This window comes from Glaciihabitans sp. INWT7 (assembly GCF_014217685.1).
Taxonomy (GTDB): Bacteria; Actinomycetota; Actinomycetes; order Actinomycetales; family Microbacteriaceae; genus Lacisediminihabitans.
In genome coordinates, this window is the sequence record NZ_CP043653.1 from 57,032 (window position 1) to 280,755 (window position 223,724).

Genomic DNA, 223,724 nt, shown 5'->3' on the forward strand with positions numbered 1-223,724 from the left:
GTGACCTGGCTCGTGGCGACGATCGCGGGTGCCGTGAGCGCGACGACGAGCACGGCGGCAAGCGCGCTGAAACCCAGGAGTCCGAGGATCGAGCGCAACAGGCCGGTGGGCTTCGGTTCAGACACGATCGCCCTCTCGATTCTGCGGTCGGGGGGACTTCCACGATACCCCGGCATCCTGAGCGAAAGCCGGTTAGCTGAGCGGTTCTCCGATACCGGTGTCAGGGAGCCCGCCGCGGGCCGCTCGCGACGCGGAGAGCACCGCGCCGATGCTCGCCGCGATGACGAGACCGATCGCGAGGAACGCCAGCCCGGTGAAGGTCTGGCCCAGGATCAGGAAGCCGGCGGTCGTCGCGATCGCGGGAGAGAGGCTCATCAGGATGGAGAAGGTCGCGGACGGCAGACGACGGAGTGCCACGAGTTCGAGCGCGTACGGGATGGTCGACGACAGCAGCGCGACGGCCGCTCCGAGCAGAAGGATGCCCGGCTGGAAGATGACCGGCCCCGCGGTTGCGATGCCGAACGGCACCGTGACGACGGCGCCGACGGTCATCGCTATGGCGAGTCCGTCGAGGCGGGGGAATCGCGCTCCCGTGCGGGCGGAGAGCAAAATGTAGGCCGCCCACATCGTCGCCGCGCCGAAGGCGAAGGCGACGCCAACCGGATCAAGGTCGCCGAAGCTGCCCTGGCTGAGGATCACGACGCCCGCAAAGGCGAGCACTGCCCAGAGCCAGCTCGACGCCCGGCGGCTCATCACCACGGAGAGCACGAGCGGTCCGAGCACCTCGATGGTGATGGTGGCTCCGAGGGGCACGCGGGCGAGTGCCTCGTAGAAGAGGGCGTTCATCAGGGCGAGCGCGAGGCCGAAAGCGATGACAGTGAGCCAGTGGTTCCGACTGTGACCACGCAGGCGTGGTCGCGCGATGGCGAGCAGCACGATCGCCGAGAACGCGAGCCGAAGGGAGACCATCCCGATCGCGCCCACCGAGGGGAAGAGCAGCACCGCGAAGGAGGCCCCCACCTCCTGGCAGATGAGACCGGCGGCCACGAGGCCCACGGCACCGAACGGGCGTGCGGCGGGACGGGGAACGGGCGCGGCGGTCATCCTGCAACGCTAGGGCCGATCAGCGACTTCGGTTGACTGTCAACCCCTTTCCGGCCACAGCCGAACTGGCACCCAACAGTGTTAGCGTCGCCGAATGGCCCGAATAGTCGCCGTCGCCCCCGCGCTGCCGGGCAACGTATACGCGCAGTCCGAGATCACGGACACGATCGCGCCGATGGTGACATCGGATGCGAAGAAGCAGGCCGTGCTTCGCCGACTCCATGCCGGCAGCCACGTCGATACGCGCCACCTGGTGATGCCGATCGAGCGCTACCGGGACAGCAGCACTTTCACGCAGACCAATGACATGTTCATCGAGGTCGCGGCCGATCTGGCCGAAGCGGCGCTGCGGAAGGCCCTCGCGACAGCGGGACTCGAGGCCGCCGACGTCGACTACCTCATGTTCACGTCCGTCACCGGCATCTCGGCGCCCTCGATCGATGCGATCCTCGTCGCCCGACTCGGGCTGCGCTCCGACCTCAAGCGAGTGCCGATGTACGGGCTCGGCTGCGTGGCCGGGGCCGCCGGCATCGCGCGCGTCGCCGACTACCTCGCCGGGCATCCGGACGGCGTCGCGGTGCTCGTCGCGGTAGAACTCTGTTCGCTCACCTTTCAGCGCAACGACGACTCGACTGCCAACCTGGTGGCGACCGGCCTCTTCGGCGACGGAGCGGCAGCAGTGGTGATGGTCGGCGACGATCGCGCGAAACGGATGCCCGTGACCGGTCCCGACGTCGTGGACACCCGAAGCGCGCTCTACCCCGACACCGAGTCCGTGATCGGATTCACCGCCAGTGAGACCGGCTTCCGCATCATCCTCACCGCCCAGGTGTCCGACGTGATCGAGGCGAACTTCGGCCGGGACGTCACCGGTTTTCTCGATGACAACGACCTCGACCTCGAAGACATCGAGACCTGGGTGGCGCATCCGGGCGGGCCTCGCGTGCTCGAGCAGTTCCAGTCCTCGCTCGGCCTGCCGGACGGCGTGTTCGACAACAGCTGGCGCTCGCTGGCGGCGGTCGGCAACCTCTCGTCCGTCTCGGTGCTGCACATCCTCGCCGAGGAGTTGACGACCGTGCATCGGCCCGGATCCCACGGTGCCCTTTTCGCGCTCGGCCCGGGGGTCAGCGCCGAGCTGGTGCTGCTGCGGTGGCCATCGTGAGCGGCTCGGCATGATCTGGTTCACCGTCCTGATCCTCGCCACCGGTGCCGAGCGCATCGTCGAGGTGGTGCTCTCCAACCGGCATGCTGCCTGGGCCTTCGAGCGCGGTGGCCGCGAATACGGCCAGCGGCACTACCCATTCATGGTCGTGCTGCACACGGGCATGTTGCTCGCCTGTCTCGCCGAGGTGTTCTTCACCGGTCGCCCATTCCTTCCCTGGCTGGGCTGGCCGATGCTCGCGGTCGCGCTCGCGTGCCAAGGCTTGCGCTATTGGTGCATCGGCACGCTCGGCAAGCAGTGGAATGCCCGCGTGATCGTGGTTCCGGGGCTCGGGCGGGTCACCGGCGGCCCGTACCGGTTCCTCACGCACCCCAACTACGTGGTCGTGATCGCCGAGGGAATTGCGCTGCCGCTCGTGCACACCGCGTGGGTGACCGCGCTAGTGTTCACGGTGCTGAATGCGATCCTGCTCTTCGGGTTCCGCATCCCCACAGAGGAGCGAGCGCTCACGGCATTGGACGCGGTGGCATGACCGTGGATGCAGACGTGCTCGTGGTGGGCGGCGGGCCGGCGGGGCTCGCGACCGCGATCGAGGCACGTCTGCGAGGGCTCACCGTGACTATCGTCGAACCGCGCGGTGGCGCGATCGACAAGGCGTGTGGAGAGGGTCTGATGCCCGGGGCACTGCCCGCACTCGCGCGACTGGGCGTCGATCCGCCGGGGTTCGCGCTGCGCGGCGTGAGCTATCGCAGCGGCACCTCCCGCGGAGCGGAGCGGCGGGTGGATCATCTCTTCTCCTCCGGCGAAGGACGCGGCGTGCGTCGCACCGCCCTTCACGATGCGCTCACCGAGCGGGCGAGATCCCTCGGGGTGGTCGTGGTGGCCGGCAAGGTGGATGCCCTCGAGCAGGACGCGCACTCGGTGACCGCCGCCGGCATCCGGGCCCGCTATCTCGTGGCGGCGGACGGCTTGCACTCCACGGTGCGGCGGCTCACCGGGCTCGAGCGACCGGTCGCCGCCCGCGGTCGGCGTTACGGCGTGCGCCGGCATTACCACGCCGAGCCACAGTCCGACCTGATCGAGGTGTACTGGACGCCGACCGTCGAGGCCTATGTCACCCCGGTGGGCGGCGGCGTGGTGGGGATCGCGATGCTCGGTCGCAAGGGAATCGACTTCGATGCCGCGCTTGCCGGCATCCGCCCGCTCGCGGCTCTCGTCGCGGGGGCAGAACCGGCGACCGAGCTTCGGGGCGCGGGGCCATTCCGACAGAGCACGGGCAGGAGATCCCACGGCCGAGTGCTGCTCGTGGGTGATGCCTCCGGTTATGTCGACGCGATCACTGGGGAAGGCATCCGGGTGGGGCTCGCGCAGGCCGAGGCCGCGATCGCGAGCATCGCCCGCGATGATCCGAAGAGCTATGAGAAGGAATGGATGCGGCGCACCCGGGACTTCCGCGTGCTGACCGCCGGGCTGGTAGCGGCCGCGAACTCGCCGGCGCGGGGCGCGATCGTCCCCGCCGCATCCGCCCTCCCGCACGTATTCGGTGCGGTGGTGGATCGGCTCGCGCGCTAGCAATCGGGGCGGGCCCGTCGACGGGAAACCGGGCGTTCACGGACCATGGGGGCCGGCGCGCCGACCCGGAATGACCGCATTCGCCCGAAACGGCGTGGCAGCCGCGCCGGTGGGCCCGGGCAGCAGCGGGCGGACGTGCTCAGCCGACGTCGACCACGTGGATGGTGACTCCGGCCGCAGCGATGCGCTCCAGTTCAGCCGGGTCCGCGGTCGAATCGGTGACGAGCTCATGGATCTGCCCGAGCGCTGCGACCTTGGCCAGGGTGACGCGGCCCACTTTCGAGCCGTCGGCGACGACGAGCACCCGCTCGGCGTGCAGCACCATCGCGAGGTTGGTCTTGGCCTCGGTCTCGTCGTGGGTGGTGGCTCCAGCGATCGCGCTGATGCCGTCTGTGCCGAGGATCGCCGTGCCGACGTTGATCGCGTTGAACGTGTTCTCCGCCAGCGAGCCGACGAGTTCGAACGAATTGGAACGGATGAGCCCCCCGGTCATCAACACCTTGAGATTGGGGCGGGAGGCGAACTCCATCGCGGTGGTGAGGGAGTTCGTCACGATGGTGAGCTCAGAGCGGTTGGCCAGCGCCTTCGCGACTTCTGCCGTGGTCGATCCTCCGCTCAGGGCGATGGCGTAGCGACCGCTCGGGATGAGTTGCGCCGCCTTGCGAGCGATCAGCTGTTTGGCCTGACGGAACTGCGAATCCTTCAACCGCACCGGCAGCTCGGACTGGCTGGCGACCGCACGGGCACCGCCGTGCGTCCGGGAGAGGAGTCCCTGCGCTTCGAGGTCGGCAAGGTCACGGCGGATGGTGGCGGCCGAGGCGTGCAGCGCATCCGAGAACTCCGCCAGGGACACGCTCGACCGCTGGGCGAGCAGGTCGAGGATCGACACCATCCGCTGGGAGCGCTTGGACGACGCCGCGCGCGGCACGAGGAATCCCGCAGCGCTGATCGTCATCGTCGACTCCTTCGATTGCGTACTTGGGCCAAGTCAATCAGTATTTCTGCACAGTTCGACCAAAATGCGGGGCTGACCTTGCGCGATTTGATCATACAAGTCGATGATCGCTCTATGACAACGGTTACCTTCATCGGGGCGGGAAGCGTGGTGTTCACCCGCCAGCTCGTGGCCGATCTTCTCGGCTTCGTCGAACTCCGCGACATCTCGATCGTGCTCCACGACGTGGATGCCACCCGCCTCGCGGTGGCAGAGGGCACGGCGCGGCAGGTGAACGAGCGCTTGGGGGCATCGGCGACCATCACCAGCACCCTGGATCGCCGGGCGGCGCTCGAGGGTGCCGACTTCGTCATCAACACGATCCAGGTTGGCGGCATCGCCTCCACCCGAATCGATCTCGAGCTCCCCGCACGCTACGGACTGAACCAGACCATCGGGGACACCACCGGCGTCGGCGGCGTGTTCCGGGCCCTTCGTACCTTCCCCGTGCTCAGCGAGCTCACCGCGGACATCCGCCGCTACTGCCCCGACGCCTGGCTGCTCAATTACACCAACCCGATGGCGATGAACATCTGGTGGGCCTCCGTGGTCGCTCCCGAGGTCAAGGCCGTCGGCCTCTGCCACAGTGTCTACTGGACCGTCCACGACCTCGGCGAGCTGATCGGCGTTCCCATCGAAGAGACGCACTATCGCGCCGCCGGCGTGAATCATCAGGCCTGGCTGCTCGAATGGACCAGGGATGGCAAGGACCTCTATCCGCTATTGCGGGAGAAGATCCGCTCGGATGACGAACTCGACCGGCGCGTGCGGGTCGAGATCTTCCGGCGGCTCGGCTTCTATCCCACCGAAACGAGCGAGCACTCCTCCGAGTACCTTCCCTGGTTCCTGCGTTCGCCGCAGCAGATCGAGCGCTATCGCCTGCAGCCGCTGGAATACGTGGGCATCAGTGAAGAGAACGTCGCGGAATTCGAGCAGGCACAGCGCTCGCTCGCCGACGGCACGCCCCTCGAGCTGGAGCAGAACGCGGCGGAGTACGCCCCGCAGGTGATCCACTCGATGGTCACCGGCACGGAGCGGGTCATTCACGCCAACGTGGTCAACGCCGGCCTCATCGACAACCTTCCGCAGGGCGCCGTTGTCGAGGTGCCGGCGACGGTGGATGCTTCGGGTCTCAGCCCGCACGCGGTCGGTGCGTTGCCCGTGCAGTGTGCCGCCCTCAACCGCCCCTACCTGTCGGTGGCCGAGCTCACGATCGAGGCAATGCGCACCGGCGACCCGATGCTCGTGCGACAGGCCGTGCTGATGGACCCCAACGCCAATTCGACACTGACACCCGAGCAGATCTGGGAGCTGTGCAACGATCTCGTGACCGCCCACGGTGAGCTGTTGCCCGAACCGCTCCGGGAGCTCATCCCGGCAAACGCCCTGTGACCCTCAGCGCGACGAGAGCGCTCGTCGACGACGCGATCGCCGGCGGACGCGCGGTACCGAGCTTCAACGTCATCTCGCTCGAGCACGCCGAGGCGATCGTCGCCGGTGCCGACCTCGCCGGCATCGGTGTGCTGCTGCAGTTGAGCGAGAACGCGGTGAAATACCACGGGGGCATGCGCCCGATGTTGGCCGCGTGCCGGGAGCTCGCGACCTCCGCGCGGTCGCCGATCGGCATCCACCTCGACCACTTCGAGGCGGCATCGCTCATTGACGAGGCGATCGCACTCGGTGCGGGATTCGGTCTCGGATCGCTCATGGTCGACGCATCGACCGAGCCATACGAGCGCAATGTGGCGCTCACCGCATCCGCCGCGTCGCGCGGTCGGGCCGCGGGTCTCTGGATCGAGGCGGAACTCGGGAAGGTCGGCGGCAAGGACGGCGCGCACGCTCCTGGCGTGCGAACGGACCCGTCGGAGGCGGCGCGATTCGTGGATGCTACGGGCGTCGACGGCCTCGCCGTCGCGGTGGGCAGCTCCCACGCCATGACCGAGCAGACGGCCTCCCTGGATCTCGACCTGATCGCACGACTGGCCGAAGCGGTGGACGTGCCGCTGGTGCTCCACGGATCGTCCGGGGTGCCGGATGCCGTGCTGCGGGAGGCCGTCGCCGCGGGCATCCGCAAGGTGAATGTCGGCACCGGGCTGAACCGGGCCTTCACCGCCGAGGTGCGCGCCGTGCTCGATGCCGCGCCCGCGCTGACCGACCCGCGACGCTATCTCGCGCCCGCCAGGGATCGGGTGAGCGAACTCGTGGCCCACCTGTGCGGAGTCATCGCGGGATAGTCACAGCGGGCTCTCGCGCGGATCGGCTCGCGGGTGCATCAGTGCGCGTTCGGGGCGCCCGCTGCATCCGGATCGACCGCGAATTCTCCCGGGAGCAACGAGTAGGTGCGAGCGTGCGCGATCCGCGCCTGCGAGGCCATGTAGCCCAACAGCGGCAGCGGTGCGGTCACCGTGGTCAGCTCGGTGAGCACGGTGTGGCCGTGCACCCGCTCGGCGCGGGTCGTGGTGACTAGCGAGCACCCGGGTGCTGCTCGCACGGTGCCGACCATCGAGCTGCCCGAGCTGCGGAGCATCCGCGCCGGGAACCGGATCGAGTAGCGGAACGGACCGAGCCGTGGTCGCTCGTGCACACGCCACTGAGTCCAGGGCCCCTCGTCGTCGACGCCGGTCTCCACCACGTGCGCGGACACGAAGAAGGGATGAAGGCCACGGTGGCGGGTGAGATCGAGGAGGAAGTCGATGACGGCGCTCGGCTCGGCGTCGACCCTCGTCGTCAGCTCGAACGTCTGGGTGGCCACGAGAACATTATGGTGGCCCAGCGGGCCGTGGGGGTCGACGTCCGCGACACCGTCGAGATCAGCCTTCCGACACGAAAGAACCATCAGGGCAGCGGACTGGCTCCCGCTGCCCCGCCCGCACCGCGGCCCATCAGGTAGGCCCGCACCTCCGGCTCCGTCGTGAGGCTGAGTGCCTTGGAGAGCGCTGCGGCCGCCTCATCCGCTCTCCCGAGCTGCGCGAGCAGATGCCCGCGCACGGCCCAGTAGGGCTGGAAAGCCGGCATGCCGAGGGAGTCGAGCATGGCGAGCCCGGCGAGCGGGCCGTCGACCCGAGCGGCGACCGCGGCCCGGGAGACGCTCGCTCCGAGGGTCGGCGCAATCGCAACCAGAGCCGAGTACAGGTTCTGCAGTGCCGGCCAGTCGGTCGTGCCGGTCGCCGCCCGCGCACAGTGCGCCGACTGGATCGCGGCCTCGAGCTGGAAGCGGCCGATCCGTCCGTAGGCGTGAGCCCTCTGCAGCAAGGCCTCCCCGCGCGCGATGAGCGCGATGTCCCAGAGGGCGGTGTCCTGTTCGTCCAGCGGCACCAGCATCCCCTCGCTGATGCGCGCCGGCGCCCGGGCAATGGAGAGCGAGAGGAGAGCGGCGAGACCGAGGGTCTCCGGTTCGGGCAGCAGCGTGGCGAGGAGGGTGGCGAGCGAGAGAGCCTCCGGCGCCAGCGAGTCGCGCACCGTCGTGCCCGAGACGAGCTGCCAGTCGATCGCGTAGGCAGCGTAGACGGCCTCGAGCACCGCCGGGAGTCGGGTCGGCATGTCGTCTCGCCCCGGGAGGACGAAGGGGATTCGGGCATCCCGGATCCGCCGTTTCGCCCGCACCAGTCGCTGGGCCATCGTCGCCGGGGGGATCGCGTACGCGGCCCCGATCACGGATGCCTCGAACCCGAGCACCACCTGCAGCATGAGTGGCGTTCGCACCGCCGCGTCGATCGCCGGGTGTGCACACACGAACATCAGCTCGAGGCGTTTGTCTGGGATGCGGTCGGGGTCGTCGTCCACGGCCTCCACCGCCTCCAGCATCGGGCGGTGTTTCTTGAGCGCATCGAGCCAGCGGTTCTTCGCCACCGTCACAAGCCAGCCCTGCGGGTTGTCGGGGATGCCGCAATCCGGCCAGGTGCGCAGCGCCCGCTCAAAGGCGTCGGCGAGAGCATCCTCGGCGGCGGGGATGTCCCCGGTGCGGGCGGCGAGCACGGCGAGAAGTCGTCCGTAGGACGACCGCGCCACCTCCTCCGCCCGCCGGGCGGTCAGGCCGCCGGGTTCCACTGCCCGTTTGCGAAGTAGACCGCGGTCGGCCGCACCTCGACCGTGCCCCACTGCGCGGCCGGACACTTCTCCGCCCACGCGAGCGCGGCATCCAGGTCGGCCACATCGATCAGGACGATGCCGCCGAGTTGCTCCTTGGTGTCGGCGAACGGACCGTCCTGCACTTGAAGGCTGCCGCTCCGCAGCGTCACCGTTGTGGATGCCGCGACCGGTTGCATCACGTCGGCCCCGAGTAGCACGCCAGCCTCATCGAGCGACTTGGCGTAACGATCGAAGGCCGCCCGGGCCTCAGCCATCGCCTCCTCGGGCACCTCTGAACCGCCGGCCTCGGAGTAGTTGAGCAGGAGTGAATATCGCATCGTGGATCCTTTCTCGTCAGTGATGCTGTCATGAAGATGACGACCGGCGACAGTGTCGATCGACAGCATCCGGCGAGAAAGTCGCGTGTCTGCGCGCTATGACAACCCGAGTACCCTCCGGGCATTGTCTCGGTAGATCGCTGTGAGGTGCTGCAGGGGCAGGTCGAGGGCGGAGACCGTCCACCGGCCCTGCGGCGGGATCGGCGACTCCGGCGCGTACTCGAAGGACTCGTCGTCTGATTCGAGGAACCGGAAGTGCAGCTCGTACTGCTCGCTGGTGATGGGGTAGATATCGGTGCCGAAGAGAACCCGGTCGGGGAAGCGCTCGATCAACTCTCGGAAGCGGCGGGGCTGGCGCCCGAGTTCGGCCAGCCGCCCGGCGATGTCGATCGTGAAGTGGGGGGCCGCGGCCAGGAGCGACTCGACGCGATCGAGGTCTTCGGCCGCGCATCCGCCGTGCGCACCGATGTAGCGTGTGCCCGGCGTCGCGATCACGAGGGTGGCGAGCGCGTCAAGCAGGCGGTCGAAGGTGGGGTGCCTGCTCGGGTCGCCGAACCACCAGTCCTTCTCCTGAATGAGTTCGTCGAGGCGCTCGTTGTGCTCGTCGAGCGGCTCGAAGAAGGCCTTGGGGTCGGCCACATGGATGAGTACCGGGAGCCCGAGCTCGCCCGCGTGCGCGAGTACGGGCACCACGCGCTCGTCATCCGGCAGCACGAGGCTTCCGGAGGAGTCGCGCACGGTGAGGCCGAGATTCTTCCAGACCTTCAGCCCGCGCGCACCGCGTTCCGCGCTGTCGTCGAGGGACTCGCGCAGCAACCCTTCGCCGTCCTCTTGGGCGAGAAGCGTCCAGTCGAGCTGGCAGAACGTGAGGAAGCGGCCCGGGTGCGCCCGGTCGTAGCGGTCGAGGTTGGCTTCGAGCTCGTCGCCCCACATCCCGTCGAGATTCACGATCGTCTCGACGCCGCGGCCGTCCATCACGGCGAGCAGTGCGTCGACGTCCTCGATCATCCATTCGCCGTCACTCAGCCACCGCCCCAGGTGATTGTGGATGTCGATGGCGGGGACCCGGGCGCGCGGCACCGCCGTGACCTTGGCCGAAAGCTGGGATCGAGGCGCCCACGCTCTCAGTGGCAGGTCGGCGAGCGCAGTCCAGTCGGGAGTCTCCATGGCCACATTGTGCCAAGCCGCATGCTCGACCACCGTGTGTGCAGCCCAAGCGCTCAGCCAAACTGAGCGACTGAGTGGTTTTTCTTGTCATATGAACACTTCTGGTCACACCATGGGAGGAATCAGCCGACGACAGCAGGAACAGGGCAACACATGAGCATCACCACCGAAGAGATCGAGAGCCAGCCGGTCATCTGGGCCGAGGCCCTGCTCGAGCAGGACCGCTCGGCCTTCGGGCTCCCGGGGGAGCGAGTGCTGTTCCTCGGCTGCGGCACCTCCGCCTTCGTCGCGGAATCCCTCGCCTGGCTGCGTGAACGTGCCGGTCTCGGCGAGACGGACGCCGCCTACGCCTCGGAGTGGAAGCCCGGTCGTCGTTACGACCGCGTCGTGGCGATCACCCGGTCGGGTAACACCAGTGAAGTGCTTACCGCCTTGGCGTCCGTCGATCCGGGCACGCTCCGCAGCGCGATCACCGGGGTGGGGGACGAAGCCGTTCACGATCTCGTCGACAACTCGCTGGTGCTCGACTTCGCCGACGAGAAGTCCGTCGTGCAGACCCGCTTCCCCACCGCGACGCTCATCCTCGCCCGCCAGGCCTACGGCTACGACGTCGGCGGGCTCCCGGAGGCCGCCGTCGCCGCCCTCGCCGCTCCGTTCCCATACGACGTCTCCCAGTTCGACCACTTCGTGTACCTCGGATCCGGCTGGACCTACGGGCTCGCGCAGGAGGCCGCCCTCAAAGTCCGGGAGGCGGCGCAGGCCTGGTCGGAGTCGTACCCACTGCTCGACTACCGCCACGGACCGATCGCGGTGGCGCATCCGGGATCGCTGGTCTGGATCTTCGGAGAGGTGCAGCCCGACCTCATCGCCGACATCGCCGCGACCGGGGCGACGGTGCATGCCGACGACCTCGACCCGCTCGTGCAACTGATGCAGGCGCAGCGCCTGGCCGTCGCGCTCGCGGAGAGCCGTGGCCTCAACCCCGATACCCCGCGCCACCTCAGCCGGTCGGTGATTCTCAGCTAGCACCGGTTTCACACCCGCCCGTCGAACACATGTGAATGGAGATCATCGATGCTCACGAAATTCAACAGATCAAAGTCGGGTGGCACGCGCGCGATCGCGAGCGGCCTCGCCATCGTCGCGACCGTCGCCCTACTGGCCGGCTGCGCCGGAGGTTCGACCGGTTCGGCAACGCTCGACAAGAAGGCGAACGTCTCGCTCACGATGTGGACGGGCCAGGACGCCGGTGCGGAGAAGCTGATCGAGAAGCTCGCCGCGAAGTTCGAGAAGCTGCACCCGAATGTCTCGCTGACCGTGTCGCCCGGGGCATCCTCCACTGAGGATCTTTTGCAGAAGCTCTCCGCGAGCTTCGCCGGGGGCAACTACCCCGACCTGTCGTACGCGTTCGGATCCTGGTCCAGTCAGCTCGAGTCTTCTGGGCGCACCCTCGACATCACGAAGAAGGTCGCCGACCCGAGCGTCAAGTGGTCGGAGTTCTCGGAGGCGGCCCAGCAGACGGCGCGGCCGACCGGAGGGAAGACCATCGGATTCCCCGCGGTCGTCGACAACATCTCGCTGCTCTACAACAAGACGGTCTTCGACAACGCCGGCGTCGCCTACCCCACGGATAACTGGACCTGGGACGACTTCCGAGCGGCCGCGAAGAAGATCTCCGATCCGGCGAAGAAGGTCTACGGTTACGGCTATTCGGTGTCGGGAAGCGAAGACACCACCTGGCAGCTCTGGCCGCACCTGTGGCAGAACGGCGGCTCGATCCTGTCCGAAGACGGCACGAAGTCGGCATTCGACAGCGAGGCGGGCAGGAAATCGCTGACTCTCTTGCGCGACATGGCCGTGGACGACAAGAGCGTCTATCTCGACCAGACGGACACGAAGTACGGCCAGCTCTTCACCAGCAACGCGATCGGCATGATCACCTCCGGCCCGTGGCAGCTCTACGACCTCGGCGTCGCGGGGACCAAGTACGGCGTAACGGTGCTCCCGGGCACCGACGGCAAGCACACCACGGTCTCCGGGCCGGATATCTGGGCACTGTTCGACCATAAGGACGCCAATCGCGCCTACTGGTCGTACGAGTGGACCAAGTTCCTCACCGACCCGGCCCAGGACGAACAGTTCAACGTGGCCATCGGTAACCTGCCGCTGCGCTCGAGTGAGGTCGACAGCGCCGCCTTCAAGAAGAAGGTCGAAGAGAATCCCGGCCTCGAGGTGATGGCCGCCAACTCGACGAATGCCACCGTCGCCCGGCCCACCGTCGCCGGCTACGTCGGACTCTCCGCGGCATTGGGTGATGCGGTGTCGCAGGTGCTGCAGGGCAAGGGCACTGTCGACAGTGCGCTGAAGACGGCCGCGGCGAAGGCAGACAAAGCGCTGAAGGACAAGTGATGAATCCGGTCGCGGTCGATCCGGAGGCGCAGACGGAGCAGATGCTCGCTCCGGCGTCGCCTCCGGCAGATCGGAGCACGGCCAGGCGTCGGCGGAAGTTGCGGGAGGGTCTCGAAGGCTGGGGCTTCGTCGTCCCGGCACTGCTGATCGTGCTGGGCCTGTCGATCTTCCCCGCGATCTGGGCGTTCTTCCTCTCGCTGCAGAAGTGGAACGGGTTCAGTCCGGCCGAGAACGTCGGCCTCGGCAACTACCAGCAGATGGTTACCGACACCGAACTGCACGACGCCTTCTTCCACACTGTGCTCTACGTGGTGCTGTTCGTTCCCACCTCGATCGGTCTCGGCCTGTTCCTCGCCGTGGCACTGAACCGCCGCATCCGTTTCATCGGGCTCTATCGAACCGCGATCTTCGTACCGTTCGTCGCCTCGGCCGCCGTCACCGGCATCCTGACCACGTATCTGTTCAATCCGCAGTTCGGCCTTGTCAACAACGTGCTGCGCGTGCTCGGCCTGCCCCAACAGGGCTGGCTGGAGAATCCGTCGCAGGCGATGGTGGTGATCACCATCATGTCGCTCTGGGGCCAGGCGGCGTTCACCACGGTGATCTATCTCGCCGCGCTGCAGGACACCCCGGCCGAGCTGTTGGAGGCGGCCCGGATCGACGGAGCCAACAAGTGGGAGGCCTTCTGGGCGGTGGTCTGGCCACAGCTGATGCCGGTGACGATCTTCGCCACGATCTGGCAGCTGATCGGCGCCATCCAGCTGTTCGATCTCGTCTACACGACCACCCGGGGCGGGCCGCTCAACGCCACCCAGACCATCGTCTACTACCTCTGGCAGACGGCGTTCCAGAAGCTCCAGTTCGGCTACGGGTCTGCCGTGGCCTACGGACTCTTCGCGCTCACGTTGATCATCACCATCGGCGTCGTCGTCTACTCCCGCCGCTCCAAGACCGACGGCTTCTGATGACCGCGATCCAGACCCGGATGCCGCAACGCACCCGCCGACGCCGTCGTTTCAGCGGCTGGCACCTGTTCCTTGCGCCGGTCGCCGTCTTGTTCGCCATCCCCTTCGTGCAGATGTTCCTCACTTCGGTGAGCCCCACCGCGGAGATCAACAGGTTCCCCCCGCGCTTCTTCCCCTCCACCATCACCTTCGATGGCTACGCGAAGCTGTTCGACCAGTCGCAGATCTTCCTCTGGCTCGGCAACACGGTGATCGTCTCCGCTTCGGCGATCGTCTCGCACCTCGTCCTGTGTTCCCTCGCCGGCTACGGATTCGCCCGACTCAAGTTCCCCGGGCGCAATTTCGGCTTCCTCGCGGTGCTCGCGACGATCATGATCCCGACGCAGCTGCTCATGATCCCGACCTACATCGTGTTCTCCCGGATCGGACTGATCGACACCCTCGGGGCCGCGATCGTGCCGTGGCTCGCGTCCGCGTTCGGCATCTTCCTGATGCGCCAGTTCTTCCTGTCCCTCCCGGCCGAGCTCGAGGAGGCCGCGCTGATCGACGGATGCACCAGGCTGCAGGTCTTCTTCCGCATCATCCTTCCGCTGGCCCGACCGGCCCTCGCGACCCTCGCGATCTTCACGCTGTTGAGTTCGTGGAACGACCTGGTCTGGCCGTTGATCGCGATCAACGACGCTCACGCCTTCACGCTGCAGCTCGGACTGGCGAACTTCCAGGGCACCCGCCGCACCGATTGGTCGCTGCTGATGGCGGGCAATGTCATCGCGACGCTTCCGCTCATCCTGTTCTTCATGTTCGCCCAGAAGCAGTTCGTCGCGACGATGACCTTCTCCGGGCTGAAAGGATGAGGCTGACGACGGAGGAGTCTGGAATGCGAATTCTCGTGGTGGGGGACGCCAACGTCGACCTCGTGCTGCGCGGAGACGTGATCCCTCGCTTCGGCCAGGCGGAACAGCTGCTGGATTCGGCCGATCTCACCCTGGGGAGCTCGGCCGGGATCGTGGCGCACGGACTCGCCCGGCTCGGGATGCCGACTGCCCTCGCGGCCATTGTGGGCGACGACGAGTTCGGTCGGCTGACCCGACGCTGGCTCGTCGACGCGGGGGTGGATGTCGCGCCCGTCGGCGTGCACCCGACGCTGCCCACCGGACTCTCGGTGATCCTCTCCGCCCCGGCCGACCGGTCGATCCTCACATTGCTCGGGTCCATTCCGACCCTCACCGCGCGCGCGGTGCTTGAAGCGGCATCCGGCGCCACCCATGCGCACTTCGCCTCGTATTTCCTGCTTCCCGATCTCGCCGCGGAACTGCCGGCGGTGCTCGGAAGCCTCCGCTCACAGGGCATCACGACGAGTCTCGACACCAACTGGGACCCGGCAGAAGAATGGGCCGGCCTCGCCGCGGTGCTGCCGCTCGTCGACATCCTGCTTCCCAACCTCGAGGAGCTGCGGGCGATCGCCGGCGTACTCGGCGTGACCGGTGACACCGACGAAGACCTGGCGCGAGGGCTCGCCGCACTCGGTCCGCGCGTGGTCGCGAAGGCGGGCCGGGAGGGCGGATGGTCCGTGGCCGCCGATTCCCCGGTCGTGCGCGCTCCGGGGCTGGTGCTCGACGCGGTAGACACTACGGGCGCCGGCGACAGCTTCGACGCGGGGTATCTCGCGGCCGTGGCAAGCGGAGTCGCCTCAGAGACCGAACGGTTGCGCTGGGCCACAGTGGCAGGGTCGCTCTCCACGCGAGCCGCCGGAGGCACGCCGGCCCAGGCGACGATGCCAGAGCTCGCCGCGCACCTCGGATGATCACTTTCGTCGCCCTCAGCCCCTCGGTGGACGTCACCTATCTCGTCGAGGAATTCGCAGAGGGCGGCACCTTCCGGCCGACTGCAGTGATGCGGGTCGCAGGAGGCAAGGCACTGAATGCGGCGCGCGCGGCCCGGGTGGTGGGGGCCTCCGTGCGGGCGGTGGCGATTCTGGGGGGTACGAGCGGAGATTTCGTGCGGCAGCAGCTCGCGGTTGCCGGGGTGCCGCTCGAGACCGTGGATGCCGTGGCGGAGACCCGCACGTGCGTGTCGGTCGCTTCGGCGGCCAGCGGGCTGCTGACCGAGCTGTACGAGCATCCGTCCGCCATCAGCACCGACGAGCTCGCCGCGCTGGAGCGCCTGCTCGGGCGCCCCGGGGAACCCGGCTGGTGGGCGATCTCCGGCGGGATGCCGTCGTCGATTCCGGTCGACGAGCTCGCCGGCATCGTGCGTCTCGGCCACTCGCTCGGACAGAACGTGGCCATCGATACGCATGGCGCGGCGCTCGCGGCGGCCCTCGATGCTCGACCAGACCTCGTGAAGGTGAACCGGCGGGAGGCGGCGGAACTGTTGGGCGCCGACGCCGACGCCGGCGCGGACGCCTTCACCCTGGCCCAGCGCATCCGCTCGGTGACCCGTGGTCGGGTGGTGATCACGGACGGCGCGGAGGGGTCGATCGCGGTCGACGACTCATCGCGCTGGCGGGCGACGTGGACCGGTGCCATCGGCCGGTTCCCGGTCGGCAGCGGTGACAGCTACCTCGGCGGGTTGCTTGCCGGCATCGACCGCGGGGATCCGTTCGACGATGCTCTCCGCCTGGCGGCCGGTGCCGCGACCGCGAACGCGCTCGTTCCCGGCGCCGGGGTCTTCACGGCCGATGCCGCCGCGCAGATCGCCGAGGAAGTCGTGGTCTCGGAGGGCTGACGCCCGCGGGCGGGGTGGTCCGTCGCGTGAACCCGTCGCGGCGGGGTTACGCCGTCGTGGAGGGAGACACGACTCCCGCCGCGAGGAGCGTAGGCCTCCGCGAGGGCGCGTAGCTCCCGCCGCGAGGGATTCACGTCGGCGGGGGCGGGGTTACGCCCCCGCGCTCGCCGCCAGCCGGTCGAAGAGCGCGTCGAGCTCTGGATCGACGATCTGCTGTTCGGGATGCGCGTCGTACCAGCCCATGATCTCTCGGGCACCCTCAGCGAATCCGATCGTGGGGTTGAACGCGGGAACCAGTGACTTCACGAGACTGTTGTCGAAGACCATCGAGTGGCTGCGGTCACCGAGGTGACCCGCTCCCATGTCGGGGTCTGCCGCGGCGATCGCGTCGGAGGTCACATGCACGATGTTGGGCACCACGCCGGCCGCATCCGCCATCAGGTGGGTGATCTGGGTCCAGCTGAGCAGCTCGTCCGAGGTGATGTGGATGGCGCCGCCGATCGTGTGCGGATTGCCGAGCAGGCCCACGAATCCGACGGCGAAATCGCGGGCATGGGTGAGGGCCCAGAGGGAAGATCCATGGTCGTGAAGCACGACCGGTGCGCCTCGGCGCATGCGGTCGATCGCGGTCCAGCCCCCGTTGAGCGGCAGGCTCGTTCGGTCGTAGGTGTGCGAGGGGCGCACGATGGTGACGGGGAACCCACTCTGGCGGTACTCCGCGATGAGCAGATCCTCAGAGGCGATCTTGTCGCGGGAGTACTGCCAGTAGGGGTTGCGCAACGGGGTCGACTCCACGATCGGCAGCCGCACCGGCGGCTTCTGGTACGCGGATGCCGAGGAGATGAACACATACTGGCCCACGCGCCCGCTGAAGAGCTCGACGTCCTGCGCGACATGTCCGGGGGTGAAGGCCACCATGTCGACCACGACATCGAACTCGCGACCGGCGAGGGCATCCGTCACCGAGGCGGGATCCCGCACATCCGCGACGAGCTCCTCTGCGCCGAGCGGCACGGGGCGAAGCGTGGACTGACCCCGGTTGAGCAGGGTCACCTTGTGGCCCTCTTCGATGGCGCGGGCGCTCGCCGCGGAGCTGATCGTTCCGGTGCCGCCGATGAACAGGATCGAGAGAGGTGTCATGCCTCTACGGTCGCCGCTGCGATGAGCTTCGTCAAGTCATCGCGGATACGTTCGAGCTCTGCTAGGGGCATCCCGAGTCGCTCGACGATCTGGGGCGGCACCGCCTCGGCCCGCGCGCGAAGGGCGGCGCCATCCTCGGTCAGTCGCACATCGAGGGCGCGCTCGTCTGTGGCGCTGCGGGCGCGCGTGACCAGTCCTGCCGCTTCGAGTCGCTTGAGGAGGGGAGAAAGCGTCGCGGGCTCGAGCAGCAGGGTTGCGCTGATGTCGCTGACCGTGCGTGGGCTGCGCTCCCACAGCGCGAGCATCACGAGGTACTGCGGATGGGTCAGGCCGAGGGGCTGGAGTACGGGTCGGTAGAGCGCGATGACGCTGCGGGAGGCGGCAGCCAGCGCGAAGCAGACCTGGCGATCGAGGGCGAGCGGATCCATGTTCCCAGCTTAGCGAGTACACTATTAGTTAGTGCACTAAGGAGTCGAAGAATGGTTGCAAAACGCCCGTGGTGGGACCGCCTGAACCGACGGCTGCTGCCCTACATCGGCCCTCCTCCGCTCGGACCGTACAACGAAGAGCCCCTGCCTCCCACTCAGGCGAAGGCCTGCCCGGTGTGTGGAAACCCGATGGTGGATCACGACGTCGAGCGGCGCGCGGATCGACCGACACAGCTGCACTGCCCCGCCTGAGGCGACAACCTCTCCGGTAGGCGTGCGCTCCGGATCGTGCGGGCACAGGGATCACTCGGCGGCGCCGGGTGGCAGCTCGGAGCGCGGAACTTCAGCCGAGCAATAGCGTGCCGAGCTCCTCTGCAGTCGCGGCGACACCGATCGTGCCGACCTGCTCGGCTACGGTGCCGTAACCCCATTCGACGAAGATCGTGGGTACCCCGTGCTCGGCCGCCCCCTGCACGTCGTGCTCGCGGTCGCCCACCATCACGGGGCGCGAGATGTCTGCGCCGAGTGCCTGCAGACGCCGCAGGGCTTCGGCGACGACATCCGCCTTTCTGCTGCGCACCTCGTCTTCCGAGGCGCCCGTGATCACCGTGAAGTAGTGTGCGAGCCCGTAGTAGTCGAGTGCGGTGGTGGCGGGCAGCTCGGGCTTCGAGGTTGCGAGGGAGACGGGGATGCCGCTCTCGTGGACGCGCTTCAGCAGCGCAGGAAGACCCGGGTACACCGAGCTGTTGAAGACCCCGGTCTGAAGGTAGTGCGGCCGGTACACGTCGAGGGCGTGATGGGCTTCGTCCACCGTCATCCCTGCCAGGTCGCGGAATGAGTCGAGGATGGGCGGTCCGACATAGGCGAGGAGCTCCGCCGGGCTCGGCACGGGTCGGCCGAGCCGCTCGAAGGTCCAGGCGAGGCTCGCGGTGATGCCGGGAGCCGAATCGATGATGGTGCCGTCGAGGTCGAAGAGGAAGCAACTCCAGTTTGTGGTCACCGTCGTAAGCCTAGGAGTTGATCGGGGCGCGCCGGCACCGCGGTCAGAACAGCCGGTGCTCGCTGTTGTCGAGGCCGCGCATGGCGTCGTAGTCCAGAAGGAGACAACGGATGCCGCGGTCCTCGGCCAGCATGCGTGCCTGTGGCTTGATCTCCTGGGCGGCGAAGACGCCGGTCACCGGCGCGAGGTGGGGGTCGCGATTCATCAGCTCGAGATAACGCGTGAGCTGCTCGACACCATCGATGTCCCCGCGGCGCTTGATCTCGATCGCCACCGAGCGGCCCGCGTCATCCTTCGCCAGGATGTCGACCGGTCCGATCGCCGTCATGTACTCGCGGCGCACCAGGTGCCAGCCGTCGCCGGCGAGCTCGATCTGCTCGGCGAGGAGCTTCTGCAGGTGCGACTCGACGCCATCCTTCTGCAGGCCGGGATCGATGCCGAGATCGTGGGCGCTGTCGTGAAGGATCTCGTGGATCGAGATCACGAGAAGGTCGGCGGTTTTCGCCTGGGTGACCTTCCAGATCTCGGCGACGCCGGCATCCGCCTGGTCGGGATCCGGCTCGATGGCGGTCACCGAGCACGGCGGGCTCATCCAGTTGAGAGGTTTGTAGCTCAGGGAGTCCGAGTGCACGAGTACACTGCCGTCTGCCTTCAGCATGAGGAGGCGCGCGGCAAGCGGCAGGTGCGCACTGAGGCGCCCCGCGTAGTCGACGGAACACCGGGCAATGACGAGACGCACCCGACGATCTTAGTTGGAGCGGGCTAGCCGGGCGTCGCGCCGGCGATGCGGTGCAGTACGACGCGGAGTTCCTCCGCCGAGAGTGCCATCCATGGGCCGCCGGGGTTGATCACCAGGCCCCCGTAGGGTGCCTGGATGGCGTCGTGGATGATCTCCGCCGCGGGTCGGGTGGCGAAGGAGTCCGCAACGTTGCGGGCGCTCACCTCCGGACCGGAGGTGAAGGCGAGCAGCACGGGGTTGCCGTCGGGGTCCACCGAGTCGCGGATGCGCACGGGCGTGCCATCCGACACCCCGGAGGCGGGAACGGAGTCGGTGTCGACCGCGAGCAGAAGCGGGCCATTCTCGGCGAGGGCGTCGAGAACCGCGGCCTTGCTGGCTGCGGGGTCCGCGATCTCGAGAGCCTGTTTCACGGCGTCGTTGCGATCCCCGCGCAGCGCGAAGGCCGCATCGCGGTTGGAGATCGCGCAGGTCGGACCGGCGGGATCGATGTAGAGCCAGCCGTAGCGCTCGGTGGAGGCCAGCTGCAATGCTCCGGCGGCCGGCTGCACGAGTGCCTGCACGTCGGACAGGTCGTCGGGATGCATCCGGTTGATCTGCTGCTGGGAGGTGAAGGCGAAGAGGGCCGGCCGACCGTCGGGACCGGTGCCCCCGGCGAACTGAAGGGTCGCGCCGGCTGGGAAGCTGTAGCTGCCGTCGGCCTCGACAGTGGGGCGGTCGGACCCGGTCGAATCGAGCAGTAGGCGCCCCTGGAGGCATCCGCGCACAACATCGAGATAGGTCGACTGCTCGGGTGTCGTTGCGAACGCCTCGACGGCCGCCCGAAGAGAGGCGTTGTCGACGGGTGCCGAATCGGAGATCGAGGGCGTCATGCTTCGACCCTAGTTCGACTGCGCCTTCGCGGGCAAAGGCTCTCGAGCGGCTCCCGACGCGAAGCCGGCGATGGCGACGAGAACGAGTACGACGAGAAGAGCGTGCAGCAGTCCCACATGCTGCCCGAGGAATCCGATGACCGGAGGGCCGACGAGGAATGCGAAATACCCGATGGTCGCCACGGCGCTCACTCGCGCGGCGGCGGTCTTCGGATCGTCTGCGGCGGCGGACATCCCCACCGGGAAGCCGAGGGACGCCCCGAGTCCCCAGAACACGACGCCGATGACGGAGATCCAGACCACGGGAACGAAGATCACCATGACCAGTCCGATGGCGGCAAGCACCGCCGATCCGCGCAGTACCGGAACGCGGCCGAAGCGGTCGAGCAGGCTGACCCCGGCGAGGCGTCCAACCGTCATGGACGCCACGAAGATGCCGAGCACGAGCGCGCCGGTGGCCTTCGTCGTGTCATGTCCCTCGACCATCGCGAGGGCGAGCCAATCGTTTGCGGAGCCTTCGGTGAAGGCCATGCCGAGCACGATGAGTCCGATGACCAGGGTGCGCGGATCCCGCCAGATGCTCAGTCGACCGCGCCAGGTCTTCGAGTGGTCGTCGTGGGCGACGGCCTCCTCGGCGATGATGTGCTCCGACTGCAGGAAACGCACCGAGACGAGAGCGCCCCCGGCGAAGATCACCGCGATGACCAGAAGGTGCACCGCAATGGGCAGATGGATGGCTTCGGCCCCAGCACCGAGGGCCGCGCCGATCACCGTGCCGAAGCTGAAGAAGGCGTGGAACACCGGCATGACGGAACGCCCGAGCACCCGCTCGTTCACCGCGCCCTGCAGGTTCATCGCGACGTCGCAGATGGAGAACATCGAGCCGAAGATGATCAGTCCGATCATGACGACCGCATAGCTCGGTCCGATGCTCACGCCGAAGCCGGCGACGGCGAACCCGACCGCGCCGACGGTGAGCACCACCGCGATGGTCCGACGGGCGCCGATGCGCGCGATGACATGGCTCGATGCCAGCAGCCCCACGATCGAGCCGGCCGCGATACCGAAGATCAGGATGCCCATCGACGAGGTGGAGACCTGCAGGGCCTCCTTGACCGCGGGGATCCGCGACGCCCAACTGGCCATGGAGAGTCCGCACAGGCCGAAGATGGCGAACAGTGCATTGCGCCAGGCGAGCACCTGCGGGCGGGAAAGCCCCGCAGAGGTAGTGGAGAGAGGCGTGGCCATGGGACCCTCTGGGAGCGACGGAATCGAATCGATTCGATCGAACCGATTCGACTACGCTAACAAACCATGGATGACACGGCAACACCCGCTCGGGCGAGGCCCAATCTCGCTTCGGTCGCTGCTCTCGCGGGAGTGTCGCCGTCTACGGCGTCCCTCGCGTTCAGCGGGTCGGGGCCGGTGTCTGACGCCACGCGCGAGCGCGTGCTGGCCGCGGCCGCCGAGCTCGACTACGCGGGCCCCGATCCTCGGGCGCAGTCGCTGCGTCGTGGGCGCTCCGGCATCATCGGGGTCGTCATCGAAGACCGTCTGCGCGATGCCTTCCGCGACCCCATGAATGTCGCGATGCTCGACGGCATAGCGGATGAGACCGGGTCCCTCGGAGCCGGCCTGCTCCTGCTCACCGAGAATGGCGAAGGCGCCGCGAGCATCCGCAATGCACCGGTGGATGCGGTCGTGCTGATCGGGTGCAGCACCAGTCTCGCCGGCCAGGTGGCGATCTTCCGGCAGCGGGGGATCGCGTTGGTGGCGATCGAGGCCGAGCCGATGGACGACGTGCTCGCGATCGACCTCGACAACCGGGAGGGCTCCCAGACTCTGGCGCGCCACCTCTCCGATCTCGGTCACAGCCGGGTGGCTTTGGTGACGCTGCCGCTGGATGCCGCCCGGTCCCGGGGACCGCTCACCGAGGCGGCGATCGGCGCGAGCACCGGATACACCGCGCTCGAACGCATCCGTGGCGTGCGAGGGGTTTTCCCAAACGCTCCGGGAGTGATGGCCGCCGCCAGCAGCATCGAAGAGGGCCTCGCGGCCGGGCTCGCATTGCTCTCCGAGGCGGGCAACCGGCCGACCGCGGTGATCGCTCAGAGCGACCTGCTCGCGGTGGGCGTGATCCGTGCCGCCGAGCAACTCGGCATCCGCGTGCCGCAAGATCTCAGCATCGTCGGCTTCGACGGGGTGAAGCTCGATGGCATCGCGCCCTACGACCTGACCACGATGGTGCAGCCCGCGGTGGAGAAGGGGCGCGCGGCGGGCCGCGGCGTGATCGCGCTGCTGAATGGGGAGCATCCCCAGCCGGTGTCCTTCGTCTCTCGCTTCCACCCGGGAACGACAACGGCTCCGCCGTCCCCGCAGTAACGAGTTTTCATGTGATTCACAAGATTGTGAATCACGAGTATGGTCAGCCCATGCCCTCCATCATCGAAGCCGCGGGTCTTCGCAAGAATTTCGGACGGGTTCACGCCCTCGACGGTCTCGACCTCGATGTTGCCGAGGGGGAGGTTCACGGCTTCCTCGGGCCGAACGGTGCGGGGAAGTCCACGACCCTTCGCGTGTTGCTCGGGCTGATCCGAGGCAGCAGCGGGGCGACAGCCGTCTTCGGCCTCGATCCATGGCGGGACTCCCTCGCGATCCATCGGCGACTCGCCTCCGTTCCCGGCGATGTCGACCTCTGGCCCGGGCTCACCGGCGGCGAGGCGATCGATCTGCTCACCTCACTCCGTGGCGGTGCGGACGAGGCATTGCGCGCCGAGCTCGTCGATGAGTTCGAGCTCGACCCGCGCGTCATCGCGCGCAACTACTCCAAGGGCAACCGGCAGAAGGTGGCGCTGATCGCGGCGTTCGCGCGACCCGCCGAGCTCTACCTCTTCGACGAACCGACGAGTGGCCTCGACCCGGTGATGGAGGCGGTGTTCCGTCGCCGGGTCGAGCTGGTGGTCGCCGGCGGGGCGACCGTGCTGCTCTCGAGCCACATCCTCAGCGAGGTAGAGCAGCTCTGCGACCGGGTCACGATCATCAGAGCAGGACGCACCGTCGAGACAGGAAGTCTCAGCGACCTTCGTCACCTGACCCGCACGACTTTCAGCGTGGTGACGGTGGCGGATGTCGCGCCGATCGCCGCTCTCGACGGAGTCCACGACGCACGCCGCGAGGGCGACAAGCTGGTCTTCGAGGTCGAGACGGATGCCCTCCCGCCGGTGCTCGCGGCACTCGCGAACTCTGGCGTGAGTGGCCTCACGGTTGCGCCTCCTTCGCTCGAAGACCTTTTCCTTCGCCACTACGGTGACGACCTCGCGCTCGGTTCAGCGAGCTCCGCCTGATGCTGCGCCTCCTTCGCTTCCAGGCCCGCCGCGATCGTCGGCAATTGTCGATCTGGATTCTCAGCACCGGACTGTTCGCGGCCTTCAGTGCGACCGCGGTGCTCTCCGAATTCGGCGGGCTCCGGGAGCGCACCGCCCTCATGACACTCGCCGCGTCGAACCCGGCCCTCCTCGCCATCCGAGGCGTTCCGGATGGTGTGGCCGAGGGGGCCGTCATCACCTTCCAGGTCTTCACCTACCTGGCGATCATGGCTGCGTTGATGAGCACCTTCCTCACCGTGCGGCACAGCCGCGGCGATGAGGAGGCCGGCCGCGCGGAACTCGTTGGAGCGACCGCGGTGACTCGGTCATCCGCTCTCATCGCCACGCTCTCACTCGGCGCCCTTGCGAACGTCGGCATCGCCAGTGCTGTTGGGCTCGGATTCGCGCTTGCCGGCCTACCGCTCGCCGGGAGCGTGCTGGTAGGGCTCGCGACCGGTGCCGTCGGTCTCGCGTTCTGCGGTATCGCCGCCGTTGCCGCACAGCTCGCCCGTTCATCTCGCGCCGCCAACGCGATCGCGGGCATCTCGATCGCGGGAGCGTTTCTGCTGCGAGCCTTCGGCGATGCTCTCGGCACGGCCAGCGACGGCCCGTTGCGCATCGCGAGCGCCTGGCCGTCCTGGCTGTCGCCCATCGGCTGGGCACAGCAGGTGCGGCCATTCGGGCGGGCTTCAGCCTGGCCTCTGTTGCTGGATGTCGCGCTGGCCGCCGTGGGCGCGGCCGTGGCTGTCATGCTCGTGCGGCGACGGGATCTCGGCTCAGGGGTCATCGGTCAACGACCGGGACCCGCCCGTGCTTCCCGCTCGCTGAGGGGGTCGCTCGGACTCGCCTGGCGGTTGCAGCGCAGCGCGATGATCGGCTGGTGCTCCGGCGCCCTGCTCCTCGGTGTGTTCGCGGGAGGGTTGGCAGAGCCCGCGGTGGCTGCGGTGGGGTCCAATGCGTCGATAAGGGCTGCCGTGCACGGGCTGGTGCCCGCCGGTACCTCGGGACTGCTCGATACCTTCGTGGCCGCGATCATGACCTTCCTTGGGGTGCTCGCCGCCGGAGCGGCAATCCAGGCTGTGCTGCGCGCGCGGTCGGAGGAGACCGACGGCCACACCGAACTCGTGGCATCGGGCGCGGTGCACCGCGGGAGGCTCATCCTCGACCCCCTCGCTGTCGCGTCGCTGTCCATCGTGGGGGTACTGGTAGTCGGCGGGGTCTCCGCCGGCGTCTCGTTCGCGGTCTCGGGCCATCCGGAACGCATCGGCAGTTCCCTCGCGGCGGCCCTCGTGCAGCTGCCCGCCGCGGCGATGTTCGCCGCGGTCAGTGCTCTCGTCCTGGTGCTCGCGCCGCGGGTCACCGTCGCGGTCGGCTGGGGGTTGCTCGCCATCGGATTCGTGTTCGCGGAGTTCGGCGGCCTCCTCGGCCTCCCCGAGTGGGTGCGGGGAATCAGTCCATTCGCGCACACCCCTGTGCTGCCCGGGTCTGGGGCTCACTGGTGGCCGGCTGTCGCGATGCTCGCCATCGCAGCCGCCGTCGCCGTCGCAGCGGCAGCCCTCACCCGCAGGAGAGACTTGACCCTATGAGCAGCGGCCCCGGAATCGACGAATTCGCCGAACAGACGGCGGCGACCCTTGCGGCCGCCGGCTTTCCGCGCATGGCCGCGCGGGTGATGATGATGCTCATGACCGAGGAGTCGGGCAGCGCCACCGCGGACGAGCTCGCCGAGCGTCTGGGGGCGAGTGCCGCAGCGATCTCCGGCGCCGTTCGCTACCTGCAGAGCCTCTCGATCATCCGACGCCACACGGTGCCGGGGACGCGACGCCATCGCTACGAACTGCCCGAGCACGTCTGGTACGCCACCTCGAGCTCACAGACACCGCTGTACACGCATCTGATCGCGCTCGCCGAGAAGGGCGCCGCGGCCTTGCCGCCGGAGTCGAAGGCCCGGGATCGCGCCGTCGAGATGGCCGACTACTTCCGGTTCATGCGGGAGCGACTTCCCCAACTCCTCGAGGAATGGCAGGCGACTCGCGCATGAAACTCACGATCCTCGGCACCTCGGCGCCGTATCCCCGCCCCGACAACCCCTGCTCGGGTTATCTCGTGCAACAGGGGCAGACCTCCATCTGGGTGGATGCCGGCACCGGCACCCTCGCGGAGCTCCAGCGGCACATCCCCCTGTCCGATCTCGACGCCATCTGGATCTCGCACGCCCACGCCGATCACACGGCCGACCTGCTGACCGCGTATTACGCGCTGCGGTTCGCCGACCTGCGGCTCCCGCATCCGCTTCCCCTGATCGGTCCTCCCGGCCTCGTCGACCGGATGGTCGGCTTTCTCGGGCATCGATCGGCGGCAGAGATCCCCGAGATCTTCGACACCACGGAGATGCGCGGCTGGCACGAGATCGTCGTCGGGGAGCTCGCCCTCGGCTGGGGCCCCCTCGATCACGGGCTGCCCGCCTTCGGGCTGCGGGTGGAGGCGGCCGGAGCGGTGCTCGCCTACTCCGGCGACTCCGCCTATTGCGAGGGGCTCGTGGAGTTGGCCGAGGGTGCGGACCTGTTCCTCTGCGAGGCCGGGGCCTCCGTGCATCCGTCCGACGGGGCGGTCCACTGCACCCCGGAAGACGCGGCGCGGCTCGCCACAGCCGCCGGAGCGAAGCGCCTGCTGCTGACCCACGTCAATGCTCCGGATGCTCGGGAGCGGGCGGTCGCCGGGTTCCCCTCGGTCGAGCTCGCAGTTCCGGGTATGACGATCGAGGTCTGACCGAGCGGTCTCCTCGCCCCCGCGAGCGCCCGGCGAACACGCTCCCTCGCAAGCCTCTATGACTTTTCCGCGCCTTCACCGGGTGGCCGATTGCACGGCTTAAGCTGGTGCCCATGACCGCCGCCTCCCCACTCCCCTCCGGTATCCATCTCGAAGAACTCGACCCGGCGGTGCGTCCGCAGGACGACCTGTTCCGGCACGTGAACGGCAAGTGGATCGACCGCACCGAGATCCCCTCCGACAAGGCGCGCTACGGCTCATTCCACGTTCTCGCGGAGGAGGCCGAGAAGGCAGTGCGCGAGATCATCGAAGAGGCGCAGGGCTCCGCCGTCGGCACCGAGGAGCGCAAGTTCGGCGACCTCTACGCGAGCTACATGGACGAGGCACGCATCAACGAACTCGGGGCCGCGCCGCTCGCCAAGGATCTCGCCTCCGTCGACGCGATCAGCGACATCCCGAGCTTCCTCGAGACCCTGGGACGCCTCGAACGGCAGGGAGTCAGCGGCTTCTTCCAGCTCTACATCGACAACGACCCGGGCAACCCGGAACGCTACATCGCGCTCTTCGAACAGGGCGGGCTCGGCCTCCCCGACGAGAGCTACTACCGCGAGGAGAAGTTCGCAGACATCCGAACCGCCTATGTCGGTTACCTGGAGAAGATGCTCTCCCTCGCCGGGCTGCAGCACGCGCGCGAACGTGCCGAGCACGTGCTCGACCTCGAGACCGCCATCGCCGGGTTCCACTGGGACAACGTGAAGTCCCGCGACTCCGAGAAGACCTACAACCTCAGCACCTGGGCGGCGCTCGTGACTACCGCATCAGAGGCGACCGACGGCCCGGACCTCAACCGCTGGCTCGATGCACTTGATGCCCCGGCCGGGGTCTTCGATGAGCTGGTGCTTCGGCAGCCGTCGTTCCTCGAGGGAGTCGCGTCGCTGCTGGATGCCGGGCACCTCGAGTCCTGGACCGACTGGCTGCGCTGGCAGGTCGTCCGCTCGTCCGCCGCCTACCTGTCGGACGACTTCGTGGAGGCGAACTTCGACTTCTACGGGCGCACTCTCACCGGCACCCCCGAACTCCGCGACCGCTGGAAGCGTGGCGTCTCGCTCGTGGAGGGCGCGATGGGTGAGGCGGTCGGCCGCATCTACGTCGACCGTCACTTCCCCCAGGGAGCGAAGGCCGCGATGGACGTGCTCGTCGGCAACCTTGTGGAGGCGTATCGCCAGAGCATCACCGGGCTGGCCTGGATGACCGCGGCGACCCGCGTGCGTGCCATCGAGAAGCTCGACAAGTTCACGCCGAAGATCGGCTATCCCGTGAAGTGGCGCGACTACTCGTCGCTCGAGATCAGCGCCACCGATCTCATCGCGAATGTTCGGGCGACCAGCGAGTTCGAATTCCAGCGAGAGCTCGGCAAGATCGGAACTCCGCTCGACCGCGACGAGTGGTTCATGACCCCGCAGACCATCAACGCCTACTACAACCCCGGGTTCAACGAGATCGTGTTTCCCGCGGCCATCCTGCAGTATCCATTCTTCGACGAGACCCGCGATGCCGCGGCCAACTACGGCGCGATCGGAGCGGTGATCGGACATGAGATCGGCCATGGATTCGACGACCAGGGTTCGAAGTACGACGGCGACGGCCGACTCACCGACTGGTGGACCGCAGCCGACCGCGAGGCGTTCGAGAAGCTCACGGGTTCGTTGATCGAGCAGTACAACGAACTCGCCCCCCGCCAGGTACCCGACCATCACGTGAATGGCGCTCTCACCATCGGCGAGAACATCGGCGACCTCGGCGGTCTGTCGATCGCGTGGAAGGCCTACCTGATCTCCCTCGACGGCGAGCAGCCTCCGGTGATCGACGGGCTGACCGGCGCGCAACGGTTCTTCCTCTCCTGGGCGCAGGCGTGGCAGCAGAAGGGTCGCGATGAGGAGGTCATCCGACTCATCTCGATCGACCCGCACTCTCCCAACGAGTTCCGGTGCAACCAGATCGTGCGCAACATCGACGGCTATTACGACACCTTCAACGTCACCGCATCGGATGAACTCTGGCTCGACCCGGAAGAGCGCGTGACCATTTGGTAGTTGGCACCCGGGATCACGAGCGCCGGGAGCGACTGCGCGCCCCACGCGTCGGTCGTCACCGCGGAGTCGGCGGAGCCGAGAGCTTCTCCGGCGGCTTCACCGCGCTCGCCCAACTGGCCTACTCCGGGGCGACGGTCTCCGCCAGCGTCATCGACCTGCGCAGCGGTGTCACGCTGGTGTCGATCGACGATCGGGTCGCGATGCCTACCGCGAGCGTCGGAAAGATCCTCTTGCTCATCGAGGTCGCGGCCCGCATCACCGCCCGCGACGCTGCCGGCTTCGGCATCCTCGACAAGACGCCGGGGGATGCCGTCGGCGATTCCGGCATCTGGCAGCGATTGCAGGCGCCGGCGCTGCCGGTGACCGACCTCGCGCTGCTCGTCGGAGCCACCAGCGACAACCTCGCGACGAACGTGCTGCTGCGGCAGGTGGGTCTCGACTCCGTGCGGGCCCGTGGCGAGTCACTCGGGCTCTCGCGCACCGCTCTGCTCGATCTGGTGCGGGACCATCGCGGTCCGGATGACGCGCCGCAGCTCTCCATCGGATCCGCCGCCGAACTCTCGTGGTTGTTCTCCGCCCTCGCCCGCGGCCAGGTCGTCGACGCGGTCACGAGCAAGCGCGTACTCGGCTGGCTGTCCCACAACGCGGACCTCTCGATGGTCTCGAGCGCATTCGGGCTCGATCCGCTCTCCCACCGCACTCCCGATTCGGGACTGCAGTTGATCAACAAGACCGGCACCGACGTGGGAGTGCGGTCGGAGGCCGGTCTGCTGAGCGGATCCCGAACCGGCGTTGCGTACGCCGTCACTGTGCAATTCGGCGGTGCCGATCTCGCTGCGCGGCTCCGTGTGCTCGAGGCGATGCGCACTTTCGGGTTCGATCTGCTGGAGTACGTTTTTTAGCACCCCCCGTTCGAGTGGTACTCATACGGGGCACAGTTCGTGTAACGTTCCCTGAAGCACGGTTGTCTGAACCCGAAATCCACGCCGCGCTAAATTACAGCAGTCCCCCACCCGAAACCCATCGGTTACCCAGCCGAACTGACGCCCCCGACGTCTGCATGACAGCCTCCCCAACGCCTCCCGAAGCGTACAGAGGCAACACTGTAATGCTCTCTGCCGAAGGCCGACGTAAATCTCCACTACCCAGGAGCACGTCATGAAGAGAACCCTTGCCGCAATCACGACGATCGTGATCGCGGTCGGCCTTGCCATCACCGGAGTGTCCACCGCCAATGCGGACGATGTTGTCCCTCCGGTCACCTCCGACGCGTCGCCGGCAGCAAGCCAGGCGGTAACGGATGTCCCGGCCCCGGCGCCATCGGTTACCCCTGCGGCCAAGGCGTCCACGCCCTATCCCTCCGCATCGCCGAGCCCGAGCCCGACCCCGAGCCCGTCGGCTTCGCCGAACCCGTACCCCACTCCCACGCCTACCTCGACATCGGTCCCGACCGCGGGAAACGGCCGCTGTCTCCCCGCATCCGCCGTGGCGTACACCTATGACCCCGCCACAAACAGTGGGTCGGTGACAGTCACGGCTCAGCCGTACTTCAGCACGCTGCTGTGTGACCCCATCTTCATCACCGCGGCGAGCTGGAAGTACACGACGACGGCCTTCTGGCCACAGGTGCTCGACTCCTCGAAGACGAACAAATTGCTCGTCGACAAGGTCGGCACCTACGCGTATGGCGCCGAAGTGACCTGCGGCCAGGGTGACATCTACGCGCGCACCGGCTCCTACATCGTGCCGACCCCCACCCTGGATGGCCCCCACGCCTGGGAGAAATTCCTCAGCGGAATGGGTCTGAAGACGACCACCCCCGGAAGTACCTACGTGCAGACGCCGGTCGGCTGCGCCGAGATCCCGACCCTTCCCCTCGTGGACCCGGCCCCGGTGACCTTCGTCGACACCTGCGGCACCGAGGGTGACAAGGTGGTGATCCCCGCTCTGACGAGCGAGGACCACTTCACCTACTCGACCTCCGACGTCACGTCGAAGAGTGGCGTGCGCACCGTCACCGTGACTGCTGCGCCGGGCGAGGGCTACGGCTTCGGCTCGAACGCCGTAACCTCTTGGTCTCACGCCTTCAAGACCGATGCACAGAACAACTGCGTGACGATCCCCGGTGGTCCAGAGGCGGTCGGCCAGACCTGCGCTGTGTCCGCCGACGGAGCGGTCAGCGGCTACCTCACGGTCGCACCGGTCACGGGAGTGGTCTACACGATCCACCCGGTCACCCCGACGGGCGCCGACATCACGGTGACCGCAGAGAAGACGAACGTGGCACCGGGTGAGTACCTGATCACAGCGGCGGCAGAACCGGGCTACATTCTCTCCGGGGTCACCGAGTGGCAGCGCACGGTCGAGGACAACGCGGTGGACTGCAGCCTGCCGACCGACGCGTTCCTGCCGTCATCCGTGAGCTGGGTGGGTCAGACCTGCTCGGCGGGCGGAACGGTCAGCGGCTACATCGCCATCGATCCGACGGACTTCCTCAACTACTTCGTCGGCACCACCCAGCTGGTCTCCGCTCGCACGGCCTTCGCGCCGGGAACCTACATCGTGACGGTGGTTGCTCCTCCCGGAGACACCATCGACGGTCCTTCCAGCTACACGGCGACCATCACCCGCCCGAATACCAGCTGCGGAAACCTGGAATCGCAGAGCCTCACCACGCTGGCCTTCACCGGCTTCGACTCGGGAGCCGGCTACCTCGCGGTGGCCTCCGCATTCCTGATGCTCGGAACGGCACTGGTGTTCGGCGCACGTCGCAAGGGCAAGGCGAAGGCCTAAGCGACTAAGACCACACGCCCCGCACTGACCTCTGGTCGGTGCGGGGCGTGTTCTTTGTACGGGGGAGGCCCGTGCGGCAGGGTCGGCTGTCCGTGCTGTCACCGAGCCGCGCGAACTGCCGAAGGCTCAGGCCTGAAGGTCGCCGCGAGCCTCTTCGACCGGGGTCGCAGCCGACACGTCGATGCCGAAGAGTGCGGTGACGGCGTCGCTGAAAGACTGGGCCTCTCCGGCCCGAGCAAGCTCCCTGGCGCGGACCGATGGCGTGTGCAGAAGCACCCCGGTGAGGTGGCGCAGTGCAGCCTCGACCCGTCCGTCCTCGTCGCCCCGTGTGCGCGCCCGTGCGATCTCGGTCTCCAGTAGTCCGAAGACGTGGGTGCGGAGAGCCACCACCGCGGGGGTGAGCTGTTGCTCGGTGGTCGTCGCGGCGAACTCGGAGGCCGCGCTCGAGACGAGGGCGCGGGCATCCGTCGTCGCGGTGAGTTCCTCCAGGGGCGCATGCAGGCTGATGGTCTCGAGGTCGAGCAGTTCGATGCCCGCCACGGTCGCAACATCGGGGTGCACGTTGCGCGGCAACCCGAGGTCGATCACGATGCGACGCGCGTTTCCCCCAGAAGGAGACAGGTGAGCCGCGGAGACGACCGGTGCTTCGGTGGTGGTGCAGGTGATCACGACATCTGCCGCGGCAAGGGCGGCGACGAGGTCGATGCTCGCCGTGAGCCCGAGCCGCAGGGCGAAGCGCGCTGCGCGGCCGGACGGGGAGTACACCGTGACATCCTCCGCCCCACGGTCGCGGAGCGCGGCGACGGTCGTGGCGGCATACTGGCCGGTGCCGACGATCAGCACCCGGGTGGCCGACCAGTCCGCGATGCGACTGGAGGCGAGTTCGAGCCCGAGGCGAACGAGCGATCGGCCCGCGCCGCCGATGGCGGTCTGGTTCTTCACCTCGCGCGAGGTGTTGGCCGCCTTCTGGAAGAGGCGCTCGAGCGCGGATGAGGTGGTGCCTGCTGCGCGCGCCTGCTCGAGGGCGCGGCGCACCTGGCCCGAGATCTCGTCTTCGCCGACGATCACCGACTCCAGGCCGGAGCTGACCGAGAAGAGATGTTCCGCCACGTCGTCGCCGCTCAGCACCGCGACCGTCTCGCGCAGTGCCGCGGGATCGATGCCACTGGCGGCACTGATCACCTGCACCGAGTTCTCCACCGCGACGGCCGTTGCGGCGGTGAGCGGCTCATCGATTTCGAGGTAGGCCTCGAAGCGATTGCAGGTGGCGAGCACGACCGCTCCGGAGACGAAATCACCGTCATTGACCAGGATGCCCGCCGCCTGCGGTGCACCGACAGAGAGCTTTTCGAGAATCTCGAAGCTCGCGTTGCGATGGTTGGCGGTCAGACACAGAAGCACCTCCCCAGCCTACGTCCGGTCGCGACGGTCCAGCGGCGTCAGGCACTCCCAGCCCCCTCGCCCATACTTAATCTCGTGAACCTCCCAGCCAGCCATCCCCTTATCGACGGCCGAACGGCTGACTCTCCGCTCATCCGGGCCTACCGCGGGGATCGTCCCCAGACCACCCCGGTCTGGTTCATGCGCCAGGCGGGACGCTCGCTGCCCGAGTACCGCGCCCTTCGAGTCGGCACCAAGATGCTCGATGCCTGTCTCGATCCGGAGCTGTCGAGCGAGATCACCCTGCAGCCGGTGCGGCGCCACGGCGTGGATGCCGGCATCTTCTTCAGCGACATCGTCGTGCCGCTCAAGCTCGCCGGTGTGGATGTCGACATCGTGCCTGGTCGCGGGCCGGTGCTCGGGGCCCCTCTCCGCACCGCGGCGGACATCGCGGCACTCCGCCCCCTCGAACCGGATGCCCTCGCCCCCATCACCGAAGGGGTCGCGCGCACGGTCGCGGAGCTGGGCCACACCCCGTTGATCGGATTCGCCGGCGCCCCGTTCACGCTCGCCGCCTATCTGGTCGAAGGTGGGCCCTCGAAAGACCACCTGCGCGCCCGCACCCTCATGCACGCGGAGCCCGCGACCTGGGATGCCCTGCTGCGCTGGGCGGCGGATGTCACCGGGGCCTTCCTCCGCGCGCAGGTGCTCGCCGGCGCGAGCGCGGTGCAGCTGTTCGACTCCTGGGTCGGCTCGCTCTCCGTCGCCGACTACGAGGGCCGCGTCGCGCCGTTCTCCCGGCAGGCGATCGCGCATGTCGCAGACCTCGGCGTGCCGGTCGTGCACTTCGGGGTGGGCACCGGCGAATTGCTCCGGTCGATGCACGCGATCGGCGTGGATGTGATGGGTGTCGACGATCGGCTGCCGCTCGATACGGCATCCGCTCGTCTCGGTGCTGCGGTGCCCCTGCAAGGCAACATCAATCCCGCTCTCCTCGCCGCGCCGTGGCCGGTGCTCGAGGCCCACGTGCTCGACGTGATCGAGCGGGGGAGGGCCGCCAGCGCCCACGTGCTGAACCTCGGGCATGGCGTGCCACCGGAGACGGACCCCGACGTTCTCAGCCGCATCGTGCGGCTCGCCCACTCGCCCGTCGTCGTCGATGCCTAGCGCGATCATCGTCGGTGGCGGAATCGCCGGCCTGGTGATGGCTCGCGAGCTGGTGCTCGGCGGTCTCGATGTGACGCTGCTGGAGGCATCAGACCACCTCGGCGGCAAGATCGCCCGGCACACCGTGGCCGGAATCGAGCTGGATGCCGGTGCCGAGAGTTTCGCGACCCGCCGAGATACCGTCGCCGGGCTGGCCCGTCAGCTCGGCCTCGAGGCGGCCGTCACCCCACCGAATCCGCAGGGCGCGTGGCTGCAGACCGCACAGGGGAAGGCGTTTCCCCTGCCCAAGACCGGCATCCTCGGCATCCCGGGAACCGCGCTCGCCGCCGACGTGATCGCCGTCGTCGGCTTCTGGGGCGCCTTTCGCGCCCAGCTCGACGAGCTCATGTTCGGCTTCGCCGGCTCGAAGGAGAAGAATCTCGGGCGGCTGGTGCGCCGACGGATGGGACGCCGCGTACTCGAACGGTTGGTCGCGCCGGTGACGCTCGGCATCCATTCCCGGCATCCCGACGAGTTGGACATCGACGTCGTTGCCCCGGGACTGCGCATGGCGATGCTCGCCACCGGCTCGCTCTCGCACGCCGTGCGCTCACTGCGGAGTGCCGCACCGGCCGGCACCGCGGTGTCGGGGTTGGTGGGGGGCATGTTCGGCCTGGTCGAGGTGCTGACGAGGGATCTCGAACGATTCGGCGTCTCGATTCGACTCGACTCCCCGGTTGCCGCGGTCGACGCATCGACGGTGACACTGGCCGCGGGCGGCATCCTCGAGGCAGACATCGTGGTGCTCGCGACCCCCCTCGCCTCGGGGGAGGCGCCGGCGATCGTGCTCGCCACCCTCGTCGTGGACGCCCCGGAGCTGGACGCCGCCCCGCGCGGCACAGGCATGCTGGTGGCCCGTGACCCCGCAGACTCGCGGTTGCGGGCCAAAGCGCTGACCCATGCGACCGCCAAGTGGGACTGGCTCGCCGCACGCGTTCCGCCCCACCGTCACGTGCTTCGGCTATCGTATGACGGGGCGGCAGCGGGATCGGCAAGCGACGCCCAGTTGCGCGAATGCGCTCTGCGAGATGCGGGTGCTCTGCTCGGGGTGGGCATAGACGAGGCATCCGTGGTGGCCTTCGCCCGGGTCGACTGGAACGCTCCGGCGCACGGTGCCGAGGCGATCGACGGGGTGACGGTGGTGGGCGAGGGTGCAGCCGGCACCGGCCTCGCCGCTGTTGTCGCTCACGCTCGGCACGAGTCTGGACGTTTGCTGGAAGAGGTAGTGCACTAGCCTCCGGGGGCTACTGTGGAACTGACCCCCAGACATATGCCCATTCGGGCACGCACAGGACGGAGCAAATCATGCGAGGCAAAATTCTGCTCGTCGTCGGACTGGCCGCCGGCTATGTGCTCGGCGCCAAAGCCGGACGCGGTCGCTACGAAGACATCAAACAGGCCACCAGCAAGCTGTGGGGAGACCCGCGGGTGCAGCGCCAGGTGAAGAACGTCGAAGGACGGGCCAAAGATTTCGCCAAGGACAAGGCCCCGGAGGTCGTCGACTTCCTCAGCGACGGTGCCAAGAAGGTCGTGTCGCAGATTGGCAAGTCCGGATCGTCGAAGTCCCCGGCGTCACGCTCGGCGGCGGCGGCCAAACCGGCATCCGCCAGCGGAAAGTAGTTCGATAGTGAACGACGACACCACGTCGCGAAAGTCGCTCTTCGCCCTGATCGCGGACCTTCCCAGGCTCGTCATCGGACAGGTGAAGAACGAGATCGAGCAGTTCAAGAGCGAGTTGATCGCGAAACTGAAGCACGCGGGCATCGGCGTCGGCCTCTTCGCCGGCGCCGGATTCGTCGCGTTCTTCCTCTTCGCCGTGCTCATCGCTGCGGCGATCCTGGCCTTCGCCACCATCGTGCCGGGCTGGCTCGCGGCGCTCATCGTCGCCGCCATCCTGCTGGTGATCGTGGTGATTCTCGTGCTCGTCGGGTTGCGCCAGGTTAAACAGGGCGTGCCGCCCGCACCCACCGAGACGATCAAGAGCGTGAAGAAAGACGTCAACACCCTCAAAGGGCTGGGAAAGCGGGAGAACCGATGACTGACACCTCACCGATCGAGTCGATCGAGACCCGTATCAGGACCAACCGCTCCGAGCTCGAAGAGACCCTCGACGCGATCGAAGACAGACTCAATGTGCCGAAGCAGGTCGGCAAACTGACAGCTAAAGCGCAGTCCTCGTACGAGGAGAACCCCGTACCGTGGATCATCGGAGCGACCGCAGCCGTGGTCGTCATCGGCGGCATCGTGGCCTGGGCGATCTTCGGCAACGACTAGATACTTCTTACGACGTCGATTCGCTACGACCTGTAGCGAGCACTCTCCCGCACAGGCGCACGGCCGCTTTTTGTTCTCGCAGCGATGCGGGGGAGGATAGACGGCATGAGCACCACCCCGACCCCGAACGGGCATCCCCTCGGCGAGCCTGCGACCACCGAAGACCACACCACGACGGGCTACACCCTCTGGGCGGTCTTCCGCCGGGACGGCGGGGCGCCGGCCGGTGACGACGTCGCGTCCGTGTCCAGCGCGGTCGCCGAGGTGGAAGCAGCAGGAGTCACCGTGCGTGGGTTCTACGACGTCTCGAGTCTCCGCGCCGACGCCGATTTGATGATCTGGCTCCACGGTGGCACACCCGAGACCCTGCAGTGGGCGCTGCGCGAACTTCGTCGCAGCACCTTGCTGCGCACCCTGCTTCCCACCTGGAACGCGATGGGCGTGCACGTCGACGCCGAGTTCTCGGCCAGCCACCGGCCCGCGTTCATGCGGGACAAGGAGCCGGAAGCCTGGCTCACGGTCTACCCCTTCGTGCGCTCCTACGAGTGGTACATCCTGCCAGAGGAGGAACGCCGCGGGATGCTGGCCGACCACGGACGCAAGGGCGGCGCCTACCCGCAGGTGCTCGCCAACACCGTGGCATCCTTCGCCCTCGGCGACTACGAGTGGATCCTGGCGCTCGAAGCGCCTCAGCTCGTCGACCTCGTCGATCTGATGCGTCACCTCCGCCAGACCGAGGCGCGGCGCCACGTGCGCGAAGAGGTGCCGTTCTACACGGGACGTCGCATCGCCGTCTCCGAGATCGCAGAGGTGCTGCGATGAGCATCACCAATGGTGAGCTGGCCGGTGAGCTCGTTCGAGGAGCCACGGATGCGGCGAAGCACGGCCCGAAGCACGTGACCGAACCGACCGCCTATGACGCCATTTTGCTCGCGAGCTTCGGCGGTCCGGAAGGCCAGGACGACGTGATCCCGTTCCTGCGCAACGTGACCCGCGGTCGGGGCATCCCCGATGAACGTCTCGAAGAAGTTGCGCACCACTATCGCGCGTTCGACGGCATCAGCCCGATCAACCAACAGAACCGCGAGCTCAAGGCCGCACTCGAGGCGGAACTCGAGCGCCGCGGTATCGACCTCCCGGTGCTGTGGGGCAATCGCAACTGGGCCCCGTTCATCCGCGATGCGGTCGCCGAGGCGAACGAGCGAGGCTTCACGAAGCTCATCGCCATCGGCACGAGCGCCTACAGCTCGTATTCCAGCTGCCGCCAGTACCGCGAGGACTACGCGGCTGCACTCACCGACACCGGTCTCGACGGCGTGATCCAGATCGACAAGGTTCGCCAGTTCTTCGACCACCCCGGGTTCGTCACACCCTTCATCGATGGGTTGCGCACCGGTCTCGCCGAAGTCGCAGCAGCCGGCATCCCGCTCAGCGAGACCCATGTGCTGTTCTCCACCCATTCGATTCCGTCGACGGATGCCGCGAAGAGCGGCCCCTCGTTCCGCGGGTTCGGCGAAGGCGGCGCCTATGAGGCGCAGCACCGGGCGGTCGCGGAGGTCGTGATCGCGGCCCAGGACGGGAACGGCCCTGAAGCGGCAGTTCCCGCTGCGACCGCAGAGCGAGTCGCTCATTCGGCGGTGGAGTGGAGCCTCGTGTTCCAGTCGCGCAGTGGACCCCCCACCCAACCCTGGCTCGAGCCCGACATCAACGATGCCATCCGTGATCTCGCGGCGGCCGGAATCCGCGCGGTCGTGATCGTGCCCCTCGGGTTCGTGAGCGACCACATGGAAGTGAAGTGGGATCTCGACACCGAGGCGATGGAGACCTCGAACGAGCTCGGCGTGCTCGCCATCCGTGTGCCGACGCCGGGTATCCACGCGGCTTACGTCTCCGGGCTCATCGACCTCGTGCTCGAGCGCCGCGACGGTGTGCCGGCGGCGGAGCGACCCTCCCTCACCGCACTCGGTCCCTGGTACGACGTGTGCCGGTCGGGCTGCTGCGAGAATGTGCGCCTCGGATTCAAGCCCGCCCTCGCGGGGCAGACTCCGTGAGTGGATCCGGCGGCACGCTGCGCATCGGCACCCGCGGAAGCGCTCTGGCCCTTGCCCAGACCGGTGTGGTCGGAGCCGCCGTGGCAAAGGCATCCGGTCTCGAGGTGGAGATCGTGCCGATCGCCACCGAAGGAGACCACTCGACGGCGTCGCTCGCGACCCTCGGCGGCACCGGTGTCTTTGCGAGCGCGTTGCGCGAAGCGCTCCTCGCCGAGACCTGCGACCTCGTCGTGCACTCGCTCAAGGACCTGCCCACCGAGGCCTACCCGGGGTTGCGCATCGGCGCCATCCCGAAGCGGGCGGATGCCCGGGACGCTCTCTGCGCGCGCGACGACCTCACTCTCGAGGCCCTGGCGCCCGGGGCGCGAGTCGGCACCGGTTCGCCGCGCCGCGCCGCGCAGCTGCGGGGCTGGCGCCCCGACGTGGAGGTCGTCGACATCCGCGGCAATGTAGACACGCGCCTGCGCAAAGTAGCCGAGGGCGAGCTCGATGCGGTGGTGCTCGCCGCCGCCGGTCTCGGGCGCATCGGTCGGCTCGACGCGGTCTCGGAGTACTTCGAGCTCGGCAAGTGGGCGACGGCGCCCGGCCAGGGGGCCCTGGCGATCGAGGTGCGCGAGAGCTATTCGAGTACCTTTGCGGCAATGTTGAAGGCCATCGATCATCCGTCCACCCGTCTCGCCGTGCTGGCAGAGCGCGCGGTCCTCGCCCGGCTTGAGGCCGGCTGCGCCGCGCCGATCGGGGCCGCGGGCGTCGTCGACGGCGAAATACTCTTCCTCACCGCCACGGTGTACGCACCCGATGGCACGAGTTCGGTCACCAGTTCGCACGCGCTGGTGCTCGAGGGCAACCCGGCCGAGCGCGCCCTCCTTCCGGCGGAGCTCGGGGACCGGGTCGCCGACGAGCTCCTCGCCCTCGGCGCCGCCGACATCGCTCCGATCGGATCCCTCACGTGAACCCCTACCGCAGCCTCAAGCCCCTCTCCGGATGGCGCGTGCTCGTGCCGCGCGGCGGCAACTGGGGTGACGGCGTCGCCGCCAACCTGCGCACCTACGGTGCCGTGCCGGTGATCGCGCCCATGATCAACTTCGCCAGCGCCGAGAACGCGATGGAGCTCTCCGATGCGCTCAAGCGCCTCGAGCAGGGTCGTTTCGACTGGTTGGTCATCACCAGCGCCACGACCGTGGATGTGCTGATCAGCCAGCAGGTGACGATCCCGCCGACAACTCGCATCGCGGCCGTCGGCGAGACGACAGGCGCCGCACTCACCCTCGCCGGCTATCAGGTCGACTTCGTGCCGGAGAGTGACAACTCCGCCAGGGGGCTCGTGAAGGAGTGGCCGGCCTCCGACATCGTCGGGCGGGTGCTCATCCCGCAGTCGGACATCGCCGAACCGACCCTCGTCGCCGGCCTCGCCACCCTGGGTCTCGAGGTCGAGTACGTCTCTGCCTACCGCACCGTCGGGGTGCCGGTGTCGGAGCATGTGGCCGCGGATGTCGCATCCGGTCGCATTCGCGCCGTGCTCATCACCTCCGGCAGCGTCGCCCGCCAGGTGCAGGCCCAGCTCGCACCTCTGCCAGAAGACACGGTGGTGGCGGCCATCGGCCCGCGCACGGCATTCGATGCCCGTGCTGCCGGGCTCACCGTGCACGTGATCGCGGAATTCCGCTCCGCCAGTTCCCTCGTCGAGGGTCTCGCGGAATATGTGATCGCCCATGGCTCCGATCACGGTGACGACCAGGGAGCCGCGTCGTGACCGGCCCGAGCATCCGTCCCCGGCGATTGCGGGCGACGCCGGCGATGCGCCGGCTGGTCGCGGAGACCCGGATTCATCCGGCGGAGCTGGTGCTGCCCATGTTCGTGCGCGAGGGCATCCGTGAGCCGGTGCCGATCTCCTCGATGCCCGGTGTGGTCAACCACTCTCTCGACTCGCTGCGGCGCGCGGCGGTCGAAGCCGCCGAGGCGGGAGTCGGGGGTGTGATGCTGTTCGGCATTCCCGAGCACAAGGATGCCATCGGCTCCGGCGCGACCGCGGACGACGGAATCCTCAACCTCGCGACCCGTGCCGTCGCCGCCGAGGTCGGCGACGCCGTCGTGGTGCAGACAGACCTCTGCCTCGACGAGTTCACCGACCACGGCCACTGCGGGGTTCTCGCCGCGGACGGCAGCGTCGACAACGATGCCTCCCTGTTGCGGTACCGGGATATGGGCGTCGCGCAGGCCGCTGCCGGATCGCAGCTGCTGGGGCTCAGCGGCATGATGGATGGCCAGGTCGCCGCAGTTCGCGACGCCCTGGACAGCAACAGCTTCGCCGGCACCGCCATCCTCGGTTATGCCGCCAAATACGCCTCGGCGTTCTACGGCCCGTTCCGGGAGGCCGTCGACTCGTCGCTCGTTGGCGACCGGCGCACCTACCAACTCGATGCCGGCAACCGCCGCGAAGGCCTCCGAGAGGTGCTGCTCGACGTCGAAGAGGGCGCCGACATCGTGATGGTGAAGCCCGCCATGAGCTTCCTCGACGTGCTGGCCGACGCCGCTGCCGTGAGCCCGGTTCCCGTCTGGGCCTACCAGGTCTCCGGCGAGTACGCGATGATCGAGGCCGCGGCGGCCAACGGCTGGATCGATCGCCGCCGCGCGGTCGAGGAGTCGGTCGTGAGCATCAAACGTGCCGGGGCGGACGCGATCCTCAGCTACTGGGCCGTCGAACTGGCGGGGTGGCTGCGCTGATGCAACTGTGTTTTCTGATGGGACTGTATTTCTGATGGGACTGTGCTTCTGATGGGCGCGAACGAGACCTACTTCACCCGGGCGAAGCTCTCCATCCCCGGTGGGGTGAATTCGCCGGTGCGGGCTTACGGCTCGGTCGGCGGAACTCCCCGGTTCATGGTGTCGGCGAGGGGCGCATACATCACCGATGCCGACGGGCGCGAATATGTGGACCTCGTCAGCTCGTGGGGGCCGGCAATTCTCGGCCACGCGCATCCGTCCGTCATCAAGGCGGTGCAGGATGCCGCGGCTCGAGGGCTGTCGTTCGGGGCATCCACTCCCGGCGAGACCGAGCTGGCCGAACTCGTGCGCGAGCGCGTGCGGGTGGAGGAGACGAACAGCTCCGGCCAGTCGACCGGGTCGGTTCAGAAGGCGATCGAGAAGATCCGTCTCGTGTCGACCGGCACAGAGGCGACCATGACGGCCATCCGCCTCGCTCGGGGATTCACCGGGCGCGAGCTTCTGGTCAAGTTCGCCGGCCACTACCACGGGCACTCCGACGCCCTTCTCGCGGAGGCTGGATCCGGTCTCGCGACTCTCACCATGCCCGGCTCGGCCGGGGTCACCGCCGCGACCGCCGCTCAGACGATCGTGCTGCCGTACAACGACCTCGATGCGGTACGCGCGCTCTTCGCCGTGCAGGGCAGCAAGATCGCCGCGGTGATCGTGGAGGCGGCATCCGCCAACATGGGGGTCGTGCCGCCGGATCGCGGATTCAACCGCGAGCTCGCAGCCATTGCTCGGGAGAACGGTGCTCTCGTCATCTTCGACGAGGTGCTCACCGGATTCCGGGTGGGCCCGGCCGGCTGGTGGGGCCTCGAGGCCGCGCGAGTCGTGCCCGACGGCGCGGGGTGGATCCCTGATCTCTTCACCTTCGGCAAGGTCATCGGGGGCGGAATGCCTCTCGCCGCGCTCGGCGGCAGGGCCGACGTGATGGACTTCCTCGCGCCACTCGGTCCGGTCTATCAGGCCGGCACTCTCAGCGGCAATCCGGTGGCGGTGGCCGCCGGAATCGCCACGCTCCGAGCGGCGGATGCCTCGGTCTATGCCCGCCTGGACGCCGTCGCCGACCAGCTCGCCTCCGCCGTATCGACCGCCCTCGGCGCCGAGGGTGTCGAGCACTCCGTGCAGCGCGCGGGCAACCTGTTCTCGTTCGCGTTCGCTTCCACAAAGCCGCGCAACTACGACGAGGTGCGAGCGCAGCAGTCCTTCCGCTATCCGCCGTTCTTCCACGCGATGCTCGATGCGGGGGTGTCCCTTCCGCCCTCGGTCTTCGAGGCTTGGTTCGTCACGGCCGCACACGACGAGGCGGCGGTGTCGCGCATCCTCGAGGCGCTGCCGGCGGCCGCGAAAGCGGCGGCTGCGGCGGTGCCCGCGTAGGCTCTTTCGACGGTCGAGCGGCCGTCTGCGAGGTGCTTTCGGGGTCGAGTGGGCCGTGCGCGGCGGCGCTCTCGATGGGCAGCCTGCTCGACAGGCAGGAGACGCGGGAGACTCGCGGGTGACCAGCGCCCCCTCAGCCGAGAAGGGCGGACACCAGCACGAAGAGCAATCCGAGAAACGGCGGGACGCCCTGGATGAGGGCCGATCGGCGTGTCGTCTTGGACGACAGCAGCAGCACAAGCGCCGCGAGCACCATGCTGCCGGCGCCGACGACCATCAGTGTGATCGCCACGGGCAGGGAGACGGCGAGCATGGCGACTCCGAGCCCGGCCTCCACCGCGAGGAAGAGGTTGTAGAACCCCTGGTTGAAGGCCATCGGCTTGATGGTTTCGGCATCCGCCTGACTGCGGATGCCGAAGATCTTCCAGGTGGCGGGCTTCGTCCAGTTCACGCTCTCCAGAGTGAAGATGTACACGTGCAGGAGGGCGGCGATGGACACGAAGATCGCGCCGATGACGAGGAGCACAGTGTTCATGTGTGCCAGTGTGCCAGATGCGCGATCGGGGCGGACGCCGGATCAGCCGAACAGGATCGCGGCCTCGTCGTAGCGGGACTGCGGCACGGTGTTGAGCTTGCCGAGGGCATCCTCGAAGGCGACGTGGGTGATGGAGGTGCCGCTCAGCGAGACCATGCGACCCCAGCGGGCATGGATCACGGAGTCGACGGCAGCCATGCCGTATCGCGTCGCGAGCACGCGGTCGTAGGCGGTCGGCGTGCCGCCGCGCTGGATGTGGCCGAGCGTGGTCGCGCGCGTCTCGATGCCCACCCGCGCCTCGATCTCCGGGGCGATGAGCTCCCCGATGCCGCCGAGGCGGGGACGCCCGAACGCGTCCAGTCCTCGCTCGGAGTGGGCGTCATCCATCGTGTCGAGGTGGAAGCCCTCGGCGACGACGACCAGAGGTGCCCGCCCGCGGTCCACCACGGACTGAACCCACGCCACGATCTGGTCCATCGACGTCTTCTGCTCGGGGATGAGGATGGCGTGGGCTCCGGCCGCCATGCCGGAGTGCAGCGCGATCCAGCCGACGTGCCGTCCCATCACCTCGGCGACCATGCACCGTCCGTGGGAGTCGCCGGTGGTGCGCAGTCGGTCCATGGCATCCGTCGCGATCTGCACGGCGGTATCGAAGCCGAAGGTGTAGTCCGTCGCGGAGAGGTCGTTGTCGACGGTCTTCGGCACGCCGACGATCTTGATGCCGGCATCCGTCAGACGCTTGGCGGCCGCGAGCGTCCCCTCGCCGCCGATCGCGATCAGGGAGTCGACTCCGAGTCGCTCCATATTGGCGCGCACGACCTCCGCGCCGCCGTTCTCTTCGAACGGATTGGTGCGGGAGGTTCCAAGGATGGTTCCCCCCTGCTTGCCGATGCCCTGGATGTCTTTGCGCTCCAGGGGGATGATGTCGCCTTCGACGACTCCGCGCCAGCCGTCGCGAAAGCCGACGAACTCCTGTTTGTAGATCTGTGTGCCCTTGAGAACGGCGCCGCGGATGACCGCGTTCAGCCCGGGGCAGTCTCCGCCGCTGGTGAGGATTCCAATGCTCATGAGCCCATCATTCCGTAGGTTGGCCGCCCGCCGTTCACTCCCGTGCCTGAGGCGCTCGCTAGAGTCGAGGAAAGCGCAGACCACGGGGGGATGCGCGCCCACAACCAAGGAGCATCATGTCTGAACTCAACGGGGTTCCGAATCCCCATCCGTCTGACGGGCAGCCTCCGGTGACGCCTCCCCCGCCCGCAGCACCGGATGCCTACGCCTCATCCACTCCGGCGGCGCCGGCCTACTCGCAGCCCTCCCCTCAGGCCACGGTCAACCCCGGTCGCACGCTCGGTATCGTCGGCTTCATCCTCGCCTTCTTCGTGAGCCCCGCCGGCATCATCGTGAGTGCGATCGGCTTGGTGCGCTCCCGCAAAGCCGGCCAGAAGAACGGGCTGGCGCTTGCCGGCCTCATCCTGTCGATCGTCTTCCTGATTCTCACCGTCGTCCTCATCGTCGCGGTGGCGGGCGCCGCCGTCGCCCTCCTCAACCAGTGCGCGGAGCTCGGCGGTGGCGTACAGCAGATCGACGGAGTCGCCGTCACCTGCCCGTCTCGCTAGTCGTCACATCGAGAACGGCCCCGTCACCAGACGGGGCCGTTCTTCGTGCTTCGTGCGCCTGTTACAGGTCGACGGTCTTGTTCTCCCCGATGTCGGGCTGGCCACCCGTGACTGCGGCCTTCGCGACCTTGAAGAAGATGACGGGCTTCGGGTCATCGGTGGACCAGTACTCCGCCGAATCCGCGTGCACCTTGATGAGCGCGATGCTGGGATCTTCTTTTCCCTCGGGGAACCAGGCCTCGACCCGCTTGCTCCACAGCTCGTCGACCTTGGCGGCATCGTGCACGATCTCGGCCGTGCCGGCGATCGAGACGTAGCCCTTGCCGGATTCGAGCGAGACGTTAACCTGGGCGTTCGCGGCGATCTCTGTGGTCTTGTCGGAGGGGTCCTGGCTGAAGAACCAGAGGTCGCCATCGAACTCGACCTCCTGGACGGCGAGCGGACGGCTCGTCAGCTGCCCATGATTGTTGATGGTGGTGAGCAGGGCGATGCGCGAGGCCTTGATGAGCTCGGCGACTGTAGCGATTTCTTCCTGATTAGCGGTCATGCGGCGCACGGTACCCGCGAAAAGAGGGCTTAGCTAGCGACGGTCAGCGGATGCTCGGCGCACGCCGTCTCCGGGGCGTGCCGCTCGCACACCACCAACTGCACCCGGCAGGCGGGATCGGAGCAGTTCTGCATGTGCTTCGTTGCTGCGCCGCACCGGTAGCAGCGGCCGATCACCGCCGCCACGGCGCTGAAGTCCATCGACATGCGATTGTCGAAGACGTAGAGCGAGCCCTTCCAGAGGCCGGAGTCACCGTAGGCCTCGCCGTATTTCGCGATGCCGCCGTCGAGCTGGAACACGTTCTCGAAGCCGCGGCTGATCATGAGCGAACTGAGCACTTCGCAACGGATGCCGCCGGTGCAATAGGTCACGATAGGCCTGTCTTTGAGGTGGTCGTAGGCGCCGCTGTCGAGCTCGGCCACGAACTCGCGGGTGTTGCTCACCTGCGGCACCACGGCATCCTCGAACCTGCCGATCTGCGCCTCGAAGGAGTTGCGTCCGTCGAAGAAGACGACCTCCTCGCGGGCGACGAGTTCGTGCAGCTGTTGGGGGCTGAGCCTGGTGCCGCCACCGATCACACCTGTCTTGTCGACCCGCAACTCTCCCGGGGCGCCGAAGCTCACGAGCTCGTCGCGCACGCGCACGCTGAGGCCGGGGAAGTCGTTTCCGGCACCCTCGCTCCATTTCACGTCGATGTCCTTGAAGGCGGGGTACTCGCGTGTGGTGCGGAGGTACGTCTTGACGTCGCTCAGTTCCCCGCCGACCGTGGCGTTGATGCCGTGCCCCGAGACGATGATGCGCCCGCCAAGCCCGAGGGATCGGCAGAGGTCGCGCTGCCAGAGCCGGATCGCGTCGGGGTCGGCGAGCGGGGTGAAGACATAGAACAGCAGGATCTTGGGAACGGCCACCGACCGAGTCTAATTTCTGCGGCGGCCGGCTCTCGGTGGTGCCCCGTATTCTCGAGGGCATGGAACAGGCGCCGCTTCGCAGCAGCTACAGCCCGCCGCATCCGCTCGACCTCGCCCAGACGCTGCGACCGCTCAGTCGCGGAACGGCCGACCCGACGATGCAATGGGATGCTTCGGGCGTCTGGCGCACGCTGCCGACGCCGCTCGGCCCGGCGACCCTCCACCTCTCCCGTGACCACGGCACCGTCAATGCCACGGCGTGGGGGGATGGCGCGGAGTGGGCTATCGACGCGGTGCCGGAGCTGCTCGGTGCCGGCGACGATGCGGGAGACTTCGATGTGTCGCAGAACTCGTTTCTCCACGATTCGCACCGGCGCAACCCCGGCCTTCGGCTGCTGCGTACCGGTCTCGTACTGGAGATGATGATCGCGGCGATCTTCGAGCAGAAGGTCACCGGCAAGGAGGCCCGCCGCGCCTGGTCGACGCTCGTGCGCGCCCACGGGGAGAGTGCCCCCGGGCCGTCGCCGAGTGGCATGCGCGTCTTCCCCTCTGCCTACGCGTGGCGCATGATCCCCTCCTGGGAGTGGCACACAGCGGGGGTCGACCCCCAGCGCTCCCGCACGGCGATCGCGGCGGCATCCGTCGCCGGCGGGCTCGAGCGCACCCTCGCCCTCGGCCGGGGCGGTGCCGAGGTCGCGAAGCGGCTGCGCAGCGTGCCGGGGGTGGGCATCTGGACGGCGGCGGAGACGACGCAGCGCGCGCACGGCGACGCCGACTCGGTGAGCGTCGGGGATTACCACCTGCCTGCGGTGGTCGGCTGGGCTCTGATCGGCGAACCCGTCGACGACGACGGGATGCTCGAGCTCCTCGCCCCGTGGGCCGGCCATCGACAGCGGGTGATGCGGCTCATCGAGGCGAGCGGCTTCGCGAAACCGCGCTTCGGACCACGGATGACCATCCAGGACCACCGTCGCCATTAGCGTTGTTCCGTGCACCTCATCTTTCGGACCTTCCTCGTCTGGTTGCGCCGTAACGGCCCGCGTCTCGACCCGCACGAGGTCGGCCGCCTGGCCTTTCGCGTGCTCCCCACCGATCTCGACGTGCTCGGCCACATGAACAACGGCGTGTACCTGTCGATCATGGATCTCGGGCGCATGGATCTCCTGCAACGCTCGGGCGTCTGGTCCCGGTTGTTGGGTGCCGGATTCTTTCCGGTGATGGCGGATGAGACGATCAGTTTTCGGCGTTCCCTGATGCCGTGGCAGCGCTTCACACTTGAAACCCGCATTGTCGGTTACGACGCGAAGGCGGTCTATGTCGAGCAGCGAATGGTCGTCGCGGGGGAGATCTATGCGCGCGCGACCACGCGCGGCCGGTTCGTGAAGAAGTCCGGCGGCACCGCGACGACGGCGGAGGTCGCCGAGGTGGCTGGTATCGATATCACCGGCCATCCGCTGCCGGAGTGGATGGCGCGCTGGGCCACCGATGTCGCGCTGCCGGCCGCGCGCGTCGCCGCGCCGAGCGAATGGGATTAGCAGCCCAGCCGGGCCGTCTTGTCGCTCAGAGCAGCAGTTCGGGTCAGACGGTGTCGGGCTCCTCGAGCACATCGGGCTGGTCTGCCGTGTCGGGCTGTGCAGTCTGCTCGGGATGGGCGCCGAGCGGACCTCCGCCGAAGTCGGCGGCGCGGGCGGCATCCGCGCTCTGGCGCAGAAGCGCGTCGGCCTCGGCCTGGGCCGCAGCCGCCTCTGACTCGTCGCCCGCGGCGGCACCGCCCTGGTTCGCAAATTGGTCGAAGGTTGCCATGGCGAAGCTCCTAGATCCCGCGGCATTCTCAGCACGCCGCTTCGCACGAGTTTAACCGCCCAGGTTGCGGGAGGCAAAGGCCGGGCTAGTGCCCGTCGAGCACGGCCATCGCGGCATTGTGTCCGCCGAGTCCGCTCACGCCGCCTCCGCGCTGGGCGCCGGCCCCGCACAGCAGGATTCTCTCGTGTGCGGTAGCGACTCCCCAGCGTTCGGCCGCGGTGCCGAGATCAGCCGAGTCCTCGGCGAAAGGCCAGGACAGCGGGGCGTGGAAGATGTTGCCCCCGGGGAGGCCGAGGGCGGCCTCGAGGTCGTGGGTGGTCTTCGTCTCGATGCAGGGGCGGCCCGCGGCATCCCTGAGCAGCAGCGATTCGATAGGCTCCGCGAGCACGCTGTCGAGGGAGTCGATCACGGCGCGTTCGAGAGCGGCACGCACGCTCCCGTTCGATCCGGGGGTGACGAGTCGATGCGGGGTGTGGAGCCCGAAGACGGTGAGAGTCTGCGCACCGGAGGCGGACAGCTCCGGGGAGAGGATGCTCGGATCGGTGAGTGAATGGCAGTAGATCTCCGCCGGAAGCGGGCTCGGGATGTCGCCGCCCGCCGCCGACCGGAACGCGCGGTCGAGCTGGTCGTAGCCCTCGTTGATGTGGAAGGTGCCGCCGAATGCCGCGGCCGGATAGATCGACGCGTCACGGAGGCGGGGCAGTCGGCGCAGCAACAGGTTGACCTTCACCTGGGCGCCCTCCACCGGCTCGCCGGGCTCGCCGAGCAGGCGGGAGAGCACGCTCGGGGCGACGTTCGAGAGCACGGTGCCGGCGTTCACGAGGTGCTCGTCATCGCCATGGCGATAGCGCACGGCGCCATCCGGGGTGATCGTGAGCACTTCGGCGCCGGTGATCATGGTCGCACCGGCTGCGCGGGCCGCACCGGCCAGGGCGCTGGTGACCGCTCCCATGCCGCCGACCGGAACGTCCCAGTCCCCGGTTCCGCCACCGATCACGTGGTAGAGGAAGCAGCGGTTGGCGGCGAGGGTCTCGTCGTGCGCGGGAGCGAAGGTGCCGATGAGCGCATCCGTCAGCACGACTCCGCGCACGAGGTCGTCGTCGAAGCTGCGCTCGATGACCTCGCCGATGGGGCGCTCGATGAAGTCGATCCAGTGCGTGTCATCCACTAGGCGTCGCAGTTCGGAGCGGCGAAGCAGGGGCTCGGTCAGGGTGGGGAACACGGCTCGGGCCAGCGCGCCGGTTCGGCCGTAGAAGGCCTGCCAGGCGTCGAAGTCGGCTCCGAGCGACTCGAACGAGCGGCGTGTGGCCGCGGCATCGCCGTTGTCCACGAGCAGTCCACGGTCGGTGCCGGGAAGTGGGGTGTAAGAGCTGTAGCGACGCCGCTCGAGCCGGATGTCCAGTCCGAGATCCCGGATGACGGAAGATGGCAACAGGCTGACGAGGTAGGAGTAGCGAGAAAGCCGCGCGTCGATCCCCTCGAAGGCCTGCGCCGAGACGGCGGCGCCTCCCAGCTGACCGAGTTTCTCGAGAACTGTTACCGAACGCCCCGACTGGGCGAGATAGGCCGCAGCGACGAGTCCGTTGTGGCCACCGCCGACGATGACGACGTCTTGCATGCTCGTCGTGCTGCTCATTCGCCGGCGCTGCAACGGGTGGGGCAGCGGGTGCTCGAAGGGAGGGCTGCAGAAGGATCGGCCATGAAGCCGATCCTACGAGGGCCCGCGCGGGTTCGACCACGGAGGAGATCCGAAAGGCACCCCCGAACTGGGCTGTATCAACTGATTGATACATGGGGCAGTGTGGATCTCACCAACAGAGACGAGCGTGCCATGACACAGAACAACGGACTGATCGTGATCGCGGTGGTGCTCGGGGCGGCCAGTACCCTCGGTCTGTACCTCACGTATCGAGTGCGGCCGTTCCAAGATCGCGCGACAGTCGGCGTCGACAGTGTGTGGGATGCCCGACGGGTCACGCGGGCGGCAGTCCTCCGTATCGGTGTCGTCGTGGGAACGAGCGCCTTCTTGTTCGTGGCATTGATCTGGCTGGCCCTCGCCCTTCCCGCTCTCCTCGCCGTGCCGGCGCTCATCGCGCCCGGGATGTCCGTGGCCTTCGGCCTTGTGCTTTCGGCGGTACTCCCCGTTCCTCGCCATCCAGAGCCCAGTTCCCGGAGCGCGTCGCTCGAACCACGCCGTTTCTGGACCTTCGGGTCACCAGGGATGCTCGCTCTGCTCCTTTTCGTTGCGGCTGCGCTTGTTGCATTAGTCATCGCTGATGCCTCCTCCGCCGGTTCGATCGCGGGCGGGGCGCGCTTCTCCCGTTCGTACTGGACGATCGCGACCGCCCTCGTGGCGATGGCCGTCGTCCTGGTCGCCGCCACACTCTTCGCCCTGGCTCGTCTGGCAGCGGCGCCCTTCTTCCCGACTCCCGACCTGCTGAAAGTGGACCGGCGCCTGCGCCTTCTCACCGCGCGGACGATCACGTCGATCACCTTCGCCGTTCTTCTCGCCTATCTCGGAACTGTCGCCGCCACTATGGGAAGTCGCGTCAGCAACTTGGCGCAGGTATCGATCTCGGATGGCAGACCGGACCGGCTCGCGGCAATCTTCGGACCTGTTCTGGAAGGTGTCGCTATTGCGGCAATCGCCGCATCGATCGCGAGCCTGATCGCTGCTATCGTGCTGACGCTCGCGATGGGCCGAGGGCGAGCCACGTCTGCGGGTACCGACGAATCTGGCGCGGATGCCGTCGCGACGGTGGCGTCGTGATCGTCGTCGACCAGACGAGCCCGACAGCTCCGTTCGATCAAATCAGGGGGCAGATCGCCGACCTCATCCGCTCGGGCGAACTGGCCGCGACCACGCGACTTCCTTCGATACGGCAACTGGCCGGTGACCTGGGTGTGGCGCCAGGAACAGTCGCGAGGGCCTACGGACAACTTGAGACCGCGGGCCTCATCGTAGTGACCCGCTCGGGAGCTCGGGTTGGTACAGGACTGCAACTGGATGTGGACTTCCGCAACGCGGCGAGGTTGTTCGTCGACGCTGCGCGGTCGCGATCACTCACCATCGAAGACGCGCTGGGAACCATTCGGGCGAGTTGGAATCCTTGACTCCCCGCATCCTGATCCGCTACCACCGCTGTTCCATCAACCTTTCCTGCCAGTCGCCGGGCACCCGCTCTGCCGGACCGGGGGTGGACTGGGCGACCGGATGACTCTCGGGGGGAGCGAGCTCCGGGCCCTCGAAGGTCTCTGAAGTCGCGTAGCTGTAGAACCAGCTCTCGCCGGGCTCGAATGAGCGGATGACCAGATGCCCCGAGGCTTTCGCGTGCGCGGTGGCGTGGCGGCCGAGCGAATCGTCGCAGCATCCGATGTGGCCGCAGGTGGCGCACCGTCGCAGATGGAACCACCAGCTCTCCGACGCCTCGCACTCGACGCAGCCGGTCGAGCTCGGTGCCGCCGTCGGATCGATAGAACTCGTATCGCTCATGCATTCATTGTGGACCCGCAGGCCCCGCCCCGCCCCAAGTAGTCTCGATACATGCTTTCGCCCGCTGCCGATTCGCCCGTGAGCCCCGATCCGCTCGCCGCAGAGGCCGTGGCCACCGTGCGTCGCTGGCTCGCCGAGAGTGCGGATGTCGCTCCCGACCGTTCGGCGGAGCGTCTCGCCAGCGTGCTCAAGGATCCGCGCGGACTCGACTTCACCATCGGATTCGTCGATCGTGTGGTGCGCGCCGAGGACCTGCGGGTCGCCGGACGCAACCTGGAGAAGCTCTCCCGGGCGATCCCGGCGTTCCTGCCCTGGTACATGCGCATCGCGATTCAGCTTGGCGGGGGCTTTGCTCCGCTCATCCCGTGGCCGATCGTGCCCATCGCCCGGCGGGTGCTGCGCGGGATGGTGAGTCATCTCATCCTGGATGCGAGCCCACGGCAGCTCGACCGCAGCATGCGGCAGCTGCGCCGCTCGGGCATCCGCCTCAATCTCAACCTGCTCGGAGAAGCGGTGCTCGGAGATGAGGAGGCCGATCGCCGCCTCGCCGGCACGATCGACCTGCTCGGCCGCGACGATGTGGACTACGTCTCCATCAAGGTGTCGTCCGTGTCGAGTCAGCTCTCGATGTGGTCGTTCAACGAGACGGTGGAGCGGGTCGTGAAACGGCTCACCCCCCTCTACGAACTCGCCGCCGCATCCCCCACCACCAAGTTCATCAATCTGGACATGGAGGAGTTCCGCGACCTCGACCTCACCATCGCGGTGTTCCGGCGCATCCTCGAACAGCCGAAGCTCACGACCCTGGAAGCCGGCATCGTGCTCCAGGCGTACCTGCCGGATGCGCTGGAGGCGATGCAGGGCCTCACCGCCTGGGCGATCGAGCGACGGGCGGCGGGCGGGGCCGGCATCAAGGTTCGCGTCGTCAAGGGGGCCAACCTCGCGATGGAGCACGTGGATGCCGCCGTTCACGGCTGGCCGCTCGCCACCTGGGGCGCGAAAAGAGACACCGACGCCAACTACAAGCGCGTGCTGGACTGGTCGTTTCTGCCGGCGCGCACCGATGCGGTGAGGATCGGTGTCGCCGGTCACAACTTGTTCGACATCGCGTGGGCCTGGCTTCTTGCCAAGCAGCGCAAGGTGGAGACCCGGGTGGAGTTCGAGATGCTGCTCGGAATGGCCACCGGACAGGCGGATGCCGTGAGGCGCGACGTCGGCGGACTCCTGCTCTACACCCCGGTGGTGCATCCCGGTGAGTTCGACTCGGCCATTTCTTATCTCATCCGACGCCTCGAGGAGAACGCGTCGAGCGAGAACTTCATGTCGGGAGTCTTCGAGCTTGCCGGTGATCCCGCGATCTTCGACCGGGAGGCCGACCGATTCGTCGCCTCCCTCGAACAGCTGGCGGAAGAGCAGCAGTCCGGATTCGTTCCGGCCTCCCATCGGGTGCAGGACCGGCGCCTCCCGGTGCCGATCGCGCCCGTCGACACGGCGCCGCGCGTGTTCGCCAACGAGGCCGACACCGATCCGTCGATCGCGGCCAATCGTGCGTGGGGGCGCGAGATCCTGTCCCGCATCGCATCCTCGACACTCGGCGAGGCCACCGTTGCCGCCGCCCGGATCACCGGGCTTCCTGCCCTCGAGGGCGTGGTCACCGCCACCGCGCGCGCCGGGGAGAGCTGGGGACAACGTCGGTCGGACACTCGCGCGACAGTGCTGCACAGCGCCGGGGAAGCGCTCGCCGCGGCCCGCGCCGAGCTGATCGAGGTGATGGCGAGCGAGACCGGGAAGACGATCTCCGAGGGCGACGTCGAGGTGAGCGAGGCCGTGGACTTCGCGCACTACTACGCGGAACGCGCCCGCGAGCTCGACAGGGTCGCCGACGCCGAATTCGAGCCGTCCCGCCTGATCGTGGTGACACCGCCATGGAATTTCCCCGTCGCCATTCCGGCCGGGTCGGTGCTCGCGGCTCTCGCCTCGGGTGCCGGCGTGATCATCAAGCCGGCCCCGCAGGCGCGCCGCAGTGCAGCCGTGATGGTCGAAGCGCTCTGGGCCGGAGGGGTTCCCCGCGACGTGCTCGCCCTCGTAGATCTCGACGAGGCTGATCTCGGTCGTGAGCTGGTGTCGCATCCCTCGGTGGATCGCGTGATCCTCACGGGAGCGTGGGAGACGGCACGGCTGTTCCGTTCCTGGCGCCCCGACCTCCCGCTGCTTGCGGAGACGAGCGGCAAGAACGCGATCATCGTGACCCCGAGCGCCGACCTCGACCTCGCGGTGGCGGATGTCGTGAAGAGCGCCTTCGGCCATGCGGGCCAGAAGTGCTCGGCCGCATCCCTCGTGATCCTGGTCGGGTCGGTCGCCACGTCGCAGCGTTTCCGCCGGCAGCTCCTCGACTCGGTGAGCACTCTTCGCGTGGGATATCCCCAGGAGGCCACCACGGTGATGGGGCCCATCGTCGAACCGGCGCACGGCAAGCTCCGCGCGGCCCTCACCACTCTCGGTGCTGGCGAGTCCTGGCTGCTGGCGCCCCGTTCGTTGGATGAGAGCGGCACACTCTGGTCGCCGGGCGTCAAGGACGGGGTGACAGCCGGATCGGAATTCCACCTCACCGAGTACTTCGGCCCGGTGCTCGGGATCATGCGAGCCGACACGCTGGAGCAGGCGATCGCCCTGCAGAACGCACCGGCCTACGGCCTCACGGCGGGCATCCATTCACTCGATGCCGCGGAGATCGCGCTCTGGATCGACTCTGTGCAGGCGGGCAACCTCTACGTCAACCGGGGCATCACGGGAGCGGTCGTGCGCCGACAGCCCTTCGGCGGCTGGAAGCGGTCGACGGTCGGGGCCAGCGCAAAGGCCGGCGGGCCGAACTACCTTCTCACCCTCGGGGAATGGCGGCCGATGTTCGCCGAGCCGGGCCGGACGGCGATCCTCAAGGGGCTCAGCGAGGCGGTGTCGCGGGTGATCGAGGCCGCGCAGCAGGGCATGGAGTTTCTCGAGTTCGATCGCGTTCGCGCCGGTGCCACCAGCGACCAGCAGGCCTGGGTGGAGGAATACGGCACCGTCAAGGACGTCTCCGGGCTCGGTGTCGAACGAAACGTCTTCCGTTACCGTGCGGTGCCGGTGACGGTGCGCCTGGCGGAGGGGGCCTCCCCTGCCCAGCTCGTTCGCACGATAGTGGCGGCGACACGGGCGGGCGCTTCGCTCTCGATCAGTTCCGCGGTGCCGGTCGCTGCCGCACTCGTGCGCCTGTTCGGCTCTGCGGTGCCGCCGCTCACTGTCGAGTCCGTGGTCGTGGAGTCGGACGCCCGCTGGCATTCCCGATTGCAGGGGGAGGCCCGGCCGAGTCGCATCCGACTGCTCGGCGGCGACCGTCTCACGCTCGCCACCGTGCTCGACGGCGATCCGGATGTCGCGATCTACGCCGGTCCGGTGACCACCTCCGGGCGGATCGAGCTGCTGCCGTTCCTGCACGAACAGGCCATCAGCATGACCGCCCACCGCTTCGGCAATCCCGACCCGTCCACCTTCGTGGCGCTCTAGGGGAGCGGCGGCGACTACCCCCCGAACTGGCGGTCTGTCCCCCATTGTGCCGACACGTCTTGTCCCCACATACTCGACGTGGGGGCGCACCAGGTGCGGCCCCGCTGCGGCCGGGAACCCGAGCACGGCCGTGGTAACTCGACCGGGTGCGTACCCGAATTGCGCATCCGGTCGGCTCGAACCCGAAACCCGAAACCTCACCCGAAAGGCGATATGCGCGCCGCACTGCCCACCTTCCTGGCCCGTTCAGCCGTCACCCGATCCGTCGCGATCGTCGTGGCGACCGGCCTTTCCGCGGCAACACTCCTGGCCGGAGCGGGCATGTCCACGGTGACCACCGCTGCAGCGGCCACGAGTTGCCAGAGCACCACGGCGCTGTCCGACGGCGGATTCGAAGAGCCGGTGATCGCTCCGGCCTCATACCAGATCATGCCTTCGGCGAACGTTCCCGGATGGGAGTCCACAGATCCCTCCGGCATCGAGATCTGGTCCACCGGCTTCAACGGCGTGCAGGCCAGCGTGGGCAACCAATTCGCGGAGATCAACGCGACCCAGCCGGGAACGCTGTACCAGGATGTCGTGACGACGCCCGGGCAGAGCCTCCAGTGGTCGCTCCTCCACCGCGGTCGAAGCGGCACCGATGTGATGGACGTCGTCATCGGCGCCCCCGGCGGCACTCTGGCCTCTCAGGGCAACCTGTCTGACGGCACCGAGGCCTGGGGCCGCCACACCGGTGTCTATGTCGTGCCCGCCGGCCAGACATCCACCCGCTTCGGGTTTCGTGCCGTCTCCACCGCGAACGGCAATGCGAGCGTCGGCAACTTCCTCGACGACATCACCTTCGGCCTCGGGCCCTGTGTCGACACCACCGCCGGGGTCACGAACGTGACAGTGCCCGGCGGCGCCGTGCACGTCGGCGACACCCTCGAATACACAGTGACCTCGACGAACAATGGCGGAGGGGCCGCGATTCTCGCCGCGCTGCAGGACGTGCTCCCGGCCGGCGTTGAGATCGTGCCGGGCTCCCTTCGCGTGATCGGCGCAAACGCCGGGACCAAGTCGGATGCCGCAGGCGACGACCAGGCAGAGTACGACCCGGCCACCCGCACGGTGATCGGGCGGCTCGGCGCCGGCGCCGGTGCAGCCGCGGGCGGATCGCTCGCGCCGGGGGAGTCCTCCTCGCTCGTCTTCCGCGTCGTCGTGCTCTCGGCCGCCGCCTTCACCAGCCTCAGTAACCTCGGCACTCTCACCTACACCGACTCCCTCGCCGGCACGGTCCAGACCTCCGCGGCTCCGGCCGTGGTGACGCCCGTGGGAGCCACCTCCAATCTCGTCGTCACCGAGTCGCTCGACACCGCGGCACCCGTCGCCGGTTCGTCGCGTCCCACCTACACGGTCACGGTCGCCAACTCCGGACCCCAGTCAGACACCGGAGTCGTGGCGACAGTGACCATTCCGGCTGAGCTGAGTGACGCTGCGGTGCAGGTCGCAGGAAGCCCGTGCCCGATCGCCGGGGGCGTTGCCCAGTGTGCGATCGGATCCCTCGCTGCCGGCGCAAGCGCCACGATCACGATCACCGGCGCGATCACCGGCTCCATCCCGGCTGGCACAGTCGTCACCGTCTCGGCATCCGCCACCGGTGCTGTCTACGAGTCGTCGACGGCGGACAACGGCGCGACGGCCAGCGCCACCACCGTCAGCCTCGGGGACCTCTGGGTGACCGGACAGGCCTCGGCCGCCACTGTGCGCGAGGGTGATGACGCCTGGTTCTCCCTCGTCGTCGGCAACACCGGACCCTCGGATGCCACGGCGATCCTGCTCACCCTCGATGCTCCCGCCGGACTTGTCGCCACTCCCACCGCGGGAGTCTTCGACCCGACGACGAACCAGTGGGCGCTTCCCGCCCTTGCCTCCGGCGCAACCCAGTCGTTGCTGTTCCGTGGCTCCGCCGCAACGCTCGGTCGGCTCGCCGCCCGGGTCGTCGTAGCCTCCAGCTCGGTGCAGGACGCCAACCCGGCCAACGACACGGCGGCGGCGTCCATGCTCGTACAGCGCATCGCGCTTCTCGCGCCGCCCGTCAGCGCGGTCTCGGCCAGCGAGGTCGAGGCGCCGTCGGAGCCCTCCTCCGCACCGGGAACCGCGCTCGCCAACACCTCGGTCTCGAGCGCGGGCCTCGCGCACACCGGGGCGGATGCCCAGGGCGCGCTCTTCGCCGCGCTGGTGTTGATGCTGGTCGGTTTCGTGATCGTGGCGGCGCGTCGGGTGGGCAGCCGCCGCTGATCGGGGCGGTGATCCAGCACTTTCCCAGCAGATCCGGCGCTGCGGCCGCGTCATAGTGCCGAGCGTCGGCGATCTCTTCGGGTATCCGGACCGCGCCTAATCGTGCCTCGATCAGTGCTCGGCTTTCGGCTCACCCCCGAAACGGAGACGCTCGTGCCCACAGCCGCCAAGGAACAGCCCCCCGCACGGCCTGATTCCGCGGCCGCCGACGCGCTTCTCCGGCGCATCGCGGCCGGGGACCAGGCCGCTTTCGCCGAGCTGTTCGACGAGTTCGCGCCGCGGGTCTATCGACGCATCCTGGCGGTACTGCGAGATCGGTCGCAGTCAGAGGAGGTGATGCAGGAGGTCTTCCTCGAGGTCTGGCAGCAGGCGGCCCGCTTCGAGCCGAGCCGGGGCACGGTCGCGGGGTGGATTCTCACCCGCGCGCACGCGAGGGCTGTCGATCGAGTGCGATCGGCGGAGGCGGATCGCGCCCGCGACACCAGATTCGGCCTGCGGGACTTCGAGCCGGGCTACGACTCGGTCACCGAGGCTGTCGAGTTGCGCCTGGAGAGTGAGCGGGTGATCCGGGCTCTCGGCCAGCTGTCGGAGCTGCAGCGCGAGGCGCTCGTGCTCGCGTTCGTGGGCGACCTCACCCACGTGGAGGTCGCGGAGCGCCTCCGGCTGCCGCTCGGCACTGTGAAGTCCCGCATCCACGACGGTTTGCGTCAGATGCGGCGGATGCTCGAGGAACCCCTCTGAGCCGGGAGGGTGCCAACGGTGACTACGCTCGACAGCAAGACCACGTCAGATCGGAGCTCCGGTGACCAGTTCCCCCCTCGGGCCGCGTTCGACGGCGATCGGCGGCCTCACCGTGACGGTCGATCCCGGGTCAGCGGTGCCGCCCTACGAGCAGTTGCGGGTGCAGCTGATCGACGCGGTCGCCGCTCGGGCTATGGTCGCGGGAGCCAAGCTCCCTACCGTTCGCGGTCTCGCCGAGGCCCTCGGAATCGCTCCGAATACGGTGGCTCGCAGCTACCGCGAGCTCGAACGCGACGCCGTGATCGAGACTCGTGGCCGCGCCGGCACCTATATCGCCGCGTCCGGGGACGCGACCCAGCGCCAGGCCCAGGATGCTGCGGCGGTCTTCGCGACGCGCATCCGCCAGTTGCGGATCGATCCCGCCGACGCGCTCGAACTCGTACGGGCCGCGCTGATGGTCGACTAGTGCTCCCGCGCTCCGGTCGACGGCGGCGGGTCAGTCAGATCGATGCGACCGCGCCGGAGTCGACGCGGTAGTTCGCCCCGTTCACGAAACTCGCCTGCTCCGAGCACAGGAAGGCGACTACGGCAGCGACTTCCTGCGGTTCGCCCCGACGCTTCAACGCCATGTAGGGGCGCTCCTCGTCGAGAAAGCTCACGATCGCCTCGTCGACACTCGATCCGATCTTCTTCGCGCGCTTCTCCATCATCGCGTCGGTCATCGGCGTGTGGATGAAGGCGGGCGAGACGCAGTTCACGAGCAGGCCCTCCTTCGCATAGGTGCGCGACAACCCCTTCATCAGGGCGAGCACCCCGGCCTTGGCCGAGCAGTACGGGATCTCGTCGTCGTAGGGCTGCACGCCATCCTCGGATGCCATGAGCACGATGCGACCCCAGCCGCCCTTGCGCAGGCTGGGCAGGAATGCGCTCACCAGCCGCACGGGACCCATCAGGTCGACCTCGAGGGTGGTGGTCCAGCCGGCGTCGTCGATCTCGTGGAAATAGCCCTGCGCGCCGGTGATCCCCGAGGACTGCACGAGGATGTCGATGTCACCCACCGCGTCGAGCACCCTGTCTCGCATCTTCGCGATCGACTCCACCTTGGTGACGTCGGCGGCGAAGGCGAACAGTCGCCCCTCGAGTGCTCCGAGGCTCGCCGCGGCGGCATCCAGGCTCTTCTGATCGAGGTCGGTCAGCACGACGCGCACTCCCTCGCCGAGCAGGATGCGTGCGGTCTCCCATCCGATACCCGAGTCGGCACCGCTGATGAGGGCCGTACGTCCACTGATTCCGAGGTCCATCAAAGCTCCTTCATTTATGCGTTCCTCAGAGGAACGTAGGCTGGCATCATGAAAGTCGTGAGGGGGTTGCCCCGGGTTTTCCGGGATGCTAGCGCCATTCTCGCCGAGAGCATCGTCTGGGATCCGGATGGCTTCGTGCTCTGGTGTGACATCACCGCCGGGCTTCTCTACCGTTGCCCCATCGACGGTCTCGATGACACGGTCATCGAGTTGCCCCCGCCGCTGGCGTCATTTGCGCCGACGGCGAGCGGCAACGGCTATGTGGCGTCGCTCGGCGATCGCGTCGTGAGAGTCGATGCAACCGGTGGGGTCCGCGATCTCGCCCAGATCGAACACGCGCACGACGGCCTGCGACTCAACGAGGGCAAATGCGACCCCTACGGTCGCTGGATCACCGGATCGATGAACCTCGCGACCGGGGAGCCGGATGGCGCGCTCTACTCCGTGGCCGATAACGGGGCGGTGCGGGTGCTGCGCGGGGGGTTCGGAGTGGCCAATGGCTTCGAGTGGAGCCTCGACGACACCGAGATGTTCTTCACCGACACCGCCGTCAAGACCATCTACCGCGCCCCCTACAGCGAGACCGGCGACATCGGTGAAGTCAAGGTCTTCCACTCCGGCGAATCGCATGATGGGCTCACTATCGACGCCGAGGGATTCCTCTGGGGCGGAATCTACGGAGGCGGTCGAGTAGTGCGGTACAGCCCGGAGGGGATCGAAGACCTCGTGGTCGAACTGCCTGCCCCGAACATCACCTCCGTCGCATTCGGCGGCCCCGGGATGTCGACGTTGTTCGTCGGCTCCGCGAGAGAGAATCTCACCGAGGAGCAGCTGGAGGCGCATCCGCTCTCCGGATCGATCTTCGCGATCGAAACCGCGACCAACGGTCGCCCCGCTCGCCGGTTCGGCGCATGACCGGAACCTCACTGCAGCGTGACGGCATCGGGCCCGCAAACCGCATCGACGGGTATGCGGACCTGCGCTCCTACGCCGCGATCGGCGACGGCAGAACCGTGGCGCTCATCTCCCTCGACGGGGCGATCGACTGGTTTCCGGCCCCCAACCTGGCAACGCCGCCCGCCTTCGCCGCCATCGTGGATGCGCCGCACGGTGGTCGCATCGAGTTGCGTCCGGTCGAGGAGTACACGGTCACCCGTCGCTACGTTTCCGGCACAAACGTGCTGCAGACCACCTTCACGACCGCGTCCGGGCGTGTTCGCCTCACCGACGCCCTGGTCACCGGGGTCGCCGGGCGACTTCCCTGGGCGGAGCTCGCCCGGCGGGTGGAGGGGATGAAGGGATCCGTCGCGTTGCGCTGGGCCGTCGCCCCCGGCACGATGCTCGGCATTGCCTCGCCCTGGGTCGAGCACACGGTGCAAGGGGCGGTGATCCGCGTCGACGGCGTGATGCTCGGAGTGCGCGGCATCGACCACGGCCCATCCACCGAAGGCGGACAGGCCATCACCGGCGCCTTCACGACCTCGGAGGGTTCGCGCCATCTCGTGGTCGTCACGGCGACCGAGCGCGAACCGCTTCGGATGGTGACCCCCGAGATCGTGGACCGCGGCATCGACCGCACCATCGCCAATTGGAAGGCGTGGTCGGCCGAGTTCTCCTGGAAGGGGGAATGGGCTGACGCCGTCCTGCGCAGCGCTCTCGCGCTCAAGCTGCTCATCCACAGCCCCAACGGATCGATCGCCGCGGCCGCCACCACCTCGATCCCGGAGAGCCGCGACGGAGGCAAGAACTGGGACTACCGATTCGCCTGGGTGCGAGACCTCGCCTATACAGTTCGTGCGCTCATCCGTTTCGGGCTGCGGGAGGAGACGCATGCTGCCGTCTCGTGGCTGCTGACCACCATTCGCGAGCAAGGCCCCGAACTGCACATCCTCTACGCGCTGGATGGTTCGGTCCCGGAGGGCGCCACCCACCCGGACGTGGTCGGCTGGCGGAACATCGGTCCGGTCGTGGTGGGGAACGATGCGCAGGGACAGCGGCAGCTCGGAGTCTACGGCGACCTCTTCGACGTGGTTCGGGCCTACGTGGACGACGGCAATCTTCTCGACGCCGAGACCGGCCGACTTCTGGCCTCGATCGCCGACCGCGCCTGCGACAACTGGCAACGACCGGATTCCGGCATGTGGGAGCTCGAGGAGGAGCACCACTACACCTCGTCGAAACTGGGCTGCTGGCAGGCGCTCGATTGCGCTGTGCGCCTCGCGGAACTCGGACAGTTGCCCGGCGGTGGCGAGCGCTGGGCGGCCGAGCGCGACCGCATCCGCGACTGGGTGGAGACGAACGGCTGGTCGGAGGCGCGACAGAGCTACGTGATGTATCCGGGCAGCGAGAAGCTCGACGCATCCATTCTTCTTCACGCCGACAGCGGTTTCGATCGGGGTGAACGGATGTCGTCCACGATCGACGCGATCGACAGTGAACTCGGGCGGGGAGCGCTGGTCTATCGCTACTCCGGAATGCAGCGGGAGGAGGGAACCTTCGTGGCCTGCGCATTCTGGGTTGCCGGGGCGCTCGCCTGCGTCGGCCGCCTGGACGAGGCCCGCGCCCGCATGGGTGAGCTGGTGGCCTTGGGCAACGATGTGGGGCTGTACGCCGAGATGATGGATGCCGAGTCGCACGAGTTTCTCGGCAACCTGCCGCAGGGCCTCAGCCACCTCGCACTCATCAACGCGGCGATCACGATCGAACAGCTGTCCTAGCCGGAGCGGCCGGTGGTCGAACAGCGAGCGCCAGAGAGGCCTCGATGCGCTATCCCTCGCGGGTGCGGTGGATCAGTTTCGACAGCACGATGGCGCTGCGGGTGTGGTCGACGTTGGGTGCGACCCGCACGCGCTCCAGGGCGAGTTCGAGCGAGGGGATGTCTCGTGATCGCATGTGCACGATGGCATCCGCGCTCCCGGTGACCGTTCCGGCATCCACGACCTCCGGCACACCGGAAAGGATGCGTCGCAGCTCCTCCGGCGCGACGGTGCCGCGGCAGAAAAGTTCGACGTAGGCCTCGGTGCCGAGGCCGTCCACGGCGGGGTCGACCTGGATGGTGAATCCGCGGATCACCTTGTCGGCGACCAGGCGGTCGACGCGGCGTTTCACCGCAGAGGCGGAGAGTCCGATCACTTCGCCGATATCCCCGTATCCAGCGCGGGCATTCTGGCGAAGAAGGTCGATGATGCCATAGTCGAGACTGTCCATGGTCATACCCTATGGCGCTTTATTGTGCGGTCCGCACCATCTTCGGCGATTTTGTGCGCCCTACGCTGCCAAAGATCGGAAGTGTGCGTGTGAGACTGGAACGACCCCACACCCCGATCTCCAAAGGAGCCCTCGTGTCGGCCACTCTGCCTGCAACGAATGTTGCCACCGTCCGCACCCCATCCAAGCGCACAGTCCTCATGTGCCGCCCCGAATTCTTCACGGTGGTGTACCGCATCAATCCGTGGATGGACCCGCAGCTGCCCACCGACACCGCCCTCGCAGTTCGCCAGTGGGAGACGCTCTATCAGACTTATGTCGACCTCGGTTTCGAAGTGCACCTGATCGACCCCATCGAGGGCCTTCCCGACATGGTCTACGCCGCGAACGGCGGATTCGTGCTCGACAACATCGCCTACGGTGCGAGCTTCACGTATCCGGAGCGCCAGCCAGAGGGTCCCGCCTACATGGACTGGTTCCGTGAGAACGGATTCGACGTGAAGGTGCCGGAGAACATCAACGAGGGGGAGGGCGACTTCCTGCTCGTGGGCGATGTGATCCTCGCCGGAACCGGGTTCCGCAGCGCATCCAACAGCCACCAGGAGCTGGCGGAACTCTACGGGCGTCAGGTCATCACCCTCGAACTCGTGAACCCGAGTTTCTACCACCTCGACACCGCGATCGCGGTGCTCGACCCCCAGCCGGGATTCGACAACCCCAACATCGCCTACCTTCCGAGTGCGTTCAACGAAGAGGGCCTCGCGGTTCTCCGAGAGCGCTTCCCCGACGCGATCCTCGTGAACGAGGAAGACGCGGCGGTGCTCGGCCTCAACTCCTTCGGCGACGGCTACAACATGGTGATCGCCTCCCGCGCCACCGATTTCGAGCGCCAGCTTCGCGAGCGTGGGTACAACCCCATCGGCGTCGACCTTTCCGAGCTCCTGCTCGGCGGCGGCGGCGTCAAGTGCTGCACCCTCGAACTGCGCACATGACGTTGTCCGCGGCCGAGTTCATCGCCGCCGAAGACTCCCACATCGCCCACACCTACCATCCGCTGCCGGTGGTCGTCGCGACCGCGGAGGGTGCCTGGGTGACGGATGTCGAGGGCCGACGGTACCTCGATTGCCTCGCGGCCTATTCCGCGGTGAACTTCGGCCACGGGCATCCGGCACTCATCTCGGCCGCGAAGGCACAGCTCGACCGCGTCACGCTCACCAGCCGGGCGTTTCACAACGACCAGCTCGGTCCCTTCGTCGGTGCGCTCGCCGCACTCGCGAAGAAGGACCTCGTGATCCCGATGAACACCGGGGCCGAGGCGGTGGAATCCGGGCTCAAGGCCGCGCGAGCCTGGGGCTACCGGGTGAAGGGCGTCGCCCCCGACCGGGCGAACATCATCGTTGCCGATGGCAACTTCCACGGCCGCACCATCACGATAATCAGCTTCTCGGATGATGCTACGGCCACCACCGACTTCGGCCCGTTCACGCCGGGCTTCCGTTCGGTGCCGTACGGGGATGCGGCGGCCCTCGAAGCCGCGATCGACGGCAACACCGTCGCCGTGCTCCTCGAGCCGATCCAGGGCGAGGCGGGCATCCTCATCCCGCCGGCCGACTATCTGCCGGCCGTGCGCGACATCACCACCCGTCACAACGTGCTCTTCATCGCGGACGAGATCCAGTCGGGGCTCGGACGCACGGGTGCCACCTTCCAGTGCGACAACCTCGGTGTCACGCCCGACCTCTACCTGCTCGGCAAGGCGCTCGGCGGCGGGATCGTGCCGGTGTCTGCGGTGGTCGGCAACTCTGACATCCTCGGCGTACTCGGCGCCGGGGAACACGGTTCGACCTTCGGCGGCAATCCGCTCGCCGCTGCCGTCGGCTCCGCGGTCGTCGCCCTGCTCGAGACCGGGGAATACCAGGAGCGCGCCAGGGTGATGGGGGCGCGACTCGCTGCGGGACTCGAGCGTTTGATCGGCTTCGGAGTCGTCTCCGTGCGATCGGCCGGGCTGTGGGCCGGCGTCGACATCGACCCCTCCCTCGCGACCGGTCGCCGGGTCTGCGAGCTGCTCATGTCGCGGGGAGTGCTCGCGAAGGACACCCACGGCTCGACCATCCGTTTCGCTCCCCCGCTCGTGATCACCGCGGAAGACGTGGATTTCGCCGTCGACCAGCTGGAAGCCGTGCTGCTGGAGCTGCGCGCGTAGCACCCCCGGCCCAGTCGGCGCGTCGCCGGTCGCGCCATATTCGGTTGCACAACTCCTGCAATTCGGAAGGGGGCCGGGTCTTCGGCCCGAACTTCCGGGGTACTTGTTCCCGTCGGCCGCACAGCGCAGGAGTTACGGAATCGGGACTGGTCTCTGTCGGATCGGAAATCGTAGCTCCTAAGCTGTGGCCATGACTTCGGCTCCGCGCATCCGGATCCGCACCCGCATGTCGGGGCGCGACATCGACGAGGAGAATCGCGTCTCGAGCTCTCTCGAGTTGCTCTTCGATCTGACCTTCGTTGTCGCGGTCGCGCAGATCGCGGTGCAGCTGGCGCGGACCATCACTGCGGGGACCGCGCTCACGGACGGGGTCGGCCCCTATCTCATGGTGTTCTTCGCCATCTGGTGGGCCTGGCTCAACTTCACCTGGTTCGCCTCCGCCTACGACACGGATGATCTGCCCTACCGGCTCGCCACGATGGTGCAGATGGGCGGTGTCCTGGTGCTGGCGGCGGGAGTGCAGAGCGCGTTCGACAAGCAGCAGTATCTCGGCATCACCCTCGGATACTTCATCATGCGGGTGGGGCTCGTGGGTCAGTGGGTGCGCGCCGGCATCGAGAATCCGGATGGTCGCCGCACCGCCTTCCGCTATGCCGGTGCCATCACCATCGTGCAGCTCGGTTGGATCGCCCGGCTGCTGTTGCCCCCCGAGCTCGGAGCGCTGTCGTTCATCGTGCTCGCCCTCGCCGACGTGAGCGTTCCCCTGTGGGCAGAGCGCACGGGTCTCACACCGTGGCATCCGCATCACATCGCCGAACGCTACGGGCTCTTCACGATCATCCTGCTCGGGGAGTCGGTGTCGGCCGTGACGATCGCCGTGCAGAAGGCGCTGGATCTCTCCGGGGTGAGTGTTTCGCTCGTCGTCGTCGCCCTCGGTGGCCTGGTCCTGCTCTTCGGGCTCTGGTGGCTCTACTTTCTCGAACCCGCCGGCGACGGGCTCGCGAGCCACCGGTCGAGATCGTTCCTCTGGGGTTACGGGCACTATGCCCTGTTCGCCGCGATCGCGGCGATCGGGGCGGCCCTCGAGGTCGCGGTCGAGGCGGGCACGTCTGGGAATGGCACGCCTGAGGCTGGTGCGGTCGAGGCAGGCACGATCGAAGCCGGCACGCACGCGGCCATTTCGCCCCCGATCGTCGGCTATGCGCTGGCGATTCCCGTCGCGTTGTTCTTCGTGCTTCTCTACCTGCTTCATGCCGCAATCGAAGAGCAGGTGGCGACGCGTCCGCTCGCCCTCGCTGTCGCGGCGGCGACAGTGCTGCTTGTGCCGCTCGGAGCCCCCTTCTACGGGGTGCCGATGACCATCGTGCTCATCGCACTGGTGACTTCCGCGCTCACCGCGACGAGTATCGTCGACAATGTACGCCGAGCGGCCAGGGGGGCCCAGTGATGAATTACTTTCCCGCTTCGACCGCGACACCCCTGAGGGGCGGTCCGACTCTGCGCTGGGGAGTGCTCGCTCCCGGTCGCATCGCCGCAGACTTCGTACAGACACTTCACGCCAACTCCGACCAGCGCATGCACGCTGTCGCGTCTCGCTCGTTCGAACGGGCGGCGGCGTTCGGCGCGCGGTTCGGCATCGATCGGGTCTACGACAGCTACGAGCGGTTGGTAGCGGATCCCGGCATCGACATCGTCTACGTCGCCGCTCCGCACAGTGAGCACCGCGCGCTCGCGCTGCTCGCGATCGCCGCCGGCAAGCATGTGCTCGTCGAGAAGCCGATCGCCCTCACCGCCGCGGAGGCACGCGAGATCGCGGATGCCGCACGCGCCGCCGGCGTCTTCGCCATGGAGGCGATGTGGGCGCGGTTCCTGCCCCAGACCACGGTGCTCTCTGCCATGCTCGCCGACGGGATGCTCGGCGAGATCGGACTCGTCGCCGCCGACTACGGGTCCATCTTCGACTTCGATGCGAAAAGCCGTGCCTTCGACCCGGCGCTCGGGGGCGGCGCACTGCTCGACCTCGGCGTGTACCCGATCTGGTTCGCCCATTTCGTGCTCGGTCGCCCCAGCCGGGTGGTGGCGAGCGGATCGATCACTTCGACCGGGGTGGACGGCCAGGCCGCCATCCTGTTCAGCACCGCGGATGGCGCGGAGGCCCAGCTGAGCACGAGCATGACCGTGTCCACTCCCGTGCGTGCCACGGTGAGCGGCTCCCTCGCGAGCGTCGACATCGATGCGCCCTTCGTCGCGCCCGGGGGGTTCACCCTGTACCGGGATGGAAGCGACGAACCTCTCCGGTGGGACGACCCGACGACCCTGCGCTGGCGCGACGGACTGGTGTGGCAGGCGACCGCGGCCGCGCAGCACGTCGCGCACGGGCTCACCGAGTCTCCGCTGCATCCGCTCGACGCCTCGATCGCGGTGCTCGAGACTATCGATGAAGCGCGACGTCAGCTCGGGTTGCTCTCTTAGCCGCCCCGCCGGCGTGCTCCGCACTGCCGGGTGACACGCGCGCGGGAACGTTTCGGCACGCGTGTCACTTGCGAGGGTGTCAGCCGGCGATCGGCGACTTCCGCGGGCCGGCCTTGGGCGGGGAGGTGCGGGGCTTGGTGGCTGAGGACTTCGCCACGGGCCGCGGAGCGGTCGCCGCCGGCACGCTGAGGGTGCGTGGCGCGAGACGCTCGAGTTGCGTGACGTGGGCCGGCGTCAACTCGGCGAGGGAGGTGACCCCGAGGAGGCGCATCGTGCGCGCGATCTGATCGCCGAGAATCTCGATCATGCGATCGACGCCCTCGCGCCCACCGGCCATGAGGCCGTAGAGGTACGCGCGGCCGACCAGAGTGAAGTCCGCGCCGAGGGCGATTGCCGCGACGATGTCGGCGCCCGACATGATGCCCGTGTCGAGGTGGACCTCGAGGTCCTTTCCGACCTCGCGGGCGACATCCGGAAGCAGGTGGAACGGGATCGGTGCGCGGTCGAGCTGCCGTCCCCCGTGGTTCGACAGGATGATGCCGTCGACGCCCATGGTCGCGAGGCGCTTCGCATCGTCGAGGTTCTGGACTCCCTTCACCACGACCTTGCCCGGCCACTGGTCCTTGATCCAGGCCAGGTCCTCGAAGGTGACGGTGGGGTCGAACATGGAGTCGAGCAGCTCTCCGACGGTGCCGGACCAGCGGTCGAGGGAGGCGAAAGCGAGCGGCTCTGTGGTGAGGAAGTTGATCCACCACTCCGGACGCGGGATCGCGTTGACGACGGTTCCGAGGGTCAGCTGCGGCGGGATCGAGAAGCCGTTTCGCTTGTCGCGCAGTCGGGCGCCGGCGACCGGCACATCCACGGTCACGAGGAGGGTGTCGAAACCGGCCTTCGCCGCCCGATCCACGAGCGCCATCGACCGGTCGCGGTCCTTCCACATGTACAGCTGGAACCAGTTGCGTCCGTTCGGGTTGGCCGCCTTCACGTCCTCGATCGCGGAGGTTCCCATGGTCGAGAGGGAGAAGGGGATGCCGGCGGCGGCTGCGGCACCGGCGCCGGCGATCTCACCCTCCGACTGCATCATGCGGGTGAAGCCCGTCGGCGCGATGCCGAACGGAAGGGCGACGGGCCCCCCGAGCACCGTCGACGAGGTGTCGACGACCGACACGTCCCGCAGGATCGAGGGGTTGAACTGGATGTCCTCGAAGGCCTGGCGCGCCCGGGCCAGTGAGATCTCCGCCTCGGCCGCTCCTTCGGTGTAGTCGAAGGCGGCCTTCGGCGTGCGCTTCTGGGCGATCGCGCGGAGGTCGTGGATCGTGAGTGCCCTCTCGAGACGGCGCTTCTTCGCGTTGAACTCGGGGGTGGCGAAATGCATGAGCGGCGCGAGGTCGCGCACCTTGGGGAAGTGGCGTTCGAGTTTCATATTCCGGTCCTTTTGTCGACGACGATGTTCAGTGGTTCGTGATGCTCGTGAAGCCGGCGGATCTGCTCGCGCACGAGGGGATCGACACGGCTCGGCATGCTCGAGATGTTTCCGCCGATGTGCGGGGTGATGATCACGCCGGGGGTCTTCCACAGGGGGTGGTCCGCGGGGAGCGGCTCGGGTTCGATCACGTCGACGGCCGCGCGGATCGCGCCGGACCGGGTCCGCTCGGTGAGGGCATCCGTGTCGACGATCGCGCCACGAGAAACGTTGACGAGCAACGCGCCGGCTTTCATGCGGCCGAGGAAGGGCCCGTCGACCATGTTCGTTGTCTCAGCGGTGAGCGGCACGGCGATCACGACGATGTCCGCTAAGGGGAGCAGGTCGGGGAGCTCCCCGAGAGAGTGGATGGTGCCGAGTGCATCGGTGCGCGCGGTGCGTGCCACGCGCGTGATGTCGACATCGAAGGGGGCGAGGCGCTTCTCGATCGCCGCACCGACCCCACCGACACCGACGATGAGCACGGCGCTTCCGAGAAGGCCGGGGTACCAGTCGCGTTTCCAGAGGCCGGCCGGCTGCGCGCGGGCCATGACGTCCAGTCCGCGCTGGCTGTCGAGGATGAGGCCGACGGCGAGCTCGGCCGTCGGGCCCTCGTGCACCCCGACGGCATTGGCGTAGCGGATGCCCGGCGGCAACACCTCCGCGACGCCGTTGTAGCCGAGGGCCTGGCTCTGCACCAGTGACACCCGCGACGCCGCGAGTCGCGGCAAGGCCTCCGCGGAGACCGAGTACGGCAGCACCAGCAGGTCGATCGGGCGGTCGAGCGGGGGGTCATCCGTCGTCCAGACGATGATTTCCACGCCCTCACCAGCCGGTGTGAGGCGGTCGAGCATTGCGGCATCGGGCACTGCGATGAGGAAGGTCATTCAGACACCTCCCTGTCGTACTTCTGGAGAAGCCGGTCACGCGCTCCCTCGATATGTTCGCGGGTGAGGCGGCTCGCCAGCGCGCCGTTTCCTGCCGCCACCGCATCGAGGATGCCCTGATGCTGGAAGGCGACATCAGATGGCTGGATGAGTTGATGGGACTGCACCTGGCCGATGCAGAGCTCGATCTCGCCCATCAACAGGCTGTGCATCTTTGCGAGCCTTGGGCTGTGCTGCGCCACCACGAGCTGACGATGGAAGTCGAGGTCAGTCCGGGCGAGGGCGGCGCGATTGTCGGAGCGCACATGTTCGAGCAGCTCGCGATGCACTGCGAGCGCGGCGAGGGGAACCACAGAATCGGCCGAAAGGTGCCGCACGGCGGCAACTTCGAGAATGGCGCGATTGGAGTAGAGATCCTGGATGTCGTCGCGACTGAGTTCCGGAACCTGCGCGGCATGGTGGGCACGCCGAGAAAGGAGTGCCTCGCTGACGAGTCGTTCGAGGGCGGCTTTCGCCGTGGGACGCGCCACACCATAGCGCTCGGCGACCGCGGTTTCGGTGAGCAGCGCCCCTGGGCGATCGGCCATGGTGACGATGCTCTCCCGAAGCGCGTCGTACACCGCTTCGGGCAGGGAAGTGGTCTTGAGGGCGATGCTCCGAGGGGAACGGACGGGAAACGACATTGTCAAACAAGTGTACGAGAAGCGATCTGAGCGGGCAAGAGCAGCCGCTCGGCAGCGCCTATGCGCGGGTGACCCGGAGTCGCCCGCGCAGGAACGGCAGCCATGGCGCGGAATAGGTGACCGCGGAGGGACCGCTGCCGTCGAGGCTGATCTGGGCGTCTCCGAAGCGCCACAGCCGGTTGAAGAGAAACACGCCGACCACAGTCGTGCCCTCGGTGGGCACCATCCAGGTGCCCGTGCCCCACTGCGCGGGATTGCCGCGGCCGTCGAACACGACGGTCGGCTTCGGAACCCAGCCGAACCAGGGCTTCTTCAGGGTGAGTTCGAACCGGCGGGTCTCGGCGTTCCCGAACGCTGAAGAGCCGGGCACATTCATATCGCCAGCCTACGGCTGGGACTGTGGCAGAGCGGTTACGCCGATCGTAGCCGCAGGTTCTGCAGGCCGCCATCGACGGCTAGGCAGGTCCCGGTCGTCGACCCGCAGCGAGGGCTCGCGAGACAGGCCACCGCCTCTGCCACCTCAGCGGGCTTGGCCAGACGAGTGTGAGGCCTGTGTCGGTGCTGCGATGCGGGTGCTCAGACGAACAACTGTCGCTGACGGCCGAGGCCGTCGATCTCGATCTCGCAGACGTCGCCCGCCTTCAGGTAGGGAAACCGCCCGGAGAGGGCGACACCCTCGGGGGTCCCGGTGAGCACGAGGTCCCCCGGTTCGAGGGTGAGGAACTGACTCAGGTGCCAGATGATGTGGTCGACGTCGAAGATCAGGTCTGCAGTCGACGAATCCTGGCGCGACTCGCCGTTCACCCAGCTTCGCAGCCGCAGAGCGCGATAGTCGACCTCATCAGGCGTCACGAGCCAGGGACCTGTCGGGTTGAATCCCGGAGCCGATTTGCCTTTCGACCACTGGCCGCCGGACAGTTCGAGCTGAAATTCGCGCTCGGAGAGGTCGTTGGCCGCGACGAAGCCGGCGATGTGGTCGATGCTGTCGGCGGGCGAGTCGAGGTAGGACGCGCGCTTCGAGATCACGACCCCCAGTTCGACTTCCCAGTCGGTCTTCACGCTCTTGCGCGGGATCGTGATGGCATCGTTGGGCCCGACGACGGTGTTCGGCGTTTTGAGGAACATGATCGGGATAGTGGGAGGGAGCGATCCGCTCTCGGCTGCATGAGCCGCGTAATTCATGCCGATGCAGACGACGGCACTCGGTCGAACTATGGGCGATCCGATGCGCTCGCTGGCGATGTCGGTCACCGGGAGGAGTCCTGCGTTCAAGGCTTCGCGCACGCGCTCCACACCGCTCGTCTCGAGGAATTGCCCGGTGATGTCGGCGGTGAGGCTGCTGATGTCGTAGTAGGACTGGCCGATGAGCACGAAAGGCCGCTCGTGGCCGACCGCTCCGATCCGGGCGAATTTCACGGGCGACCTCCTTCGGGGTGCAGCACTGACGTCTCGAACATTCGACGATCCTACGTCGTGACGCTCAGCGCACGGGGTCGTAACGCTTCGGCGAGAAGGCGGATGCCACCAGCGACCGGAGCGCCTCGAGCGACCCGGTCACGAAACCCTGTGCCCGCGCCTGAATCAGCACATTCCCAATCGCCGTCGCCTCGACGGGACCGGCGAGCACGGGAAGTCCGCTCAGGTCGGCCGTCGCCTGGCAGAGCAGCTCGTTCTGAGATCCGCCCCCGACGATGTGGATGACGTCGACACGAATCCCGGACAGCTCGGCAACCGTCCGCACGGCATCCGAGAACGCGGAGGCGAGCGACTGGATGATGCAGCGCACGAACTCCGCATTGGACTGGGGCACCGGGCGGCCGTGCTCGGTGAGCCACTCCGCGATGCGCTCCGGCATGTCACCCGGAGTCAAGAAGCGCGGGTCGTTGGCGTCGAACAAGGCAACTTCGCCCGACACAGCGGCTGCCTGCGCGAGGAGTGCGACGAGATCGACCGTCTCACCCGAGCGTTCCCAGGTGCGAACCGACTCCGAGAGCAGCCAGAGGCCCATGACGTTGTGGAGGTACCGCACGCGGCCGTCGACGCCGCCCTCGTTGGTGAAGTTGGCGAGGCGAGAGGCCTCACTGAGCACCGGGTGTTCGAGCTCGACACCGACGAGCCCCCAGGTGCCGCAGCTGATGTAGGCGAAGTTCGGGGTAGTGGCCGGGATCGCGACGACGGCAGACGCCGTGTCGTGGGAACCGACGGCGATGATGCCGAGGCTCTGCCGCATCCCGAGCTCGGTCGCGATCGACGGGAGGAGTTCGCCGACACTCGAGCCGGGGGAGATCAGCGGCGGGAACAGCCCCGCGGGGAGGTCGAGCCGCGAGATGAGGGTGTCGTTCCACTCGCCTGTCGTGATGTCGACGAGCCCGGTCGTCGAGGCATTGGTGCGCTCCGCGAAGCTCTGACCCGTGAGCCAGAAGTTGATCAGGTCCGGGATGAGAAGCAGCGAGGTTGCAAAACCGAGCAGGCCGGGCGCGCGCTCGACTTCGAGCTGGTAAAGGGTGTTGAACGGCAGGAACTGCAGGCCGTTCGCTGCATACAGCTCCTTCGCTGAGACCACAGAGTGCGTGGTCTCGACGGCGCCCGCGTTGCGCCCGTCACGGTAATGGAATGGCGCGCCGAGCATCCGTCCGCCTCGCAGCAATGCGTAGTCGACGGCCCAGGAGTCGACCCCGGCGCTCGCGAGCCCAGGTTCCTCCCGCGCCGCGGCACCGAGCCCGGCCGTCACGTTGCGGAACAGTTCGAGGATGTTCCAGTGCAGCCCATCAGGGGTTCGCACCGGGCCGTTCGGGAAGCGCGCGACCGGTCGAACACTCAGCTCGTTGTGTCCGACGTAGCCGAGCATCACCCGCCCGCTCGTCGCCCCGAGATCGACGGCCGCGACGGCCTCGGTCATCGCAGGAACGCGGCGGCGACGCCCGCGTCGACCGGGATGTGCAGGCCGGTGGTGTGGCTGAGGTCGCTCGTGCAGAGCACGAACACCGCGTTGGCGACGTTCTCGGGCAGCACCTCGCGCTTCAGCAGCGTGCGCTGCGCGTAGTACTTGCCGAGCTCCTCCTCCGGAACGCCGTAGACCGCTGCCCGCTTTGCCCCCCAGCCGCCGGCGAAGATGCCCGATCCCCGCACGACGCCGTCGGGGTTGATGCCGTTCACCTTCACGCCGTATTCACCGAGTTCCGCGGCAAGCAGTCGCACCTGGTGGGCCTGGTCGGCCTTGGTGGCCGAGTAGGCGATGTTGTTGGGTCCCGCGAACACCGAGTTCTTGGACGAGATGTAGATGATGTCCCCGCCGAGCTTCTGGTCGATCAGCACCTTCGCGGCGGCGCGGGAGACCAAGAACGAGCCCTTGGCCATCACGTCGTGCTGCAGGTCCCAGTCGGCGACCGTGGTCTCGAGCAGGCTCTTGGAGAGCGAGAGGCCCGCGTTGTTCACGACGAGGTCGAGCCCGCCGAACGCGAGCACCGCGGCATCCACGGCGGCCTGTACCTGCAGCTCGTCGGTGACGTTCGACTGCACGCCGATCGCGACATCCGTGCTGCCGATCTCGGCGGCGGCGGCCTGCGCCTTCCCGAGGTCGAGGTCGGCGATCACGACGCACGCTCCCTCGGCGGCGAGACGGGTGGCGATGGCCTTGCCGATGCCGGAGGCCGCGCCGGTGACGAGCGCGACGCGCGTCGCGAGGGGCTTCGCCTTCGGCATCCGCTGCAGCTTCGCCTCCTCGAGCGCCCAGTATTCGATGCGGAACTTCTCCGCCTCGTCGATAGGAGCGTAGGTCGAGATCGCCTCGGCGCCACGCATCACGTTGATGGCATTGATGTAGAACTCGCTCGCGACCCGGGCGGTCTGCTTGTTGGCGCCGTAGCTGAACATGCCGACGCCGGGGATGAGCACGACGAGCGGGTCGGCACCACGGATGGCGGGACTCTCCGGTGTCGCATGGCGGTCGTAGTACGCCTGGTAGTCGGCCCGGTACTCGTCGTGGAGCTCGTGCAGGCGCGCGAGCTGGTCGTCGAGAGACGCGGTCGGGGGCAGGTCGAGCAGCATCGGCTTGACCTTCGTGCGCAGGAAGTGGTCAGGGCAGCTGGTACCGAGCGCGGCGAGGCGGGGGTGCTCTGAACGTTCGAGGAAATCGAGCACCACCTGGGCGTCGGTGAAGTGACCGACCTGGGCGCGGTCGGTGGAGGCGAGCCCACGGAGGGTCGGAGCGAGAGCCGCAGCGCGGGAAAGACGCTGGTCAGAGGCCACTGGAGCGTAACCATCTATGACGGTTCCAAATGGATCGTCGCGACCATTGTCGGCGATGAACTTCTCGGCGGTCTCGATAATCCACAGCGAGTTCGCCTCCGCTTCCTCCGAGGTGTCGCCCCACGCGGTGATGCCGTGCCCGCCGAGGATGCAGCCGATCGCCTGCGGGTTGGCGTCCTTGATGGCGGCGATATCGAGCCCGAGCTGCCAGCCCGGCCGACGCCACGGCACCCAGACGACCTTCTCGCCGAAGGCCTTCGTCGTGAGTTCCTCGCCGGCCGCGGAGGTCGCGAAGGCGATGCCGGAATCCGGATGCAGGTGGTCGACGTGCGCGGCATCTACCAGTCCGTGCATGGCGGTGTCGATCGATGGAGCGGCGCCCCCCTTGCCGTGGAGCGTGTAGTCGAAGGCGGCGACCATCTCGTCTTCGCGGTCGACGCCGGGGTACACGTTTCCGAGCGCGCGCAGGCGGTCGAGGCGCAGCACCGCGAGCCCGGGCTCGGTGAGGGTGCCGAGGTCGCCACCGGAGCCCTTCACCCAGAGCAACTCGACCGGCTCGCCGGTCGCGGGGTCGACATCCGTTCCTTTGGCGGAGGTGTTGCCGCCGGCGTAGTTCGTGACCCGGGGGTCCGAGCCGAGTCGGTTGCTCCGGGCGATGAGCTCTGCAGCAGCGGGGTTGGTCATGTCGTGATCCTTCGGTCTGCGGTGAACTGGTCTGCGGTAAATCGGCGGCGGCGGGGGATACGCGCTGTCGCGGAGGCCGGATTCCCTCGCGGAGGGAGGCACGGCACCCTCCGCGACGTCGTAAGGCCGCCGCGAGAGAACACGGGGGTCAGGCGCCCCAGGACGCCTGCTGGCCGCCGACGCGGTCGGCGGCGATCCTCGCCTGGTATCCGGATGCCGCATAGGCGGCCATCGGATCGCCGGCGAGCCCGCGGGACTCGCGCCAGGCGGCGAGGTCGGCGCGCACGTCCGTGTAGAACGCGTCCATGAGGATGCCGTTGGCGCCGAGCACGTCGCCCGCGTCCTGCGCCGCGGTGAGCGCGACGGTGTCGACGAGCAGCGCGCGAGCGGTCATCTCCTGCACATTGAGCACGGAGCGGATCTGCCCGGGGATCTTGTCCTCGACGTTGTGGCACTGGTCGAGCATGAATGCGACGCCGGAGTCCGGCCCGTACCCACCGCCGCGGATCACCTCGTAGAGGATGCGGAACAGCTGGAACGGGTCTGCCGCCCCGACGATGAGATCGTCGTCGGCGTAGAACCGCGAGTTGAAGTCGAACGATCCGAGCTTTCCGAGGCGCAGGAGCTGCACCACGATGAACTCGATGTTGGTGCCGGGCGCGTGGTGTCCGGTGTCGAGGCAGACCAGCGCGCGGTCCCCGAGTGCGGCGACCTGGGCGTAGGAGGTGCCCCAGTCCGGCACATCCGTGTGATAGAAAGCGGGCTCGAAGAACTTGTATTCGAGCACCATCCGCTGCGAATCGCCGATGCGGGCATAGATGGCGGCGAGGGATTGCGCCAGGCGGTCCTGCCGGGCGCGCAGGTCTTGCTGCCCGGGGTAGTTGGTGCCGTCGGCGAGCCAGATCTTGAGGTCACGCGAGCCCGTGGCATCCATGATGTCGATGCACTCGAAGTGGTGGTCGATGGCCTTCTGGCGGATCTTCGGGTCCGAATGGGTCAGGGAACCGAACTTGTAGTCGTCGTCCTGGAAGGTGTTGGAGTTGACGGTGCCGAGAGCGACTCCGTGATCCGTGGCGAAGGAGCCGAGGGCGGCGTAGTCGTCGACCTTGTCCCACGGGATGTGCAGGGCGACCGAGGGGGACAGCGCGGTGTACTTGTTCACCTGGGCGGCATCCGCGATCTTCTCCTGGGGGGTGCGCGGGGTGCCGGGGGTGCCGAAGACCTTGAACCGGGTTCCGGAGTTTCCGAACGCCCAGGAGGGAAGCTCGATGGCCTGCTGGGCGAGCAGCGGTTCGATGTCGGAGAAGCTTGTCATGATCGGTTCCCGTTCTGGTTGACGCTGTTCGTGCGAAGACTGGTGAGCTGGTCGTCGAGGTTGAAGACCTCGTCGAGGTAGAGGAATGCTTGGTCGGCAGGCACGTCGAGGTCGACGAAGTGCTCGGCCATCGCGGCCTGCCAGCGGGCGTTGACCGGAGCGGCCGCCATGCCGTCGAGATTGGCCTGCAGGTCTTCGGTCTCGAAATAGCCGATCACGAGGCCGTCGTCACGGAGAAAGATGGAGTAGTTGCGCCATCCGGTGTCGTGGAGGGCCTCGAGCATCTCCGCCCACACCGCGGCATGCGCCACCCGGTAGGCGTCGATGTGACCCAGCTTGACCTGCAGCTGGAAGCAGACCCGTCTCATCGCCAGCTCGGCAGACTCGCCATGTCGACATGGCGGTGTTCGATGCCGAGCAGCGAGGCGGCGGCGCGGATGTCTCCGGCACGATGCCCCACGCAGAGTGCCCAGTGGTGCCCGATGCCGGTCTGCGACCACTCGTCGACCCATTCGCCGGGGTCGCCTCCGAAGTCGACGCGCGAGGTCGTGTTGCCGATCGCAAGCAGCGGGCCGGGCACGACGGTGCCCTCGCTGGTGATGAAAGTGAAGCTGCCGTCGCGGTCCTGGCCGATGCCGAAGGTGGTGACCGGGCCCTGCTTCACATCGAACTCGACCGAGACGCCGTAGCCCCGCTTGCCGTGGTAGATCCCGAGGCCGCGGAGCAGCGGGTCCCGTTCGGAGACCGCGAGGTGGGCCGGACCGTCGTGGCCCATCTCCACCACATTGTCGAAGAAGTTGAGTGCCTGGATCTCGGTGAACGATCCGCCGGCGCCGATGGTGTGGGCGGCCAGCATCGCGAGGCTGGTGCGCAGTTCGTACTCGCCGACGAAGGGGATGCCGCGGGCGGTGAGCAGGGAGGCGCCGAGGATCATTCCCGCGCCGAGTCGCTCGTGCTGCTCGCCCTGCAGGCCGCGGTGGTAGTAGGCGGCCGAGTCGAGGTCGAAGTCGTCGACGAGACGGTCGAGACCGACGGAGACCTTGGCACCCCAGGCGAAGTCCTCCTCCTTCACCGAGGGGTCGAGCGTGAACAGGGACTTCGCGAGCTCCATGCGATCCCGCACCTCGGCATCCGTCACCTCGGCGACCCGCACGCGCAGGTCGTCGAACTCGAGCACCTCCACGTGGGAGCCGAACTGGGTGGAGACGAGGGTGAGGTCGGTGGAGACGTCCAGCATGCCGGGATAGAGGTGGCCCATCAGGCCGTGGCGGGCATTGCGCAGTGTCGAGCGCACGCCGGCCGCATGCACCCACTGGTCGATGCGTGCCCAGGCCGACTCCTGCGTGAGGTGGCCGGACACCGAACGGAAGGGGATGCCCGCCCGGCGGAAAACGTTCGCCACCTCCGGCACCGGGCATTGGCCGCAGTAGGCCAGCCATTTGCCGGTGTCGAAGTTCGCGTGGTCCATCGCCTCGGTGGGCTGGAGGTCGATCACGAGCACCGGAGTCTTGGACCGCTGGGCGATCGGCAGCACCATAGACGACGTGAGGTACGTGGTGAGGAAGATGACGATGAGGTCGCAGTCGGCGACGCGCAGCTTCTCGGCGGCGACGTTTGCCTCCTGGGCGTCCGAGATGAATCCCACGTCGATGACCTCGGCGTCGAGATCATTGAAGCGGGATGTCACATAGGCAGAGGACTGCTGCAGCTGCGGGAGCAGATCCGGAAACTGGGGCCAGTAGGCGGCGAGACCGCCGGCGACGAGGCCGATGCGGGTCTGGCGGCGCTTCTTCGGCGCGAGGGCCGGAGTGTTGGCGAGTGATGACATCTGCAGGACTTTCCGAAAGAGGGGAGACGCTCTCCCGGGCCAGGTCGGCCCGGGAGAGCGAAGGGTTTAGAAGTTGTACTGATCGATGTTGTTGGCGTCGAACTCGGTCGGCGGGCCGACGATGACGGTGTTGTCAGCGCCCACCTTCAGGGTGCCGAGGTCGCCGGCCTTGAAGGTGTCGCCTTCCTTGCCGGTGATCGTGCCGGCGACGAGGGCCTTTGCGGCGTAGACCGCAGCGGTGCCGATCTTTGCCGGGTCCCAGAGCGCGAAGGCCTTGACGGTGCCGTCCTTCACGTACTCACGCATCTGGTTCGGAAGCCCGAGCCCGACGAGCGCGACCTTGCCCTTGTAGGAGGAGGTCGAGAGGTACCGAGCCGTCGCCGCGATGCCGACCGTCGTGGGTGAGATGATGCCCTTGAGGTTCGGGTAGGTAGAGAGCAGACCCTGCGCGACCTGGAACGAGGTCGTGTCGTCGTCGTTGCCGTAGACGGTCGCGACGAGGTTGATCTTCGCGTACTTCGGGTTCGACTTGAGATCGGCCTTCATGAACTCGATCCAGGCGTTCTGGTTCGTCGCGTTTGCCGTCGCCGAGAGGATGGCGATGTCACCCTCGTAGTTGATCTGCTCGGCGACCTGCTTCACCTCGATGAGTCCGACATCCTTGGACACCACCTGGTTGATGAAGAGGCTGCGGCAGTTCTTGGCGGTGTCGGAGTCGAAGGTGATGATCTTCGCGCCGCCGGCCTTGGCCTGGTTGAGCGCCGAGCAGACGGCGTTCGGGTCGTTGGCGGCGATCGCGATCACGTTGATCTTCTTCTGGGTGAGCGTGTTGATGTAGCTCACCTGGGAGGAGGCGCTCGCGGTGTTCGGTCCGACGACCGAGTAGTCGACCCCGCTGAGCGCGGCGGCGGCCTTCTTGCCTCCACCGAGCTCGACATCGGTGTACGGGTTGTTGAGCTGCTTTGGAACGAAGGCGATGCTGAATCCCTTGGAACTTCCGCCGGACGAGGCCGGGGTGCTACCGGCAGCACAGCCGGCGAGGGCCATGACCGCTGCCGTGGTGAGAGCGGAGACCGCAAGGACCCGACGAGCCGTCACTGATCGGCCCTCCTTCAGATGAAATAACTTCATTGTTTTCCCTTTCCTATGGAATCGTCGCCGGGTGCTCGGCGGACGAATTTTCTATGCGGCGGAGGTCTCCGCAAGGAGCGCGCGGCTGCGGCGTCTCTCGCCGGAGAGTCTCAGCCGGGCGCTCACGCTCGGCGCGATCACCGAGAGCACGAGCAGCGATCCGGTGACGATGGTGAGCACCGTGTCGGGCAGGCCCGCGAGCTGCAGCGAGTAGTTGACGGTGCGGATGATGAGCACGCCGGCGACCACACCGACGATGCCTCCCGATCCGCCGAAGATAGATACCCCGCCGAGCAGTACGGCGGCGACGACGCTCAGCTCCAGGCCGGTGACGCTGTCGCTCTGCGCACTCGAGTAGCGCAGCACCCAGAAGATGCCGGCGAAGGCGGAGATTCCGCCGCTCGCGACGTAGAGCCAGAACTTGGAGCGGTTCACCCGGATGCCGACGAACCGCGCCGCCTCCTTGCTGAAACCGAGGGCGAACAGTGCCCGACCGAACGGGGTGAAGTGCAGCAGCACGGCGAACACGATCACCACGATCGCGACGAAGATCATGAACGTCGGTATTCCGGTGCCGCCGATCGTCGAGGTGGCAAAGGCCGTGAGGTCGATCGGGAAATCAGCGACCGCGTTGTCTCCGATCACGACGAGGGCGAGGCCGCGGAAGAGGGCGAGCGTTCCGATCGTCACCGCGAGGGAGGGCAGCCCGATCGCGGTGATCAGGATGCCGTTGAACGCCCCGCACAGAAGTCCGACGATGATGCAGGCGACGAATACCCACCAGATGTTCCAGTGGGCGTCGTGGAACAGCACACCCATCACGGCGGCGGAGAGACCCGCCGTGCTCGCGACGGAGAGGTCGATCTCACCGGTGATGATGATCAGGGCCATCGGCATGGCCATCAGCAGGATCGGCACGGCGTCGATGAGCAGGAAGCTCACCGTGGCCACCCCGGCGAAGTACGGCACGAAGACGCTGGCGATGACCACGATCAGCAGCAGGGCGTAGACGGTGTTGGCGTTGCGGCCGAGCAGCAGCCTGCGGGCTGCACCCCGGGCTTTCACCGGCCGGTCAACGGTGGTCTTGGATCGCGCGTCAGACATTTCGGGCCTCGCTCACTCGCAGTTTGCGGGCGGTTCGAACGGACAGGATGCGGTCGAGCAGGATCGCGGCGATGATCAGCACGCCGACGATCGCCTGCTGCCAGAACTTGCTGACATTGAGCGCGGCAAGGGCGCCGGTCATCGTGGTGAGGAGCACGGCGCCGATGGCGGCGCCGGTGACGGTGCCGCTGCCTCCGAAGATCGCGACGCCACCGACGACGACCGCCGCCACGATCTGCAGCTCGAAACCGGTGCCGGTGTCGGCCCCGACCGAATTGAAGCGGGAAGCGTAGAGCACTCCGGCGAGGCCGGTGAGGGCACCGCTGGCGACGAATGCTCCGACGACCCGGCCGGTCACGTTGATGCCGAACAGGCGGGCGGCCTCGGTGTCGGATCCGATCGCGTAGAGGTCGCGTCCCGCCCGGGTGCCGAACATGAAGATCGCGGCGAGGATCACGACGATGAGCGCGGCGATGGCGAACAGCGGGATGCCCCAGAGGGTCTGCACCGACAGGTTGCCGAATGCCTTCGGTTCATTGCCGATGAAGTACTGGGTGCTTCCCGCCCAGGCATTGTTGATGCCACGGAAGATGTAGAGCGTTCCGAGCGTGATCACGAGCGATGGCACCCCCGCGATCGTGACCACCAGTCCGTTGATCGCTCCGAGCACCGCTCCGAGTACGACGCCGATCAGGAAGACGAGCGGGATGGGGATGCTGGGGAAGGCATGGAAAAGCGAGCCGGTGCCGAAGGCCGAGAGGCCGAGAATCGAACCGATCGACAGGTCGACGTTGTTGGTGATGACGACGATGGCGAGACCGACGGCCATGATCACGAAGATCGTCGAGTTGAGCAGCAGGTCCTTGACCCCCTGCGCTGCAAGGAACCGGGGATTGACGACCGCCGTGACGATGATCAGCACCGCGAGGGCGGCGAACACCGAGAACTCCCGGGAGACGAAGATGCGGCCGAGGGCGCGGCCGGCGGCGGGCCTCTCGATCGCAGGGGACAGCGTCTGGCTCATGCGGCACTCTCCGGTGATGCGCTTGCGGCGTGCAGGACTGCTTCGGCGGTGGCCTCGTCGCGGGAGAGGCGGGCCGAGATCCGCCCTTCGTGCATGACGAGGATGGTGTCGGCCATTCCGAGCACCTCCGGCAGTTCCGACGAGATCATCAGCACCGCGATCCCCTGCACGGCGAGCTCGGAGATCAGGCGGTGCACTTCTGATTTGGTGCCGACGTCGATGCCGCGGGTGGGTTCGTCCACGATGAGGAGCCGGGGAGCCGTGGCAAGCCACTTCGCGATCACGACCTTCTGCTGGTTGCCCCCCGAGAGAGTCGCGACCGAGAGATCCTGGGATCCTGTCTTCACCTGCAGGCGGGCGCTCCACTCCTCGGCGACCCGACGCTCGTCCTTCGCATTGATCAGGCCGAACCGGGCGAGGGTCCTCCGCAGGGTGAGGGTCGCGTTGCGGGCGACCGAGAGGTCCATGACCAGGCCCTGCTTGCGGCGATCCTCCGGAACGAAACCCATGCCCGCGTCGATGGCGGACTGCGGGGAGTGGGCGCGGACGGGCTTTCCCGACAGCAGTACCGTGCCGGTGTCGTAGCGGTCGATGCCGAACACCGCTCTGGCGACCTCGGTACGTCCTGCTCCGACGAGTCCGGCGAGGGCGACGATCTCGCCGGCGCGCACATCGAAGCTGATGTCGCTGAAGACACCAGCCCGGGTCAGGTTCGTGACAGAGAGCACCGCCTCGCCGATGACGGCATCCTGCTTGGGGAAGAGCGTCGCGATGTCGCGCCCCACCATCTCCCGCACGAGGCCGTCGACGGTGATGTCCGGGGTGTCGTGGGTGGCGATGAACGCGCCATCGCGCATCACGGTGATGCGGTCGCAGAGGTCGAAGACCTCGTCGAAGCGGTGGGAGATGAAGAGGATCCCGGTGCCACGGTCGCGCAGGCTGCGGGCGACGGCGAACAGCCGCTCGACTTCGACGCCGCTCAGGGCAGCGGTCGGCTCATCCATCACCAGGATCCGGGCGTCGAGAGAGATCGCCTTGGCGATCTCGATGATCTGCTGGTCGGCGATGGAGAGGCCCTCGGCGACCCGGTCGGGGTCGACGGGCACGCCGAGTCGCGCGAAGAGCTCGCGGGCCTGTGATCGCATGCTCGCCCGGTCGATGAGGCCGAGACGTCCGCGCGGCTGACGCCCGATGAAGATGTTCTCTGCGACGGTGAGATCGGGGAAGAGCGTCGGCTCCTGGTAGATCACGGAGATGCCGGCGGCCTTGCTGTCCGCGGGGGATTTGAAGCTGACTTCCACGCCATCGACCCGGAAGCGTCCGGAGTCTGGTTGGTGCACACCGGCGAGGATCTTCACCAGGGTGGACTTGCCCGCACCGTTCTCGCCGACGAGAGCGTGGATCTCGCCGTTGCGGATCTCGATGGTTCCGTCGCTGAGTGCGACCACGGCGCCGAAGGATTTCGTCGCGGAGGCGAGGGAGAGGGCGGGGGTAGCGCTATCGGGGCTCATCGTCATTGACGGCTGATCCTCCACGGTGAGGTTTATTGAATCGTTTTAAGATCGGGACGGAATGCACTCTATGGCGCGCGGTTCCCTCGCGTCAAGCGTGATGGTGAATCGTTCCAAAAACGTACCAACGCGAGACGGAATGCTGGCATCATGCAATGAGCGGCGCATCGCAGCACCGCACGGGAACAGCGGAGAATCACATGGCGGCCAGCGTGAAGGATGTCGCGGCACTCGCCGGCGTCTCGGTGGGCACCGTCTCCAACGTGATGAATCGACCAGAGAAGGTCTCCGTCGCGGTAGCGATGCGCGTGCAGGCCGCGATCGATCAGCTCGGCTTCGTGCGCAACGACGCCGCCCGGCAGTTGCGCGCCGGCCGGAGCAGCACCATCGGGCTCGTCGTGCTCGATGTGCGAAACCCCTTCTTCACCGATCTCGCACGGGGTGCCGAGGATCGGGCGGCCGCGGACGGCTTCTCGGTGATCCTCGGCAACAGCGACGAGAAGGCGGATCGGGAGGCCACCTACCTCGACCTGTTCGAGGTACAGCGCATGCACGGCGTGCTCATCTCCCCGTTCGGCGACATCACCGGGCGCCTGCGCCAGTTGCGCGATCGAGGCATCCCCGCGGTGCTCGTGGACCGCACGAGCGCGGACGCCTCGTTCAGCTCCGTCTCGGTAGACGACATCGCGGGCGGCTCGCTAGCCGTCGCCCACCTGCTCGCCCAGGGGCGCCGACGCATCGCCTTCATCGGCGGACCCCTCGAGATCCAGCAGGTCACGGACAGACTCGACGGCGCACGCACGGCCATCGTGACGCAGCCGGAGGCGACTCTCGAGGTCATCCTCATCGATGCGCTCACCGTCATTGCGGGCCGGGCAGCCGGGCGGGAGCTCGTGGCGCGGGATCCGAAGGATCGACCCGACGCGGTGTTCGCGGCGAACGACCTCGTGGCGATGGGTGTGCTCCAGGCACTCATGATGCAGGGGGCGGATGTTCGCGTGCCCGAACAGATCGCCCTGGTCGGATACGACGACATCGACTTCGCCAGCGCCGCCGTGGTTCCGCTCTCGTCCATCCGGCAGCCGAGCGCTCTCATCGGCCAGACGGCGGTCGAGATCCTGCTCGAAGAGGCGTCCGACCCGTCCCTTGCGCCCCGCCAGGTGGTCTTCCAACCCGAACTGGTGGTGCGAGAGAGTAGTTTGTAGGGATCATGTCGACGAAGATTCCCGCCGATGCTCCCGCGCTCATCGTGCCGGAGTTCGGCCGTATTGAACTTGGCCGGCGGCCCGTGCCGCATCCCGGACCCGGGAAGGTGCTCATCCGCACCGACTTCACCGGCGTCAGTGTCGGTACCGAGATGCTGGCCGCCACCGGTGAGCGGCCGTCCTGGGGCCCCGTGCCCTTCACCCCGGGCTACCAGGGCGTCGGTCACATCGTCGCCTTCGGCGAAGGGGAGGAGCGGCACGGTCTCACTCTCGGCGAGGCGGTCGCGTGTTTCGGCGATGGCACCCATGGGGCATATTTCATCGCCGATCTCGAGCTGACCTATCCGATCGAGGAGACCGATTCGTACCACATGGCTGCGCTGTTCGTGCCGGCCGCGGTCGGTCTGAACGCCATCGACAAGGCCGGGCTGGAGAGCGGGGACACCGTGCTCGTGCTCGGCCAAGGCCTCATCGGCCAGGCCACCGCGATGCTCGCGCGCGACCGCGGCGCCTACGTTGTGGTGTCGGAGGTGTCTCCCGAGCGACGGGCCATCTCGGACGCCCATTGCGCCGACCGAGTGATCGACGGCTCGGCCGGGTCGCCCTGGTCGCAGCTGCAGGCGGACTTCCCCGACGGTTTCGACATGGTGATCGAGTCGACCGGCGTCGCCGCTCTCATCGACAGCGCCTTGGAATGCCTGCGCTTCGAGGGCACCATGGTCTTCGAGGGCGTGTATCCCGACCAGGTCACCTTCACCTACGAACTCGCGCACGAGCGGCAGATCAACGCCGTGTTCCCGTGGTTCATCGGCACCTCTGAGGTGCGCCGCACGGTTCTGCGCCGCATCGTCTCCGGCGAGCTGGACATGGATCCGCTCATCACCAACCAGGTCAACTGGACCGAGGCGGAGGCCACCTATCGACGCCTCTTCACCGCGGAGCGCGACCATCTCAACGGAATCGTCATCGACTGGCGGGGAGCGGAGTAGACATGCCTCTGAACGGCGATTACGCACCGAGCACATCGGATTGGGCGCGCGAACAGGCCGAGCTGTTCGAGGCGACGGATGGCGCGCAGGGAGCAGACCTGCGCGGAATGCCTGTCATCGTGCTGACCTCGGTGGGTGCCAAGTCCGGAATGCTGCGCAAGACCGCCCTCATGCGGGTCGAACACGAAGGCGAGTACGCGGTGGTGGCGTCGCTCGGCGGCGCCCCGAAGCATCCGGTCTGGTATTTCAATCTCGTGAAGAACCCAGAGGTCGAGCTGCAGGATGGCGCGGAGAAGGCCGACTACATCGCCAGGGAAGTCACCGGCGACGAGAAGGCGGTGTGGTGGAAGCGGGCCGTCGCGGCCTATCCGCCCTATGCCGACTACCAGGAGAAGACCGACCGGCAGATCCCGGTGTTCGTGCTGAGCCGGCGGTAGCTGCCCTCACAGCCCGGCTGCCCAGTGATTCTGCACCTGAGTCGCGCTGAGCGCCACCGAGTACGCCGCGGCGAAGCGCAGCTGCCCGGCGAAGTAGGAGTTGCCCTGGTTCGGCCAGCCGTTGAGATTGTCGTACCCGATGCGCCAGTACCCGCTGTAGCTTTCCGGGGTGACCCACGCGGCGTTCGATGCGACGAGGATGCCGTCGAGATACAGCCTCATTCCCGTTCCGGGTGACATCGTCGCCACCGTGTGGTGCCACAGACCATCGGTGACGACGCCCGGAGTGACCAGGACCTGGAGGGAACTCCCATTGTTGGTGCCGAACTCGAGCGCGCCCGTCGTTCCGATGTAGACGTGCCGGTCGTAGTGGTTGGAGACGCCCGTCCGGGTGTTGCTGAACCCCATCAGCCGGCCGCCGGGCACGGTCGTCTTGAACCACAGCTCCTCGCTGAACGTCGTCGGGTTCGAGTATTGGCGCGGGGTCGAGACGTAGCTCGACGTCCCGTTCAGCACGTAGGCGCCCCCGGAATCGCGCGGGCACGCGAGCGGCGTCACTGCGCTGCTGGTCATGGATCCCTGATAGCTCCCCCAGCTCATGAAGCTCGCGCTGTCCGCGGCGAACAACGAGTTCGATCCCTCCTGGAAGTGGTACTGGAAGTAGGCGTTGGCCTGGTCGGAGGAGTCCGCGCTCGTGCAGGTGGAGTACTGGCCGATGACGAAGCTTCCCGAGACCGCGGAGGCGACGCCGGGAGAGGTGGCGGTGAGGGAGTAGATCCCGGCCCGGTTGATGCGGCACCCGGCGAACGTGACGCTGCCGGCCGTCGTTCCCTTCGGGTCGGTCGTGCAGGTGAGGGTCGCACCCGCGGCAGTCGTCAGAGAGAGGGTGACGGGGATCGCACTGGTGGTCTGGTTCCCGCCGGCGTCGACGACGATCACCACCGGTTGCTTCGCGAAGGGGGAGTTGATCGGTGTTGTGGCGGGCGACGCGGAGAACCGCAGGTTCGTCGCGGGGCCCACCGAGATCGTGAACGATGAGCTCACGGCACTGCTGAGCAAGGGAGAAGTGGCGGTGAGCGTCTAGGTCCCAGCCTTGTCGACCGCGCAGGCGCTGAAGGTGGAGATACCGGATGTGGTGGTCACGGGATTCGCGGCGCACGCCAGTGCCGCGCCTGCCGGATTCGTGAGGGTGAGCGTGATCGCACGAGCCGTGCCGGTGGTCGGCTTCCCCGCTGCATCGAGCAATCGCACCGAGGGTTGCACCGCGAGGCGCGCCCCACCGGTGCCGCTCGACGGGTTCACCGCGAACACCAGTTTCGTCGGCGCCGTTGCGGCCGGATAGACCCAGTTGTTGCCGACGGACGAAGTCTGCGAGGTGAACACCGCGTTCGCCGGGTTGAGTGCCACCAGTGCGAAAGTTGCGGCGATGGCGAGCGCGACTCCGGCCGCGATCCCGGGGATCGCGCGGACGAATGCGGGGTGTTTCGCCCGGAAGGGTGCTTGATTCCTCTTGGTCCGCGGGCCGGGGTCTCCGATCACCTCGACCAGGAGGGCGAGCAACGTGAGCACGACCCAGATCGAGAAGGGTACCCAGCCTCCAGTGGAGAGCCAGAGCAGCGGGAGCCCGACCCACGGAATCAGCACCCACGCCCGCGCGATGATGTCCGAGCGCTTCAGCGAAGCGCTGTCGACCTCGATGTTCGCGTCGCCCGCGGTGATCAGTGTGCCGTCCTTGTTCTTGCCCACGATGCGATGAACGATCAGGTCGGATGACTTGCCGGCGCCGGACCCGTGGAATGTCACGACCCGCCCCATCGGGGTCGGGGCATCCTTATCCAGGGGAAAGGAGAGCACCACATCCCCTGCCTGGAGGTGCGGTCTCATCGAGCCGCCGAACACGTCGGATCCGGTCATCCCGAATGCCAGTGGCACGATAGAGAACACCGCAAGGGCCAAAACGAATGAGAGCGACAGCCGGGCCACGAGCCGCACAAACAGCCAGGTCCAGGCCGCAAGCACGATCGTCGGGCGTGCGCTGGCTAGGGATTCCCTCTGGGCTGGCATGGTGGGCACCCTCGATGATCGGGGGAATCGCTCAGTTGCTTTGGAGTTCCCAGACCACGTCGTCGCTGACCGACTTGCCCTGCAACGCATCGATCTGGCTCTGGGTCATGCTCGTCACGTCGAACTTCCACGTGACCCGGTAGGTCTTCGATTCGCCGGAAGCGACACCGGTGGTCGTCCAGGGCAGGATGCCGGTCGCATAGTCGGTCGACTGTGCCGCCGCCGTTGCGATGGAGATCGCGGGTGCTGCCACCGCATCCGCGACGAATCCGGTGCAGCTGCCGAAGGACCCGCCCGATCCGATCTCCACGGTGATGAGGATGTTGTTCTCGAGCCCCTGTGCGCCGAGCCGCGCGATGTAGGTCTTCACCACTCCCGGCACCGATGAAGTCGACGTCACCTTGATGCAGTTCGTGCCGGTGTCGCTGGGCTTCACGTTGGTGAGCTGGAAAGTCGCCGCGCCGAGGTCGTCGTCCGTGAGGTTCACCGATCCGGTACTCCAGCTGTTGCCCACATTCTGGGTCTGGGCGGTGAACGCCGCGACCGAGATCTGCCAGATCAACAGGCCCGCGACCACGATGGCCGCTGGCCCGGCCGTGAAGATGGCGATTCGTCGTGCGCGAGCGCTTGGTGCCTTCATGATCTGATCCCCTGGTCGATTCCCCGAATTGGAGCCTGCCGTATGCTGCCGGCGCCCGGTGCCGCCGCCGATATTCCGGTGAGGCTCGATTCGATTGTGTCCGCCGTCGGGAGAGGCCGGGGGGCACAAGGTCCCGCGTAATTTCGCACCGGCCCGGGCGACCATCGAGTGTGCGGGCACCGCCATCCGCCTTCGGAGGCCACAGTGGGATGATGGATCGATGACCGACAACATCCCCACCAAGCGTCCGCTCCTCGTCTGGGACATCGCCGTCTCGACGGCGGTGCTCCTCATCGGTTTCGGCTTCCTGGTTGTCTCGGCCGTGATCGACCTGTTCTCCGCGGCCCTCGTGGGCAACTGTCCCGCGCGCACCTGCTCGGCGGGTGCGGCCGTCGCATCCCTCGGAATCTCCTGGTTCGTGATGTTCCTGCTGCTGATCGTCGGGGCCGTGCTCACGATCGTCACCCTCGTGCGGCGTCGCCAGGCCTGGTGGATCGCTCTCGTCGCGATCGTGCTCGTCGTCGCGGTGTGGATCACCGGGTTCGTGCTCTACTCACAGGCGGTCAGTCACGAGCGGGTCGTGCTCGACGGGGTCGTGGCGCTCGGCTCCTCCCTTCTCGCTTAGCAACGCGGTCTCGCGGCCGTGAGTTGCACTCTTTTGCGGCCTCGGCGCGCGGCCGGGTCGCAAAAGAGTGCAACTCACCGCGATAATGCGGGGGAATAGGCCCCGCGGCGGAGGTTTCGCCCCGGTGACGCCCTGCACTCGACTCACGCTCACGCTCACGCTCACGTTCACGCTCCGCTCCCGCTCCCCGCCCGCGCCCGGTTCCCGTTCACGGATCAGGAGTCACGCGGATCTGCGGGCGCGCCGGGCCTTCGACACGCCGCAGGTCCGGGTAACTCCTGATCCGTGAACACGACGCACGACGCACGACGCACGACGCACGACGCACGACGCTCGACGGTCGACGCAGGCCCGGCGTGCCTCCTGATCCGTGAACACGACGCACGGCCCAAGACCCACGGCCCACGACGCACGGCCAACGACCCACGCCATCCCCACGGGGGATAGTGGCATTTCGCCCGGCCGAAACCCGGGACGCGGATGGCGGAAACAACGCCGCAACATGCGAGGCCTAAGGTAAATCCATGGATGGCCTGTTCGAGGGATACGGCACCCCGGTCGTGAAAGGTCGCAAGACCGGAGCGACGCCGTGGGACGAGATGTTCGACGAGCCGTCAACGGTTCGCACGGCCTATCGGGAGATCCACTCGGCGCTCGCGCAGATGACCCAGGACGAGTTGCGCGGCCGCACCGACGCCCTCGCCAGCTCCTACCTCGCCCAGGGCGTCACCTTCGACTTCGCCGGAGAGGAACGCCCCTTCCCGCTGGATGCCGTGCCTCGGGTGATCGAGCTCGCCGAGTGGGTCACGGTCGAGGCGGGAATCAAGCAACGCGTGCTCGCTCTCGAGGCCTTCCTCGCCGACATCTACGGTGCCCAGAATGCCGTGAAAGACGGCGTGATCCCCGCCGCGCTGATCAGCTCGTCGAGTCACTTCCATCGCGAGGCCGCGGGCATCCACCCGGCCAACGGTGTGCGGATCCAGGTGTCTGGAATCGACCTCATCCGCGACGAGCAGGGTGGATGGCGCGTGCTCGAGGACAACGTGCGCGTGCCTTCCGGCGTGAGCTACGTGATCTCGAACCGCCGGGTGATGGCGCAGACCCTTCCCGAACTCTTCGTCTCCATGCGCGTGCGTCCCGTCGGAGACTATCCGCACAAGCTGCTGCAGGCGCTGCGCGCGAGCGCGCCGGAGGGAGTGGACGATCCGACCATCGTCGTACTCACCCCCGGTGTCTACAACTCCGCCTACTTCGAGCACACCCTGCTCGCTCGCCTGATGGGTGTCGAGCTCGTGGAGGGCCGCGACCTGTTCTGCTCGGGCGGCCGCGTGTGGATGCGCACGACATCCGGCCCCACCCGGGTCGACGTGATCTACCGCCGGGTCGACGACGAGTTCCTCGATCCGCTGCAGTTCCGAGCCGACTCGATGCTCGGAAGCCCCGGACTCCTGCTCGCCGCCCGACTCGGCAACGTGACCATCGCCAACGCCATCGGCAACGGGGTCGCCGACGACAAGCTCGTGTACACCTACCTGCCAGAGCTCATCAAGTACTACCTGAGCGAGGAGGCGATCATCCCGAATGTCGATACCTGGCGCCTCGAAGATCCGGCCTCGCTCGAGGAGGTGCTCGACCGTCTCGATGAGCTCGTCGTCAAGCCGGTGGATGGATCGGGCGGCAAGGGACTCGTCGTCGGCCCCGCTGCCAGTCCCGCCGAGCTCGAGAAGCTGCGCAAGACGCTGCTCGCCGACCCGCGCGGCTGGATCGCTCAGCCGGTGGTGCAGCTCTCCACGATCCCCACGCTCGTCGAAGATGGTATGCGACCGCGGCACGCCGACCTTCGTCCGTTCGCCGTCAACGACGGCAAGGACGTCTGGGTGCTGCCCGGCGGCCTCACCAGGGTCGCGCTTCCCGAGGGCGAGCTCGTCGTGAACTCCTCGCAGGGCGGCGGATCGAAGGACACCTGGGTCGTCGGGGAACTGCCGCTGCAGGTCTCGCGGCACTCCATCCAGGGCCTCGTCGCCGACCAGGCGACCTCCACCGAGGCGATCCCGATCATCAACTCAGAGGTGCACCACATCGACCAGGCGCCCCGCGACCGCACTCTCGGGCAGGGGCAGCAGGAACAGCAACAGCAGTCCGGAGGTCGAGTGGCGAGCGCCAGTGAGCGTATCGAGACCGGACCGACCGCGGAGGGGGCGTCGCCATGCTGAGCCGCATCGCCGAGAGCCTGTTCTGGATCGGCCGCTACATCGAGCGCTCCGACGGCACGGCGCGAATCCTCGACGTGCACCTCCAGTTGCTTCTCGAAGACCCGTGGATCGAGGAGGATCTGGCCTGCCGGTCCCTCCTCAGCGTGATGGGCAGTGACGTTCCGGAGGACCGGGTGCTCACCCGGCAGAGCGTGCTCGAGATCCTCGCGGTGGATCGTTCGGAGCCGGCATCCATCGCCTATTCGCTCGGCGCGGCTCGGGAGAACGCCCGCCGCGCGCGGGAGATCGTCTCGAGCGAGCTGTGGGAGTGCCTCAACACGACCCGTGCCCGGATGCCGCGCAAGATCGCCACCGACAAGGTGCACGAGTTCTTCGGTTGGGTGCGCGAGCGTTCGGCGCTCGCCGTCGGCATCATCGAGTCGGCGACGAGCCGCGACGAAGCCTGGCAGTTCTTCACCCTCGGCCGCTCGATCGAGCGCGCGGACATGACCGCCAGACTGCTGGCCACCCGCAGCCTCACCGAGGCGAGCGGCCCATCGTGGACCACCATCCTGCGATCCTGCGGCGCGTACGAGGCCTACCTGCGCACCTACCGTGGGGTTCCGAGTGCGCGAAATGCGGCCGAGTTCCTGCTGCTCGACCGGCTCTTCCCCCGAAGCATCCTCTTCTCGGTGCGCCGCGCGGAGATGTGCATGCGCGACATTGAACCGCGCACCGACCGGGTGGGGGTCTCCGACCAGGCTCAGCGCCTGCTCGGGCAGATCCGCAGCGAGCTCGAGTACCGTCCCATCGCCGAGATCCTCGAGGACCTCACCCTGCACATGGACAACGTTCAGGCCGCGACGAGTGCGGCCTCGGAGGCGATCCGCCAGCGCTACTTCCCGACGAACGCCGCGCCGAGCTGGGTCGGTGAGAATACGTGAACCGGCTTCGCATCAAGCACATGACCGGGTTCCATTACGGCGGCGAGGTCACCGCGAGCTATAACGAGGCGCGGATGCTTCCCACCAGCGGCGACGGCCAGCTGGTGCTCTACTCCAACCTGGAGATCCTGCCGATCTCGTCCCACCACACCTACGTGGACTACTGGGGAAGCCGGGTCTCGTCGTTCGAGATCCTCACCCCGCACAAAGAGCTCTCGTTGACGGCGACCAGCCTCGTCGAGGTGCGGCCACGGGAACATCCCGAGCACTCGCTCACGTGGGCAGACCTCGCCGTGGCTGCGGAACGCGCCACGGAGTACGTTGAACAGCGCAAGCAGACCAAGCGCACCGATCCTCCGGCAGAAGTTGTCGCCATCGCGAGGGAGATCGCCGACGGCACGGATGACCCGTGCGCGGCGGCCCTCGCCATCTGCGTGAAGATCGGCGAGAGCGTCGAGTACATGCAGGGTGTCACGGGCGTCCACACGACGGCCACAGAGGCCTGGGCCCACCGCAAGGGGGTCTGCCAGGACATCGCGCACCTCGCGCTCGGCGCGCTCCGGGCGGTCGGCATCCCGGCCCGCTATGTCTCCGGCTACCTGCATCCGAAGCCCAACGCCGCGATCGGCGAGACTGTCGCGGGGGAATCCCATGCCTGGGTCGAGTGGTTCTGCGGTGACGAGTGGCGTGGATTCGACCCCACGAACCAGATCGACATCGGGGACCGTCACGTGACCGTCGGGCATGGTCGCGACTACAACGACGTGCCCCCGTTGCGCGGCGTCTACGCCGGCCCGTTCAAGTCCGTGCTGTTCGTGAAGGTCGAGATCACCCGCGAGAGCTGATCCGTCCGCGCGAGTGGCACAATGATGGCAGGCCGGGGGGAGCGACGTGCTATCACGTAAGAATGCTGTGACGCTGGTGCGGGCACTCGGCGCACGCCCGCGGTTTGCGATCATCGCGGGCCTTCTCCTTCTCACCTACGTGCTCGGCACGGCCGCGGTCGTGCTGATGCCCCCCAACTCCCAGACGGCGGCCTGGTGGCCGGCGGCAGGGGCCGGAGTGGTCGCAGTGCTCTGCGCGCGCAAGCAGAGATGGGCCGTGTCGGCACTCGTCGGGCTGGTCACCGTCGGATCGAACTACGCGGCCGGTCGGCCGTTGCCCCTTTCGATCGCCTTCGGGATCGCCAACGCATTCGAGGCCCTTGTGGTCGGCGAGATACTCTCCCGCGGCACCGGTGCGCCGGCACTGGCGCGGATGTCGGACGTCGCCCGCCTTCTGATCGCCACGGTCGCCGGCGCACTGGTGATCGGGGTGCTGGCCGGCGCCACTGTCGGTGTGCTCGAGGGAGGGCAGGTCGTCGAGACCTTCGTCGCGGTGCTGGCGTCCCATGCCGCGGCGGTGATCGTCGTGGTGCCGCCCACGCTGGTCGTGTACGGGGGTGCGGTCGCGCGCAGTCGGCTCGAGCTCGCAGCGCAGATCATCGTCACCTTCGGCGTCGTCGGCTTCGTGTTCTCACCGGCAAATACCCTCCCTCTCGCCTTCCTCTCGCTGCCGGTGCTGTCGTGGGCGGCCTTCAACTTCAGCTACGGTTTCGTCATCATCGAGCTGCTCCTGACCGCGGTGCTCACCGTCGAGTTGACGGCGGCCGGGGGTGGCCCGTTCGCTTCGGCGGAGGTTGCGGGTGTGAGTGTGACCAACCAGATGCTCCAGGTCTTCCTCATCGCCCAAGCCGGCACGATCATCTTCTTAGGGGCGGGACGCCTCGAACGGGAGCGTCTCGCCGAGCAGGTGCAGACCAGGGGCGAACTGCTGCGCGGCGGTCTCGTCGGCGTGCAGGTGGGGTTGCTCATCCTCCAGTCGATCCGCTTCCCCGAGGTGCGCGTGCTGCTCGGCAACGATGCCGCCTCCGAGATGCTCGACTGGCCGGCCCTGGCCGGTGAGGTCGACGATCTCGGTCCGGGTGGGATCGTGAGGCTGTCTCGCCGGGATCCGGCAACGCAGATCTTCGACGCCTACCGCAAGACCGGGTTGTCGGAGGAGCGCGGTGAGTTCACCACCCGGGTCGGTCGTCGGGTGCAGTACTTCCTCAGCACCCGCAACTCCGAGTTCGACCAGGGCGTGGTCACCGCACAGTTCGTCGACATCACGGAACGCTACGAGGCCCAGCTGGCGAACCAGAAGGCGCTCGAACACGAGCAGGAACTCGTCGACCAGCTGCGCGACCTCAACCGTCAGAAAGACGACTTCGTCTCTTCCGTGAGCCACGAGCTCCGCACCCCGATCACCAGCATTCTCGGGTTCTCCGAGGTCATGGAGGATGCGGTCGCCGAGCCGGAGTTACAGGAGTACGTCTCGGTGATCCAACGCAACGCCCGCCGGCTTGCCGACCTGGTCGAGGACCTTCTCGAGCTCGGCAGCATGAGCGCGAGCACCCCGGCGAAGGACTCGAAGGCGGTCGATCTCCACGAGGTCATCCGGGAGTGCGTGCAGGAGCAGTCCACCATGGCGAAGTCGCGCGGGGTGATCGTCACGACATCGCTCGACCGGCAGTCGCCTTCGGTGGGCTCCGTCTCTCACGACCTCAGCCGGATCGTGTCGAACATCCTCTCCAATGCCATCAAGTTCTCCCATTCCGGCGGGGAGGTGGATGTCGCGACCTCGTGCACCGAAGAAGAGGTGCAGCTCGTGATCAGCGACACCGGACCGGGCATCCCGCCCGAGGACGTCGAGAGGGTGTTCGAGCGTTTCTACCGGTCGCCGGCGGAAGCCCTGCGGGTGATCCCCGGAACTGGTCTCGGCCTGCCCATCGTCAAGTCGCTCGTCGAGAGGCACGGCGGTCGCATCGCCCTCACGAGTGACCACGTTGCCGGAGGCACCACGGTGACCGTCACCATGCCGCGCATGAAGTCCTCGGCCTGACCGCTCTGAAATCCATTGCTGGGCTTCGGCTGCGGCATCCCGGCGGGATCACCCGAGGCGGCGTCACCCCTTCTGAGAGGTGACCTCGGCGGTGACGATCTCCGTCGCAGCGAGATCCTCGGCGGCGAGGTCTGCGGCGCGGCGGCGGCCGTCGTGGGAGAGGCTCAGGCGCCGATCCGCGTAGTATATGCGCAGGTGGCGATACTTCACGAGCCACAAGAGGCCGACGAGCGTAGCCGCGATTCCGGATGCCGCACCCACGCCGAGGGCCAAGCGCGGACCGAATTCGTTGGCGACCCAGCCGACGATCGGGGCGCCGATCGGCGTGCCCCCCATGAAGATCGCCATGTAGATCGCCATCACCCTGCCGCGCAGTCGTTCCGGAGTGGAGAGCTGTACCGCCCCATTGGCGGTGGTCATCATGGTCTGCGCGGCGAGTCCGACGGCGGCGAGAGCGACGGCGAATCCCCAGTAGTCCGGCATCAGGGCGGCGACGGTCGCCGCGACGCCGAACACCGCGGATGCCGCGAAGAGAAAGCGCAGTCGGGGTTTGTCCCGGCGGGCCGAGAGCAGCGCGCCGACCACTGAACCGACCGCCATCATTGAAGAGAGCACCCCGAATTCTGCGGCCCCCTTGTGGAAGACGGAGGTCGCCATGGTGGAGATGAAGATGGGGAAGTTGAGCCCGAAGGTGCCGATCAGGAAGACCATGACCAAAATCACCATGATGTCGGGTCTCGACCGCACGTAACGGAAGCCCTCGAGCAGGTTTCCCTTCTTCGACGCCGCCCGGGCCGAGCGTTGCAGTTCACCGACCCTCAGGAACATCAGCGACACCAGTACCGCGCCGAAGGACGCGCCGTTTATCAGGAAGACCCATCCCGCCCCGACCGCGGCGGTGAGCAGTCCCGCGACCGCAGGTCCGATCATCCGCGCCGCGCTGAAGGATGCCGAGTTGAGTGCGACCGCGTTGGAGAGGTTTGCCCCGCCGACCAGTTGGGAGACGAAGGTCTGCCGGGCGGGAGCATCGAAGGCCGCGACGATGCCGAGCAGAGCGGCGAAGACGTAGACGTGCCAGAGCTGCACCGCTCCGGTGACGGTCAGCAGGCCGAGTCCGAGCCCCAGCAGCCCTCCGGCCCCCTGGGTGACCATGAGGATCTTGCGCTGGTCGAAGCGGTCGGCGACGAGCCCCGTGAGCGGAAGCAGCAGCAGCTGGGGTCCGAACTGCAGTGCCATCACGAATCCCACCGCGGCCGCGTCGTGATCGGTGAGCTGGGTGAGCACGATCCAGTCCTGGGCGGTGCGCTGCATCCAGGTGCCCACATTGGAGACCAGTGCACCGGCTGCCCAGACGCGGTAATTGAAGCCGCTCAGCGAGCGGAACATCGCACTCAATTGTCGGCCAGGTCCCGCAGGATCGGGGCGACCTGTCTCAGCATCCGCCGCTGCTCGGAGGGCAGGGCGTCGAGCCGGGTCGTGAACCAGGCATCCCGGCGCCGACGGGTCTCGCTCACGAAGGCCGCCCCGGCCGGCGAGAGGTCCAGGCACACCTTTCGAGCGTCATCCGGCGCGGTGGCCCGCGTCACCAGGCCGAGCTCGACCAGTGCATTGATGGTGCGATTCATGCTCGGGGGCGTCACGCGCTCGTGCTCGCTCAACGAGCCGAGGCTCTGCGTTCCGGACTTCGCGAGCGCGAACAGCACCGCACGCTGGCCCTCGGTCACCTCGTCGTCGGCCTGCATGGAGCGGATGCGGCGGGCGAGTCGCTGGATGGCTAGCCGGAGGTCTTGGTCGTCGGTGGGTTCGTCAGGCATATTTACTTAGCATAGCTTATTAGCCATGCTAAGTAGTGGGCCCGAGGCCACTCCGGGCGGAGCCCCAGCCGGTGAGCACCTCCGCGACGTCCGCCCGGCCCTCCGCCTCGATCGAGTCGCGATAGGCATCCTCCAGGAGCGCACCGATGAAGACGCGCTCGCCCCGCCGAGCCGAGAACACCGCGGCCTCCACCATCGCCAGGCTGAGGATGTTGGAATGCACTTCGCCCGAGGGCACCCGCCCGGTGCGGATCGCGTCGATGAACTCGGCGAGGGATCCGGCGATCGTTTCGAGGCCGGGGTGTGCGTCCGGGGCCTTCGGACTTCTCTCCGCGCTGTCGCCTTCCACCCTCGGACTCGTTTCACCGTCCCAGGTCGCGGAACCCCGCGACCCGCTTACCCGCCACGACCCGTTCCACGAGGTCTCGAGCCCCGCACTGCACCAGCTGCCGACGAAGTTGTACCTCAGGCCACCCTCGAACTCGAAGATCGCGGTCGTGGCGGCATCCCCGGCGTACCAGCTCCAGGCGGGGTTGTAGCTGTCGCAGTAGACGGAGACCGGATCGGCATCCAGCAGATAGCGGGCCACATCGAAGGCATGGATCGACATGTCGACGAGCAGTGGATGATCCATCGAATCGCGGAATCCGCCGAAGTGCGGCGCCCTGAAGAACTCGGTGGTGGCGATGCCCACATCCCCCAGCGCCGACAACGACTCCTTGAACTCGGCGAGAACCGGGTAGTAGCGGCGCGACTGGCTCGTCATCAGCAGTTGGCCGGACGCTTCGGAGGCCGCCGCGAGCGAGAGCGCCCGGCTCACCGTCGGAGCGATCGGCTTCTCGCAGAGCACGGGGAGGCCGGCGAACATCGCTTCGGTGTTCACCGGATGATGCGCGCCCGGCACGGTCACATTGACGACGGCCTGGGCCCCGGTCGATTCGACGAGCTCCGACAGGCTGGCCGCCACCGCGATCTGCGCACGGCCGACCTCGGCGAGAGCACGGCGGGCGGCCTCCAGGTCGAGGTCCACGAGCCCCACGAGTTCGACCTCCGGCGTGTCGACGAGAAGTTGCAGCCAGACCCGGCCCATGCCTCCCGCGCCGACCTGCACGACGCGCACCGGCGAGCTCGTGTCGCCGAGCGTCGCGAAGACGCTCACGGCGCCACCGAGCCCTTGATCGCGTTGCCGTCCACATCGAACCGGGGGAAGAACTCACCGCTGTAGACGCGGCTGAGCCGGGGCGGTGTGCGATCTGGTCTGTCCGTTCGCGCCCATTCGACGCCGTTGGCGATCACGCGACGCACATCGTCGTGGAAGTAGACGGGGTATTCCTGGTCGCCGGGGCTGAAGAAGAAGATGCGGCCGTGGCCGCGTCTCCACGTGCAGCCGCTGCGGAAGACCTCGCCGCCGCTGAAGGAGCTGATGAAGATCAGTTCGTCGGGCGCAGGGATGTCGAAGAACTCCCCGTACATCTCCTGCTGCTCGATGATGAGCGGATGCGGCACACCCTGGGCGATCGGATGCGTCGGGTCGACGGTCCACACCAGCTCCCGGTCGGTCTCTCCCCGCCACCGCAGAGAACACGAGGTGCCCATGAGCTTCTGGAAGATCTTGGAGAAGTGACCGGAGTGAAGCACGACAAGGCCGAGCCCGGCGAGTACATGGCGATGAACGCGCTCGACGATCTCGTCGGCGACCTCGCCGTGCGCCGCGTGCCCCCACCACACCAGAACGTCGGTGGCGGCGAGCCGCTCCTCGGTCAGTCCGTGCTCCGGGTCGTCGAGGGTGACCGTCGTGACGACTGCGCGCTCGCCGAGGTTCTCTTCTATCCCCTGCCGGATCGCGCCGTGCATGCCGTTCGGATAGCGCTGAGCGACCGAAGGTTCGGACTGCTCATGACGGTTTTCACCCCAGACGAGCACGGAGAGTGGCGCGGGTTCGCGGTGAACGGGCATGCGTGAACAGTCCTTTCGGCGGTGACGGGGTGTTCTCAGTCGAGCGGATCGGCCAGCTCGCCCGATCCGCGCAGGATGAGGCGCGTGGGGATCTCGATCTGCTGCGGAGGACCGATCGGGTCGTCGAGACGGGCGACCACCAGTCGGGCTGCCTGCCGGCCGAGTTCGGCGGGGTCATAGGCGATCACACTGATGCCCGCAGCATCCGCGAGCTCGAAGTCGTCGAAGCCGATGAAGGCGACCTTCTCGAAGTGGTTGCCGAGCGCACGCACGACCCCCGAGCTGGCACGGTTGTTGCCGGCGACGATCGCGGTCGGGGGCTCGGACATCGCGAGCAGGTCGCGCACCGACTCCTCGGCGGTCGGACCATCGGCGTCTTCCAGTCGCTCCCAGGGGGACGGATCGAGGATTCCCGCTTCCCGAAGCGCCTGGCGGTATCCCCTCAACCGCTCCTGATGCGTGTAGAGGGATGCCGGGCTGCAGACGAACGCGATGCGCCGATGGCCGGCGCGGATGAGCCCGCGTACCGCCGCGGCGGTGCCCTCGAAGTTCTCGAGCACCACGGAGTCGGCGATCAGGTTGTGGGCCGGGCGGTCGATGCAGACCACAGGGGTGCCGAGCTGCCTCTCGCCCTCGAGGTACGCCTGGTCGGAGGCGATCGGCACCATCAGCAGGGCACGGACCCGCTGCTTGAGCAGGGTCTCCACCACGCGCTCTTCGCTTGCCGGATCGTCGTCGGTCGCGGCCAGGATCATCATGAGTCCGTGTCGGGCGAGCTCGCGTTCGATGCCGGCGGCGACGAGAAAGTAGAACGGGTTGGTCAGGTCGCCGATCACGAATGCGACGGTGTTGGTCACACTGCCGTGGCGCAGGTTTCGGGCGAGGTGATTCGGCCGGAAGCGCAGCGCGCGGGCCGCCGCCAGCACCTTGTCCCGGGTCTCCTGCGTCACATTGGTGCTGCCCAGAACCACTCGCGAGACGGTCTTCGGGCTGACGCCCGCGAGCCGGCCGACATCGGCAAGGGTTGCACGCGACTGGGCCTGCGCCGTCGGTGTCGGTGTCGGTGTCGGCGTCGGCGTAGTTGAAACTGCCGCGGTCGAGACTGCCGCTGTCGACACTGCCGCTGTCGAAATCGGCGCCGTGGGGATCACCACGGGCGCGGTCGGCGCAGCGATGACGTCGGGCGCCACGTCAGCCTGACTGCTCACCATCGGGTCGATCATGCAGCAACAGTAACACCGCAGGGTCGCGACATTGCAAGATGACAGCGTGGACATCTACCGGATTTGTGAGAGCCCCGTGAAGACGACACGAAACATGTAGGGCCTAGAAATTCGGGAATATTCGCGTTGAACCGCGCTTCACGGGCACATCACGAGTTGGGACCCAATTCATGTCAACGCTGACATTGAGTATTGACGACCGGCGGATACTGGCTTAGCGTCGTCGAGGACGGCGTGCACCACAAACCCGCAGCGCAACTTGGCGACGGCGCTGTCTCGTCAAGGGCGACATAGATCTGGAGACCAAGAGATGGCAAAGAAGCACATCGTGATCGCGGCAGTGGCGGCATCCGCCCTCCTGCTCGCGGGATGCTCGACCGGGGGCGGTGGATCATCCGACGGAACTCCGTCCGGCGAGATCACGGTTCTCACCAACCGCACCGACCTCATCAAAGACAAGACCTACGCCGGTTACACCGCGGCATTCGAGAAGATCTATCCCAAGGTCACCGTCAAGGTGCAGGGCATCACCGACTACGAGGGCCAGGTGACCACGCGCCTCAGCACCAAGAACTACGGCGACGTGCTCGGCATCCCGTCATCGGTCACCCCCAACCAGCTTCCGCAGTTCTTCGAGCCGCTCGGAGACACGGCGAAGCTGAAGGACACGTACCGGTTCCTCAATGACAAGTCGTACAAGGGCAAGCAGTACGGTCTTCCGACCTTCGGCAACGCGAACGGAATCCTCTACAACAAGCGGATCTGGAAAGAGGCCGGCGTCACCAGCCTGCCGAAGACCCCGGACGAGTTCATCGCCGACCTCAAGCTGATCAAGAGCAAGACAGACGCGATTCCGTACTACACCAACTACAAGGATGGCTGGCCGCTCAGCAGCTGGCAGGGCCAGCAGGGCTTCTCGGGCAACGCGGATGTCGTGGCCGACCGGGACAAGAACAAGTCCCCCTGGACTCCCGGCACGGAGCAGTACACCACCGACGCGCTGCTCTACAGCGTCGTGCACGACGGGCTGAGCGAATCCGACCCGACCACCACCGCGTGGGAAGGATCCAAGGGTCTGCTCGCGACCGGCAAGGCCGCGACCGCCGTTCTCGGTTCCTGGGCCATCGTGCAGTTCCAGCAGGCTGCCAAGGACGCGGGAGCTGACCCGGCCGACATCGGGTTCATGCCGATGCCGTTCCAGACCGACGGCAAGTTCCACTCGAACATCGGCGGAGACGTCAACCTCGCGGTGAACGTGAACTCCAAGAACAAGCCGGCCGCCCGGGCCTGGGTCGACTGGTTCACCACCAAGTCGACCTTCGCCGCGGACTCCGGAGCGCTCTCGCCGTTGGTCGGATCGAAGAACCCCGCCACACTGCAGGACTTCACCGACGCCGACGTGCAGTACGTCGAGCTTAACGCGGCGAAGAATCCGACCCTCGACTCGGACATCTACAACAAGGCGCAGATCGACCTGTTCGGCATGCTCTACCGCCAGAAGCTGGTCGATATCGCCCGCGGTGCTGCCCCGGGCGATATGAAGTCCTACTTCGCGGACCTCAACAAGCAGTGGGCGGATGCGCTCGCTAGCGTGAAGTCGTAACGACCGAGCGCCCGCAGTAACGAATTCGACCGACCAACAGAGCAGTTGTGGGGGGATTCCCCCGGAAGGACAGGCACGATGTCACCAGTGACTGGCACTACCGGGGGAGTCCTCCCCACTGCTGTCGCCCCTCGTGAGGCGGTGGAGAAGAAGACCACTCCACCCCGCAAGGGGGTGCGGCAGCGCAAGATCACGCCCTACCTGTTCCTGCTCGTCCCTCTCGCGTTCCTGCTCGTGTTCACCTACGTCCCGGCCGTGAACCTGTTCTGGTACAGCGTCACGGACTGGGATGGCATCGACCTCACCAAGAACTTCATCGGCATCCAGAACTACATCGACATCTTCACGAAACCGGAATTCCTCCGGGTCTTCGTCGTCAGCCTGTACTACATCGTGGCGTCGTTCCTGCAGATGGGATTCGCGCTCTACTTCGCGACAGTGCTGAGTTTCAGCACACGCCTCCGTAACCTGTTCAAGGGCATCCTGTTCTTCCCGACTCTGCTCAACGGCGTGGCCATCGGCCTGATGTTCCTGTACTTCTTCCAGCCCAACGGCACCCTCGACAGCGTGCTCAAGATCGTCGGCCTGCAGCAGCTCACCGTGCAGTGGCTCGGCAATCCCGACGTGGTGAACATCTCGCTCGCATCGACGTCGATCTGGCGGTACACCGGCCTCAGCTTCATCCTGTTCCTCGGGGCGATCCAATCCATCCCGGCGTCGCTCTACGAGGCCGCCGACCTGGACGGGGCGAACAAGATCCAACAGTTCCGGTTCATCATCCTTCCGGGCATCAAACGCATCATCAGCCTCTCGTTCATCCTCGCGATCTCGGGCAGCCTCTCCGTATTCGAGATCCCCTTCATCATCACCGGGGGCACGAACGGCAGCAGCACCTTCGTGATCAAGACCATCCAGCAGGCCTTCACGTACCGCCAGGTGGGGCTCGCGTCTGCCATGGCCGTCGTGCTGCTGATCATCGTGCTGATCGTGACGTACATCCAACGAAAACTGGTTCCGGACGACGAGGTGAACCTCACATGACGACAACAACACGCGCCGAGGCACGGGGACGGGTGGAGGCGCCCCGACGGTCACGGCAGGGGCACGCCGGCATGGTGGGCGGGGCGGTGTCGAAGTACGTCATCCTCACCGTGGCGAGCGCCATCACGTTGCTCCCCCTCGTCGTGCTGGTCATCACCGCTTTCAAGACGAAACGTGAGTTCGCCACGACCGGGCCCCTACAGCTGCCGAAGGACTGGTTCAATTTCAGCAACTTCGTGACGGCGTTCACCGACGGCAACATGGCGGTGGGTTTCCGGAACACGACCTTCGTGCTCATCGTCTCCCTATTCGGCACGATCGTGATCGGGTCGATGACGGCCTACGCCGTGGATCGCTTCGAGTTCCGTTTCAAGAAGGTGGTGATCGGGCTCTTCTTGGTCGCGACCCTCGTTCCCAGCGTCACGACACAGGTCGCGACGTTCCAGATCGTCAACGGCCTCGGCCTGTATGACAGCCTGTGGTCGCTGATTGCGCTCAACCTCGGCACCGACATCATCTCGATCTACATCTTCGTGCAGTTCATGCAGTCGATCCCGAAGGATGTGGATGAGGCGGCGATGCTCGACGGCGCCAACAAGTTCACCATCTACTGGCGGGTCATCCTGCCGCTGCTGAAGCCCGCGATCGCCACTGTGGTGATCATCAAGGGCATCGCCATCTACAACGAGTTCTACCAGGCGTTCCTCTACGCCCCGTCTCCGGAGAACGCGATGATCTCCACGGCGCTGTTCGCATTCAAAGGGCCGTACGGCTCGCAGTGGCAGATCATCTCGGCAGGGGCACTGCTGGTGATCATCCCGACGCTCGTCATCTTCCTCGTACTCCAACGATTCATCTACAACGGGTTCACCCAGGGGGCAACCAAATGAGCAGCACCACCACGAGTGTGGCGACCACCACCGGCGCGGGATCGAAGGCTACCCGGCAGCTCCATGACGGCTGGACCGCGCGCGCCGTCGCGGGTCCGGCGCCCGAACAGATCACGGGTCGAACCGTCGCGGCCACCGTGCCCGGAAGCATTCACACCGACCTGCTCGCGGCCGGCCTCATCGCCGACACCTACCTCGACGACCACGAACGGCTGCAGGCCTGGATCGGCGCCTGCGACTGGGAATACCGCACGACATTCGACTGGAATGACGAGGGCTTCGATCACGTGGAGCTGGTGTTCGAGGGCATCGACACCGTCGCCCGGGTCGAGCTCAACGGTTCGGTCATCGCCGAGACACGCAACATGCACCGCACCTACCGCGAATCCGTGCGGTCGCTGTTGCGCGAGGGGGAGAACGAGCTCACGGTCACCTTCGCCTCCCCGGTGAGGTACGCAGATCGCGAGAGCCTCGAGCAGGGTTACCGCCCGCACGTCAACCACCATCCGTACAACTCGATCCGCAAGATGGCCTGCAGCTTCGGGTGGGACTGGGGGCCGGATACCGCGACGGTCGGTCTCTGGCGTCCGGTCACCCTGCAGAGCTGGTCGGGCGCCCGGCTCGACTCCGTGCGGCCGACGGTCTCGATGGAGGGAACCGACGGCGTCGCCACGGTCCGACTGGAGATCGCCGGAGCGGCGACCACCGTGTGCTCTGCGCACGTGAGCGTGGGCACCGTGTCCGCCACCGTGCGCTTCGAGCCGGGAGAGTCGGTCGTCGAAGCCAGGATCGTGGTGCCGGATGCCGAGCGCTGGTGGCCGATCGGCCACGGCGAGCATCCGCTCTACGACCTCGATGTGGTGCTCGAGGACGACGGGGTCGAACTCGACTCGTGGCACGGCCGCCTCGGATTCCGTACCGTGAGCATCGACACGACACCGGACGAATCTGGCACCCCCTTCACGATCCTGGTGAACGATCGCCCGATCTACATCAAGGGCGCCAACTGGATCCCCGACGACGCCTTCGTGCACCGGGTGGACCGCGCGCGGTACGAGGAGCGCATCCTGCAGGCCTCGAGCGCGAACATCAACCTGCTGCGGGTCTGGGGAGGAGGCATCTACGAGAGCGACGACTTCTACGACGTCTGCGACGAGCATGGCATGCTCTCGTGGCAGGACTTCCTCTTCGCCTGCGCCGCCTACTCCGAGGAGGAGCCGATGCGGTCCGAGGTCGAGGCCGAGGCGAGGGACAACATCGTGCGACTGATGCCCCACCCGAGCCTGGTGATCTGGAACGGCAGCAACGAGAACATCTGGGGCTACCAGGAGTGGGGCTGGGAGAAGCGGCTCGGCGATCGCAGCTGGGGGCTCGGGTACTACCTCGACCTCTTGCCCTCGCTTCTCGCCGAACTCGACCCCTCCCGCGCGTACACGCCGAGCAGCCCCTTCTCGCCGACCGACGAGCACTATCCGAACGACCCGGCGCATGGTTCCGTGCACCTCTGGGAGCTCTGGAATCGGCAGGACTATCCCCATTACCGCGACCACAATCCGCGGTTCGTGGGAGAGTTCGGCTGGCAGGGACCGCCGACCTGGTCGACCATGACCCGGTCGCTGTCGGACTCCCCGCTGACCCCGGAGTCTCCCGGGATGCTGATTCATCAGAAGGCGCAGGACGGCAACGTCAAGCTCATCGACGGGCTGGTCACCCACCTTCCGCTGCCGGACGACATCGACGATTGGCATTGGGCCATGTCGCTCAACCAGGCGGTCGCCGTACAGACCGGCATCGAGCACTTCCGTTCGCTCGCGCCGACCTGCATGGGCTCGATCGTCTGGCAACTCAACGACTGCTGGCCCGTCACCTCGTGGGCGGCCGTCGACGGGGATGGTCGCCCGAAGCCCTTGCTCTATGCGATCAAACACGCCTACGAGGACCGGATGCTCAGCTTCCAGCCCCGCGGCGAGGCGATCATCGCCAGCGCGTCCAACGACACCGACGAGCCCTGGTCGGGCAGCGCGGTCGTGCGCCGCCTGCGGTTCGATGGCACGGAGCTCGCCTCGACCGCCGTCGCTGTCGACGCGCCGCCGCGCACGACCGCGACGATTCACGTGGATTCCACCGTGACGACTCCGGATGACGTGGCATCCGAGCTGCTCGAGGTGACGCTCGGTGGCCGACGAGCCTTCTGGTTCTTCGCCGAATACCGCGATTCCCGTCTCGAGGCACCGCAGCTCACCGTCGCCGCGACCTCCGTCGCGGGTGGATACGCCGTCACCGTGACCGCCGCGAACCTCGTGCGCGACCTGGCGCTGCTCGTCGACAAGCTCGATGGCGACGCCAGAGTGGACGACCAGCTCATCACCCTTCTCCCCGGGGAGAGCGTGACCGTGGCCGTTACCACCGAAGCCCGGATCGACGATTCCGCCTGGTCCCAGCCGACGGTGCTGCGCAGTGCGAACCAGCTCGTGGCCGCCTCATGACCGAGGTGAAGACGGAGCAGTTCTGCGGTATGACCTGGGGATGGACCGGCGTGCGTGGCACCTGGGCGACGGCGGAGGCAGAGGACTCGCTGTCCAAGCTGGTCGACCTCAACGTCAACTGGGTCGGGATCGCATTCGGTGCGCTGCAGGCGACTGCCCAGTCCACCGAGATCCGCTTCGGAGACGAGCCGACGGTCACCGATGACGAGGTGCGCTGGGCCATCCGCGAGTCGAAGACCCGCGGACTCAAGGTCTGCCTGAAGCCCGTGGTGAATGTGGCCGATGGCACCTGGCGTGCCTTCATCGGTTTCTTCGATGAGGAAGTGCCGGGCGAGCCGAGCTGGGCCGAGTGGTTCGCCTCCTTCACCCGGTTCGTGGTGCACTACGCCCGCATCGCCGAAGAGGAGGGCTGCGAGATGCTCTGCGTCGGCTGCGAGATGGTGCAGACCGATAAAAGGGAATCCGAGTGGCGTGCCCTCATCGCAGCCGTACGCGCCGTCTACGGCGGACTCGTCACCTACAACTGCGACAAGTACCAGGAAGACAGGGTGACCTGGTGGGACGCCGTCGACATCATCTCATCGAGCGGCTACTACCCGCTCGGGGATTGGGATGCCCAGCTCGACCGCATCGCACCCGTCGTCGAGAGTGCCGGTAAGCCGTTCTTCTTCATGGAATCCGGATGCCCGAGCAGGGTCGGATCGGCCGCCCGGCCGAACGACTGGACGCTCGAGGGCGCCGTCTCAGGTGCGGAGCAGGCCGAGTGGTACCGTGACGCCTTCGACACCTGTGCGAAGCGTCCCTGGGTGCAGGGCTTCATGCTCTGGGACTGGCCACCGCGCCTCTACGCCCTCGAAGACGCGGCGAGCGACGACGACTACTGCGTCTACGGCAAGCCGGCGGAAGACTTCGTGCGCGAGCACTACGCGCTGCGGCGCCAATGATCACCGCATCGCCGTGACCGAGCGGCGCACTACCGGGGCCGATGCCGCGCGCCCCGGCCGCACCCTGCTCGGGTGGTTGAGACCGTTCCGTCTGCGCATCCTGCTGTCGATGCTCGTCTTCGGCATCAAAGACAGCCCGCAGTGGGTGCTTCCCGTGATCACCGCCTCGGTGATCGACATCGTGGTGTCTCACGGCCGCCCGCAGCAGCTGTTCTGGCTGTTGGGGGTTGCGTTGGTGATCCTCGTGCAGAATTTCCCGACCAATATCGTCTTCGTCACGCTCTACATGGGCAGCGTTCGACAGCTCGCCGTGGACATCCGCAACCGCCTGACCCACCAGTTGCAGGAGCTCACGATCGGGTATCACTCCCGTGCGAGTTCGTCGATCATCCAGACCAAGATCATCCGGGATGTGGAGAACATCGAGTTGATGATGCAGCAGACGGCTCAGACGGGGTTCTCCGCATTCTTCGTACTCGCCGGCGCGATCGTGGTCACGGCCCTGCGGGTGCCGGCATTCGTGCCGGTCTTCTTCATCGCGGTGCCGGTCGCGGCGCTGCTCGTGAGGGGGCTGCGACGCCGGTCGAATGCGCGGAACGAGCAGTTCCGCCACACCGTCGAGCACCTCTCTGCGCGGGTGGGCGAGATGTCGACCCTGATGCCCATCACCCGCGCTCACGGTCTCGAATCGGATGCCGCGGATCGGGTCGGTCGCAGCGCCGAGGGCGTGCGTGACGCCGGCCTGAAGCTCGACAGGCTGAACGGGTCGTTCGGTGCCCTCAGCTGGATCTCCTATCAGTCGCTCGGCGTGCTGTGCCTCACCGGCGCCGCGCTCGCTTCCCTCACCGGTTTCATCGCGATCACGCCCGGCGAGGTGGTGCTGCTCAGCACCTACTTCACGATCCTCACCGGCAGCATCGTCGCGCTGCTATCTCTCGCCCCGATCATCACGCGAGGGATCGAGTCGGTGAAGTCCATCTGCGAGGTGCTCGAGGAGCCAGACGTCGAGGCGAACAGCGGCAAGGCGGCGGTGTCGTCTCTCGACGGGGACCTCCGCCTGGAGAACGTGGGGTTCGAGCATTCGGACGGCGTTCGACCGGTGCTCTCCGGCATCGATCTCCACATCCGACGGGGGGAGACCATCGCCTTCGTGGGTCCGTCCGGTTCGGGCAAGTCCACGCTGCTCAACCTCGTACTGGGGTTTCTGCGCCCGACAGAGGGCCGCATCCTCTTCGACGGCCGCGACATGGCCGAAATCGACATGCGCACCCTGCGGGCGTTCGTGGCGGTGGTACCCCAGGAATCGGTGCTCTTCGAGGGCTCCGTGCGGGAGAACATCACCCACGGCCTGGTGGGCGCCAGCGACGAAGAGGTGCGTCAGGCCCTCGCCGATGCGAATGCGACGGAGATCGTGGCCGACATGCCCGAGGGGTGGGACACGATCGTCGGCGAGCGCGGATCCCGGCTCTCGGGCGGCCAGCGCCAGCGCTTCGCGATCGCGCGTGCTCTCATCCGCGACCCGCGCATCCTGCTGCTGGACGAGGCGACCTCTGCTCTCGACGGCGAGTCGGAGCGGCTCGTGCAGCAGGCGCTCCAGCGGCTGATCGGGGGTCGGACCACCCTCATCGTCGCGCACCGGCTCTCGACCATCCGCTCTGCCGACCGCATCGTGGTGCTCGACCACGGTCACATCGCCGAGGTGGGCTCGCACGACGAGTTGCTCGCCCTGGATGGCCGGTACCGGCAGCTGGTCGAGGCGCAGGCTCAATGAGTGCGGTGGCCAGCGACACCACGCGAGCGACAGCCAACGGAGGAACAGGATGACCACTCTCGACATTCTCGAGTTCGGCGCCATCGGCGACGGAATCACCAACGATGCGGCGGCGGTCCAGGCGGCGATCGACGCCTGTGCCGCCTCGGGGGGCGGCAGAGTGCTCGTGCCGAGTGGTCGTGTATTCGTGATCGGCTCGATCATGTTGAAGAGTGACGTCGAGCTGCACCTCGAGCGCGGCGCTGTGCTTGACGGCAGCCCGCGGGCCGAGGATTACACCGAGCGCTTCCGGGTCTCCGCCCTGTCGAGCGGGCAGATCTCCGACGACAGCGAGCAGACCTACATCCTGATCGGAGCGCGGGATGCCCACAACATCGCCATCACCGGCGCGGGAACGGTGCGCGGCGGCGGTCGGCACTTCATCGAATCCGACACTGGCTACATCTACCGCTGCCCCAATACCCGGCCATTCACCGTGTTCTTCATCCACTGTGAGGACGTGACGCTTCGTGACGCCACCTTCACCGACGCCGGACTCTTGTGCATCCGTCTTACCGGTGTCGACCGGGCCGTGATCTCGGGAATCCGCATCGACACCGATCTCAAGTATCCGAACGTCGACGGAATCGATCTGGACCGTTGCCGGCAGGTGCGCATCAGCGATTGCGAGATCTCCAGCGGTGATGATGCGATTTCTCTCAAGACCTGCGAGGAATTCCCCGAGTACGGCCCGACGGAAGACATCGTGATCACGAACTGCACGCTGCAGTCCACCTCGAGCGCAATCGTGGTCGGGGTGGATGCCGTGTCGGACATTCGCAACGTGGTGGTGTCGAACTGCGTGATCCGCTCCTCCCATCGCGGTCTCTCGGTGAACCTCGGGCAGGAGGGCGACTTCGAGAACATCCTGTTCAGCGACTGCATCGTGGAGACTCGCCATTTCGCCGAGGACTGGTGGGGGCATGGCGAACCGATCTACGTCTCGGCCTACCCCTGGCACGATCGGGTCGGCCAGATCCGTAACGTGCGGTTTCGCAACATCCTTGCCCGCAGCGAGACGGGGGTCTACATCTCCGCATCCGGCGCCGACCGCATCCGCGGCGTCGTGCTCGAGAACGTGCGCGTCGAACTCGACCGCTGGTCGTCTTGGCCGGGCGGCGAATACGATCGGCGTCCGTTCGACAGCGGAACGGACCTCTACCCCCACCGCATCAGCGGCTTCCACATCGACACGGCCACGGATGTCACCCTGCGGGGGTGCGAGGTGGTCTGGGGCAGCCGGCCGGAGGAGTTCTCTCATGCCGTCGAGGCGATCGATGTCGACGGGCTCGATATCGAAGGTTTCCGGGGTATCGGGGCCCACCCCGACGACGAGGCGATTCGGGTGCACCGGCGATAGAGTTCGGGCGGTCGCCCCTGTCTCGCCGAATCGCCGCGATCTCGCGGCGTTTCGACTCTCGGTGCGCGGACGCCCTGCGCTCTACACTGGAGCACCCGAGAATCGCTCGCTGCAAGGAGTTCCGATGGTCCAGTTCACCGCCACGCGACAGGAGCGCACCTTCGTCGACTCGGACGGCGTGACGATCCACTTCTTCCACTGGAAGGTGGGCAAGCCGATCGGCGTCGTGCAGATCGCCCATGGGCTCGGGGAGTATGCGGCGCGATACGAGGAGCTCGCGCAGCGGCTCGTCGCTTCCGGCTACTCCGTCTATGCGGATGACCACCGTGGACACGGACAGACCGGCCTCGAGCAGTGGGGCGGAGATCGCTCCCAGCTCGGCAAGCTCGGACCGGGGGGCATCCGCTCCACCATCCGTTCGGTGCGGGAGTTGCTTCCGATCATCAGGCACGAGAATGAGGGGCTTCCGCTCGCGCTGCTCGGGCACAGCTGGGGCTCGCTCATCGCGCAGTCGATCGTCAATGAGCACGCTGACGACTACGAGGCCCTGATTCTCACGGGCACCGCTTACCGCACCCTCATCCACATGAACGGTGGAGATCTGGCGAAGAAGCATGCCCATCTCGGCACCACCGGGTACGAATGGCTGAGCCGCGACCCGTCGGTCGGGCAGGCCTTCCTCGACGATCCCCTCACGTTCAAGGCGAATGGCATGAAACTCTTTGGCGTGATGGACAGCCTTCGCCTGCTCGGTCGCCCGGCGAAGAATCTTGCCCGGGACATCCCGGTGCTCATCATGATCGGAAGTGAAGACACCCTCGGCGGAGCGAAGAGCGTCGAATTGCTGGCTCACGAATACCTCACCCGGTCGAAGCTCAGCGATGTGAAGTTGATCATCTACACGGATGCCCGGCACGAGGTCTTCAACGAGATCAACCGCGAAGAGGTCTTCGCCGACACTATCGAGTGGCTGAAAACCCACCTCGCGCCCGAGTAGCCCCCACCCGAGCGAGGCGCGCGGCCCTAGGCTGGAATCCGCGCGACGAAAGGCACAGCAATGCACGGTGAGTACAAGGTCCCCGGCGGCAAGCTCGTGGTCGTCGACCTCGACGTGATCGACCACCGCATCGCCAACTTCCGCCTCGCCGGAGACTTCTTCCTCGAGCCGGATGATGCGCTCGCCCTGATCAACGACGCCGTCAACGGTCTCGCAGAAGACAGCGACGCCTCCACGATCTCGTTCGCGGTGCAGGGCGCACTGCCCGACGACGTGATGATGCTCGGATTCTCGCCGGATGCGGTTGCGGTCGCCGTGCGGCGCTCGCTCGCCCGGGCCACCAGCTGGACCGACTACGACTGGCAGCTCATCCACGGTGCCGCCTATCCGCCCGTGCTGCAGATGGCGATAGACCAGGTTCTCTCTGAGGAGGTCGGGGCCGGTCGCCGCAAGCCGACATTGCGCATCTGGGAGTGGAACGAGCCCGGGGTGGTGATCGGCAGCTTCCAGTCGGTGAAGAATGAGGTCGATCTCGAGAACGCGGCGAAGTACGGTTTCCAGGTGGTTCGTCGCGTCAGCGGCGGGGGTGCCATGTTCATGGAGGCCGGATCGGTCATCACGTATTCGATCTACGCACCGACGGACCTCGTGCACGGCATGACCTTCGCCGACTCCTATGCCTTTCTCGACGAGTGGGTCATCACCGCACTCAAATCGCTGGGGATCGACGCCTCCTACCAGCCGCTCAACGACATCACGAGCCCGAGCGGCAAGATCGGCGGAGCCGCCCAGAAGCGACTGGGCACCGGAGCGGTGCTGCACCACGTGACCATGAGCTACGACATGGATGGCGACCGCATGGTGGAGGTGCTGCGCATCGGCCGCGAGAAGATGAGCGACAAGGGCACGAAGAGCGCGAACAAGCGCGTCGATCCGCTGCGCAGCCAGACCGGACTCAGCCGGGCCCAGATCATCGAGCGCATGGAGCAGACCTTCACTCGGCTGTACGGCGCGACCGCGGACGACGTCACTGCCGACGAGCTCGCCCGCGCACAGCAGCTCGTGGAGGAGAAATTCGCGACGGATGACTGGCTCTACCGGGTGCCGTGATTCGCCGATATCCGCCTCAAGGATGACTCCTTCCGCCGGAGCGTCCCGTAACCTTGAGGGGTGAACTGGTGGATCTTCGGGGGTGTGGTCGTCGGCCTTGTGCTGTTCGGCATCCTCGGCCAGCGCTTCGGGCTCATCGACATCGTCGGCAAGAGCAAGTCGCGCAGCGCCGGAAACGGCGCCGGACTAATGGGCATCGGAGACGAGATCTTCGCACCGGCCCGACACGAGGCGGCGATCGAGATGGATCGCCAGACCATCCTTCCCGCCCCTGTTCCGGTTGCCGGTGATCCGGTGCGTCCCTCGGAAGAGGCCGGCATCTACCGTGGTCGCGTCACGATCGACCTCGGGCGCGCTCCTCGCGAGTAGCGCGCGGCGCCCTTCAGCCCGCCCCGAAACGCGAATCCCCTGCGCCAGCGAGTAGCCGGGAGCGGATGACACCGCCGACACGCTCGTCGCCGGGAGCGACGCGCCGGCTCCGCGGCCGAAAATCCGCCCTCAGCAAGCCGTTCGCCGAGAATCTCCAATGGAGCGAACTGCCCGGGCTGCCGTCAGACCCTCAGGCGCGCTGCTCGAGCTCCTGGTACTCCGGATGGCGACTCAACCAGGTCACCACATAGGGGCATTCGGCCACGACACGGTAGTCGGTGTCGGTGCGGATGTGATCGAGCACCGACTGCACCATCTCCGACGCGAGACCGGCACCGCGCATCGATGGATCGATCTCGGTATGGGTGATGTGGATGTCTCGGTCCCGGAGTTGGTAGTCGGTGAGTCCGACCTCGACGCCGTCTTTGGTGAAGACGTAACGGTTCTGGGCTGGGAGGTGCTGCACGGCAGTGGACATCACACGAGACTACGTTCGGCGCCCGGGCAGCGCAAAGGGATTGACTTGCGGGTGCGGGAGAATAAGAGGATGCCCGCCGCCTGGACGCCCGAATCACCCGATCGCGTGATCCACGATGACAACCTCGCGGCCGTCGCGGCGCTGCCCGACGGCGCTTTCACCCTGGTCTACCTCGACCCGCCCTTCAACACGGGGCGCTCGCAGGCCCGGCAGTCCACGACGAGCGTGCGCTCCGCGACGGGCCCGATCCGCGGGTTCAAGGGGCAGCAATACGAGCGCATCCGCGGCGACCTGATGAGCTATGACGACCACTTCGAGGACTACTGGACCTTTCTCGAGCCGCGCCTCGCCGAGGCCTGGCGTTTGCTCGCCGACGACGGCACGCTCTACCTCCACCTCGACTATCGCGAGGCCCACTACGCCAAGGTGCTGCTCGACGCGCTCTTCGGACGCGAGTGCTTTCTCAACGAGATCATCTGGGCCTACGACTACGGAGCCAAGTCCAAGAATCGCTGGCCGACGAAGCACGACACGATCCTCGTCTATGTGAAGAACCCGAAGGGGTACTACTTCGACTCGACCACCGTCGACCGCGAGCCCTATATGGCCCCGGGGCTCGTCACTCCGGAGAAGGTCGCGCTCGGTAAGCTGCCGACGGATGTCTGGTGGCACACCATCGTCTCGCCCACCGGTCGGGAGAAGACCGGCTATCCCACGCAGAAGCCGGAGGGCATCCTGCGCCGCATGATCCAGGCCTCCACCCGCGAGGGTGACTGGGTGCTCGACTTCTTCGCCGGTTCGGGCACGACCGGCGCGGTCGCCGCATCCCTCGGTCGCCGCTTCGTGCTCGTCGACGAGAGTGCGGATGCGCTCGCCGTGATCCGCGCGCGGCTCACGAAGGCCGGCGTCGCGTTCGAGTAGCCGCAGTGCTGTGGCGTTACGACAGCACGCTCACCCAGACGAGCGGCCGTGGTTCGGGCTGCTCCGGCCAGGTGCCGGCCAGTGATTGCTGTCCGGTGCCCTCGGGACCCGTCGCCCCGTCGAGCACGCGGGCGACGACCACCCGGATGCCGCCCGCCTCGACCGCCGTGGTTGCAGCGTCGTGCCGCGTGGAGATGGTGCCAGCCGAGGACGGCACAGTAGCGCCGGGATGCCCGCTTCCGGTCACTCGGGCGGAGGAATCACGCGCGACTCTCTCGCCGTCCACCTCGAAGTATTCGTCTGCCTGCACCCCGCCCGTGAACGCCGCCGCAGAGACCGCGGTCAGGTAGACGGGGTCGGCGGTGGCGTCGTACACCCACCGCGTGCCCAGCACCGAGTGCTCCGTGGTGCCGATCAGCGATTCTGTGGCGCTGGCGAGCGGCGTTGCACGGTAGGTGAGGGGCACCTGCAGCAGTGGCCCGTCGGCGACTCTCACGATGAGGGTCTCGATGCCGACCTCACCATCCGGATCGTCGTATCGATAGGACGCGACACTCGTCAGCGCCGACGTGGCGCCGCCCGGAAACCATGACTGGGTGGGAGCCCAGGCCGATACCAGTTCGATCTTCGACGGAGTCAGCTGGGCGCGGTGGAGGAGAGCCATGTGTTCGATGCTAGGCGCCCCCGGAGGGACAGTCCACCGCCAGGGGCCCCGCCGAAAGGGCGACTCAGGCGGCGGTCATTCGCCGATCGAATCGAGTTGTTCGATCGCGTCCGCCGGCAGTTCCAGCGCCGCTCCCGCCACATTGTCGTGAAGGTGGGCGAGGGAGGAGGTTCCCGGAATGAGCAGGATGTTGGGCGAGCGCTGGAGCAGCCACGCCAGCGCAACCCCCATCGGGGAGGACTCGAGGCGCTGGGCGACGGCGCTGAGCACCTCCGACTGGAGGGGGGTGAATCCGCCGAGCGGGAAGTAGGGCACGTAGGCGATGCCCTGATCGGCGAGCGAGTCGATGAGAGCGCCATCCTGGCGATGAGCGATGTTGTACATGTTCTGTACCGTCACTATCGGGGCGATGGACTGGGCCTCCGCCACCTGTTCCGCACTGACCGTGCTGACTCCGAGGTGCCGGATCAGACCCTCCTGCTGCAGTTCGGCCAGGGTGGTGAAGGGCTCCGCGATGGATCCGGCGCTCGGCCCGTCCACGGCACCGACGCGCAGGTTCACCACCTCGAGCGCGTCGAGACCGAGGCGCGAGAGGTTGTCGTGCACGGCTTGCCGCAGTTGGTCGCGGGAGCGTGCCGGCGGCCAGTTGCCCTCGGCATCGCGCAGCGAGCCGACTTTGGTGACGAGGTGGAGGTCATCGGGGTAGGGGTGCAGCGCCTCCCTGATGATCTCGTTGGTCACGAACGGGCCGTAGAAGTCGGAGGTGTCGATGTGGTTGATCCCGAGATCGGCGACTGTGCGGAGCACCGCGACGGCTCCGGGACGGTCCGCGGGGGGACCGAAGACGTGAGGTCCGGCGAGTTGCATCGCTCCATAGCCCATGCGGGTAAGGGTCGGGCCTCCGGCGAGGGTGAAGGTTCCTCCGGGAAGTGTGGTGCTCGTCATGACAGTCCTTTCGGTGTTCTTCACTCCACTGTGCTCCGAGGTCGTCGGCGAGCCGAGAGTTCCCGGCGTCTTCGGAGCGGAAGCTCGCCCGGGAGCGATACTCAGTCGCGGGAGTCGTAGGCCGCCCGTGCGGCAGTGATGTGATCGGAACTCTCCATCGCCCAGCGCGCGAAACCGAGGGCGGGTTCGAGCAGTGTTCGCCCCAGCTCCGTGAGGCTGTATTCGACGCGCGGCGGCACCTCGGCGAAGCTCTGTCGGCTCACGAGACCGTCGCGCTCGAGCTTCTTCAGGGTGAGCGTCAGCATGCGTTGGGAAATGCCGGGCACGCGATTCTTGAGCTCGGAATAGCGCACGGCACCGTTCTCGAGCATCCCGACCACCAGAAGGGTCCACTTGTCACCGAGGTGGTCGAGCAGGTCGCGAAGGATCATGCCCTGCTCGATCGAGGCGGAACACATGCCATCCATCTCCGCGAGGTCGGCAGGCGACCTGTGAACGCTGCGTTCCATGGGCACTTCCCTGTTCGTGACGCACACTGCAGTGCGTGATCGCGGTGATGTATAAAGGCTGACGAGTCAAAAGTAACTCTAAGTGTGGCTACGCACGCATCGTAATAATCAAAGGAAATTCATGGATATCGCCCTCTGGATCACCGCCGTGCTTCTCACCGTCCTCTATCTCGGTGTCGGAGCACTCAAGCTCTTCAGGCCTAAAGACGCGTTGCAGCAGAGCATGGGATGGGTGGAGGATGCCACCGCCGGCCAGGTCAAGCTCGTCGGTGCCCTCGAACTGCTCGGTGCGCTCGGCGTGATCCTGCCCCTTTCCACCAACATCGCGCCGGTGGTCACGGCGATCGCCGCCATCGGGCTCGTGCTCGTGCAGGTCGCCGCGTTCGTGGTGCACGCTCGCCGCAAGGAACCGAAGTCCTATCCGGTCAATGCCGTGCTGCTGCTTCTCGCACTCGCCGTGGTGGCCCTGAGGTTCGCCACGCTGTAGCCGCGGGATTATGCGCTGTCGCGCTCCACGATGTGCGTCTCCATGATGCACTGGTGGTCCACGGATTCGCCGCGCAGCAGGCTGAGCATCATCTGCGCCATCTTCGCCCCCATCGCCTCGGCGGGCTGGTGGACGGTCGTGAGCTGGATGGCGCCGCTCGAAGCGGCCGGGGAATCGTCGAAGCCCACCACGGCCACATCCTCCGGCACGCTGCGACCGCGCTCGCCCAGCACGGAGACGGCACCCGTTGCCATGAGGTCGCTCGCCACGAACACCGCATCGGTGTCGGGAAAGCGGTCGAGGAGTTCGCGCATGGCGCGGGCGCCACTCAGCTGGGTGAAGTCTCCGTAGGCCACGCGGTCGACGGCGAGCCCGGCCGCCGAGAGCGCGCGAAGGGAGCCCTCGGCCCGGTCAGCCCCGGCCGGCATGTCCGGTGGACCGGCGATGATGCCGACGTGCTTTCGTCCGCGATCGATCAGGTATTGGGTGCCCCGGGCCGCCGCGGCGGCGTTGTCGACATCCACGAAATACGCCGGCGGATCATCGAATCGCATCGGGCGCCCGTTGTAGACCACCGGAATCGTGTCTTGCAGCGTCGCGAGAAACTCGTTGCCGGAGTGGTGGGACACCACGAAAGCCCCGTCGACGTTGCCCCCGGTGAGGTAGCGGATGGTCTTCTCACTCGGTCGGGACTGGGCGAGCTGCAGGGTGAGAACGTAGTCGCTGCGGTCGAGCTCGCGAGTGATTCCCTGTACGATCGCCGCGAAGTAGGGGTCTCCGAAGAAGCGGCTGGTCTCCTCGGGGATCACCAGCGCGATCGCGAGGGTACGGGCGTTGGCGAGCGAGCGTGCCGCCCGGTTGGGACTGTAGTTGAGGGCGCGGATCGCCTCCTGCACCGCCTCGAGCACCTCGGGGCTCACCTGGCTCGACCCGTTCACCACCCGCGACACCGTGGATCGAGACACGCCGGCGGCCGCCGCCACGGCCTCAAGGGTCGGCACGACTCGTCTTGCCGACGGCGCGATACTCATCTGCCCGAAGTCTAGCCAGAGCCGGCGGGCCGTCGGCTGCGCTACAGCGCGCGTTCGCCGATGATCCGCGAGTACTCGATGGCGCTGGCCTTCGGAGTGCGGGCCTGGCTCTCGTAGTCCACTCTCACGATCCCGAACCGCTTGTCGTATCCCCAGGCCCACTCGAAGTTGTCGAGCAGCGACCAGTAGAAGTAGCCCTTCACCGGCACGCCGTCGTCGACGGCATCGAGGATGGCATCGAGGTGGGCGGTGAGGAAGCTTCGGCGGTCGGCGTCGTCGACCGAGCCATCCGCGAGAACGACGTCGTCGTAGGCCGCGCCGTTCTCGGTGACCGCGATGGCGACGCCCGCTGGGCCGCTGTATTCGTCGTGCACACGACGGAGGAGGCGAGTGAGGCCCTCCGGCTGCACATCCCAGTCCATGGCGGTCTGCGGAAGTCCGCGCGAGTGCCAGTAGACGCCGTCGGCGGCGGGGAATGGCGATCGCTTGGGACGCTCGGACGGCGCCGCTGTGGTGGTCTCCTGCGCTCCGGGCTTCGCGCTCACGAATTCACCGTGGTAATAGTTGACGCCGAGTGCATCGATGGGTGTCGAGATGATGCCCAGGTCTCCGGGCTGCACGACGGTCTCGAAGCCGTTGCCCGCGACATCCTGGAGCACGTCTTCCGGATACTCGCCCCGGAAGATCGGATCGAGGAAGAACCGGTTGAACTGGCCGTCGATGCGCCGGGCGGCATCCAGATCCCCGGCGTCGTCGGGATCCACCGGGTCGGCCACCGTGAGGTTGAGGGTGATGCCGAGCTGCAGGGCGGGGTCGCGTTTACGCAGCTCCTGGATGACCAGTCCGTGGCCGAGCAGAAGGTGGTGTGCCGCCGCGAGGCCGGCGGGCACATCCTGGCGGCCCGGGGCATGCTCTCCGCCGATATAGCTGAGGAAGGAGGCGCACCACGGTTCGTTGAGGGTGGTCCAGGCATCCACCCGGTCACCGAGCACGTCGTGCACCGTGGCCGCGTATTCGGCGAACCGGTAGGCGGTGTCGCGATTCGCCCAGCCGCCCTTATCCTCGAGGGCCTGCGGCAGATCCCAGTGATACAGGGTGAGCCACGGTTTGATGTTCTTCTCGAGCAACTGGTCCACCAGCTTGGAGTAGAAAGCGAGCCCCTGCTTGTTGACCTGCCCCCCGTCCGGGCGCACGCGCGACCAGGAGGTGGAGAAGCGGTAGGTCTGCAGTCCGAGGTCGGCCATGAGCGCAACGTCGTCCGCGTAGCGGTGGTAGTGATCGCAGGCGACTTCGCCGTTGTCGGCGTGTACTACGGCGCCGGGAACGCGGCAGAAGACATCCCAGATCGAGTCGGTGCGGCCCTCTTCGTGGGCCGCTCCCTCGATCTGGTACGCGGCGGTCGCGGCTCCGAACAGGAAGTCCTGTGGAAATGCGCGGGTGGTAGCTGGCCCGGCAGCGGGGTTGATGGTCACGGGGGCCATCCTCTCGGTAATCGTCGTCTCGAAGCTCGTCATCCCTTTACGGCTCCCTGCATTATGCCCGCGACCAGTTGCTTTCCGGCGATCACGAACAGGGCGATGAGAGGGAGTGTCGCCAGCAGCACGCCGGCGAGCACGATCGAGTAGTCGATGAAGTAGTTCGCCTGCAGCGTCGCAAGCGACACCGGCAGGGTCGGATTGTCTGCGTTCAGCACGATGAATGGCCAGAAGAAGTTGGTCCAGGTGGTGATGAAGGTGAAGAGCGCGAGCATCGCCGCGGCCGGTCGGGCGGAGGGCAGGCCGATGTACCAGAAGGTCTGGAACATGCTGGCGCCGTCGATCCGCCCCGCCTCCACCAGCTCGTCGGGCAGTGCCTGTCCGATGTACTGCGTCATCCAGAACACGCCGAACGCGCTCACCAGCGCGGGCACGATCACCGCTCCGAGGGTGCCGGTCCAGCCGAAGGTCGACATGGCGATGAAGAGCGGCACGACGCCGAGCTGGGTCGGCACGGCGGTCGTGGCGATCACGAACACCAGCAGGCCCTTCTTGGCGCGGAACCGCAGCTTTGCGAAGGAATAGCCGGCGAGGGTGGAGAAGAAGACCACGGATGCCGAGACGACACTCGAGACGATCACGCTGTTGCCGAGCGACTTCCAGAAGTTGACGCTCTGATTGCCGATCACCGATGCGGCGTTGGCGAAGAAGTTGCCGCCCGGCCACCACGACATGTTCGGGTCGTTGATCGTGGACGAGTCCCCGCTTCCGATGAGCAAAGACCAGTAGAGCGGAAAGACGGACGCGACCATCACGATCGCGAGGAACACATAGACGATCGGACTCGGGCGTCCGATCGTGATCGGGCGAATTCGGCGCCGGAGGGGGGAGATGGTCACGAGTCGCGTCCTTCGTTGCTGGCAATCCGGCGGGTGATTGCGAGGTTGATGAGCCCGATCAGCACGATCACCAGGAACAGGAGCCAGGCGACCGCCGCGGCCCGGCCGAAGTTGAGTTGGCCCCAGCCGAGGTTGTAGAGGTAGATGGTGAGGGTGAGCCACTGGCTGTTGGCCCCTCCGGTGCCGTACTGGTCGAAGAGCCGGGGCTCGTCGAAGATCTGGAGCCCGCCGATCGTCGCGGTGATGATCACGAAGATGAGCGTCGGCCGCAACTGCGGGATGGTGATCGAGAAGAACCGCCGAAGCGCGCCGGCGCCGTCGATGGTCGCGGCTTCGTAGTAGTCGCGCGGGATGGCCTGCATGCCGGCGAGCAGGATGAGGGCGTTGTATCCGGTCCAGCGGAAGTTGACCATGGAGGCGATCGCGAACTGGCTGGCGAGCGGATTCGAGTGCCATGGGATGCCGGGGATCCCGAGGTGCGCGAGCAGGGTGTTGACGAGGCCGTACTTGTCGCCGTACATGTTGCTGAAGATGAGCGAGACCGCCACCGGCATCACGACGTAGGGAAGAAGCACCCCCATGCGCCAGAAGGTCTTGCCGCGCAGGTTGGTGTCGAGCACCGCGGCGATCACTATCGCGACGACGATCTGCGGCACCGACGAGAGCAGGAAGATGCTGAAGGTGTTGCGCAGGGCGATCCAGAATTTCTGCTGCTGGAGCACCCAGACGAAGTTGTCCCCACCAACGAAACCGCCCTGGCCGCCGATGAGATCCCAGGCGTGGAGGGACACCCAACCGGTGTAGAGCAGCGGGAACAGGCCGACCACCGAGAACAGCAGGAAGAAGGGTGAGATGTAGAGATAGGGCGAGAAGCGGATGTCCCAGCGGCCGAGTTTCTGGCTGAAGGCGATCCTACGGGGGGTGCGTTGCGCCGCCCGGAGCGTCGAGGTTGTCATGGAGCGAGTCCTAGGTGCGATTGCGGTGGCGAACGAGGGCCGGGTCGCCCGCAGAGGCGGGCGACCCGGGTGATGCTCGACGGACTAGCCGAGAGCCTTGATGTCGGTGACGACCTGGTTCCAGGAGTCGTCGACGGACTGGGTGCCGGTCTCGACTCGCGTGAGACCGTTCTGCACGGCGGTCATGATCGATCCGTAAGTGGCGCCCTTGAACGGGGTCACCTTCACTGCGTTGGCGCGATCGATGTAGATCTTTCCGATCTCCGCGTCATTGAAGAACGTGTTCTTCGCTCCCGTGAGGGTCGGGTCGGTGTAGGCCGCGACCTGGCTCGGGAAGGTGCCGGCGACCTTGAACGCCTTGATTTGCTGGGCGGGTGCGGTGATCCAGTCGGCGAGAGCCTTGGCCTCGGCGGTGTGCTTTCCCTGCGTGGGAACGAGCAAATACGAGCCGCCCCAGTTTCCTCCGCCGTTCGGGAACACGTTGGCGATCTTCCAGTCGGTCAGTTTCGGGGTGTCGCCCTGGATCACTCCGAGCATCCACGCCGGGCAGAGCATGGTCGCGTAGGCGCCGTTGGCCATGCCGGCCGTCCAGTTGTCGCTCCACTGGGTGAGGTGTGAGGACTCGGTCGAGCTCGCCTTCAGCACCGACTCGAAGGCCGCCTTGACGTCCGGGTTGGTGGCGGCGATGACTGTGCCGTCGTTCTTCTCGTAGAAGTTCTTGTACTGGTTGGCGAGACCCTGGAAGGTGGCTCCGGCGGAGTCGAACCAGGCGGCACCGGTCTTGGCTTCGGCGAAGGTCTTGCCGACCGAGTAGTAGGTGTTCCAGTCGCCGGTGAGGAGCTTGGCGACAGCATCGGGTTCGGTCGGCAGGCCGGCCTTCGCGAAGAGATCCGAGCGGTAGCAGATGGCCTCCGGACCGATGTCCGTGCCGAGTCCGATCTGCTTTCCGTCGGCGATTCCGCCGGCGGTCTTCCAGCTCGAGTAGCGGTCCTTGTTGTCGCTCGAGGCGAGGTCGACGAACTTGTTGGCGTACTTGCGCACCTTGGGCATCCAGTCGCCGTCGACGGCCTCGATGTCGCCGAGGCCGGATCCGGCGGCGAGCTTGGTGAAGAGGTTGGTCTGTGCGGCATCCGAGGTCGCCGCCTTGTTCTGCACGACCGTGATGTTGGGGTGGAGCTTGTGGTACTCGGCGAGGAGCGCGTCGTCGTAGCCGAAGTTGTTGAAGGTGGCGAGGGTCAGCGTGATCGGCTTGTTCGAGTCGGCTGCCGGGGTGCCGCCGGACGAGCATCCGGTGGCGATGAGGGCGAATGCTGCTGCGCCGGCGATGGCGGCAACGGCTGTTGTGCGTCGTGAAAGTTTCACGGTCACTCCTTTGTGTGCGTGGGAAGGGGTTGCGGGAGAAGCGTGGGAGCGCTCCCAAATTGCATCGTGGGAGCGCTCCCACGCGAACGCGCTAACCTTACGCAGGATGAGGGTGCACTGTCAACAAAGGAAATGCAGACCGCCGGAAATGCTGGTGGAACGAGCGTTTCCGCGGGCTAGCCTCGGCAGATCTCGAGGCGCGCACGACGAAAGGGCGGCATCCAGCAGTCGCTGGATACCGCCCTTTCGGTGAAGCGGAGATCAGACCTTCGGAGCGGATCCGATCCGGTCTCCGGCCGATCCGTCACCGGGTCGACCACCGTCGCTGTCGCGCGAGCTGGTGTCGGGCTCGAGCGGCGCGCCCATCATCTCAGCCGCCTGGGTGGCGAGGATCGCGGCATCCTGATCGGCGACCTCCTGGATGGCCGACTTCTGGCGAAGCGGGGTGGCCTTGAGGAAGAAGCTCAGGATGAACGCGACGAGCACGACGACCAGGCTCACCCAGAACCCGCGGACCATTGCGTCGGAGAAGCCGTTGAGGAACGGTGCCGCGAGCGCGTGGTTGGCGTTGTTGAGGAACGAGGTATTTCCGTCGAGAGACGTGGTGGCGCTTCCCCCTCCGGCGCTGCCCGGCGTGATCTTCGACAGCACGCTGTCCACGATCTGGTGACGCTGGGTCGCGTTGGACAGGTCGACCTGCGCGGGCAGGTTCTGCTTGATCGGGCCGACGATCGAGTCGTAGATCTTCGACATGATGCCCTTGTTGGCCGGTGCGTTGGCGATAGCCGGGTTGAGGGCCGCATCCAGGGCCGAGCGCAGAATGCCCTTGTTGGTGAAGTTGGCCTTGATGGCCCCACCGACGACGCTGAAGACCACCGAGAAGATCACGGCGACACCGAGCGTTCCACCGACCTGGCGGAAGAAGGTGGACGACGAGGTCGCCACACCGATATCGCGCGGCCCCACCGAGTTCTGGCTCGCGATGGTGAGCGTCTGCATCAGCTGCCCGAGGCCGAGACCCACCAGCAGCATCGCGCCGGCCAGTACGAGATAGTTCGTGTCGGCCTTGATGGTGGTGAAGAGCAGGAAGCCGACCACCATGAATCCGGTGCCGATGATCGGGAAGATCTTGTAGCGGCCGGTGCGGGAGATCAGCTGACCGCTCACGATCGAGGAGATCATCAGGCCGAGGATCATCGGGAGCAGCTGGAAGCCGCTCTCGGTGGGGGTCGAGCCCTTGACGAGCTGGAGGTAGAGCGGCACCGTGGAGATCGCGCCGAACATGCCGAAACCGACGAGCACACCGAGGATGGTGGCGACCGAGAAGGTCGGGGACCGGAACAGCTTCAGCGGGATGAGGGCGTCATCCCCCATCATGCGCTCAGCGACGATGAAGGCGATGATTCCGAGTCCACCGACGATGTAGCAGGCGATCGCCCCGCCGGAGGCCCAGCCCCAGTCGCGACCCTGCTCTGCAACGAGCAGCAGGGGGGCGACGGCCATGATCACGGTCGTGGCGCCCCACCAGTCGATGCGTACGCGGCGATTGATGCTGCGCTTCGGCAGGTGGAGGAACCGCAGCACCATTCCGAGCGCGATGATGCCGATCGGGATGTTGATCAGGAAGACCCAGCGCCAGCCATCGATGAAGAGGATGTACGGAGCCCCGGCGAACAGTCCGCCGATGAGCGGGCCGATGACGCTCGAGATGCCGAACACGGCGAGGAAGTAGCCCTGGTACTTGGCGCGCTCTCGCGGGGCGAGCATGTCGCCCATGATGGCGAGCGGCAGCGCCATGAGGCCGCCGGCGCCGATGCCCTGGATCGCCCGGAATCCGGCGAGTTCGAGGATCGAGGTCGAGAAGCCGGAGGCGACGGAGCCGACGATGAACACGGAGATCGCGAAGATGAACAACGGCCGGCGTCCGAAGATGTCGGAGAGCTTGCCGTAGATCGGGGTCGCGATCGTCGAGACGATCAGGTAGGCGGTGGTCACCCACGCCTGCTGGCTCAGGCCGTCGAGGTCATCCGCGATGGTGCGGATGGAGGTGCCGACCACGGTCTGGTCGAGAGCGGACAAGAACATGCCGGCCATGAGGCCGTAGAGCACGAAGAGGATCTGACGGTGAGTCATGATCCCCCCGGACTCATGGACCTCTTTGGCCCGGGTTGCTGCGTCGACGCGTGACATGGATCCTCGATCTTTATGGCGGTGGGTGTGTTAACGAAAATGGCCACTGAGGAACACGCGTCCAACAGTGGCAGAAAATCTTGCGTGGTCTGCAAAGTTACACCCACGGCAAGCCTCATGCAAGTCATCCGCGTCCCCATTCCGCGGGGGGCGCGCGGTTACTATCGAAATCGTGACTTCCCGTCGTGTGCGCCCTGTGATCGCGGCCCTGGTCGCGCTCTCCATCACCGGGATGCTCGGCGCCTGCGCCCGCGAAGCTCCGACGGTTTCGACCCGCCCGCCATCGGTCGCCCCCTCGTCACCCGAACCGAGCATCACGCCGACGGCTACGCCGACTCCTCCGGGTTTCGACAAGGCCGCCCTCTCGATCGACGACCCGAACAGCATCTGGGTGGTCGCAGACAAGCTGCGGCCGCTGAATCCCCTGACCTTCGTGCCACCGGACCTGATCGAGACACCGGTGCAGCACCTGAATCCGCCCACCCTCCGCGCGGAAGCCGCCAACGCCATCGTCACCATGTTCGCCGCGGCGAAAGCAGAGGGTGCTGGTGGCATGCAACTGCAAAGCGCCTACCGCTCCTACACCGTGCAGGTGAAGGTCTACAACGGGTACGTCGCCAGCGCGGGCAAGGCGGGCGCGGATTCGCAGAGCGCCCGCCCCGGCTTCAGCGAACACCAGTCGGGGTTGGCCGCCGACATCAGCGCCGTGCCGCTCACCTGCGCACTCGCCGCGTGCTTCGGCCAGACCCCCCAGGGGATCTGGCTCGCGGCCAACGCCTACCGGTTCGGCTTCGTGCTGCGCTACCCCGCGGACAAGACGGCGGTGACCGGATACATCTACGAACCGTGGCACTTTCGCTACGTCGGTGTCGCGCTCGCCACGGAGATGAAACGCTCGGGTGTCACGACGCTGGAGGAGTTCTTCGGACTGCCGGCGGCCCCGACCTACGCGCCGTAGCGTCGCTGGTCGAGGGGCCCCGCTGGTCGAGTAGGCAGTCCGTGGCCGTATCAGACCCGAGTTCGCCCCGGTATCGCTCGGTCTGGGGTTCAGCCGCCCAGCGCCGCATCCACGATGGTCTTCGCCTCGGCCTGCACCCGCTTGAGGTGCTCCGCCCCGAGGAACGACTCGGCATAGATCTTGTACACGTCTTCAGTGCCGCTCGGCCGGGCGGCGAACCACGCGTGCTCCGTCACGACCTTGACCCCACCGATCGCCGCACCGTTGCCCGGCGCCTCGCTGAGCTTCGCGATGATCGTCTCGCCGGCGAGTTCCGTCGCCTCGATCGCGGAGCCGTTCAGCTTGCCCAGCGCGGCCTTCTGCGCCTTGCTTGCCACCGCATCCACCCGCTCGTAGGCGGGCGAACCGTATTTCTCGGTGAGCTCGGTATACAGCTGACTCGGCGACTTGCCGGTGACGGCGATGATCTCGCTCGCGAGAAGCGCGAGCTGGATGCCGTCCTTATCGGTGGTCCACACCGTGCCGTCCTTGCGCAGGAAGCTCGCCCCGGCCGACTCCTCGCCCCCGAAGGCGACGGATCCGTCGACGAGTCCGGGCACGAACCACTTGAAGCCCACCGGCACCTCCCAGAGTCGGCGACCGATGGACTCGGCGACGAGGTCGATCATCGAGCTCGAGACGAGGGTCTTGCCGATCGCGGCATCCGCATCCCACTGTGGCCGGTGGCTGTAGAGGTACTGGATCGCGACGGCCAGGTAGTGATTGGGGTTCATGAGGCCGCCATCCGGGGTCACGATTCCGTGACGGTCGGCGTCGGCGTCGTTGCCGGTGACCACGTCGTAGTCGTCCCTGTGCACGAGCACGCTCGCCATGACCGATGCCGAGGACGGGTCCATGCGGATCTTGCCATCCCAGTCCAGCGTCATGAATCCCCACTGCGGGTCGACTCCGGGATTGACGACCGTGAGGTCCAGTCCGTAGCGCTCGGCGATCGCGCTCCAGTAGTGAACGCTCGCGCCCCCGAGCGGATCGGCGCCGATGTGCACCCCCGCCTTCTTGATCGCTTCGACATCGATGATGTTCTCGAGGTCGTTCACGTAGTTGCCGCGGTAGTCGTAGGTGCCGACGCCGGAAGGCTCGGCTCGCTTCACGGCGTGACTGCCCTCGGCGATGATCTCGTTGGCGCGGTTCGCGATCCAGTTGGTGGCGTCGCTGTCGGCCGGTCCGCCGTGGGGCGGGTTGTACTTGAAGCCGCCGTCGCGGGGCGGGTTGTGACTGGGGGTCACGACGATGCCATCGGCCTGTGCCGCCGGCCCGGAGGCGTTGTACTTGATAATCGCGTGGCTGAGCGCAGGCGTCGGCACGAAGTCGTCGAACTCGTCGACGAGCGCGTCGATTCCGTTGGCGACCAGCACCTCGAGGGCGGTCGTCTGAGCCGGGCGGCTGAGCGCGTGGGTGTCCCCGCCGATGAAGAGCGGCCCGGTGATGCCCTGGCCGGCGCGGTACTCAACGATCGCCTGGGTGATCGCCGCGATGTGCGTCTCGTTGAACGCGCTGTCGAGGCTCGAGCCGCGATGCCCGGAGGTGCCGAACACCACCTTCTGCTCCGCGATGCTCACATCCGGCACCAGTTCGTAATACGCCGCATGAAGCGCGGTGAGGTCGACGAGATCGGATTCCTTGGCGGGCTGGCCAGCGCGTGCATTCATGCGCCAAGTCTGTCATCCGACGGCCGGTCGCCATAGGCGCAGCTGGCATTCCGCTCCTTGCACAACTCCTGCAGTCTGCGCCTCGGCTGCGCCCGGCGCCCGCCTCTCCGGGGGGCACCCGGTGCTGCGCCGCCAACTGCAGGAGTTACGCCGGGCGAGGGAGGGTGACGACGGGCCGAGCCAATAAGCTCGGCGCTATGCCGCATCCGACGAACGCCGACGACAGCTACTCGTACCTAGGCCCCGCTGGCACCTTCACCGAGGCCGCGCTCGCCCAGGTGGCGGACGCCGCGGGCAAGACCTGGCAGCCGGTCAACAACGTCGGCCAGGCCCTCGACGACGTCGTCTCGGGGCGCAGCACAGCGGCGATGATCGCGATCGAGAACTCGATCGAAGGCGGGGTGAGTGCGAGCCAGGATGCGCTCGCCAGCATCCCGAACCTTCGCATCATCGGCGAGTACCTCGTGCCGGTGAACTTCGTGCTCGTGGCCCGGCCCGGCACCCACTTGAAGGATGTGCGGGTCGTCAACGCCCATCCGGTCGCCTATGCGCAGTGTCACCTCTGGCTCGATGCGACCCTGCCGAAGCACGGCCACCTCCCGGCTACCTCCAACGTGGCCGCCGCGGCCTCCCTGCTGTCGGACACGACGGCGGATGCCGCGATCGCGCCCCCCGGGATCACCGACCACTACCCGCTTGATGTTCTCGCCCGCGAGATCGGCGACAACCCCCACGCCGTCACCCGGTTCGTGCTCGTGAGCCGCACGACCCGGCTGCCCGCGCCCACCGGTTCTGACAAGACCAGCGTGATCGTGGAGCTGCCGGATGACACGGCCGGCCGGTTGCTCGAGATGCTCGAGCAGTTCGCCACCCGCGGGGTCAACATGAGCCTGCTCGCTTCCCGCCCGATCGGCGACGCCCTCGGGCGCTACCGTTTCGTGATCGACCTCGACGGGCACCTCCACGACGAACGGGTGGCGGATGCCCTGCTCGGACTCAAACGATTCAGCCCGAACGTGACCTTCCTCGGGTCGTATCCCCGCGCCGACAAGCTGGCCATCACGGTCACTCCGCGCTACGACGATCGGGCGTTCACCGCGGCGCGGGAGTGGCTTGATTCACTGGAGTCCTGAGCGCGAGCGTGTTCGCGGGCGGCTCCGTTCGGGCGGCTCGGCGTCGTGACGATCGCTCGAGAGTCGAGCATGATGGGGGCATGGAGAGCGAATCACCGTCTATCGATCCTCGCTACCGGCCGGAATTCCAGCGCGGCTACCGCGGGTCCGCGGCGTCGATCCCTGCCGCCTCGATGCCGGTCGTGGATGATTCGGCCAAGGTCGGGATGCCTCCCGCCGCGACTGTCGCAGTCGAATCTGTAGTCGAATCCGTCATCGCGGTCGACCCGCGGCTGGTCGAGCCGGAGGTCGCCGAGCCGGAGCAGACCGAGCGGCGCCGAAACCCCTACGCGCTCGTGATCCCGGTGGTCGCGCTCGGGTTCGTGATCCTCGGCACGTGGCTGCTGGTCTCCCAGTTCGTCTGGTCGTACTCCGGCGCCTTCGGGTCCGACAATTCCGTCGAGAGGCGATTCAGCGGTGTGCTGTCGTACGTCTTCGCGGCCCCGCTGGTCACCGTCGGTCTGGGCTCCCTGGTCGGCTACGGATTCTGGCTCGCGGTGCGAAGACGCCAGCGCCCATGAGAGCCGCGGAACGCGTGCTCATAGCGAGCGTCGGGATCCTTCTCGTGGGCGCAGTGGCACTCTGTTGGTACAACGCCAATTCTCCGCAGAGCTTCAGCAACACCGGCTCCGAGGTGCCGTGGCCGCTGGTCTGGGCGCAGATCGCGTCATCGGCGGCGTCGATCTTCGCCCTCGTCGGCCTGGCCTCGGCCGCCGGACTCCTCTTCCTGCGAGCAGTCCGATGGGCCGGAGCATCTCCCGGCGACGAAGACCCTACGCCGGAACCTTCACCGTGAGTGCTCCCGGGTCCACCCAGGCATGCACTGACTTCGCCTCGCCGAACTCATCGCCGTCGAGCTGGAACTCCTGAGGCTGCTCCACGATCATCCGCAGGTCTTTGCCGGTCGCGTAGAGCACGTCTTTCACGTCCGTTGTCAGATCGATGATGGATCGGCCGAGTGCGCTCTTGCGCAGCACGCCGTTCTCCCAGGCGACCTTGTTCCACACCTTCACCCAGCCGAACGGCCCGCTCGGCTTGAGCGCGGCGATGTCGAGCACGCCGTCGTCGGGCTTCGCATCCGGCATCAGCAGGATGCCTCCGGGCAGGGCCCCGCAATTGCCGACGATGATCGTGTGAACGCTCGTCGTGCGCTCCGGCGCCCCGTCGATGCTGAAGCGCAACTTCACGGGCTTGAGATCGGGGAGCGCTCGCACTCCGGCATCGATGTAGGCGAGCCATCCGACCGCCTTCTTGAGCTTGGGGTTGGTGAGGGCGATCATCTTCGCATCGAGGCCGAGTCCCGCCATCACGAGGAAGGCATGCTCTTCCGAAGTGCCGTCGGCCCGTTTGATCTCGGCGATCCCGAGGTCGATGGGGCGGTCGATCCCGGTGAATGCGGCCCCGATCGATGCAACCTGGTCGGTGAGGGTGAGCTCGAGGTTGCGGGCGAGCAAGTTGCCTGTGCCCGAGGGGATGAGAGCGATCGGCACGCCGGAATCACGCAGGGCCTCGGCCACCGCGCGGACGGTGCCGTCCCCACCGGCCGCGAGCACGACGGCGGCGCCCTGCTCGAGCGCCGTCTTGGTCACGCTCTGCCCGGCATCCTCCACCGACGTGGGATGCCACTGGGTCGTTCCCCAGCCCGCAGCGGCCTCGGCCTCGGCGACGTGTGCTTCGAGCTTCGCCAGGTCTACCTTGATCGGGTTGTAGATGACGGCGGCATGGCGGTCTTCGGGCTGCGGGGCGGCGGTCACGTGCTCTACGGTACGGCATTGCTCAATAGACTGGGGGCGTGATTGATCCGCAGCTTCTCCGTGACAATCCCGAGGTTTTCAAGGCATCGCAGCGGGCGCGAGGTGAGTCCGGCGGGCTCGTCGACGTGGCCGTGGACGCCGACGTGAAGCGACGGTCCGCCATCTCCGAGTCGGAGAGCCTCCGGGCGACTCAGAAGACCCTGGGCAAGCAAGTGGCCCAGGCGACCGGTGAGGAGAAGACCCGTCTTCTCGGCGAGGCCCAGGGCTTGGCCGCCCGCGTAAAGGAACTCGCCCAGGTCGCCGCGGATGCCGAGGCGGAATTCACCCGCTCGGTGCGCGGTATCGCCAACCCCATCATCGACGGCGTACCGGCCGGCGGCGAAGAGAATTTCGTCACCCTTCGGGAGGTCGGCGACAAGCCGGTGTTCGACTTCGAGCCGCGGGATCACCTCGAGCTCGGTGAGAAGCTCCGAGCCATCGACATGACCCGGGGTGCAAAGGTCTCGGGCAGCCGCTTCTACTTCCTGCGCGGCATCGGCGCGCGCCTCGAGATCGCGCTGATGAACCTCGCCCTCGACAAGGCACTGTCCGAGGGCTTCGAGCCGCTCATCACGCCGACTCTGGTGCGGCCGGAGATCATGGACGGCACCGGATTCCTCGGCGCCCACTCCGACGAGATCTACTACCTGCCCGCCGACGACCTCTATCTCACCGGCACCAGCGAGGTGGCGCTCGCCGGATTCCACTCCGACGAGATCCTCGACCTCTCGGCCGGCCCCGCCCGCTACGCCGGCTGGTCCACCTGCTATCGCCGCGAGGCCGGGTCCGGCGGGCGCGATACCCGCGGCATCCTGCGGGTGCACCAGTTCAACAAGCTCGAGATGTTCAGTTATGTGTTGCCCGAGAACGCCGAGGCCGAGCACGACAAGCTCGTCTCGTTCCAGGAGTCGATGCTGCAGGCGTGCGGCCTCAGCTATCGCGTGATCGACGTCGCAGCCGGGGATCTCGGATCCAGCGCCGCCCGCAAGTTCGACATCGAAGCCTGGGTGCCGACGCAGGGCGAATACCGCGAGCTCACGTCCACGAGCAACTGCACCACCTTCCAGGCGCGGCGCCTCGACATCCGTTACCGCCTCGAATCGGGCAAGACCACGCCCGTCGCCACACTGAACGGCACGCTGGCCACCACACGCTGGCTCGTCGCCATTCTCGAGACCCACCAGCAGGAGGATGGCTCGGTGCGCGTGCCGCCCGCCCTGCAGCCGTACCTCGGCGGCCTCGAAGTGATGGAGCCGGTCGCGTGACAGATTCCTGGTTGGTCGCGCTCGATATCGACGGCACCCTGATGCGCGAGGACGGTGTCGTCTCTGAGGATGTCATCGCCGAGGTTCAGCGCGTGCGCGATGCGGGCCACGAGGTGATGCTCGCCACCGGGCGATCGGTGTCGATGACCCTTCCGGTGCTGGAGAAGTTCCAGCTGACCCCCCGCTACGTGGTCTGCTCCAACGGCGCGATCACCCTCGGGCGCGATGCCGATGCGCCAAGCGGCTATTCGCGCATCGCCGTCGACGCGTTCGATCCGACCGAGGTGCTCGCCACCATCCGCGAGAGTCTCAGCGGTGCGAGCTATGCGGTGGAAGACGAAGAGGGCTTCTACCGCTACACCGGCTCCTTCCCGGACTCGACCCTCGGAGCCACGAGCGAGCAGGTGCCGTTCGAGCAGCTCGGCGCACACCTGGCGACGCGCGTCGTCGTCATCTCTCCCGAGCACCAGATCGAGGATTTCCTCTCCATCGTGGAGAAGATGGGGCTGCACAAGGTCACCTACAACGTGGGCTGGACGGCCTGGCTCGACATCGCTCCGGATGGCGTCAACAAGGCGACCGCCCTCGAGCGGGTGCGCGAGTGGCTCGACATCCCGCGCTCGCGAGTGATCGCGGTGGGCGATGGGCGCAACGACATCGACATGCTGCGCTGGGCATCCGGAGAGGGCCGCGGGGTCGCGATGGGCCAGGCTCCGGATGAGGTGCTCGCCGTCGCGAATGAGGTCACGCTCTCGGATCTCGACGACGGCATCGCGGAGCTGTTCCGCACGTTCTGAATGGGTGCCCCGGTGTGGGCGCGCGGGCGCATTCTTCCTTAGGCGCCCGCTCGTAAACGAGTCGGGAGTAGATGCGACCTGGAGTCTCAAAACCCGCATCGTCTCCCGAGTCGAATGGATACCGGATGCCGTGCTGAGCCGCGTCGTGCTGAACCGCGCCGAGCCGCGGCGGTCGGCCTGTCGGCTAAGCTCGATCCGTACTTCAGGAGGGCTGTCCGAGCGGCCGATGGAGCCAGTCTTGAAAACTGGTGGGCAGAAATGTCTCTAGGGTTCGAATCCCTAGCCCTCCGCAGACCCCGAGCAAGCGCTCCTTCGACCTCGACCGAAGCGACCGGCCCCGACCGAAGCGACTACAGCGGATCCGGCGGCACCGGGGGGTCCACGAAGTCGCCGGCCTGACGCCGGAAGCGCGCGAGGATACGGATGAGCTCGGAGAGGTCCTGCCCCGACATCCCCGGCTGTTCGAAGACCGTGGAGTTGAGGGCGGGGGTCGCCCCCGCGACGACCTCGCGCCCGGCCGGCGTGATCGTGACAATGGTGGCACGGCCGTCGGTCGGATGAGCGGATCGGGTCACCAGGCCGTCGCGCTCGAGCCGGTCGACGGTGTTCGTGACGCTGGTCGGATGCACCTGCAGCCGCGCGCCGGCGCTGGCCATGGGCAGCTGGCCGTCTTTGGTGAAGCTGAGCAGTGTGAGCATCTCGAAGCGGGCGAATGAGAGCCCGAACGGCTTCAGAGTGCCCTCCACCCGACCGAGCATCAGTTGCTGGGCGCGCATCAGGGAAGTCACGGCCGCCATGCCGTCAGCGGCTCCGGCCCAGCCGTGGCTCAGCCACTGGCGTTTCGCCTCGGCGATGGGATCGCTGGAGAGGGGGGTCGAACCTGGCATCGCTGGATCCTCCCGTCCGTGCTATCCGCAGGGTATCGGGATCTAAACTACTAGGAACTAGTTGTATATGGTCGGAGGTGCAACCACATCGCACCGGGGGTATCGGCCACGTAAGATCGCTTCGTATTCGAGGAATGGGCCAATCAATGAAGATCATCGTGCTGGTGAAGCAGGTGCCCGATACCTGGGGCGAGCGAAAGCTCGACACCTCGACGGGTCAATTGGATCGCTCGGCGAGTGACGCCGTCATCGACGAGATCGACGAGCGCGCGCTCGAAGTCGCCCTCCAGTACAAGGACTCTCACGACGCCGAGGTCATCGCGCTCTCGATGGGCCCCTCGACCGTCACCGAGATCCTTCGCAAGTCCTTGGCGATGGGGGCGGATGCCGCTCTTCACGTGAAAGACGAAGCCCTGTCCGGTTCCGACCTGTCTCGCACGGCCGCGGTGCTCGCTGCCGCCATCACCAAGAGCGGCTTCGACCTCGTGATCGCTGGAAACGAAGCGACGGATGGCCGGGGCGGCGTCATCCCGGCCATGATCGCCGAGCACCTCCGGTTGCCGAGCATGACCTATCTCGACTCGGTGGAATTCGCGGCGGACGGTATCAGCGGAGTGCGGGGCGATGAGCACGGCACCGTGGCCGTGCATGCCTCGCTGCCCGCGGTGATCTCGGTCACCGAGGCATCCGCAGAGGCGCGCTTTCCCAACTTCAAGGGCATCATGAAGGCGAAGAAGAAGCCGCTGGATGTCTGGACTCTCGCCGATCTCGGGCTCGACTCCTCCGGAGTCGCGCCGAGCACCGAAGTCACCAGCACGACCGAGCGCCCGGCGCGCACCGCCGGAAAGAAGATCGTCGATGAGGGGAACGCCGGCAACGAGCTCGCAGAGTTCCTCGCCGCCGGACGCCTGATCTGAGCCGGGGAATCACCATGTCACTTGCACTCGCCTTCATCGAGACCTCCGCCAGCGGCGAGATCCGCAACACCGCAGCGATGCTGATCGCCGCCGCCGCCAAACTCGGCACGCCCGTCGCGGTGGTCGTCGCGGCTCCCGGCGACGGGGCTGCGATGTCCTCGCAGCTCGGCGCGCTGGGTGCGGCCCAGGTCTATGTTGCGGAGACCGACCAGGTCGGCAGCCTGCTCATCGCCCCACACATTGCCGCGCTAGAAGCGGCGGCTGCAGCGCTTCAGCCGTCGGCGATCGTGCTCGCCCACTCGATCGACGGTCGAGAGATCGCCGGACGGCTCGCCGTGCGCCTTGCGACGGGCCTGCTGGTGGATGTCGTCGACGTGCGCGCCGACGGCGACGCCGTCATCGCCACCCATTCCGTGTTCGGCGGGGCGTACACCGTCGAGGCCACGGTGCCCGGAGGGGGACCCGCGATCGTCACCGTGCGCCAGGGCGCTATCGATGCTCGTGCCGAAGCCGCTTCCCCTGCCCTCACGACGCAAGCGATCACCGTCGACGCCGAACCGGCCGCTGTGATCGACGCGGTGCACGCCGTCGTCGTCGCAACGGACCGTCCCGAGCTGAGAGGCGCGACCCGCGTGGTCTCCGGGGGTCGGGGACTCGGTTCGCAGGCCAACTTCGTGCTGGTGGAGCAACTCGCCGACGCACTCGGCGCCGCGGTCGGTGCATCCCGGGCGGCAGTCGACGCGGGCTACGTGCCGCAGACCAGCCAGGTCGGCCAGACCGGCATCACCGTTTCGCCCCAGCTCTATGTCGCGTTGGGAATCTCCGGGGCGATCCAGCACCGGGCGGGGATGCAGACCGCCAAGACGATCGTGGCCATCAACAAGGATGCCGACGCGCCGATCTTCGATATCGCAGACTTCGGTATCGTCGGCGACGTGTTCACCGTGGTGCCGCAGCTCATCGACGCCCTCGGCAAACGCGCAGAGTGATGGCACTCGCAGAGACGATGTCCGGCTTTCGCGAGAGCCGGTGGTTCAAACTGGTCTGGATCGTGCCCGTCGTGCTCGTCGGGCTCTTCCTGCTCGTGCTCGCCGCCCGGGGCATCCGTGCCTCGGATGGTGGCCAGTCGTTCCTCAGGTCGTTTCCGGGTGCCTCGCAATTGCCGTCTTTCGCCCCGGTCGGATTCCCCGCCTGGCTGGCCTGGCAGCACGGGCTCAATGCTTTCTTTTTGCTGTTCATCATCCGCAGCGGCTGGCTCGTGCGCACGACGAAACGACCGGATGCCTATTGGACCCGCAATAACTCCGGCCTGATCAAGACCCCGGGACAGCCGGTGCGCATCAGCCTCAACCTGTGGATGCACATCTCGATCGACACGCTGTGGCTCATCAACGGCGCGTTGTTCTACGTGCTCATCTTCTCCACTGGGCAGTGGACCCGCATCATCCCCACCCGCTGGGACGTCTTCCCCAACGCCATCTCCGCAGGCCTCCAGTACGCCTCCCTCAACTGGCCGGCCGAGAACGGCTGGGTGAACTACAACGCGCTGCAGGTGCTCAGCTACTTCCTGGTCGTCTTCATCGCCGCACCGCTCGCCCTGGTGACGGGCATCCGCATGTCACCGGGACTCGCCGCCCGCTTCAAGCCGATCGACCGGGTCTTTCCGCTCCCGGTCGCGCGCGCGATCCACTTTCCGGTGATGGTGTTCTTCGTGGCCTTCATCGTCGTGCACGTGACTCTCGTGCTCGCCACTGGCGCGATCAACAATCTCAATCACATGTACGCGGTCAACAACGGCTACAGCTGGGCCGGATTCTGGATCTTCGCCGCGTCGATCGTGCTGATGGTGGCCGCGTGGATTGGCGCGAAACCGATAGTGCTGCGCTCGATCGCGGGCAACTTCGGACGCGTGGGTCGCTAGAACTGCCAGCCCGCTAGAACTGCCAGGGGTACGGCGACCAGTCGGGGTCGCGCTTCTCGAGGAAGGCGTCCCTGCCCTCCACCGCCTCGTCTGTGCCATAGGCGAGACGTGTGGCTTCGCCGACGAGCACCTGCTGGCCGGCGAGCCCATCGTCGACCGCGTTGAACGAGAACTTGAGCATGCGGATGGACGTGGGCGACTTGCCGAGGATGGTTCGCGCCCACTCCACGGCGGTGGTCTCGAGCTCGGCGTGCGGCACGACGGCGTTGATCGCCCCCATGTCGTAGGCGCGCTGGGCGGAATACTCCTGGCCGAGGAAGAAGATCTCCCGCGCGAACTTCTGCCCGACCTGCCGGGCGAGGTAGGCGCTGCCGTAGCCTCCGTCGAACGACCCGACGTCGGCATCCGTCTGCTTGAAGCGGCCGTGCTCGGCGCTCGCGATCGTGAGGTCGCAGACGACGTGGAGCGAGTGCCCGCCGCCGGCAGCCCAGCCCGGAACCACCGCGATCACGACTTTGGGCATCGTGCGGATGAGGCGCTGCACCTCGAGGATGTGGAGGCGGCCGGTGGATGCGCTGCCGTCCGCATACTGGTAGCCGTCCCGACCGCGGATGCGCTGGTCGCCGCCGGAGCAGAATGCCCAGCCGCCGTCTTTGTGGCTCGGACCATTGCCGGTGAGGAGAACGACACCGACGCCCGTGTTCTGCCTGGCGTGGTCGAGTGCGCGATAGAGCTCATCCACAGTCTGCGGCCGGAAGGCGTTGCGCACCTCGGGTCGGTTGAACGCGATGCGCGCGACCTGGCCCTCGGCGTCGAGATGGTAGGTGATGTCGGTGAGTTCGCCGAAGCCGTCGACCTCGCGCCAGACGGTGGGATCGAACAATTCGGAGACGAAAGCCATATCCCCACAATAACCAGAACCGCTGGGCCGGGGCCCAGGTCAGAGCAGCGCCACCCGTCGACTGACCCAGAGCGCATACTGTGCCCACGGATCATCCACTCCGGCTTGCAGCTCGTCGATGTGCTGCAGCAGCGCGTCGTGTCGCTCGAACCATTCGGTGCGCGGGATGCGGTGGCTCGCGAATTGCAGGTGCCTCCGCTGTTCGACCAGACGGTCGCCCCGCTCGAAGGCCAGGACCTCCTCCCAGGGCAGGCTCGCGAGCCGGCTTCGCGGATTGCCCGAGGTGCCGATCTTGATGCGGCCGCGGAACAGGATGTAGTAGACGACATCCACACGCAGTGTCGACGCGTCTTGGTCGGGCAGGTCGCCGACCTTCCACTCGCAGATGGCGCAGAGCCAGCCCGAGGGGTAACGCACACCGAGTCGTGATCCGCAGGCGAGGCAGGGCGACGGCAGCCGGTCCGTCACGCCGACAGTCTGCACCACCCAGTCGTGGGCCACGAGAAGGTGTTCGCGGCATAGGCCGAGAGGGGCGGCGGGATCCGCCTCGGAGCGGCACGGGCCGCGGTCGTCCGCCACGCACTGGGTCATGTCGGAAGGGTAACCCCCGCCGCCGACCCCCCACCGGGCTACTTCCAGAGCACTGCCACGAGGTCGGAGAGCAGCTTCGGTGAGGCGAAGTTGGCCTCCGAGATGGAGACGTACACGTTGTCACGCACGAAACTGGTGTAGCCCTCATCCACCGGGTATTGCTCGTTCGGCTTCACGAGGGTGCAGGATCGGCCGCCCAGCGTGTCGGTGCAGCTGTAGTTCTTACCGGCCAGTTCGGCGAGGTAGCCGAGCGCCAGCATGCGGTCGGTGTGTGCCATCGTCACCTCGAGGTAGGTGATGTCTGCGCCGGGATCGCGCCACACGCAGTGAAGTTCGACGGCATTGGCGAGAACGGTGCCGGCCGGCGAGCCGGGCGGCGATGGCGTCGGGGTGACAGTGTCGGCATCCTCTGCATCGACGACCCCGGGATCGTTGAGCGGGGTGTCACCAAAGGTCGCGGTGTAGGCGGCGTCCGGGATGATCGAGGCGCACTTGCGGGGGAAGTCGACGACCACCCCCGGGGTGGTCGAGGGCGATGGTGTCGCCGACGGCACGGTCGAGACTGAGGGTGCGGGCGGGGGCGGCGAACCGCCGGTGCAGCCACTGAGTGCCGCGGCGCCGAGCATGAGCACGGCGAAGGTCGCGACGGCTCTGGCGGATGGAACGATCATGGTGCTCCCGGCGGTGGACGGCGGCAGAAGGGTCGCCCCAGCATAGGGGTGTCTGGTGCGACCTGTCGCGCGGATTTCGGTTCGATTGCAGAGGCGAAAGCACCTCTATCATCGAGTAGTTGGCAAATTGAACTAAACTACGCTCGAACCGGAGCATGCATCCGGTGCATCCGGCGATTCACCGATGAAGCGGAGTCGAGCCATGTCGCGTTTCCCGACGCACTCACCGCGGGAGTCGCGCGCGGGAGCGTCATGAGCGAGCCGGTTTCGCGTCGCATCCTCCGCGAATCTGTCGCTGTCACCCTCACCAACGTCGTGGCACTGCGGCAGGGTGGGTTCGGCTCGCTCCCTGCGCCAGCGGACTCTCCGAGGATCGTCATCGACGGTGCGGACCCGTACCGGATCCTGCTCGCGGGATCCGGCGTCGTGAGCGGTTACGGCCTTGCGAGTCATTCGCTCGGGGTGGGTGGGCATCTCGCGCGCTATCTGGCGGCGGCCACCGAGCATGGGGTCGTGCTGGATGTCATTCCCATCCCCTCTCTTCTTCTCACACACGCGCCCGCCCACCTGCGCAGCATCGACCTGAGTGGCTATGCGGCGGTCATCCTCGCGTGGGGGTCAACGACGCCTTCGGGTTCACCTCCCGGCGCAACTGGAGACAGAGCCTCTTAGCGACCCTCAGGCTGCTTCAGGAGCGCATGTTGCCCGGCGGGCAGGTCTTTCTCATTGCGATCGCGGATCCGACCGCCTTCCCGCTCTTTCGCCGTCGCCCGGCTCGCCGGGCAGAGGCCCGGGCGCACGCCTTCAATCGGGAAACCAGGCGGGTCGTGCAGAACGAGCCGAACGTCACCACCCTCGAATTCGAGATCGGGCACGCTTCGCCCGAACCCCGACTGTACGACGCGATGTCCTACCAGCGATGGGCACGCCAACTGAGCCCTGCCCTCGTCGAGGGTCTGCTCCGCAGCCGATCTCAGGGCTGAACCGCCGTTCCGGTGCCGCAGGCCGGGCACGAATCGTGCCCATGTAAACTCCTCCAGACTCGACTCCCCTGCCCCGCGCCCAGCACGGCCTCGCCGAAAGGATCCGCCATGAGCGACCTGCGTCCTCGTTCCCGCTCGATCGACGGCATCGCGCGGCACGGCCAGCTCCGGCGCTCCCGCCCGGCCGTGACGGTGCTCAAGTTCGTGGGAGCGGCGCTCGCGGTGGTCGCCGTGAGCGCGGCATCCGTCGCCGGAATCGCCGTCACCCAGATCACGAACAACATCAAGTCCGTCGCCCTTCCCGGAGAGACGCAGGGTCCGCCGCCAGACCTCGGATCGTTCGATGGCGGTTTCAACATGCTGATCGTCGGAAGCGACACTCGCGCGGGCCAGGGCGCGCAGTTCGGTAAAGACGACGGGGTGCTCAATGACGTCACCATGCTGGTGCACGTGTCGGAGGACCAGTCCAACGCGGTCGCCGTGAGTATTCCCCGCGACATGGTGGTGCCGATCCCCGCCTGCCCCCGCGAGGACGGCAAGGGCAACTACAACGCCATGTCTGCCCAGCCGATCAACAACACCCTCGCATACGGCGGGCTGGCCTGCACCGTGCTCACCGTGGAGACGCTCACCGGCCTCGACATCCCGTTCGCTGCGCTCATCACGTTCCAGGGCGTCATCCAGATGTCGACAGCGGTGGGCGGAGTGCCCGTGTGCATCAACGGTCCCCTCATCGACAAGTACAGCGGCATCAATCTTCCGAAGGCGGGCACCTACACCCTGGCCGGAGCGGATGCCCTCGCCTTCCTGCGCAGTCGCCACGGCGTCGGAGACGGAAGCGACCTCGGTCGCATCAGCTCGCAGCAGGTGTTCCTCTCCTCGCTCGTGCGCACTGTGAAGAGCAACGACACCCTCACGAATTTCACGAAGCTGTATGGCATCGCCACGGCGGCCAGCCAGAACATGACGCTGTCCAACAGCCTGAAGAACGTGAACACGATGGCGTCACTCGCGCTCGTGTTGAAGGGCATCCCGCTCGACCGCATCACCTTCGTGCAGTATCCGGGCACTACCGGCGTCGGCGGGGTCTACTCGGGCAAGGTGGCTCCGCTGAAGGACATCGCGGCTGCACTCTTCGCCAAGATCAAAGCTGATGAGCCGTTCTCGCTCGACTCCGGCACGGGTCGCGGATCCGTCGCGGACCCGAGCGCCACTCCAGCACCTCCGGCGTCGACGGCCCCGGCGCCATCGGCTTCCGCGAGTGCCTCGACCCCGCCGGCGGATGCTCTGACGGGCGTGCTCGGACAGACCGCGGCCGACTACACCTGTTCCAAGGTGAACAACTAGGGCATTACCTGTCTTCGCGGCCGAGATAGCGGAGTAGCAGAACCGCGGCGACCAGCAACACGACGCCGATCGCAATGATCAGGATGCCGATGGCGGGTCCGGCCGCGGTGAGGGACGGGGAAAACATGATGGCCCCCCTCATCTGCTCTCTGAGCGCAGTGATGCGGGCTCTGAACCTCACTCTAAGTCGGCGTCGGGCATCGCAGACGGTGAATCGGCTCCCCAGTCCGGGGGTGGATGCTTCCCCAGTTCAGGGGGTCGAATGGGCCGCCGCTCCCGGTGCCGCTATGATTGCAGTCGACTACCTGGAGCTGTCGCATAGTTCGGCCTAGTGCACCACCCTGCTAAGGTGGAGTACCCGTAAGGGTACCGTGGGTTCAAATCCCACCGGCTCCGCACTTCGAAATAACCCCGAGATCTTCGTGATTTCGGGGTTATTTTTCTTCGGCCATCCGGTCAGCGCCGAGGCGGGAGGAGGGTGGCTATGATCAGTAGGTGACCCCTGCGCGCCGTCCCTCCGTCGCGTGGGCGTTCCGCCTCGTGGCGGTCACCGCGCTCGTCGGTATCGGTGCCGGGGTGAGCGGCCTCCTGGTGAGCCTCGCCCTGCGGGAGATCGAACACCTCGCCTACGGCTATTCCTCCGGCACGTTCCTCGACGGCGTCAGCCAGGCGTCTCCCGGACTGCGGGTCTCAGCGCTGGCGGTCGCCGGGCTGATCGGGGGCGTGGGGTGGTGGTCGCTGCGCCGCTGGGGTGCCGCGGTCGTCTCCGTCGAGCGGAGCATGGACGGTGGACGGATGCCGGCACTCTCGACCCTCGCGAACGCGGGGCTCCAGGTGATCATCGTCGGACTCGGGGCGTCGATCGGCCGGGAGGTGGCGCCGCGCGAACTCGGTGCAGCCATCGCGGGTTGGCTGAGCGAGAAGAGCGGAGTCACCGCTCGTGAACGTCGCATCCTGATCGCCTGCGGTGCCGGCGCCGGACTCGCCGCGGTGTACAGCGTTCCGCTCGGTGGTGCGCTCTTCGCCGTGGAGATCCTGCTGGCAGAGATCAGTTTCGCCACCGCCCTGCCTGCCCTGGCGACGGCGGCCATCGTCGCCCGGATCGCGGTACCCACCACACCGCTCTACGAGGTGCCGCGGTTCGACCTGACCCCGTCGCTGTTCGTCTGGGCGCTGATCGCCGGCCCGCTGCTGGGGTTCGCCGCCGTGGGATTCGTTCGGCTGGTGCGGGTGGCGGAACGGCTGCGGCCGCGATCCTGGGGGATCCTCCTCGTGATGCCGGCCGTGTTCACGATCGTCGGGGTGATCGCCCTGTGGTTTCCCGAGGTGCTGGGCAACGGGCGAGCGCTCGGCCAGACTGCCTTCTCGGGCCTCGCGCCTTTCGGCATTCTCGGGGTGCTCGCCCTGGTCAAGCTCGTCACCACCACTGCGACGATCGGAAGCGGCGCCGCGGGTGGCACGCTGACACCGTCGCTCGCCATCGGCGCCAGCCTCGGTGCCGCACTCGGCGGACTCTGGGAGCTCGCCTGGCCGGGCGGCCCGGTTGCGGCATTCGCTTTCGTCGCGGCGGCGGCCTTTCTCGCCTCCACCATGCGGGCTCCCTTCACCGCGATCGTGCTCGTGATCGAGTTCACGAACCAGGGGCCCGCCCTCCTGGTGCCGACCATGCTGTGTGTGGCCGGAGCCGTCACCGTGAGCTACCTCCTGGCGCGGTGGAGAGTCACCGGGGTCGCCTGAGCATCACCGCCGGGAGGTGGGCTCCACGGATTGTTCGGATGTGCTCGGTCCGTGTGCTTCGGCGGGCGTGGCGCCACGCATCGCGCGAGGGATCCATCCGTCGCGGATGACCGAACGTTCGGGTTCGGGGTGGCGTCGGTTCTGGATGACAAAGAGCGCAATGCCGAGAGCGACCGCGACGAACGACGCCCAGACATTGGCGGGGATCCCGAGGAATCCGTCGCTCGTCGGGTCGATGCGAATCGCCTCGAGCCAGCTGCGGCCGAGGCCGTACCAGATGAGGTAGACGGCGAAGGCCCGGCCCCAGCGCAGGTGCAGCTTGCGCTCCACCAGCAGGATGATCCCGACACCGATCAGGTTCCAAATGATCTCGTACAGGAAGAGCGGGTGGAACAGGGTGCCGGCGGCGAGCCCGGGCGGGAACTTGGCATTGGTCGCTTCGATCTGAAGTCCCCACGGAAGCGTGGTCGGCAGCCCGAAGAGCTCGTGGTTGAAGTAGTTGCCGAAGCGGCCGAGGGATTGAGCGACGAGCATCGCCGGGGCGAGAGCGTCGGCGAACGACCAGAAGCGGATGCCGTGGCGCCGGCAGCCGATAAAGGCGCCGAGGGCGCCGCCGAGCAGCGACCCGTACAGCGCGTTGCCGCCGTCCCAGATCGCGAACACGTTCCAGAGGTTCGCACCAGGGAAGAAGTAATCGCCGATGTGGGTGAACACATGATAAAAGCGCGCCCCCACAATGCCGATCGGCACCGCCCAGATGATGATGTCGAGCACGACCCCCGGCTCAGCACCCCGGTTGCTCAGTCGGCGCTGGGTGATGATGACGGCCGCGACGATGCCGGTCAGGATGCAGATCGCATAAGTGTGAACGGTCAGCGGCCCCAGGTGGAACTGAGACCACGCATAAGGGGGACTGGGGATGCTGGTCAGAACCGTCATCGGGACGCCTTTCGAGGAGAGCTGGGTTCAGTCTCCCTCACCCCGCCTGATCCAGCATCGTCCATCCGCCCTTTCGAGCCCGAGACTCAGGCGAGCGTGAGGAAGAGCTTCTCGAGTTCATCGACGGTGAGCGTGTTGTCCGGATCCTCGGGGGTGGCGATGCAGCGGCGCATTGCGGAGGAAACGATGGTGAATCCTGCTTTGTCGAGCGCACTGGACACCGCCGCGAGTTGGGTGACGACCGTCTTGCAGTCGCCGCCGTTCTCGACGGCGGCGATCACGGCGGCGAGCTGTCCCTGTGCCCTCCGCAATCGATTGAGTATCTTCTTCGTCTCGGCAGCGGACTCCGCGGTCTCGGTCTCGGTCTCAGTCTCAGTCTCGGCCACGGGCAGGGAGGCAGCTGTCTTCATTCGGTATCTCCTGGATGGTTGTTCACGCGAGTGTTGGAGTGGGTTCGCGATCGACGGTGGAAACGCCTGCGACCCAGGTCTTGTAGCCGCCGTCGAGGTTTCTCACGTCATGTCCGAGCTGGGTCAACAGGCGAGTCGCGGTGTGCCCGCGCTGGCCGACCTGGCAGTGCACGATGAGCGGGCGGTCCGCCAATTCGACGTGACGCAGCCGAAGCTCGTCCAGCGGGATGTTGACAGCGCCCGGGATGGAACCGGCGGCGAATTCCGACGCGGTCCGCACATCCACGAGCACCGTTCCGCTGCCGCGAAGTGCGTCCAGTTCGTGCCATTGCACCGATCTCGTCATTCCGGTCGCGAGGTTGTCGGCCACATAGCCCGCCATATTCACCGCGTCCTTGGCGGAGCCGTACTGCGGCGCGTAGGCGAGTTCCAGGTGGGCGAGGGCGGATGCGGTGAGCCCGCCGGCCATGGCCGTCGCGATCACGTCGATCCGTTTGTCCACACCCGAACCGCCCACGATCTGCGCGCCGAGGATCGAGTCGTCCTGCGGGTCGACGAGGAGTTTGAGGGCCATTGTCTCGGCGCCGGGATAGTAGGTGGCGTGGGAGGCGGGATGCGTGTGGATGACCCGGTGTGCGCGGCCAGCGGAGGTGAGGCGCTTCTCGCTCCAGCCGACCATGGCGATGGTGAGTTCGAAGACCCCGACGATCGAGGTGCCGAGTGCCGGCCAGGCCGGCTCGGCGTGGCCCGCGATGGCGTCGGCCGCCGCCCGCCCATGACGATTCGCCAGTCCGGCCATCGTGACCAGGGTGGGGGAGGCGTCGACGGCGTCAATCTTCTCGACCCCGTCACCCACGGCGAAGATCGACGGGTCGCTTGTGCGCTGCCGCCGGTCGACGGCGATGCCTCCGGTCGGTCCGATGGTCAGGCCGGCGCTGCGGGCCACGGACAACTCTGGTCGAACGCCGCTCGCCTCGATCACGAGGTCTGCGCGCACCCGGGATCCGTCATCCAACAGCACGAAGCCGTCGGAGGCGGACACCACGGTCGTGTCTGTGCGCACGTCGACACCGTGCTGGCGGAGCACAGTGAGAACCGGCGCCGCCATCTCGCGATCGAGGGGGGACAGGACGTGAGCGCCCCGCTGGATGAGGGTGACCGCCACCCCGCGCCCGATCAGGTTCTCGACCGCCTCGAGGCCGATGAATCCGCCGCCGATGACCACGGCATGAGCCTGCCCGGTGACGGTCGCCAGGGTGGCTGTGATGTGATCGACGTCATCGACGCTCCGGAGGGTGAAGCTCGGTACAGCCGAGGCGCCGTCGACGGCCGAGGCGGTGGCGCCGCCGGCAAGCACGACGAAGTCGTAAGACTGTTCGTGGGATGTGCCGTTGCGCAGGTCGGTGACGTGCACGACCTTGCGGTCGGGATCGATCGATGTGACTTCGTGTTCGACCCGCACATCGAGGGCGAAACGGGAGGCGAGCGACTGCGGGGTCTGCAGCAGCAACGAGTCGCGGTCGCCGATCACCCCGCCGACGTAGTAGGGCAGCCCGCAGTTGGCGAACGAGACGTATCGCCCTCGTTCGAACACGACGATCTCCATGCTCTCGTCGAGCCGACGCAACCGCGTAGCCGCAGACATCCCGCCTGCAACTCCACCGACAACCACTGTTTTCATGTGAGCCTCCGAGGTTGAGTCTATACCCCCGGGGGTATAGTGTGCCCAGCGAGTCATCCGCATCGAAAGGAAATTGAAATGTGCAGAGCTGTCACCTGCCGTATCTGCGGCAAGACGACGTGGGCGGGCTGTGGCCAGCATGTCGACGAGGTCATGAAGAATGTGCCGAGGAGTCAGCAGTGCCAGGGGCACGAGAAGGAGCCGGCGAGTGGGGGCTTCCTGTCGAAGTTGTTCGGGCGGTAGGTCGAGGGTGAACGGCCGCCCTACGGCATCGGGTGACACGGGCCGAGTGGGCGACAGGGTAGCGTTGGAACAACGTGCTGACCGGATCGAAGGCGATCCGGATCGAGCAACGAGGAGATCATCGATGACTGACCAGCGCCGCACTGCGAGGAAGACGGTCGGTCCGATCCTCCCTCAGTCGGTTGCTCGCTTCCGCACGTCAGCCGAGATCGGTGCCAACGGCGAGATGTCACCGGGGGCCTCATGCGTAGCGAGATCACCGTGCTGATGCGGCACACAGCGCTCCACATCGGGCTGCCTCCGGCCATCCACGCGCGAGACATCTTTGCCGAACTCGACTCGAAGGAGACCCATGGATAAGACCTACGCCTCGGCGGCCGATGCCGTCGCCGACATCCCGAGCGGAGCGATGATCGCGGTCGGCGGATTCGGACTCGTCGGAGTGCCGATCGTGCTGATCCGGGCGCTGCTCGAGCAGGGCACCGATCATCTCGAGGTCATTTCCAACAACTGCGGCGTGGACGGCTGGGGGCTCGGCGAGATCCTCTCGGCCGGACGCATCGATCGGGTGATCGCGTCGTACATCGGCGAGAACAAGGAGTTCGCCCGCCAGTATCTCGGGGGTGAGCTCGAGGTCGAGCTGACACCGCAGGGCACTCTCGCCGAGAGGCTGCGCGCCGGAGGTGTCGGCATCCCCGGATTCTTCACCGCCACCGGGGTGGGCACGATGGTCTCCGAGGGCGGCCTGCCATGGAGGTACGCGGCGGATGGCACCGTGGCCGTGCAGTCCCCGGCGAAGGAGACCCGCGTGCTCGGCGCCCTCGGCGAGCAGCGCGAGTACGTCTTCGAGGAGGCGATCCGAGCCGATTTCGCGCTCGTACGGGCCGCGAAAGGCGACCGCCACGGCAACCTGGTGTTCGAGAGATCGGCCCGCAACTTCAATCCTCTCGCCGCGATGTCGGGTCGGATCACCCTGGCAGAGGTGGACGAGATCGTCGAGCCGGGCGAACTCGATCCCGACCAGGTGCATCTGCCGGGCATCTATGTGGACCGCATCGTGCAACTCACTCCCGAGCAGGCGACGGAGCTGCCGATCGAGAAGACCACAGTGCGGCAGCGGGGAGACAACTGATGGCACTCACGCGTGACGAGATGGCGGCACGGGCCGCACTCGAGCTGCACGATGGCAGCTATGTGAACCTCGGGATCGGGCTTCCGACCCTCATCCCGAACTTCATCCCGGAGGGCGTGACCGTGGTGTTGCATTCCGAGAACGGCATCCTCGGCGTTGGGCCCTATCCGTGGGAGGGGGAGGCGGATCCCAAGCTCATCAATGCGGGCAAGGAGACGGTGACCGTGCTCGCCGGCTCGTCGTACTTCGATTCCGCCGCGAGCTTCGGAATGATCCGCGGCGGTCGCATCGCGACAGCCGTACTCGGCGCGATGCAGGTCTCGGTGACCGGAGACATCGCGAACTGGGCGGTGCCGGGCAAGCTCATCAAGGGCATGGGCGGTGCGATGGACCTGGTCAACGGCGCCGATCGCGTGATCGCCCTCATGGAGCACGTGGCGAAAGACGGCTCGGCGAAGATCGTGGAGACGTGCAGCCTCCCCCTCACCGGCGTGCGTTGCGTCGACCGCATCATCACCGAACTCGCGGTCATCGACGTCACCGCCGACGGGCTCGTGCTCGTCGAGACCTCACCCGGGGTCACCGTCGACGAGGTCGTCGCGGCGACCGGCGCACCTCTCACGATCGCGCTCGAGCGATGACCGAACTGCGCGAGGTGGTGATCTGCGAGCCGCTGCGCACCCCGGTCGGGAGGTTCGGAGGCTCCCTGGCATCCGTCTCTGCCCTCTCTCTTGCGACCCGCGTGCTCGAGGAACTCGTCGCGCGCATCGGACTCGACGGCGCCCAGGTCGACGACGTGATCTTCGGGCAGGGGTATCCCTCGTCCGAGGCGCCTCCCATCGCGCGGGTTGCCGCGCTCGATGCGGGACTCCCGGTGTCCGTCGGCGGCTACCAGCTGGATCGCCGCTGCGGCTCCGGCCTGCAGGCCGTGCTGGATGCCGCGATGCAGATCCAGGTCGGCGCGAGCGAACTCGTCATCGCCGGCGGTGTCGAATCGATGAGCAACGCACCGCTTTACACCGTGGAGGGGCGGCGTGGTATCTCGGGCGCCGGGCTCATGCTGCACGACGCGCTCACTCGCGGACGCGTCACGGCCGGCGGGCGTTTGCACCCGACACCGGGAGGCATGCTCGAGACCGCGGAGAACCTGCGACGCGACTACGGCATCCCGCGCGAAGAACAGGATGCCCTCGCGCTGCGGTCGCACCAGCGGGCCGTCGCGGCGCAGCGGGCCGGGCTCTTCGCCGACGAGATCGTGGCGGTGACAGTGCAGGGTCGCAAGGGCGATGTGGTGGTGGATGTCGACGAACATCCCCGCGCCGACTCGACCACCGAGGCGCTCGCCGCTCTGCGACCCGTGATGAAGGGTGATGCGGACGCCACCGTCACCGCGGGCAATTCCAGCGGGCAGAACGACGCAGCGGCCGCCTGCATCGTGACCACGCCACGGCGCGCGGAGCAACTGGGACTCGTGCCGCTCATCCGCCTGGTTTCCTGGGCGAGGGCGGGAGTCGATCCCACCCGGATGGGAATCGGCCCGGTTCCGTCGACGGCGCTCGCGCTTGAGCGGGCCGGGCTGAAGCTGGCGGATCTCGACCTCATCGAGCTCAACGAGGCCTTCGCGGCGCAGGTGCTCGCCGTGACGCGCGAATGGGGATTCGGGGATGCCGACTGGGAACGCGTCAACGTGAACGGGGGCGGTATCTCACTCGGGCATCCGATCGGTGCGACGGGGGTGCGCATCCTCGCCGGACTCGCGCGGCAACTTCAGCGCAGCGGCGGTCGGTATGCGCTCGAGACCATGTGTATCGGCGGCGGACAGGGTCTTGCGGCGGTCTTCGAGCGGGTCTGACGAGCCAGGCGGTTCAGTCCCCCGAGATCGTGGCCATGACCGCCGACGGAACGCCGCCAGCCGATTCCGAAACTACGACAGGGCCGGGACGCCGGACGAGACCGGACGGATCGTGAAGCGCGTGACATCCCCGTTGAGGATGCGGCCGTGGAACTCGATCAGGTTGCTGGTGCGGAGATTGTCGGGTGAGGGGGCGAGCACCACGGTGTAGTTGGGCACGAGTCGCGTCTGCACGACGGGGCACCAGCGGTAGACCTTCTTGCCCTTCGGCCAGTCCAGATCGGTCGCCGGAGAGTTGCCGATCAGGATGCTGTACGAGCCTGCCGGGTCGAGCTCGAGTGCTTGGTCGATCATCCGGTCTATCAGTAGCTGCAGTTGCATGGGGCTCCTATGGTTGCCGATCGTCGTCGGAGAATTCGGCCATGCTCACCGTGGACGCCAGCTGCTGCTGCGTCGTCTGCAGTATCTCCACCAGCAGCGCCCGGGAGATGGAGAGCAGGTAGGCGACCTTCGGGTAGGCCAGACGATAGAAGACCTGGCTGGCGCGCCGCTCTGCGACGACCAGGTTGTGACGGCGAAGCACCGACAGGTGCTGGGAGAGGTGGGATGCCTCGAGGCCGGTGTCGGCGAGGAGATCCGCCACCGACACGTCGTCGCGGGCGGCGAGGACCTCCAGCACGCGCACCCGCACCGGATGGGCGAGTCCCTTGAAGAGGTTGGCCTTCACCTCGTAGAGCGGGCGATGGGCGTCGGTGTATTCAGACATGCCCTCACGATTCCACGGGTTGACAGTTTCATCAAGCCGAGTGATCGTCCCCTCGTCGACAATCATCGGGCGAAGTTGCCCCGGTAGTACTCGTAGACCCAGCCGATGATGCAGATCACGAGCAGCGGCACGGCGATCAACACGATCCAGGCGCTGATCGCGAGCCCGACGATCACGAGAGAACTGGCGGCACCGAGAAGCACCGGCCACCAGCTCCAGGGGCTGAAGAAGCCGACCTCGGGATCCCCGTCATCGATCTCGGCATCCTCGCGGTCTTCGGCCCAGACGTTCACTCCGGCGGACTTGACCACCTGTCCGAAGTAGAACGCCAGCAGGAGGCACAGCACGCCGGAGAGTCCGATGGTGAGCAACCCGATGAGTTCGAAGTTCTGCGCCCGCAGGCTCCGGAAGAGGTACACCCCGTCGACGGTGACGAAGCTGGCCCCGAGGAGCCACATCAGTCGACTGACTGTCCGCATGGATCATCCTTTGTTTTATAAATTAATAAATTGATCATATCGCAAAGCGAGTGAGCAGGTATCCGGGGGTGGCCTTCGTGAGACCGGCCGGGCACATCCGGGCACGGTGTGAGGGCGCGCCGGACCCGGGGCGCCCAGGCCCTCAGCGCGAGGATGCCCGCCGGTCAGCGCGGGGCGACGCGCGCCAGCACATGCGCGAGCGCCGGCTCGGCCAGCCGCTCGCCGAGGCGGACGAAGAGTTGCTCGCTGCGATCGCCCGCCCACTGCGCCGGCAGCAGCTCGACTCCCAGTCCGGGGTCGAGATACGGGATCGGGCGCCAGCTGTCGATGCCGCGCACGTACCGGCTGAAGGCATCGGCGCCGTCGGTCGGGCGCGTGGACAGCAGGCTGGATGCCTCGGCGATGAATCCCTCGTGCAGCCCCGCGATGCGCGGGAGGTCCCACCAGCTGGCCACCGAATCGCGCAAGGAAGCCTCACCGCGGGCATCCGTGGCGATGAATACGGTGGCGTGCTCTCGCAGCGAGAGGTCGTCGAGGATCTCCTCGACCTCCCCCGAAAGGAATGCCGGGCAGATCCACAGTGCCGGCGAGACCGTGCCGCAACCGATCCAGCGCAAGCGGCGCCGCAGTTGGTGGCGCAGGGCGCGGTCTTGCTCGGGGATCGAGAACGAGAGAAGGCACCACGGGTCGCCGGCAGCCATTCGCCGCGGCGCGAAGATGCGCCGATCACCGGCGCGCAGCATGGCGGCCGCATCCTCACCCAGGCGGTAGCCCGCGCCAGCGGAGTTGCGCTCCGAGACCAGAAGGTTCTTCTGCTTGACCCGGGCGATCGCCGTGCGACCGAGAGCCGCGGGCGCCCCGAGATCCTCGAGCAGGGCGATCAGGTCGGCTGAGCCGATCCACCCGTCGAGGCGTCGTAGATAGAGACCGACGACGGAGCGTACGAGCGAGGTCGCGCTGCCCGGTCGCGACTCCGCATCGTCGGGCATCCGGCTCATGGCACCAGGTGTCGCAGGATGTCCCGCACGTTCTCCAGCCCGATTTCCACCTCGGCAAAGCTCGTGCTGAGCGGCGAAAGCCCGATGCGGAGCCCGGTGGGAAAGCGGAAGTCCGGGATCACATCCCGCTCCCAGAGCAGCCGGGTGACCTTCTGGAATTGCGGATGCAACAGAGTCACGTGGCTTCCCCGCTCGGGGTCGGCACGCGGTCCGCCGACGGTCACGCCGAATTCGGTGAGATGCTCTTCCGCCCAACGGATCACGAAGTCGGTGAGGCGGAGGGACTTCGCACGGATCGCGTCGATACCGACCTCTTCGATGAGCTCGAGCATGTCGTGCATCGGCACCATTCCGAGCACCGGGGGCGTGCCGCTCAGGAACCGGCGCATACCCGGCGCGGGCGTGAAGCCGTCGGCCATCGCGAATACGTCATCGGCGCCCATCCATCCCCAGATCGGCTGGCGAAGCGAGTCTTGCAGTGCCGCGGCCACGTACGCGAAAGCGGGTGCCCCCGGCCCGCCGTTGAGGTACTTGTAGCTGCACCCCACCGCGAGGTCGACGCCCCACTCGTCCAGCTTCACCGGCACGGACCCGGCCGAGTGGCACAGATCCCAGAGCACGAGTGCGCCGGCCGCGTGAATCACCTCGGTGATGGCCGGCACGTCGGCGATGTACCCCGAGCGGTACGCGATCTGACTCAGGACCACGAGTGCGGTGCGCTCGCCGACGGCGGCACGGACGAGCTCTGCCGTCACCCCGCCCTGCGGGTCGGCTTCGATCCAGCGAAGGGTGAGCCCGCGCTCGGCCGCGACTCCTTCGAGGATGTAGCGATCCGTCGGGAAGTTGTCGGTGTCGATGAGGATCTCGGTGCGCTCCGGGTGAAGGTCCACTGCAGCGCGGATCAGCTTGTAGAGCAGCACCGTCGTCGAATCGCCGACGAGGGTCTGCCCCGCGGCGGCGCCGAGTGTCACTCGGCCGATCCGGTCTCCGAGGCTGAAGGGGAGCTCCATCCATTGCTCGTCCCACGAGCGGATGAGTCGCGAACCCCACGCTCCGGTGATGAATTCCGAAACCCGATCGACGGTCACCGAGAGGGGGCGCCCGAGGGAGTTGCCGTCGAGGTAGGCGACGACCTCGTCGCTCGGAATGAAGCGACGCGTGTATTCGGCCAGTGGATCCGTCTCGTCGAGTTCGCGGCCGGTGGGCAGGGGCGTGTCGATGGTCATGCGGGGGTCTCCTCGAGGTGGGTGATGGGCACGACCGAGCCGGTGCAGAGCCAGTCGACGAGCCCAGTGGATCCGTCGTATGCCGGTCCGGGAATGAAGGATGCGGTGCGGGGCGCAGAAGGCAGCGCTAGGAATCCGGCGAGGGATTCGATCACGGTTTCGGCGCTCGGGAGTGCCGCAGTGAGAGCCGCGAGCTCGCGGTGGTTGAGCCCGGTGGGCAGGGGGCCGTTGCCGAGATCGGTGCCGTAGTGCACGCGCCCCCCGGCGGCGGCGAACCTCTCGAGGTTGCCTATCGCGCGCTCGAAGTCGGGTCCGCCGGAGCCGTAGCCGTGGATGTCGATGGTCGAGATCCATGACATCCGTTCGGCCATGCTGCGCAGCAGCCCGTCGTCGAGATGCTCTGTCCACGGGGTGTGGGCGAGGGCGTCGACGCCCGCGATGAGAGCTCGCGCCGCCTGGCCGGTGCCCTCCGCGTGAGCGACGACGGGCAGCCCGGCTCGGTGTGCGGCCGACACGACAGTCTCGAGCAGGTCGTCCCCCCACACCGGGCCGGCCGTGCTGTTGAGGGCGATCTTCGCCACCCGGCCGCCGATGGCCCGGATATCGGCGATCGCGGACTCTGCTTCGAGGGCGGTTCTGATCTCCCGTGCGGCCTCAGAGGGAGCCCACCCGGACGATCCCGGATACCCTCCCGGCGAGGTGAGGATCGCGCCGGCGATATCAATGCCGAGGCCGCCGGACCCCGCCGAGGCGGGCCAGCGTCGCGCGACAGCCGGATCCCAGCCGAGGTCGATCACCCGCGCGATCCCGCCGGGCATCAGCTCCGCGGCATCGACGAGCGCGAGGTGGACATGGCTGTCACAGAACCCGGGAAGAATCGTCCCGTCTACCCAGTGCTCGTCGACCAGCGCACGTCCCGCGCGCATCGATGTCATCAGGCGCCGATCTCGTTGCGCACGGCGAACAGCTCGGGGAAGAAGGTGAGGCTGAGGGCGCGCTCGAGAAACTGCACCTCACTCGATCCGCCCGTGCCGCTCTTGATGCCGATCGTGCGCGACACGGTACGCAGATGACGGAAGCGCCACAGTTGGAAGTTGTCTTCGAGATCCACGAACTCCTCGCACGCCTCGTAGACGCGCCAGTTGTCGCTCGACGACTGGTAGATCGAGACGAACACCGGAACGAGTTCCGGTGTGAAGACATGGGCGAGGGTCACATCACGCTGCAGCACCGCGGGGGGAATAGCGAAACCGGCACGGGCCAGAAAGTGCAGGAACTCGTCGTACAGCGTCGGCTCCTCCAACAGCCGACCGAGGATGGCCTGCGCTTCCGGTTCGGCGGCGAAGACGTCGAGCATCTTCGCGTTCTTGTTGCCGAGCAGAAACTCCACGGCGCGGTACTGGTAGGACTGGAATCCGGATGACGTCGCGAGGAAGCGGCGGAACTCGACGTATTCCGAGGGCGTGAGGGTGGCGAGCACCGACCATTGCTCGGTCATCGACACCTGGATGTGCTTTACCCGCGCGATCCGCTTTAAAGCAGTGCCAAGGTCGTCCCGCTGAAGTGCCGCCCGCGCCGATCTCAGCTCGTGGATCATGAGCTTCAACCAGAGCTCGCTCGTCTGGTGCTGGATGATGAACAGCATCTCGTCGTGGTGAGCGGGCTTCGATCTCAGGTGCTGGGCATTCAGCACATCGTCGAGTGCGAGGTATTCGCCGTAACTGAGTTGCTCCGAGAAGTCGGTGACGATGTTTGTCTCGAGCTCGCGGGTGTTGGCGGGGATCTTCGCCGGGTCGCCTTCACTGGTCATCGCGCCACGATAGCAGCATGAATCTCACAATCTAGACGAACGTCACGAATCTGATATGCCCTTCAGCGAGCAGCTTTCTCCCGAGCCTCGATCACGCTGTCATGCGCGGCGACCCCGATCATGATCGCGGTGGCGAGCGACGCGGCGAGGAGCGTCGGCAGCCACAGTGACGCGACCCCACCGGCCGCGAACGCGACGAGGGCGATCGGGCGAGAGGAGATCGCGCGCCCCGTGGTGCGCTTCTGGAAGACGGCCTGGGCGAGCACATAGAGCGCCGGCCCGCCGAACAGCATGATGCTGGCCGCAAGCGAGGGTTCGCCATCCGGATGCGCGATGCTCAGTTCGTCCCCGACGGCGGCCAGCACCAGCCCGGCGAGCATGACCGCGATGGCGTAGATCGCGTTCCGGCCGATCTTCGCTTCGTCATCCGTCTCCTCGAGCACGTCGAGAGCCTCTTCCTCCGAGCGCACGAAATAGCTCCACCAGATCGCTGCCGTGCCGGTTATCGCCACGAGCAGCGCGACCAGTCGGATCGGGGTGAGGGGCTCTTGCGTGAACACGCCCGCCGAGGTCAGGACCGTCTCCCCGAGCGCGATCAGGAAGAAGAGCCGACACCGCTCGAGAAGGTACTCCCCGGCGAACTCGTAGTTGCGGGTCTCCGTGCGCCGGCGGATTCCGGGATGGGACAACAGGGTGGCGATGACATCCACCAACGCCGCGATCCCCCAGAGGATGAGCCGGGGCGGCCCTTCGACGAGAGCGCCGATGATCCAGAACGGCGCCGTGATCACGGTCCATCCGAGCATCCGGAAGAAATGGTCCTGCATGATCGAGTCGACGCCGGCGAACACGACGAAGATGCTCCGTGACACCTGGCAGGCGAGATAGATGCCGACGAACAGACCGCCCCGGTCGCCGAAGGCATCATCGATGGTGGTGTTCATGAGCAGTCCGAGAAAAAGAGTGCCAATCACGAAGGCGCGTACCGGCAGGCGTGACGTGTCGAGCAGGCTTCCCGCCCAGCTGGTGAAGGCCCAGACCGCGAAGATGCCCACGAGCAGGATGCCCGTCTCCGCTGCGCCCTTCCAGTCCAGGTGGGTGAGCAGGTGATGCGAGAGCTGTCCCACCGCGAAGATGTAGACGAGGTCGTAGAAGAGTTCGAGGGGGGACACCGCCTGGGACTGGTCGTCGGTTCGCCCGACTCCCATCGTCGGCAGTCGAGAAATCACCCTGTGGTCCATCGGCAAACTCCGCTCAAAAAGTTTTGCGATTCGGCGTGACGAATCGGTGTCGACCTGCGTCTCCTCTATGAATACATCGAAATGGCCCGAATGCCACCCGCGTTCCGGGCTTTCACATCTAGAGGAGACATAACCATGGCCAACACGACAAGCCCCCAGAGCATCTCGACCCCCTCGGTCACGACTACCGCCACGAGCACGGGCAAGACCGTCATCAACGACGCCGTCATCGCCAAGGTCGCCGGCATCGCGGCCCGCGACGTCAGCGGTGTCTACGGACTCGGCGGCGGAGCGGCTCGTGCCCTCGGCGCCATCCGAGAGGCCATGAACAACACCGACCTCACCCAGGGGGTCAAGGTAGAGGTGGGCGAGACCCAGGTCGCCGTCGACGTGAGCATCGTGGCCGAGTACCCGGTGCCGCTGCAGACCGTTGCGACCGGTGTGCGCTCCGCCGTCATCAGCGCGATCGAGACACTCGTCGGCATGGAGGTCACCGAGGTCAACGTGACCGTCAACGACGTGCACCTCCCCTCCGATGACGCTGACGACCAGGTCGAGGCACGAGTCCTGTGACCTCGACCAAGACCGGCATTCTGATCGGAGCGGTGCTCGCACTCACCTGGGCGATCGTCGGCTTCTGGGCGTTCTTCTTCGTCGCCGTCGCTATGGCGATCGGCGCCATCGTCGGCCGCGTCGTCGACGGACGCCTCGATCTCAGCAGCCTCGTCGATGTCTTCCGAGGGGGGCGTTCCTCGTCATGACGACAGTGGAGACCGCTGATCGCGCCCGTGGACGCACCAGTGTCAGCGCGCGCGCCCTCGGTCGGGTCGCCTCTGCGGTGAGCGCCGCGGCGCTGGGAGTGGATGCCGCGAATGTGGGCGTCGATCTATCCGACGAGCGCGGCGAGCTCGTGTTGACCGTGCGCAGCGCCATCCGCTCCGTCTCCCTCGACCGGGTGACCACCAACCCTGAAGTGGTCTCGCGCATCGGAGGCAGCATCCTCGAGCGCGCCTCTCGCGCCCAGGGACAGATCCGTTCGCGAGTCAACGACCTCACCGGCTATCGCGTCGCGCGCGTGGTCGTGCGGTTGCAGAGTGCCGACATCCGGCAGGAAGACAGGGTTCGATGAGCAACCAGAGCAGTCTCTATCGCCGCATCACCCGGCGAGAGACCCATTCACCGCGCTCGACCATCGCCATCGCGCTTGCCGCGATCGTGATCGTGGCCTGTGTGCTCGTCGGCACCGAGATCGTGCTCGCCCTCGCCTCTCAACCGCCGCTGCTTGCCAGCCCGCGTTCCGCCGCGGACTTCCTCGTCGACGTTCCCGGCTACCCCGCGGCGACGGTGATCGGGGTGGGCGCGATCGTCGCTTTCCTCGGGCTCGCGCTCGTGATTTCGGCTCTCGCACCGGGCCGCACCGCGCGGCACGTGGTCGCGACCGAGCGCACGGCCGCAATCGTCGATAACGAGGTGATCGCCTCCGCACTCGCCCGGCACGCCGCCCGCGCCGGCAACGTCGATCCCGACAGCGTGCGCGTGAGCGTCTCGCACCGGGAGGCGGTGGTGCGGCTGACTCCGACCTCCGGGCTGCCCGTCGACCGGGCATCCGTCATCGCCGCTGTCGACGAACAGTTGCACGGGTACACGCTGCGGCGCAGTATCCGCTCGAAGATCATCGTCGCCGAATCCGGAAAGGTCGGAGCATGAACAACACCAATCGCGCGCTCAACCGTGGGGTCATCACGCTGGTCGGCCTGCTGCTGCTCGCCGTCGGCGGCGCGGCCATCGCGGTGGGCAGCATCCCGAGCGTGAGCGGCGCCTGGAAGGATCTCGCTCCCGGAATCCGCACGAACCTCACGTCCTTCTTCGCCTCCGCCCCGCTCACGGGCACGGGCATCGACTGGTGGTGGATCGCCGTGCTGGCAGCGCTCGCCGTGGTCGTGATCCTGTTGCTGGTCTTCATCTTCCGGCAGGGGCACGGTCATACGGGCCGCTTCGTCGATGATGCGGCGACCGCGGAGGGGTCGACGATCGTGGACTCGAAGGTCGCCGAGCAGCTCGTGCAGGACGCGCTCGACGGGCACCCGGAGCTCGTCTCCTCGCACGTCTCCACCTACCGGGTGCGTCGCAGGCCGGTGCTCAAGGTTTCGGTCACCGCCCGCCGGGGGGTGTCGCCGAAAGACATCGTGGACACCGTGGAAACGGCACTGGACTCGCTCGAGACCCTGCTCGGCCATCCCGTGCTCGCATCGGTGCAGGTGAGCGGAGGATTTCGCGCCCGACTCAGTTCGACCACGCGCCTCCAGTAGCGCGTCGCGCCGCCGGCATTGACGTCAAGCCAGGACTGACGTCAAGCCGGCGGTGCGGCAGCGCCGGCGTCTTTTGGCTGACAGGGTCCTCTGACCAGCAGCGACAGAACTCCGACCAGCAGAACCACCGCCAGGAAGATGGATGCGAGGTGCAGGCGGAGGGGGCTGCCGAGATACATCGTGAGGCCCACGGCGATCAGGGCCAGCGTCATCACGGCCAGTGCGATCCGGTGCTGGCGCCGAAGGCCGATGAGCAACAGTACGGCGGGCACGACGTAGAGCGCGATGCTGGCGGCACCCATTCCGTTCACCGCGTCGACGAGGGGCCGCACGGCAGGCATCCCGCTGAAGACCTGGCGGAAGAACATCGCGGTGCAGTGAAACGTGAGGCCGACGATGCCGAGGCCGAGGAACGCCACCTCTGTGGCGCTGACGCGCACGCCGGCCCGGGCAAGCGGCACCTGGGGGAGCACGAACCGGGCCACCACGATGAGCGCGCAGACCACCGCGAGGCTGATCGAGAATCCCGCGGTCAAGGTCGGCGATCCCCGCGCGAACGCGCCTCGACGAACGCTGTCTCGATCTCCATCGAAGAAGTCTCCCGCACCGGACTGGGGGAATGCTTGCGAACTCGAAACCCCGGCCGGGAATCGTGCCGGTCGAATCGGCTGGTATAGTCGTCAGGTTGGGTTTTGCGCCCAGCGCACGCGCCCGTAGCTCAGCGGATAGAGCAATTGACTACGGATCAATAGGTCGGGGGTTCAAATCCCTCCGGGCGCACAGAAAATAACGGGCCTGACCTGCGTTTCTTGTGAAATGGGGTCTGGCCCGTTTCTGTTTCTGCGCACATTCTGCCCACACTTCGGAGAGTATGGATCCAGGTCTTGGCCAAAAATCGATCTGATCGACTCTTTTGACCCCAGGGTTTGCGTGGGTCTCGGCTCAGCCAACCACGTTGACCAATTGACCTTTCATCAACAGGCCGGACCACACGATAGAGATGACTCGACCGTGGATCCCCTTGCTCGATCGACTACCTGTGCACAAGGGAGGAGGGCGCCGCGCTGACTTGGGTGGGTAGGGAGCCCTATGGTGATGCGTTGAATTCTACGGCAGGGCCTTCCGTTCGGGAGCTAGAAGTGCCATTGTTTAGGGACAAGCGCGAAAGCGCTCCGGCGGTGGGGCTCACCGGAACCAACCTCGGCGAATTGTCGACAACAGTCCCTATCTCAGCACTTCTGTGCGCTTAGAGATAGGAGCCCCCGTGACCGCCGCACGCGAAGCCTCGCCTACCTTCGGACCTCTGGTCGTGGGGGTTGCAGCCGGGCAGTCCGATGTCGTCGTCGAGCAGGCACGGGCCTTGGCTACTCGACTGGGCACCCAGCTCATCTGCGCCTGGGTTGACGCCGGTCGGTACGTGATCGACGAACTGCGCGACGGGAACGTTCGTTCGATGCCGATGGACCCGGATATGGGCGACGAAAGGCACGCCGGTGTCCCGGCCAATCTCCTGGCGCAACTCTCAAGACTGCTCGGCCCGGAGGGTGATAGCTGGAGCACTCGAGAGCTCGCCGGCGATCCTGCACGGGCTCTCGGACGCCTCGCCGAGGTGGTCGATGCGTCGATGATCGTGGTCGGCACCCGCCGCGCAGGCATGACCGGATCGGTTCAGGAGATGTTCAACGGCTCCGTCGCCGTTCATCTGGCGCACCGTCAACATCGGCCCGTCGTCGTCATTCCGCTGGATCCCATTCCGTTCGAACGCCCATTGCCGTGGGAAGACACATGAGCAGGGAGGAAGGATGCGGGGGAAGTAGGGGCGCTTTGCTGCTCGTTCGTCGCGGCCAGAGTGCGGCGAACGCGGCTGGAGCTTTCCACTGATCATGCGGCAGTCCCGTGACGAGGGTGACTGATCCGTAACCCCAGACCGCTCGCAGTCCACACGAAGGGTCCACGTCCTTCGAACTGCGAGCTAGAGAGGGAAACACCCACCGAGACGGGTGTTTCCCCCTCGTTTCAGTCATATCTCGCGCGTGTCCCCCACCTGCCACGGATGCCTCACAGGGCTCGGCGACGGTAGCGCATCGCGGAGATCACCACGGAGGCCGCGAGGGCGGCAGCGCAGAGGAGGGACGCGGTCGGCCAGAGGATAGCCAGGTTGTGCGAGATCAGCCGAGTGAGCTGTGCTCCATGGATGAATCCCAGCTGTGACGCGAGCGCGGCGCCCCCGACGAGGAGGGTGGCGGGGATGAAGGTCATGAGCCGGGCGCGGGTGAAGCCGACGCTGAAGAAGAACGGCAGCTGCACAGCGAGGCCCACGGCGAAGATCAGCAATGACACGACATTCACCACGCCGAGCAACCAGAAGTCGACAGCCTCGCCGCTCGTGATTTGCACGAAGACGGCGGACGTGGTTGCAAGCACTGCGACCACCAGGTAGACCACGATGAGGGCGAGATAGCGCCCGACGACGACGTTCTGCCTGCTCATCGGCAGCGTCGCGTACAGGGTGTCGAGCCGTCCACGCTCGTCAGCGGCGAACGGATTCGACGCGAGCAGGCTCATCACGATCGCAGCCGCACCGATACCGACGGCGGGCCAGGGTGCTGCCGCCGGAGCCACCAGCACCAGGAACAGGGCCGGGGCGACCCGTTTCACGGGGGTCACGAAGTTGAGCATGTCGAAAAGGACGAACTTGGCGATCATGAGTGGACCTCCTGCTGGGTCGAGCCGTTCCGGGCGATATGAACGATGACGTCGTCGGTGCTGGCAGCGTCGATGACTGTGGACGGGCCGAAGAGCGGCGTTGCTTCTGCCCGGATGAGGCCGTCGAATCGATTGCCGGTGTGCCGAAGACCAAGAACACTGCCGAGTGCCTCGGCCGTGAGCGTCTCTGTCCCATGCACCATTGCGAATTCCTCGTGGAGCGCATCGACCGTGCCCGAAAACGCGATCTGGCCATTGTCGATCACGAGGATGAGGTCGGCCAGGCTCTCGAGATCCGAGGTGATGTGCGTCGAGAAGAGGATGCTGTGGGCCGGATCGATCATGAATTCCCGCAGGATATCCACGAGATCAGCGCGCGAGACGGGGTCGAGGCCGCTGGTTGGCTCATCCAGGATCAGCAGTTCCGGGTGATGGGCGAGAGCCATCGCCAGGGACAGCTTGACTCCTTCGCCGCGCGAGAGAGTGCCCACCCGAGCGGACGTGCTGATTCGAAAACGCTCCAGGTAGGCACCGAAGGCGGCGGGATCCCAGCTCGCAAAGAAGTTGCCGACCCGATACGTCAGGCTGCCGACCTTCCAGTCGGGTGAGACGAACGGTTGATCGAGCACCACGCCTATGCGCTCCTTGGTGGAGGCGGCTCCAGGTGCTTCTGCGCCGAAGAGTTCCACGCTCCCAGAGTTGGGTTGGAACATCCCGAGAAGCGCTTTGATGGTTGTGGTCTTACCCGACCCGTTCGGCCCGACGAAACCCATGACGAGCCCGGTGGGAAGCTCGAAGTCGACGGTGTCGAGCCGGAATGTTCCCTGGGCATGAGACATGCCCCTCACCTTCACGGCTGATGCTGTCATTTCTTGCTCCATTTCTCATCCAGAAGGATGTCCAGTTCGGCGCGCGTGATGCGTGCGCCGCGTGCTGCTGCCGCGAGTTCGGTCAGAGCGGCATCGAGCCGGCCGCCCAGGGCCGCTCTGGCACTGTCCACATCGACCGCCATCACGAGAAAGCCTCGGCCGTGTTCGTTGATCACGACGCGCTCCGCGACGAGGTCGTTGTAGGCACGCGTGACTGTCATCAGGCTGACCCGCAGGTCGGCCGCCAGCTGCCGTAACGAGGGGAGCTGTTCCCCCACGTGAAGATCGCCGCCATAGATCGCCGAACGAACCTGGGACTTGATCTGCTCATACATCGGCACGCCAGAACTCGACGACAAGACGATTTCCACGAGTCCTCCACTGTATAGGTACACAAGTACAGTACGTCGATTCCGCGCACATCGCAACTGCGATCGGTGCGCGTCGCCGGTGCGGATTCCCAGCACTTCCGTAGGCCGGGAGGCGCGGCATCCGACGCACGGTTCAATACGCTGAGAGGCCTGATCGGCGCACGCTGACACAGCCTCGGCCGGTCGTTTAGAGACGGCTGGCGTGAGCCGTCCACCTCCAGGAAGGCACGGCTCCCCGCATGGAATTCACCGGCTTCACCGCCGCGGCCGGCGATTTCTTCACCGAACTGGCTGCCAACAACAATCGCGAGTTCTTCACGGCGCACCGGGAGGTCTACGACCGGGTGGTGCGGCATCCGCTGGACCTCTTGCTGAGTGAAGCGGAAGGGGAATACGGGCCCGGACGGGTGATGCGACCGAACCGGGATGTGCGATTCAGCGCAGACAAGAGCCCCTACCGCATCGGCGCGAGCATGTGGGCCGGCACGGTCGGCGGCGTCTACCTGAACCTCCAACCCGGAGGCATCGATGCCGGTGGCGGTCTCTACGGCCCGAGCCGGGACCAGCTCGAGCGGGGGCGACGAGCGATCGACGCCAAGCCGACGGCGGCAGCGGAACTGGCCGGGATCGTGCGGCGACTCGAGGCCGACGGATTCGAGCTCGCGGGCCCGTCGCTCACCACCAGCCCCAAGGGATTCACGCGGGACCATCCTCATATCGCGCTGCTGCGGCTGCGTCACTATGCCGCGCTGACTCAGCTGCCGATCGACGCCTCCGCTGACGCCATCCACGACGTGTGGTCACGGGTGAAGCCGCTCATCGAGTGGACGAACACGCACATCGGCGCGGCGACCTCCCAGCCATAGGCGACCGCGTACTGCACTCCGGACGGTGGACCGCTTCCTCGGACCACCGATCTTATTCAGTCGGTAATCCGAAACTCACCCGGAGAGTCGACCATTCAGCTGCGGATCTCCGCGGCGGTGACGATACGGGCCCTCATGACACGACGACTGTCCCTGGCCCGGGAGCGAGGCGTGACGACTGTCGCAGTCGCACGCGCCGACACGCGGAGGCGGGCGTCGTGCGCTGGCTTGCACCCTGCGCCGGGCCTACATTGAGAGAGCCCCGCGAGCAGACCCCAGAGGAATGAGAACCACAGCATGACGACTGCTGCCCCGACCGAGACCCTTCCCACCGTGCCGCACTGGATCGACGGCGCGGAGTTCCCGTCGAGTTCCGGGCGCACAGCCCCCGTCTTCGATCCCGCTCGCGGCGTCGCGACGAAGAATGTCTCTCTCGCCGACGGCGCCGACATCGAGGCCGCGATCTCCTCCGCGAAGGCCGCATTCCCCGAGTGGCGCGACCTGTCGCTTGCGCGACGCCAGGCGGTGCTCTTCAGGTTCCGGGAGCTGCTGGAGGCGAAGAAGGGGGAGCTGGCCGAGATCATCACCTCCGAGCACGGCAAGGTGCTCTCTGATGCGCTCGGAGAGATCAGCCGCGGCCAGGAGGTCGTCGAATTCGCGACCGGACTCGCGCACCACCTCAAGGGCGAGTATTCGGAGCAGGTGTCGACCGGCATCGACGTCTATTCCACCAAGCAACCGCTCGGGGTTGTCGGCGTCATCTCGCCGTTCAACTTTCCGGCCATGGTGCCCATGTGGTTCTTCCCCATCGCGATCGCGGCCGGCAACGCGGTCATCCTCAAGCCCTCGGAGAAGGACCCGAGCGCGGCGATCTGGCTGGCCAGGCTCTGGAAGGAGGCCGGACTGCCCGACGGCGTCTTCACCGTGCTGAACGGCGACAAGGAGGCCGTCGATGGACTCCTGCTGAGCCCGGATGTCGCGGCGATCTCCTTCGTCGGATCGACGCCGATCGCGAGATACGTCTACGAGACCGGCACCGCGAACGGAAAGAGGGTGCAGGCCCTCGGCGGGGCGAAGAACCACATGCTCGTGCTTCCGGATGCCGACCTCGAGCTCACCGCCGACGCGGCGATCAACGCGGGGTTCGGTTCGGCTGGTGAGCGGTGCATGGCGATCTCCGTCGTCGTCGCGGTGGAGCCGGTCGCCGACGAGCTGATCGAGAAGATCACCCAGCGGATGCGCACACTGGTCATCGGGGATGGGCGTCGCAACTGCGACATGGGCCCCCTGGTCACAGAGGTTCACCGCGACAAAGTGGCCTCGTACATCGAGGTCGCCGAGCAGGACGGCGCGACGATCGTCGTGGATGGTCGAAGCGTGCAGCCCGACGGCGACCCGAATGGCTTCTGGCTCGGCCCGACGCTCGTGGACCGCGTACCCACCACCAGCCGGGTCTACACCGAGGAGATCTTCGGCCCGGTGCTCTCGGTGGTTCGCGTCGCGAGCTACCAGGAGGGCGTGGCGCTGATCAACGCCGGTGCCTTCGGCAACGGCACCGCCATCTTCACCAACGACGGTGGCGCGGCGAGACGCTTCCAGAACGAGGTGCAGGTGGGAATGATCGGCATCAATGTGCCGATCCCGGTGCCCGCGGCCACCTTCTCCTTCGGCGGCTGGAAAGCCTCTCTGTTCGGCGACACGAAGGCACACGGCGCCGAGGGTGTGCGGTTCTACACGCAACAGAAGGCGATCACCAGCCGATGGCTCGATCCCTCCCACGGGGGCATCAACCTGGGGTTCCCGCAGAACTGATCGCGGGCGGGTCAGCTGCGCACGACCCGCAATCTGAGCCAGGAGGCGAACGACTCGATCTCTCTGTCGACCGCTGCGCGAGTCACCCTGTCGAAGGGTTCGTCCTCGTGCACGCGGTGCACCACGAACCGCCCGGTGTCGCGCTCGGAGCGGGCATCCACTTTGCCCACCAATCGGTCGCCGTGCAGGATCGGCAGTGCGAACTGGCCCCAGACGCGCGTCTCCGCCGGCTTGTACATCTCGAGCGCGTAGTCGAATTCGAACAGTCTGGCCACCCGCTGCGGATCGGTCATCAGCCGGTCGAATGGGGAGAGCAGCGCGGTGCGGCCATCGAACGGCCGGTCGAGTTGGGCCGGATCGACCCGCCATCTGCCCGGGACCCCGTCGATGGACGCCGGCTCACCCACCGGTACTGTGCCGTGCAGCTCGGTCGGCGACACGGCGATGCTGTCCCGCATGATTCCGCAGGCCGTGAGCAGCCGCTCACTGCGGATGCGGCGGGCCTCGGTGGCAGGCACTTCTGGCACCGGCGCGAAGACCCGCTCGGCGAGGTCCCAGATGCGCAGTCGTCCGGTGCGGCCCACCACCGCGAGCTCGCCGGCCATGTGCAGGCATTCGAGCATCTGGGTCACGTTGCGGTTGTTGGTCCAGCCGGTAGACGGCCAGGGCGCGACGGCCTCATCCGGGATGTCGCGTGAGGTCTTCGGCCCCTCGTCGGCGATGCGATCGAGGATGCTTCGGGCGAAGGCGGCGTTGTCGTCCATCCAGCCGCGGGTCTTGGTGCGATCCGCCCAGGTGCGCATGCCCGCGAGGTACAGCCCAAGGTCGGACATGGGCCGAAGCATCCATCCGCGCTCGAACAGCGCTCCCTCGCTGAGGGCCCGCTCCGTGTCGACCGGGCGGTAGGACGATCCGAGGCGCGACCAGCAGCTGTGGTCGGCGGCCGGGGCGATCGTGGTGGTCAGTTCGACCCTCAGCATGGCGATGCCCTGCACCAGCTCGAGAACATCATTCGGCGCGGTGGCATCCAGAAGCGCGGCGCGCACGGCGATCCGCCGGGCTTCCGGTCTGGTCAGGCTGATGACGGCCATCGATCAACGGTAGTCCGCGGCATCCGGATCCGGCCAGCGGGATCGAGAATCCGAATGATCGTCGAAGTTAAGAACCCTCTCATGCAAGCCTCCCTTGCGTCTCATCCGCGGCTCGCAGACTCAACCTGTGGCCGATAAGCCACACAGCCCCACCGCCTGAAGCGGTGATTCTGAGAGGCCAGACAATGTTCACCACCAAGAAGACAGTCACCATCGTGGCGCTCGCCCTCGCCGGCGCCCTGTCGGTCGGCGCGGTCGCGTCGGCGCAGGCCCAGAGCGGCTCGGCGGGTCGGGCAGAGGACCGCACCCCGACAACCTCCGTTTCTCCCGCCCCGGTCTCCGATGACAACGGCCTTCGCGGCAATGGCACGGCCGACGACTCGGGGATCCCAGCGACGCCGGGCACCACTCCGGCACCGGTGCCGTCGTCCGGGTTGCCGACGGATGCCGATCACCCGCAGGGTGACGACAGCATCGGTCGGGTCGACGATGCCGACGGCGACGAAGCCGGCGAGGACAGCCACTCCGGTGCCTCGGACGACGGCGTCGGGCACGAGGGCGTCGGGCACGACATCGGCGACGACCACGGCGACGCGTCGGGTCACAACTCGGGTCACGACGCCAGCCACGGCGGATCCCGCCACTGACCGCACAATCACCACAAGCACTGCCTGCACCGCAAGCACCGCCAGCACCGCAAGCACCGCCAGCACCGCCACACAGCAGCGCCACCGCAACGGGCTATCGACTCTCCAGAGCCGGTAGCCCGTTGTGTCGCTCCCAGAGATTGTTTCCGCCAGTACTACGTTGCATGACGGCGAGGCTCGCATCGACCTGCCGAAGACTGGATGCTGGAGCGATGACACTCGAGGCGGCCTTCTCCCTCGACGTCAGCCGCGCCGGGAGATCGTCCGTCAAGTGGACCCGGTACGCGCCGGATGTCATCCCCCTCTCGGTCGCGGAGATGGACTTCAGCGTTGCCACCCCCATCACCGAGGCGATCGTCGAACGTGTGCGGGCCTCCGACTTCGGTTATATTGACGCTCCCGGCCCGCTCGCCGGCACCTTCGCCCGGTTCGCGCGCGAACGGTGGGGCTGGCGGGTGGATCCCGACCGGGTGCGCGTGACCACGGATGTGAGTGCCGCGATCGTCGAGACGCTGCGGTACGGCATCCCCCGCGGTGGGCGAGTCGCGATCAACCCTCCCGTCTACACGGCGTTCTATGAACTGGTGGAGGAGGCCGGCGCAGTGCGCGTCGACGTGCCGCTGCTCCAGGACGGGCCGGGGTGGACCCTCGACCTCGTCGGCCTCGAGCGTGCCTTCGCCGATGGGGCTGATGCCTTCCTGCTCTGCAACCCGCAGAATCCGCTCGGTCTCGTGTTCGACCGCGAGACTCTCGCCGCGGTCGCCGAAATCGCCGCCCGGTATGACGTGCTCGTGATCAGCGACGAGGTGCACGCGCCGCTCACGCATCCCGGGCGAGTGTTCGTGCCGTTCCTCGAGGTGGGCGCCGCGTTCGGGGTGCGATGTATCTGCGTCACCTCGGCAAGCAAGGGCTGGAACCTGGCCGGCGCGAAATGCGCGCTGCTGGTCGCGGGCGACGATCGATCGCTCGCCGTGCTCGACCGTTTTCCCGAAGAGGTGACCTGCCGCACCAGCATCCTCGGCCTGCACGCCAACATCGCCGCCTTCACCTGCACCGACTGGCTCGATGACACCGTACGAATCATCGTCGACAACGACACCCTGCTGGCCGGGCTGGTCGAGCAGCAGCTTCCGGGAGCGGTGTACCACCGCCCGCAGGCGAGCTATCTCGGCTGGGTCGACCTTCGCGCCTTCCGCCTCGGTGCGGATCCGGCGGCGCAGCTGATCGACACCGCCCGCGTCGCCCTCAACTCCGGTCACAGCTACGGCGCGGCCTACGACGGCTACGTGCGCATCAACCTGGCCTGCGATCCACAGCTGCTCGTCGAGGCGGTGCGCCGAATCAGCGCGACACTGCGCGACCTCAGGACCCGGGGCTGAGCACCGTCGCCACCCGGTCCCACCAGGCGGCGCTCGCCGCACGCTGAGTGTCGGCGATGGTGCGACCGGCCGACGTGATCTCGACCCGTTCGGCCCAGACCCGGGCGAGCAGCGCAGGGCCGTCTCCGGCGAGCAGCGCGCCGACGGGCAGGACGCCGTTCTGCCCGAAGTTCTCGAGCGCGCCGCTCAGTTTCACCCCGGTGTACTCGTCCACCGGGATTCCGATAGTCGGGACCCCGGCCGGCACCGCGAAGACCGCAGGGTGGTAGCGGCTCGTGACCACGAGCGAGGCGGAGCGGGCGATGCGGGCAGCGCCCGGTGCATCCGGAGGCACGACAGCGAGCACGCGCTGCGAGATCATCTGCGCCATCACCCGCTCGTGGACCACCGAGTCGCCGCGCACTCGCGCCTCGTCGAGCGAACCGAAATGGGCGAGGAAGACGACGTCGAGGTCAGTGGTCTCGACGATCTCGTCGAGGAGGTCGGCGAGGGCTGCGGTCACGGCGTCGCGATCTGCATCCCCGACATGGTTGGCGAGCGTGACGACGCAGATGGGCAGCGCAGGAAGCGTCTCGTCGAACAGAAAGCTGGCGTCATCCGCGCCGAGTCGCAGCCGATCGGCGGGCACGTCGAGGCTCTGTGCCACCGCGAGCGAGGCCGACTCCCGCACGCTCACCAGCTGAGCGAGTCCGAGCAGGCGAGCGACGAGGGCCGAGTCCTCTTCGGTGAGCTGCGGGCCGAGGGTCTGGCCGCTCACGACGAACGGTTTGCCGAGGGCATCCGCGATGCCGGCGATCGCCAGGCGCTCGAAGATGTGGGAGGGCCAGGTCGACGCGAGGTTGCCGCCGCCGGTGACCGCGACACCATCGCTGCCCCGGATGGCGTCGATCACGGCATGCGCCGAGTCGTCGTCGGCGAGCAGACCGGCCTCGCCCGCCGCGGTGCGCAGCACGCGGTCGAGGCGGTCCTGCTGTGCGGCGCGGCCTCCCGCTGAGGGCGCGAATCCGATACCGCGGACGGCTTCGATGCCGAACCCATCGGCGCTGTAGCGCGCGATCGTCTCGGAGGGGTTGGCGGAAATGGCCACGAGAGAGTCGAGCCCGCGTGCGCGCATCGCGTCGACGAATGCCTCGAACATCGCTTCATCGCCGATGTGGATCATCTCGTCGATAACGCCGACGTCTCCGATTGCTACTACGCGCACCTGGGTCTCCGCATGTCTTGAGTGGGGTCGCACCGCGCGAGCCCTCACCACGCTAGCCGAAAGCACGTCGGTTGCCGCACGGAGGCCTCGGCTACCACGCGTCGAATGCTCAGCACAAGCCCATCGTTCTATCAGCCGGATCACGCTTATTATCAGGGTTGTGGGCATCCAGACATCTTTAGACGCAGTGCTCCGGGCGGATCGGGTCGTCGACTCGATGCGCCTCGCCGACGACCTCGCGTTCGAGGCCAGTCGCGACGGTGGCGCCCGAACGGTTCGAGTGCTCACTTCCGCGCTGAACAGCGAGGACCAGCTCGCCGCCATCGCCGCGACCCACGCGCTCGCACAGATCTTCGACGAACAGGCGGACATCGCCCTGTCGCGCCTGCTGTCGAGCAGCCGCGGATTCATGCGTGAGCACGCCGCCTGGGCTCTCAGTCTTCGACTTCCCCGGTTCGACACCGTCGGCCGGCTCATCGGACTCGTGTCCGCCGGTGGATTCGGCGGGATGCTCGCCCAGCGCACCCTCGAACAGTGGGGATCCCCGGTCGCCGAGCATGTGGCCATCGGGCTCGAGTCCGCGCTGCTCGGAGTGGACGAGCCCGGCGCGCGTTACCGGCTCGTTGAGACTCTCGGCCTGGTACGCAAGTCCGTCGCAACCCCGGCACTGCTGCGCATCGCCACCGACCTCTTCGAAGAGGAATCGGTGCGTGTCGCGGCGGTCTCCGCCCTGGGCCAGCGCAACGGGGATCGCGAGATCCTCGCGGTGCTCGACGAGTTGGCGCGGTCGGAGGGGTACCTCGCCGATGTCGCGCGTCTCTCCCTCGTCGACCTCTCCGCGGAGAGTACCCCCGTCGACACCGGACGCCGCGGCCTCACCATCGCCCAGCTCTTCCTGCACGCCGACCTCGACGCGGGTCTGACCCAGGCCGGCAGCGGAGACAATGGTGGCATCGCCACCCTGCTAGTGCGCCTCGGGGATGCCCTGGTCGCTAACGAGGATGCGTCCCCCCGGGTCGAGCGTGTCATCACCCTGTCACGCGGATCGGTCGACGAAGCGTTGAAGAGCGTCGTCGACATGGGTGCCGGCGCGTGGGGTCACGACTACGGACGGGTGCCCCTGCTGAGCGAACCGGTGCAGTCCGCCAGTGCCTGGCCGCTGCGTGTGGCTGCGCGCCGAGGCATCCGCCGTATGTTGCGCGCCGCGGGCGGAGTGGATCTACTGCATCTGCGGATGGCGGACGTCGGCAGCCTCGCGGCCGCCGATGTTGCCCGTGAGCTCGACATCCCCGTCGTCTTCACCGTCGCGCCCGACCCGCACGCGGTCATCCATTCCCTCGACCTCTCCGGTCGTCTCACCCGGCAGAATTTCGGGGAGGTGGACGAGGTCGAACACTTCTGGTTCCGCACGCATTTGGTGCAGCAGCTCGCCGCGAACGCCGCCCACACCGTGCTCTTTCCACGGCCCTCGCTCGAGCTGGATATGCGCGAGCTCGTGGGGATCGACATCACGGCGCATCCGGAACGCCACACGATCGTGCCGGAGGGCATCGATCTCGAAGTCGTGGACCGGGCCGTGGTCGAGAGTGCCGGCCATGCCGCCGGCCAGCCCCCGACCCCTGCCCTCCAGGAACTGCGCGAGCTGCTCGCCGACCTGCCCGAGCACCGGCGCGACCTCCCGCTTCTCGTCAGTGTCGGTCGCTTCCACCGGGTGAAGGGCATGGCCACGATCGTGGATGCCTGGGCCAACGGGCCGCTCGCCGATCGGGCGAACCTGCTGCTGATCGGCGGAAACCTGGTGGACCCTTCTGCCGACGAACGCGAGCAGCTCGAGCTGATGGATGCGATCGTCGCGCCGGAGAACCGGTCGGCCGCAGGGCTCGTGCTCTCGGGCCATCGGCGCAACGACACCGTCGCCCGGTGGGTCGCCGCCGCCCGTTTCGGACTGCCCGGCCTCGCCGCCCCGCGGGGGATCTACGTCTGCGGAAGCCTCAAGGAGGAGTTCGGCATTGCGCTTCTCGAGGCGATGGGTTCCGGGCTCCTCGTCGTCGCCCCGGACGGCGGCGGCCCGGCAACCTACGTGGAGCGCGGCGTCACCGGCTTCCTGACCCCGACCTGGGATGTCGCGCTGCTGCGCTCGGCGATGGTCGAGGCGCTCGATGCCTCCATCGCAGAAGAGACCGTCGACCGCGCCACGGCCTCACGCGACACGGTGGAGCGCAGCTTCACGATCCAGGCGATGGCGCGTGCACTGTCGAACGTGTACCAGGGAGTGAACGACGAGGAGAGTGAATCGCGGGGCTGGTCGTTCGCGGCACTGTGAATGGGATGACGGCGTGAGGGTGACGACGCTGTGACCCTCCTCATCATCAGTCCCGACTACGCCTCTCACCTGCTTCCGCTCGCCACCCTCGGCACCGCATGGCGTGATGCCGGCGAGCGGGTGGTGGTGGCCACCGGCCCCGCCACCGCGGACATCGTCGAATCCTTCGGCTTCGACCGCGTCAACCTCCAGCTCGGCAAGGGCTCGAACCCCGGAGTGATCCGGGCCGAACAGCAACCCACCGGGGAGGACGAGGCCCTGCGCGGCTTCTTCGACGCGACCCGTCGCGGCATGGTGGAGACCCTTGCTTTCCAGGCCGAGGCGCGACTGAGCGACCTCATGTGGGAGCCGGTGCGCGTGGCCCGTGAGGTGCAGGCCGTTGTCGCGCAGATCCAGCCCGACGCGATCATCGTCGACCATCTGGCCTTCAGCGCGCGGCTAGCGCTGGTCGCCGCGGGTGTCACCTACGCGGATGTCGTGCTCGGGCATCCGTCCGCCCTCCCGGTCGGCGATGAGGTCTACGGCTTCCCTCCGGCCTGGCCCGCGGCTTTCGACCCGACGGCCGAGGAGTTGCGGATGCTACGCGAGCTCTGCGACCGGGTGAGCGAGTCCTTCACCGCAGAATGGAACGCCGCCCTCGCCGAGCTTGCACCGGGTGCGCCGCCGTCGGCAAGCGCCTTCGGCGAGCACGGGGAGCTTCTGCTGCTCAACTACCCGGCAGAGCTCTCTCCGCCCGCCCGCACGGCGATCCTTCCGCCGCACCGCTTCCTCGGCTCCGCCGTGCGCGAGGAAGCGCGAGACCCCGAGGTCGACGCCTGGCTGGCGGCGAGCGATGAACCCTTCGTCTACGTGAGCTTCGGAAGCTTCCTCTCGGTGCGGGCGGATGTGCTGGCGCGAGTGTGCGAAGCGCTCGAGCAAGCGGGTGTCCGTGGCGCGATCGCCATCGGGTCCGCCGACCGCTCCGAGCTCGGCGAGTTGCCGACGGAGTGGCTCGTGCGCGAATTCCTCCCCCAGGTGACCCTGCTCGAACGGGCCGCCGCCGCCGTGACACACGGCGGCAACAACAGCGTCACCGAGTCGATGACGGCGGGGGTGCCGCTGGTGGTGTTGCCGTTCTCGACCGACCAGTTCGCCGGAGCGGCAGCCCTCGAGGACGCGGGGTTCGGCATCGCCCTCGCCCCGAACACCGCGACGGTGGAGGAGCTTGCGGCGGCCGTGCGCGACGCACTCGAGCTTCCTGCCCGCGCTGCGCTTTCGTCGCTTTCTGCGGGATTGCGTCAGGAGGCGGGAAGCCGCCGGGCCTTCTCAGCGGTGGCGTCGGTTCCCACGAGCTGACGCATCGCGGCCCGGCTGGACCGGGCCTCGCGGTACTGCTCCATGAGGGCGGCGTTCGCGTCGTACTGCTCACCCTCCCGCGCCTGTGCCGCATGGTGGAGCGCATAGACGACTCCCTCATGACGGCGGGGAGCCTCGTCGAGAAGGGTCTCGTGTGCCACATACCAGGCCGCGTCTTCGAAGCCCCATCCGCGGAATCTCTCGTCCTGGCCGCCATGGCTCCACCAGCTCCGCGGTGTCGTCACGTAGACCCCGGAGCACGCGCCGTTCACGAGCTCGAACTCACACTCGTCGAGCGGGACGCCCTCGGTGAACTGTGCGGTGCCGACGGTTCCGAGCCAGTGGTAGCGGGTATAGGGCAGGTGCACGAGGCCGGAAGTGGATGCCGCGGCGATCGCCTCGAGCAAGGGTTCGAGCTGGGGGATCGTGTCGGCATCGTTGATCACGACGACCTCACCGGCATCCTCGATCGAGTTCATCCCCAGGTTGCGGCACCGTGCGAGATTGAAGATCTCATCGTCGGAATCGATGGTGCGGATGTCGACCTCACCGAGGTTGCGCACGTACCAGTCCACCACCGCGTCGATGGCAGCAAGCCGCGAGGGCTGGGGACGCCAGGGGATCAGGACAGTGAGCACAATCAAGCATAAGTGTGCCGCGGGCCACCACATTCCCGCCCGTCGATCAGGCGAGCAGCGGACCCAGTTGCGCCGAGCTCGAGCGCATCGATTCCAACGCCGTTCCCGGGTGTTCGATGAGTGACTTGGGGGCGGAGAGACACAGCCCCGCCACGAGCACGCCCGCTCGGTCGCGAATCGGAACGGCGAGGCATCCGTACCCGACCGTGTTCTCGTCCACCTGCATCGCGAAGCCGCGCTCCCGCGTCTCCGCGACGAGTCGGAACACCTCTGACCGGGGCCGTTCGGTCGCGGAATCCGCGAGGGTTCCGTGCTCGCGAAGCTCGGTGAGAAGCAACCGGCCCATCGCGGAGGCATCGAGGTACCGTGTGAGCCGGGCGGGGTTGCTCAGGGGGAAGTCGGGGTCGGCGTCGACGATGCCCAGCCGCGCTTCGTCATAGCGCACGAGGTGGATGCCCCCGCGCACTGTAGCGCGGAGGTCACCGAGCAGGTCGCGCACCGCCTGGGGAGGTCGCACGGGGTTCGATACCCCAGCCAGCTGCACCACCTTGAGTCCGAGCGCGAATCCGCTGAGGTCGGGCAGGCGCACGAGATACTCCTCCTGCACGAGCAGATTGAGAAGCCGGTAAGTGGTGGCGCGGGGGAAGCCGAGGTTCTCGCTCACCTCCCGTGCGGTGACCCCCGGACCGCACCGGGCGACCTCCTCGAGCACCACGAGCGCACTGTGGATGGCCTTGGGCTGGCGGGCCCGCACCTCGGTGAGCCGGTCGGCCGAACTCATCGGCGGCCGATGGGGTCGCCCGGTGGCACGGGATCGGCGGGAAGTCCGCCGAGCAGGTCCTGCAAGATGGTCTCGTCGTAGACCCCGATTGTCGAGCCGAGCCACGGCCGGCGCATCCGCATCACCCGGTAGACGATCGTGCCGAGGGAGATGATCGCGAGAAAGATCCACACGCCGGCCGAGCTCGCACTTGCGCTGCGGTCGATCAGGTAGACCACGAGGCCCACGCCGAGCAGTAGCGCGGCGACGATCGCCCGCAGCCCGACCCAGAATCCGAGCTCGCCGATGCGGCGGAGAAAGACGAATGCCGCAGCGCACACGAACACATAAGAGGTGATGTAGCCCGCAGCCGAGGCGACCAGAAGCACTCCCATCGCCTCCCAGACACCTCCTCCGAGGGCGATCGTCACCACCGGCACGATGGCGAGCACGGGCACCGCGACGGCGACCGCAACGATCGGGGTCTTCAGCGTGGGATGCGTGCGGCCGAGCGCGGGCGACACGAGACGCTCCCGAGCCATGGAGAAGATCACCCGCACCAGGGCGGTCGTGGAGGCGATAGCGCAGGCGAAGAACGAGGTCGCGATGCTCGCATCGAGCAGCACCCCCATCCACGGGAGTCCGTAGGCGTCGGCGAGGGAGTTCACCGGCGCAGTGCTGCTGGTCAGCGATCTGCCCAGGGCCGAGAAACCCACGAGCTGGCTGTAGGTCGACAGGAGGTAGAGGGCACCGGAGGCGACGACCGTCCAGACGATCGCGCGCGGAATCGTGGCGAAGGGCTTTCGCGCTTCGGCACCCAGTGTCGATGCGCTCTCGAAGCCGACGAAGGCCATGAGAGCGAGAACCGTGCCGGTGGCGAACTCGCCCGGTGTGGTTCCGGACAGGCTCAGCACCGACCAGTGGATGCCGCCGCCCTGGCGCGCGATCATCGCGATCGTCAGTACCAGGATGAATGCGACGGAAGCCGACTCCACTATGAGCATGACCCGGGTGGACAGACGGATGCCCCGGGCCAGCACCAGGAAGCAGACCGCGGCGAGCGCCACGATCGACACACTCACGAGGAGTGTCGAGTCTTGGATGCCGGGAAGGAAGCTGCCGAGCAGAGTCGCGAGGAAGAGCCCGCAGCCGGTGAGAGAGAACATGGCGACGAAGGCGTAACCGACGAACATCGCGATTCCTGTGACGAAGCCCGCACCGGTACCGAGCCCCTTCGAGACGAAGGTGTAGAGCGAACCCGTTGCGGACATCCGTCGTGTGAACTGGTTGACCGTCGTCGCGACCAGCAGCGAGAGCAGCAGGGCCCCGACGACCGCCCAGAGTGTGCCGTTGCCCGCGACGGCGGCCACGATCGAGGGGATCGTGATGGCAGCGGCCGAGGGCGCAACGGCCGACACCGACTGGGCGAGCACGTCGACGAAGCCGATGCTGCGGCGCGCGAGCCCGGAGACGGGAGAGCGGCGCAGGACGCCAGCCACCTGAGGAGGATCGGAAATCGCGCGGTCCAGTGCGGTCACTGCTCAGCTCCAGCGTCGGGGGATCTCATGCTAGCCACGGCCTGTTGCCACGGGACGTCGAGGGTGTTTCGGGCGTGTGATCTCCAAATGAGACAGCACGTGCGGCCGTCTCATTTACGGCTCTCGGATGTTTACGCCGGCGGAACAGGCACGCAACGGGCCACCGCGACGATGGGGAGATTCCTGAAGTCCCCCACACCCCACGGAGTCACACATGACAACAACACGTGAACCAACCGACATCGCGAACCCTCCCGCCAAAGCCGCGCTCTCCGGCTCGCTCGGCGTCGGCTCGATCGTCTTCATGGTGGTCGCGGCCGCCGCCCCCCTCACCGTGATCGGGGGCTCGGCACCGCTCGGCTTCCTGCTCGGCAACGGTGTGGGCTTCCCCGCGCTCTTCGCGGTCTGTGCCGTCATCCTCGTGCTGTTCGCGGTGGGGCTGGTGGCCATGACGAAGAGGATCCCGAAACCCGGCGGGTTCTTCACCTTCGTCGGCCACGGCCTCGGCAAGCCGGCCGGCCTCTCGGCGGCGTACCTCGCCCTCCTCACGTACACGACCATCCAGATCGCCGTCCACGGCTATGTGGGATACCTCATCGGGGCCTCGATCGCCGCGCTCGGCGGGCCGGATATCCCCTGGTGGATCTATTCGCTCGCGATCATCCTCATCGTCGGTGCGCTCGGCTACCGGCACATCGACCTCAGCTCGAAGGTGCTCGGAGTGCTCCTGGTCTGCGAGGTCGGGATCGTGCTCGCGCTGGTGATCGCCGTTGTCGCGTCCGGCGGGCAGGAAGGGCTCTCGGTTGCGCCTTTCCTGCCGAGCGCTGTGCTGTCCGGCTCGCCGGGCATCGGCCTGATGTTCGCGTTCGCGGCATTCATCGGTTTCGAGTCGACAGTGATCTTCCGGGATGAGGCGAAGACACCGGACCGCACCATCCCCCGGGCCACCTACATCGCCGTGATCGGCGTCGGCGTCTTCTACACCCTCGCCTCCTGGGCGCTCGTCATGGCGTGGGGCCCGTCGAATGTGGTCGCCGAAGCCGCCAAGAATCCCGGCACGATGGTGATCACCACTACGCTGCGCTACCTCGGGCCGGTCGGCGAGATCATCCTGAACACGCTGCTCATCACGAGCATGTTCGCCTGCGTGCTCTCGTTCCACAACGTGATCTCGCGCTACCAGCACTCCATGTCGAACGCCGGTCTGCTGCCGAGCCGTGTGGGGGATGTGCACCCTCGTCACCTCTCGCCACACGTGTCGTCGCTCATCCAGACGATCACCGCTTTCGTGCTCATCGCCGTCTTCGCCGTTCTTGGCCTCGACCCGATCCTGCAGGTGTTCACCTGGTTCTCGGGAGTAGCGACCCTCGCAATTGCGCTTCTCATGGCGCTCACCTCGATCGCGGTGATCGTCTACTTCCGCACCACGAAGACCGATACCCGACTCTGGAACACCCTGGTCGCGCCGGCGCTCGGCTTCGTCGGACTCGTCGGGTCTGCGGTCGTCATCGGCGTCAACTTCCCGTTCCTGGTGGGAGACGTCAACGCGAAGGGTGCGCCGGTATTCGGGGCGGTGAGCGCCATCCTGCTCGGACTGATCGTCGTCTTCCCGCTGGCCGGACTCGTCCAGGCCGCCGTGCTCAAGCGGCGGAATGCCGCAGCCTACGAGACCATCACCGACGTCATCGCCGGCTGACCCGCCCGTCTTGTTCCCCTACCAGATTCAGAGGACCACACCATGACCATGATCGATCCCATCACCACGATCGCGGGACCACTCGCGAGCCTCGGCGTCGCCGAGATCGAGCGCATCCGTGACATCGTGACCGCAAGCGAGCTGTTCACCCCCACCACCCGGTTCGCCTATGTGGGGCTCGAGGAGCCGCACAAGCTCGAGGTGCTCGACTTCCTCGCCGGAATAGCCGATCGGCCCGACCGCCGGGCGCGCGTCATGTTGCTCGACATGGCCAGCGGGCACTCCACCGACAGTGTGGTCTCCCTCGACACCGGGCAGATCGTGACGACGAGCGTGCTCGACGGCAGCACCGGCCAGCTGCCCGTGCTGCTCGAGGAGTTCGAGGCAATCGGCGCGATCGTCGCGGCGGACCCACGATGGGTGGCGGCACTCGAGGCGCGCGGCACCTCCGTCGATTCTGTGGTCTGCGTGCCGCTCTCCGCGGGGTACTACGACTACCCGGAAGAGGTGGGCCGTCGCATCCTGCGCGTGCTCGCCTTCCGTCAGGACTATCCGGAAGATCACCCGTGGGCGCATCCGGTCGACGGGCTCTGCGCCTATGTGGACGCCTCGTCCCGCACCATCACCCGCCTCATCGATGCGGGCGTGATGCCCATCCCCGCCGAGGGCGGCAACTTCGACGACCCGGCGGTGCAGGGTGCTCCGCTCACCGCCCTCAAGCCGATCTCGATCACTCAGCCGGAAGGGCCGAGCTTCGAGGTCGACGGCGAGTCTGTCACCTGGGGCAATTGGAAGTTCGATGTGGGGTTCGATCCTCGGGAGGGCCTGATTCTTCGCCAGCTCTCGTTCTTCGACGGCGTCGAGCAGCGACCGATCATGTACCGCGGATCGATCGCCGAGATGGTGGTGCCCTACGGCGACCCCTCTCCGGTGCGCTTCTGGCAGAACTATTTCGACACCGGCGAGTACCTGTTCGGCCGGTTCACCAATTCGCTCGCGCTCGGCTGCGACTGTGTGGGCGAGATCAAGTACTTCGATGCGGTGCTCGCCGACGAGGTCGGCAACCCGCAGGTGATCCAGAACGGCATCTGCATGCACGAAGAGGACTTCGGCACCCTGTGGAAGCACAGCGATATGTTCACCGGGTCGAACGAGGTGCGTCGTTCCCGCCGCCTGGTCATCAGCTTCTTCACCACGGTGGGCAACTACGACTACGGCTTCTACTGGTACCTGTACCTCGACGGCACGATCGAATGCGAGGCCAAGCTCACGGGCATCCTCTTCACGTCGTCGTATGTGGAGGGCAGCCCCTATGCGAGCGAGGTCGCGCCGGGGCTGGGGGCGCCATACCACCAGCATCACTTCAGCGCTCGCCTCGACATGATGGTGGACGGACTCTCCAATGCGGTGGACGAAGTGGATGCAGTGCGCCTTCCGATCAGCGAAACGAACCCTCACGGAGGCGCATTCACCAACAGCGCGACGCGTCTCTCGAGCGAAGCGGATGCGAGCCGGCTCGCGGACGCCTCCGTCGGTCGCGCCTGGCACATCGTCAACACCGAGAAGACGAACCGACTCGGCAGGCCGACCGGCTATGTGCTGATGCCACAGCAGTCGCCGACGCTGATGGCCGACCCCGCGTCATCCATCGCCGAGCGGGCGGCCTTCACCACCAAGCAGCTCTGGGTGACCCAGTACGACCCGGCGGAGCGTTACCCTGCCGGCGACTTCGTGCACCAGAATCCCGGGGGAGACGGCCTGCCGCGCTACATGGCTGGCGACCGATCGGTGGACGGTGAGGACATCGTGCTGTGGCACACCTTCGGGCCGACGCACTTCCCCCGGCCGGAGGACTGGCCGGTGATGCCGACGGACTACGCCAAATTCACGCTCAAGCCCTATGGCTTCTTCGATCGCAACCCCGCGCTCAACGTGCCGCCGAACGCGTCGGCACACGAATGCTCGCACGGCGGCGAGGGTCACGCAGATCACGCCGGCCACCAGCACTAGGAGACCGGATGCTTCCCTCCCTCGAGGTGGCGATGGTTCTGCCCGGAGCGGTGGGGGTGTGCTGCACGCTCGGCGATCGCGTCATGCGCTCGCCGCTGCGCCGGTCGCGCCTGGATCGGACCTTGGTCGTGGCGCCATCCGTGGTGATGATGCTCGCCATGGGCGACCTGGCGTTCCATGGGCGCTCACCGCTGGTCATGCCGATCGGCTGGATCCTGTTGCTCGTGATCGCGGCGCTGCTGCCGGTCGTGGCGCTGCGTCGGGATTCGGCGGCTCGAACTCCGGTCGGCACGGCGATGGCGGTCCATCGCAGTCTCACCCTGTTGCTGACCGCGACGACCATAGCGGCGATGGGCTCGGGTGCGCCGCTGTCCGGCGCGGCGGGGGGAGGGCATCAGGGCATGGTGATGGCCAATCCTCTCGTCGCGCTGCTGGTGCTCGGGATCGTCGCGGTGGCGGCTCTCACCCTCTGGCTGATCGCACGCCTCTCACGGCGCGTCGGCGGGAGTCGGGTCGCCATGGTGGAGGCCATGAGCATGTTCGGTGGGGTTGTCGTGATGGTCGGGGCCGGTATGTGACGCACAGGCGCGAGTGAACGTAGACCGCCGGCTCGCGGGAGGCAAGCCCTCTCGACAGATCCGGCGGGCTCGGGAATCCTGCTCCATGATGGAGACGATGAGGATGGGTGGTGCCGGATGTCGGTGAACGTACGCGAGATGGCCTGCAGCCCGGAAGACGTCTTCGCGGTGCTCGCGGACGGATGGGTATTCACGACCTGGGTGGTGGGGGCCTCGCGCATGCGAGACGTCGACGAGAACTGGCCCGCCGTCGGTTCTGCCCTGCAGCATTCCTTCGGAGTCTGGCCGGCGCTCATCAATGATGAGACCACGGTGCTCGAATGCGACCCGCCCCGGCACTTGGTGATGCAGCCGAAGGGATGGCCGCTGGGCGAGGCGAAGGTGGTGATCGACGTCAAGGCCCGCGGCAACGGCAGCGTGGTGCGAATCGAGGAATTCGCCGTCGCGGGGCCGGCCTCGTGGATACCGCGCCCCGTGCTCGACTTTGCACTGTATCGGCGGAACGTCGAGACGCTGCAGCGTCTGGCTTTCATCGCCGAAGGCAGGTCGGACGATCGGGCCGTCCGAAGAATGACGAGCGGATGAGCACTGGCGTCGCGGTGATGCACGGCGCCGTGGCCATGGCCGTGACCGTGGCGGTAGCGGTGGCAGGCCGGTGACGTGCGCGCAGACGAAAGCCCCCGAGCGCCGGAGCGACGGGGGCTTTAGTCATGCGGGCTGGCAGCGCGGTGTTAGCGACCCAGGATCGCGCCGAGGTCGACGCTCTGGGTGACCCCATCGATGATTCCCGTGGTGTCGACGAGGTCGCTCACGGAGTTGCTCGCCGAGTTGCCGTTGCCGCTGCCGTTGGCGACAGGGGTGTCATTGCCCGAGGCGACCGGAGCGGTGACCGGAGCGCTGATCGGCGCGGAGACGGAGTTGCCAGACGCGACCGGCGCGGTGACATCGTTGCCCGAAGCCACGGCGTTGCCGCTCAGCACATCGCCCACCTGAGGGGCGACGACGACGGGGGACTCGTTCGACAGGTTGCCGACGGTCGCGCCATTGGCGATGTTGTCCAGCGCGTCGTTGAGGCTGCTGAGGCTGGTCGCGCTCCAGAGGCTCGTCGTGGAGTTCGACGACTCGGTGGAGGTCGAGTCGTGCGAGGTGCTCGCCATGGCGGGGCCAGCGGCCCCGATGGCGAGAGCCGCGGCGGCAGCGATACCGGCGGTGGCGAACATGGTCTTCTTCGTGAATGCGTTCATGATGATGAACTCCTCTATCGAATCGGTGGACCGGATATTTCCCGGCCGCAGTGGTGATCCGGCACCACCATCGAAACGGATTGTCGACGTCGTCGCGCGGCCCGTTTTCGCGCAACATCCCGACTTCTTACTGAGACTTGCTGGGAGCACGCTGGCCCGTGGTCGCGGCGATCGGGTCGTCGGCAAGCTGTCAAGCTCCGTAAACGCTGAGAGCGTCGACGCGCGGGTCGTGATATCCGCGCCGATAGTCTGAAGGCCTATGACAACCGCATCCGCCAGCCCTGCGTTCACCGTCTCAGCCGAAGTCGCCGATGCCCTCGAGAACGGGCGTCCCGTTGTGGCGCTCGAGTCCACGATCATCTCCCATGGGCTTCCGCGACCGCGTAACCACGAAGCGGCGAAGGAGTTCGAGCAGATCCTGCGGGATGCCGGGGTGACCCCGGCGACCATCGCGGTGCTCGACGGGGTGCCGCAGATCGGCTTGGATGCCGAGGGCGTGCGCCGCATCGCCGAAGAGGACCTCACCAAGGCGAGTGTGCGGGATCTTCCCGTGCTCGCCGCCTCCGGGGCCTCCGGGGCGACCACCGTCGCTGCGACCGCACACCTCGCCGCTCTGGCCGGAGTGCGCGTCTTCGCCACCGGGGGTCTCGGCGGGGTGCACCGCGGAGCCAGCACCACCTTCGACGAGTCGGCCGACCTCTCAACGCTCGCCGTCACCCCGGTCACTGTGGTGAGTGCCGGCGTGAAGTCGGTGCTCGACATCGCCGCGACCCTCGAGCGGCTCGAGACGCTCAGCGTGCCGGTTGTCGGCTACCGCACCACCATCTTCCCGAGCTTCTGGCTCACCGAGTCGGCCCACACGATCAACTGGTCGGTCGACTCCGCCGCCCAGGTCGCCGCGATCATGCGCAGCCAGGATGCCCTCGGTCACGGCCAGGGGATCGTGGTCGCCAATCCGATCCCACGCGAGCAGCAGTGGGATCCCACCGAGCACGACCGGGTGCTGGTCGAGGCCCTCGCCGCCGCCGATGAGGCCGGAATGCACGGCAAGGCCGTGACGCCCTTCCTCCTCGGGTATATCGTCGACGCCTCGGACGGCCGCAGCCTCGAGGTCAACCTCGATCTCGCCCGCAACAACGTGCGCCTGGCCGCGCAGATCGCGATCGAATGGTCGGCGCTTGTCTGATCTCCTCTCCAACTCTCGCCGGATCATCGTGTTCGGCGATGTGGTGGACGACGTGGTGGTGGTGCCGGACGGCGCCATTCGCGACGACACAGACACACCGGCGTCCATCCGCAATCGGGCGGGCGGATCCGCGGCGAACGCGGCAGCGTGGATGGGCTCGCTCGGGGCATCCGTCGACTTCATCGGCCTGGTGGGCAAGGACGACGTCCCACGGCACAGCGCACTCCTCGCCGACAGCGGCGTCACCCCGCATCTCTCGGGGCACGACGAGCTGCCGACGGGCGCCATCATCGTGATCGTCGCGGGGGAGCGTCGCACCATGCTCACCGAGAAGGGGGCCAACGCGGCGCTGTCTCCGGACTCCGTGCCCAACCGCCTACTCGCCGGTGCCGCTGTGCTGCACTTCACCGGCTACAGCGTGTTCTCCCAGTCCGACCAGGCCGCGCTGCGCGGCCTGCTTCAGCGCGCGAGTGCGCTGGGCGTGCGGGTGTCGGTCGATCCCGCCTCCGCGGGCTTCATCTCCGATTTCGGTGTCGACCGGTTCCTCGACACCATCGACGGCGCCCACCTGTTCTTCCCGAACCTCGAGGAGGGCAGGGTGCTCACGGGCCTGGACGATCCGATCGAGATCGCCGAGCGGCTCGGCGAACGTTTCGAGATCGTCGCGCTCACCCTCGACACTGCCGGTGTCGTGGTGGCCGAACGCGGCATGCCGACGACGATGGTCGCTGCCATCCCCGTGACCGTGGTCGATCCGATCGGGGCGGGGGATGCATTCGCTGCCGGATTCCTCGCGGCCTGGGTGTCCGGAGCCGGGGCGATGGCCGCGGCGGCGGCGGGCGCGCGCGCCGGAGCCCTCGCCGTGGCGACGATAGGCGGGCGTCCGCGGAGCTAGCCGGAGTCTCCCGCCCGTTTCACCACCTCGTACGCGGCGAGCGCGAGGTCTCGCGACTTCTTCAGATCGACGATCGGCTGCGGGTAGTCATCGGTTCCGAGCTCCGGCAGGTACCGGCGCTGGTAGGTCCCGTCGCGATCGAACTTCTCCGCCTGGAGCAGGGGATTGAAGATGCGGAAGTATGGAGCGGCATCCGCCCCGGATCCGGCGACCCATTGCCAGTTGCCCGGGTTGCTGGCTTCGTCGGCGTCGACCAGGGTGTCCCAGAACCACTGTTCGCCGATGCGCCAGTCCACGAGCAGGTTCTTGATGAGGAAGGATGCCACGACCATGCGCACCCGGTTGTGCATGTAGCCGGTCTGCCAGAGTTCGCGCATTCCCGCGTCGACGAAGGGGATGCCCGTGCGGCCCTGTTGCCAGGCCTCGAGGTCACGCGGGTCGGGAGCCTGCCAGGGGAAAGAGTCGAAGTCGGCACGGAAGTTCTTCTCGTGCAGGTCTGGCGCGTGGAAGAGGATGTTCCAGTTGAACTCGCGCCAGCCGATCTCGCTGAGGAACTTCGGGGCGTTGCGACGGCCTGCGGCGTCGAGCTCGCCGCGCTGGGTGCGCTGCCAGACCTGGAACGGACTGACCTCTCCGAACCGCAGGTAGGGCGAGAGGCGGGAGGTCGCCTCGCCGCCCGGGGCATCCCGGGCGGTGTCATAGTGGGCGAGGTCGTGGGCGGCGAAGTGTTCGAGCTGGGCGAGGGCACCCTTCTCGCCGGGCGTCCAGGCCTCCCTGATGCCGCCGGCCCAGTCCGGCCGGGTCGGCAGCAGGCCCCAGTCGCCCACGGAATCGCTGTCGACGCCTTCCACCCCGTCGAGGGACGAGGGTTCGGGCAATGGCTCCCGCGGAGGGGCTGCGGCGAGGCAGGCCTTCCAGAACGGGGTGAACACGCGAAACGGGGTACCCGATCCGGTCGTCACCGTCCACGGCTCGTGCAGCAGGTTCGCCTGGAAGCTCTGCACGGTGAGACCGGCGTCACGAAGGCTCGACTTGAGGGCGGCATCCACCTCCCGCTGCGGGCCGCCGTAGCGGCGGTTCCAAAAGACGGCTCCGGCTGCGATGTCCGACACCAGGCGAGGCAATTCGACGGCGGCGGCTCCCCGACGAAGCACGAAGCTCGCTCCGATCTCGCGCACGGAGGCCGCGAGAGCCTCGAGACTGTGATGCAGCCACCATCGGCTGGCCGAACCGAGGGGACGGATGCCGCGACTCTGCTCGTCAAGCAGGTAGAGCACCACGACCGGCGCTCCCCTCTGCGCCGCTGCGGTGAGGGCGGGATTGTCGGCGAGCCGGAGGTCATCCCTCAGCCAGACGATCGTCGGTGGGGTGGCGGGATCTCGCGGCGGTGTCATGATCTCCACAGTACGAGATGCCGGGGGGCGAGTCGGTGTTCGACTACGGTGTGCAGGAGGGGGTGTCATGACGACGATGCCGACACCGGGCGAACACCCCGGCGCGTCGACGAGCGCGTCGGATCAGGCGCGCCTCCGTCGCGACAAGGTGCGTGTCGCGGTGCTCGTCTGGCAGCTCTGCGAGCAGCACGGCATCCGGGCGCTCACCGCCGGCGGCACCATCTTCGCCCAGCTCGGGCTGGTCTCTCCGCGGGTTTCGCCGACCGCGACCGTGATCGTGGAGCCGATCCACCAGCTCCACCTCATCCTCGCCCTCGAGGGCGTCGGTTGGTCACGAAGCTCCCCCGGCCAGACCAAAGGCTTCCTCCCGCCGGTGTTCGTGCGTCTCGTCCATCCCGCTGTGATCTGCCCGGTAGACGTGTACGACATCTTCCCGGGGTTCTACGTGCCGCCGGCGGAGGCCTTCGAGCAGTTGTGGGCGAGAAGGGTCGAGCTTGCGATGGGGGGCATCGGCGTACCGTCCCTCGACCGGGTGAGCACCATGCTCGTCGCCGGTCACGACCAGCTCGGTGCCCTCGCGCGCGATCGTCGTGCCGTATCGCACATCGACTACTTCGTCTCGATGTTCCGCAACAGCCTCACCCTGGAGGAGCAGGATGCGGTGGTCGCGCTCGTAGACGCGGTGGACGGCCACGAGCCGCTTCGGCCCTTCCTCACCGCGATCGGCCGCGCGCACAGGGAGATCACCCTCCCCTCAGAGATCTACTGCCAAGTGCGGCTCGTCGTGGACCGGGTTAGCGACCCGATCATCTTCGCGGTGGCCCTCTTCGAGTCGCCGCCCGGCCACCGGGGAGGGCCTTTCTGGAGCATCACGAGACGGTATCCCACCAGAGTCATCCGGGCTCTGGTCGCGGCTCCGCGGTCGATCGCCATCATCGTCGGGTCGAGGGCTCGGCAGCGGCGGCAGCTGGAGGCGCGATCCGCGCACGAGTAGGTGCGGCGCCCCCGTGGGACATTCACCGGCTGTGCTGACGGACCCGGGCGCATCATGGCTGGCGGTAGTCAGCGAATGGCCTCCGTGCTTCCCGACGTCGGGAATCGAGGCACCCCTGACGGCGTCGCTCACGTCTTTAACCGGTCGAAAGTGATGCCGCAGGGTTGACTCCCCGACCGCTCTCTGCCTAATGTGTAGGTACATCGTGTACGTATTCATCAGAGTGTAGACACTTCGCGGGCACCGCAGCCCCAGACTCGAGGAGATTCGCCATGGCAGCCGAATCGCAGTTCAGATCGCACGTCCCGCTGTTCGACGGGATGAACCGGATTCCCGGCGGGCTCATGCTCATCCCGCTGATCGTTGGATCCATCGTCGGCACCTTCGCCCCGGGCTTCCTCGGCCTCGGGAACTTCACGACGGCGCTATTCCGTGACAGTGCACTTCCCCTCATCGGCGTCCTGATCTTCGCAACGGGGATGCAGATCACCCTGCGTACCTCCGGGCCGGTGCTCGCGACTTCCGGTGTGCTCCTGCTGACGAAGTCGATCATTCCCGCCGGTCTGGTCGTGCTCCTCGGTCAGTTCGTCGGCAAGGAAGGAATTCTCGGCGTATCGATCCTGGCGTTGCTGGTGAGTATGGATAACAGCAATGGCGGTATTTGGCTGGCGTTCACGGGCAAGTACGGGCGAAAGCAGGATCGGGGTGCGTACATCGCCTCGGCGGTGAATGACGGTCCGTTCTTCTCACTGTTGTTCCTCGGGGTGGCCGGTCTCGCCGACATCCCCTTCACCCTCCTGCTCGCCGCAGTGATCCCGCTCTTGCTCGGCGTGATCATCGGAAACCTCGACGCCAGGTGGACCGAAGTCATGCGCCCGATCCCGAACATGGTCATCCCCTTCTTCGCGTTCGCGCTTGGCACGGGCATCAACCTCGGCAACGTCGTCACCGGTGGTCTCACCGGCATCGTCGTCGGCATAGTCGGCACCCTCTTCACGGGCACGCTCGCCTACTTCGGCTTCCGCTTCCTTCTGCGTCGCGGTAAGGAATCGGGCATCGGTATCGCCGCCGCCACGACCGCTGGGAATGCCATCGCCACTCCCGCCATCGTCGGAATGGCCGACCCGAGCTTTGCCCCGTTCGTCGAGGTCGCCACGGCGCAGGTGGCGGCCGCTGTGCTCGTGTCGGCCGTACTCGCGCCGCTGCTGGCTGGCTGGGTCCTCAAGCGCGAGGGGGGTATGAAGGTCATCGCCGCCGACCTCGCCACAGAGGAGGCCGAGAGCGACCAACGCGATCGCGCCGTCGCCGCAGCGACACCCGACGCCCATCCCCGCGGCAATGGATTCTCTTGATGCGTACGACTCCCGTCGTGTCTGTGCCGCAGAATGAGGCCGTGACCTCGCTTTCTGCCGGAATCGTTGCTGACGACCTCACCGGGGCTGGCGACTCCGCAGTTCAGTTCTCCTCCCTCGGCTGGCAGACGCGGCTCTCGCTCGGCGATCCCTCCGGGATCACGGCGACACCCGGATCGGTAGTCGCGGTGGTCACGGACTCCCGTGCCATGCAAGCGGACGCGGCGCGAGTCTGCACCGCAGACGCCGTGAGAGCCCTGATGGGTGCGGGCATCGACCGTCTCTTCGTCAAGATCGACTCAACCATGCGCGGCTCGGTCGATAGCCAGGTGCGTGGCGCCCTCGATGCCTGGACGAATCGGCATCCCGACTGCATCGCCGTCGTCTGCCCCGCCTATCCGGGGATGGGGCGAACAGTGGAGAGCGGCCTCCTCCTCGTGGACGGCGCGGGGGTCGAGACGACTTCCGTCGGCCGTGACCCGGTAACCCCTGTGGTCACGAGTGCACTCGCCGAGCTTCTTCCCGGCGCCGTCGCCGTGCAGCGCGCGAAGGGGGAGGCCTCGCAGCTGGCCCTTCTCATCTCCTCCGTCGAAGCGCGCGTGGTCACCGTCGACGCGTCGACCGATGCTGACCTCGCCCTGCTCGCCGAGGCCATCGAGCTGTTGGGGGCGCGGGCAGTTCCGGTCGGCTCGGCCGGCCTTGCTACCCAGCTGTCGAAGGTGTGGAGAAGGGGAGAGGCGGATGCAGACCGCGCGGTGGCGTCGGCCTCGCGGGCATGCGCCGGTCCGGCCGTTGTCGTGATCAGCTCGCTGCATGATGTCTCTCGGGCCCAGCACGCGCACCTGCTCGAAACCTCACGCGGCGTGCTCTCCCTCACCCCGGGACTCGAGGACATACTCAGCCCCGACGGCGATGACGGCATGAGGGCGTGGATTCAGTCGAACGTGAGCCGCGAAACGTCTGCTGCGGTAGTCGTTATCCTCAGCCCACCCGCCCAGGCGAAACAGTCGGAACTCGCTCCGGTGCGCATCGCGGCGGCGCTCGCCGCGATCACCGACGCCGTCGTGACCCGCATCGGTGCCGGATCGCTTGTGCTGATGGGCGGCGAAGGCGCCCGCGCGGTGCTCGGCCGTTTCGATGCCGAATCCCTGATCGTCACCCGCGCGATCGGGGAGGGCACCCCTGTCTCCGTCATCGACGGGGGGCGCCTGCACGGTCTCACTGTCGTGACCAAGGCGGGCGGATTCGGCTCGACATCCGCTCTCACAGATCTTCTTCCCGAACTGCTCGAACAATCAACGCAAGGAGCATCGTCATGACTCTTCCCCGCCTCGCCCTCACCCTCGGAGACGTCGCCGGAATCGGCCCCGAGATCACCGCGAAGACCCTTCTCGGGCACGATGACCTCCGCTCCAAGTGCATCCCCGTCGTGATCGGCGATGAAGCGGCCATGCGTCGAGGTGTCGTCAATGTGGGCGGTGACCCCGAAAAGGTCGTCGTCATCAACGCGGTCTCCGAGGCGCTCAATCTCCCGGGCACGATCGAACTCATCCAGACCGGCCCTTCTCTCGCAGATGTTGCGCTCGGCGAACTCAGCCCGGTCGCCGGCGACGGCTCCTACCGCTTCGTCGTCGAGGCCTGCCGGCTTGCTCGCGAAGGGCAGGTCGACGGTATCGTCACAGCGCCCCTGAATAAGGCGGCAATGCACGCCGGCGGGCACAACTGGCCCGGGCACACGGAACTGCTTGCCCATGAGTTCGGTGTGCAGAACTTCTCACTTGTGCTCTCGGCAGGCGAGCTGTATTTCTTCCACCTCACCACTCACGTGTCGATGCGCACCGCAATCGAGAACATCACGGTGGAACGGACCCTCAACGTGCTCGAGCTCGCTGGTGCCTTCGCGAAGTCGATGGGGACCCCGGATGAGCTCATCGGCCTGGCAGGACTGAATCCACATGCCGGTGAGAATCGGCTCTTCGGTGACGAAGACGCCGACATCCTGGCCCCCGCCGTCGCCACCGCTCGCGAACGCGGACTCAACGCCGTCGGCCCCCTGCCCGGGGACGCACTCATCCCCGCGGCCGTCCGGGGCAAATACAAGCTCGTCGTCGTCTGCTACCACGACCAGGGGCACGCCCCCTTCAAGGCTGTCTACGGGGACGACGGGGTGAACATCACCGTCGGGCTCCCGGTAGTGCGTGTATCGGTCGACCACGGAACGGCATTCGACATCGCGGGCAAGGGAATCGCCCGCGAGGCCAGTCTTGTACTGTCGTTGGAGCGAGCAGCTCAGCTGGCGCCCGGGTGGGACCACGTCTGGCGCACCGCGCAGAAGATGGACGTTCCCGCCTAAGGAGTGTGTGCATGTGGCTTGACGAGCTCGCGGATGACGCGGTCGACCCGACTCGCAAATTGCCGCTGCACGCGCAGTTGAGCGCTGTGCTGCGATCTCGCATCACCGATGGATCGCTGCCTGCCGGTTCGATGCTGCCGACCGAGGCGGAGCTCTCGGAGAAGTTCGGGATCTCCCGCTCTGTCGTTCGTCAAGCGCTGCTCGCCCTCACGGGCGACGGCCTGGTCTTGCGCGGACGCGGACGCGGCAGTGTCGTCGCCCCGCTCGGGGAGCACCACCGCCTGGTTCAGCGGATGTCTGGACTCTCGACGCAACTCGACGAAGTCACTACCGATGTGCTGTCCCTCTCCCCTGAGCGGGACGCCCTCGCAGAGTCAACGCTCGGAGTCCGCGATGTCGTCGCTTTGCGCCGTCTGCGGTCAGCCGCCGGCTCACCAATCGCGCTCATCCACACGTGGCTGCCCGCTGCCCTTGCGCTGTCGCCGCAGGAGCTCACCAACGCATCGCTGCATTCACTGCTGCGACGTAAGCACGGAATATCGATCCTGACGGGCCGACGGCAGGTACGCGCGGTCGCAGCGTCCCCGTCCCAAGCGGGAAGCCTGCAGGTGCCGGTTGGGTCGCCGTTGCTGCTTCTCGAAGGCACCAGCTTCGATGCGGCGGGCCTCCCGGTCGAGATGTTCCGCACCTGGCATCGGGCCGACAAGGTCGTGTTCGACCTCGATGTGGTTAAAAGCGATATCGCGGAGCCTTCGCCGATGAAAGGTTCTCCCCAGCCCCAGCCCCAGCCCCAGCCCCAGCCCCAGCAGGGCACGGCGTCGAATCTGGGCGTCGCCGACCGCGCCCGCGCGCTAGCGCACGAACTCCAGGCTCTCGCCGAGGAATTGGGTTAGCACGCACCCGGCATTTCCCCGGGCGATCAACCAGCGGAGAGCCTCAGCCGGTCGCACAGCTCGGTGAGTGTCTCGAGCTCCGTCACGCTGAGGCTGCCACCGACCCGCTCGGCGATGGATTCGATGTGGCTGCGCGCCACCCGCCGGAAGAGATCGAATCCGGCCGGGGTGAGAGCAACGTTCACCCCGCGCGCATCATCCTGGTCGTGGGTCTTCGCGAGGAGTCCGCGCGCGGTCAGCCGATCGACGAGACGGCTCACACTCGGCTGGGTGAGCAGCAGGTGGCGGTTGAGATCTTTCATGCGCAACTGCTGGCCCGGCTGGCGGGACAGGTTGAACAACACGTCGTACTCGTTGAGCGAGAGCTCCCCGCTGGGGAACTCTGCGTTCAGGTAGCGCATCACCGACACCTGGGCCCGGAACAGGGCTTCCCAGGCGGTGACCGCTGTCGTCTTGTCGCTCACGGGTCTCCTCTCAACCCGAGTGCAACTCTACGGAAGCGCAGAGCCGATGATGGGGAGGCGGAGGCGCGAATCGGGCCTTAAACAGGATTGAGGGTCGGTTTCAGAGGCGAGAAACCGACCCTCTCCCTTGCACCAAGAGTGTCCTGCAATCACATTCCGCAGAAGCTGCCACAGCAAACAACTTCTGCTCTTGAACTGTATAACAGCGCGGTAACGAAGCGCTAGTTATCGAACCGTTATTTTTCTGGGAGATTGCCAAGTCGCCCCGCTGCCTGCCGGTCGCGGCGCCGATCACTCGGCGCCCCGCGAACTCGAATCCCCCGGCGGGTAGGGTGCAATGGATCGCCGCGCCACACGCAGCCCCCGAAGGAGTCCTCTCGTGCCCACAACAGTGACCGGAGTCATTGCCCGATCCCCGGGTGCGCCCGTCGAACTCGTCGGCATCATCGTCCCCGATCCCGGGCCGGGCGAAGCCGTCGTCGACATCGAGACCTGCGGGGTGTGCCACACCGACTACCACTACCGCGAGGGCGGAATCAGCGACGACTTCCCCTTCCTGCTCGGACACGAGGCCGCCGGCACGGTCAGCGCCATCGGTGAGGGTGTCACGAACGTGAAGGTGGGCGATTTCGTCGTGCTCAACTGGCGCGCGGTCTGCGGCGAGTGCCGCGCGTGCGTGCGCGCCGAACCCTGGTACTGCTTCAACACCTTCAATGCGAGCCAGAAGATGACCCTCGAGGACGGCACCGAGCTCAGCCCGGCGCTGGGCATCGGTGCGTTCGCCGAGAAGACCCTCGTGCATGCGAAACAGTGCACGAAGGTGAACCCGCAAGCCGATGCCGCCGCGGTCGGCCTGCTCGGCTGCGGAATCATGGCCGGCCTCGGCGCCGCCATGAACACCGGCAATGTCGGACGCGGTGACTCGGTAGCCGTGATCGGCTGCGGCGGTGTCGGCACCGCCGCGATCGTCGGTGCACGACTGGCCGGCGCGAGCACCATCATCGGCATCGACCGCGATCCCCAGAAGCTCGTCACGGCGCAGAGACTCGGTGCAACCCGGGTGATCGACTCGAGCGGGCTCGACGAGAGCGGCGTCGTCGCCGCGGTGCAGGCGCTCACCGACGGCTTCGGCGCCGATGTCGTGATCGACGCCGTCGGGCGCCCCGAGACGTGGCGCCAGGCGTTCTACGCCCGCGATCTGGCCGGCACCGTCGTGCTGGTCGGCGTGCCCACCCCCGACATGATGCTCGAGATCCCCCTGCTCGACGTGTTCGGTCGCGGCGGCTCTCTCAAGTCCAGCTGGTACGGCGACTGCCTGCCCGAACGCGATTTCCCCATGCTCACCGAGCTCTTCCTTCAGGGCCGCCTGCCGCTCGATGAATTCGTTACCGAGCGCATCGGCATCCGGGATATCGAGCGGGCCTTCACCACGATGGCCAGCGGCGACGTGCTGCGCTCCGTGGTGGTGATGTAGTGGCCGCTCACATCGAGAACCTGGTGACGAGCGGCACCTTCAGCCTCGACGGGGGCACCTGGGAGGTCGACAACAACGTCTGGATCGTCGGAGACGACACGGAGTGCATCGTCATCGATGCTGCCCATGATGCCGGCGCGATCCTCGCGGCACTCGGTCAGCGCACGCTGAAAGCCATCGTGCTCACTCACGCTCATGACGACCACATCGACGCGGTGGCTGCGGTGCGGTCCGCCACGGGCGCCCCGGTTCTGCTCAACGCCGGTGACCGGATGCTCTGGGATGTGGTCTACCCCGATATCGCTCCGAGCGCGGGCCTGGTCGACGGCCAGCTCATCAGTATCGCCGGAGTCGAACTCGAGGTCTTGCAGACCCCGGGGCACTCGCCCGGCGCGGTCTGTTTCTTCGCTCCGCAGCTCGGCGCGGTCTTCAGCGGCGACACCCTGTTCAAGGGTGGGCCGGGGGCGACCGGCCGCTCCTACAGCGACTTCGGCACGATCATCGAGTCGATCTCCACGAAACTGCTCACCCTCCCGCCCGACACCGTTGTGCTCACCGGGCATGGTGAATCGACCACGATCGGCGCGGAGGCGCCCCAACTCGAGGAGTGGATCGCGCGCGGCCACTGAGGTCGGCTCCGGCGCACTGGGCGACCGCCCTGGCCGGGACGAGCAGAGGCCTGCTACCGTGGCGCGATGGACACCGCCAATCCCGCGCTGCCGGCGAGGGACTTCGCGGAGAGCGCCGCGTTCTACGCCCTCCTCGGCTTCGAAGCGGCCTTCCGCAGCGACTCCTGGATGATCCTGCGCCGGGGCACCGTGCACCTCGAGTTCTTCCCCCACCCCGACTCTCTCCACCGCGCCTCGACCCATCCGGTCTGACCATCGCCGCCCTCATCGACCCGGACGGAACCCTGCTGCACCTGGTGCAGAACTGAGGTCTTCCGCCTAGGTGCCCTCGCTAGCTCAGCTCGAGATGTTCTTGCGCCGGAACCACCAGACCGCGACCGTGGTGAAGATGAGCGCGTAGATGAGCGCGGAGAGCACCGAGTCGACGACGGGTCCGTAGTCGATGCGCGCCGCGAAGAACTCGCGGAAGGCGTCGGTGTTCCAGGTCGGCAGATAGTTGCGCACGATGCCGAGATCGGGGATGCGTTCGAGGATGCTCGACAGGATCGACGTGATCACCACCCCACCCGCCGCCGCGAGCGGCGCCTCCGCCAGCACCGTGAACATCGTGCCGAGCGCGGCAGCCCACGATAGGTGGAGGCAGATGACCGCCACGGCGGCGAGGATTCGCAGAAGCGACTCCCCCATGCCCAGCTGGGGCCCGACCGGGATCTGGATGCCCCCGCTGCCGTAGGAGATCGTGCCGACCAGCAGCGACATCCCGGTGAGCAGGAGGATGCCGACCACGAGCACCGTCGACGCCACGAGCACTTTGACGAACAGCAGGCGGGTTCGGCCGACCGGGATGGTGAGGAGGTACTTGAGAGTCGACCGGGATGCCTCGCCTGCGATCATGTCGCCGAACAGAAGCGCGACGACGAGCGTCAGAAGGAAACCCGCGGTGATCACGAGAATGAAGGCCGTGAAGGTCGTGCCACTGGCCTGCGCGAACGCCGCGAGATCCGTGCGCCCGGCCGCGGGCCCACCCGCTCCGCCGATGAGGAAGGCGAGCCGCACGACGATGGGCAGTACGCCGAAGATGATGAGCACCACCCGCACGCGCCACTGACTGATCTGCCGGGAGAACTCGACTCGGATCGGCAGGGTGCGCCTCAGTGTGTCGGCGCTCTCCCGAATGGGTCCGGGAGTCCAGGGTGCAGTCAGGGCCATCAGACGATCCCTTCGGAGCCGACCATCGCGAGGAACGTCTCCTCGAGATGCCGGCCGCGCGTGACGGAGCGGATGCCGACACCGGCAGCGGCGATCGCGGCGACGACGGACTCGGCGCTGTGCTGCGAGGGAACCACGCGGAGGGTGCCCCCGGCGAGGATCGAGGCCTCCACCCCGTCGAGCCCGAGCAGCGCGGTGACGGCGGCGTCGACATCCGTCACTTCGAGAGTGAGCTCGTTGTTCTCGCCGGCCAGCTCGGCGACGGGGCCGGCGGCGATGAGGCGCCCGCGCGCCATCACCACGACGTCGGAGCAGGTCTGTTCGACCTCGCCGAGAAGGTGCGACGACACGATCACCGTGCGGCCGGTCTCCGCGTAGCGACGGAGCACTCCGCGGAGAGCAAAGATCTGGGGCGGATCGAGTCCGTTGGTCGGCTCGTCGAGGATGAGGAGTTCGGGCATCCCGAGCATCGCCTGCGCGATCGCGAGCCGCTGTTTCATGCCCTGGCTGTAGCCGCCCACGCGTCGATTGACCGCGGTGCCGAGGTCGGCGATCGCGAGGGCCTCATCGAGTCGGGCCTCGGAGCGGGGGCGCCCCGAGGCCGCCCAGAAGAGCTGGAGGTTTCGGCGGCCGGAGAGGTGGGAGAGAAAGCCGGGGCCTTCGATGAAACAGCCGACCCTGGTGAGCACGCGGGAGCCCGGCGACACCCTCTCGCCGAAGATCTCGATCTCGCCGGCGTCCGGCCGCAGCAGTCCGGTGACCATGCGAAGCGCGGTCGTCTTGCCCGCCCCGTTCGGCCCGAGCAGACCGAGCACCTGGCCGCGTTCGACGGTGAACGTGAGGTCGTCGACCGCGCGGAATCCGGCGCGATAGTCCTTGGTGAGTCCGCGGATGACGAGCGGCGGCGCGTCCTCCGCTCGCGACCCAGCGGTCACTGGAGTGGGCACGGCCCGATCCCGACGCCGATCGGCCAGAGCCGCGATCACCGCGAGGATCAGCCCAAGCAGCACCACGATCGGGATGCCGATGAGGGCCGCCGTCGACGGAGCGCCGCCGCCGACGGCGGGAGCGGTCGCGGCGACGGTCGGCAGCGAGAGCGTGCCCTCGGTGTTGACCACGAAGGACGCGGCGGCCGGGGAGCCCTGGTAGCCCGCATCCGTCGTGCGCAGCGAGATCGCGACCGTGTCGCCTTTCTCGAATTGCCAGGTCGTGGCGGGAAGGCGCACCTGCACCCGGGTCGCCGAACCGTCCGCGGGGAGGGACACGTGGATCGGCGCGACCCCACCGCCGACGGCCAGGTCGGAGCCCCCCGACGAGACCCTCAGCTGGGCGAAGAGCAGCACCTCGACCGGGGCGGCGGCGGGCACGGGATCCCGATCCCGGAAACGGGGGAGCCGCACATCCACGGTCACAGTGGGAGAGCCGGCGAGCACGAAGGGGGCGCTGATCGCTCCGGTGGAGAATTTCGCCTGTTGCGCCGGCTGCACCGCCGTGCCGGCGATGCCACTGCCGATGCCGCCGACGACCGAGTCGACCGAGCCGATGCCGGGAAGCGAAGAGATCGTCGCAGGCAGGCCTCCGGGCGGATTGATGACGATGCCGAACCGACCCTTCAGCGGCAGCGTCCTCGTGCTGGTGCCATCGAGCCCGGGGTAGCGTGCCGCCACGCGGGTCTCGGCGAAGCCGCGGGCCGAGGCGGGCACCGTGAATGAGAAGGTCTCCGAAGCGGAGCGGGAGGATGACCCGCCCCGCAGGTGGGCGGAAAGCCATTCGTCGACGGCAGAAGTGGTGCCGGCGATCTGTCCCCCGTCGTGCCCTCCCGCGAACCAGGAGACCTGGACCTCTGCGCCCGCAGCCGCGATCTGGCGCGCATTCGCATCCGCCTGGTCGAAGCCGAAGAGCGTGTCCTGTCTGCCCTGCAGCAGCAGGGTTGGCGCGGTCATCCCGCTGAGAACCGAGGCGGGGGAGGATGCCTCGAGCAGCGTGCGATCGGTGGCATCGAGCTGCCCGCCGGCCACGAGCTTGGTGTAGAGCGTGCAGAGCTCGGCGGTGAACCTCCCGCAGGCTCCTTCGAAGGGTGACGCGGCGGCACCGAAGAGCTGGGTGGCCCACGCCTGCTTGAACACCCCGGGCGCCGCGCTGTCCGCCTGCGGAACGAGAGCCTGCGCGAGGTCGTTCCAGGTGATGGCCGCGACCACCGTGTCGACACGGGGGTCCGTGGCACCGAGCATCAGGGCGAGCGCGCCGCCGTAAGACGCGCCGACCACACCGACCACCGGGTCGCCGTTGCGCTTCTCGACCTCGGGACGGCTGGCGAGCACATCGACCAGTCGCTTCGCGTCGGCGACCTCGTAGTCGAGCGCGTCGAGCGAGATCCGGCCGCCGGAGCGGCCGAAGCCCCGGGCGGAGTAGGCCATCACGACGTAGCCTTCGCGGCGTAGGCGCTCCGCATCTTTGGCGAGGGAGCGTTTGGACCCACCGAACCCGTGAGCCAGAAGCACTGCGGGGGAGGGGCGCGATGCCGCGGGCAGATACAGGTCGACGTCGATGCCGACAGTCGCGGTCGACCCTGGTGCTGACGGCACGGCGACCTTGAAGCTCTCTGATGCACCTTTCGGCTGCGCTGCCGCCGCGACGGGCACGGCCCCGCCGATCGAGAGGATGAAAAGCAGCGCCGCTCCGATCGCCATTCGCCACCCGCGGGAGTGGGATCGGCTCATGGATTCGTCCTTCGGACATCGGGTGACGACGAAAAACTGAGCATACGTGATCACGCTCGAGATTGGGCTTGCAGTCTGTTTACCTTCATGCGCGACAATGAGGCCATGTCCAAGAAAATCGATGCATCGCTGAAGGACCTCATCAAGGCCCTGCGCAAGCACGCTGAGGCCGTTGGCGGCAGCCGTGTCTCCCTCAAGAAGTCACAGCGGGCGGCGGCGAAACTGCAGTCCACCGCCTCGGCCTACGCGGCGGCGGTGTACGCCAAGACCGGTCTGGACAGCCCGTTCAACGACGTCACGAGTCCCGGGCTCGAGAACGTGACGCTCAATTCCCTGCTCGCCGAGCGCGACGCCCTGGCCAGCCACTCGAAGAAGACCGAATCGGACGCCGCGTCACCCGCGCTCTGAACCCTTAGAACAGATCCGGGCTCGGGGTGCTGGTGTGGCGGATGGATACATCCGCGTGCCGATCGAAACGGTAGCCGACGCCGCGCACGGTGCGCACGATGTCTTCATACGATCCGAGCTTCGAACGCAGGCGCCGCACGTGTACGTCGATCGTGCGCTCGTTGGGGGCGTCGTCGTCACCAGCGGACCACAGTGACGAGATGAGTTCGGCCCGATCGATGGTGCGTCCCTCGCGCAGCACGAGGTACTGCAGCAGCTCGAACTCCTTGTAGGTGAGGGCGGCGGTCTCGTCATCCAGCACGACACGCTTACGGGACAGGTCGACCACGACGCCGCCACGCGGCTTCTCCTCCTCGGGCTGCTGGCGGTGCTTCGCCAGGGCAGAAGGGTCTTGCAGTGCGAGCCGGACTACCTCGACGTCACGACCGCCGGCGCCCTGAGGGGCGAGGGCGACCGCCGCATAGGTCTCCGAGGCTGGCACGAGTTGCTTGGTGAGGGCTCGCAACGCCTCGACTATCGATCCGAGGTCGGTTCCGGCGGCGGCGGCCTTCAGTTCGTCGACGCCGACGTACAGCACGAAGCCACGGGCCTCTGTGCCTCCGGGAACGGCCCGGATGCGCGCGGGCGCCTCGGTGGGCGGAGTGCTTTCGGGTGCGGGCTCGACCGGCGCGAGGCGACGGGCGGTGGAGGGGCGAACGCGATCGATGGTTGCAAGAGACATGTGTCGAGAATCCTTGAGAGGGGTGAAGGGCCTCTAATGATGAGGGTGTGATCCTTCGGGATACTTCAGGTGGTGCGGTGCAGGATGCCGCTCGTTATGAGGGGCGGACACCCGGGGACTCTCGACTCGTCACGAGTGGAATCCGACTCAGGAGTGGACCGTTAGGCACACATTCGACACAGCACGCTCTGCGTTCCGGATGCCGCGGGGGCGATCGGAGCAGGCGTGGAAACAGTCATGACACAACTATCTTGCAGCCGCCGGCATAAAGTCAAGCCAGCGCGCAGGATCCGCGCCTAGACCAGCCCGTAGAGGCGATCTCCTGCGTCTCCGAGCCCGGGGACGATGTATCCCACCTCGTTGAGCTTCTCGTCGACGGCGCCGAGCACGATGGTCACCTCGCGACCTTCCATCGCTGCCTCGACGGCGGCGAGACCTTCGGGAGCCGCGATGAGGCAGACGGCCGTGACATCCACCGCACCGCGGGCGAGCAGGAAGTCGATGGCCGCGATGAGGGAACCCCCGGTGGCCAGCATCGGATCGAGCACGAAGCATTGCCGGTTGGACAGATCGTCGGGCAGGCGTTCGGCGTAGGTGGTGGGCTGCAGCGTCTCTTCGTCGCGCACCATCCCGAGGAAGCCGACCTCGGCCGTGGGGATGAGCTTGACCATGCCTTCGAGCATGCCGAGTCCGGCGCGGAGGATCGGCACGACGAGGGGGCGCGGCTGGCTGATGGCGAGGCCGGTGGCGGTGGCCACGGGTGTCTGCACGGTGACGGTCTCCACTCGCACGTTGCGGGTCGCCTCATAGGCCAGCAGTGTCATCAGCTCTTCCGCCAGGGCGCGAAAGGTCGGCGAGGGCGTGTTCTTGTCACGCAGCACGGTGAGCTTGTGAGTGATGAGCGGGTGGTCGGCTACGTGGACTCGCATAGGCTCAATCTAGCCGAGAGGAGGGGGCGAGTTGACAGTCGTACCGCCGCTCTACGCCCAGCGGATGCTCGAGGCCGTCGCGAGCGCGAAGCTGGCCCTCGGGCACGCCGATGTTCCTGTTGCCGCCCTTGTGCTCGACGCCTCCGGCACCGTGATCGGGGCGGGACGCAATGAGCGCGAGCTTCGCCAGGACCCGACTGCTCACGCCGAGATCCTCGCGCTGCGGGCCGCCGCGGCAGCCACCGGCGACTGGCATCTCACCGACACGACCCTCGTCGTCACCCTCGAGCCCTGCGCGATGTGTGCCGGGGCAATTCTGGCCGCGAGGGTGCCCGTCGTGGTCTTCGGTGCCTGGGACGCCAAGGCCGGTGCGGCCGGCTCCGTCTACGACCTGCTGCGAGACCGGCGGATGCCGCACCGCGTAGAGGTCTACGCGGGTGTCGAGGAGGCGGAGTGTGCCGCCCTGCTGCTCGACTTCTTCGGGAAGCGGCGCGGCTGAGCGAGGCCGCACGCGATTGAACGGCGTTCACGTCCTCGCGCGCCGGGCTCCCGATGATAGGCGACGACAGGGATACAAGACGGCCAGAAGGTGGCCAGAAGCCCCGCTAGAGTGCCCCGAGCCATTCGCTGAACATCGCGACGGACGCCGCCTCCATCGCGGGTCCGTTGGCGATGGCGTCCCGCCGCAGGTCGTCGGGCTCGATGTCCAGCGCTGCGAGTTCGTCGAGACCGCCGGTGATCCACGCCTCATACATGTCGGCCGTGAGTTCGGGGTGGAATTGCACGGCGAGTGCGTAGTCCCCGAGCGCGAAGGCCTCGTTGCTGTAGGCCCCGGAGCTGGCCAGCCGGATGGCCCCGCTCGGAAGTCCGAAGGTGTCGCTGTGCCACTGCATCATCGGCACGCCGGCGACGTGGCGAAGCGGCGAGTCGAGCCCGGCCTCGGTCGGGGTCACCTCGCGGAAGCCGATCTCCACGGTCTTGCCCCGGCGCACGGTCTCCCCGAGTGCCTCCGCGATGAGCTGAGCCCCCAGGCAGATGCCGAGGGTCGGTCGCTCGGCGGCGAGCCGGTCGCGCAGGTAGTCGAGTTCGCCGACGAGGAAGGGGTTCGCCTCTTTCTCGTAGACGCCCATGTCGCCGCCGAGCACGACGACGAGGTCGGGATCCGGGTGGTCGACGGGCGATTCCACCGTGACATCCACGTAGCGGACGTCGTAGCCGTGACCGATGAGCACCGCTTCCAGATTGCCGAGGTGGGCGATGTCCAGGTGTCGAAGCACCAGCGCGACAGGCATGGTCAGTCCGCCGCTCTGATGATGATGGCCTCGGTCGAGGGATTGCCCTCGCCTGGTGCGACATAGACATCGGGCTCGATGTAGATCACCCGGGCGATGGGAACCTCGGCGCGCACCCGCGCCTCGAGATTGTTGATCGCGGCGGCGACCTCGGCCAGTTTCATCTTGGTGGGGAACGCGACCTTCGCCGCGACCAGCAGCTCATCCGGTCCGAGGTAGAGCGTCTTCATGTGGATGAGGGACTCGACGTCCGAGTCGGCGTTGATCGCATCGCGAATGCGCACGGTGTCGTCGGCTGACGCGCCCTCGCCCACCAGCAGGCTCTTGGTCTCGATGCCGAGCACGATAGCCACGAGCACGAGCAGCACCCCGATGAAGATGGTGCCGATGGCATCCCACACCCCGTCGCCGGTGATGATCGTCAGCACAACGCCGACGAGGGCGAACAACAGTCCCGTGAGGGCGGCGACGTCCTCGAGCAGCACTACCGGCAGCTCCGGTGCCTTGGCGTGCCGGATGAACGCGAACCAACTGTCCTTGCCTCGAATGTGGTTGGACTCCCGCACGGCGGTGCGCAGCGAGAAGCCTTCGAGCAGCATCGCGATGAGCAGCACCGCGATGGGGATCCAGGCATTCTCGAGCGGATGCGGGTGCTGGATCTTGTTGATGCCCTCGTACAGCGAGAAGACCCCTCCGACGCTGAACAGGATGATCGAGACCACGAAGGCGTAGACGTAGCGCTCGCGTCCGAAGCCGAACGGATGCTCGGCATCCGCCTGCTTCTTCGCGACCGAACCACCGCGCAGGAGCAGAAGCTGGTTGCCGGTGTCGGCGAGCGAATGCACGCCCTCGCCGAGCATCGAGCTCGACCCGGAAACTCCCCACGCGATGAACTTGGCCACGGCGATGCCGAGGTTCGCGGACATCGCCGCGATGATCGCGCGTTTGCTGCCTTCGGTGCTCATGCGGTCAATCCTAGGATGAGGTGATGAGCACCCTTCCGTCCATCGCCATTCTCGGAGCCGGTTCGATGGGGGGAGCGATCCTCAGCGGACTCCTCGCACCGTCGATCACCGTCGAGGACGGCATCCGTGTCACCAATCGCACCGAGGCCAAGGCCGCTGCCCTGCGGTCGGAGGCCGTCACCTCCTTCGCCCTCGAAGTCGATCCGACCGCGAATGTGACAGCGGTGACCGGGGCGCGAATCGTGCTCGTCGGGGTCAAGCCGGCGATGGTGCCCGACCTGCTGCGTGAGATCGCTCCCGCGCTCGCCGAGGACGCCATCGTCGTGAGCGTGGCTGCGGGAGTGACGACGGCCACGATGGAGGCTCTGGTGTCGCAGGTGGTGCTTCGGGCGATGCCCAACACGCCCGCGCTCGTCGGCAGAGGGGTCACCGGCGTCAGCGCCGGTTCGCGCGCGACGCCGGAGGATGTGGCGCTCGCGCTCACGCTGTTCGACACGGTCGGGCAGGTGCTCGAGATCCCCGAGTCCAAGATCGACGCGCTCAGCACGATCTCTGGATCCGGCCCCGCCTACGTCTTCTACCTGATCGAGCAGCTCACCAAGACTGCCGTGACGCTCGGATTCACCTGGCAGGAGGCCGCGACGATGGTGAACGGCACCTTCCTCGGCGCGGCGGAGCTTCTCGAGGCCTCCGGCGAGGACCCTTCAGAGCTTCGTCGCCGGGTCACCAGCCCGAAGGGCACGACCGAGCGAGCGATCTGGGAGCTGGAGAAGGCCGACCTGTCAGCGGTCTTCGACCGCGCGACTGCCGCGGCGCTCGCCCGCGCGCACGAGCTGGCGGCCCCGCCGGTCGGCTAGCGCCACTACTTCTCCAGGTTCGCGAATTTCTCGATATCGGCGGAGTTGCCGCTCACAATGATCAGGTCGTGGTCGGAGACCACCGTCTCCGCCGTGGCGTAGGTGAATTCCTGGCCGGGCGTCTTCACCCCGACGACGGTGATCCGGAACTTGCGGCGCACCCCCGACTCGGAAAGCGCCACACCGCGAATCGGCTTGGGCGGATGCATCTTCACCATCACGAAGTCGTCATCGAACTCGATGAAGTCGAGCATCCGTCCGGAGACGAGGTGCGCGGCCCGCTCACCGGCTTCGAGCTCGGGGAAGATCACGTGATTGGCCCCGATCCGCTCCAGGATCGTGCCGTGGGACTTGCTGATCGCCTTCGCCCAGATCTGGGGCACGCCGAGGTCAACGAGGTTCGCCGTGATCAGCACGCTGGCTTCGATGGATGACCCGACCGCGACGACCGCGATGGAGAAGTCCTGCGCTCCGATCTGCCGCAGGGCGTCGATGTTGCGCGCATCGGCCTGGACGGCGTGCGTCACGACCTCCGACCAGGTCTGCACGAGCTGCGGATCGGTGTCGATCACCAGCACATCGCGGTCGAGTCGGATCAGCTCGCCGGCCGCAGCCGTGCCGAACCGCCCGAGTCCGATCACGAGCACGGCGGCGTTGGCCGGAATGGAATCAACCGACAATGGGCCTCTCTTCCGCTCGGTGGAACAGCTGTCGTCGGGTGCTCGCGGCGAGGGCCGCGGCGAGTGTCACTGTACCAACGCGCCCGAGGAACATCGTGGCCGCGAGCACGTACTTCGCCGCGTCCGGGAGATTCTCGGTGAGGCCGGCGGAGAGCCCGCACGTCGCGAACGCCGAGATCACATCGAAGAGCACGAAGTCGAGACGCTCGCCGGTGAGCTGCAGAACGACGATCGTCGAGACGGCCACCGTGGTTGCTCCCCAGAGCACCACGCTCACGGCGATGCGCACGACATCGGTGGGGATGCGGCGTTCGAAGGCCTCGACCTCGCTGTTGCCTCTGGCTTCGGCGAAGGCCGCGAGGAACAGAACAGCGAGGGTCGTCACCTTGATGCCGCCGGCGGTGGAGGCCGAACCCCCGCCGATGAACATGAGCATGTCGGTGACGAGCAGGCTCGATCCATTCAGCTGGCTGATGTCGATGGTCGCGAAGCCGCCCGAACGGGTCATCACCGACAGGAAGAGAGACTGCAGCACTCGCTGACCGCCGTCGAGGCCACCGAAGGTGTGCGCATTGGCGAACTCGAGACCGAAATAGGCAAGCGCTCCGATCACGAGGAGGATTCCGCTCGTGACGAGGGTGAGCTTGGCGTGCAGGGACCAGCGCCGGGGCTTGCGCAGGCCGCGCGAGAGCACGTAGATCACGGGGAAGCCGATGCTGCCGAGCAGTACTCCGAGCATGAGCACCCCGAGGAACCAGAGGTCGTGGGCATACGGGGCGAGGCCTGTGGTGAGGGGAACGAAACCGGTGTTGGTGAAGGCCATCGCCGCGAAGTAGATCGACTGCCAGATCGCGTCGGGAAGGTCGACTCCGCCGAGAAGGATGCGAGGAAGGAGCGCGACGGCGATCACCGCTTCGATCACGAGAGTACTGATGGCGACGGTCGCGAGCAGTCCGCCGATCTCCCCCAGCCGCACCGCCTGGCCCTCTGCGATCGGGCCCCGCTGGATCCGCAGCGGATTGCTGTCACTCGCGACCATCAATTTCGCTTTCAGGCCCAGCTTGCGCGAGATGACGAGCCCAAGGATCGACGCGAGGGTCAGTGCCCCGACCCCGCCGATCTCCACACCGACGAGGATGACGCCGTTGCCGAAGGCGCTCCAGTTGGTCGCCATGTCAACCGTCGTGAGCCCCGTGACGCAGACGACCGATACCGCAGTGAAGAGGGCGTCGGCGAAGCTGGTTCCGGATGGCGCGGCCGTCGCCACCGGCAACGACAGCAGTGCGGTGAAGACGATGATCAAGCCGATGAACACGCCGACGGCGAACCGGGCCGGTGATGCCGACGCGAGATCTGTGAACGAATCCCGTGCCCGACCGAGCAACCCGGCGCGCACAAACGGTCTGGTGGCCATCAGTCCCCTCGCGACAGGTAGTCATGGTACCCCCGTGCCGTGCCGGGTAGCCTGTCGGAATGGCTGACATCTTTGACGTAGTTGCCGACGCGACCCGACGCGACCTCCTGCGCGTGCTGCTCGACCGATACACGGCATCCGACACCGCGCACGGACGAGCCAGTGCGGGAGAGATCAGTGTGGGCGAGATCGTCGAGAAGCTCGGGCTGAGCCAGCCGACCGTGTCGAAGCACCTCAAGGTGTTGCGGGATCACGACCTGGTGACGGTGCGCGAAGAAGGCCAGCATCGCTACTACAGCCTCGACACGAGCCCGCTCGAAGACCTCGAGGATTGGCTCATCCCCTTCTTGAGCGCGGACTTCGATGGAGGCATCGACGAGGGCTCGACCGTGTTCGCGGCGTGGTCGGGCGTGCAGGTGCCCGAGCCGTTCCGGCGTGCGGCGGAGACGCTGCAGCATCCGACGGATGCGGGCACCGCTCTGGGTCGCCGGGCGGCCGAAGCGAGCATCCGGCTGCAGGATGCCCAGCACGATCTCGAGCGCCGGGTGATCGAACCGATCAAGAAGAAGCTCGGCCGACAAGGCGATCGCTAGGCGGTTCGGCAGCCCCGCGCGGCGCGCCCGAACTGGGCTGTTGCCAGCGAGTCACATTAGCCCCTACAGTTACCGATTAGCACTCCAGTAACACAGGCGATCGAGTGTGTCTGTTCCCAATATCGCTGGAACCTAACAAGGGGCACCCGACATGGCACGCGATCTCTCCGAGGTGCGCTTTCTCACGGTGGCGGAAGTCGCCGACATGATGCGGGTGTCGAAGATGACGGTCTACCGTCTCGTGCACGCGGGCGAGCTGCCTGCGATCCGCTTCGGCCGCTCCTTCCGGGTGCCGGAGTCCGCGGTCGTCGCGGCCATCGACACGCCGATCTCCGACGTCGGTTAGCCCGCGCCGGTCCCCATTGCTGCGTCCGACCCCATCGGTGGGTCGACCGTGTCGCTGCGTCGACCCCGTCGGTGGGTCGATGGTGGACGCGGTCGATCCCGTGGCGGGGGATACGCCGGTTCGCGGCGGTCCCGTTGCGTCCGGGCGGGGGTTACGACTCCCTCCGCGAGGTGTTTTCCCCGCCGCGACGCCCGCGCCGGTCTCCATCGCTGCGTCCGACCCCATCGGTGGGTCGACCGTGTCGCTGCGTCCGACCCCGTCGGTGGGTCGATGGTGGACGCGGTCGATGCCGTGGCGGGGGATACGCCGGTTCGCGGCGGTCCGGCTGCGTCCCGGCGGGAGTTACGACTCCCTCCGCGATGTGTTTTCCCCGCCGCGACTCCCGCGCCGGGTATCGGATGCCCGCCGCGACTCCCGCGCCGGGTACCGGGCACCCGCCGCGACGCCGCCGGCGGACCACCGGATTCCCCGCCGGTTAGCACGTCGACAGCCGGACGGCTAAGATAGCCCGAGGCAATTTTTCCGTGGTTCTGATCGAACCCGGTCGTCTTCCGAACAACAGTTGAGGTCTTTATGGGTTCCGTAATCAAGAAGCGTCGCAAGCGCATGGCGAAGAAGAAGCACCGCAAGCTGCTTCGCAAGACTCGTCACCAGCGTCGCAACAAGAAGTAGCGTCGTGTGAGGGGCCGCGCCCCGTGCGTGACCCGACTACCGAGCGCCAGGCCTATCCGGCTTGGCGCTTTGTGTTTTCCGCGCGCACGGCGCGGCCCTCGCGACGAACCCGACGCACTGCGGCACGGATGCTCGCGGGGTCGAGGCGCATGATCGGCCAGTCGTGGGTGCGCGCGTGTGCGGCGAGCGCGGCATCCGGGTTCACGACTATGCGATTGCCCACCAGCTCGAGCAGGGGGATGTCGTTGCGGGAATCCGAATAGGCCCAGCAGTCCGCCAGATCCGCTCCGAGCGACGTCGCGAGTTCCTCGGCCGCGATCGCCTTGCGGGCGCCGTGCAGCACCGGACCATCGAATTCGCCGGTGAGTTTGCCATCCTGGGCCCTCAGCATCGTCCCGAGGGCGCCGGTGAGGCCGAGCCGACGGGCGATCACCGCAGCGATGTCGACGGGCGCGGCGGTGATCAGCCACACCTCGTGTCCTTTGCGGATATGCTCACGGGCGAGTTCGACCGTCTCCGGCCAGAGCCGCGACTCGATCTCACGCTCGTACACATCGTCGGCAAGCGTGGTGAGTTCGTCGGCGGGAAGCCCCTTCGCTAGCCCCAGGGCACGTTCCTGCGCGCTGGCGAAGTGCTTGACGTTCTCGCCGACCGTCACGAATCGCAGCTGGTGCCATCCAAAACTGAGCAGGTCGCGCACGCCGACATGGCCGCGCTTCCAGGCGGCGCGGCTCACGTGATACGCGCTGGCGCCGTGCAGCAGGGTGTTGTCGACGTCGAAGAACGCGACGATCGGGCGCGCGGACGCCGATTCGGGCTGTGAGGCTGGCATGTCGCACCATGCTACGCGGGAGTTCTGAGCCAATCGCCGCACGGCCTCGCGCAACGCCGATACTGTTGAATCGTGTCCACGGCAGCCATCACCCTCATCGGTAAACCGGGCTGTCACCTGTGCGATGTCGCTCGCGAGACGATCGGCACCGTCATCGGGCAACTCGAGGCTGACGCCTCTGCTCCCCTCATCACCCTGGAGGAGCTGTCGATCTTCGATGACGAGGCGCTGCTCGATCGCTATGCGGACGAGATCCCCGTCGTGTTGATCAACGGGCGCGTTCACAACATCTGGCGCGTGGATCCCGAGCGGTTGCGCGCCGCCCTACTGGAGGTCTAGAAGATGCTCAAACACGTCGTGTCCTGGAAGGTCGCGGATGCCGCGAGCCCCGAAGGCCAGGAGAAGATCGCCTCGATCGTCGCGGGCCTCGAGTCGCTCGTGGGGGTTGTGCCGTCGATCCGCGCGCTGAGCGTGGGGCCGACGGTGGTGACCAGCCCCGACCACTGGGATCTCGCCCTCATCGTGGACTTCGACGACGAGGTGGGCCTGGAGGCCTACCAGGTGCACCCGGAGCACCAGAAGGTCGGAGCCTTCATCCGCTCCCAGATCACGGCGCAGGCCTCTGTCGATTTCCTGGTCTGACGGCGACTTCCTGGTCTGACGGCCACTTCCTGGTCTGAGACCTCAGGCTCTAGCGGTTCTTGGCTGCGGCTTCCGCCTCGGCGCGAGAGTCGTAGACGGGCTCGTCTAGCACGTACACCAGGTCTTCGTTCGGAGCGACGAGCAGCAGGTCGGTCTCCTCGTCGGCGGCCTGGAAGTCGGCGGAGACCAGCAGCTCGTTGTTGAGATGCACCGTGAGGATGCCGCTTCCGGTCTCGAGCGACGCCACCTCGAGCGCGCTCACCGGCTTGCCGCCGGCCCGCTCCAGCAGCGCGGAGACCGCAGCGCCCACGCCCGTACCCGCCGCGAGGAACGCCTTCTCGTCGATGACGGTGTAGTCGTAGCGGGTGCGCACGGTGAAGGTGAGCTCCTCCGCGTCATTCTCTTCGTCTTCGTCCTCGTCGTCATAGAGATCGTCGAGCGCCTCGCCGTATGCACCGACCGCCTCCCAGAGCTCGCGGTCGACCTCGACCGCGTCATCGTCCTGGTCCGCGCCGGAGGCCAGGAGGGCGATATGGGTCTCGAGGATCGTCTGCAGGTCGCGGCCCGCTTCGATGGCGGCCTGGCGGGGGTCGGGGGCGTCGTTGTTCATGCAGGTCACGGTAGCAGGCACGCCCCCGCACAGCACGGATGCCCACGGCCTTAGCCGCGGGCATCCGCTATTAATCAGGCGTGGCGGTTACTCGATCTCGACGACCGGGGCGTCTGCCGCGTTCTTCTTGATCGACTCGATGCCGTTCTTCGCGCCGGCCTTGGAGGTGTAGCCCTCCGAGGACAGCGCGATGACCTCTCCGTTGCCGGCCTTGAGGCGGAAACGGTATTCGCCGCCCTTGTCGGTGTAGAGCTCGAACTTTCCAGCCATCAGGATGCCTGCTTTCTCGTCGGGACGGGCGACCTTGCCCGCGTCAGGAACAACTCTAGAGACGGGGTCGAATTCGGTCCAGAGTCGAATTCTCGCGCCGTCCTGGCCCGTCGCGCCGACCCGGCAGCCCCGAGGCGGTGGACCGGATCGGGGCGGCGCAGAGACGCTTCCCGCCGTCGTTCACGGGAATCCCGCAGCAGCGCAAAACGTAGACTGGGCCCGTGGCTGCATCCCTGATCCACCTCGTCCGGCACGGAGAGGTCTATAACCCGGAGGGCATCCTTTATGGGCGGCTGCCGGGCTACCACCTTTCGGAGCTCGGGCAGCGGATGGCGACGGCCGCAGCAGGACAGCTGGCCGGTCATCCGATCGCGGCGCTCTACGCCAGTCCGCTGCAGCGCGCGCAGGAATCCGCGGCGCCGTGGGCAGAGCGGTTCGGCCTCGACATCGTGACCGACGAGCGCCTGATCGAGCCGACCAACCGGTTCGAGGGCAAGAAGTTCGAGTTCGGCCCGGCGGTGCTCACCAAGCCGAGCATGTGGCGTTGGGTGATCAACCCCTGGAAGCCCAGCTGGGGCGAGCCCTACGTGAGCGTCATCGATCGGATGATGTCCGCGATCGGCGATGCGTGGGATGACGCGGACGGCGGCGAGGTCGTGATGGTGAGCCATCAGATGCCCATCGTGATGGTGCAGCGATTCGTCGCCCGGAAGCGGCCGTTCCACGACCCACGCGAACGACGCTGTCACCTGTCGAGCATCACGACGCTGCGCAAAGAGGGCGACTCCTTCGTCGAGGTGGGCTATCAGGACCCCGCGGCCGAGCTGTTGGCCGGATCGACAGACACGGGTGCGGTGTGAGAGCGCGCATCCCGGTGGTCGTGGCGCTCGTGGTCGCAGCCCTCGCTCTCAGCGGCTGCAGCTCCGACTCGCTCGCGAAGGACTACGGCAACGGTGGCGCAAACTACACTGACGACTCCGGGTTGCCCGTGCAGATCCCCGCCGCCAAACGCACGACACCGATCGACTTCACCGGCACCACCGTCGACGGCAAGACGCTCACCGTCTCCGATGACCGCGCCCCGGTTACCGTCGTCAACTTCTGGTACGCGAACTGCGCGCCGTGCCGGGCAGAGGCCCCTTTCCTGCAGGGGCTGTACGAGAAGTACCAGTCGGACGGCGTCAAGTTCATCGGCGTGAACATCTTCGACCAGTCGCCGGGCGCCCTCTCGTTCGAGAAGACCTACAAGATCACCTATCCCTCGGTGATGGATGTCGACAGCGGCGCCGCACGGATCGCCTTCGCCGGTGCCGTCGCCCCTACCGCCACCCCCACGACCTTCGTGCTGGATGCCAAGGGTCGCATCGCCGCCCGCATCGTCGGCCAGCTCGAGTCCCAGTCGATCCTCAACACCCTCATCTCCGACACGCTCGCCGAGAGCAAGTAGTGGACATCAGGGATCTGATTCTGGAGGGCAACCTCGGATTGGCGCTGCCCATCGCGCTGCTGGCCGGGCTCGTCGCCTTCGCCTCTCCGTGCGTTCTTCCGCTTCTGCCGGGCTACCTCGCCTACATCGGGGGATTCGCCGGCAGCGCGGAGAAGAACGTGCATGGCGCGCGGCAGCGCGGGCGCCTCCTGCTCGGCGTGGCGCTGTTCGTGCTCGGATTCAGCGTCGTCTTCATCACCCTCAACCTGATCGCGGCTGCCGCCGGGGCGCTGTTGATCCCCTGGCTCGGACTCATCACCCGCATCGCCGGGGTCTTCCTCATCCTGATGGGGCTCGTCTTCGTGGGGCAGTTCACCTTCCTCCAGCGTGAGTTCAAGCCCCGGTGGCGCACCACCACCGGACTCGCCGGCGCTCCACTGCTCGGTATCGTCTTCGGCCTCGGCTGGGTGCCGTGCATCGGACCGACCCTGGCCGCGGTGCTCTCGTTCAGCATGGGGAGCGGCAACGCTTGGCGCGGGGTGCTCCTCGGCGTCGTCTACTGCCTCGGCCTCGGCATCCCCTTCCTGCTCGTGGCGCTCGGCCTCGACTGGGTGACCGGCTCGGTGGCTTGGCTCAAGCGCCACATCCGTGTGATCAACATCATCGGCGGATCGCTGCTCATCCTGATCGGACTGCTCATGGTCTCCGGTCTGTGGCAGATCATCGTCAACCAGCTGCAGGGGGTGATCGTCGGAAATTATGAGTCGCCCCTCTGATCACATCGATTCCCCTGCCCCCGCCCCCCGCGACGGCATCACCCAGCCGAAGCTCGGCCCGATCGGGTACATCCGCTTCTTCTGGCGGCAGCTCACGAGCATGCGAACCGCGCTCTTCCTGCTGTTGCTGCTGGCGATCGCCGCGGTGCCCGGATCCGTCTTCCCCCAGCGCAGCTCCGACCCCAACGGGGTGACGCAGTACTTCAGCAACAACCCCTCGGCAGCGCCGGTGCTCGACAAACTGCAGCTCTTCGACGTGTACACCTCTGCGTGGTTCTCGGCGATCTATCTCCTGCTGTTCATCTCGCTGATCGGGTGCGTCATCCCGCGCACGATCCACCACGCCAAGGCCCTCGCGTCGCCGCCGCCGAAGACTCCCGCGCGACTCGAGCGCCTCGGTGCGTTCAGCGCATTCGAGATCGAACCGGATGCCACGGGCCCCACTCTCACGGCCGCCTCCGCCGTCGATTCCGGCCGCGCCGTGCTGCGCAAGGCGGGGTATCGCGTCAAGCTGTTCGACGGGCGCGGGCCAGACGGCCCCGAGTTCTCCGCCTCAGCAGAGCGCGGTTACCTGCGGGAGACCGGCAACCTGGTGTTCCACATCTCCCTCATCGGCATCCTCCTCGCCGTGGGAGTCGGTGGCGGTGTCGGCTATACCGGCCAGAAGGTGCTGGTGGTCGGGCAGGCCTTCGCCAACGTGCGCCTCACCTTCGACTCCTTCACCAAGGGACGCTTCTTCTCCGACAGCGACCTGCAGCCCTACCGACTGCGCCTCGACAAGTTCGCCGTGAAATACGAGGAGCAGAACGACAACGCCCTCGGCCAGCCGATCGACTACACCGCGGATGTCACGACCTTCGACTCCGCGGGCAAGCCCACGAAGGCCGTGGTCAAGGTCAACGACCCGCTGCGGCTCGGCGGCAACGACATCTACCTGCTCGGCAACGGGTACGCGCCCTGGATCACCGTGAAGAATCCGGCGGGCAAGGTCGTCTACTCCGAGCCCGTGCCGTTCCTCGCGCAGGATGCCAACCTCACCTCGCTCGGCATCATCAAGGTGCCAGACGGTCTCGCCTCGCAGCTCGGTATGCGCGCGTTCTTCTACCCGACGGCCGCCGAGAGCTCGGATGGCGTGCTCGGCTCGGTCTATCCCGACCTGCGCAACCCCGTGCTCTCGCTCGTCGTCTTCAAGGGCGACCTCGGCATCAACAAGGGCGTTCCGAAGTCGGTGTTCGTGCTCGACACCGACAAGATGACCCCGCTCGCCGGACCGGGCACCGCCGACGGCACCTCGGCACTACGACTGAAGCCGGGCGAGACCGCGAAGATCCCCGGGGGCCTCGGTTCCATCACCTTCGAGAACAAGGCGCCAGCCTCGGACAAGGCCGACCTGTCGAAGAGCGTTCAGCGCTTCGTCTCCTTCGACGTGCATCGCGACCCAACACAGGGCTGGGTGCTGTTCTTCGCCATCTGCGTGCTCGCCGGTCTGCTCACCTCGCTGTTCATCCCGCGTCGCCGCCTCTGGATCAAGGTGATCGAGCTGTCGGGTGGCCGAATGAGGATCGAATACGCCGGACTTGCCCGCGGCGAAGACCCGACCCTGGAGGCCGCGGTCACAGCCATCGCCCAGCGTCACTCCCAGCAACTCGGGCTTAGGCTGGATCCGTGACCTCTGCTGCCCTCGCGTCGTACTCCCTCACCGCGGTCTACTCCGCGATGGGCGTCTACCTCTTCGCCTTCATCGCCTTCACTCTCGACCTGGCGAAGCGTTCCGCGGAGTCCCCGTTGGCCGTCGTCGCGTCACCGGTGCGTGTGGGCCAGATGTCGCGCGTGGGAGGCACCGCGGTTCTCGATCGGGCCCCGGTCGCCACGGCTCCCGTTCGTCGCCCCAACCGGTTCGAACGGGCCGCTTTTGCGCTGACCATCCTGGCGTGGGTGCTGCACGTCGTCGGCACCGTGTTGCGTGGCGTGGCTGCCCACCGGGTGCCCTGGGCCAACATGTTCGAGTTCAGCCTCACGGCATCCGCCATCATCGTCGGGGTGTTCATCGCCGTGCAGGCGTGGCAGAATCTGCGTTTCCTCGGGGCGTACATCACCGGGTTCTCGCTTATCGTCCTCGGCTTCGGCACCGTCGGTTTCTACGTGAATGTGGTGCCGCTCCCGCCGGCCCTGCAGTCGTACTGGCTCGTGATCCACGTCTTCGTCGCGACCCTCGGAACCGCGTTCTTCGCCATCGGCGCTGGGCTCTCGCTGGTGCAGCTGATCCAGACCCGGCGCGAGGCGAAGCAGTTCTCCGGCCTCAAGTTCCTCGACACGATGCCGGATGCCGAGAAGCTCGAGACCCTCGCCTACCGCGTCATCGTCGTCGGCTTCGTCTTCTGGACCTTCACCCTCATGGCCGGCGCGATCTGGGCCGAGCACGCGTGGGGCCGCTACTGGGGGTGGGATACGAAGGAGGTCTGGACCTTCATCATCTGGACCATCTTCGCCGGCTACATCCATGCCAGGGCGACCCGCGGCTGGCGCGGCAGCCGATCCGCGTACCTCGCGATCGTCGGATTCGCCGCGGTGATGTTCAACTTCACCATCGTGAACCTGTTCTTCAAGGGCCTGCACGCCTACAGCGGCCTGTAACCACGGGCGGGCCGTCGATGTCACTGCTGCACATCGCGCACGTCACCGACTGGAGCGCGGCCGCCGTCACGGGAGAGTACCGCGTGTCCACACGCGGGGCGTCGCTCGAGCAGGTCGGCTTCATCCACGCGTCCTCCTCCGCACAAGTCGCCGGGGTAGCGGATTTCGCCTACCGCGACGATCCGGAGGGGCTCGTCGTGTTGGTGATCGACGACGAGGTGCTTCGTGAGGCCGGCATCGCCGTGCGCTACCAGGACGGCGGCAACGGCACCCTCTTTCCCCACATCTTCGGGGCCCTCCGGCCCGAATTCGTGACCGAGGTGCGCCCGGCGGGCTTCGTGAACGGGGTGTTCGCCTGGTTGCGGGAGGGCCGCTCTGTGGACTGTGAGAGCCTTGAGGGTTTCGAGGGCACGATCGCCGAGACGGATGTCGCGGGGGCCGTCGCCGCGGAACGGCGGCTGCTCGATCCAGCGGTGCGTCGCGATCGCGCCGCCGTCGACAGCCTGCTCGCCCCGGAATTCAGCGAGATCGGACAGTCGGGGCGACTGTGGGAGCGAACGGAGCTCCTCGACGCGATCGTCGAGTTCGAGTCATCCGCGGGCCTGCTCGTGACCGAGCTGGAGGCGCGGGTTCCCGCACCGGACTTAGTGCTTCTCGGCTATGTATCGACCGTCGGCGAATCGCGTGTCCGCCGATCGTCGTTGTGGCGGCACGCGGCGGATCGCTGGCGTGTGGAATTCCACCAGGGCACCCCGCTCAGCAGGTCCGTCTAGGGGCGCCGTCCGAGCGCGTCGGGGGATCCGTGAGATCCCCGGAAACGCCTGTGGTCACGGAGAGCGGACCTCGCGGCACGGATGTAGTCGCTTGTGCTCACCCCACGTGTCCAGGAGGCAGACCCACCCCGAGCGCTCAGAGTCGCAGAACGGACGCCACCCTCGCCTACGCTGGGGCACATGAGGCGCCTCCTTCTCGTGACCGCGGTATCCGCAGCAATCGCGCTCGGGCCGATCGGGGCGGTGAGCCACGGGTCCGCAGCGCCCGCGACGGCCAGTGCTGCCATCGGCATCGCGTCGGGAGTCGACGATTTCGCGTTCGACAGTTTCGACGGCGACTACACGCTCGCTCGCGACTCTGCCGGCCGCTCCACCCTGACGACCGTCGAGACGCTGGTCGCCCGCTTCCCGGCGTCCGATCAGAACCACGGAATCCGCCGGGAGCTCATCGACGATTTCGACGGGCATCCCACCGACCTCAGGGTCACATCGGTGACGGATGAACAGGGCCGACCACGCGCGTACAAGACCTCCTCGAATGACGGCGTGCTCTCGGTGACCGTGGCGGACCCCGGTTACGTGCACGGGGTGCAGACCTACGTCATCAGCTACACCTCGCACAACGTGACCCGGTATTTCGCGGACACGAAGGCCGACGAGTTCTACTGGGACACCAACGGCACGGGCTGGAAGCAGCCCTTCGCGAAAGTCTCCGCCGAGGTGCATCTGCCGACGGACCTCGAATCGCGGCTGTCAGGGCGAGCGGATGCGGCATCCGGTCTCGAGGGAGCGAACGGCCCGGCGACCATCACGAAGACCGACGACGGATTCGCGGCCTCGGCGACCGACCTCGAGCCGGGGGAGAACCTCAGCTTTGCGATCGGCTTCGAGCCCGGCACGTTCACCCCGCGCGACGACTCGTTTCTGTCTGCGCCGTGGCCGAGCCTGTCACTTCTCGGCACACTCGCCGCACTCCTCGTGGCGGCCCGGGCCCTGTTCGTTCGTCGTACCCGGTTGAGGGATGCTCCCGGTCGCGGCATCATCGTGCCCGAATACCTGCCGCCGAAGGGCGCGAGCCTGCTCCTGTCATCACTGATCACGGCGACGACGGCGAAGTCCACACCGGCGCAGATTCTCGCCCTCGCCGTGGCGGGCAACCTGCGGATCGTCGAGGTCGAAGCATCCGGGTTCAGCCGTAAACCGGGCTACGAGTTGGAGTTCTCGACGGCAGAGGGAGCGGATGCCGACGCGACGGAATTCCTGCACGCCATCTTCGGGGACACTCTGACCATCGGCGAGCAGCGCGACCTCAAGAAGAACGACCAGAAGGCGGTCAGACGGCTCGCGGCCCTGATGAAGCGTGTCACAGCGGATGCCACGACCAACGGATACCGGCGGCGACGGCCGGCCGGCCTCATCGGGATGCTCGTGCTGGTGTCACTCCTCGTGTCGGCTGCGGGAGTCGCATTCGCCATCGTCTCCCTCGCCTCCGTGCACGGCAATCCGGTCTTGTCGGCTGTCTTCGCCGCCGTCTCGCTGGCCGCCTGCACAACGACCGTCGTGCTGGTCTCGCATGCGCCGCTGGAGGCCAAAGGCGCCGAGCTCCGGGAGTATCTGGCGGGCCTTCGGGAGTACATCTCGCTCGCGGAGGCCGACCGTCTCCGCTTTCTGCAGTCGCCGACCGGCGCCGAGCGCACCCCCGTCCGCAGCGACGATCGGCGCCAGATGGTCGCGTTGAACGAGAGGCTGCTGCCCTACGCGGTGCTCTTCGGAATCGAGAAGGCCTGGGCCGCCGAGCTCGGGAGGTTCTACGAGGAGACGGGCGAGCAACCGTCGTGGTACGTCGGGTCGGGCCCCTTCAACGCGGCGGTCTTCGCCGGCAGCATCGGCTCGGTGTCGTCGAGTGCGTCGTCTGCCTACAGCAGCGGCAGCGGCGGCTCCGGCGGCGGGGCCATGTCCGGAGGAGGTGGTGGCGGGGGAGGTGGCGGCGGCGTGTGATCGTCGCCTGGTCGAACGGTCGCCCGGTCGCCCGGTGTCAGCGGCTCAGTCGGCCGGCGTGAGCACCGCGGCGCACGCCGCGAGATCGGCACGGAAACGGGCGCGGCGCTTCTCGGGCACGGCGGCGAGCATCTGCTTCTCCACCGATCGAGCGACGGTGTTCGCCGCATTGAGGCGTTGGCGCCCCTCGGCGGTGAGGGTCGTGGGCAGTGCCCTGCCCTGCGGCGCGGTGTCGAGCCTGGTGACCAGGCCGCGGTCCTGAAGGCCGCGGAGCACGAGGTTCATCGATTGGCGGCTCACGAAAGCACCCCGGGCGAGGTCGGAGCTCGACATGCCGGGGCTGCGCCCCAGCAACTCGAGGCAGGAGTGCTGCGCCGCAGAGAGATCGAGGGGGCGCAAGGCCTCGGCCATCGTGCCGCGCAGGGCCGCTGCGGCATGCCGAAGCACGTAGGTGAGTGCCTCGTCGAGCACGCCGGTCAGCGCCGCCTCCGCCTCGGCCTTCTTGTGCGCCGGCTTCTTGGGGGAGGGGGCTGACTTGCCTGTCGGCTCGGACTTCGACTTCTTACCGTGTTTCGCCATGTCAGTAGTGTGACACTGGGCCCCGCTCACGGCTAGAGGGCGACGGACTCCCGGTCAGTGCTCTTCGGCGAGAAGCTCGCGCACGCGCGGCGCCACCACGGTGCCGAAGAGCTCGATGCTCGACATCAACTTCTCGTGGGCCAGGGTGCCGTTGGAGTATTTGAGGTCGAAGCGGTCGAGACCGAGCACGCGGGCGGTCGACGCGATCTTCTGCGCGACGGTCTCCGGCGATCCGACGTAGAGCGAGCCGGTGTCTGCCTCGTTTTCGAAGGACTCACGACTCATCGGCCCCCAGCCGCGCTCCTTGCCGATGCGGCTCATCATCTCGGAGTGGTGCGGCCAGAGTTCCTCGCGGGCCTGCTCGTCCGTCTCCGCGATGTGCCCGGGCGAATGCACCCCGATCTTCGGTGTCGGTAGCTCGAACTGGGCGAGGGCGCGGTGGAACAGATCGACATAGGGCGCGAAGCGGGCCGGCTCGCCGCCGATGATCGCGAGCATGAGATTGAAGCCGTAGCGGGCCGTGCGCACCACGGACTCGGGGCTCCCTCCCACGCCGATCCAGGCGGGGAGCAGGCCGTTCTCGACCACGGGATACACGGACTTGTCGACCACGGGCGCGCGGGTCGTCCCGGTCCAATTCACCGGGTTCTGCTGGCGAACGGCCGCGAAGAGCTCGAGCTTCTCCTCGAACAGGCGCTCGTAGTCGGCGAGGTCCAGCCCGAACAGCGGAAAGGATTCGGTGAACGAGCCGCGCCCCAGGATGACCTCGGCGCGCCCATTCGAGATGCCGTCGAGGGTGGCGAAACGTTGGAGACGCGGATGGGGTCATCCGATGACAGCACGGTGACAGCGGTGCCGACATGGATGCGTTCGGTCTGTGCGGCGATGGCCGCGAGCACGACCTCGGGGGCGGAGACGGCGAAGTCCTTGCGGTGATGTTCGCCGACGCCGATGTAGTCCAGTCCGACCCGATCGGCGAGCACGCCCTGGGCGACCAGGTTTCGCAACACCTGGGCATAGGGCACCGGCGTGCCGTCCGCCTCGTTGGTGACGTCACCGAAGGTGTCGAGTCCCAGTTCCAGTTGCGTTGCCATCAGTGTCTCTTCCCGTCCATGTGTATGCGTGTGCATAGATCGACAACGGTGGAACGGTAACCGATATTCCGAAGCTGCCCACACTGGCACGATGACAGGGTATTCGCGCAGCGCGGCGCCCGTCGCTTCCGTTTTCCGACGACGTCGGCGAGACGATCCCGCGGGGCTCCCGACGAACCGACGTCAGGCCGCCCGTCAGGATTCGAGCAGCGCCAGGCAGCGTTCCAGTCGGGCGTTCCACCACTCCACCCGGTCCGTCTCGGCGGCGTACCTGTCGAGCAGGTCTGCATCCGGGGTGACCCGGCGCACACTCACCAGCCCCTGCTCGGCAACGAGGGAGTCGGCGGTGACGTCTGAGGCGAGCAGGCTCACGGTCGCAAGCCCGCAGTCGTAGGCAAGTTCGGGAATAGCGGCGGCGAGATGCGCCCCCATCGAGATGCCGACGGAGGTCTCCAGGGCGCTCGAGACGACGACGGGAAGGCGGGCGGCATCCACGATCCGGAGGGCGGCGCGAATGCCACCGAGCGGCTGCGCTTTGATGACGAGCAGATCGGCGGCCCCGGCGGTGGCGACCTCCAGCGGGTCTTCCGCCTTGCGGACGCTCTCGTCTGCGGCGATGGGAAGGCCCATGTACTTGACCCTCTTGCGGATGTCGGCCAGCTCGTCCACGGTCGCACAGGGCTGTTCCACATACTCGAGATCGCTCGGAGCCAGGGCGTGGATGGCATGCTCCGCCTCATCCACGTTCCAGCCGCCATTGGCGTCCAGCCGGATGCGGCCCTCTGGCCCGAGGTATTCGCGCACGGCGACGACCCGCGCCACATCGTCGGCGAGCTGCTGCCCGGGCTCCGCCACCTTGACCTTCACCGTGCGGCAGCCGGGGAACCTGTCGAGGATCTCCCGCACGGCAGCCGGTGCAACGGCGGGGAGGGTGGCGTTCACCCGGATCTGGCTTCGGAAGAGCGCGGGTGCCTGCTGCCAGCCGAAATCGATGGCCGCGGCAAGCCACGCGGATGCTTCGTCGTCGCCATACTCGAGGAAGGGCGAGAACTCGGTCCACCCCGCTGGCCCTTCGAACAGCATCACCTCTCGACAGTCGATGCCACGGAACCGCTGACGCAGCGGAAGCGTCACGACGCGTGCGGAGGAGAGCATGTCAGGCAGCGATGGCAACATGACCACAGTCTGTCGCACTGTGGCTGAATGAGGCGGTCGTGATGTGTCTGCGTGGGAGAACCCTCCGTGTCTGCTGTCAGGGGTTGCGCAGGCCGCCAGAGTGCGGAAGCGTGGCCACCTTCCATTCGCCCATCGAAAGGACCGACCATGCTGACACTCACCGATTCCGCCTCCACCGTAGTGAAGACGATCATCGAACGCACGCCCGATGTCACGGATGCCGCGCTGCGCATCAGCGCCTCAGAGGCCGGTGCCACCGACCTCTCTCTTGCCGTCGCCACCGAGGCCGAGCCGACCGACACCGTGATCGTCAGCTCCGGTGCGAAGGTTTTCGTGGAGCAGAACGCTGCGCTCGTGCTCGACGACAAGGTGCTCGATGCTCAGGTCGATGACGAGGGTGGAGTCCGCTTCTCCATCGACGTTCAGAAGTAGATACCGCGCGCTCGCGCGCCAGCGGGCTCGATTACCCTGAACACATGTCTTTCGAGCCGGTTCAGGTCTCCGCTCCGGATGGCGCGGAGCCGGGCCCGCTGGCGCCTCCACTCCGCGCCGTGAGCCGGCGAATCCGGCGGCCGGGTCCCATAGCCCTCGTGCTGGCGATGCTGGCGGTGGGACTGGAATGTGTGGCGATCGTCACTGGAAGCGGAGGCGCCTGGGGTGCAGCCACCGTTCTCGCCTGGTTCTCTATCGCCTTCTTCGCCCTGTCCTTCGCCCTCGGCATCGTGGCAGCGATCTCCGGGCTCGGCAGGGCCCCCGGGCTTGCGGCGATCATCCTGAGCGTCCTGGTCAATCCGCTGACCCTCGTCGGCATCTTCAGCATGCTGGGATCAACAGCATGACCAGGCCGCTGCACGCCACTGCCGGGGACGACCCCGCGGCGGTGTTCGTCGCCCTGCGCGATGCGCTCGCCGGCGGGGCCGCGATCCTGCCGGGGACTCCGCGCACCGGGATACCCGACACCGTGGACCAGCGGATTGCCGTCGTCATCGAGACCAGCGGCTCCACCGGGGTGCCGAAGCGTGTCGCGCTCAGCGCGGACGCCCTGTTGGCGAGCGCAGCGGCATCCGAATCGTCCCTCGGCGGTCCGGGCCAGTGGATGCTGGCGCTGCCGACCCACTACATCGCCGGCATCAATGTGCTCGTGCGCTCGCTGGCCAGCGGGTTCGCACCCGTATATTTCGGCAGCGGTCATTTCGACGCCGCGGAGTTCGCCGCGGCGTCTCGCGCGCTGGACGCCGAGCTGAGGTTCACCTCGCTGGTGCCGGCCCAGCTCGCCCGACTGGTGGATGCGGCAGACGACGACCTCGACCTCCTCTCGGACGTGCGCCGATTCGACCGCATTCTCGTGGGCGGGCAGGCCACGCCCCCCGCCTTGCTCGCGCGGGCCATCGAACTCGGCCTCAATGTCACGCGCACCTACGGATCGAGCGAGACCTCCGGAGGCTGCGTCTACGACGGCACACCGATCGGCACCGTCGAGGCGCGTGTCGTCGACGGACAGGTGGAGCTCGCCGGCCCCGTGCTGGCCGAGGGCTATCTCGGCGACCCTGCCGCTTCGGATGCCGCCTTCGTCGACCACAGCGGCGCGCGCTGGTACCGCACGGGCGACACCGGCGAGATCATCGACGGGGTACTCCGGGTGACCGGGCGACTCGACAGCGTGATCATCTCCGGTGGCGAGAAGGTGTCGCTCGATGCGATCGAACGGGTGGTGCACGCGATGCCCGGCCTCGCGGATGCCGTTGCCGTGAGATCCCCGAGCGCCGAGTGGGGCGAAGTGCCGGTGATCTTCACCGCCGCGGCCGCGACGCTCGCCGAGGTGAAGTCGGCGGTGATCGCCGCCCTGGGGCGGGCATCCGCGCCCGTCGCCCTAGTCAGAGTGGAGAGCGTGCCCCAGCTGCCGAACGGTAAGCCGGATCGCCGGTCTCTCACTGCTTTCGCGGCGGCACGGGGCGGTCGCCCCGGCGCCGGTCGGTAGAATTCGACCCGTGGCTAACGCAGGCAGACCCGTCCAGAAGCGCATCGATCCCCGCAGCATCAATTCGAGCTCAGCGGGCTCCCGCACCAGCGCGGGCAAGAAGGGCGGCCGGCCGGGTGGGAAGGCTCCCCGGGTCGTCATCCGCAAGGCCACGGCCGGCGACTGGATCGGCGGAGCGCGACTTCGCACCCTCCCTCTCGCGATCGCCCCGGTGGCGCTCGGCACGGGCGCGGCGCACCTGCTCTCCGACGGCGGCTGGCACTGGGTGCGCGCGCTGCTCGCCCTTGCGGTGGCGGTCTTCCTGCAGGTCGGCGTCAATTTCGCCAACGACTACTCCGATGGCGTGCGCGGCACGGATAAGAACCGGGTCGGGCCGTCGCGGCTCACCGGTTCCGGTGCGGCAAAGCCGCGAACGGTGCTCACGGTCGCCCTAGTGTTCTTCGGCCTCGGCGGCCTTGCCGGGCTCGCCCTCACCATCACGAGCGGCTATTACTGGCTGCTCGCCATCGGTGCCCTCAGTATCGTGGCCGCGTACTTCTACACCGGTGGCAAGCGGCCCTACGGCTACAACGGTCTGGGTGAACTGTTCGTCTTCGTCTTCTTCGGTCTCGTCGCCACAGCCGGAACGACCTTCACCCAGGTCGGCACGGTGAACATCGAGAGTTGGCTCGGGGGCATCGCTGCCGGACTCTTCGCCTGCGCGGTGCTCATGGTCAACAACATCCGCGACATCGCCCAGGACACACTCTCGGGCAAACGCACGCTCGCGGTGCTCGTCGGCACCCGGGCCGCGCGCATCCTGTTCGCGGTCTTCGTCGCGGTGCCGTACCTGATCCTGATCTTCTTCTCGATCTTCTACGTGAAGGCGCCGTTGGTGTACTTCTCGCTGCTGTCGGGGCTGCCCGCCGTGGTGATCACCCTCACCGGCAAGACCGCTCCGGAATTCATCCTGGCTCTCAAGTTGACGAGTTTCACGGCCCTGGTATTCGGCGTCTCACTTGCCGCCGCGATCGCCTTCTGACCGACGCCCGTGCGAAGAGGATCAGCGCGGCTCTTCGAACCGGTCGAGTGCCTCGTTCTCGAGTTCGTTGTCGCGATCCCGGTCCTTGTTGTCACGCAGGTGACCGATGCTGGACGACACCGCCTCGCGCTGCTTGCGCAGGAAGATGTAGGACACGCAGAACCCGATGACCGCCGCGCCGATGGCGGCGACGAAGACGTTGATGCCCAGGAGCAGAAGGATCGCGAGCGCCGCCGCGAAAGTGCCGACCCTGATGAGGGAGAACACGATCCACTGGCGCGAGTACACGGCAAACAGTCTAGGCACGTGCGCCTGAGAGCTCGCGCGCTCTGTGCAGGATCCCGGCCTAGAATCTGCACATGGCTCGGCTCTCAGTGATACTCGCAGTGCTTTTCGTGGCATTCACGATCTTCTCGTTCATCGACTGCATTCGCACGGAGGAGTCGCGTGTTCGAGCGCTGCCGAAGATCCTCTGGGCCGTTCTCATCGTGATCGTCACGCCATTCGGCGGCATCCTCTGGTTCGCGCTCGGCAAAGAGCGCTCGGGTGGCGCGAGCGTCGCTGCCACCGGAGGGGGAGGCTCGAAGGCCCCGGACGACGATCCGGAATTCCTGCGGCGGCTCGGCGCGGACAAGCAGCGCGACGAGCGGATCCGCGAGCTCGAAGCGCGGCTCGCCGAGCTCGACGACGACCAGAACAACACGTCCGAGAAGTGAGCATCCCGGCAACGGGTGCGGTGCCTGTCGGCAGCCCGGCGACGGCGTTCTCCGTTGCGCTCATCGGTGAGCTCATCGGTCGTGGGGTGCGCGACATCGTGCTGTGCCCGGGCTCGCGGTCCCAGGCCCTCGCCCTGGCCGCAGCGGCGTGGGAGCGGGACGGGAAACTGCGCCTCCGGGTGCGCATCGATGAACGGGTCGCCGGATTCCTCGCCCTCGGCATCGCAGTGGAGACCGGGCACCCGGTCGCGATCATCACGACCTCTGGCACAGCCGTGGCCAACCTACACCCCGCTGTGCTCGAGGCTCATCACTCCGGCGTTCCGCTCATCCTCCTGACCGCCGATCGCCCGGCGGAGCTCCGCGGCATCGGGGGCAACCAGACCACCGACCAGGTCGGGATCTTCGGCAGCGCCGTCGGCTGGGTGCGGGATGTCGCGCCGCCCACCGATAGCTCGCAGGCGGCAGCCCTGGCCGAGGAGGCCCATGCCGCCGCGGCCACCACGCCGGGGCCGGTGCAGCTCAACCTGTCGTTCCGGGAGCCGCTGTCGGGACCCGTCCAGCAATTGCCGGTGATCCCCGAGCGGAGGCTCGTCGACGAGCCGCCGGATGAGCCTCGCCGGATTCCGGATGCTGCCCGCACCGTCGTCATCGCCGGACATGGCGCCGGACCCGCTGCCGAGTCATTCGCGAGGTCCCTCGGGGTGCCGTTGCTCGCCGAGGTGTCGAGCGGGTCGCACTTCGGACCGAACCTCGTCGTCTCCTACCGGGCGCTGCTCGACGACCCCGAGTTCGGCGGCCGGGTCGAACGCGCCGTCGTCTTCGGGCATCCCACGCTCAGCCGTCAGGTGCCGATGCTGCTCAACCGGTCGGATGTTCTCGTGCACATCGTTCGCGGGGTCACCGCTGATGCGTACAACCCGGGGCATCGCGCGGCCACGATCGATGCGTCGGTCACCCCTGAGGGGCTCCCGGACGAGACGGCGGATGGGCGGGCCTGGCTGGGCAGCTGGGTTCATGCCGGTCGAGGCATACTCGCGGTCGACGAAACGCGGGCCCCGGCGTCCCATGAGCGTGCGGGCGACTTCGCGCGTGAGCAGCTCGCGGTGTTCCGGCAGCCGGTGACGCGTCGGATGCTCGTGGAGTCCGTGTGGCGCGTCACCTGGCCGCACGACCGGCTCGTTCTCGGGGCCTCACGGCTCATCCGCGAGGCGGACATGTTCGTGCCGGGCAAGCGCATCACTGTGCATGCCAACCGGGGGCTCGCCGGCATCGACGGCACGATCGCCACGGGCATCGGCATCGCACTCTCGAGCCAGGATGCCGACGGCGGCGGCGCATCCGGAATCACCCGCGTGCTGGTGGGCGACCTGACCGCGCTCTACGACGTCGGCGCACTCCTGTTCGGCGGCGGAGAAGTTCGGCCCCGCATCCAGGTGATCGTCGGCAATGACGGGGGCGGCACCATCTTCGACGGGCTCGAGGTGGCCGCGACGGCTCCCGCCGATGCCTTCGACCGGGTGCAGTACACGCCGCAGACGGTGGACCTGCGCGCCCTCGCGACCGCCTACGGGTGGGACTACCGGGTCGCGCGAAACCGTGGCGAACTGGATGAGGCGCTCGCGGCATCCGAGACGCCGACGCTCGTCGAGGTGCCGCTGCCGCGCTGATCGGAGCCTTTCCTCGCAGAATGGGTGCTTGGCCTGCGCGCTGCTGCCGCCGCCGCCCGGTCGCGATATCCCTCTCCGCGAGTACCATCTGGCCTATGGCGAAAACTGTATGGACCGAAGACCCCGGCGCGCTGCTCAAAGTGGGTGCGGGATTCTCTCTTGCCGGAGTCGATCCGTCGTCGACCCCCGGGATGGACGGCGGCAAGTCCGCCGGCAAGGCCCTGCTCGAGAAGGGCCGGGCAGAACTCGGCGACCTGCAGGAGCGGCTGTGGGCGGAGAGCCGTTACGGCGGCACCCGCTCGGTACTTCTCGTGCTTCAGGCGATGGACACCGCGGGCAAGGGCGGCATCGTGCAGCACGTCGTCGGTGGGGTCGACCCTCAGGGCGTCACGATCTACGGCTTCAAGAAGCCGACAAAGGAGGAGCTGTCGCACGACTTCCTCTGGCGGGTGCGCAACCAGCTGCCG

At 67.2% G+C, this 223,724-nt stretch carries 230 protein-coding genes, 3 tRNA genes and 3 pseudogenes (2 of these 236 running past the window's edge); 135 read left to right on the forward strand and 101 right to left on the reverse strand.

The features are described 5' to 3' along the window. Positions 1–125: the start of a transglycosylase domain-containing protein gene (locus F1C58_RS00265; protein ID WP_185202078.1), read on the reverse strand. It extends 2,140 nt beyond the left edge of the window; the window shows 125 of its 2,265 coding nt (coding positions 1–125); it begins with the start codon at positions 123–125; its stop codon lies off the left edge, out of view. A gap of 67 nt (positions 126–192) precedes the next feature. Further along, positions 193–1,104, reverse strand: coding sequence for a DMT family transporter (locus F1C58_RS00270; protein ID WP_185202079.1), 912 nt, complete (start codon positions 1,102–1,104; stop codon positions 193–195). Positions 1,105–1,198: 94 nt separating this feature from the next. Between F1C58_RS00270 and F1C58_RS00275 the strand changes: the two genes are divergently transcribed. Genes F1C58_RS00275 through F1C58_RS00285 form a run of 3 tightly spaced genes read left to right on the forward strand, consistent with a single transcriptional unit; the run spans position 1,199 to position 3,838 of the window. Further along, positions 1,199–2,266, forward strand: coding sequence for a type III polyketide synthase (locus F1C58_RS00275; RefSeq protein ID WP_185202080.1), 1,068 nt, complete (start codon positions 1,199–1,201; stop codon positions 2,264–2,266). Between the two features lie 10 nt (positions 2,267–2,276). Beyond that, on the forward strand, positions 2,277–2,798 hold the full coding sequence (locus tag F1C58_RS00280) for an isoprenylcysteine carboxyl methyltransferase family protein (protein WP_185202081.1): 522 nt from the start codon (positions 2,277–2,279) through the stop codon (positions 2,796–2,798). Beyond that, entirely contained in the window at positions 2,795–3,838 is a 1,044-nt protein-coding gene (locus F1C58_RS00285; RefSeq protein WP_185202082.1) for an NAD(P)/FAD-dependent oxidoreductase, read from the forward strand. Before F1C58_RS00280 ends, F1C58_RS00285 begins: the two co-directional genes overlap by 4 nt. 139 nt (positions 3,839–3,977) lie before the next feature. Here F1C58_RS00285 and F1C58_RS00290 read toward each other — a convergent pair whose 3' ends face one another. Beyond that, positions 3,978–4,793, reverse strand: a complete 816-nt coding sequence (locus tag F1C58_RS00290) for a DeoR/GlpR family DNA-binding transcription regulator (protein WP_185202083.1) — start codon at positions 4,791–4,793, stop codon at positions 3,978–3,980. Positions 4,794–4,907: 114 nt separating this feature from the next. Here F1C58_RS00290 and F1C58_RS00295 point away from each other — a divergent pair, with 114 nt between their 5' ends. Next, entirely contained in the window at positions 4,908–6,224 is a 1,317-nt protein-coding gene (locus F1C58_RS00295; RefSeq protein WP_185202084.1) for an alpha-glucosidase/alpha-galactosidase, read from the forward strand. Continuing rightward, positions 6,221–7,066, forward strand: a complete 846-nt coding sequence (locus F1C58_RS00300) for a class II fructose-bisphosphate aldolase (protein ID WP_185202085.1) — start codon at positions 6,221–6,223, stop codon at positions 7,064–7,066. The genes F1C58_RS00295 and F1C58_RS00300 overlap by 4 nt, the downstream gene beginning before the upstream one ends. A gap of 38 nt (positions 7,067–7,104) precedes the next feature. Here F1C58_RS00300 and F1C58_RS00305 read toward each other — a convergent pair whose 3' ends face one another. The 4 genes from F1C58_RS00305 to F1C58_RS00320 form a co-directional block, all read right to left on the reverse strand. Further along, complete coding sequence (locus F1C58_RS00305; RefSeq protein WP_185202086.1) at positions 7,105–7,584, reverse strand: hypothetical protein; 480 nt, start codon at positions 7,582–7,584, stop codon at positions 7,105–7,107. Between the two features lie 83 nt (positions 7,585–7,667). Beyond that, entirely contained in the window at positions 7,668–8,879 is a 1,212-nt protein-coding gene (locus tag F1C58_RS00310) for an RNA polymerase sigma factor (RefSeq protein WP_219732000.1), read from the reverse strand. Beyond that, complete coding sequence (locus tag F1C58_RS00315) at positions 8,861–9,238, reverse strand: YciI family protein (protein ID WP_185202087.1); 378 nt, start codon at positions 9,236–9,238, stop codon at positions 8,861–8,863. The genes F1C58_RS00310 and F1C58_RS00315 overlap by 19 nt, the downstream gene beginning before the upstream one ends. A 96-nt stretch (positions 9,239–9,334) precedes the next feature. After that, positions 9,335–10,405 carry an amidohydrolase family protein gene (locus tag F1C58_RS00320; protein ID WP_185202088.1) on the reverse strand — a complete coding sequence of 357 codons (1,071 nt, stop codon included), beginning with the start codon at positions 10,403–10,405 and terminating at the stop codon, positions 9,335–9,337. Positions 10,406–10,558: 153 nt separating this feature from the next. Between F1C58_RS00320 and F1C58_RS00325 the strand changes: the two genes are divergently transcribed. From F1C58_RS00325 to F1C58_RS00350, 6 genes are read left to right on the forward strand one after another with little or no spacing between them, the layout of a single operon-like run. Further along, complete coding sequence (locus F1C58_RS00325; RefSeq protein WP_185202089.1) at positions 10,559–11,431, forward strand: SIS domain-containing protein; 873 nt, start codon at positions 10,559–10,561, stop codon at positions 11,429–11,431. Positions 11,432–11,479: 48 nt separating this feature from the next. Continuing rightward, positions 11,480–12,814 carry an ABC transporter substrate-binding protein gene (locus tag F1C58_RS00330; protein ID WP_185202090.1) on the forward strand — a complete coding sequence of 445 codons (1,335 nt, stop codon included), beginning with the start codon at positions 11,480–11,482 and terminating at the stop codon, positions 12,812–12,814. After that, positions 12,814–13,779 (forward strand): carbohydrate ABC transporter permease, encoded by a 966-nt coding sequence (locus tag F1C58_RS00335; protein ID WP_255461172.1) that lies wholly within the window; start codon positions 12,814–12,816, stop codon positions 13,777–13,779. Before F1C58_RS00330 ends, F1C58_RS00335 begins: the two co-directional genes overlap by 1 nt. Beyond that, entirely contained in the window at positions 13,779–14,633 is an 855-nt protein-coding gene (locus F1C58_RS00340) for a carbohydrate ABC transporter permease (RefSeq protein ID WP_219732001.1), read from the forward strand. Before F1C58_RS00335 ends, F1C58_RS00340 begins: the two co-directional genes overlap by 1 nt. 23 nt (positions 14,634–14,656) lie before the next feature. After that, a complete protein-coding gene (locus F1C58_RS00345; RefSeq protein ID WP_185202091.1) occupies positions 14,657–15,583 on the forward strand; it encodes a carbohydrate kinase family protein in 927 nt (308 codons plus the stop codon). Further along, on the forward strand, positions 15,580–16,506 hold the full coding sequence (locus F1C58_RS00350) for a 1-phosphofructokinase family hexose kinase (RefSeq protein ID WP_185202092.1): 927 nt from the start codon (positions 15,580–15,582) through the stop codon (positions 16,504–16,506). The genes F1C58_RS00345 and F1C58_RS00350 overlap by 4 nt, the downstream gene beginning before the upstream one ends. A gap of 150 nt (positions 16,507–16,656) precedes the next feature. Here the strand turns inward: F1C58_RS00350 and F1C58_RS00355 are convergent, their stop codons facing one another. Together F1C58_RS00355 and F1C58_RS00360 are read right to left on the reverse strand one after the other, a co-directional pair. After that, complete coding sequence (locus tag F1C58_RS00355) at positions 16,657–17,646, reverse strand: SDR family oxidoreductase (RefSeq protein ID WP_185202093.1); 990 nt, start codon at positions 17,644–17,646, stop codon at positions 16,657–16,659. Further along, positions 17,643–18,074 carry a MarR family winged helix-turn-helix transcriptional regulator gene (locus F1C58_RS00360; protein ID WP_185202094.1) on the reverse strand — a complete coding sequence of 144 codons (432 nt, stop codon included), beginning with the start codon at positions 18,072–18,074 and terminating at the stop codon, positions 17,643–17,645. Before F1C58_RS00360 ends, F1C58_RS00355 begins: the two co-directional genes overlap by 4 nt. Positions 18,075–18,125: 51 nt before the next feature. Between F1C58_RS00360 and F1C58_RS00365 the strand changes: the two genes are divergently transcribed. Further along, complete coding sequence (locus tag F1C58_RS00365) at positions 18,126–18,326, forward strand: hypothetical protein (protein WP_185202095.1); 201 nt, start codon at positions 18,126–18,128, stop codon at positions 18,324–18,326. A gap of 91 nt (positions 18,327–18,417) precedes the next feature. Here F1C58_RS00365 and F1C58_RS00370 read toward each other — a convergent pair whose 3' ends face one another. The 4 genes from F1C58_RS00370 to F1C58_RS00385 are packed head-to-tail and all read right to left on the reverse strand — an operon-like array spanning position 18,418 to position 21,930. After that, positions 18,418–19,074, reverse strand: a complete 657-nt coding sequence (locus F1C58_RS00370; RefSeq protein ID WP_185202096.1) for an HAD hydrolase-like protein — start codon at positions 19,072–19,074, stop codon at positions 18,418–18,420. Positions 19,075–19,117: 43 nt separating this feature from the next. Beyond that, positions 19,118–19,813: an endonuclease NucS gene (gene nucS, locus F1C58_RS00375; RefSeq protein WP_185202097.1), complete on the reverse strand. Its 696-nt coding sequence runs from the start codon at positions 19,811–19,813 to the stop codon at positions 19,118–19,120. A 23-nt stretch (positions 19,814–19,836) separates the two neighbouring features. Further along, on the reverse strand, positions 19,837–20,682 hold the full coding sequence (locus F1C58_RS00380; RefSeq protein ID WP_185202098.1) for an SseB family protein: 846 nt from the start codon (positions 20,680–20,682) through the stop codon (positions 19,837–19,839). A gap of 9 nt (positions 20,683–20,691) precedes the next feature. Beyond that, complete coding sequence (locus F1C58_RS00385) at positions 20,692–21,930, reverse strand: MFS transporter (protein WP_185202099.1); 1,239 nt, start codon at positions 21,928–21,930, stop codon at positions 20,692–20,694. A gap of 66 nt (positions 21,931–21,996) precedes the next feature. Between F1C58_RS00385 and F1C58_RS00390 the strand changes: the two genes are divergently transcribed. The 8 genes from F1C58_RS00390 (at position 21,997) to F1C58_RS00425 (ending at position 31,702) form a co-directional block, all read left to right on the forward strand. Then, positions 21,997–23,064: a LacI family DNA-binding transcriptional regulator gene (locus F1C58_RS00390; protein WP_185202100.1), complete on the forward strand. Its 1,068-nt coding sequence runs from the start codon at positions 21,997–21,999 to the stop codon at positions 23,062–23,064. A 50-nt stretch (positions 23,065–23,114) separates the two neighbouring features. After that, positions 23,115–24,026, forward strand: a complete 912-nt coding sequence (locus F1C58_RS00395; protein WP_185202101.1) for an ABC transporter ATP-binding protein — start codon at positions 23,115–23,117, stop codon at positions 24,024–24,026. 44 nt (positions 24,027–24,070) lie between these two features. Further along, positions 24,071–25,633, forward strand: a complete 1,563-nt coding sequence (locus F1C58_RS00400; protein ID WP_219732003.1) for an ABC transporter permease — start codon at positions 24,071–24,073, stop codon at positions 25,631–25,633. After that, entirely contained in the window at positions 25,630–26,088 is a 459-nt protein-coding gene (locus tag F1C58_RS00405; protein ID WP_185202103.1) for a GbsR/MarR family transcriptional regulator, read from the forward strand. The genes F1C58_RS00400 and F1C58_RS00405 overlap by 4 nt, the downstream gene beginning before the upstream one ends. Further along, positions 26,085–26,816: an MBL fold metallo-hydrolase gene (locus F1C58_RS00410; protein ID WP_219732004.1), complete on the forward strand. Its 732-nt coding sequence runs from the start codon at positions 26,085–26,087 to the stop codon at positions 26,814–26,816. The genes F1C58_RS00405 and F1C58_RS00410 overlap by 4 nt, the downstream gene beginning before the upstream one ends. A gap of 113 nt (positions 26,817–26,929) precedes the next feature. Continuing rightward, a complete protein-coding gene (locus F1C58_RS00415; RefSeq protein WP_185202105.1) occupies positions 26,930–28,909 on the forward strand; it encodes a M13 family metallopeptidase in 1,980 nt (659 codons plus the stop codon). Beyond that, positions 28,903–29,811, forward strand: a complete 909-nt coding sequence (locus F1C58_RS00420; RefSeq protein WP_185202106.1) for a serine hydrolase — start codon at positions 28,903–28,905, stop codon at positions 29,809–29,811. The genes F1C58_RS00415 and F1C58_RS00420 overlap by 7 nt, the downstream gene beginning before the upstream one ends. 256 nt (positions 29,812–30,067) lie before the next feature. Further along, entirely contained in the window at positions 30,068–31,702 is a 1,635-nt protein-coding gene (locus F1C58_RS00425; protein WP_185202107.1) for a hypothetical protein, read from the forward strand. 126 nt (positions 31,703–31,828) lie between these two features. On the opposite strand, the gene F1C58_RS00430 is transcribed toward F1C58_RS00425, so the two are convergent. Continuing rightward, a complete protein-coding gene (locus F1C58_RS00430; RefSeq protein ID WP_185202108.1) occupies positions 31,829–33,103 on the reverse strand; it encodes a glutamyl-tRNA reductase in 1,275 nt (424 codons plus the stop codon). 75 nt (positions 33,104–33,178) lie between these two features. Between F1C58_RS00430 and hemE the strand changes: the two genes are divergently transcribed. The 11 genes from hemE (at position 33,179) to hemL (ending at position 42,756) form a co-directional block, all read left to right on the forward strand. Continuing rightward, positions 33,179–34,249, forward strand: a complete 1,071-nt coding sequence (gene hemE, locus F1C58_RS00435) for a uroporphyrinogen decarboxylase (RefSeq protein ID WP_255461173.1) — start codon at positions 33,179–33,181, stop codon at positions 34,247–34,249. After that, positions 34,242–35,522, forward strand: a complete 1,281-nt coding sequence (locus F1C58_RS00440; RefSeq protein WP_185202110.1) for an NAD(P)/FAD-dependent oxidoreductase — start codon at positions 34,242–34,244, stop codon at positions 35,520–35,522. Before hemE ends, F1C58_RS00440 begins: the two co-directional genes overlap by 8 nt. 71 nt (positions 35,523–35,593) lie before the next feature. Further along, positions 35,594–35,908 carry a YtxH domain-containing protein gene (locus F1C58_RS00445; RefSeq protein ID WP_185202111.1) on the forward strand — a complete coding sequence of 105 codons (315 nt, stop codon included), beginning with the start codon at positions 35,594–35,596 and terminating at the stop codon, positions 35,906–35,908. Positions 35,909–35,915: 7 nt separating this feature from the next. Then, complete coding sequence (locus F1C58_RS00450) at positions 35,916–36,326, forward strand: phage holin family protein (RefSeq protein ID WP_255461174.1); 411 nt, start codon at positions 35,916–35,918, stop codon at positions 36,324–36,326. Then, the gene (locus F1C58_RS00455; protein ID WP_185202112.1) at positions 36,323–36,562 is read left to right on the forward strand and encodes a DUF3618 domain-containing protein; all 240 of its coding nucleotides are present in this window, start codon (positions 36,323–36,325) and stop codon (positions 36,560–36,562) included. The genes F1C58_RS00450 and F1C58_RS00455 overlap by 4 nt, the downstream gene beginning before the upstream one ends. 105 nt (positions 36,563–36,667) lie before the next feature. Then, a complete protein-coding gene (gene hemQ / locus F1C58_RS00460; RefSeq protein WP_255461175.1) occupies positions 36,668–37,384 on the forward strand; it encodes a hydrogen peroxide-dependent heme synthase in 717 nt (238 codons plus the stop codon). Continuing rightward, positions 37,381–38,613 carry a ferrochelatase gene (locus F1C58_RS00465; RefSeq protein WP_185202114.1) on the forward strand — a complete coding sequence of 411 codons (1,233 nt, stop codon included), beginning with the start codon at positions 37,381–37,383 and terminating at the stop codon, positions 38,611–38,613. Before hemQ ends, F1C58_RS00465 begins: the two co-directional genes overlap by 4 nt. Continuing rightward, the gene (hemC, locus tag F1C58_RS00470) at positions 38,610–39,566 is read left to right on the forward strand and encodes a hydroxymethylbilane synthase (protein ID WP_185202115.1); all 957 of its coding nucleotides are present in this window, start codon (positions 38,610–38,612) and stop codon (positions 39,564–39,566) included. The genes F1C58_RS00465 and hemC overlap by 4 nt, the downstream gene beginning before the upstream one ends. Then, the gene (locus F1C58_RS00475) at positions 39,563–40,366 is read left to right on the forward strand and encodes a uroporphyrinogen-III synthase (protein WP_185202116.1); all 804 of its coding nucleotides are present in this window, start codon (positions 39,563–39,565) and stop codon (positions 40,364–40,366) included. The genes hemC and F1C58_RS00475 overlap by 4 nt, the downstream gene beginning before the upstream one ends. Positions 40,367–40,410: 44 nt before the next feature. Further along, positions 40,411–41,337, forward strand: a complete 927-nt coding sequence (gene hemB / locus F1C58_RS00480; RefSeq protein ID WP_370543722.1) for a porphobilinogen synthase — start codon at positions 40,411–40,413, stop codon at positions 41,335–41,337. A 51-nt stretch (positions 41,338–41,388) separates the two neighbouring features. Further along, positions 41,389–42,756 (forward strand): glutamate-1-semialdehyde 2,1-aminomutase, encoded by a 1,368-nt coding sequence (gene hemL / locus F1C58_RS00485; RefSeq protein WP_185202118.1) that lies wholly within the window; start codon positions 41,389–41,391, stop codon positions 42,754–42,756. A gap of 133 nt (positions 42,757–42,889) precedes the next feature. Here hemL and F1C58_RS00490 read toward each other — a convergent pair whose 3' ends face one another. Beyond that, positions 42,890–43,291, reverse strand: coding sequence for a DUF1304 domain-containing protein (locus F1C58_RS00490; protein WP_185202119.1), 402 nt, complete (start codon positions 43,289–43,291; stop codon positions 42,890–42,892). 42 nt (positions 43,292–43,333) lie between these two features. Then, a complete protein-coding gene (locus F1C58_RS00495) occupies positions 43,334–44,359 on the reverse strand; it encodes a 6-phosphofructokinase (protein ID WP_185202120.1) in 1,026 nt (341 codons plus the stop codon). Between the two features lie 116 nt (positions 44,360–44,475). Here F1C58_RS00495 and F1C58_RS00500 point away from each other — a divergent pair, with 116 nt between their 5' ends. Then, positions 44,476–44,907 (forward strand): DUF4190 domain-containing protein, encoded by a 432-nt coding sequence (locus tag F1C58_RS00500; RefSeq protein ID WP_185202121.1) that lies wholly within the window; start codon positions 44,476–44,478, stop codon positions 44,905–44,907. Between the two features lie 61 nt (positions 44,908–44,968). On the opposite strand, the gene F1C58_RS00505 is transcribed toward F1C58_RS00500, so the two are convergent. After that, positions 44,969–45,454, reverse strand: coding sequence for a pyridoxamine 5'-phosphate oxidase family protein (locus F1C58_RS00505; protein WP_185202122.1), 486 nt, complete (start codon positions 45,452–45,454; stop codon positions 44,969–44,971). Between the two features lie 29 nt (positions 45,455–45,483). Next, entirely contained in the window at positions 45,484–46,362 is an 879-nt protein-coding gene (locus F1C58_RS00510; protein WP_185202123.1) for a rhodanese-related sulfurtransferase, read from the reverse strand. 59 nt (positions 46,363–46,421) lie between these two features. On the opposite strand from F1C58_RS00510, the gene F1C58_RS00515 reads away from it, so the two are divergent. Continuing rightward, on the forward strand, positions 46,422–47,342 hold the full coding sequence (locus F1C58_RS00515) for a DNA-3-methyladenine glycosylase (RefSeq protein ID WP_185202124.1): 921 nt from the start codon (positions 46,422–46,424) through the stop codon (positions 47,340–47,342). A gap of 9 nt (positions 47,343–47,351) precedes the next feature. Further along, the gene (locus F1C58_RS00520) at positions 47,352–47,897 is read left to right on the forward strand and encodes a thioesterase family protein (protein ID WP_185202125.1); all 546 of its coding nucleotides are present in this window, start codon (positions 47,352–47,354) and stop codon (positions 47,895–47,897) included. 43 nt (positions 47,898–47,940) lie between these two features. Here F1C58_RS00520 and F1C58_RS00525 read toward each other — a convergent pair whose 3' ends face one another. Continuing rightward, entirely contained in the window at positions 47,941–48,165 is a 225-nt protein-coding gene (locus F1C58_RS00525; RefSeq protein WP_185202126.1) for a hypothetical protein, read from the reverse strand. Positions 48,166–48,250: 85 nt separating this feature from the next. Further along, positions 48,251–49,801 carry an NAD(P)/FAD-dependent oxidoreductase gene (locus F1C58_RS00530; RefSeq protein ID WP_185202127.1) on the reverse strand — a complete coding sequence of 517 codons (1,551 nt, stop codon included), beginning with the start codon at positions 49,799–49,801 and terminating at the stop codon, positions 48,251–48,253. Positions 49,802–49,996: 195 nt separating this feature from the next. Between F1C58_RS00530 and F1C58_RS00535 the strand changes: the two genes are divergently transcribed. Together F1C58_RS00535 and F1C58_RS00540 are read left to right on the forward strand one after the other, a co-directional pair. Further along, entirely contained in the window at positions 49,997–50,935 is a 939-nt protein-coding gene (locus F1C58_RS00535; RefSeq protein WP_185202128.1) for a hypothetical protein, read from the forward strand. Further along, positions 50,932–51,279, forward strand: coding sequence for a GntR family transcriptional regulator (locus F1C58_RS00540; protein ID WP_185202129.1), 348 nt, complete (start codon positions 50,932–50,934; stop codon positions 51,277–51,279). The genes F1C58_RS00535 and F1C58_RS00540 overlap by 4 nt, the downstream gene beginning before the upstream one ends. Positions 51,280–51,298: 19 nt before the next feature. On the opposite strand, the gene F1C58_RS00545 is transcribed toward F1C58_RS00540, so the two are convergent. Then, positions 51,299–51,658, reverse strand: coding sequence for a UBP-type zinc finger domain-containing protein (locus F1C58_RS00545; RefSeq protein ID WP_185202130.1), 360 nt, complete (start codon positions 51,656–51,658; stop codon positions 51,299–51,301). A gap of 51 nt (positions 51,659–51,709) precedes the next feature. Here F1C58_RS00545 and F1C58_RS00550 point away from each other — a divergent pair, with 51 nt between their 5' ends. The 4 genes from F1C58_RS00550 (at position 51,710) to F1C58_RS00565 (ending at position 58,688) form a co-directional block, all read left to right on the forward strand. Next, on the forward strand, positions 51,710–55,201 hold the full coding sequence (locus F1C58_RS00550) for a bifunctional proline dehydrogenase/L-glutamate gamma-semialdehyde dehydrogenase (RefSeq protein WP_185202131.1): 3,492 nt from the start codon (positions 51,710–51,712) through the stop codon (positions 55,199–55,201). A gap of 213 nt (positions 55,202–55,414) precedes the next feature. Continuing rightward, positions 55,415–57,481 carry a CARDB domain-containing protein gene (locus F1C58_RS00555; protein ID WP_185202132.1) on the forward strand — a complete coding sequence of 689 codons (2,067 nt, stop codon included), beginning with the start codon at positions 55,415–55,417 and terminating at the stop codon, positions 57,479–57,481. 153 nt (positions 57,482–57,634) lie between these two features. Further along, a complete protein-coding gene (gene sigK, locus F1C58_RS00560; RefSeq protein ID WP_185202133.1) occupies positions 57,635–58,222 on the forward strand; it encodes an ECF RNA polymerase sigma factor SigK in 588 nt (195 codons plus the stop codon). Positions 58,223–58,283: 61 nt separating this feature from the next. Continuing rightward, complete coding sequence (locus F1C58_RS00565; protein WP_255461176.1) at positions 58,284–58,688, forward strand: GntR family transcriptional regulator; 405 nt, start codon at positions 58,284–58,286, stop codon at positions 58,686–58,688. A 34-nt stretch (positions 58,689–58,722) separates the two neighbouring features. Here the strand turns inward: F1C58_RS00565 and F1C58_RS00570 are convergent, their stop codons facing one another. Next, the gene (locus F1C58_RS00570) at positions 58,723–59,523 is read right to left on the reverse strand and encodes an SDR family NAD(P)-dependent oxidoreductase (protein WP_185202134.1); all 801 of its coding nucleotides are present in this window, start codon (positions 59,521–59,523) and stop codon (positions 58,723–58,725) included. A gap of 48 nt (positions 59,524–59,571) precedes the next feature. On the opposite strand from F1C58_RS00570, the gene F1C58_RS00575 reads away from it, so the two are divergent. Next, complete coding sequence (locus F1C58_RS00575) at positions 59,572–60,438, forward strand: SMP-30/gluconolactonase/LRE family protein (RefSeq protein ID WP_185202135.1); 867 nt, start codon at positions 59,572–59,574, stop codon at positions 60,436–60,438. Further along, the gene (locus F1C58_RS00580; RefSeq protein WP_185202136.1) at positions 60,435–62,240 is read left to right on the forward strand and encodes a glycoside hydrolase family 15 protein; all 1,806 of its coding nucleotides are present in this window, start codon (positions 60,435–60,437) and stop codon (positions 62,238–62,240) included. Before F1C58_RS00575 ends, F1C58_RS00580 begins: the two co-directional genes overlap by 4 nt. Positions 62,241–62,289: 49 nt before the next feature. On the opposite strand, the gene F1C58_RS00585 is transcribed toward F1C58_RS00580, so the two are convergent. Beyond that, a complete protein-coding gene (locus tag F1C58_RS00585) occupies positions 62,290–62,730 on the reverse strand; it encodes an Lrp/AsnC family transcriptional regulator (protein ID WP_185202137.1) in 441 nt (146 codons plus the stop codon). Between the two features lie 134 nt (positions 62,731–62,864). Here F1C58_RS00585 and ddaH point away from each other — a divergent pair, with 134 nt between their 5' ends. From ddaH to F1C58_RS00605, 4 genes are all read left to right on the forward strand, one after another. Next, on the forward strand, positions 62,865–63,722 hold the full coding sequence (ddaH, locus tag F1C58_RS00590) for a dimethylargininase (RefSeq protein ID WP_219732005.1): 858 nt from the start codon (positions 62,865–62,867) through the stop codon (positions 63,720–63,722). Next, positions 63,719–64,933 (forward strand): ornithine--oxo-acid transaminase, encoded by a 1,215-nt coding sequence (gene rocD, locus F1C58_RS00595; protein WP_185202138.1) that lies wholly within the window; start codon positions 63,719–63,721, stop codon positions 64,931–64,933. Before ddaH ends, rocD begins: the two co-directional genes overlap by 4 nt. A gap of 190 nt (positions 64,934–65,123) precedes the next feature. Further along, entirely contained in the window at positions 65,124–66,380 is a 1,257-nt protein-coding gene (locus tag F1C58_RS00600) for a low temperature requirement protein A (protein WP_219732006.1), read from the forward strand. Then, complete coding sequence (locus F1C58_RS00605; RefSeq protein WP_185203904.1) at positions 66,380–67,405, forward strand: Gfo/Idh/MocA family protein; 1,026 nt, start codon at positions 66,380–66,382, stop codon at positions 67,403–67,405. The genes F1C58_RS00600 and F1C58_RS00605 overlap by 1 nt, the downstream gene beginning before the upstream one ends. A gap of 79 nt (positions 67,406–67,484) precedes the next feature. Here F1C58_RS00605 and F1C58_RS00610 read toward each other — a convergent pair whose 3' ends face one another. The 15 genes and pseudogenes from F1C58_RS00610 to F1C58_RS00680 form a co-directional block, all read right to left on the reverse strand. Further along, complete coding sequence (locus F1C58_RS00610) at positions 67,485–68,828, reverse strand: alpha-hydroxy acid oxidase (protein ID WP_185202139.1); 1,344 nt, start codon at positions 68,826–68,828, stop codon at positions 67,485–67,487. Beyond that, the gene (locus F1C58_RS00615; protein ID WP_185202140.1) at positions 68,825–69,754 is read right to left on the reverse strand and encodes an NAD(P)-dependent oxidoreductase; all 930 of its coding nucleotides are present in this window, start codon (positions 69,752–69,754) and stop codon (positions 68,825–68,827) included. Before F1C58_RS00615 ends, F1C58_RS00610 begins: the two co-directional genes overlap by 4 nt. Continuing rightward, positions 69,751–70,437, reverse strand: a complete 687-nt coding sequence (locus F1C58_RS00620; RefSeq protein ID WP_185202141.1) for a GntR family transcriptional regulator — start codon at positions 70,435–70,437, stop codon at positions 69,751–69,753. The genes F1C58_RS00615 and F1C58_RS00620 overlap by 4 nt, the downstream gene beginning before the upstream one ends. A gap of 58 nt (positions 70,438–70,495) precedes the next feature. Then, complete coding sequence (locus tag F1C58_RS00625) at positions 70,496–70,813, reverse strand: hypothetical protein (RefSeq protein ID WP_185202142.1); 318 nt, start codon at positions 70,811–70,813, stop codon at positions 70,496–70,498. 35 nt (positions 70,814–70,848) lie between these two features. Further along, positions 70,849–70,986 (reverse strand): annotated as a pseudogene (locus F1C58_RS00630) (SDR family oxidoreductase); the annotation flags it as partial. A gap of 27 nt (positions 70,987–71,013) precedes the next feature. Continuing rightward, complete coding sequence (locus tag F1C58_RS00635) at positions 71,014–71,853, reverse strand: fumarylacetoacetate hydrolase family protein (protein ID WP_185202143.1); 840 nt, start codon at positions 71,851–71,853, stop codon at positions 71,014–71,016. 64 nt (positions 71,854–71,917) lie between these two features. Beyond that, positions 71,918–73,336, reverse strand: coding sequence for a rhamnulokinase family protein (locus F1C58_RS00640; protein WP_185202144.1), 1,419 nt, complete (start codon positions 73,334–73,336; stop codon positions 71,918–71,920). Continuing rightward, positions 73,333–75,369 carry a bifunctional aldolase/short-chain dehydrogenase gene (locus tag F1C58_RS00645; RefSeq protein ID WP_185202145.1) on the reverse strand — a complete coding sequence of 679 codons (2,037 nt, stop codon included), beginning with the start codon at positions 75,367–75,369 and terminating at the stop codon, positions 73,333–73,335. The genes F1C58_RS00640 and F1C58_RS00645 overlap by 4 nt, the downstream gene beginning before the upstream one ends. Before the next feature lie 148 nt (positions 75,370–75,517). Next, complete coding sequence (gene rhaI / locus F1C58_RS00650) at positions 75,518–76,684, reverse strand: L-rhamnose isomerase (RefSeq protein WP_185202146.1); 1,167 nt, start codon at positions 76,682–76,684, stop codon at positions 75,518–75,520. Further along, complete coding sequence (locus F1C58_RS00655; protein ID WP_185202147.1) at positions 76,681–77,052, reverse strand: L-rhamnose mutarotase; 372 nt, start codon at positions 77,050–77,052, stop codon at positions 76,681–76,683. Before F1C58_RS00655 ends, rhaI begins: the two co-directional genes overlap by 4 nt. Then, positions 77,049–78,512, reverse strand: coding sequence for an L-fucose/L-arabinose isomerase family protein (locus tag F1C58_RS00660; RefSeq protein ID WP_185202148.1), 1,464 nt, complete (start codon positions 78,510–78,512; stop codon positions 77,049–77,051). Before F1C58_RS00660 ends, F1C58_RS00655 begins: the two co-directional genes overlap by 4 nt. Before the next feature lie 66 nt (positions 78,513–78,578). Then, complete coding sequence (rhaS, locus tag F1C58_RS00665) at positions 78,579–79,610, reverse strand: rhamnose ABC transporter substrate-binding protein (protein WP_255461177.1); 1,032 nt, start codon at positions 79,608–79,610, stop codon at positions 78,579–78,581. An 84-nt stretch (positions 79,611–79,694) separates the two neighbouring features. Next, entirely contained in the window at positions 79,695–80,747 is a 1,053-nt protein-coding gene (locus F1C58_RS00670; protein ID WP_185202150.1) for an ABC transporter permease, read from the reverse strand. After that, positions 80,740–81,771: an ABC transporter permease gene (locus F1C58_RS00675; protein WP_185202151.1), complete on the reverse strand. Its 1,032-nt coding sequence runs from the start codon at positions 81,769–81,771 to the stop codon at positions 80,740–80,742. Before F1C58_RS00675 ends, F1C58_RS00670 begins: the two co-directional genes overlap by 8 nt. Next, positions 81,768–83,288 (reverse strand): sugar ABC transporter ATP-binding protein, encoded by a 1,521-nt coding sequence (locus F1C58_RS00680; protein WP_219732007.1) that lies wholly within the window; start codon positions 83,286–83,288, stop codon positions 81,768–81,770. Before F1C58_RS00680 ends, F1C58_RS00675 begins: the two co-directional genes overlap by 4 nt. A 194-nt stretch (positions 83,289–83,482) precedes the next feature. On the opposite strand from F1C58_RS00680, the gene F1C58_RS00685 reads away from it, so the two are divergent. Genes F1C58_RS00685 through F1C58_RS00695 form a run of 3 tightly spaced genes read left to right on the forward strand, consistent with a single transcriptional unit; the run spans position 83,483 to position 85,913 of the window. Continuing rightward, positions 83,483–84,487, forward strand: coding sequence for a LacI family DNA-binding transcriptional regulator (locus F1C58_RS00685; RefSeq protein WP_185203907.1), 1,005 nt, complete (start codon positions 83,483–83,485; stop codon positions 84,485–84,487). Positions 84,488–84,492: 5 nt separating this feature from the next. Beyond that, complete coding sequence (locus F1C58_RS00690) at positions 84,493–85,476, forward strand: zinc-binding dehydrogenase (protein ID WP_185202152.1); 984 nt, start codon at positions 84,493–84,495, stop codon at positions 85,474–85,476. Positions 85,477–85,478: 2 nt separating this feature from the next. Further along, positions 85,479–85,913, forward strand: coding sequence for a nitroreductase family deazaflavin-dependent oxidoreductase (locus F1C58_RS00695; RefSeq protein WP_185202153.1), 435 nt, complete (start codon positions 85,479–85,481; stop codon positions 85,911–85,913). 6 nt (positions 85,914–85,919) lie between these two features. On the opposite strand, the gene F1C58_RS00700 is transcribed toward F1C58_RS00695, so the two are convergent. Genes F1C58_RS00700 through F1C58_RS00710 form a run of 3 tightly spaced genes read right to left on the reverse strand, consistent with a single transcriptional unit; the run spans position 85,920 to position 88,617 of the window. Continuing rightward, positions 85,920–86,957: a LamG domain-containing protein gene (locus F1C58_RS00700; RefSeq protein ID WP_185202154.1), complete on the reverse strand. Its 1,038-nt coding sequence runs from the start codon at positions 86,955–86,957 to the stop codon at positions 85,920–85,922. A gap of 36 nt (positions 86,958–86,993) precedes the next feature. After that, the gene (locus F1C58_RS00705; RefSeq protein ID WP_185202155.1) at positions 86,994–87,977 is read right to left on the reverse strand and encodes a signal peptidase I; all 984 of its coding nucleotides are present in this window, start codon (positions 87,975–87,977) and stop codon (positions 86,994–86,996) included. Positions 87,978–88,008: 31 nt separating this feature from the next. Next, positions 88,009–88,617, reverse strand: a complete 609-nt coding sequence (locus tag F1C58_RS00710; protein WP_185202156.1) for a hypothetical protein — start codon at positions 88,615–88,617, stop codon at positions 88,009–88,011. Positions 88,618–88,837: 220 nt separating this feature from the next. Between F1C58_RS00710 and F1C58_RS00715 the strand changes: the two genes are divergently transcribed. The 5 genes from F1C58_RS00715 to F1C58_RS00735 all read left to right on the forward strand — a co-directional run bounded on the left by F1C58_RS00715 (position 88,838) and on the right by F1C58_RS00735 (position 95,300). After that, a complete protein-coding gene (locus F1C58_RS00715; RefSeq protein WP_185202157.1) occupies positions 88,838–89,242 on the forward strand; it encodes a hypothetical protein in 405 nt (134 codons plus the stop codon). A 524-nt stretch (positions 89,243–89,766) separates the two neighbouring features. After that, entirely contained in the window at positions 89,767–91,455 is a 1,689-nt protein-coding gene (locus F1C58_RS00720; RefSeq protein WP_185202158.1) for a circularly permuted type 2 ATP-grasp protein, read from the forward strand. Further along, positions 91,449–92,378 (forward strand): alpha-E domain-containing protein, encoded by a 930-nt coding sequence (locus F1C58_RS00725; protein WP_185202159.1) that lies wholly within the window; start codon positions 91,449–91,451, stop codon positions 92,376–92,378. The genes F1C58_RS00720 and F1C58_RS00725 overlap by 7 nt, the downstream gene beginning before the upstream one ends. Next, positions 92,375–93,223 carry a transglutaminase family protein gene (locus F1C58_RS00730; protein WP_185202160.1) on the forward strand — a complete coding sequence of 283 codons (849 nt, stop codon included), beginning with the start codon at positions 92,375–92,377 and terminating at the stop codon, positions 93,221–93,223. Before F1C58_RS00725 ends, F1C58_RS00730 begins: the two co-directional genes overlap by 4 nt. A 67-nt stretch (positions 93,224–93,290) precedes the next feature. Then, entirely contained in the window at positions 93,291–95,300 is a 2,010-nt protein-coding gene (locus F1C58_RS00735; RefSeq protein ID WP_185202161.1) for an ATP-binding protein, read from the forward strand. 63 nt (positions 95,301–95,363) lie between these two features. On the opposite strand, the gene F1C58_RS00740 is transcribed toward F1C58_RS00735, so the two are convergent. From F1C58_RS00740 to F1C58_RS00760, 5 genes are read right to left on the reverse strand one after another with little or no spacing between them, the layout of a single operon-like run. Continuing rightward, complete coding sequence (locus F1C58_RS00740; RefSeq protein ID WP_219732008.1) at positions 95,364–96,686, reverse strand: MFS transporter; 1,323 nt, start codon at positions 96,684–96,686, stop codon at positions 95,364–95,366. Positions 96,687–96,691: 5 nt separating this feature from the next. After that, a complete protein-coding gene (locus tag F1C58_RS00745) occupies positions 96,692–97,114 on the reverse strand; it encodes a MarR family winged helix-turn-helix transcriptional regulator (RefSeq protein WP_185202163.1) in 423 nt (140 codons plus the stop codon). 28 nt (positions 97,115–97,142) lie between these two features. Next, positions 97,143–98,273 (reverse strand): Gfo/Idh/MocA family protein, encoded by a 1,131-nt coding sequence (locus tag F1C58_RS00750; protein WP_255461180.1) that lies wholly within the window; start codon positions 98,271–98,273, stop codon positions 97,143–97,145. Further along, entirely contained in the window at positions 98,270–99,070 is an 801-nt protein-coding gene (locus tag F1C58_RS00755) for a ThuA domain-containing protein (RefSeq protein WP_185202164.1), read from the reverse strand. Before F1C58_RS00755 ends, F1C58_RS00750 begins: the two co-directional genes overlap by 4 nt. A gap of 35 nt (positions 99,071–99,105) precedes the next feature. After that, positions 99,106–100,293: a LacI family DNA-binding transcriptional regulator gene (locus F1C58_RS00760; protein WP_255461181.1), complete on the reverse strand. Its 1,188-nt coding sequence runs from the start codon at positions 100,291–100,293 to the stop codon at positions 99,106–99,108. Between the two features lie 310 nt (positions 100,294–100,603). Here F1C58_RS00760 and F1C58_RS00765 point away from each other — a divergent pair, with 310 nt between their 5' ends. From F1C58_RS00765 to F1C58_RS00810, 10 genes are all read left to right on the forward strand, one after another. Further along, entirely contained in the window at positions 100,604–101,896 is a 1,293-nt protein-coding gene (locus tag F1C58_RS00765; protein ID WP_185202165.1) for an ABC transporter substrate-binding protein, read from the forward strand. 78 nt (positions 101,897–101,974) lie between these two features. Continuing rightward, positions 101,975–102,937: a carbohydrate ABC transporter permease gene (locus tag F1C58_RS00770; RefSeq protein ID WP_185202166.1), complete on the forward strand. Its 963-nt coding sequence runs from the start codon at positions 101,975–101,977 to the stop codon at positions 102,935–102,937. Further along, entirely contained in the window at positions 102,934–103,827 is an 894-nt protein-coding gene (locus F1C58_RS00775) for a carbohydrate ABC transporter permease (protein WP_185202167.1), read from the forward strand. Before F1C58_RS00770 ends, F1C58_RS00775 begins: the two co-directional genes overlap by 4 nt. Beyond that, on the forward strand, positions 103,824–106,313 hold the full coding sequence (locus F1C58_RS00780; RefSeq protein WP_185202168.1) for a glycoside hydrolase family 2 protein: 2,490 nt from the start codon (positions 103,824–103,826) through the stop codon (positions 106,311–106,313). The genes F1C58_RS00775 and F1C58_RS00780 overlap by 4 nt, the downstream gene beginning before the upstream one ends. Further along, positions 106,310–107,257, forward strand: coding sequence for a 1,4-beta-xylanase (locus F1C58_RS00785; protein WP_185202169.1), 948 nt, complete (start codon positions 106,310–106,312; stop codon positions 107,255–107,257). The genes F1C58_RS00780 and F1C58_RS00785 overlap by 4 nt, the downstream gene beginning before the upstream one ends. Positions 107,258–107,270: 13 nt before the next feature. Continuing rightward, complete coding sequence (locus F1C58_RS00790) at positions 107,271–109,028, forward strand: ABC transporter ATP-binding protein (RefSeq protein WP_255461182.1); 1,758 nt, start codon at positions 107,271–107,273, stop codon at positions 109,026–109,028. Positions 109,029–109,077: 49 nt separating this feature from the next. Continuing rightward, a complete protein-coding gene (locus F1C58_RS00795; RefSeq protein WP_185202170.1) occupies positions 109,078–110,427 on the forward strand; it encodes a glycoside hydrolase family 28 protein in 1,350 nt (449 codons plus the stop codon). Positions 110,428–110,551: 124 nt separating this feature from the next. Then, entirely contained in the window at positions 110,552–111,424 is an 873-nt protein-coding gene (locus F1C58_RS00800) for an alpha/beta hydrolase (RefSeq protein ID WP_185202171.1), read from the forward strand. Positions 111,425–111,484: 60 nt separating this feature from the next. Continuing rightward, positions 111,485–112,534: a biotin/lipoate A/B protein ligase family protein gene (locus F1C58_RS00805; protein ID WP_185202172.1), complete on the forward strand. Its 1,050-nt coding sequence runs from the start codon at positions 111,485–111,487 to the stop codon at positions 112,532–112,534. A 60-nt stretch (positions 112,535–112,594) separates the two neighbouring features. Further along, entirely contained in the window at positions 112,595–112,903 is a 309-nt protein-coding gene (locus F1C58_RS00810) for a hypothetical protein (protein WP_185202173.1), read from the forward strand. Between the two features lie 190 nt (positions 112,904–113,093). Here the strand turns inward: F1C58_RS00810 and F1C58_RS00815 are convergent, their stop codons facing one another. Beyond that, a complete protein-coding gene (locus F1C58_RS00815; RefSeq protein ID WP_185202174.1) occupies positions 113,094–113,381 on the reverse strand; it encodes a GNAT family N-acetyltransferase in 288 nt (95 codons plus the stop codon). 69 nt (positions 113,382–113,450) lie between these two features. Between F1C58_RS00815 and F1C58_RS00820 the strand changes: the two genes are divergently transcribed. After that, entirely contained in the window at positions 113,451–114,302 is an 852-nt protein-coding gene (locus F1C58_RS00820; protein ID WP_185202175.1) for a site-specific DNA-methyltransferase, read from the forward strand. Positions 114,303–114,318: 16 nt separating this feature from the next. Here F1C58_RS00820 and F1C58_RS00825 read toward each other — a convergent pair whose 3' ends face one another. From F1C58_RS00825 to F1C58_RS00835, 3 genes are all read right to left on the reverse strand, one after another. Then, complete coding sequence (locus F1C58_RS00825; RefSeq protein WP_185202176.1) at positions 114,319–114,966, reverse strand: hypothetical protein; 648 nt, start codon at positions 114,964–114,966, stop codon at positions 114,319–114,321. Positions 114,967–115,041: 75 nt separating this feature from the next. Then, a complete protein-coding gene (locus tag F1C58_RS00830) occupies positions 115,042–115,911 on the reverse strand; it encodes an aldo/keto reductase family oxidoreductase (protein ID WP_185202177.1) in 870 nt (289 codons plus the stop codon). 101 nt (positions 115,912–116,012) lie between these two features. After that, a complete protein-coding gene (locus F1C58_RS00835) occupies positions 116,013–116,420 on the reverse strand; it encodes a helix-turn-helix domain-containing protein (RefSeq protein ID WP_255461183.1) in 408 nt (135 codons plus the stop codon). A gap of 121 nt (positions 116,421–116,541) precedes the next feature. Between F1C58_RS00835 and F1C58_RS00840 the strand changes: the two genes are divergently transcribed. Further along, positions 116,542–116,907 carry a DoxX family protein gene (locus tag F1C58_RS00840; RefSeq protein WP_185202178.1) on the forward strand — a complete coding sequence of 122 codons (366 nt, stop codon included), beginning with the start codon at positions 116,542–116,544 and terminating at the stop codon, positions 116,905–116,907. Positions 116,908–116,915: 8 nt separating this feature from the next. Here F1C58_RS00840 and F1C58_RS00845 read toward each other — a convergent pair whose 3' ends face one another. The 6 genes from F1C58_RS00845 to F1C58_RS00870 form a co-directional block, all read right to left on the reverse strand. Then, a complete protein-coding gene (locus F1C58_RS00845; RefSeq protein WP_185202179.1) occupies positions 116,916–117,938 on the reverse strand; it encodes a LacI family DNA-binding transcriptional regulator in 1,023 nt (340 codons plus the stop codon). A 41-nt stretch (positions 117,939–117,979) separates the two neighbouring features. Next, the gene (locus tag F1C58_RS00850) at positions 117,980–119,419 is read right to left on the reverse strand and encodes a GH1 family beta-glucosidase (protein WP_185203912.1); all 1,440 of its coding nucleotides are present in this window, start codon (positions 119,417–119,419) and stop codon (positions 117,980–117,982) included. 29 nt (positions 119,420–119,448) lie between these two features. Then, entirely contained in the window at positions 119,449–120,312 is an 864-nt protein-coding gene (locus tag F1C58_RS00855; RefSeq protein ID WP_370543675.1) for a carbohydrate ABC transporter permease, read from the reverse strand. Further along, complete coding sequence (locus tag F1C58_RS00860; RefSeq protein ID WP_185202180.1) at positions 120,309–121,268, reverse strand: carbohydrate ABC transporter permease; 960 nt, start codon at positions 121,266–121,268, stop codon at positions 120,309–120,311. The genes F1C58_RS00855 and F1C58_RS00860 overlap by 4 nt, the downstream gene beginning before the upstream one ends. 84 nt (positions 121,269–121,352) lie before the next feature. Continuing rightward, on the reverse strand, positions 121,353–122,630 hold the full coding sequence (locus F1C58_RS00865) for an ABC transporter substrate-binding protein (RefSeq protein ID WP_185202181.1): 1,278 nt from the start codon (positions 122,628–122,630) through the stop codon (positions 121,353–121,355). A gap of 261 nt (positions 122,631–122,891) precedes the next feature. Next, entirely contained in the window at positions 122,892–124,820 is a 1,929-nt protein-coding gene (locus tag F1C58_RS00870; protein WP_255461185.1) for an MDR family MFS transporter, read from the reverse strand. A gap of 172 nt (positions 124,821–124,992) precedes the next feature. On the opposite strand from F1C58_RS00870, the gene F1C58_RS00875 reads away from it, so the two are divergent. Beyond that, complete coding sequence (locus F1C58_RS00875; RefSeq protein ID WP_255461186.1) at positions 124,993–125,778, forward strand: M15 family metallopeptidase; 786 nt, start codon at positions 124,993–124,995, stop codon at positions 125,776–125,778. An 89-nt stretch (positions 125,779–125,867) separates the two neighbouring features. Here the strand turns inward: F1C58_RS00875 and pgm are convergent, their stop codons facing one another. Beyond that, positions 125,868–127,487, reverse strand: coding sequence for a phosphoglucomutase (alpha-D-glucose-1,6-bisphosphate-dependent) (pgm, locus tag F1C58_RS00880; protein WP_185202182.1), 1,620 nt, complete (start codon positions 127,485–127,487; stop codon positions 125,868–125,870). Between the two features lie 197 nt (positions 127,488–127,684). On the opposite strand from pgm, the gene pheA reads away from it, so the two are divergent. From pheA to F1C58_RS00895, 3 genes are all read left to right on the forward strand, one after another. Further along, the gene (pheA, locus tag F1C58_RS00885; protein WP_185202183.1) at positions 127,685–128,620 is read left to right on the forward strand and encodes a prephenate dehydratase; all 936 of its coding nucleotides are present in this window, start codon (positions 127,685–127,687) and stop codon (positions 128,618–128,620) included. Between the two features lie 80 nt (positions 128,621–128,700). Further along, on the forward strand, positions 128,701–129,180 hold the full coding sequence (locus F1C58_RS00890) for a hypothetical protein (protein ID WP_185202184.1): 480 nt from the start codon (positions 128,701–128,703) through the stop codon (positions 129,178–129,180). After that, a complete protein-coding gene (locus F1C58_RS00895) occupies positions 129,177–129,455 on the forward strand; it encodes a hypothetical protein (protein WP_185202185.1) in 279 nt (92 codons plus the stop codon). The genes F1C58_RS00890 and F1C58_RS00895 overlap by 4 nt, the downstream gene beginning before the upstream one ends. Here F1C58_RS00895 and F1C58_RS00900 read toward each other — a convergent pair. Beyond that, entirely contained in the window at positions 129,433–130,413 is a 981-nt protein-coding gene (locus F1C58_RS00900) for a diacylglycerol kinase family protein (protein ID WP_185202186.1), read from the reverse strand. The genes F1C58_RS00895 and F1C58_RS00900 overlap by 23 nt on opposite strands. Before the next feature lie 38 nt (positions 130,414–130,451). Between F1C58_RS00900 and serS the strand changes: the two genes are divergently transcribed. The 3 genes from serS to F1C58_RS00915 all read left to right on the forward strand — a co-directional run bounded on the left by serS (position 130,452) and on the right by F1C58_RS00915 (position 132,804). Then, the gene (serS, locus tag F1C58_RS00905; RefSeq protein ID WP_185202187.1) at positions 130,452–131,717 is read left to right on the forward strand and encodes a serine--tRNA ligase; all 1,266 of its coding nucleotides are present in this window, start codon (positions 130,452–130,454) and stop codon (positions 131,715–131,717) included. After that, entirely contained in the window at positions 131,714–132,514 is an 801-nt protein-coding gene (locus tag F1C58_RS00910) for an HAD family hydrolase (RefSeq protein WP_219732009.1), read from the forward strand. Before serS ends, F1C58_RS00910 begins: the two co-directional genes overlap by 4 nt. Positions 132,515–132,719: 205 nt before the next feature. Next, positions 132,720–132,804, forward strand: a tRNA-Ser gene (locus F1C58_RS00915). 60 nt (positions 132,805–132,864) lie between these two features. Here F1C58_RS00915 and F1C58_RS00920 read toward each other — a convergent pair. After that, entirely contained in the window at positions 132,865–133,401 is a 537-nt protein-coding gene (locus F1C58_RS00920) for a MarR family winged helix-turn-helix transcriptional regulator (RefSeq protein ID WP_185202188.1), read from the reverse strand. A gap of 146 nt (positions 133,402–133,547) precedes the next feature. On the opposite strand from F1C58_RS00920, the gene F1C58_RS00925 reads away from it, so the two are divergent. From F1C58_RS00925 to F1C58_RS00935, 3 genes are read left to right on the forward strand one after another with little or no spacing between them, the layout of a single operon-like run. Next, entirely contained in the window at positions 133,548–134,318 is a 771-nt protein-coding gene (locus F1C58_RS00925; protein WP_185202189.1) for an electron transfer flavoprotein subunit beta/FixA family protein, read from the forward strand. Between the two features lie 14 nt (positions 134,319–134,332). Then, the gene (locus F1C58_RS00930) at positions 134,333–135,307 is read left to right on the forward strand and encodes an electron transfer flavoprotein subunit alpha/FixB family protein (RefSeq protein WP_185202190.1); all 975 of its coding nucleotides are present in this window, start codon (positions 134,333–134,335) and stop codon (positions 135,305–135,307) included. Further along, a complete protein-coding gene (locus F1C58_RS00935; protein ID WP_185202191.1) occupies positions 135,307–136,239 on the forward strand; it encodes a cytochrome b/b6 domain-containing protein in 933 nt (310 codons plus the stop codon). Before F1C58_RS00930 ends, F1C58_RS00935 begins: the two co-directional genes overlap by 1 nt. Positions 136,240–136,252: 13 nt before the next feature. Here F1C58_RS00935 and F1C58_RS00940 read toward each other — a convergent pair whose 3' ends face one another. The 3 genes from F1C58_RS00940 to F1C58_RS00950 are packed head-to-tail and all read right to left on the reverse strand — an operon-like array spanning position 136,253 to position 138,402. After that, complete coding sequence (locus F1C58_RS00940; RefSeq protein ID WP_185202192.1) at positions 136,253–137,140, reverse strand: 1,4-dihydroxy-2-naphthoyl-CoA synthase; 888 nt, start codon at positions 137,138–137,140, stop codon at positions 136,253–136,255. 39 nt (positions 137,141–137,179) lie between these two features. Then, positions 137,180–137,731 carry a GIY-YIG nuclease family protein gene (locus F1C58_RS00945; RefSeq protein ID WP_185202193.1) on the reverse strand — a complete coding sequence of 184 codons (552 nt, stop codon included), beginning with the start codon at positions 137,729–137,731 and terminating at the stop codon, positions 137,180–137,182. A gap of 38 nt (positions 137,732–137,769) precedes the next feature. After that, positions 137,770–138,402 carry a hypothetical protein gene (locus F1C58_RS00950; RefSeq protein WP_185202194.1) on the reverse strand — a complete coding sequence of 211 codons (633 nt, stop codon included), beginning with the start codon at positions 138,400–138,402 and terminating at the stop codon, positions 137,770–137,772. Positions 138,403–138,654: 252 nt separating this feature from the next. Between F1C58_RS00950 and F1C58_RS00955 the strand changes: the two genes are divergently transcribed. The 3 genes from F1C58_RS00955 (at position 138,655) to F1C58_RS00965 (ending at position 140,732) form a co-directional block, all read left to right on the forward strand. Then, positions 138,655–139,074, forward strand: a complete 420-nt coding sequence (locus F1C58_RS00955; RefSeq protein ID WP_185202195.1) for a hypothetical protein — start codon at positions 138,655–138,657, stop codon at positions 139,072–139,074. Between the two features lie 26 nt (positions 139,075–139,100). Further along, complete coding sequence (locus F1C58_RS00960) at positions 139,101–139,385, forward strand: hypothetical protein (protein ID WP_185202196.1); 285 nt, start codon at positions 139,101–139,103, stop codon at positions 139,383–139,385. A 108-nt stretch (positions 139,386–139,493) separates the two neighbouring features. Further along, entirely contained in the window at positions 139,494–140,732 is a 1,239-nt protein-coding gene (locus F1C58_RS00965; RefSeq protein ID WP_185202197.1) for an LCP family protein, read from the forward strand. 4 nt (positions 140,733–140,736) lie between these two features. Here the strand turns inward: F1C58_RS00965 and F1C58_RS16910 are convergent, their stop codons facing one another. Next, positions 140,737–140,859 carry a hypothetical protein gene (locus F1C58_RS16910; RefSeq protein WP_255461187.1) on the reverse strand — a complete coding sequence of 41 codons (123 nt, stop codon included), beginning with the start codon at positions 140,857–140,859 and terminating at the stop codon, positions 140,737–140,739. Between the two features lie 180 nt (positions 140,860–141,039). On the opposite strand from F1C58_RS16910, the gene F1C58_RS00970 reads away from it, so the two are divergent. Next, positions 141,040–141,128, forward strand: a tRNA-Ser gene (locus tag F1C58_RS00970). A 99-nt stretch (positions 141,129–141,227) separates the two neighbouring features. Continuing rightward, positions 141,228–142,469 (forward strand): chloride channel protein, encoded by a 1,242-nt coding sequence (locus tag F1C58_RS00975; protein ID WP_185202198.1) that lies wholly within the window; start codon positions 141,228–141,230, stop codon positions 142,467–142,469. A 3-nt stretch (positions 142,470–142,472) separates the two neighbouring features. Here F1C58_RS00975 and lgt read toward each other — a convergent pair whose 3' ends face one another. From lgt to F1C58_RS00990, 3 genes are all read right to left on the reverse strand, one after another. Beyond that, the gene (gene lgt / locus F1C58_RS00980) at positions 142,473–143,408 is read right to left on the reverse strand and encodes a prolipoprotein diacylglyceryl transferase (protein ID WP_185202199.1); all 936 of its coding nucleotides are present in this window, start codon (positions 143,406–143,408) and stop codon (positions 142,473–142,475) included. Between the two features lie 86 nt (positions 143,409–143,494). After that, positions 143,495–143,818, reverse strand: coding sequence for a metal-sensitive transcriptional regulator (locus F1C58_RS00985; RefSeq protein ID WP_185202200.1), 324 nt, complete (start codon positions 143,816–143,818; stop codon positions 143,495–143,497). Between the two features lie 22 nt (positions 143,819–143,840). Next, positions 143,841–145,499 carry an FAD-dependent oxidoreductase gene (locus F1C58_RS00990; RefSeq protein ID WP_185202201.1) on the reverse strand — a complete coding sequence of 553 codons (1,659 nt, stop codon included), beginning with the start codon at positions 145,497–145,499 and terminating at the stop codon, positions 143,841–143,843. A gap of 78 nt (positions 145,500–145,577) precedes the next feature. Between F1C58_RS00990 and F1C58_RS16915 the strand changes: the two genes are divergently transcribed. The 4 genes from F1C58_RS16915 to F1C58_RS01005 all read left to right on the forward strand — a co-directional run bounded on the left by F1C58_RS16915 (position 145,578) and on the right by F1C58_RS01005 (position 148,726). Then, positions 145,578–145,742 (forward strand): DUF2076 domain-containing protein, encoded by a 165-nt coding sequence (locus F1C58_RS16915; protein WP_255461188.1) that lies wholly within the window; start codon positions 145,578–145,580, stop codon positions 145,740–145,742. A 352-nt stretch (positions 145,743–146,094) separates the two neighbouring features. Continuing rightward, positions 146,095–146,874, forward strand: coding sequence for a CoA transferase subunit A (locus F1C58_RS00995; RefSeq protein WP_185202202.1), 780 nt, complete (start codon positions 146,095–146,097; stop codon positions 146,872–146,874). Next, on the forward strand, positions 146,874–147,515 hold the full coding sequence (locus F1C58_RS01000; protein ID WP_185202203.1) for a 3-oxoacid CoA-transferase subunit B: 642 nt from the start codon (positions 146,874–146,876) through the stop codon (positions 147,513–147,515). The genes F1C58_RS00995 and F1C58_RS01000 overlap by 1 nt, the downstream gene beginning before the upstream one ends. Beyond that, positions 147,512–148,726, forward strand: a complete 1,215-nt coding sequence (locus tag F1C58_RS01005) for an acetyl-CoA C-acetyltransferase (protein ID WP_255461189.1) — start codon at positions 147,512–147,514, stop codon at positions 148,724–148,726. The genes F1C58_RS01000 and F1C58_RS01005 overlap by 4 nt, the downstream gene beginning before the upstream one ends. A 72-nt stretch (positions 148,727–148,798) precedes the next feature. On the opposite strand, the gene F1C58_RS01010 is transcribed toward F1C58_RS01005, so the two are convergent. The 8 genes from F1C58_RS01010 to F1C58_RS01045 form a co-directional block, all read right to left on the reverse strand. After that, a complete protein-coding gene (locus F1C58_RS01010) occupies positions 148,799–149,107 on the reverse strand; it encodes a hypothetical protein (RefSeq protein ID WP_185202204.1) in 309 nt (102 codons plus the stop codon). 7 nt (positions 149,108–149,114) lie between these two features. After that, positions 149,115–149,492 (reverse strand): metalloregulator ArsR/SmtB family transcription factor, encoded by a 378-nt coding sequence (locus tag F1C58_RS01015; protein WP_185202205.1) that lies wholly within the window; start codon positions 149,490–149,492, stop codon positions 149,115–149,117. 62 nt (positions 149,493–149,554) lie between these two features. Beyond that, positions 149,555–149,971, reverse strand: coding sequence for a cytochrome c oxidase subunit 4 (locus tag F1C58_RS01020; RefSeq protein WP_185202206.1), 417 nt, complete (start codon positions 149,969–149,971; stop codon positions 149,555–149,557). A 164-nt stretch (positions 149,972–150,135) separates the two neighbouring features. Next, positions 150,136–150,960: a PaaX family transcriptional regulator C-terminal domain-containing protein gene (locus F1C58_RS01025; protein WP_255461190.1), complete on the reverse strand. Its 825-nt coding sequence runs from the start codon at positions 150,958–150,960 to the stop codon at positions 150,136–150,138. 5 nt (positions 150,961–150,965) lie between these two features. Further along, on the reverse strand, positions 150,966–152,195 hold the full coding sequence (locus F1C58_RS01030; protein WP_185202208.1) for a kynureninase: 1,230 nt from the start codon (positions 152,193–152,195) through the stop codon (positions 150,966–150,968). Beyond that, positions 152,192–153,130 carry an amidohydrolase gene (locus F1C58_RS01035; RefSeq protein WP_185202209.1) on the reverse strand — a complete coding sequence of 313 codons (939 nt, stop codon included), beginning with the start codon at positions 153,128–153,130 and terminating at the stop codon, positions 152,192–152,194. The genes F1C58_RS01030 and F1C58_RS01035 overlap by 4 nt, the downstream gene beginning before the upstream one ends. Further along, positions 153,130–154,005, reverse strand: coding sequence for a tryptophan 2,3-dioxygenase (locus F1C58_RS01040; protein WP_185202210.1), 876 nt, complete (start codon positions 154,003–154,005; stop codon positions 153,130–153,132). Before F1C58_RS01040 ends, F1C58_RS01035 begins: the two co-directional genes overlap by 1 nt. Positions 154,006–154,067: 62 nt before the next feature. Continuing rightward, positions 154,068–155,246, reverse strand: a complete 1,179-nt coding sequence (locus F1C58_RS01045; protein ID WP_185202211.1) for a low temperature requirement protein A — start codon at positions 155,244–155,246, stop codon at positions 154,068–154,070. 135 nt (positions 155,247–155,381) lie between these two features. Here F1C58_RS01045 and F1C58_RS01050 point away from each other — a divergent pair, with 135 nt between their 5' ends. Genes F1C58_RS01050 through F1C58_RS01070 form a run of 5 tightly spaced genes read left to right on the forward strand, consistent with a single transcriptional unit; the run spans position 155,382 to position 157,555 of the window. Beyond that, the gene (locus tag F1C58_RS01050) at positions 155,382–155,819 is read left to right on the forward strand and encodes an Asp23/Gls24 family envelope stress response protein (RefSeq protein ID WP_185202212.1); all 438 of its coding nucleotides are present in this window, start codon (positions 155,382–155,384) and stop codon (positions 155,817–155,819) included. Further along, positions 155,816–156,007 (forward strand): DUF2273 domain-containing protein, encoded by a 192-nt coding sequence (locus F1C58_RS01055; protein ID WP_185202213.1) that lies wholly within the window; start codon positions 155,816–155,818, stop codon positions 156,005–156,007. The genes F1C58_RS01050 and F1C58_RS01055 overlap by 4 nt, the downstream gene beginning before the upstream one ends. Further along, positions 156,004–156,375: a hypothetical protein gene (locus F1C58_RS01060; RefSeq protein WP_185202214.1), complete on the forward strand. Its 372-nt coding sequence runs from the start codon at positions 156,004–156,006 to the stop codon at positions 156,373–156,375. The genes F1C58_RS01055 and F1C58_RS01060 overlap by 4 nt, the downstream gene beginning before the upstream one ends. Next, positions 156,372–156,953: a DUF6286 domain-containing protein gene (locus tag F1C58_RS01065; protein ID WP_185202215.1), complete on the forward strand. Its 582-nt coding sequence runs from the start codon at positions 156,372–156,374 to the stop codon at positions 156,951–156,953. Before F1C58_RS01060 ends, F1C58_RS01065 begins: the two co-directional genes overlap by 4 nt. Then, positions 156,950–157,555 carry a hypothetical protein gene (locus tag F1C58_RS01070; RefSeq protein WP_185202216.1) on the forward strand — a complete coding sequence of 202 codons (606 nt, stop codon included), beginning with the start codon at positions 156,950–156,952 and terminating at the stop codon, positions 157,553–157,555. The genes F1C58_RS01065 and F1C58_RS01070 overlap by 4 nt, the downstream gene beginning before the upstream one ends. 41 nt (positions 157,556–157,596) lie before the next feature. Here the strand turns inward: F1C58_RS01070 and F1C58_RS01075 are convergent, their stop codons facing one another. Next, positions 157,597–158,091 carry a hypothetical protein gene (locus tag F1C58_RS01075; RefSeq protein ID WP_185202217.1) on the reverse strand — a complete coding sequence of 165 codons (495 nt, stop codon included), beginning with the start codon at positions 158,089–158,091 and terminating at the stop codon, positions 157,597–157,599. A 171-nt stretch (positions 158,092–158,262) separates the two neighbouring features. Here F1C58_RS01075 and F1C58_RS01080 point away from each other — a divergent pair. Together F1C58_RS01080 and F1C58_RS01085 are read left to right on the forward strand one after the other, a co-directional pair. Beyond that, positions 158,263–158,335: transfer RNA gene (locus tag F1C58_RS01080), tRNA-Arg, on the forward strand. A 484-nt stretch (positions 158,336–158,819) separates the two neighbouring features. Further along, positions 158,820–159,344 (forward strand): universal stress protein, encoded by a 525-nt coding sequence (locus F1C58_RS01085; protein WP_255461193.1) that lies wholly within the window; start codon positions 158,820–158,822, stop codon positions 159,342–159,344. Positions 159,345–159,613: 269 nt separating this feature from the next. Here the strand turns inward: F1C58_RS01085 and F1C58_RS01090 are convergent, their stop codons facing one another. From F1C58_RS01090 to F1C58_RS01100, 3 genes are read right to left on the reverse strand one after another with little or no spacing between them, the layout of a single operon-like run. Then, positions 159,614–160,261, reverse strand: coding sequence for an ABC-2 transporter permease (locus F1C58_RS01090; RefSeq protein ID WP_185202218.1), 648 nt, complete (start codon positions 160,259–160,261; stop codon positions 159,614–159,616). Beyond that, the gene (locus F1C58_RS01095; RefSeq protein ID WP_185202219.1) at positions 160,258–161,130 is read right to left on the reverse strand and encodes an ABC transporter ATP-binding protein; all 873 of its coding nucleotides are present in this window, start codon (positions 161,128–161,130) and stop codon (positions 160,258–160,260) included. The genes F1C58_RS01090 and F1C58_RS01095 overlap by 4 nt, the downstream gene beginning before the upstream one ends. Further along, positions 161,127–161,465, reverse strand: coding sequence for a GntR family transcriptional regulator (locus F1C58_RS01100; RefSeq protein ID WP_185203919.1), 339 nt, complete (start codon positions 161,463–161,465; stop codon positions 161,127–161,129). Before F1C58_RS01100 ends, F1C58_RS01095 begins: the two co-directional genes overlap by 4 nt. Before the next feature lie 275 nt (positions 161,466–161,740). Between F1C58_RS01100 and F1C58_RS01105 the strand changes: the two genes are divergently transcribed. Both F1C58_RS01105 and F1C58_RS01110 read left to right on the forward strand, forming a co-directional pair. Next, the gene (locus F1C58_RS01105; protein WP_185202220.1) at positions 161,741–162,367 is read left to right on the forward strand and encodes a DUF2461 domain-containing protein; all 627 of its coding nucleotides are present in this window, start codon (positions 161,741–161,743) and stop codon (positions 162,365–162,367) included. Positions 162,368–162,664: 297 nt separating this feature from the next. Continuing rightward, the gene (locus tag F1C58_RS01110; RefSeq protein ID WP_185202221.1) at positions 162,665–164,179 is read left to right on the forward strand and encodes a CoA-acylating methylmalonate-semialdehyde dehydrogenase; all 1,515 of its coding nucleotides are present in this window, start codon (positions 162,665–162,667) and stop codon (positions 164,177–164,179) included. An 11-nt stretch (positions 164,180–164,190) separates the two neighbouring features. On the opposite strand, the gene F1C58_RS01115 is transcribed toward F1C58_RS01110, so the two are convergent. Beyond that, positions 164,191–165,270, reverse strand: coding sequence for a DNA glycosylase AlkZ-like family protein (locus tag F1C58_RS01115; RefSeq protein WP_185202222.1), 1,080 nt, complete (start codon positions 165,268–165,270; stop codon positions 164,191–164,193). 185 nt (positions 165,271–165,455) lie between these two features. On the opposite strand from F1C58_RS01115, the gene F1C58_RS01120 reads away from it, so the two are divergent. Next, positions 165,456–165,917, forward strand: a complete 462-nt coding sequence (locus tag F1C58_RS01120) for a hypothetical protein (protein ID WP_185202223.1) — start codon at positions 165,456–165,458, stop codon at positions 165,915–165,917. A 212-nt stretch (positions 165,918–166,129) separates the two neighbouring features. Next, positions 166,130–167,296 (forward strand): MalY/PatB family protein, encoded by a 1,167-nt coding sequence (locus F1C58_RS01125; protein ID WP_185202224.1) that lies wholly within the window; start codon positions 166,130–166,132, stop codon positions 167,294–167,296. Here the strand turns inward: F1C58_RS01125 and F1C58_RS01130 are convergent. After that, positions 167,280–168,500, reverse strand: coding sequence for a polysaccharide pyruvyl transferase family protein (locus F1C58_RS01130; protein ID WP_185202225.1), 1,221 nt, complete (start codon positions 168,498–168,500; stop codon positions 167,280–167,282). The two genes, F1C58_RS01125 and F1C58_RS01130, sit on opposite strands and share 17 nt — an antisense overlap. A 187-nt stretch (positions 168,501–168,687) precedes the next feature. Here F1C58_RS01130 and F1C58_RS01135 point away from each other — a divergent pair, with 187 nt between their 5' ends. Beyond that, positions 168,688–170,823: a glycosyltransferase gene (locus F1C58_RS01135; RefSeq protein WP_255461194.1), complete on the forward strand. Its 2,136-nt coding sequence runs from the start codon at positions 168,688–168,690 to the stop codon at positions 170,821–170,823. 30 nt (positions 170,824–170,853) lie between these two features. Beyond that, positions 170,854–172,158 carry a glycosyltransferase gene (locus tag F1C58_RS01140; RefSeq protein WP_185202227.1) on the forward strand — a complete coding sequence of 435 codons (1,305 nt, stop codon included), beginning with the start codon at positions 170,854–170,856 and terminating at the stop codon, positions 172,156–172,158. On the opposite strand, the gene F1C58_RS01145 is transcribed toward F1C58_RS01140, so the two are convergent. From F1C58_RS01145 to F1C58_RS01155, 3 genes are read right to left on the reverse strand one after another with little or no spacing between them, the layout of a single operon-like run. Continuing rightward, on the reverse strand, positions 172,101–172,796 hold the full coding sequence (locus F1C58_RS01145; RefSeq protein WP_185202228.1) for a hypothetical protein: 696 nt from the start codon (positions 172,794–172,796) through the stop codon (positions 172,101–172,103). The two genes, F1C58_RS01140 and F1C58_RS01145, sit on opposite strands and share 58 nt — an antisense overlap. 46 nt (positions 172,797–172,842) lie before the next feature. Continuing rightward, a complete protein-coding gene (locus tag F1C58_RS01150) occupies positions 172,843–173,577 on the reverse strand; it encodes an IclR family transcriptional regulator (protein ID WP_185202229.1) in 735 nt (244 codons plus the stop codon). Next, complete coding sequence (locus F1C58_RS01155) at positions 173,574–175,055, reverse strand: APC family permease (protein WP_255461195.1); 1,482 nt, start codon at positions 175,053–175,055, stop codon at positions 173,574–173,576. Before F1C58_RS01155 ends, F1C58_RS01150 begins: the two co-directional genes overlap by 4 nt. A gap of 253 nt (positions 175,056–175,308) precedes the next feature. Between F1C58_RS01155 and F1C58_RS01160 the strand changes: the two genes are divergently transcribed. From F1C58_RS01160 to F1C58_RS01175, 4 genes are all read left to right on the forward strand, one after another. Beyond that, complete coding sequence (locus tag F1C58_RS01160) at positions 175,309–176,790, forward strand: APC family permease (RefSeq protein ID WP_185202231.1); 1,482 nt, start codon at positions 175,309–175,311, stop codon at positions 176,788–176,790. A gap of 42 nt (positions 176,791–176,832) precedes the next feature. Beyond that, a complete protein-coding gene (locus F1C58_RS01165; protein WP_185202232.1) occupies positions 176,833–178,800 on the forward strand; it encodes a primary-amine oxidase in 1,968 nt (655 codons plus the stop codon). A gap of 8 nt (positions 178,801–178,808) precedes the next feature. Then, entirely contained in the window at positions 178,809–179,378 is a 570-nt protein-coding gene (locus tag F1C58_RS01170) for a hypothetical protein (protein ID WP_185202233.1), read from the forward strand. A gap of 117 nt (positions 179,379–179,495) precedes the next feature. Beyond that, positions 179,496–179,963: an SRPBCC domain-containing protein gene (locus tag F1C58_RS01175; protein ID WP_185202234.1), complete on the forward strand. Its 468-nt coding sequence runs from the start codon at positions 179,496–179,498 to the stop codon at positions 179,961–179,963. Between the two features lie 146 nt (positions 179,964–180,109). On the opposite strand, the gene F1C58_RS01180 is transcribed toward F1C58_RS01175, so the two are convergent. Then, positions 180,110–180,622, reverse strand: a complete 513-nt coding sequence (locus F1C58_RS01180; protein ID WP_185202235.1) for a hypothetical protein — start codon at positions 180,620–180,622, stop codon at positions 180,110–180,112. On the opposite strand from F1C58_RS01180, the gene F1C58_RS01185 reads away from it, so the two are divergent. From F1C58_RS01185 to F1C58_RS01195, 3 genes are read left to right on the forward strand one after another with little or no spacing between them, the layout of a single operon-like run. Then, the gene (locus F1C58_RS01185; RefSeq protein ID WP_185202236.1) at positions 180,621–180,875 is read left to right on the forward strand and encodes a hypothetical protein; all 255 of its coding nucleotides are present in this window, start codon (positions 180,621–180,623) and stop codon (positions 180,873–180,875) included. The genes F1C58_RS01180 and F1C58_RS01185 overlap by 2 nt on opposite strands. Before the next feature lie 6 nt (positions 180,876–180,881). Further along, on the forward strand, positions 180,882–181,808 hold the full coding sequence (locus tag F1C58_RS01190; protein ID WP_185202237.1) for a pseudouridine-5'-phosphate glycosidase: 927 nt from the start codon (positions 180,882–180,884) through the stop codon (positions 181,806–181,808). Further along, positions 181,801–182,703: a carbohydrate kinase family protein gene (locus tag F1C58_RS01195; RefSeq protein WP_185202238.1), complete on the forward strand. Its 903-nt coding sequence runs from the start codon at positions 181,801–181,803 to the stop codon at positions 182,701–182,703. The genes F1C58_RS01190 and F1C58_RS01195 overlap by 8 nt, the downstream gene beginning before the upstream one ends. On the opposite strand, the gene F1C58_RS01200 is transcribed toward F1C58_RS01195, so the two are convergent. After that, positions 182,700–184,097, reverse strand: a complete 1,398-nt coding sequence (locus F1C58_RS01200; RefSeq protein ID WP_185202239.1) for a deoxyribodipyrimidine photo-lyase — start codon at positions 184,095–184,097, stop codon at positions 182,700–182,702. The two genes, F1C58_RS01195 and F1C58_RS01200, sit on opposite strands and share 4 nt — an antisense overlap. Before the next feature lie 67 nt (positions 184,098–184,164). Between F1C58_RS01200 and F1C58_RS01205 the strand changes: the two genes are divergently transcribed. From F1C58_RS01205 to F1C58_RS01225, 5 genes are all read left to right on the forward strand, one after another. After that, a complete protein-coding gene (locus F1C58_RS01205; RefSeq protein WP_185202240.1) occupies positions 184,165–185,091 on the forward strand; it encodes a hypothetical protein in 927 nt (308 codons plus the stop codon). A 272-nt stretch (positions 185,092–185,363) separates the two neighbouring features. Then, positions 185,364–186,443, forward strand: a complete 1,080-nt coding sequence (locus F1C58_RS01210) for a 2-keto-3-deoxygluconate permease (protein ID WP_185202241.1) — start codon at positions 185,364–185,366, stop codon at positions 186,441–186,443. A 41-nt stretch (positions 186,444–186,484) separates the two neighbouring features. After that, positions 186,485–187,762 (forward strand): four-carbon acid sugar kinase family protein, encoded by a 1,278-nt coding sequence (locus F1C58_RS01215; protein ID WP_185202242.1) that lies wholly within the window; start codon positions 186,485–186,487, stop codon positions 187,760–187,762. After that, complete coding sequence (gene pdxA, locus F1C58_RS01220) at positions 187,759–188,796, forward strand: 4-hydroxythreonine-4-phosphate dehydrogenase PdxA (RefSeq protein ID WP_185202243.1); 1,038 nt, start codon at positions 187,759–187,761, stop codon at positions 188,794–188,796. Before F1C58_RS01215 ends, pdxA begins: the two co-directional genes overlap by 4 nt. A gap of 11 nt (positions 188,797–188,807) precedes the next feature. Further along, the gene (locus F1C58_RS01225) at positions 188,808–189,689 is read left to right on the forward strand and encodes a GntR family transcriptional regulator (RefSeq protein ID WP_185202244.1); all 882 of its coding nucleotides are present in this window, start codon (positions 188,808–188,810) and stop codon (positions 189,687–189,689) included. Between the two features lie 26 nt (positions 189,690–189,715). Here the strand turns inward: F1C58_RS01225 and F1C58_RS01230 are convergent, their stop codons facing one another. Further along, a complete protein-coding gene (locus F1C58_RS01230; RefSeq protein ID WP_370543676.1) occupies positions 189,716–190,153 on the reverse strand; it encodes a MarR family winged helix-turn-helix transcriptional regulator in 438 nt (145 codons plus the stop codon). A 379-nt stretch (positions 190,154–190,532) separates the two neighbouring features. Here F1C58_RS01230 and F1C58_RS01235 point away from each other — a divergent pair, with 379 nt between their 5' ends. The 3 genes and pseudogenes from F1C58_RS01235 (at position 190,533) to F1C58_RS01245 (ending at position 192,564) form a co-directional block, all read left to right on the forward strand. Further along, positions 190,533–191,627, forward strand: a complete 1,095-nt coding sequence (locus F1C58_RS01235; RefSeq protein ID WP_185202245.1) for an S-(hydroxymethyl)mycothiol dehydrogenase — start codon at positions 190,533–190,535, stop codon at positions 191,625–191,627. Beyond that, complete coding sequence (locus F1C58_RS01240; protein ID WP_185202246.1) at positions 191,627–192,256, forward strand: MBL fold metallo-hydrolase; 630 nt, start codon at positions 191,627–191,629, stop codon at positions 192,254–192,256. Before F1C58_RS01235 ends, F1C58_RS01240 begins: the two co-directional genes overlap by 1 nt. 66 nt (positions 192,257–192,322) lie before the next feature. Further along, positions 192,323–192,564: pseudogene (locus F1C58_RS01245) on the forward strand (hypothetical protein). A 28-nt stretch (positions 192,565–192,592) separates the two neighbouring features. On the opposite strand, the gene F1C58_RS01250 reads toward F1C58_RS01245, so the two are convergent. Beyond that, the gene (locus tag F1C58_RS01250) at positions 192,593–193,465 is read right to left on the reverse strand and encodes an ABC transporter permease (protein WP_185202247.1); all 873 of its coding nucleotides are present in this window, start codon (positions 193,463–193,465) and stop codon (positions 192,593–192,595) included. Then, positions 193,465–196,185 (reverse strand): alpha/beta fold hydrolase, encoded by a 2,721-nt coding sequence (locus tag F1C58_RS01255; protein ID WP_219732011.1) that lies wholly within the window; start codon positions 196,183–196,185, stop codon positions 193,465–193,467. The genes F1C58_RS01250 and F1C58_RS01255 overlap by 1 nt, the downstream gene beginning before the upstream one ends. Positions 196,186–196,290: 105 nt before the next feature. Here F1C58_RS01255 and F1C58_RS01260 point away from each other — a divergent pair, with 105 nt between their 5' ends. After that, entirely contained in the window at positions 196,291–196,593 is a 303-nt protein-coding gene (locus F1C58_RS01260) for a hypothetical protein (RefSeq protein WP_185202248.1), read from the forward strand. Positions 196,594–196,597: 4 nt separating this feature from the next. Here F1C58_RS01260 and F1C58_RS01265 read toward each other — a convergent pair whose 3' ends face one another. Continuing rightward, positions 196,598–197,314, reverse strand: coding sequence for a winged helix-turn-helix domain-containing protein (locus F1C58_RS01265; protein ID WP_185202249.1), 717 nt, complete (start codon positions 197,312–197,314; stop codon positions 196,598–196,600). A gap of 296 nt (positions 197,315–197,610) precedes the next feature. Beyond that, positions 197,611–198,243 (reverse strand): uracil phosphoribosyltransferase, encoded by a 633-nt coding sequence (upp, locus tag F1C58_RS01270; protein ID WP_185202250.1) that lies wholly within the window; start codon positions 198,241–198,243, stop codon positions 197,611–197,613. 64 nt (positions 198,244–198,307) lie between these two features. Here upp and F1C58_RS01275 point away from each other — a divergent pair, with 64 nt between their 5' ends. Then, complete coding sequence (locus F1C58_RS01275) at positions 198,308–198,742, forward strand: nucleoside deaminase (RefSeq protein ID WP_185203922.1); 435 nt, start codon at positions 198,308–198,310, stop codon at positions 198,740–198,742. A 106-nt stretch (positions 198,743–198,848) separates the two neighbouring features. Here the strand turns inward: F1C58_RS01275 and F1C58_RS01280 are convergent, their stop codons facing one another. Together F1C58_RS01280 and F1C58_RS01285 are read right to left on the reverse strand one after the other, a co-directional pair. Further along, complete coding sequence (locus F1C58_RS01280) at positions 198,849–199,535, reverse strand: glutamine amidotransferase (protein WP_185202251.1); 687 nt, start codon at positions 199,533–199,535, stop codon at positions 198,849–198,851. A gap of 2 nt (positions 199,536–199,537) precedes the next feature. Further along, on the reverse strand, positions 199,538–200,500 hold the full coding sequence (locus F1C58_RS01285) for a cation diffusion facilitator family transporter (RefSeq protein WP_185202252.1): 963 nt from the start codon (positions 200,498–200,500) through the stop codon (positions 199,538–199,540). Positions 200,501–200,523: 23 nt separating this feature from the next. On the opposite strand from F1C58_RS01285, the gene proC reads away from it, so the two are divergent. Continuing rightward, positions 200,524–201,357: a pyrroline-5-carboxylate reductase gene (gene proC / locus F1C58_RS01290; RefSeq protein WP_185202253.1), complete on the forward strand. Its 834-nt coding sequence runs from the start codon at positions 200,524–200,526 to the stop codon at positions 201,355–201,357. A 5-nt stretch (positions 201,358–201,362) separates the two neighbouring features. Here proC and F1C58_RS01295 read toward each other — a convergent pair whose 3' ends face one another. After that, a complete protein-coding gene (locus F1C58_RS01295) occupies positions 201,363–202,037 on the reverse strand; it encodes a TrkA family potassium uptake protein (RefSeq protein ID WP_255461197.1) in 675 nt (224 codons plus the stop codon). Beyond that, positions 202,027–203,451, reverse strand: a complete 1,425-nt coding sequence (locus F1C58_RS01300) for a TrkH family potassium uptake protein (protein WP_185202254.1) — start codon at positions 203,449–203,451, stop codon at positions 202,027–202,029. Before F1C58_RS01300 ends, F1C58_RS01295 begins: the two co-directional genes overlap by 11 nt. Positions 203,452–203,510: 59 nt before the next feature. Between F1C58_RS01300 and F1C58_RS01305 the strand changes: the two genes are divergently transcribed. The 3 genes from F1C58_RS01305 to F1C58_RS01315 all read left to right on the forward strand — a co-directional run bounded on the left by F1C58_RS01305 (position 203,511) and on the right by F1C58_RS01315 (position 205,062). After that, the gene (locus tag F1C58_RS01305; RefSeq protein WP_185202255.1) at positions 203,511–204,044 is read left to right on the forward strand and encodes a helix-turn-helix transcriptional regulator; all 534 of its coding nucleotides are present in this window, start codon (positions 203,511–203,513) and stop codon (positions 204,042–204,044) included. A 151-nt stretch (positions 204,045–204,195) separates the two neighbouring features. Continuing rightward, positions 204,196–204,390 (forward strand): helix-turn-helix domain-containing protein, encoded by a 195-nt coding sequence (locus F1C58_RS01310; protein WP_185202256.1) that lies wholly within the window; start codon positions 204,196–204,198, stop codon positions 204,388–204,390. A 573-nt stretch (positions 204,391–204,963) separates the two neighbouring features. Next, the gene (locus tag F1C58_RS01315; protein ID WP_003792170.1) at positions 204,964–205,062 is read left to right on the forward strand and encodes a 30S ribosomal protein bS22; all 99 of its coding nucleotides are present in this window, start codon (positions 204,964–204,966) and stop codon (positions 205,060–205,062) included. A 52-nt stretch (positions 205,063–205,114) separates the two neighbouring features. On the opposite strand, the gene F1C58_RS01320 is transcribed toward F1C58_RS01315, so the two are convergent. Then, on the reverse strand, positions 205,115–205,894 hold the full coding sequence (locus F1C58_RS01320) for an HAD family phosphatase (protein WP_185202257.1): 780 nt from the start codon (positions 205,892–205,894) through the stop codon (positions 205,115–205,117). Positions 205,895–205,966: 72 nt separating this feature from the next. On the opposite strand from F1C58_RS01320, the gene F1C58_RS01325 reads away from it, so the two are divergent. Both F1C58_RS01325 and F1C58_RS01330 read left to right on the forward strand, forming a co-directional pair. Continuing rightward, positions 205,967–206,233, forward strand: coding sequence for a glutaredoxin family protein (locus F1C58_RS01325; protein WP_185202258.1), 267 nt, complete (start codon positions 205,967–205,969; stop codon positions 206,231–206,233). A 3-nt stretch (positions 206,234–206,236) separates the two neighbouring features. After that, positions 206,237–206,536, forward strand: a complete 300-nt coding sequence (locus tag F1C58_RS01330; RefSeq protein ID WP_185202259.1) for a Dabb family protein — start codon at positions 206,237–206,239, stop codon at positions 206,534–206,536. Positions 206,537–206,585: 49 nt separating this feature from the next. On the opposite strand, the gene F1C58_RS01335 is transcribed toward F1C58_RS01330, so the two are convergent. After that, positions 206,586–207,146: a hypothetical protein gene (locus F1C58_RS01335; protein ID WP_185202260.1), complete on the reverse strand. Its 561-nt coding sequence runs from the start codon at positions 207,144–207,146 to the stop codon at positions 206,586–206,588. A gap of 87 nt (positions 207,147–207,233) precedes the next feature. Continuing rightward, the gene (locus tag F1C58_RS01340) at positions 207,234–207,416 is read right to left on the reverse strand and encodes a YegP family protein (protein ID WP_185202261.1); all 183 of its coding nucleotides are present in this window, start codon (positions 207,414–207,416) and stop codon (positions 207,234–207,236) included. Positions 207,417–207,637: 221 nt separating this feature from the next. On the opposite strand from F1C58_RS01340, the gene F1C58_RS01345 reads away from it, so the two are divergent. The 7 genes from F1C58_RS01345 to F1C58_RS01380 all read left to right on the forward strand — a co-directional run bounded on the left by F1C58_RS01345 (position 207,638) and on the right by F1C58_RS01380 (position 215,023). Then, positions 207,638–208,276 carry a histidine phosphatase family protein gene (locus tag F1C58_RS01345; RefSeq protein WP_185202262.1) on the forward strand — a complete coding sequence of 213 codons (639 nt, stop codon included), beginning with the start codon at positions 207,638–207,640 and terminating at the stop codon, positions 208,274–208,276. Further along, positions 208,273–208,863, forward strand: a complete 591-nt coding sequence (locus F1C58_RS01350) for a TlpA disulfide reductase family protein (protein ID WP_185202263.1) — start codon at positions 208,273–208,275, stop codon at positions 208,861–208,863. Before F1C58_RS01345 ends, F1C58_RS01350 begins: the two co-directional genes overlap by 4 nt. Next, on the forward strand, positions 208,863–209,618 hold the full coding sequence (locus F1C58_RS01355) for a cytochrome c biogenesis CcdA family protein (protein ID WP_255461198.1): 756 nt from the start codon (positions 208,863–208,865) through the stop codon (positions 209,616–209,618). The genes F1C58_RS01350 and F1C58_RS01355 overlap by 1 nt, the downstream gene beginning before the upstream one ends. Next, the gene (locus tag F1C58_RS01360; protein ID WP_185202264.1) at positions 209,602–211,287 is read left to right on the forward strand and encodes a cytochrome c biogenesis protein ResB; all 1,686 of its coding nucleotides are present in this window, start codon (positions 209,602–209,604) and stop codon (positions 211,285–211,287) included. Before F1C58_RS01355 ends, F1C58_RS01360 begins: the two co-directional genes overlap by 17 nt. Then, positions 211,284–212,252 (forward strand): c-type cytochrome biogenesis protein CcsB, encoded by a 969-nt coding sequence (gene ccsB, locus F1C58_RS01365; protein WP_370543677.1) that lies wholly within the window; start codon positions 211,284–211,286, stop codon positions 212,250–212,252. The genes F1C58_RS01360 and ccsB overlap by 4 nt, the downstream gene beginning before the upstream one ends. A gap of 17 nt (positions 212,253–212,269) precedes the next feature. Further along, entirely contained in the window at positions 212,270–213,025 is a 756-nt protein-coding gene (locus tag F1C58_RS16870; RefSeq protein ID WP_219732012.1) for a DUF952 domain-containing protein, read from the forward strand. A gap of 180 nt (positions 213,026–213,205) precedes the next feature. Then, complete coding sequence (locus F1C58_RS01380) at positions 213,206–215,023, forward strand: DUF2207 domain-containing protein (protein WP_185202265.1); 1,818 nt, start codon at positions 213,206–213,208, stop codon at positions 215,021–215,023. 45 nt (positions 215,024–215,068) lie between these two features. On the opposite strand, the gene F1C58_RS01385 is transcribed toward F1C58_RS01380, so the two are convergent. From F1C58_RS01385 to F1C58_RS01395, 3 genes and pseudogenes are all read right to left on the reverse strand, one after another. Beyond that, complete coding sequence (locus tag F1C58_RS01385) at positions 215,069–215,602, reverse strand: MarR family winged helix-turn-helix transcriptional regulator (RefSeq protein WP_185202266.1); 534 nt, start codon at positions 215,600–215,602, stop codon at positions 215,069–215,071. Positions 215,603–215,656: 54 nt separating this feature from the next. Next, positions 215,657–216,696 (reverse strand): annotated as a pseudogene (locus F1C58_RS01390) (LLM class flavin-dependent oxidoreductase). Positions 216,697–216,891: 195 nt separating this feature from the next. After that, on the reverse strand, positions 216,892–217,872 hold the full coding sequence (locus F1C58_RS01395) for an o-succinylbenzoate synthase (RefSeq protein ID WP_185202267.1): 981 nt from the start codon (positions 217,870–217,872) through the stop codon (positions 216,892–216,894). Between the two features lie 147 nt (positions 217,873–218,019). Here F1C58_RS01395 and F1C58_RS01400 point away from each other — a divergent pair, with 147 nt between their 5' ends. The 4 genes from F1C58_RS01400 (at position 218,020) to F1C58_RS01415 (ending at position 220,871) form a co-directional block, all read left to right on the forward strand. Beyond that, positions 218,020–218,304 (forward strand): Fe-S cluster assembly protein HesB, encoded by a 285-nt coding sequence (locus F1C58_RS01400; protein WP_185202268.1) that lies wholly within the window; start codon positions 218,020–218,022, stop codon positions 218,302–218,304. Positions 218,305–218,348: 44 nt separating this feature from the next. Beyond that, positions 218,349–218,711 carry a hypothetical protein gene (locus F1C58_RS01405; protein WP_185202269.1) on the forward strand — a complete coding sequence of 121 codons (363 nt, stop codon included), beginning with the start codon at positions 218,349–218,351 and terminating at the stop codon, positions 218,709–218,711. Continuing rightward, the gene (locus tag F1C58_RS01410; RefSeq protein WP_185202270.1) at positions 218,708–219,850 is read left to right on the forward strand and encodes an AMP-binding protein; all 1,143 of its coding nucleotides are present in this window, start codon (positions 218,708–218,710) and stop codon (positions 219,848–219,850) included. Before F1C58_RS01405 ends, F1C58_RS01410 begins: the two co-directional genes overlap by 4 nt. A 139-nt stretch (positions 219,851–219,989) precedes the next feature. Beyond that, positions 219,990–220,871 (forward strand): 1,4-dihydroxy-2-naphthoate polyprenyltransferase, encoded by an 882-nt coding sequence (locus tag F1C58_RS01415; RefSeq protein ID WP_219732053.1) that lies wholly within the window; start codon positions 219,990–219,992, stop codon positions 220,869–220,871. A gap of 21 nt (positions 220,872–220,892) precedes the next feature. On the opposite strand, the gene F1C58_RS01420 is transcribed toward F1C58_RS01415, so the two are convergent. Beyond that, positions 220,893–221,159: a DUF4229 domain-containing protein gene (locus F1C58_RS01420; RefSeq protein WP_185202271.1), complete on the reverse strand. Its 267-nt coding sequence runs from the start codon at positions 221,157–221,159 to the stop codon at positions 220,893–220,895. A gap of 71 nt (positions 221,160–221,230) precedes the next feature. Between F1C58_RS01420 and F1C58_RS01425 the strand changes: the two genes are divergently transcribed. The 3 genes from F1C58_RS01425 to F1C58_RS01435 form a co-directional block, all read left to right on the forward strand. Next, entirely contained in the window at positions 221,231–221,587 is a 357-nt protein-coding gene (locus F1C58_RS01425; RefSeq protein ID WP_185202272.1) for a PLDc N-terminal domain-containing protein, read from the forward strand. Further along, complete coding sequence (gene menD / locus F1C58_RS01430; RefSeq protein WP_185202273.1) at positions 221,584–223,257, forward strand: 2-succinyl-5-enolpyruvyl-6-hydroxy-3-cyclohexene-1-carboxylic-acid synthase; 1,674 nt, start codon at positions 221,584–221,586, stop codon at positions 223,255–223,257. Before F1C58_RS01425 ends, menD begins: the two co-directional genes overlap by 4 nt. 95 nt (positions 223,258–223,352) lie before the next feature. Then, on the forward strand, positions 223,353–223,724 hold the beginning of the coding sequence (locus tag F1C58_RS01435) for a polyphosphate kinase 2 family protein (RefSeq protein WP_185202274.1). It continues 495 nt past the right edge of the window; 372 of the gene's 867 nt are visible here — the first part of the coding sequence; it begins with the start codon at positions 223,353–223,355; the stop codon falls past the right edge of the window.

Coding starts and splice junctions, on each gene's coding strand:
- F1C58_RS01425 (WP_185202272.1), top strand. CDS start 221,231: ATGGCTCGGCTCTCAGTGATACTCGCAGTGCTTTTCGTGGCATTCACG.
- F1C58_RS00580 (WP_185202136.1), top strand. CDS start 60,435: ATGACCGGAACCTCACTGCAGCGTGACGGCATCGGGCCCGCAAACCGC.
- F1C58_RS00925 (WP_185202189.1), top strand. CDS start 133,548: ATGAAGATCATCGTGCTGGTGAAGCAGGTGCCCGATACCTGGGGCGAG.
- F1C58_RS01385 (WP_185202266.1), bottom strand. CDS start 215,602: ATGGCGAAACACGGTAAGAAGTCGAAGTCCGAGCCGACAGGCAAGTCA.
- F1C58_RS01070 (WP_185202216.1), top strand. CDS start 156,950: ATGAACAACACCAATCGCGCGCTCAACCGTGGGGTCATCACGCTGGTC.
- F1C58_RS00495 (WP_185202120.1), bottom strand. CDS start 44,359: ATGAGCATTGGAATCCTCACCAGCGGCGGAGACTGCCCCGGGCTGAAC.
- F1C58_RS01285 (WP_185202252.1), bottom strand. CDS start 200,500: ATGAGCACCGAAGGCAGCAAACGCGCGATCATCGCGGCGATGTCCGCG.
- F1C58_RS00820 (WP_185202175.1), top strand. CDS start 113,451: ATGCCCGCCGCCTGGACGCCCGAATCACCCGATCGCGTGATCCACGAT.
- F1C58_RS01360 (WP_185202264.1), top strand. CDS start 209,602: ATGAGTCGCCCCTCTGATCACATCGATTCCCCTGCCCCCGCCCCCCGC.
- F1C58_RS00330 (WP_185202090.1), top strand. CDS start 11,480: ATGCTCACGAAATTCAACAGATCAAAGTCGGGTGGCACGCGCGCGATC.
- F1C58_RS00440 (WP_185202110.1), top strand. CDS start 34,242: ATGCCTAGCGCGATCATCGTCGGTGGCGGAATCGCCGGCCTGGTGATG.
- F1C58_RS00770 (WP_185202166.1), top strand. CDS start 101,975: ATGTCACCAGTGACTGGCACTACCGGGGGAGTCCTCCCCACTGCTGTC.
- F1C58_RS00280 (WP_185202081.1), top strand. CDS start 2,277: ATGATCTGGTTCACCGTCCTGATCCTCGCCACCGGTGCCGAGCGCATC.
- F1C58_RS00410 (WP_219732004.1), top strand. CDS start 26,085: ATGAAACTCACGATCCTCGGCACCTCGGCGCCGTATCCCCGCCCCGAC.
- F1C58_RS01035 (WP_185202209.1), bottom strand. CDS start 153,130: ATGACATCGATGCGCGCGGGACGTGCGCTGGTCGACGAGCACTGGGTA.
- F1C58_RS00270 (WP_185202079.1), bottom strand. CDS start 1,104: ATGACCGCCGCGCCCGTTCCCCGTCCCGCCGCACGCCCGTTCGGTGCC.
- F1C58_RS00395 (WP_185202101.1), top strand. CDS start 23,115: ATGCCCTCCATCATCGAAGCCGCGGGTCTTCGCAAGAATTTCGGACGG.
- F1C58_RS00585 (WP_185202137.1), bottom strand. CDS start 62,730: ATGGACAGTCTCGACTATGGCATCATCGACCTTCTTCGCCAGAATGCC.
- hemL (WP_185202118.1), top strand. CDS start 41,389: ATGGGCGCGAACGAGACCTACTTCACCCGGGCGAAGCTCTCCATCCCC.
- F1C58_RS00755 (WP_185202164.1), bottom strand. CDS start 99,070: ATGCCCGTTCACCGCGAACCCGCGCCACTCTCCGTGCTCGTCTGGGGT.
- F1C58_RS01100 (WP_185203919.1), bottom strand. CDS start 161,465: ATGTATGAGCAGATCAAGTCCCAGGTTCGTTCGGCGATCTATGGCGGC.
- F1C58_RS00695 (WP_185202153.1), top strand. CDS start 85,479: ATGCCTCTGAACGGCGATTACGCACCGAGCACATCGGATTGGGCGCGC.
- F1C58_RS00315 (WP_185202087.1), bottom strand. CDS start 9,238: ATGCGATATTCACTCCTGCTCAACTACTCCGAGGCCGGCGGTTCAGAG.
- F1C58_RS00705 (WP_185202155.1), bottom strand. CDS start 87,977: ATGCCAGCCCAGAGGGAATCCCTAGCCAGCGCACGCCCGACGATCGTG.
- F1C58_RS00765 (WP_185202165.1), top strand. CDS start 100,604: ATGGCAAAGAAGCACATCGTGATCGCGGCAGTGGCGGCATCCGCCCTC.
- F1C58_RS00505 (WP_185202122.1), bottom strand. CDS start 45,454: ATGACCGCTAATCAGGAAGAAATCGCTACAGTCGCCGAGCTCATCAAG.
- F1C58_RS00365 (WP_185202095.1), top strand. CDS start 18,126: ATGGTTGCAAAACGCCCGTGGTGGGACCGCCTGAACCGACGGCTGCTG.
- F1C58_RS01020 (WP_185202206.1), bottom strand. CDS start 149,971: ATGCGGACAGTCAGTCGACTGATGTGGCTCCTCGGGGCCAGCTTCGTC.
- F1C58_RS00690 (WP_185202152.1), top strand. CDS start 84,493: ATGTCGACGAAGATTCCCGCCGATGCTCCCGCGCTCATCGTGCCGGAG.
- proC (WP_185202253.1), top strand. CDS start 200,524: ATGAGCACCCTTCCGTCCATCGCCATTCTCGGAGCCGGTTCGATGGGG.
- F1C58_RS01010 (WP_185202204.1), bottom strand. CDS start 149,107: ATGCAACTGCAGCTACTGATAGACCGGATGATCGACCAAGCACTCGAG.
- F1C58_RS00345 (WP_185202091.1), top strand. CDS start 14,657: ATGCGAATTCTCGTGGTGGGGGACGCCAACGTCGACCTCGTGCTGCGC.
- F1C58_RS01045 (WP_185202211.1), bottom strand. CDS start 155,246: ATGGACCACAGGGTGATTTCTCGACTGCCGACGATGGGAGTCGGGCGA.
- F1C58_RS00775 (WP_185202167.1), top strand. CDS start 102,934: ATGACGACAACAACACGCGCCGAGGCACGGGGACGGGTGGAGGCGCCC.
- F1C58_RS00445 (WP_185202111.1), top strand. CDS start 35,594: ATGCGAGGCAAAATTCTGCTCGTCGTCGGACTGGCCGCCGGCTATGTG.
- F1C58_RS00680 (WP_219732007.1), bottom strand. CDS start 83,288: ATGACGATGAGCCCCGATAGCGCTACCCCCGCCCTCTCCCTCGCCTCC.
- F1C58_RS00625 (WP_185202142.1), bottom strand. CDS start 70,813: ATGAATGTGCCCGGCTCTTCAGCGTTCGGGAACGCCGAGACCCGCCGG.
- F1C58_RS01320 (WP_185202257.1), bottom strand. CDS start 205,894: ATGCCAGCCTCACAGCCCGAATCGGCGTCCGCGCGCCCGATCGTCGCG.
- F1C58_RS01400 (WP_185202268.1), top strand. CDS start 218,020: ATGCTGACACTCACCGATTCCGCCTCCACCGTAGTGAAGACGATCATC.
- pdxA (WP_185202243.1), top strand. CDS start 187,759: ATGACTCTTCCCCGCCTCGCCCTCACCCTCGGAGACGTCGCCGGAATC.
- F1C58_RS00675 (WP_185202151.1), bottom strand. CDS start 81,771: ATGAGCCAGACGCTGTCCCCTGCGATCGAGAGGCCCGCCGCCGGCCGC.
- F1C58_RS00360 (WP_185202094.1), bottom strand. CDS start 18,074: ATGGATCCGCTCGCCCTCGATCGCCAGGTCTGCTTCGCGCTGGCTGCC.
- F1C58_RS00350 (WP_185202092.1), top strand. CDS start 15,580: ATGATCACTTTCGTCGCCCTCAGCCCCTCGGTGGACGTCACCTATCTC.
- F1C58_RS00740 (WP_219732008.1), bottom strand. CDS start 96,686: ATGTTCCGCTCGCTGAGCGGCTTCAATTACCGCGTCTGGGCAGCCGGT.
- rhaI (WP_185202146.1), bottom strand. CDS start 76,684: ATGACAAGCTTCTCCGACATCGAACCGCTGCTCGCCCAGCAGGCCATC.
- F1C58_RS00455 (WP_185202112.1), top strand. CDS start 36,323: ATGACTGACACCTCACCGATCGAGTCGATCGAGACCCGTATCAGGACC.
- F1C58_RS01025 (WP_255461190.1), bottom strand. CDS start 150,960: ATGCCCGACGATGCGGAGTCGCGACCGGGCAGCGCGACCTCGCTCGTA.
- F1C58_RS16915 (WP_255461188.1), top strand. CDS start 145,578: ATGTGCAGAGCTGTCACCTGCCGTATCTGCGGCAAGACGACGTGGGCG.
- F1C58_RS00745 (WP_185202163.1), bottom strand. CDS start 97,114: ATGCCTGACGAACCCACCGACGACCAAGACCTCCGGCTAGCCATCCAG.
- F1C58_RS01310 (WP_185202256.1), top strand. CDS start 204,196: ATGGCACGCGATCTCTCCGAGGTGCGCTTTCTCACGGTGGCGGAAGTC.
- F1C58_RS00960 (WP_185202196.1), top strand. CDS start 139,101: ATGTTGCCCGGCGGGCAGGTCTTTCTCATTGCGATCGCGGATCCGACC.
- F1C58_RS00785 (WP_185202169.1), top strand. CDS start 106,310: ATGACCGAGGTGAAGACGGAGCAGTTCTGCGGTATGACCTGGGGATGG.
- F1C58_RS01190 (WP_185202237.1), top strand. CDS start 180,882: ATGACAACCGCATCCGCCAGCCCTGCGTTCACCGTCTCAGCCGAAGTC.
- F1C58_RS01300 (WP_185202254.1), bottom strand. CDS start 203,451: ATGGCCACCAGACCGTTTGTGCGCGCCGGGTTGCTCGGTCGGGCACGG.
- pgm (WP_185202182.1), bottom strand. CDS start 127,487: ATGAATGCACGCGCTGGCCAGCCCGCCAAGGAATCCGATCTCGTCGAC.
- F1C58_RS00805 (WP_185202172.1), top strand. CDS start 111,485: ATGCACGGTGAGTACAAGGTCCCCGGCGGCAAGCTCGTGGTCGTCGAC.
- F1C58_RS01275 (WP_185203922.1), top strand. CDS start 198,308: ATGCTCGAGGCCGTCGCGAGCGCGAAGCTGGCCCTCGGGCACGCCGAT.
- F1C58_RS00620 (WP_185202141.1), bottom strand. CDS start 70,437: ATGTCGTTTCCCGTCCGTTCCCCTCGGAGCATCGCCCTCAAGACCACT.
- F1C58_RS01180 (WP_185202235.1), bottom strand. CDS start 180,622: ATGAACGCATTCACGAAGAAGACCATGTTCGCCACCGCCGGTATCGCT.
- F1C58_RS00355 (WP_185202093.1), bottom strand. CDS start 17,646: ATGACACCTCTCTCGATCCTGTTCATCGGCGGCACCGGAACGATCAGC.
- F1C58_RS00535 (WP_185202128.1), top strand. CDS start 49,997: ATGACACAGAACAACGGACTGATCGTGATCGCGGTGGTGCTCGGGGCG.
- F1C58_RS00965 (WP_185202197.1), top strand. CDS start 139,494: ATGAGCGACCTGCGTCCTCGTTCCCGCTCGATCGACGGCATCGCGCGG.
- F1C58_RS00825 (WP_185202176.1), bottom strand. CDS start 114,966: ATGGCTCTCCTCCACCGCGCCCAGCTGACTCCGTCGAAGATCGAACTG.
- F1C58_RS00800 (WP_185202171.1), top strand. CDS start 110,552: ATGGTCCAGTTCACCGCCACGCGACAGGAGCGCACCTTCGTCGACTCG.
- F1C58_RS01065 (WP_185202215.1), top strand. CDS start 156,372: ATGAGCAACCAGAGCAGTCTCTATCGCCGCATCACCCGGCGAGAGACC.
- F1C58_RS00710 (WP_185202156.1), bottom strand. CDS start 88,617: ATGAAGGCACCAAGCGCTCGCGCACGACGAATCGCCATCTTCACGGCC.
- F1C58_RS00490 (WP_185202119.1), bottom strand. CDS start 43,291: ATGAACACTGTGCTCCTCGTCATCGGCGCGATCTTCGTGTCCATCGCC.
- F1C58_RS01120 (WP_185202223.1), top strand. CDS start 165,456: ATGTTCACCACCAAGAAGACAGTCACCATCGTGGCGCTCGCCCTCGCC.
- F1C58_RS01265 (WP_185202249.1), bottom strand. CDS start 197,314: ATGTCTCTTGCAACCATCGATCGCGTTCGCCCCTCCACCGCCCGTCGC.
- F1C58_RS01200 (WP_185202239.1), bottom strand. CDS start 184,097: ATGACACCGCCGCGAGATCCCGCCACCCCACCGACGATCGTCTGGCTG.
- F1C58_RS01260 (WP_185202248.1), top strand. CDS start 196,291: ATGTCCAAGAAAATCGATGCATCGCTGAAGGACCTCATCAAGGCCCTG.
- F1C58_RS01170 (WP_185202233.1), top strand. CDS start 178,809: ATGCTTCCCTCCCTCGAGGTGGCGATGGTTCTGCCCGGAGCGGTGGGG.
- F1C58_RS00955 (WP_185202195.1), top strand. CDS start 138,655: ATGAGCGAGCCGGTTTCGCGTCGCATCCTCCGCGAATCTGTCGCTGTC.
- F1C58_RS00995 (WP_185202202.1), top strand. CDS start 146,095: ATGGATAAGACCTACGCCTCGGCGGCCGATGCCGTCGCCGACATCCCG.
- F1C58_RS00685 (WP_185203907.1), top strand. CDS start 83,483: ATGGCGGCCAGCGTGAAGGATGTCGCGGCACTCGCCGGCGTCTCGGTG.
- F1C58_RS00340 (WP_219732001.1), top strand. CDS start 13,779: ATGACCGCGATCCAGACCCGGATGCCGCAACGCACCCGCCGACGCCGT.
- F1C58_RS00815 (WP_185202174.1), bottom strand. CDS start 113,381: ATGTCCACTGCCGTGCAGCACCTCCCAGCCCAGAACCGTTACGTCTTC.
- F1C58_RS00870 (WP_255461185.1), bottom strand. CDS start 124,820: ATGTCACGCGTCGACGCAGCAACCCGGGCCAAAGAGGTCCATGAGTCC.
- F1C58_RS00390 (WP_185202100.1), top strand. CDS start 21,997: ATGGATGACACGGCAACACCCGCTCGGGCGAGGCCCAATCTCGCTTCG.
- F1C58_RS00555 (WP_185202132.1), top strand. CDS start 55,415: ATGCGCGCCGCACTGCCCACCTTCCTGGCCCGTTCAGCCGTCACCCGA.
- F1C58_RS00465 (WP_185202114.1), top strand. CDS start 37,381: ATGAGCATCACCAATGGTGAGCTGGCCGGTGAGCTCGTTCGAGGAGCC.
- F1C58_RS00515 (WP_185202124.1), top strand. CDS start 46,422: ATGGAACAGGCGCCGCTTCGCAGCAGCTACAGCCCGCCGCATCCGCTC.
- F1C58_RS01210 (WP_185202241.1), top strand. CDS start 185,364: ATGGCAGCCGAATCGCAGTTCAGATCGCACGTCCCGCTGTTCGACGGG.
- F1C58_RS01040 (WP_185202210.1), bottom strand. CDS start 154,005: ATGACCAGTGAAGGCGACCCGGCGAAGATCCCCGCCAACACCCGCGAG.
- F1C58_RS00415 (WP_185202105.1), top strand. CDS start 26,930: ATGACCGCCGCCTCCCCACTCCCCTCCGGTATCCATCTCGAAGAACTC.
- F1C58_RS01125 (WP_185202224.1), top strand. CDS start 166,130: ATGACACTCGAGGCGGCCTTCTCCCTCGACGTCAGCCGCGCCGGGAGA.
- F1C58_RS01335 (WP_185202260.1), bottom strand. CDS start 207,146: ATGAACAACGACGCCCCCGACCCCCGCCAGGCCGCCATCGAAGCGGGC.
- F1C58_RS00840 (WP_185202178.1), top strand. CDS start 116,542: ATGGATATCGCCCTCTGGATCACCGCCGTGCTTCTCACCGTCCTCTAT.
- F1C58_RS00760 (WP_255461181.1), bottom strand. CDS start 100,293: ATGATCGACCCGATGGTGAGCAGTCAGGCTGACGTGGCGCCCGACGTC.
- F1C58_RS01175 (WP_185202234.1), top strand. CDS start 179,496: ATGTCGGTGAACGTACGCGAGATGGCCTGCAGCCCGGAAGACGTCTTC.
- F1C58_RS00615 (WP_185202140.1), bottom strand. CDS start 69,754: ATGACCTTCCTCATCGCAGTGCCCGATGCCGCAATGCTCGACCGCCTC.
- F1C58_RS00605 (WP_185203904.1), top strand. CDS start 66,380: ATGAATTACTTTCCCGCTTCGACCGCGACACCCCTGAGGGGCGGTCCG.
- F1C58_RS00945 (WP_185202193.1), bottom strand. CDS start 137,731: ATGACCCAGTGCGTGGCGGACGACCGCGGCCCGTGCCGCTCCGAGGCG.
- F1C58_RS00640 (WP_185202144.1), bottom strand. CDS start 73,336: ATGACCGAGGCCGTCGCGGCCGTCGATCTCGGGGCGACGAGCGGGCGG.
- F1C58_RS00835 (WP_255461183.1), bottom strand. CDS start 116,420: ATGGAACGCAGCGTTCACAGGTCGCCTGCCGACCTCGCGGAGATGGAT.
- F1C58_RS00930 (WP_185202190.1), top strand. CDS start 134,333: ATGTCACTTGCACTCGCCTTCATCGAGACCTCCGCCAGCGGCGAGATC.
- F1C58_RS01160 (WP_185202231.1), top strand. CDS start 175,309: ATGACAACAACACGTGAACCAACCGACATCGCGAACCCTCCCGCCAAA.
- F1C58_RS00290 (WP_185202083.1), bottom strand. CDS start 4,793: ATGACGATCAGCGCTGCGGGATTCCTCGTGCCGCGCGCGGCGTCGTCC.
- F1C58_RS00570 (WP_185202134.1), bottom strand. CDS start 59,523: ATGGACCTCGGAATCAGTGGACGTACGGCCCTCATCAGCGGTGCCGAC.
- F1C58_RS01330 (WP_185202259.1), top strand. CDS start 206,237: ATGCTCAAACACGTCGTGTCCTGGAAGGTCGCGGATGCCGCGAGCCCC.
- F1C58_RS00890 (WP_185202184.1), top strand. CDS start 128,701: ATGGAGAGCGAATCACCGTCTATCGATCCTCGCTACCGGCCGGAATTC.
- F1C58_RS00530 (WP_185202127.1), bottom strand. CDS start 49,801: ATGAGCAGCACGACGAGCATGCAAGACGTCGTCATCGTCGGCGGTGGC.
- F1C58_RS00275 (WP_185202080.1), top strand. CDS start 1,199: ATGGCCCGAATAGTCGCCGTCGCCCCCGCGCTGCCGGGCAACGTATAC.
- F1C58_RS00285 (WP_185202082.1), top strand. CDS start 2,795: ATGACCGTGGATGCAGACGTGCTCGTGGTGGGCGGCGGGCCGGCGGGG.
- F1C58_RS16870 (WP_219732012.1), top strand. CDS start 212,270: ATGTCACTGCTGCACATCGCGCACGTCACCGACTGGAGCGCGGCCGCC.
- F1C58_RS00295 (WP_185202084.1), top strand. CDS start 4,908: ATGACAACGGTTACCTTCATCGGGGCGGGAAGCGTGGTGTTCACCCGC.
- F1C58_RS00645 (WP_185202145.1), bottom strand. CDS start 75,369: ATGACCAACCCCGCTGCTGCAGAGCTCATCGCCCGGAGCAACCGACTC.
- F1C58_RS00860 (WP_185202180.1), bottom strand. CDS start 121,268: ATGACAACCTCGACGCTCCGGGCGGCGCAACGCACCCCCCGTAGGATC.
- F1C58_RS00950 (WP_185202194.1), bottom strand. CDS start 138,402: ATGATCGTTCCATCCGCCAGAGCCGTCGCGACCTTCGCCGTGCTCATG.
- F1C58_RS00845 (WP_185202179.1), bottom strand. CDS start 117,938: ATGAGTATCGCGCCGTCGGCAAGACGAGTCGTGCCGACCCTTGAGGCC.
- F1C58_RS01280 (WP_185202251.1), bottom strand. CDS start 199,535: ATGCCTGTCGCGCTGGTGCTTCGACACCTGGACATCGCCCACCTCGGC.
- F1C58_RS00985 (WP_185202200.1), bottom strand. CDS start 143,818: ATGAAGACAGCTGCCTCCCTGCCCGTGGCCGAGACTGAGACTGAGACC.
- F1C58_RS01015 (WP_185202205.1), bottom strand. CDS start 149,492: ATGTCTGAATACACCGACGCCCATCGCCCGCTCTACGAGGTGAAGGCC.
- F1C58_RS01060 (WP_185202214.1), top strand. CDS start 156,004: ATGACGACAGTGGAGACCGCTGATCGCGCCCGTGGACGCACCAGTGTC.
- F1C58_RS00990 (WP_185202201.1), bottom strand. CDS start 145,499: ATGAAAACAGTGGTTGTCGGTGGAGTTGCAGGCGGGATGTCTGCGGCT.
- F1C58_RS00725 (WP_185202159.1), top strand. CDS start 91,449: ATGCTGAGCCGCATCGCCGAGAGCCTGTTCTGGATCGGCCGCTACATC.
- F1C58_RS00920 (WP_185202188.1), bottom strand. CDS start 133,401: ATGCCAGGTTCGACCCCCCTCTCCAGCGATCCCATCGCCGAGGCGAAA.
- F1C58_RS00575 (WP_185202135.1), top strand. CDS start 59,572: ATGAAAGTCGTGAGGGGGTTGCCCCGGGTTTTCCGGGATGCTAGCGCC.
- F1C58_RS00940 (WP_185202192.1), bottom strand. CDS start 137,140: ATGGCTTTCGTCTCCGAATTGTTCGATCCCACCGTCTGGCGCGAGGTC.
- F1C58_RS00405 (WP_185202103.1), top strand. CDS start 25,630: ATGAGCAGCGGCCCCGGAATCGACGAATTCGCCGAACAGACGGCGGCG.
- F1C58_RS00325 (WP_185202089.1), top strand. CDS start 10,559: ATGAGCATCACCACCGAAGAGATCGAGAGCCAGCCGGTCATCTGGGCC.
- F1C58_RS01150 (WP_185202229.1), bottom strand. CDS start 173,577: ATGAGTTCGGCCGACCGGCTCACCGAGGTGCGGGCCCGCCAGCCCAAG.
- F1C58_RS00525 (WP_185202126.1), bottom strand. CDS start 48,165: ATGGCAACCTTCGACCAATTTGCGAACCAGGGCGGTGCCGCCGCGGGC.
- F1C58_RS00780 (WP_185202168.1), top strand. CDS start 103,824: ATGAGCAGCACCACCACGAGTGTGGCGACCACCACCGGCGCGGGATCG.
- F1C58_RS01410 (WP_185202270.1), top strand. CDS start 218,708: ATGACCAGGCCGCTGCACGCCACTGCCGGGGACGACCCCGCGGCGGTG.
- F1C58_RS00715 (WP_185202157.1), top strand. CDS start 88,838: ATGACCGACAACATCCCCACCAAGCGTCCGCTCCTCGTCTGGGACATC.
- F1C58_RS00425 (WP_185202107.1), top strand. CDS start 30,068: ATGAAGAGAACCCTTGCCGCAATCACGACGATCGTGATCGCGGTCGGC.
- F1C58_RS01105 (WP_185202220.1), top strand. CDS start 161,741: ATGGAATTCACCGGCTTCACCGCCGCGGCCGGCGATTTCTTCACCGAA.
- F1C58_RS00850 (WP_185203912.1), bottom strand. CDS start 119,419: ATGGCCCCCGTGACCATCAACCCCGCTGCCGGGCCAGCTACCACCCGC.
- F1C58_RS00600 (WP_219732006.1), top strand. CDS start 65,124: ATGACTTCGGCTCCGCGCATCCGGATCCGCACCCGCATGTCGGGGCGC.
- F1C58_RS00660 (WP_185202148.1), bottom strand. CDS start 78,512: ATGTCATCACTCGCCAACACTCCGGCCCTCGCGCCGAAGAAGCGCCGC.
- F1C58_RS00935 (WP_185202191.1), top strand. CDS start 135,307: ATGGCACTCGCAGAGACGATGTCCGGCTTTCGCGAGAGCCGGTGGTTC.
- F1C58_RS01380 (WP_185202265.1), top strand. CDS start 213,206: ATGAGGCGCCTCCTTCTCGTGACCGCGGTATCCGCAGCAATCGCGCTC.
- F1C58_RS00380 (WP_185202098.1), bottom strand. CDS start 20,682: ATGACGCCCTCGATCTCCGATTCGGCACCCGTCGACAACGCCTCTCTT.
- F1C58_RS01315 (WP_003792170.1), top strand. CDS start 204,964: ATGGGTTCCGTAATCAAGAAGCGTCGCAAGCGCATGGCGAAGAAGAAG.
- F1C58_RS00720 (WP_185202158.1), top strand. CDS start 89,767: ATGGATGGCCTGTTCGAGGGATACGGCACCCCGGTCGTGAAAGGTCGC.
- F1C58_RS01225 (WP_185202244.1), top strand. CDS start 188,808: ATGTGGCTTGACGAGCTCGCGGATGACGCGGTCGACCCGACTCGCAAA.
- F1C58_RS01050 (WP_185202212.1), top strand. CDS start 155,382: ATGGCCAACACGACAAGCCCCCAGAGCATCTCGACCCCCTCGGTCACG.
- lgt (WP_185202199.1), bottom strand. CDS start 143,408: ATGACGGTTCTGACCAGCATCCCCAGTCCCCCTTATGCGTGGTCTCAG.
- hemB (WP_370543722.1), top strand. CDS start 40,411: ATGCGCCGGCTGGTCGCGGAGACCCGGATTCATCCGGCGGAGCTGGTG.
- F1C58_RS00655 (WP_185202147.1), bottom strand. CDS start 77,052: ATGAGACGGGTCTGCTTCCAGCTGCAGGTCAAGCTGGGTCACATCGAC.
- F1C58_RS01115 (WP_185202222.1), bottom strand. CDS start 165,270: ATGGCCGTCATCAGCCTGACCAGACCGGAAGCCCGGCGGATCGCCGTG.
- F1C58_RS01030 (WP_185202208.1), bottom strand. CDS start 152,195: ATGACCATCGACACGCCCCTGCCCACCGGCCGCGAACTCGACGAGACG.
- F1C58_RS00550 (WP_185202131.1), top strand. CDS start 51,710: ATGCTTTCGCCCGCTGCCGATTCGCCCGTGAGCCCCGATCCGCTCGCC.
- F1C58_RS01405 (WP_185202269.1), top strand. CDS start 218,349: ATGTCTTTCGAGCCGGTTCAGGTCTCCGCTCCGGATGGCGCGGAGCCG.
- F1C58_RS01305 (WP_185202255.1), top strand. CDS start 203,511: ATGGCTGACATCTTTGACGTAGTTGCCGACGCGACCCGACGCGACCTC.
- F1C58_RS00385 (WP_185202099.1), bottom strand. CDS start 21,930: ATGGCCACGCCTCTCTCCACTACCTCTGCGGGGCTTTCCCGCCCGCAG.
- F1C58_RS00830 (WP_185202177.1), bottom strand. CDS start 115,911: ATGACGAGCACCACACTTCCCGGAGGAACCTTCACCCTCGCCGGAGGC.
- F1C58_RS00795 (WP_185202170.1), top strand. CDS start 109,078: ATGACCACTCTCGACATTCTCGAGTTCGGCGCCATCGGCGACGGAATC.
- F1C58_RS01340 (WP_185202261.1), bottom strand. CDS start 207,416: ATGGCTGGAAAGTTCGAGCTCTACACCGACAAGGGCGGCGAATACCGT.
- F1C58_RS01000 (WP_185202203.1), top strand. CDS start 146,874: ATGGCACTCACGCGTGACGAGATGGCGGCACGGGCCGCACTCGAGCTG.
- F1C58_RS01110 (WP_185202221.1), top strand. CDS start 162,665: ATGACGACTGCTGCCCCGACCGAGACCCTTCCCACCGTGCCGCACTGG.
- F1C58_RS00670 (WP_185202150.1), bottom strand. CDS start 80,747: ATGTCTGACGCGCGATCCAAGACCACCGTTGACCGGCCGGTGAAAGCC.
- F1C58_RS16910 (WP_255461187.1), bottom strand. CDS start 140,859: ATGTTTTCCCCGTCCCTCACCGCGGCCGGACCCGCCATCGGCATCCTG.
- F1C58_RS01090 (WP_185202218.1), bottom strand. CDS start 160,261: ATGATCGCCAAGTTCGTCCTTTTCGACATGCTCAACTTCGTGACCCCC.
- upp (WP_185202250.1), bottom strand. CDS start 198,243: ATGCGAGTCCACGTAGCCGACCACCCGCTCATCACTCACAAGCTCACC.
- F1C58_RS00335 (WP_255461172.1), top strand. CDS start 12,814: ATGAATCCGGTCGCGGTCGATCCGGAGGCGCAGACGGAGCAGATGCTC.
- F1C58_RS00500 (WP_185202121.1), top strand. CDS start 44,476: ATGTCTGAACTCAACGGGGTTCCGAATCCCCATCCGTCTGACGGGCAG.
- F1C58_RS00320 (WP_185202088.1), bottom strand. CDS start 10,405: ATGGAGACTCCCGACTGGACTGCGCTCGCCGACCTGCCACTGAGAGCG.
- F1C58_RS00895 (WP_185202185.1), top strand. CDS start 129,177: ATGAGAGCCGCGGAACGCGTGCTCATAGCGAGCGTCGGGATCCTTCTC.
- F1C58_RS01185 (WP_185202236.1), top strand. CDS start 180,621: ATGATGATGAACTCCTCTATCGAATCGGTGGACCGGATATTTCCCGGC.
- rocD (WP_185202138.1), top strand. CDS start 63,719: ATGACGTTGTCCGCGGCCGAGTTCATCGCCGCCGAAGACTCCCACATC.
- F1C58_RS01255 (WP_219732011.1), bottom strand. CDS start 196,185: ATGAGCCGATCCCACTCCCGCGGGTGGCGAATGGCGATCGGAGCGGCG.
- F1C58_RS01250 (WP_185202247.1), bottom strand. CDS start 193,465: ATGGCCCTGACTGCACCCTGGACTCCCGGACCCATTCGGGAGAGCGCC.
- F1C58_RS01395 (WP_185202267.1), bottom strand. CDS start 217,872: ATGTTGCCATCGCTGCCTGACATGCTCTCCTCCGCACGCGTCGTGACG.
- F1C58_RS01205 (WP_185202240.1), top strand. CDS start 184,165: ATGACGACGATGCCGACACCGGGCGAACACCCCGGCGCGTCGACGAGC.
- F1C58_RS00610 (WP_185202139.1), bottom strand. CDS start 68,828: ATGAAACTCGAACGCCACTTCCCCAAGGTGCGCGACCTCGCGCCGCTC.
- F1C58_RS01165 (WP_185202232.1), top strand. CDS start 176,833: ATGACCATGATCGATCCCATCACCACGATCGCGGGACCACTCGCGAGC.
- pheA (WP_185202183.1), top strand. CDS start 127,685: ATGCCGCATCCGACGAACGCCGACGACAGCTACTCGTACCTAGGCCCC.
- F1C58_RS01095 (WP_185202219.1), bottom strand. CDS start 161,130: ATGACAGCATCAGCCGTGAAGGTGAGGGGCATGTCTCATGCCCAGGGA.
- F1C58_RS00545 (WP_185202130.1), bottom strand. CDS start 51,658: ATGAGCGATACGAGTTCTATCGATCCGACGGCGGCACCGAGCTCGACC.
- F1C58_RS01005 (WP_255461189.1), top strand. CDS start 147,512: ATGACCGAACTGCGCGAGGTGGTGATCTGCGAGCCGCTGCGCACCCCG.
- hemQ (WP_255461175.1), top strand. CDS start 36,668: ATGAGCACCACCCCGACCCCGAACGGGCATCCCCTCGGCGAGCCTGCG.